This window comes from Brevibacillus sp. HB1.1 (genome assembly GCF_013332445.1).
Taxonomy (GTDB): domain Bacteria; phylum Bacillota; class Bacilli; order Brevibacillales; family Brevibacillaceae; genus Brevibacillus; species Brevibacillus porteri.
This window is the reverse complement of record NZ_JABMIV010000006.1, coordinates 1-230686: the sequence shown is the minus strand read 5'-3', so window position 1 is coordinate 230686 and position 230686 is coordinate 1. Positions and strand designations below refer to the sequence as shown.

232 protein-coding genes, 1 tRNA gene, 2 pseudogenes and 1 riboswitch (1 of these 236 cut by a window edge) are annotated in these 230686 nt (G+C 47.3%); of the genes and pseudogenes, 170 read left to right on the top strand and 65 right to left on the bottom strand.

The features are described from left to right. From HPY27_RS17615 to glpX, 3 genes are all read right to left on the bottom strand, one after another. Window positions 1-202: the beginning of a hypothetical protein gene (locus tag HPY27_RS17615; protein WP_174225568.1), read on the bottom strand. The gene continues 275 nt to the left of window position 1, outside the view; 202 of the gene's 477 nt are visible here — the first part of the coding sequence; its start codon is at window positions 200-202; the stop codon falls past the left edge of the window. A gap of 145 nt (window positions 203-347) precedes the next feature. Further along, window positions 348-617: a DUF3055 domain-containing protein gene (locus HPY27_RS17610; RefSeq protein ID WP_017251371.1), complete on the bottom strand. Its 270-nt coding sequence runs from the start codon at window positions 615-617 to the stop codon at window positions 348-350. Between the two features lie 12 nt (window positions 618-629). Beyond that, the gene (gene glpX, locus HPY27_RS17605) at window positions 630-1604 is read right to left on the bottom strand and encodes a class II fructose-bisphosphatase (RefSeq protein WP_173622943.1); all 975 of its coding nucleotides are present in this window, start codon (window positions 1602-1604) and stop codon (window positions 630-632) included. Window positions 1605-1954: 350 nt separating this feature from the next. On the opposite strand from glpX, the gene HPY27_RS17600 reads away from it, so the two are divergent. From HPY27_RS17600 to HPY27_RS17585, 4 genes are all read left to right on the top strand, one after another. Then, complete coding sequence (locus tag HPY27_RS17600; RefSeq protein WP_017251369.1) at window positions 1955-2389, top strand: DUF86 domain-containing protein; 435 nt, start codon at window positions 1955-1957, stop codon at window positions 2387-2389. A gap of 108 nt (window positions 2390-2497) precedes the next feature. Beyond that, the gene (locus tag HPY27_RS17595; protein WP_026043310.1) at window positions 2498-3127 is read left to right on the top strand and encodes a helix-turn-helix transcriptional regulator; all 630 of its coding nucleotides are present in this window, start codon (window positions 2498-2500) and stop codon (window positions 3125-3127) included. A gap of 307 nt (window positions 3128-3434) precedes the next feature. After that, window positions 3435-4664: a DUF4073 domain-containing protein gene (locus tag HPY27_RS17590; protein WP_017251367.1), complete on the top strand. Its 1230-nt coding sequence runs from the start codon at window positions 3435-3437 to the stop codon at window positions 4662-4664. Between the two features lie 135 nt (window positions 4665-4799). Then, window positions 4800-5579 (top strand): TIGR01457 family HAD-type hydrolase, encoded by a 780-nt coding sequence (locus tag HPY27_RS17585; protein WP_017251366.1) that lies wholly within the window; start codon window positions 4800-4802, stop codon window positions 5577-5579. Here HPY27_RS17585 and HPY27_RS17580 read toward each other — a convergent pair. Further along, a complete protein-coding gene (locus HPY27_RS17580) occupies window positions 5574-6089 on the bottom strand; it encodes a phosphatidylglycerophosphatase A family protein (RefSeq protein WP_017251365.1) in 516 nt (171 codons plus the stop codon). The genes HPY27_RS17585 and HPY27_RS17580 overlap by 6 nt on opposite strands. A 164-nt stretch (window positions 6090-6253) precedes the next feature. Between HPY27_RS17580 and HPY27_RS17575 the strand changes: the two genes are divergently transcribed. From HPY27_RS17575 to HPY27_RS17565, 3 genes are read left to right on the top strand one after another with little or no spacing between them, the layout of a single operon-like run. Further along, window positions 6254-7339, top strand: coding sequence for a protein kinase family protein (locus tag HPY27_RS17575; protein ID WP_017251364.1), 1086 nt, complete (start codon window positions 6254-6256; stop codon window positions 7337-7339). Further along, window positions 7296-8255 carry a 2-hydroxyacid dehydrogenase gene (locus HPY27_RS17570; RefSeq protein ID WP_017251363.1) on the top strand — a complete coding sequence of 320 codons (960 nt, stop codon included), beginning with the start codon at window positions 7296-7298 and terminating at the stop codon, window positions 8253-8255. The genes HPY27_RS17575 and HPY27_RS17570 overlap by 44 nt, the downstream gene beginning before the upstream one ends. Further along, entirely contained in the window at window positions 8252-9172 is a 921-nt protein-coding gene (locus tag HPY27_RS17565; RefSeq protein WP_017251362.1) for an alpha/beta hydrolase, read from the top strand. The genes HPY27_RS17570 and HPY27_RS17565 overlap by 4 nt, the downstream gene beginning before the upstream one ends. A 51-nt stretch (window positions 9173-9223) precedes the next feature. Here HPY27_RS17565 and HPY27_RS17560 read toward each other — a convergent pair whose 3' ends face one another. Beyond that, window positions 9224-9451 (bottom strand): NifU family protein, encoded by a 228-nt coding sequence (locus HPY27_RS17560; protein WP_007715787.1) that lies wholly within the window; start codon window positions 9449-9451, stop codon window positions 9224-9226. Between the two features lie 195 nt (window positions 9452-9646). Between HPY27_RS17560 and HPY27_RS17555 the strand changes: the two genes are divergently transcribed. The 12 genes and pseudogenes from HPY27_RS17555 to HPY27_RS17505 form a co-directional block, all read left to right on the top strand. Beyond that, window positions 9647-10570, top strand: a complete 924-nt coding sequence (locus HPY27_RS17555; protein ID WP_174225567.1) for a PLP-dependent cysteine synthase family protein — start codon at window positions 9647-9649, stop codon at window positions 10568-10570. A gap of 1 nt (window position 10571) precedes the next feature. Next, window positions 10572-11705, top strand: coding sequence for a bifunctional cystathionine gamma-lyase/homocysteine desulfhydrase (locus HPY27_RS17550; protein WP_017251361.1), 1134 nt, complete (start codon window positions 10572-10574; stop codon window positions 11703-11705). Window positions 11706-11734: 29 nt separating this feature from the next. Continuing rightward, window positions 11735-12070 carry a YuzD family protein gene (locus HPY27_RS17545; protein ID WP_106834341.1) on the top strand — a complete coding sequence of 112 codons (336 nt, stop codon included), beginning with the start codon at window positions 11735-11737 and terminating at the stop codon, window positions 12068-12070. 132 nt (window positions 12071-12202) lie between these two features. Then, the gene (locus HPY27_RS17540; protein ID WP_254612923.1) at window positions 12203-13420 is read left to right on the top strand and encodes a hypothetical protein; all 1218 of its coding nucleotides are present in this window, start codon (window positions 12203-12205) and stop codon (window positions 13418-13420) included. Window positions 13421-13535: 115 nt separating this feature from the next. Continuing rightward, on the top strand, window positions 13536-14429 hold the full coding sequence (locus tag HPY27_RS17535) for a hypothetical protein (protein WP_173622946.1): 894 nt from the start codon (window positions 13536-13538) through the stop codon (window positions 14427-14429). A gap of 144 nt (window positions 14430-14573) precedes the next feature. After that, window positions 14574-14915: a hypothetical protein gene (locus HPY27_RS17530; RefSeq protein ID WP_017251357.1), complete on the top strand. Its 342-nt coding sequence runs from the start codon at window positions 14574-14576 to the stop codon at window positions 14913-14915. A 139-nt stretch (window positions 14916-15054) separates the two neighbouring features. Beyond that, window positions 15055-15234 (top strand): hypothetical protein, encoded by a 180-nt coding sequence (locus tag HPY27_RS30155; protein ID WP_254612922.1) that lies wholly within the window; start codon window positions 15055-15057, stop codon window positions 15232-15234. Window positions 15235-15258: 24 nt separating this feature from the next. After that, window positions 15259-15960, top strand: coding sequence for an ATP-grasp domain-containing protein (locus HPY27_RS17525; RefSeq protein ID WP_254612921.1), 702 nt, complete (start codon window positions 15259-15261; stop codon window positions 15958-15960). 15 nt (window positions 15961-15975) lie between these two features. Further along, window positions 15976-16734, top strand: coding sequence for a carbon-nitrogen hydrolase family protein (locus HPY27_RS17520; protein WP_174225566.1), 759 nt, complete (start codon window positions 15976-15978; stop codon window positions 16732-16734). A 21-nt stretch (window positions 16735-16755) separates the two neighbouring features. Then, a complete protein-coding gene (locus HPY27_RS17515) occupies window positions 16756-17169 on the top strand; it encodes a hypothetical protein (protein WP_017251353.1) in 414 nt (137 codons plus the stop codon). Further along, complete coding sequence (locus HPY27_RS17510) at window positions 17159-17695, top strand: tetratricopeptide repeat protein (protein WP_174225565.1); 537 nt, start codon at window positions 17159-17161, stop codon at window positions 17693-17695. The genes HPY27_RS17515 and HPY27_RS17510 overlap by 11 nt, the downstream gene beginning before the upstream one ends. Further along, a pseudogene (locus tag HPY27_RS17505) lies at window positions 17695-18516 on the top strand (ATP-binding protein); the annotation flags it as partial. The gene HPY27_RS17510 and the pseudogene HPY27_RS17505, both read left to right, overlap by 1 nt. Before the next feature lie 161 nt (window positions 18517-18677). Here the strand turns inward: HPY27_RS17505 and HPY27_RS17500 are convergent. Then, entirely contained in the window at window positions 18678-19745 is a 1068-nt protein-coding gene (locus HPY27_RS17500) for an NAD(P)/FAD-dependent oxidoreductase (protein ID WP_173622951.1), read from the bottom strand. 173 nt (window positions 19746-19918) lie between these two features. Between HPY27_RS17500 and HPY27_RS17495 the strand changes: the two genes are divergently transcribed. After that, window positions 19919-20182, top strand: coding sequence for a YuzB family protein (locus HPY27_RS17495; RefSeq protein ID WP_173622952.1), 264 nt, complete (start codon window positions 19919-19921; stop codon window positions 20180-20182). 104 nt (window positions 20183-20286) lie between these two features. Here HPY27_RS17495 and mqnE read toward each other — a convergent pair whose 3' ends face one another. Further along, a complete protein-coding gene (mqnE, locus tag HPY27_RS17490) occupies window positions 20287-21390 on the bottom strand; it encodes an aminofutalosine synthase MqnE (protein WP_017251348.1) in 1104 nt (367 codons plus the stop codon). 336 nt (window positions 21391-21726) lie between these two features. On the opposite strand from mqnE, the gene HPY27_RS17485 reads away from it, so the two are divergent. From HPY27_RS17485 to HPY27_RS17465, 5 genes are all read left to right on the top strand, one after another. Then, window positions 21727-21948: an aspartyl-phosphate phosphatase Spo0E family protein gene (locus HPY27_RS17485; protein ID WP_017251347.1), complete on the top strand. Its 222-nt coding sequence runs from the start codon at window positions 21727-21729 to the stop codon at window positions 21946-21948. A gap of 147 nt (window positions 21949-22095) precedes the next feature. Then, window positions 22096-22455, top strand: a complete 360-nt coding sequence (gene erpA, locus HPY27_RS17480; protein WP_017251346.1) for an iron-sulfur cluster insertion protein ErpA — start codon at window positions 22096-22098, stop codon at window positions 22453-22455. Window positions 22456-22630: 175 nt separating this feature from the next. Then, complete coding sequence (locus tag HPY27_RS17475) at window positions 22631-23215, top strand: RNA polymerase sigma factor (protein WP_174225564.1); 585 nt, start codon at window positions 22631-22633, stop codon at window positions 23213-23215. Then, window positions 23190-24107 carry a hypothetical protein gene (locus HPY27_RS17470; protein WP_174225563.1) on the top strand — a complete coding sequence of 306 codons (918 nt, stop codon included), beginning with the start codon at window positions 23190-23192 and terminating at the stop codon, window positions 24105-24107. Before HPY27_RS17475 ends, HPY27_RS17470 begins: the two co-directional genes overlap by 26 nt. A 119-nt stretch (window positions 24108-24226) precedes the next feature. Then, window positions 24227-25708 carry a DUF4153 domain-containing protein gene (locus HPY27_RS17465; RefSeq protein WP_174225562.1) on the top strand — a complete coding sequence of 494 codons (1482 nt, stop codon included), beginning with the start codon at window positions 24227-24229 and terminating at the stop codon, window positions 25706-25708. 27 nt (window positions 25709-25735) lie between these two features. Here HPY27_RS17465 and HPY27_RS17460 read toward each other — a convergent pair whose 3' ends face one another. Next, complete coding sequence (locus HPY27_RS17460) at window positions 25736-26326, bottom strand: hypothetical protein (RefSeq protein WP_174225561.1); 591 nt, start codon at window positions 26324-26326, stop codon at window positions 25736-25738. A 54-nt stretch (window positions 26327-26380) separates the two neighbouring features. Between HPY27_RS17460 and HPY27_RS17455 the strand changes: the two genes are divergently transcribed. From HPY27_RS17455 to HPY27_RS17440, 4 genes are all read left to right on the top strand, one after another. Next, entirely contained in the window at window positions 26381-26686 is a 306-nt protein-coding gene (locus tag HPY27_RS17455) for a metallophosphoesterase family protein (protein WP_254612920.1), read from the top strand. Window positions 26687-26805: 119 nt separating this feature from the next. Continuing rightward, window positions 26806-27189: a cupredoxin domain-containing protein gene (locus HPY27_RS17450; protein WP_174225560.1), complete on the top strand. Its 384-nt coding sequence runs from the start codon at window positions 26806-26808 to the stop codon at window positions 27187-27189. A gap of 392 nt (window positions 27190-27581) precedes the next feature. Next, on the top strand, window positions 27582-27941 hold the full coding sequence (locus tag HPY27_RS17445) for a hypothetical protein (protein ID WP_007716752.1): 360 nt from the start codon (window positions 27582-27584) through the stop codon (window positions 27939-27941). Window positions 27942-27983: 42 nt separating this feature from the next. After that, complete coding sequence (locus HPY27_RS17440; protein WP_174225559.1) at window positions 27984-28604, top strand: hypothetical protein; 621 nt, start codon at window positions 27984-27986, stop codon at window positions 28602-28604. A 30-nt stretch (window positions 28605-28634) separates the two neighbouring features. On the opposite strand, the gene HPY27_RS17435 is transcribed toward HPY27_RS17440, so the two are convergent. Continuing rightward, complete coding sequence (locus tag HPY27_RS17435) at window positions 28635-28925, bottom strand: hypothetical protein (RefSeq protein WP_017251338.1); 291 nt, start codon at window positions 28923-28925, stop codon at window positions 28635-28637. A 115-nt stretch (window positions 28926-29040) separates the two neighbouring features. Further along, complete coding sequence (locus tag HPY27_RS17430; RefSeq protein ID WP_017251337.1) at window positions 29041-30051, bottom strand: NAD(P)/FAD-dependent oxidoreductase; 1011 nt, start codon at window positions 30049-30051, stop codon at window positions 29041-29043. A 349-nt stretch (window positions 30052-30400) separates the two neighbouring features. Here HPY27_RS17430 and HPY27_RS17425 point away from each other — a divergent pair, with 349 nt between their 5' ends. The 6 genes from HPY27_RS17425 (at window position 30401) to HPY27_RS17400 (ending at window position 33972) form a co-directional block, all read left to right on the top strand. Beyond that, on the top strand, window positions 30401-31591 hold the full coding sequence (locus HPY27_RS17425) for an NAD(P)/FAD-dependent oxidoreductase (protein WP_174225558.1): 1191 nt from the start codon (window positions 30401-30403) through the stop codon (window positions 31589-31591). A gap of 4 nt (window positions 31592-31595) precedes the next feature. Continuing rightward, window positions 31596-31847 carry a hypothetical protein gene (locus HPY27_RS17420; protein WP_017251334.1) on the top strand — a complete coding sequence of 84 codons (252 nt, stop codon included), beginning with the start codon at window positions 31596-31598 and terminating at the stop codon, window positions 31845-31847. 65 nt (window positions 31848-31912) lie between these two features. Further along, window positions 31913-32389 carry an NUDIX domain-containing protein gene (locus HPY27_RS17415; protein ID WP_026043309.1) on the top strand — a complete coding sequence of 159 codons (477 nt, stop codon included), beginning with the start codon at window positions 31913-31915 and terminating at the stop codon, window positions 32387-32389. A gap of 181 nt (window positions 32390-32570) precedes the next feature. Then, window positions 32571-32714 (top strand): YuiA family protein, encoded by a 144-nt coding sequence (locus tag HPY27_RS17410; RefSeq protein ID WP_238144523.1) that lies wholly within the window; start codon window positions 32571-32573, stop codon window positions 32712-32714. 203 nt (window positions 32715-32917) lie between these two features. Continuing rightward, window positions 32918-33178: a YuiB family protein gene (locus HPY27_RS17405; RefSeq protein ID WP_017251331.1), complete on the top strand. Its 261-nt coding sequence runs from the start codon at window positions 32918-32920 to the stop codon at window positions 33176-33178. Window positions 33179-33336: 158 nt separating this feature from the next. Next, a complete protein-coding gene (locus HPY27_RS17400) occupies window positions 33337-33972 on the top strand; it encodes a 3D domain-containing protein (RefSeq protein WP_017251330.1) in 636 nt (211 codons plus the stop codon). A 90-nt stretch (window positions 33973-34062) separates the two neighbouring features. Here the strand turns inward: HPY27_RS17400 and HPY27_RS17395 are convergent, their stop codons facing one another. Continuing rightward, entirely contained in the window at window positions 34063-34833 is a 771-nt protein-coding gene (locus HPY27_RS17395) for a cobalamin-binding protein (RefSeq protein WP_173622960.1), read from the bottom strand. Window positions 34834-34845: 12 nt separating this feature from the next. Further along, window positions 34846-35322 (bottom strand): divergent PAP2 family protein, encoded by a 477-nt coding sequence (locus HPY27_RS17390; protein ID WP_015892987.1) that lies wholly within the window; start codon window positions 35320-35322, stop codon window positions 34846-34848. Between the two features lie 153 nt (window positions 35323-35475). Here HPY27_RS17390 and HPY27_RS17385 point away from each other — a divergent pair, with 153 nt between their 5' ends. The 6 genes from HPY27_RS17385 (at window position 35476) to HPY27_RS17360 (ending at window position 40399) form a co-directional block, all read left to right on the top strand. Further along, window positions 35476-35850, top strand: coding sequence for a DUF309 domain-containing protein (locus HPY27_RS17385; RefSeq protein WP_017251328.1), 375 nt, complete (start codon window positions 35476-35478; stop codon window positions 35848-35850). A 49-nt stretch (window positions 35851-35899) separates the two neighbouring features. Further along, window positions 35900-37396 (top strand): leucyl aminopeptidase, encoded by a 1497-nt coding sequence (locus HPY27_RS17380; RefSeq protein WP_174225557.1) that lies wholly within the window; start codon window positions 35900-35902, stop codon window positions 37394-37396. 46 nt (window positions 37397-37442) lie between these two features. Further along, the gene (locus HPY27_RS17375) at window positions 37443-37874 is read left to right on the top strand and encodes a CoA-binding protein (RefSeq protein ID WP_144619450.1); all 432 of its coding nucleotides are present in this window, start codon (window positions 37443-37445) and stop codon (window positions 37872-37874) included. Window positions 37875-37904: 30 nt separating this feature from the next. Beyond that, complete coding sequence (locus HPY27_RS17370) at window positions 37905-38501, top strand: sulfite oxidase-like oxidoreductase (protein WP_174225556.1); 597 nt, start codon at window positions 37905-37907, stop codon at window positions 38499-38501. A 695-nt stretch (window positions 38502-39196) separates the two neighbouring features. Further along, window positions 39197-39775, top strand: a complete 579-nt coding sequence (locus HPY27_RS17365; RefSeq protein WP_017251324.1) for a zinc metalloprotease — start codon at window positions 39197-39199, stop codon at window positions 39773-39775. Window positions 39776-39793: 18 nt separating this feature from the next. Then, a complete protein-coding gene (locus HPY27_RS17360; RefSeq protein ID WP_017251323.1) occupies window positions 39794-40399 on the top strand; it encodes a hypothetical protein in 606 nt (201 codons plus the stop codon). 498 nt (window positions 40400-40897) lie between these two features. Here the strand turns inward: HPY27_RS17360 and HPY27_RS17355 are convergent, their stop codons facing one another. After that, on the bottom strand, window positions 40898-42610 hold the full coding sequence (locus HPY27_RS17355) for a methyl-accepting chemotaxis protein (RefSeq protein WP_174225555.1): 1713 nt from the start codon (window positions 42608-42610) through the stop codon (window positions 40898-40900). 608 nt (window positions 42611-43218) lie between these two features. On the opposite strand from HPY27_RS17355, the gene HPY27_RS17350 reads away from it, so the two are divergent. Continuing rightward, on the top strand, window positions 43219-43641 hold the full coding sequence (locus HPY27_RS17350) for a PLAT/LH2 domain-containing protein (RefSeq protein WP_017251320.1): 423 nt from the start codon (window positions 43219-43221) through the stop codon (window positions 43639-43641). A 252-nt stretch (window positions 43642-43893) separates the two neighbouring features. Beyond that, window positions 43894-45690 carry an FG-GAP-like repeat-containing protein gene (locus HPY27_RS17345; RefSeq protein ID WP_371814336.1) on the top strand — a complete coding sequence of 599 codons (1797 nt, stop codon included), beginning with the start codon at window positions 43894-43896 and terminating at the stop codon, window positions 45688-45690. Between the two features lie 59 nt (window positions 45691-45749). On the opposite strand, the gene HPY27_RS17340 is transcribed toward HPY27_RS17345, so the two are convergent. After that, a complete protein-coding gene (locus tag HPY27_RS17340; RefSeq protein ID WP_017251318.1) occupies window positions 45750-47567 on the bottom strand; it encodes an APC family permease in 1818 nt (605 codons plus the stop codon). A gap of 210 nt (window positions 47568-47777) precedes the next feature. Next, on the bottom strand, window positions 47778-48668 hold the full coding sequence (locus HPY27_RS17335) for a hypothetical protein (RefSeq protein ID WP_238144522.1): 891 nt from the start codon (window positions 48666-48668) through the stop codon (window positions 47778-47780). Between the two features lie 127 nt (window positions 48669-48795). Between HPY27_RS17335 and HPY27_RS17330 the strand changes: the two genes are divergently transcribed. Beyond that, window positions 48796-49389, top strand: coding sequence for a YdeI/OmpD-associated family protein (locus HPY27_RS17330; protein ID WP_174225554.1), 594 nt, complete (start codon window positions 48796-48798; stop codon window positions 49387-49389). Between the two features lie 78 nt (window positions 49390-49467). Here the strand turns inward: HPY27_RS17330 and HPY27_RS17325 are convergent, their stop codons facing one another. Next, window positions 49468-50289, bottom strand: a complete 822-nt coding sequence (locus HPY27_RS17325) for a DUF2785 domain-containing protein (protein WP_017251314.1) — start codon at window positions 50287-50289, stop codon at window positions 49468-49470. Window positions 50290-50552: 263 nt separating this feature from the next. On the opposite strand from HPY27_RS17325, the gene HPY27_RS17320 reads away from it, so the two are divergent. Further along, the gene (locus HPY27_RS17320; protein ID WP_017251313.1) at window positions 50553-51128 is read left to right on the top strand and encodes a sigma-70 family RNA polymerase sigma factor; all 576 of its coding nucleotides are present in this window, start codon (window positions 50553-50555) and stop codon (window positions 51126-51128) included. Next, entirely contained in the window at window positions 51118-52188 is a 1071-nt protein-coding gene (locus HPY27_RS17315) for a hypothetical protein (RefSeq protein ID WP_174225553.1), read from the top strand. The genes HPY27_RS17320 and HPY27_RS17315 overlap by 11 nt, the downstream gene beginning before the upstream one ends. Window positions 52189-52462: 274 nt before the next feature. Here the strand turns inward: HPY27_RS17315 and hcp are convergent, their stop codons facing one another. Next, window positions 52463-53758 (bottom strand): hydroxylamine reductase, encoded by a 1296-nt coding sequence (gene hcp, locus HPY27_RS17310; RefSeq protein ID WP_174225552.1) that lies wholly within the window; start codon window positions 53756-53758, stop codon window positions 52463-52465. 145 nt (window positions 53759-53903) lie between these two features. On the opposite strand from hcp, the gene HPY27_RS17305 reads away from it, so the two are divergent. After that, window positions 53904-55403, top strand: a complete 1500-nt coding sequence (locus tag HPY27_RS17305; RefSeq protein WP_069848614.1) for a nitrate/nitrite transporter — start codon at window positions 53904-53906, stop codon at window positions 55401-55403. Between the two features lie 83 nt (window positions 55404-55486). Here the strand turns inward: HPY27_RS17305 and HPY27_RS17300 are convergent, their stop codons facing one another. Continuing rightward, window positions 55487-56194, bottom strand: a complete 708-nt coding sequence (locus tag HPY27_RS17300) for a Crp/Fnr family transcriptional regulator (protein WP_017251308.1) — start codon at window positions 56192-56194, stop codon at window positions 55487-55489. 185 nt (window positions 56195-56379) lie between these two features. On the opposite strand from HPY27_RS17300, the gene HPY27_RS17295 reads away from it, so the two are divergent. The 10 genes from HPY27_RS17295 to HPY27_RS17250 all read left to right on the top strand — a co-directional run bounded on the left by HPY27_RS17295 (window position 56380) and on the right by HPY27_RS17250 (window position 63825). Next, window positions 56380-57420 (top strand): hypothetical protein, encoded by a 1041-nt coding sequence (locus tag HPY27_RS17295; protein WP_174225551.1) that lies wholly within the window; start codon window positions 56380-56382, stop codon window positions 57418-57420. Then, a complete protein-coding gene (locus HPY27_RS17290) occupies window positions 57407-59581 on the top strand; it encodes a molybdopterin oxidoreductase family protein (RefSeq protein WP_174225550.1) in 2175 nt (724 codons plus the stop codon). Before HPY27_RS17295 ends, HPY27_RS17290 begins: the two co-directional genes overlap by 14 nt. Next, window positions 59574-60143: a 4Fe-4S dicluster domain-containing protein gene (locus HPY27_RS17285; protein ID WP_174225549.1), complete on the top strand. Its 570-nt coding sequence runs from the start codon at window positions 59574-59576 to the stop codon at window positions 60141-60143. Before HPY27_RS17290 ends, HPY27_RS17285 begins: the two co-directional genes overlap by 8 nt. A gap of 16 nt (window positions 60144-60159) precedes the next feature. Then, window positions 60160-60693, top strand: a complete 534-nt coding sequence (locus HPY27_RS17280) for a Rieske (2Fe-2S) protein (protein WP_007716653.1) — start codon at window positions 60160-60162, stop codon at window positions 60691-60693. Next, window positions 60677-60880 (top strand): hypothetical protein, encoded by a 204-nt coding sequence (locus tag HPY27_RS17275; protein ID WP_017251304.1) that lies wholly within the window; start codon window positions 60677-60679, stop codon window positions 60878-60880. Before HPY27_RS17280 ends, HPY27_RS17275 begins: the two co-directional genes overlap by 17 nt. A gap of 28 nt (window positions 60881-60908) precedes the next feature. Continuing rightward, a complete protein-coding gene (locus tag HPY27_RS17270) occupies window positions 60909-61226 on the top strand; it encodes a hypothetical protein (protein WP_174225548.1) in 318 nt (105 codons plus the stop codon). A 57-nt stretch (window positions 61227-61283) separates the two neighbouring features. Then, window positions 61284-61796 carry a hemerythrin domain-containing protein gene (locus tag HPY27_RS17265; protein WP_254612919.1) on the top strand — a complete coding sequence of 171 codons (513 nt, stop codon included), beginning with the start codon at window positions 61284-61286 and terminating at the stop codon, window positions 61794-61796. A 163-nt stretch (window positions 61797-61959) separates the two neighbouring features. After that, window positions 61960-62244 carry a DUF4183 domain-containing protein gene (locus HPY27_RS17260; protein WP_174225546.1) on the top strand — a complete coding sequence of 95 codons (285 nt, stop codon included), beginning with the start codon at window positions 61960-61962 and terminating at the stop codon, window positions 62242-62244. A gap of 107 nt (window positions 62245-62351) precedes the next feature. Beyond that, window positions 62352-62753, top strand: a complete 402-nt coding sequence (locus tag HPY27_RS30385) for a DUF4183 domain-containing protein (protein WP_017251300.1) — start codon at window positions 62352-62354, stop codon at window positions 62751-62753. Window positions 62754-62925: 172 nt separating this feature from the next. Next, window positions 62926-63825 carry an SDR family oxidoreductase gene (locus HPY27_RS17250; RefSeq protein WP_017251299.1) on the top strand — a complete coding sequence of 300 codons (900 nt, stop codon included), beginning with the start codon at window positions 62926-62928 and terminating at the stop codon, window positions 63823-63825. A 7-nt stretch (window positions 63826-63832) separates the two neighbouring features. On the opposite strand, the gene HPY27_RS17245 is transcribed toward HPY27_RS17250, so the two are convergent. Together HPY27_RS17245 and HPY27_RS17240 are read right to left on the bottom strand one after the other, a co-directional pair. Beyond that, window positions 63833-64432: an undecaprenyl-diphosphatase gene (locus HPY27_RS17245; protein WP_017251298.1), complete on the bottom strand. Its 600-nt coding sequence runs from the start codon at window positions 64430-64432 to the stop codon at window positions 63833-63835. 142 nt (window positions 64433-64574) lie between these two features. Then, window positions 64575-65252: a hypothetical protein gene (locus HPY27_RS17240; protein WP_254612918.1), complete on the bottom strand. Its 678-nt coding sequence runs from the start codon at window positions 65250-65252 to the stop codon at window positions 64575-64577. A gap of 264 nt (window positions 65253-65516) precedes the next feature. On the opposite strand from HPY27_RS17240, the gene HPY27_RS17235 reads away from it, so the two are divergent. The 9 genes from HPY27_RS17235 to HPY27_RS17195 all read left to right on the top strand — a co-directional run bounded on the left by HPY27_RS17235 (window position 65517) and on the right by HPY27_RS17195 (window position 75079). Beyond that, window positions 65517-66362: a MurR/RpiR family transcriptional regulator gene (locus tag HPY27_RS17235; protein WP_174225632.1), complete on the top strand. Its 846-nt coding sequence runs from the start codon at window positions 65517-65519 to the stop codon at window positions 66360-66362. Between the two features lie 129 nt (window positions 66363-66491). Next, window positions 66492-67823, top strand: coding sequence for an ABC transporter substrate-binding protein (locus tag HPY27_RS17230; RefSeq protein WP_017251295.1), 1332 nt, complete (start codon window positions 66492-66494; stop codon window positions 67821-67823). A gap of 29 nt (window positions 67824-67852) precedes the next feature. Beyond that, window positions 67853-68800: a carbohydrate ABC transporter permease gene (locus HPY27_RS17225; protein WP_017251294.1), complete on the top strand. Its 948-nt coding sequence runs from the start codon at window positions 67853-67855 to the stop codon at window positions 68798-68800. 17 nt (window positions 68801-68817) lie between these two features. Then, window positions 68818-69645, top strand: coding sequence for a carbohydrate ABC transporter permease (locus HPY27_RS17220; protein ID WP_015892945.1), 828 nt, complete (start codon window positions 68818-68820; stop codon window positions 69643-69645). Between the two features lie 23 nt (window positions 69646-69668). Further along, entirely contained in the window at window positions 69669-70631 is a 963-nt protein-coding gene (locus HPY27_RS17215) for a GNAT family N-acetyltransferase (RefSeq protein WP_174225544.1), read from the top strand. 30 nt (window positions 70632-70661) lie between these two features. Further along, entirely contained in the window at window positions 70662-72275 is a 1614-nt protein-coding gene (locus HPY27_RS17210; RefSeq protein ID WP_174225543.1) for a glycoside hydrolase family 3 protein, read from the top strand. A gap of 38 nt (window positions 72276-72313) precedes the next feature. Then, window positions 72314-73228, top strand: a complete 915-nt coding sequence (gene murQ / locus HPY27_RS17205) for an N-acetylmuramic acid 6-phosphate etherase (RefSeq protein WP_174225542.1) — start codon at window positions 72314-72316, stop codon at window positions 73226-73228. Window positions 73229-73402: 174 nt separating this feature from the next. Next, a complete protein-coding gene (locus HPY27_RS17200) occupies window positions 73403-74338 on the top strand; it encodes a cation diffusion facilitator family transporter (protein ID WP_017251290.1) in 936 nt (311 codons plus the stop codon). Between the two features lie 123 nt (window positions 74339-74461). After that, window positions 74462-75079: a DUF3267 domain-containing protein gene (locus HPY27_RS17195; RefSeq protein WP_174225541.1), complete on the top strand. Its 618-nt coding sequence runs from the start codon at window positions 74462-74464 to the stop codon at window positions 75077-75079. On the opposite strand, the gene HPY27_RS17190 is transcribed toward HPY27_RS17195, so the two are convergent. Next, window positions 75076-75417 carry a DoxX family protein gene (locus tag HPY27_RS17190; RefSeq protein WP_017251288.1) on the bottom strand — a complete coding sequence of 114 codons (342 nt, stop codon included), beginning with the start codon at window positions 75415-75417 and terminating at the stop codon, window positions 75076-75078. The two genes, HPY27_RS17195 and HPY27_RS17190, sit on opposite strands and share 4 nt — an antisense overlap. Window positions 75418-75526: 109 nt before the next feature. Between HPY27_RS17190 and HPY27_RS17185 the strand changes: the two genes are divergently transcribed. Next, window positions 75527-76273 carry a Crp/Fnr family transcriptional regulator gene (locus HPY27_RS17185; RefSeq protein ID WP_017251287.1) on the top strand — a complete coding sequence of 249 codons (747 nt, stop codon included), beginning with the start codon at window positions 75527-75529 and terminating at the stop codon, window positions 76271-76273. Here HPY27_RS17185 and HPY27_RS17180 read toward each other — a convergent pair. After that, the gene (locus HPY27_RS17180; protein ID WP_017251286.1) at window positions 76225-76716 is read right to left on the bottom strand and encodes a DUF2569 domain-containing protein; all 492 of its coding nucleotides are present in this window, start codon (window positions 76714-76716) and stop codon (window positions 76225-76227) included. The two genes, HPY27_RS17185 and HPY27_RS17180, sit on opposite strands and share 49 nt — an antisense overlap. An 84-nt stretch (window positions 76717-76800) precedes the next feature. After that, window positions 76801-77004, bottom strand: coding sequence for a YgaP family membrane protein (locus HPY27_RS17175; RefSeq protein ID WP_017251285.1), 204 nt, complete (start codon window positions 77002-77004; stop codon window positions 76801-76803). Window positions 77005-77138: 134 nt separating this feature from the next. Between HPY27_RS17175 and cuyA the strand changes: the two genes are divergently transcribed. Then, window positions 77139-78143 carry a D-cysteate sulfo-lyase gene (gene cuyA, locus HPY27_RS17170; protein ID WP_017251284.1) on the top strand — a complete coding sequence of 335 codons (1005 nt, stop codon included), beginning with the start codon at window positions 77139-77141 and terminating at the stop codon, window positions 78141-78143. Window positions 78144-78221: 78 nt separating this feature from the next. Here the strand turns inward: cuyA and HPY27_RS17165 are convergent, their stop codons facing one another. Next, the gene (locus HPY27_RS17165) at window positions 78222-79475 is read right to left on the bottom strand and encodes an MFS transporter (protein ID WP_017251283.1); all 1254 of its coding nucleotides are present in this window, start codon (window positions 79473-79475) and stop codon (window positions 78222-78224) included. Between the two features lie 191 nt (window positions 79476-79666). Beyond that, window positions 79667-80191 (bottom strand): DinB family protein, encoded by a 525-nt coding sequence (locus HPY27_RS17160; RefSeq protein ID WP_173622982.1) that lies wholly within the window; start codon window positions 80189-80191, stop codon window positions 79667-79669. 170 nt (window positions 80192-80361) lie between these two features. Here HPY27_RS17160 and HPY27_RS17155 point away from each other — a divergent pair, with 170 nt between their 5' ends. The 4 genes from HPY27_RS17155 (at window position 80362) to HPY27_RS17140 (ending at window position 85578) form a co-directional block, all read left to right on the top strand. Further along, window positions 80362-81660, top strand: coding sequence for a hypothetical protein (locus HPY27_RS17155; RefSeq protein WP_174225540.1), 1299 nt, complete (start codon window positions 80362-80364; stop codon window positions 81658-81660). A 235-nt stretch (window positions 81661-81895) separates the two neighbouring features. Beyond that, a complete protein-coding gene (locus HPY27_RS17150) occupies window positions 81896-83128 on the top strand; it encodes an MFS transporter (RefSeq protein WP_173622984.1) in 1233 nt (410 codons plus the stop codon). A 25-nt stretch (window positions 83129-83153) separates the two neighbouring features. Beyond that, window positions 83154-84575 (top strand): M20 family metallopeptidase, encoded by a 1422-nt coding sequence (locus HPY27_RS17145; RefSeq protein ID WP_174225539.1) that lies wholly within the window; start codon window positions 83154-83156, stop codon window positions 84573-84575. A gap of 19 nt (window positions 84576-84594) precedes the next feature. Then, window positions 84595-85578 carry a glutaminase gene (locus HPY27_RS17140; protein ID WP_217368716.1) on the top strand — a complete coding sequence of 328 codons (984 nt, stop codon included), beginning with the start codon at window positions 84595-84597 and terminating at the stop codon, window positions 85576-85578. A gap of 85 nt (window positions 85579-85663) precedes the next feature. Here HPY27_RS17140 and HPY27_RS17135 read toward each other — a convergent pair whose 3' ends face one another. Further along, entirely contained in the window at window positions 85664-87829 is a 2166-nt protein-coding gene (locus tag HPY27_RS17135) for an insecticidal delta-endotoxin Cry8Ea1 family protein (RefSeq protein ID WP_174225538.1), read from the bottom strand. A 253-nt stretch (window positions 87830-88082) separates the two neighbouring features. On the opposite strand from HPY27_RS17135, the gene HPY27_RS17130 reads away from it, so the two are divergent. The 14 genes from HPY27_RS17130 to HPY27_RS17065 all read left to right on the top strand — a co-directional run bounded on the left by HPY27_RS17130 (window position 88083) and on the right by HPY27_RS17065 (window position 102338). Further along, complete coding sequence (locus tag HPY27_RS17130) at window positions 88083-89048, top strand: carbohydrate kinase family protein (protein WP_174225537.1); 966 nt, start codon at window positions 88083-88085, stop codon at window positions 89046-89048. Window positions 89049-89060: 12 nt separating this feature from the next. Further along, window positions 89061-89954 (top strand): AEC family transporter, encoded by an 894-nt coding sequence (locus HPY27_RS17125; RefSeq protein WP_174225536.1) that lies wholly within the window; start codon window positions 89061-89063, stop codon window positions 89952-89954. 15 nt (window positions 89955-89969) lie between these two features. Continuing rightward, window positions 89970-90743 (top strand): GNAT family N-acetyltransferase, encoded by a 774-nt coding sequence (locus tag HPY27_RS17120; RefSeq protein ID WP_174225535.1) that lies wholly within the window; start codon window positions 89970-89972, stop codon window positions 90741-90743. Between the two features lie 133 nt (window positions 90744-90876). Then, entirely contained in the window at window positions 90877-91860 is a 984-nt protein-coding gene (locus HPY27_RS17115; RefSeq protein WP_173622989.1) for a helix-turn-helix transcriptional regulator, read from the top strand. A gap of 115 nt (window positions 91861-91975) precedes the next feature. Next, window positions 91976-92251: a DUF2277 domain-containing protein gene (locus HPY27_RS17110; RefSeq protein ID WP_173620594.1), complete on the top strand. Its 276-nt coding sequence runs from the start codon at window positions 91976-91978 to the stop codon at window positions 92249-92251. 95 nt (window positions 92252-92346) lie between these two features. Beyond that, on the top strand, window positions 92347-92583 hold the full coding sequence (locus HPY27_RS17105; protein WP_069848545.1) for a hypothetical protein: 237 nt from the start codon (window positions 92347-92349) through the stop codon (window positions 92581-92583). 135 nt (window positions 92584-92718) lie between these two features. Then, window positions 92719-93048, top strand: coding sequence for a cupin domain-containing protein (locus tag HPY27_RS17100; RefSeq protein ID WP_173622990.1), 330 nt, complete (start codon window positions 92719-92721; stop codon window positions 93046-93048). A gap of 228 nt (window positions 93049-93276) precedes the next feature. Continuing rightward, a complete protein-coding gene (locus tag HPY27_RS17095) occupies window positions 93277-93969 on the top strand; it encodes an FHA domain-containing protein (RefSeq protein ID WP_173622991.1) in 693 nt (230 codons plus the stop codon). Window positions 93970-94139: 170 nt separating this feature from the next. Next, entirely contained in the window at window positions 94140-96191 is a 2052-nt protein-coding gene (locus HPY27_RS17090; protein WP_174225534.1) for a penicillin-binding transpeptidase domain-containing protein, read from the top strand. A gap of 11 nt (window positions 96192-96202) precedes the next feature. Continuing rightward, on the top strand, window positions 96203-98215 hold the full coding sequence (locus HPY27_RS17085; protein ID WP_174225533.1) for a peptidoglycan D,D-transpeptidase FtsI family protein: 2013 nt from the start codon (window positions 96203-96205) through the stop codon (window positions 98213-98215). A 134-nt stretch (window positions 98216-98349) separates the two neighbouring features. Further along, window positions 98350-99201, top strand: coding sequence for an AraC family transcriptional regulator (locus tag HPY27_RS17080; protein WP_174225532.1), 852 nt, complete (start codon window positions 98350-98352; stop codon window positions 99199-99201). A gap of 109 nt (window positions 99202-99310) precedes the next feature. Beyond that, window positions 99311-100291, top strand: coding sequence for an ABC transporter substrate-binding protein (locus tag HPY27_RS17075; RefSeq protein ID WP_174225531.1), 981 nt, complete (start codon window positions 99311-99313; stop codon window positions 100289-100291). 71 nt (window positions 100292-100362) lie between these two features. Then, on the top strand, window positions 100363-101355 hold the full coding sequence (locus HPY27_RS17070; RefSeq protein ID WP_017251264.1) for a FecCD family ABC transporter permease: 993 nt from the start codon (window positions 100363-100365) through the stop codon (window positions 101353-101355). After that, window positions 101352-102338 carry a FecCD family ABC transporter permease gene (locus tag HPY27_RS17065; RefSeq protein ID WP_174225530.1) on the top strand — a complete coding sequence of 329 codons (987 nt, stop codon included), beginning with the start codon at window positions 101352-101354 and terminating at the stop codon, window positions 102336-102338. The genes HPY27_RS17070 and HPY27_RS17065 overlap by 4 nt, the downstream gene beginning before the upstream one ends. A gap of 115 nt (window positions 102339-102453) precedes the next feature. Here HPY27_RS17065 and HPY27_RS17060 read toward each other — a convergent pair whose 3' ends face one another. Further along, a complete protein-coding gene (locus HPY27_RS17060; RefSeq protein WP_174225529.1) occupies window positions 102454-103332 on the bottom strand; it encodes a proline iminopeptidase-family hydrolase in 879 nt (292 codons plus the stop codon). A gap of 174 nt (window positions 103333-103506) precedes the next feature. On the opposite strand from HPY27_RS17060, the gene HPY27_RS17055 reads away from it, so the two are divergent. The 10 genes from HPY27_RS17055 to HPY27_RS17010 all read left to right on the top strand — a co-directional run bounded on the left by HPY27_RS17055 (window position 103507) and on the right by HPY27_RS17010 (window position 114232). Next, complete coding sequence (locus HPY27_RS17055) at window positions 103507-104412, top strand: hypothetical protein (protein ID WP_174225528.1); 906 nt, start codon at window positions 103507-103509, stop codon at window positions 104410-104412. Window positions 104413-104439: 27 nt separating this feature from the next. After that, window positions 104440-105897 carry a sensor histidine kinase gene (locus tag HPY27_RS17050; protein ID WP_174225527.1) on the top strand — a complete coding sequence of 486 codons (1458 nt, stop codon included), beginning with the start codon at window positions 104440-104442 and terminating at the stop codon, window positions 105895-105897. Further along, a complete protein-coding gene (locus HPY27_RS17045; protein WP_017251259.1) occupies window positions 105894-106589 on the top strand; it encodes a response regulator transcription factor in 696 nt (231 codons plus the stop codon). Before HPY27_RS17050 ends, HPY27_RS17045 begins: the two co-directional genes overlap by 4 nt. Window positions 106590-106769: 180 nt before the next feature. Then, a complete protein-coding gene (locus HPY27_RS17040; RefSeq protein WP_017251258.1) occupies window positions 106770-107765 on the top strand; it encodes a beta-ketoacyl-ACP synthase III in 996 nt (331 codons plus the stop codon). Continuing rightward, complete coding sequence (locus HPY27_RS17035) at window positions 107755-108930, top strand: ATP-grasp domain-containing protein (protein ID WP_174225526.1); 1176 nt, start codon at window positions 107755-107757, stop codon at window positions 108928-108930. The genes HPY27_RS17040 and HPY27_RS17035 overlap by 11 nt, the downstream gene beginning before the upstream one ends. A gap of 15 nt (window positions 108931-108945) precedes the next feature. After that, complete coding sequence (locus HPY27_RS17030) at window positions 108946-109947, top strand: NAD-dependent epimerase/dehydratase family protein (RefSeq protein WP_174225525.1); 1002 nt, start codon at window positions 108946-108948, stop codon at window positions 109945-109947. After that, window positions 109934-110788, top strand: a complete 855-nt coding sequence (locus tag HPY27_RS17025) for an MBL fold metallo-hydrolase (protein WP_254612917.1) — start codon at window positions 109934-109936, stop codon at window positions 110786-110788. The genes HPY27_RS17030 and HPY27_RS17025 overlap by 14 nt, the downstream gene beginning before the upstream one ends. Beyond that, on the top strand, window positions 110776-112110 hold the full coding sequence (locus HPY27_RS17020) for a F390 synthetase-related protein (RefSeq protein ID WP_174225524.1): 1335 nt from the start codon (window positions 110776-110778) through the stop codon (window positions 112108-112110). The genes HPY27_RS17025 and HPY27_RS17020 overlap by 13 nt, the downstream gene beginning before the upstream one ends. Beyond that, entirely contained in the window at window positions 112103-113248 is a 1146-nt protein-coding gene (locus HPY27_RS17015; protein WP_174225631.1) for a GNAT family N-acetyltransferase, read from the top strand. The genes HPY27_RS17020 and HPY27_RS17015 overlap by 8 nt, the downstream gene beginning before the upstream one ends. Window positions 113249-113344: 96 nt before the next feature. After that, window positions 113345-114232, top strand: a complete 888-nt coding sequence (locus HPY27_RS17010) for a DMT family transporter (RefSeq protein ID WP_174225523.1) — start codon at window positions 113345-113347, stop codon at window positions 114230-114232. Here the strand turns inward: HPY27_RS17010 and HPY27_RS17005 are convergent, their stop codons facing one another. Then, window positions 114233-114940: an ArsR/SmtB family transcription factor gene (locus HPY27_RS17005; protein WP_017251251.1), complete on the bottom strand. Its 708-nt coding sequence runs from the start codon at window positions 114938-114940 to the stop codon at window positions 114233-114235. It abuts the gene before it with no gap. Window positions 114941-115073: 133 nt separating this feature from the next. Between HPY27_RS17005 and HPY27_RS17000 the strand changes: the two genes are divergently transcribed. After that, window positions 115074-115673, top strand: a complete 600-nt coding sequence (locus tag HPY27_RS17000) for a DJ-1/PfpI family protein (protein ID WP_017251250.1) — start codon at window positions 115074-115076, stop codon at window positions 115671-115673. Between the two features lie 71 nt (window positions 115674-115744). On the opposite strand, the gene HPY27_RS16995 is transcribed toward HPY27_RS17000, so the two are convergent. Continuing rightward, window positions 115745-116734, bottom strand: coding sequence for a M23 family metallopeptidase (locus HPY27_RS16995; RefSeq protein WP_174225522.1), 990 nt, complete (start codon window positions 116732-116734; stop codon window positions 115745-115747). 199 nt (window positions 116735-116933) lie between these two features. On the opposite strand from HPY27_RS16995, the gene HPY27_RS16990 reads away from it, so the two are divergent. Both HPY27_RS16990 and HPY27_RS16985 read left to right on the top strand, forming a co-directional pair. Then, window positions 116934-117659, top strand: a complete 726-nt coding sequence (locus HPY27_RS16990) for a response regulator transcription factor (protein WP_174225521.1) — start codon at window positions 116934-116936, stop codon at window positions 117657-117659. Next, window positions 117649-119412 (top strand): sensor histidine kinase, encoded by a 1764-nt coding sequence (locus HPY27_RS16985; protein WP_174225520.1) that lies wholly within the window; start codon window positions 117649-117651, stop codon window positions 119410-119412. The genes HPY27_RS16990 and HPY27_RS16985 overlap by 11 nt, the downstream gene beginning before the upstream one ends. Before the next feature lie 78 nt (window positions 119413-119490). Here HPY27_RS16985 and HPY27_RS16980 read toward each other — a convergent pair whose 3' ends face one another. Next, on the bottom strand, window positions 119491-121248 hold the full coding sequence (locus HPY27_RS16980; protein WP_174225519.1) for a methyl-accepting chemotaxis protein: 1758 nt from the start codon (window positions 121246-121248) through the stop codon (window positions 119491-119493). Window positions 121249-121487: 239 nt separating this feature from the next. On the opposite strand from HPY27_RS16980, the gene lplA reads away from it, so the two are divergent. From lplA to HPY27_RS16965, 3 genes are all read left to right on the top strand, one after another. Beyond that, a complete protein-coding gene (gene lplA / locus HPY27_RS16975) occupies window positions 121488-122477 on the top strand; it encodes a lipoate--protein ligase (protein ID WP_017251245.1) in 990 nt (329 codons plus the stop codon). Window positions 122478-122585: 108 nt separating this feature from the next. Next, window positions 122586-125054 carry a toxin Cry1Ac domain D-VI-related protein gene (locus tag HPY27_RS16970; protein WP_174225518.1) on the top strand — a complete coding sequence of 823 codons (2469 nt, stop codon included), beginning with the start codon at window positions 122586-122588 and terminating at the stop codon, window positions 125052-125054. Between the two features lie 32 nt (window positions 125055-125086). Next, on the top strand, window positions 125087-125977 hold the full coding sequence (locus HPY27_RS16965) for a GNAT family N-acetyltransferase (RefSeq protein WP_173623073.1): 891 nt from the start codon (window positions 125087-125089) through the stop codon (window positions 125975-125977). Between the two features lie 97 nt (window positions 125978-126074). Here HPY27_RS16965 and HPY27_RS16960 read toward each other — a convergent pair whose 3' ends face one another. Continuing rightward, complete coding sequence (locus HPY27_RS16960) at window positions 126075-127046, bottom strand: DMT family transporter (RefSeq protein ID WP_069848497.1); 972 nt, start codon at window positions 127044-127046, stop codon at window positions 126075-126077. A 137-nt stretch (window positions 127047-127183) separates the two neighbouring features. Between HPY27_RS16960 and HPY27_RS16955 the strand changes: the two genes are divergently transcribed. From HPY27_RS16955 to HPY27_RS16945, 3 genes are all read left to right on the top strand, one after another. Beyond that, window positions 127184-128044: a LysR family transcriptional regulator gene (locus HPY27_RS16955; protein WP_017251241.1), complete on the top strand. Its 861-nt coding sequence runs from the start codon at window positions 127184-127186 to the stop codon at window positions 128042-128044. Window positions 128045-128150: 106 nt separating this feature from the next. Then, complete coding sequence (locus HPY27_RS16950) at window positions 128151-128930, top strand: helix-turn-helix domain-containing protein (protein WP_017251240.1); 780 nt, start codon at window positions 128151-128153, stop codon at window positions 128928-128930. A gap of 204 nt (window positions 128931-129134) precedes the next feature. Beyond that, on the top strand, window positions 129135-130328 hold the full coding sequence (locus HPY27_RS16945; RefSeq protein WP_173623009.1) for an MFS transporter: 1194 nt from the start codon (window positions 129135-129137) through the stop codon (window positions 130326-130328). Here the strand turns inward: HPY27_RS16945 and HPY27_RS16940 are convergent. Next, entirely contained in the window at window positions 130297-131253 is a 957-nt protein-coding gene (locus HPY27_RS16940; RefSeq protein ID WP_174225517.1) for a helix-turn-helix transcriptional regulator, read from the bottom strand. The two genes, HPY27_RS16945 and HPY27_RS16940, sit on opposite strands and share 32 nt — an antisense overlap. 120 nt (window positions 131254-131373) lie before the next feature. On the opposite strand from HPY27_RS16940, the gene HPY27_RS16935 reads away from it, so the two are divergent. Next, entirely contained in the window at window positions 131374-132249 is an 876-nt protein-coding gene (locus HPY27_RS16935) for an SDR family oxidoreductase (RefSeq protein ID WP_174225516.1), read from the top strand. 98 nt (window positions 132250-132347) lie between these two features. On the opposite strand, the gene HPY27_RS16930 is transcribed toward HPY27_RS16935, so the two are convergent. From HPY27_RS16930 to HPY27_RS16915, 4 genes are read right to left on the bottom strand one after another with little or no spacing between them, the layout of a single operon-like run. Continuing rightward, complete coding sequence (locus HPY27_RS16930) at window positions 132348-133583, bottom strand: benzoate/H(+) symporter BenE family transporter (RefSeq protein ID WP_174225515.1); 1236 nt, start codon at window positions 133581-133583, stop codon at window positions 132348-132350. A 35-nt stretch (window positions 133584-133618) separates the two neighbouring features. Then, window positions 133619-135055, bottom strand: coding sequence for a sigma-54-dependent transcriptional regulator (locus HPY27_RS16925; RefSeq protein WP_174225514.1), 1437 nt, complete (start codon window positions 135053-135055; stop codon window positions 133619-133621). Then, window positions 135024-136337, bottom strand: a complete 1314-nt coding sequence (locus tag HPY27_RS16920; protein WP_017251234.1) for an ATP-binding protein — start codon at window positions 136335-136337, stop codon at window positions 135024-135026. The genes HPY27_RS16925 and HPY27_RS16920 overlap by 32 nt, the downstream gene beginning before the upstream one ends. A gap of 10 nt (window positions 136338-136347) precedes the next feature. Beyond that, window positions 136348-137496 (bottom strand): iron-containing alcohol dehydrogenase, encoded by a 1149-nt coding sequence (locus tag HPY27_RS16915; RefSeq protein WP_174225513.1) that lies wholly within the window; start codon window positions 137494-137496, stop codon window positions 136348-136350. Window positions 137497-137755: 259 nt separating this feature from the next. Between HPY27_RS16915 and adhP the strand changes: the two genes are divergently transcribed. The 9 genes from adhP to HPY27_RS16875 all read left to right on the top strand — a co-directional run bounded on the left by adhP (window position 137756) and on the right by HPY27_RS16875 (window position 149974). Next, window positions 137756-138769, top strand: coding sequence for an alcohol dehydrogenase AdhP (gene adhP / locus HPY27_RS16910; RefSeq protein ID WP_173623016.1), 1014 nt, complete (start codon window positions 137756-137758; stop codon window positions 138767-138769). Window positions 138770-139091: 322 nt separating this feature from the next. Beyond that, the gene (locus tag HPY27_RS16905) at window positions 139092-144188 is read left to right on the top strand and encodes a polymorphic toxin type 30 domain-containing protein (RefSeq protein WP_174225512.1); all 5097 of its coding nucleotides are present in this window, start codon (window positions 139092-139094) and stop codon (window positions 144186-144188) included. A gap of 1 nt (window position 144189) precedes the next feature. Continuing rightward, entirely contained in the window at window positions 144190-144627 is a 438-nt protein-coding gene (locus HPY27_RS16900) for a hypothetical protein (RefSeq protein ID WP_174225511.1), read from the top strand. A gap of 335 nt (window positions 144628-144962) precedes the next feature. Further along, the gene (locus tag HPY27_RS16895) at window positions 144963-146246 is read left to right on the top strand and encodes a helix-turn-helix domain-containing protein (protein WP_174225510.1); all 1284 of its coding nucleotides are present in this window, start codon (window positions 144963-144965) and stop codon (window positions 146244-146246) included. 3 nt (window positions 146247-146249) lie between these two features. Next, entirely contained in the window at window positions 146250-146375 is a 126-nt protein-coding gene (locus HPY27_RS30380) for a hypothetical protein (RefSeq protein WP_017251227.1), read from the top strand. A 158-nt stretch (window positions 146376-146533) separates the two neighbouring features. Then, on the top strand, window positions 146534-146827 hold the full coding sequence (locus HPY27_RS16890) for an HD domain-containing protein (protein WP_144612657.1): 294 nt from the start codon (window positions 146534-146536) through the stop codon (window positions 146825-146827). A 116-nt stretch (window positions 146828-146943) separates the two neighbouring features. Continuing rightward, window positions 146944-147417: a tripartite tricarboxylate transporter TctB family protein gene (locus HPY27_RS16885; RefSeq protein WP_017251225.1), complete on the top strand. Its 474-nt coding sequence runs from the start codon at window positions 146944-146946 to the stop codon at window positions 147415-147417. Between the two features lie 27 nt (window positions 147418-147444). Next, entirely contained in the window at window positions 147445-148962 is a 1518-nt protein-coding gene (locus HPY27_RS16880) for a tripartite tricarboxylate transporter permease (RefSeq protein ID WP_483296515.1), read from the top strand. Next, complete coding sequence (locus HPY27_RS16875; RefSeq protein WP_173623020.1) at window positions 148952-149974, top strand: tripartite tricarboxylate transporter substrate binding protein; 1023 nt, start codon at window positions 148952-148954, stop codon at window positions 149972-149974. Before HPY27_RS16880 ends, HPY27_RS16875 begins: the two co-directional genes overlap by 11 nt. A 57-nt stretch (window positions 149975-150031) precedes the next feature. Here the strand turns inward: HPY27_RS16875 and HPY27_RS16870 are convergent, their stop codons facing one another. Together HPY27_RS16870 and HPY27_RS16865 are read right to left on the bottom strand one after the other, a co-directional pair. Then, on the bottom strand, window positions 150032-150505 hold the full coding sequence (locus tag HPY27_RS16870; RefSeq protein ID WP_017251222.1) for a GNAT family N-acetyltransferase: 474 nt from the start codon (window positions 150503-150505) through the stop codon (window positions 150032-150034). A 95-nt stretch (window positions 150506-150600) separates the two neighbouring features. Further along, a complete protein-coding gene (locus tag HPY27_RS16865; RefSeq protein WP_174225508.1) occupies window positions 150601-151689 on the bottom strand; it encodes a DUF418 domain-containing protein in 1089 nt (362 codons plus the stop codon). A gap of 273 nt (window positions 151690-151962) precedes the next feature. Between HPY27_RS16865 and HPY27_RS16860 the strand changes: the two genes are divergently transcribed. The 4 genes from HPY27_RS16860 to HPY27_RS16845 all read left to right on the top strand — a co-directional run bounded on the left by HPY27_RS16860 (window position 151963) and on the right by HPY27_RS16845 (window position 154789). Continuing rightward, on the top strand, window positions 151963-152733 hold the full coding sequence (locus HPY27_RS16860) for a 3-hydroxyacyl-CoA dehydrogenase (RefSeq protein WP_017251220.1): 771 nt from the start codon (window positions 151963-151965) through the stop codon (window positions 152731-152733). A 45-nt stretch (window positions 152734-152778) separates the two neighbouring features. Continuing rightward, window positions 152779-153309 carry a MarR family winged helix-turn-helix transcriptional regulator gene (locus tag HPY27_RS16855; protein WP_017251219.1) on the top strand — a complete coding sequence of 177 codons (531 nt, stop codon included), beginning with the start codon at window positions 152779-152781 and terminating at the stop codon, window positions 153307-153309. A 106-nt stretch (window positions 153310-153415) separates the two neighbouring features. Next, a complete protein-coding gene (locus HPY27_RS16850; RefSeq protein WP_017251218.1) occupies window positions 153416-153919 on the top strand; it encodes a hypothetical protein in 504 nt (167 codons plus the stop codon). Between the two features lie 3 nt (window positions 153920-153922). Beyond that, complete coding sequence (locus HPY27_RS16845) at window positions 153923-154789, top strand: SDR family oxidoreductase (protein WP_174225507.1); 867 nt, start codon at window positions 153923-153925, stop codon at window positions 154787-154789. Here the strand turns inward: HPY27_RS16845 and HPY27_RS16840 are convergent. Then, complete coding sequence (locus HPY27_RS16840; protein WP_174225506.1) at window positions 154786-157380, bottom strand: winged helix-turn-helix domain-containing protein; 2595 nt, start codon at window positions 157378-157380, stop codon at window positions 154786-154788. The two genes, HPY27_RS16845 and HPY27_RS16840, sit on opposite strands and share 4 nt — an antisense overlap. A 236-nt stretch (window positions 157381-157616) precedes the next feature. Here HPY27_RS16840 and HPY27_RS16835 point away from each other — a divergent pair, with 236 nt between their 5' ends. Continuing rightward, a complete protein-coding gene (locus HPY27_RS16835) occupies window positions 157617-158681 on the top strand; it encodes a CapA family protein (protein ID WP_174225505.1) in 1065 nt (354 codons plus the stop codon). On the opposite strand, the gene HPY27_RS16830 is transcribed toward HPY27_RS16835, so the two are convergent. Beyond that, window positions 158668-159084: a GNAT family N-acetyltransferase gene (locus HPY27_RS16830; RefSeq protein ID WP_174225504.1), complete on the bottom strand. Its 417-nt coding sequence runs from the start codon at window positions 159082-159084 to the stop codon at window positions 158668-158670. The genes HPY27_RS16835 and HPY27_RS16830 overlap by 14 nt on opposite strands. Window positions 159085-159206: 122 nt before the next feature. Between HPY27_RS16830 and HPY27_RS16825 the strand changes: the two genes are divergently transcribed. Next, complete coding sequence (locus tag HPY27_RS16825; RefSeq protein ID WP_174225503.1) at window positions 159207-160589, top strand: aminotransferase-like domain-containing protein; 1383 nt, start codon at window positions 159207-159209, stop codon at window positions 160587-160589. 61 nt (window positions 160590-160650) lie between these two features. After that, complete coding sequence (locus tag HPY27_RS16820) at window positions 160651-161037, top strand: VOC family protein (protein WP_174225502.1); 387 nt, start codon at window positions 160651-160653, stop codon at window positions 161035-161037. 514 nt (window positions 161038-161551) lie between these two features. Here the strand turns inward: HPY27_RS16820 and HPY27_RS16815 are convergent. Next, the gene (locus tag HPY27_RS16815) at window positions 161552-161923 is read right to left on the bottom strand and encodes a hypothetical protein (RefSeq protein ID WP_174225501.1); all 372 of its coding nucleotides are present in this window, start codon (window positions 161921-161923) and stop codon (window positions 161552-161554) included. 117 nt (window positions 161924-162040) lie between these two features. Between HPY27_RS16815 and HPY27_RS16810 the strand changes: the two genes are divergently transcribed. The 14 genes from HPY27_RS16810 to HPY27_RS16745 all read left to right on the top strand — a co-directional run bounded on the left by HPY27_RS16810 (window position 162041) and on the right by HPY27_RS16745 (window position 176438). Beyond that, window positions 162041-162697 (top strand): TetR/AcrR family transcriptional regulator, encoded by a 657-nt coding sequence (locus HPY27_RS16810; protein ID WP_174225500.1) that lies wholly within the window; start codon window positions 162041-162043, stop codon window positions 162695-162697. A gap of 13 nt (window positions 162698-162710) precedes the next feature. Then, window positions 162711-163658: a phosphotransferase family protein gene (locus tag HPY27_RS16805; RefSeq protein WP_174225499.1), complete on the top strand. Its 948-nt coding sequence runs from the start codon at window positions 162711-162713 to the stop codon at window positions 163656-163658. 165 nt (window positions 163659-163823) lie between these two features. Beyond that, on the top strand, window positions 163824-165572 hold the full coding sequence (locus HPY27_RS16800; RefSeq protein ID WP_174225498.1) for an ABC transporter substrate-binding protein: 1749 nt from the start codon (window positions 163824-163826) through the stop codon (window positions 165570-165572). Between the two features lie 86 nt (window positions 165573-165658). Beyond that, window positions 165659-166615 carry an ABC transporter permease gene (locus HPY27_RS16795; RefSeq protein ID WP_174225497.1) on the top strand — a complete coding sequence of 319 codons (957 nt, stop codon included), beginning with the start codon at window positions 165659-165661 and terminating at the stop codon, window positions 166613-166615. Between the two features lie 11 nt (window positions 166616-166626). Next, the gene (gene opp4C, locus HPY27_RS16790) at window positions 166627-167553 is read left to right on the top strand and encodes an oligopeptide ABC transporter permease (RefSeq protein WP_174225496.1); all 927 of its coding nucleotides are present in this window, start codon (window positions 166627-166629) and stop codon (window positions 167551-167553) included. Window positions 167554-167658: 105 nt separating this feature from the next. Then, window positions 167659-168645 (top strand): ABC transporter ATP-binding protein, encoded by a 987-nt coding sequence (locus HPY27_RS16785; RefSeq protein WP_174225495.1) that lies wholly within the window; start codon window positions 167659-167661, stop codon window positions 168643-168645. Next, window positions 168635-169600: an ABC transporter ATP-binding protein gene (locus HPY27_RS16780; RefSeq protein WP_371814335.1), complete on the top strand. Its 966-nt coding sequence runs from the start codon at window positions 168635-168637 to the stop codon at window positions 169598-169600. The genes HPY27_RS16785 and HPY27_RS16780 overlap by 11 nt, the downstream gene beginning before the upstream one ends. Window positions 169601-169933: 333 nt before the next feature. Next, window positions 169934-170128 (top strand): YezD family protein, encoded by a 195-nt coding sequence (locus HPY27_RS16775; protein ID WP_173623034.1) that lies wholly within the window; start codon window positions 169934-169936, stop codon window positions 170126-170128. Window positions 170129-170164: 36 nt separating this feature from the next. Further along, window positions 170165-170446 carry a DUF2325 domain-containing protein gene (locus HPY27_RS16770; RefSeq protein WP_007729617.1) on the top strand — a complete coding sequence of 94 codons (282 nt, stop codon included), beginning with the start codon at window positions 170165-170167 and terminating at the stop codon, window positions 170444-170446. A 222-nt stretch (window positions 170447-170668) separates the two neighbouring features. Then, complete coding sequence (locus HPY27_RS16765; protein ID WP_174225493.1) at window positions 170669-172312, top strand: peptide ABC transporter substrate-binding protein; 1644 nt, start codon at window positions 170669-170671, stop codon at window positions 172310-172312. Window positions 172313-172383: 71 nt separating this feature from the next. After that, entirely contained in the window at window positions 172384-173274 is an 891-nt protein-coding gene (locus HPY27_RS16760; protein ID WP_174225492.1) for a serine hydrolase, read from the top strand. A 5-nt stretch (window positions 173275-173279) separates the two neighbouring features. Then, entirely contained in the window at window positions 173280-174695 is a 1416-nt protein-coding gene (locus HPY27_RS16755; protein WP_174225491.1) for a serine hydrolase, read from the top strand. A 134-nt stretch (window positions 174696-174829) separates the two neighbouring features. Further along, a complete protein-coding gene (locus tag HPY27_RS16750; RefSeq protein WP_017251200.1) occupies window positions 174830-175549 on the top strand; it encodes a 3'-5' exonuclease in 720 nt (239 codons plus the stop codon). Between the two features lie 25 nt (window positions 175550-175574). Next, the gene (locus HPY27_RS16745; protein ID WP_174225490.1) at window positions 175575-176438 is read left to right on the top strand and encodes a GNAT family N-acetyltransferase; all 864 of its coding nucleotides are present in this window, start codon (window positions 175575-175577) and stop codon (window positions 176436-176438) included. A gap of 63 nt (window positions 176439-176501) precedes the next feature. Here HPY27_RS16745 and HPY27_RS16740 read toward each other — a convergent pair whose 3' ends face one another. After that, a complete protein-coding gene (locus HPY27_RS16740; protein ID WP_017251198.1) occupies window positions 176502-177470 on the bottom strand; it encodes an MraY family glycosyltransferase in 969 nt (322 codons plus the stop codon). A gap of 184 nt (window positions 177471-177654) precedes the next feature. On the opposite strand from HPY27_RS16740, the gene HPY27_RS16735 reads away from it, so the two are divergent. From HPY27_RS16735 to HPY27_RS16665, 15 genes and pseudogenes are all read left to right on the top strand, one after another. Then, complete coding sequence (locus tag HPY27_RS16735) at window positions 177655-178047, top strand: hypothetical protein (protein ID WP_174225489.1); 393 nt, start codon at window positions 177655-177657, stop codon at window positions 178045-178047. A 30-nt stretch (window positions 178048-178077) separates the two neighbouring features. Then, window positions 178078-178589, top strand: a pseudogene (locus HPY27_RS16730) (GNAT family N-acetyltransferase). Between the two features lie 79 nt (window positions 178590-178668). Next, window positions 178669-179055: a GNAT family N-acetyltransferase gene (locus HPY27_RS16725; RefSeq protein ID WP_174225488.1), complete on the top strand. Its 387-nt coding sequence runs from the start codon at window positions 178669-178671 to the stop codon at window positions 179053-179055. An 82-nt stretch (window positions 179056-179137) separates the two neighbouring features. Beyond that, a complete protein-coding gene (locus HPY27_RS16720) occupies window positions 179138-180994 on the top strand; it encodes a cache domain-containing sensor histidine kinase (protein WP_173623040.1) in 1857 nt (618 codons plus the stop codon). Next, window positions 180966-181724, top strand: a complete 759-nt coding sequence (locus HPY27_RS16715) for a response regulator transcription factor (RefSeq protein WP_173623041.1) — start codon at window positions 180966-180968, stop codon at window positions 181722-181724. Before HPY27_RS16720 ends, HPY27_RS16715 begins: the two co-directional genes overlap by 29 nt. A gap of 91 nt (window positions 181725-181815) precedes the next feature. After that, entirely contained in the window at window positions 181816-183108 is a 1293-nt protein-coding gene (locus HPY27_RS16710; RefSeq protein WP_173623042.1) for an ABC transporter substrate-binding protein, read from the top strand. A gap of 54 nt (window positions 183109-183162) precedes the next feature. Beyond that, window positions 183163-183849 (top strand): hypothetical protein, encoded by a 687-nt coding sequence (locus tag HPY27_RS16705; RefSeq protein ID WP_017251191.1) that lies wholly within the window; start codon window positions 183163-183165, stop codon window positions 183847-183849. Window positions 183850-183860: 11 nt separating this feature from the next. Next, on the top strand, window positions 183861-184799 hold the full coding sequence (locus HPY27_RS16700; protein WP_017251190.1) for a carbohydrate ABC transporter permease: 939 nt from the start codon (window positions 183861-183863) through the stop codon (window positions 184797-184799). Beyond that, a complete protein-coding gene (locus HPY27_RS16695) occupies window positions 184789-185646 on the top strand; it encodes a carbohydrate ABC transporter permease (protein WP_017251189.1) in 858 nt (285 codons plus the stop codon). Before HPY27_RS16700 ends, HPY27_RS16695 begins: the two co-directional genes overlap by 11 nt. A 35-nt stretch (window positions 185647-185681) precedes the next feature. Next, the gene (locus tag HPY27_RS16690) at window positions 185682-187025 is read left to right on the top strand and encodes an FAD-dependent oxidoreductase (protein WP_174225487.1); all 1344 of its coding nucleotides are present in this window, start codon (window positions 185682-185684) and stop codon (window positions 187023-187025) included. A gap of 30 nt (window positions 187026-187055) precedes the next feature. Further along, window positions 187056-188744, top strand: a complete 1689-nt coding sequence (locus HPY27_RS16685; RefSeq protein ID WP_174225486.1) for a DUF4127 family protein — start codon at window positions 187056-187058, stop codon at window positions 188742-188744. A gap of 73 nt (window positions 188745-188817) precedes the next feature. Next, on the top strand, window positions 188818-189291 hold the full coding sequence (locus tag HPY27_RS16680) for an MgtC/SapB family protein (protein ID WP_017251186.1): 474 nt from the start codon (window positions 188818-188820) through the stop codon (window positions 189289-189291). A 537-nt stretch (window positions 189292-189828) separates the two neighbouring features. Then, window positions 189829-191928: a sensor histidine kinase gene (locus HPY27_RS16675; RefSeq protein ID WP_174225485.1), complete on the top strand. Its 2100-nt coding sequence runs from the start codon at window positions 189829-189831 to the stop codon at window positions 191926-191928. Further along, entirely contained in the window at window positions 191925-192536 is a 612-nt protein-coding gene (locus HPY27_RS16670) for a response regulator (RefSeq protein ID WP_173623046.1), read from the top strand. Before HPY27_RS16675 ends, HPY27_RS16670 begins: the two co-directional genes overlap by 4 nt. Before the next feature lie 106 nt (window positions 192537-192642). Further along, entirely contained in the window at window positions 192643-193755 is a 1113-nt protein-coding gene (locus tag HPY27_RS16665) for an aminopeptidase (RefSeq protein ID WP_174225484.1), read from the top strand. Window positions 193756-193779: 24 nt separating this feature from the next. On the opposite strand, the gene HPY27_RS16660 is transcribed toward HPY27_RS16665, so the two are convergent. Further along, window positions 193780-194208: a DMT family transporter gene (locus tag HPY27_RS16660; protein ID WP_017251182.1), complete on the bottom strand. Its 429-nt coding sequence runs from the start codon at window positions 194206-194208 to the stop codon at window positions 193780-193782. A 23-nt stretch (window positions 194209-194231) separates the two neighbouring features. Then, window positions 194232-194930 (bottom strand): cyclic nucleotide-binding domain-containing protein, encoded by a 699-nt coding sequence (locus HPY27_RS16655; RefSeq protein WP_174225483.1) that lies wholly within the window; start codon window positions 194928-194930, stop codon window positions 194232-194234. A gap of 192 nt (window positions 194931-195122) precedes the next feature. Here HPY27_RS16655 and HPY27_RS16650 point away from each other — a divergent pair, with 192 nt between their 5' ends. Beyond that, window positions 195123-196007 carry an NAD(P)-dependent oxidoreductase gene (locus tag HPY27_RS16650; RefSeq protein ID WP_174225482.1) on the top strand — a complete coding sequence of 295 codons (885 nt, stop codon included), beginning with the start codon at window positions 195123-195125 and terminating at the stop codon, window positions 196005-196007. An 18-nt stretch (window positions 196008-196025) separates the two neighbouring features. Here HPY27_RS16650 and HPY27_RS16645 read toward each other — a convergent pair whose 3' ends face one another. Then, on the bottom strand, window positions 196026-197120 hold the full coding sequence (locus HPY27_RS16645) for an AI-2E family transporter (RefSeq protein WP_017251179.1): 1095 nt from the start codon (window positions 197118-197120) through the stop codon (window positions 196026-196028). Between the two features lie 202 nt (window positions 197121-197322). Here HPY27_RS16645 and HPY27_RS16640 point away from each other — a divergent pair, with 202 nt between their 5' ends. After that, entirely contained in the window at window positions 197323-200235 is a 2913-nt protein-coding gene (locus HPY27_RS16640) for a WG repeat-containing protein (protein WP_174225481.1), read from the top strand. Window positions 200236-200285: 50 nt separating this feature from the next. Here the strand turns inward: HPY27_RS16640 and HPY27_RS16635 are convergent, their stop codons facing one another. After that, the gene (locus HPY27_RS16635; protein WP_017251177.1) at window positions 200286-200468 is read right to left on the bottom strand and encodes a hypothetical protein; all 183 of its coding nucleotides are present in this window, start codon (window positions 200466-200468) and stop codon (window positions 200286-200288) included. 42 nt (window positions 200469-200510) lie between these two features. On the opposite strand from HPY27_RS16635, the gene HPY27_RS16630 reads away from it, so the two are divergent. Beyond that, window positions 200511-201014, top strand: a complete 504-nt coding sequence (locus tag HPY27_RS16630) for a GNAT family N-acetyltransferase (protein ID WP_254612916.1) — start codon at window positions 200511-200513, stop codon at window positions 201012-201014. A gap of 65 nt (window positions 201015-201079) precedes the next feature. On the opposite strand, the gene HPY27_RS16625 is transcribed toward HPY27_RS16630, so the two are convergent. Continuing rightward, window positions 201080-201598, bottom strand: coding sequence for an acyl-CoA thioesterase (locus HPY27_RS16625; RefSeq protein ID WP_017251175.1), 519 nt, complete (start codon window positions 201596-201598; stop codon window positions 201080-201082). A 167-nt stretch (window positions 201599-201765) separates the two neighbouring features. Here HPY27_RS16625 and HPY27_RS16620 point away from each other — a divergent pair, with 167 nt between their 5' ends. The 10 genes from HPY27_RS16620 to cydC all read left to right on the top strand — a co-directional run bounded on the left by HPY27_RS16620 (window position 201766) and on the right by cydC (window position 214358). Further along, window positions 201766-201975 (top strand): hypothetical protein, encoded by a 210-nt coding sequence (locus HPY27_RS16620; protein WP_174225480.1) that lies wholly within the window; start codon window positions 201766-201768, stop codon window positions 201973-201975. 380 nt (window positions 201976-202355) lie between these two features. Continuing rightward, the gene (locus HPY27_RS16615; protein ID WP_174225479.1) at window positions 202356-203300 is read left to right on the top strand and encodes a GNAT family N-acetyltransferase; all 945 of its coding nucleotides are present in this window, start codon (window positions 202356-202358) and stop codon (window positions 203298-203300) included. Window positions 203301-203533: 233 nt separating this feature from the next. Then, entirely contained in the window at window positions 203534-205273 is a 1740-nt protein-coding gene (spoIIP, locus tag HPY27_RS16610) for a stage II sporulation protein P (protein ID WP_173623050.1), read from the top strand. Window positions 205274-205336: 63 nt separating this feature from the next. Beyond that, complete coding sequence (locus HPY27_RS16605; RefSeq protein ID WP_017251171.1) at window positions 205337-206212, top strand: pentapeptide repeat-containing protein; 876 nt, start codon at window positions 205337-205339, stop codon at window positions 206210-206212. 429 nt (window positions 206213-206641) lie between these two features. Then, complete coding sequence (locus tag HPY27_RS16600) at window positions 206642-207226, top strand: sigma-70 family RNA polymerase sigma factor (protein WP_017251169.1); 585 nt, start codon at window positions 206642-206644, stop codon at window positions 207224-207226. Then, a complete protein-coding gene (locus HPY27_RS16595; RefSeq protein WP_017251168.1) occupies window positions 207216-207971 on the top strand; it encodes a hypothetical protein in 756 nt (251 codons plus the stop codon). Before HPY27_RS16600 ends, HPY27_RS16595 begins: the two co-directional genes overlap by 11 nt. Window positions 207972-208440: 469 nt before the next feature. After that, window positions 208441-209856, top strand: coding sequence for a cytochrome ubiquinol oxidase subunit I (locus HPY27_RS16590; protein WP_174225478.1), 1416 nt, complete (start codon window positions 208441-208443; stop codon window positions 209854-209856). Then, window positions 209846-210859, top strand: coding sequence for a cytochrome d ubiquinol oxidase subunit II (cydB, locus tag HPY27_RS16585; RefSeq protein WP_174225477.1), 1014 nt, complete (start codon window positions 209846-209848; stop codon window positions 210857-210859). The genes HPY27_RS16590 and cydB overlap by 11 nt, the downstream gene beginning before the upstream one ends. After that, the gene (gene cydD / locus HPY27_RS16580; protein WP_174225476.1) at window positions 210859-212604 is read left to right on the top strand and encodes a thiol reductant ABC exporter subunit CydD; all 1746 of its coding nucleotides are present in this window, start codon (window positions 210859-210861) and stop codon (window positions 212602-212604) included. Before cydB ends, cydD begins: the two co-directional genes overlap by 1 nt. Further along, entirely contained in the window at window positions 212601-214358 is a 1758-nt protein-coding gene (gene cydC, locus HPY27_RS16575) for a thiol reductant ABC exporter subunit CydC (RefSeq protein WP_174225475.1), read from the top strand. Before cydD ends, cydC begins: the two co-directional genes overlap by 4 nt. A 44-nt stretch (window positions 214359-214402) precedes the next feature. Here cydC and HPY27_RS16570 read toward each other — a convergent pair whose 3' ends face one another. The 14 genes from HPY27_RS16570 to queC all read right to left on the bottom strand — a co-directional run bounded on the left by HPY27_RS16570 (window position 214403) and on the right by queC (window position 222192). Continuing rightward, complete coding sequence (locus HPY27_RS16570) at window positions 214403-214741, bottom strand: YmaF family protein (protein ID WP_082192224.1); 339 nt, start codon at window positions 214739-214741, stop codon at window positions 214403-214405. Between the two features lie 149 nt (window positions 214742-214890). Continuing rightward, entirely contained in the window at window positions 214891-215454 is a 564-nt protein-coding gene (gene lepB, locus HPY27_RS16565) for a signal peptidase I (protein ID WP_017251163.1), read from the bottom strand. Between the two features lie 102 nt (window positions 215455-215556). Continuing rightward, window positions 215557-215844: a hypothetical protein gene (locus HPY27_RS16560; RefSeq protein WP_173623054.1), complete on the bottom strand. Its 288-nt coding sequence runs from the start codon at window positions 215842-215844 to the stop codon at window positions 215557-215559. A 71-nt stretch (window positions 215845-215915) separates the two neighbouring features. Continuing rightward, window positions 215916-216386 carry a GNAT family N-acetyltransferase gene (locus tag HPY27_RS16555; RefSeq protein ID WP_174225629.1) on the bottom strand — a complete coding sequence of 157 codons (471 nt, stop codon included), beginning with the start codon at window positions 216384-216386 and terminating at the stop codon, window positions 215916-215918. Window positions 216387-216406: 20 nt separating this feature from the next. Then, complete coding sequence (locus HPY27_RS16550) at window positions 216407-216586, bottom strand: hypothetical protein (protein WP_026043294.1); 180 nt, start codon at window positions 216584-216586, stop codon at window positions 216407-216409. Window positions 216587-216821: 235 nt separating this feature from the next. After that, the gene (locus HPY27_RS16545; protein WP_173623055.1) at window positions 216822-217178 is read right to left on the bottom strand and encodes a group I truncated hemoglobin; all 357 of its coding nucleotides are present in this window, start codon (window positions 217176-217178) and stop codon (window positions 216822-216824) included. A gap of 139 nt (window positions 217179-217317) precedes the next feature. Then, window positions 217318-217995, bottom strand: coding sequence for a hypothetical protein (locus HPY27_RS16540; RefSeq protein ID WP_174225474.1), 678 nt, complete (start codon window positions 217993-217995; stop codon window positions 217318-217320). Between the two features lie 261 nt (window positions 217996-218256). Further along, window positions 218257-218622, bottom strand: coding sequence for an HsmA family protein (locus HPY27_RS16535; RefSeq protein ID WP_174225473.1), 366 nt, complete (start codon window positions 218620-218622; stop codon window positions 218257-218259). Window positions 218623-218802: 180 nt separating this feature from the next. After that, window positions 218803-219240: a hypothetical protein gene (locus HPY27_RS16530; RefSeq protein ID WP_174225472.1), complete on the bottom strand. Its 438-nt coding sequence runs from the start codon at window positions 219238-219240 to the stop codon at window positions 218803-218805. Window positions 219241-219438: 198 nt separating this feature from the next. Then, complete coding sequence (locus HPY27_RS16525; RefSeq protein ID WP_017251155.1) at window positions 219439-219642, bottom strand: hypothetical protein; 204 nt, start codon at window positions 219640-219642, stop codon at window positions 219439-219441. 137 nt (window positions 219643-219779) lie between these two features. Next, the gene (queF, locus tag HPY27_RS16520) at window positions 219780-220277 is read right to left on the bottom strand and encodes a preQ(1) synthase (RefSeq protein WP_007729714.1); all 498 of its coding nucleotides are present in this window, start codon (window positions 220275-220277) and stop codon (window positions 219780-219782) included. Window positions 220278-220319: 42 nt separating this feature from the next. Continuing rightward, on the bottom strand, window positions 220320-221039 hold the full coding sequence (gene queE, locus HPY27_RS16515) for a 7-carboxy-7-deazaguanine synthase QueE (protein ID WP_174225471.1): 720 nt from the start codon (window positions 221037-221039) through the stop codon (window positions 220320-220322). Further along, on the bottom strand, window positions 221036-221524 hold the full coding sequence (gene queD / locus HPY27_RS16510; protein WP_017251153.1) for a 6-carboxytetrahydropterin synthase QueD: 489 nt from the start codon (window positions 221522-221524) through the stop codon (window positions 221036-221038). The genes queE and queD overlap by 4 nt, the downstream gene beginning before the upstream one ends. After that, on the bottom strand, window positions 221524-222192 hold the full coding sequence (gene queC / locus HPY27_RS16505) for a 7-cyano-7-deazaguanine synthase QueC (protein ID WP_017251152.1): 669 nt from the start codon (window positions 222190-222192) through the stop codon (window positions 221524-221526). Before queC ends, queD begins: the two co-directional genes overlap by 1 nt. A 276-nt stretch (window positions 222193-222468) precedes the next feature. After that, window positions 222469-222512, bottom strand: a riboswitch (PreQ1 riboswitch). 173 nt (window positions 222513-222685) lie between these two features. On the opposite strand from queC, the gene HPY27_RS16500 reads away from it, so the two are divergent. Continuing rightward, window positions 222686-223693: an asparaginase gene (locus HPY27_RS16500; RefSeq protein WP_174225628.1), complete on the top strand. Its 1008-nt coding sequence runs from the start codon at window positions 222686-222688 to the stop codon at window positions 223691-223693. An 18-nt stretch (window positions 223694-223711) separates the two neighbouring features. Further along, window positions 223712-224392, top strand: a complete 681-nt coding sequence (locus HPY27_RS16495) for a copper homeostasis protein CutC (protein WP_174225470.1) — start codon at window positions 223712-223714, stop codon at window positions 224390-224392. A 19-nt stretch (window positions 224393-224411) separates the two neighbouring features. Here the strand turns inward: HPY27_RS16495 and HPY27_RS16490 are convergent, their stop codons facing one another. Further along, window positions 224412-225524, bottom strand: coding sequence for a GerAB/ArcD/ProY family transporter (locus HPY27_RS16490; RefSeq protein ID WP_173623060.1), 1113 nt, complete (start codon window positions 225522-225524; stop codon window positions 224412-224414). 167 nt (window positions 225525-225691) lie between these two features. Here HPY27_RS16490 and HPY27_RS16485 point away from each other — a divergent pair, with 167 nt between their 5' ends. Then, entirely contained in the window at window positions 225692-226498 is an 807-nt protein-coding gene (locus tag HPY27_RS16485) for a serine hydrolase (RefSeq protein WP_174225469.1), read from the top strand. 13 nt (window positions 226499-226511) lie between these two features. Here the strand turns inward: HPY27_RS16485 and HPY27_RS16480 are convergent, their stop codons facing one another. After that, a complete protein-coding gene (locus HPY27_RS16480; RefSeq protein WP_174225627.1) occupies window positions 226512-227456 on the bottom strand; it encodes an aldo/keto reductase in 945 nt (314 codons plus the stop codon). Between the two features lie 75 nt (window positions 227457-227531). Further along, a complete protein-coding gene (locus HPY27_RS16475; RefSeq protein ID WP_017251146.1) occupies window positions 227532-227891 on the bottom strand; it encodes a winged helix-turn-helix transcriptional regulator in 360 nt (119 codons plus the stop codon). Window positions 227892-228065: 174 nt separating this feature from the next. On the opposite strand from HPY27_RS16475, the gene HPY27_RS16470 reads away from it, so the two are divergent. Beyond that, window positions 228066-228908, top strand: coding sequence for an aldo/keto reductase (locus HPY27_RS16470; protein WP_069848323.1), 843 nt, complete (start codon window positions 228066-228068; stop codon window positions 228906-228908). Window positions 228909-228977: 69 nt separating this feature from the next. On the opposite strand, the gene HPY27_RS16465 is transcribed toward HPY27_RS16470, so the two are convergent. Then, on the bottom strand, window positions 228978-229274 hold the full coding sequence (locus tag HPY27_RS16465; RefSeq protein ID WP_017251144.1) for a Fur family transcriptional regulator: 297 nt from the start codon (window positions 229272-229274) through the stop codon (window positions 228978-228980). 241 nt (window positions 229275-229515) lie between these two features. Between HPY27_RS16465 and HPY27_RS16460 the strand changes: the two genes are divergently transcribed. After that, entirely contained in the window at window positions 229516-230385 is an 870-nt protein-coding gene (locus tag HPY27_RS16460) for a YitT family protein (protein WP_017251143.1), read from the top strand. A gap of 176 nt (window positions 230386-230561) precedes the next feature. Beyond that, window positions 230562-230637, top strand: a tRNA-Thr gene (locus HPY27_RS16455). The last annotated feature ends 49 nt before the right edge of the window (window positions 230638-230686 follow it).

The window sequence follows — 230686 nt, the reverse complement described above, 5'->3', positions numbered from 1 at the left end:
GATGTGCCTGATCTTCTGGAATGTATCGAAAATCCTGGTCTGCTGAGTAATAAGGTGGTTGGTCATATTGAGCGGGAACAAATTGGTTTTGATCGTATTCGTTTTGATCATATTGAGTTTGATGGTATTGGTTTTGGTCGTATGAGCTTTGATCGTATGAGTTTTGATCGTATGAGCTTTGGTCGTATGGATAAGATTGCATGATGCGATTCGCACTCCTCTCGTTATCTGTCTGTGCAGTAGCAGTATACGAGGCATACGCCTGTAAGGAGCATTGTCCAGTAGGAAATGGGCGGGAGCTACAAATAAAAAAAGGAAGAGCCCTCAATCGCTCTTCCTTTGGTGAATTAAATAGCTGCTTCCAAAAATGATTTCAATTCTTCTGCTTCACTCTCGTTCAAGTTGAACGCGAATTCCAGATAGCCTTCTTCTTCCAGATCATCATGTCCAATAATAGCGGAGCGTCCATTTTGAATGTTGATGACAATCGCCTTCCCATAAAAACGGTTGGTCGTTGTAATCGCGAGGTCAAAACGTGTAGCTTCGCCCGTGAAGCTGACAAAGCGCGTTCGCGTATCCTCAGCTTCGTCGTACAAGTAAAACAAATCATTTGCCATATAGGTATCCCTCTACTTCCATAAAAGATTTGGTTTGTGTTCGGTATTGTGTACAGCGCGGACAAAGCGAATGGTTTTGGTTTGGGCACGCATGACGATCGAATGAGTTTCCACCATATCATCACCGAGATAGCGCACGCCTTGCAACAGCTCTCCATCAGAGACGCCTGTTGCCGCGAAAATGGCGTCGTCCCCTTTGACCAGATCGTTCAGCGTCAAGAGCTGTTCCGGATTGTCGAGCCCCATTTTGATGCAGCGTTCGCGCTCGAGGTCGTTTTGCGGCTTGAGCTGGGCTTGCATGTCGCCACCCAGGCACTTGATCGCCGCGGCACTGATCACGCCCTCAGGCGCACCACCGATACCCAAGAACAGGTCAATCCCTGTATGCGGCAGACAGGCAGCAATCGCAGCACCTACATCGCCATCTCCAAAAAGCTTCACTCGCGCACCCTTTTCACGAATGGCGTCAATAATCGCCTGGTGGCGGTCGCGTTCCTGAATAATGACCGTTACATCTTGCACGCGCTTGTTGTTTGCTTTTGCTACAACCTCTATCATTTTATCCACGGGATCGTAAAGGTTGATTTGTCCGGCAGCACGTTTGCCGACGGCCATTTTCATCATGTACATGTCTGGTGCATGCAACAGTGTTCCACGGTCGCCGATGGCGATAACAGACATGGCATTGTTGTGACCCTTGGCGACAATCGTCGTTCCTTCTAGCGGATCAACCGCCACATCTACCTCAGGCCCGCCTGCTTCCGGATTACCGAGCTTTTCACCGATATAGAGCATGGGGGCCTCATCCAGTTCACCTTCGCCAATGACGACGGTACCCCTCATGTTAATCGTATCAAACATGGCGCGCATGGCGCTGGTCGCTGCTCCATCTGCTTCATTCTTTTTCCCGCGTCCCATCCAGTGAGAAGAGGCGAGTGCAGCCATTTCCGTTACCCGCACAATTTCCAGAGCCAATTCGCGTTCCACAGTGTGTTCCTCCCCTTATGCTTGCCGGCAAAAATTCACCCCATCATTGTAACATAAAGTGAACGATCAAAAAGTCGTCTTTTCAGCACCGAGAAAGTGGCGAGAACCTGTAGAAGGAGGAGCGGAGTGTAGTGTAGGGGAGCTACATGAGCACCCGTGATCAAAAGACGAACGTGATTCGTGACAGGTCGTACAAATTTGGTATACTGAGGAATGAAAAGAGGTGAAACCGGTGAGCAATTCCTATTTGCAGGAAGGGGAATTGGTGCTTCTCGTCCTGGTGCTAACATTTGTGTTTACCGTTTACTACTCAAAACGCAAATCAAAAAAGCGAAAGTAAGGAGAAATATATGTACGACGTGAATACAAAACGAATCGACCAAGTATTGGAACATATGTCTCGTATGCTTGATCTGTTGGACAAGCTCAGCGAACGAGGAGCCAAAGCGGTTTTGGCAGATGAAGTAGCTGTTGCAGCGATGGAGCGAGCCCTGCACTTGTCTATCGAAGGAATAGTGGATGTCGGAAACGCGCTGATCGACGGATTCATTATGCGCGATCCAGGAAGCTACAGCGACATCGTGGAAATTTTGCGGGATGAGCAAGTCATCACGGATGAACAGGCTTTGATCCTGACACGTGTTACTGATTTCCGCAAGCATCTGGTTAATGATTATACAAGTGTGCCGGTCAATGAGATGTACAGCCTGGTAGAAGAAGCTGCCGGTGCCATTCGTCAGTTTGAGCCACAGGTGAGAGCCTTCTTGAAAAAAGAACTGTTTTAAAATGTTTTCATTCCAACACTAGGTAGCGGATATTTTATACAAAAGACTTTCGTTTGTTTACTAAAACGTCTTGATCCACTACAATAGGGAGAAAGGACGGTGATACGTATGACAAACGAAGGAACGTCCACTCGTGATCAAATCCTGCACATGCTCAAGGTCAAAGGTTCACTCCCTGTCAGCGACATGGCCGTCGAGCTAGGGATTACTGAAATGGCGGTTCGACGTCATTTGAACACCCTGGAGAGAGATAATTTGATCAAGTCTACGCTTGTTCGCCAAGCGATGGGACGCCCAACGAATGTTTATTCATTGTCGCAGGAAGCAGACGAACTGTTCCCGCGCAATTATTCTCATTTGACATTAGATTTTTTACAAGACATAAAGGAAATCGATGGTTTGTCCAAAATAGAAATGCTATTTAGACGCCGCGAGAATCGCTTGGAGGAGACTTATCGCTCCCACATGCAAGGTGACTTGGAAAAGCGTGTAGCCAAGCTAGCCGAGCTGCAAAACGATAAAGGCTACATGGTGGAATGGGAAAAGGACGAAAATGGAGACGGCTATCGGATTCAGGAGTTCAATTGCCCAATCTCGCAAGTAGCTCGTGAATTCAACCAAGCGTGTAGCTGTGAACTCTCGTTGTTCCGTCGGGTCTTGAATGCCAATGTCGAGCAAACCACGTGCATGGCAAAAGGCGGAGACAAATGCGTGTTCCACATCAAGGAAGCGAAATAACGAGCTATAACGAAAGTCCACTCAAATCGGGTGGATTTTTTTCTTTTGTTTACAAGATTTCCCCGGCACAGGATTCGGTTAGGATCCTGTGCCTTTTTTCTGTAAACAGGCAGGTATTAAGTACCCTTTTACTACATTCTCGCAATCTTAATGTTGTTTTAACGTTTTCTTTATGTTGGACATCTACTATTTATGGTGTAAAAAACAACAAAACACAGGGAAAACAACAGAAAGGCGGAATGATAGCAGGATAATATTGGTTATTCGGGTGGGTGTCGTGACGAAAACAGATGAGGAGTGATCCGTAATGAAAAAAATGGTATCAAGTATAGCTGCTTCTGCCATCTTGTTGGGTGGAATCCTTCCAGTCGATGATTCCGCTCATGCAAAAGAGAAAAAGATGACGATGACATTTGACGTGATCAGTGACATCCAAGGAGACCTCCGAGATTTTGATCACGTTTTGCAAGACATCAATGAGGAAAATTCAAATTCCGAAGCGCTGATCATTAACGGTGATATTACTCCTCGCGGCTATGATTTTGAATATCAAGCCGTGCAAGATGTACTCGATAAAAATCCTCACCCTGAAAACGTGTGGTACAGCATCGGTAATCATGAGTTTTATGTGCCGAAGTGGAAGAATCCCCAAACGCTTGCACAAAGTAGCTGGCCAAACGGCACAACGGAAGAAGAGTTGTTCGATAACTTCTACGAATTCAGCGGAGAAGACAAAGTCTATCACCAGAAAGAAATCAATGGATATCCCTTTCTCTTTCTCGGCACAGAAAAATACATGAAATACCACGATCCAAAATTGTGGGATGAAGTATACATGAGCGACGAGCAACTGGATTGGCTGAAAGAAAATCTGAAGCATTACAGCAAGCAGGACGAGAACAAGCCCATTTTCGTATTCTCCCACCATGTGCTTCCAGACAGTGTCTCCGGCTCCAAACAAAATCCATACATGAACGATTACCTGAAGGTGGACAAGCTCCTTGACATCTTGAAAGACTATCCACAAGTCGTTTTCTTCACGAGTCACACCCATTGGGATCTGAACCTACCGGACTGGGCAGGCAAAAAGAAAGTCAAAGGCGGAGACAAACGCGGTTTTACCGTCGTAAACACGGGCGGGATTGAAACGGGATGGATGTCAGCCGGTCCAGACGGCGGCGAAAAAGTCGCGCCGGATGGAGGGGCTTTCAAGCAAGGACTGCGCTTGCAAGTGTACGGTAATGATGTCGTCATCCAAGCGTATGACTACCAACATGACAAAGTCATTAAGAAGCTCGGCATCCATAATGGAAAAATCGAGCAGTTGCCGCCGGATGTACAGGCAGATGATGATAATAATGTGCTTGTCAACGCGACGCCATACATGGAGTACGCAGTTGGCAAGCAAAAAAACTGGCGGGATTTTGATCCCGAAAATCCACCGACATTTCCAGGGAACCAGACCGTGTATGTCCGTCATAAAGGGGAAATGAACCTAGAAGACGGCAAGCCAATCATGGTTAAATTCAAGAAATAAGTGGACTTCCGTGCATTGTTCGTTAAAAGAGGGCCGATCGGGTCCTCTTTTTTTGCGATAGAAAGGACGAAGGTTTACACTAAGAGGGGAGAGCTTGTACAACCGGCTTACGAAACAGATGGGAGATGGAACAACGTGAAACCATATAAAGGCTATTTACTTGATCTGGATGGAACGATTTATCGGGGAAAAGAAGCGATTCCGGGAGCCGCAGCATTCATCACCCACTTAAAAACTCATCAGATTCCGTATTTGTTCCTGACCAACAATTCTTCAGCCTCTGCAAAGCACGTGGCGGAACGGCTGGTGGCAATGGGCATAGAGGCAGAGGCTCGGGACGTATATACCACGAGCATGGCGACCGCTACTTATTTACGAGAGCAAGCACCAGCGGGTACACGCGTCTACGTGATTGGAGAGGCGGGCTTGCATGATCAGCTGACGGATGCAGGTTATGTGATTACAGAAGAAGATCCGGCTTATGTCATTGTTGGGATTGATCGTACTTTTACGTATGAAAAGCTGGCGATCGCCGCACGCGCTATCCGTGCAGGAGCAACCTTTATCGCTACAAATGCAGATGCAGCCCTGCCGACGGATGCCGGTCTGTTCCCAGGCAATGGTTCACTGGTGGCAGCCGTCTCCGTTGCGTCTGCGACCAAACCAATCGTGATTGGCAAACCAGAGTCCATCATCGTCCGATATGCTCTGGATCAGCTTGGTACTGCTGCGGCTGACACGCTGATCGTCGGGGACAATTTATATACGGACATTGAGGCAGGTGCCAACAGCGGCTTGGACAGCTTGCTCGTTTTGACAGGCTATTCCACCCGCGAAGAAGCAGACAAGCATCATGCTGCGCCTACCCATATTGCCGAAGATTTGCCTGAATGGCAGCGACGAATCTCCCTATGATTCTGCGCATTCTTCCTGCTGCTTCTGGCGGTGGGCAATACGGCTGGAGGCGGCTGCTGCGACCGCACCGACGAGATCGTCCAAAAAAGTGTGGACACCAAAACGCTTGTCGTTGAGGTCGGCGAGTTTGCCGTGCTTCAGCTTGTCTACATAACCGAAGTTGGTGAATCCGATGCTCCCGTACAGGTTGACGATGGCGAGGGCGAGTACCTCGTCTATGCCATAGAGAGGCTCGTCTGATTCAATAATCGCCTGGAGCGGAGGAAGCAGCTGCTTTTGTTCTGCGAGGATGTCGAGTTGAATCCCAGTCAGCAACGCGTTTTGGACCTCACGTTTTTTCAAGACGGCAGTAACGCTGTCCAGACACATGTCCAAGGTGATGTCCGGGATATATTTTGACTGTAGGAACATGACAATTTCAGCAATGTCGTTCATACTGACTCCTCGTTTTTCCAAAAGCTCAATAACGAAGTCCAGACAACTCTCACTATTTAGTGGATGCTCACTCATGCTTGGGGTTCCTCCTTTTTCACGTGCGTGTTCAAAACGTCGACTTTTCAGCACCCAGAAAGTCGGCATGAATGTATCTAGTATCTGCATACAGATAGGCACCTATCCCGATCTAACGACATACAATGCCAGAAGAGCAGTATGCAAGGAGGGTGAACGACTGTATGGAAGAAAAAGAGCTTCTTCAGGAGAAGTACGGTTTTGAACTCCAGGGATATCGCACGACGGGGGCAAGCAAGGTACTGGAAACGGATCGAGGCCTTTACTACATGTTCGAGGCGCCAGCCGGATATAAATACAAAAGCAAGTTTATTGAAAAAGTAAAAAATCATTTGAGTCAACAGCAAAACATTCGCTTGTTAAAGCTGGTGAATACAACAAGCGGGCAGGCTCACATCGTTGATGATGAGCAGCTTTACTATTTATACAGAGGCGTGCGGGAGGCGGTTCCTGACAATCCATTTTATGCCAGTGGCCAATCACTCGCACAGTTCCATCTGGCCACGAGTGATTTTTCATCTGACAAGATGTTTATCCCTTATAGCTCTCTTGGCAACTGGCCGAGTATGTGGCGTAAAAAGCTACGGAATTTTAATGAGTACCGGGATGAGATGGATGAGGATAATGTAGAGCTCGCGCCAATGGATGAATATTTGTTGACCTGCTTCACCTACATTACTCAGCTTGGTGAATTGTCCGTTCAATATTTGTTGGATGCTGGATACGATAAAGTTGTGAAGGAAACAGCTAGTCTCGGGAAAGTAGCCTACCAAAATTTTGATCAAGGGTATATGCTATGGAAAGAGAAGGATGTACGTCTAATGGCAGGTGAATGGAACTGGGTTCTTGATATGCGTACTCGTGATGTGGGGCAGTGGATCAAAGCCGAGACAAAGCGAAACGGCTGGAATGAAGAGGCTGTGACCAGCTTTCTCGACGGCTACAACAGCGTCTCTGCGCTACAGCCAGCTGAATATGCCGTGATTTATGCGCTCATGCTCTACCCAGGCAGGTTCTTGAGGCTCGTGGAGACCTATATGGAGCTGCCAGTAGAAGAGCGCCAGGAAGTCAACATCCAAGCATGGCAAACGCAGTTGGAAGACGAGCTAACCAAAATGGAAGACGGACTTCGAAAGTATCCCCTATTCATTGCACAGCGTTATGACGTATCCATTCCACAAATTGACTGGTTGTGGAGGAAAAAAGATGATCAAGCAACAAGTTTTCGTTACGAGGAAACTCAATCCTGAAGTGATCGCGATGCTTGAAAAAGTAGCCGAGGTCGAGCAATGGACAAAAAATACGCCGATCCCGCGTGAGTTGTTGCTAGAAAAGATTGAACATGTAGATGCCGTCTTGACCATGCTGACAGAACGCGTGGATGAGGAATTTCTGGCGCGTACAAAACGACTCCGAATCGTGGCGAACATGGCAGTCGGTTACGACAATATTGATTGGGAAGCGTGCAGGCGACACGAGGTCATCGTAACCAACACGCCTGATGTGCTGACAGAGTCTACAGCCGATTTGGCTTTCGCTTTATTGATGGCAACAGGCCGCCGATTGACGGAAGCCAATCGATTTTTATTGCAGGGGGAATGGACATCGTGGAGTCCGACCCTCATGGCTGGACAAAATATATATGGTTCGACCCTGGGGATTATTGGGATGGGGCGAATTGGGGAAGCTGTGGCGAGACGCGCCAAAGGATTTGGCATGCGGATCTTGTATCACAACCGGAATCGCAAACCGCAGGCTGAGCAAGAGACAGGAGCACGGTATGCTGATTTGGCGGAGCTTCTGCAAGAGTCCGATTACGTCGTTCTGCTTACACCGCTGACAGAGGACACACGCATGTTAATGGGGGAAAAACAATTTTCGCTCATGAAAGAAACCGCTGTGTTTATCAATGTTTCTCGTGGTGGGACAGTCGATGAGTCCGCATTGTATCAAGCGTTGGTAGACAAAAAAATATGGGCGGCAGGCCTGGACGTTTTTGCGGTCGAGCCTGTCCCGATGGATAACCCGCTCTTGCAGCTGCCAAATGTAGTCGCATTGCCACATATCGGTAGTGCAACTGTGCAAACGAGGGCGGAGATGGCGAGGCTGGCTGCTGCTAACATCGTAGCTGTACTAAGTGGGAGGGAACCTCTGACTGCCATATGAACACGTTCTTTGTAGGAATCACAGGACTCTTATTGCTACTCTTGATTGCAGCAGTAGCCGTGTCGTTTCACGTAACCTGGCGCTTGACGCATCCTGTACGAAAGCCGGTTAACATGATCCCCCGAGATTTTGGGATTGAACAGGTGGAATCCATCGTTTTTTCGAGCAGGGAAACGACCATTTCGTTAGCTGGATGGTACTTGTCAGCTGAAAAAAATGGGAAAGTCTCCAATGGACGTACTGTAGTCTTCGCCCATGGGTATAGCCAAAACAGATTAGAACCGCATCTTCCCGCTCTGTCACTAGCGGCAAGACTTGTTCATGCCGGCTTTGACGTCCTGATGTTTGACTTTCGAAATGCGGGTGAGTCCAGCGATGCGCTGACTACGATTGGTCTTCGGGAACAGCAGGATTTGCGGGGGGCCATTGATTTTGCGGCAGCCAAGAAGCCGGAACATACACTGGGTCTCGTCGGATTTTCCATGGGGGCGGCAACCTCCTTGATGGTGGGAGGAGTGGATGAACGCATCACTGCGATTGTAGCGGATTCTCCATTCTATTCCTTGCGTGAATACTTGGTTGAGAACTTGCCGCAGTGGACGGGCCTGCCTCGCTTTCCATTCAACTGGCTCATCCTTACCTTGTGTCCTATATTGCTAGGAGCTAATCCGCGTGACGTCAATCCGTATCAGGCAGTCAAGCAAGCGGAAAAACCCATCCTTTTTATACACGGAACAGGCGATACGACGATCCCCATGGTGAACAGCGAACGACTATTTGAGCTGACGCAAGACAAAGATTCCGAGATTTGGATCGTACCGCGAGCGGGTCACGTCCGCAGTTATCCGTTAGTTCCAGAGGAATACGAGAAGCGCGTCGTAGCTTTTTTGGAAAAGGGAATGGGGAAGAGGAAATGAAAAAAGCAGCTACGCGGTTGCTGTAGCTGCTTTCATGTCGATGTGACTGGATTAGAATACTTGTTGAACTTCCTTGATGCCTGGGATTTCTTCCACCAGTGCACGCTCGATTCCTGCTTTCAGGGTGATGGTAGAGGAAGGGCAGCTACCGCAAGCACCCATCAGGCGCAGCTTCACGATGCCATCTTCTACATCAACGAGTTGTACGTCTCCGCCGTCACGTTGCAGGTAAGGACGCAGTTTATCGAGAACTTCTTGTACTTGATCCATGATATCCATGTTACATTCACTCCTTTCCAACCTCTCCTTTATTATAATCATACCATGGTGAGAAATCCATGGCTTACATGCCCTGTTGACACTTTGAAGTTCCGCTGACACACCGAAGTTTAGTAGCATGGACTTTTTGTAATCTTTGCATGTTATAATGAAAAAGAAAGAAGCAAGTACTTCAATATAAGGAGTCAGATCTTCGTGAACGTATTTCGTAATGTGAAGGAACTGATTGGTAATACGCCGATCGTCGAAATTACACAATTTGAGCTCCCTGAAGGTGTCCGCTTGTTCGCCAAGCTGGAATATTTTAATCCAGGAGGCAGCGTAAAAGACAGACTCGGCATGGAGTTGATTCGTGCCGCAGAGGAGAATGGCCAATTGGCCCCAGGTGGTACCATTATCGAACCGACAGCAGGAAATACAGGAATTGGTGTAGCGCTGGCCGCTGTAGGAACTGGTTATAAAGTCATCTTCTGCGTACCAGCGAAGTTTTCCGAGGAAAAGCAAGAGCTGATGCGTGCCCTCGGAGCAGAAGTCGTCAATACACCGACAGAGTTGGGGATTAAGGGGGCAATTGCCAAGGCAAAAGAACTCGCAGAATCGATTCCAGGTGCTTTTGTACCACAGCAATTTGCTAACCCGGCAAATCCAGACGCACACTACAAAACAACAGGTCCGGAAATTTGGAGTCAAATGGACGGCCTAGTAAACGTATTTGTGGCAGGCGCGGGCTCTGGTGGTACTTTCATGGGTGCTGCTCGTTACTTGAAAGAACAAAACCCAAACGTAAAAACGGTAATTGTCGAGCCAGAAGGTTCCATCTTGAATGGGGGAGAATCCGGCCCGCATAAAACAGAGGGGATCGGCATGGAGTTTTTGCCTCCATTCATGGATACGAGCTACTTCAATGCTATTCACACGATTCTCGATGTGGAAGCATTCGATCTGGTCAAGCAGCTGGCTGCCAAGGAAGGCTTGCTCGTAGGCAGCTCCTCAGGTGCAGCTATGGCAGCGGCACTGCGCGAAGCAAGAGAAGCTGCTCCAGGGACGAATATCGTTACACTGTTTGCTGACGGCAGCGAACGTTATCTAAGCAAGAAAATTTACCAGGGGGGAATTTAAGATGCGTATCAAAACTCGTCTGATCCACGGCGGAATCGATGGAGATCCACATACAGGAGCCGTATCCGTTCCAATTTACCAGGTAAGTACTTATAAACAGGAAGCAATTGGCGTTCACAAGGGCTTCGAATACTCCCGTACCGGGAACCCGACTCGTCACGCTTTGGAAACATACATCGCAGAAATCGAAGGCGGCGCTCGTGGCTTTGCATTTGGTTCTGGTATGGCGGCACTCTCTACCATCCTCTCCATGTTCAACAAAGGCGACCATCTCGTGGTAGGTGACGATGTATACGGTGGTACTTACCGCGTCGTTACACGTGTATTCTCCCGTATGGGTCTGGAAGCAACCTATGTAGACACGAGTGATCTGGCAGCAGTAGAGGCGGCAATTCGCCCGGAAACCAAAGCAATCATTATGGAAACACCGACAAACCCGCTGCTGAAAGTAAGCGACATCAGCGCGTTGGCAGGCATCGCGAAAGCAAAAGGCGTGCTGCTCGTGGTAGACAACACGTTCATGACACCATACTGGCAAAATCCGCTGGATCTCGGTGCTGACATCGTGTTCCATAGCGCAACGAAATATTTGGGCGGACACAGCGACGTAGTAGCAGGTCTGGTCGTAGCAAAAGATGCGCAAGTGGGCGAAGACCTCCATTTTGTGCAAAATGCAATTGGCGGAGTGCTCGGGCCACAAGATTCTTGGCTCTTGCTGCGCGGTATGAAGACGCTGGGAATTCGGATGGAAGAGCATGAGCACAACGCACGTACGATAGCAAAATGGCTGTCTGAGCGCAGTGACATCAAACGCGTCATTTACCCTGGACTGTCCAGCCATTCCGGTCATGAGCTGATTCAAAAGCAAGCGCGTGGCTTTGGTGGCATGATTTCCTTCGACGTAGGAAGCGCAGAGCGTGCTGACGAAGTGTTGGCAAAGGTAAAATACTACACGTTGGCTGAATCACTGGGTGCAGTGGAGAGCTTGATCAGCGTACCTGCACGCATGACACATGCATCTATCCCGGCAGAGCGCCGTGCTGAGCTGGGCATTACGGATGGCTTGGTGCGCATCTCTGTTGGTATTGAAGATGTTCAGGACTTGATCGAGGACCTGGAACAAGCATTGTCCTAAGCTAGCTGACCCGGGGGAGGGCGGATATAGTGACTGTCGATATCAAGGTTTTTGGGACAGAGCAATTGTGCGCAAGCTGCGTCAATTTGCCATCTGCAAAGGAAACAGCCGAGTGGCTGGAGGCGGCACTCTCTCGCAAATATGGGAGTGACAGCATCCGCATCGTTTATAGCGACTTTCAACAGCCGCAGACAGACGATGACAAAAGCTGGGCGAATCGCATTATCGAGGAAGATTTATGGTATCCGCTTGTCGTAATTTCCGGGGAAATTGTCGGTGAGGGAAATCCGAAATTAAAGGATATCTATGAAAAGCTGGAGAACATGGGTGTGCAGCCGATTGCTTCTACAGCCGATGCCGAATAACAGCATAAGAGCAACGACAAACATTTTTTACAGCGACCAGATGCATGAGCCTGGTCGTTTTTTTTATCTGTGAGAAACGACATTGTTCATTTTTTCATCTAATTAGTATTATGTAAAAAGGATGATTTTGGAATGAATAGGAATAGAATGATGATCGGTGCTCTGGCATGTACAATTTGCTTTGCGGTCATGTTAACTGCTCCCTTGCCTCAAATGCAGGCAGAAGCAGCTACCTATCAGATTACATACAAGCTACCGCCGAATCCGGAAAAGTACTTGTTTTTGAATAAACAGATGGTCTCTATTACGAATCCGCAACCGCTTCCAGTAGGGGTGCGTCCCTATTCGTCTGGTGACTTTCTCTCGGACATGCATGGTGGTGGTGATCCACAATCACTAAACAAAATGTACTACTCTTATAACCTGAAATTTCAAACCTCGAAAAAAGGATTTCTATGGAATGTGTACGATTTTATCGGAACACTTCCCCCAGCTTATCCCGCAGATGTGAATCTGGATGAGCTGGACAAGCGAATCAGGAGCCTCAAGCGTCTAACAAGTGAAGACGAACAAGTAATCCAAAGTCGTGCCCAAATCCATATGGATGCTCGCCTGAAGCCACTTATTCAGGCTGGATACGTCATGCCAGACGAAATTGATGATGAGATGGCAACGAAGGAATTCGTCGCAACGGTACTCTACCGGATGTTTGGAGCAACCCGACCCTATCATGGGGGGATTGACCTGAAGGACTCGGAGAATGTTGCCGTTCGGTGGGCAGTCGAGGTAGGCTTGCCTGGATTTGAAGTCGATAAAGAAGGATACATTTATCCGAAGTCACCACTTAGCATGGACCCTGGTCCGAACGAATACGGGCAGGAATATGCTTATGAACGCTTGTTTCACTTTATCACGCTCGTTCTGCCGGGGAAAAAGACGGCCGAGGGTTGGGAGTATTACCAAGTCAAGCTGTTAGATGGCATGCTGCCTGTTCAACTCCGTGGGTTCATCCTTGTGAATGGCAAACCATATAAGGACAACGGAGAGTACTCCATCGATGAAACGAAGGAATACCAGAATGCAAGGGGGAAAATTTTTCAGTATTTCGTTCCGCGTTTCCCAAAGATGCTGGAGTTGGCACGCAAGGATGCGATGAAGCCTCGCGTATGGGACTGGAGCCGTGATCTCATCCACCATCCGAAGTTTGCCAAGCAAGTGGCTGCCTATCGCAAAAATAAAAGCAGCAAAAACGTAGATGCCGTCTATCAGGCAGTCAGACAGCATTACAATCTGAACATTCGTCAAGACTCGCCAGCCATTATCAAAAGTGTGTTAGAAAACGTCAAGTAATGGGCTGTTTACTATTTGTATATCATTCGTAAACCTTTTGTAACGAAATGGAACAGGCGTCGTCCTATAGTAGTAAATGTAACCAATAACTTACCATTTAGTGGAGGCCATAACGATGAATAAAAAATGGATGAAGCCTGTTACATATTTGCTGCTTGCAGGGGTTGTAGGCGTAGCTGGATTTTCTGCAATGAATACACAAGTAGCTCACGCAGACTCTGAAAAAGGAAAGCTTTTCTCGGCTGCGGCTGAACTGAAACTCGACAAAAACACCTATGTGATCGATCAAAAAACGGCTGACGTCAATGGCGATAAAAAGGATGACATCGTATATCTGGTCGGCCAAAAGGAAAAAGCAGATGACATCTATGCTTCCAATATGAACATCGTAGTGAAAGACGGAAAATCCGGCGCTTATAGCCAAACGGATATCAAAGAGCTGGGCGGCTATGAAGGCGAGCTGACTCTCGTAGACTTCACGGGTGATCATGTTGCAGATGCCTTCGTTAAAACAGCGACTGGTGGAAGCGGCGGTGTTTACAGCCACGTAATCGCTACTTTTGAAAACAACAAGCCAGCCGTGATTTTTGGTGAAAAGGAAAACGAAGGAATCCGGTACGAGGGGAAATTCGTAGATGGCTTTAAAGTAGAAGGCAAAGGCTCCCATCTGGATAAGCCGCTGACGCTTGATGTGAGTGCCAACCAGGATGTATACGTAGCTGCCAAGCTGTATGACAAAGCAGGCAAAGTACAGCCAACAGAAGATGCTGTTTCTGTATTCTCCTATCCATTCGGTTCTCTGACTCCAGTCGATATGGATGCGAACGGTACATTTGAGCTGGTAGGAGAGCAACGACTTGTAGGTATGAACAACACAGATACCGTTTCCCGCATTAATTCTGTTTGGGGCTACCAAGGTGACGGCAAATGGAATCCATGGGAAGTAGAGTATTCTACTTTCTTGAAAAAACACCCGGGTGAAGCGATCAACACGATGATTGAAAAGTAAAAATTGTAGAGCTTGATACGCAGCCTCCTTTTCATGACGGAAATGAAAAAGGAGGCTGTTTTTCGTTACCAGCGAATGGTTCTACCAACCGACTTTTTCTCATATGGATTTTGGGTACAGGGGTAACCAAAGGAGGAAGAGCGGATGGACCAACCGATTGCTCGCTACTACGAGTTGAAGGAAATTCAAAAGCAGGTAGAGGAAGAGTTGAACGAGCTGCGGGGGAAACTGATTGAAGCTTACAGCGAAGCAGGCAGCGCAGAGGAAGGCGAATACAAGCTGCTGATCTCCTATCAGGAGCGGCGAGAATACAATGATGATCGCCTCTACAACGCCTTGCCAGATCCTTCGCTTTGGCGCCTCATGTCGAAGGCGGATACCGGGAAAATTTCGAGTTTGCTCAAGCTGAATGTCATCCATGAGAAGGTGTTGGCAGACACCTTTGAACCGAAAAAAGTACCTGTTTTACGTGTCCAAAAGCGATAAACCAGCAAAATGAGGAAACCGTCAGGACTTATCTTGACGGTTTTTTTGCATGGGAAGAATTATTTTGTATAATGGAAGGATGTAGAAATCCCTGTTTTTTTCTTACTTTTTCTCTAGCATCTGGAGGAGGATCGCGCAGATGAAAGTCTTATTTTGCAGCCAGCCATTTCAAGAAAACAAAGTCGATGAAACCTACGAATATGAGTATACGTGTGCAAAACAACTCTGCTTGGACATTCATCTGATCAGCTTGGAACAATTGATATACCATGACAACCCGTTAGCGGCTGTGAAACAAATACAACCCGCTCCTGAATAAGTAACGGCTATCTACAGGGGATGGATGCTAAAACCATTCCTGTACCAAAAATTGTACAACGCCCTGCTAGCCCAAAATATAGAGTTAATCAATACACCCGAAAAGTACGCGCATTGCCATTACCTGCCTGAATCTTATGAAGTCATCAAAGATTTCACACCGCTTTCGGTCTGGCTGTATAAGGAAGAGATAGACGCGTCATTTGAGAGCGTGCATCGGATCGTAAATAGATTTGGTCAGTCTCCGATTATGATCAAAGATTTTGTAAAATCTCGAAAGCACGATTGGAATGAGGCTTGCTATATCCCCGATGCTTCCGATAAAGAAAAGGTACAGCAAGTGACCAATCGATTTCTGGAGCTGCAGCAGGATGAGTTGAATGAGGGAATCGTCTTTCGAGAATTTGTGAAGCTTCAATTTTTGACCCATCACTCGCAGAGCAACATGCCATTATCTCAGGAATATCGCGTTTTCTTTTTGGATGGCGAACCCATGTACATGGCAAATTACTGGGAAGAAGGACAATATGACGATACGCCGCCAGACCTCCAGACATTTTTAGAGGTAGCGAAAAAAATTAAGAGCCGCTTTTTTACCATGGACATCGCAAAGCTGGAAAATGGCTCGTGGACCATCCTCGAGCTAGGGGATGCACAGGTGTCTGCTCTGCCCGAACAGGCTGACACATTTGAATTTTTCACAAAGATAAAAGGAAATCTAACATAGAAGAGGTATCTACCCATGAAAATAGGTTTGGCCCAGACGAGGTTTCCCCAATCAGCGGCGGAGGGGCTTGCGATCATTAAGCAGCAGATGAGAAATGCCGCCAACAACAACTGCGATCTGATTTGCTTTCCTGAATCCGTCATTCCGGGGCTGCGAGGAGTAGGCTATGAAGTGGAAGCCTACGATCACCAGATTCAGCTGGGAGCACTAGGGGAGATTCGTGCGATGGCAAAGGCATGCAAGCTCGCCGTGATTTTGCCGATAGAATGGAAGGATGAGCGCGGGTATCATCTGGTCGCCTTTGTCATCGGAAAAAGTGGAGAAGACCTCGGGATGCAAATCAAAAATCAGATTGATCCAGATGAGGATCTGTTCGATTATGTTCCTGGTGAAGGGCGCCAGTTGTTTGAAATGGAAGGCGTGGCTTTTGGAATTGTCATCTGTCATGAAGGATGGCGGTATCCAGAGACGGTACGGTGGGCGGCACGCCGCGGGGCAAGCATCGTTTTCCATCCGATGTTTACAGGGGAAGTCAGCAATCCCGATTTTTACAACGGGGCAATGGTTTGCCGAAGCTTGGAAAACAACATCTACTTTGCCAGCGTGAACTACGCGATTCCGAATCAACAGGTGACGACGGCTTTGATTTCGCCTACGGGGGAACGACTGTGTGTCGCAGCTTCAGGGAGCGAGGAACTGCTCGTGTATGAGATTGATCCTGCGAGAGCGACCCGATTATTGGCCCAGCGCTTCCAGCCTGAGTTGGTTGATTAGTTAAAGAAAGAGTGTGAATGAATGAATCCAGAATTGTTTCAACCGAGTCTGAAGCCTGGTGTAAACTATGAAACCAAATCGTACAATCTGACCTCTTATCTGTATGCATGTATGATTGGTGGTTTTTTACCCGCGCTTGTGTTGGGGATGCAAAATGCAGTATGGTTACGGGCTAACCCTCTGTTGCGTAGCATCATTTTGGCAGTGGGAATTATTCTTTATTTCGTCTTACCACTAGGGATACTCCGATTTTTTTTAGGGACATGGATTGGGATTGCGTATTACTTTTTAATGGAACGAAGATATAAGGTTCATAAAGGAATCCATGCCACAATACAGCCAATGCTCCAAACAGCTATTGGGTGCTCTTTCGTAGGCAGGATGCTCGAAGTGGCTTATATAGTAAAAGGAGTGCCATTATTATATGGATCTTGAAGTTTTGGAGAGTTCTGTCCTCTATCAGCTAGGCGAGCACTACTATGAGATGGGGCGCTATGAACAGGCAAGAGAACAATTTAAGCAGGTATTGGCCAAAAACGCAACGCATCCCAGACTGCTGTATATGATGGCATATTGTGAATACCAACTGGACAATTACGAAGAAGCCTATGAGCTTTGTACATACGCCATCAATGAGGGCTTGGTCACAGAATATGTATATAATACCCTTGGACTGATTCTGATACAGCAAAAAGAATGGTATGAAGCGGAGCAGGCGATGCTTTTTGCGTTGTCCTTAAACCCCAGCGAACCGAGTATCATTGCTACGTATTCGTTCTTGATGTACGAGACGGGCCATCTAAAAAAGGCCAGGCTGCTGATGGAAGAAGCGAAACGCCTAGACCCAATGGACTCAACCGTACTGCAATACCAGTTTTATATGAGCATGATCGACGGAAAGAAAAAAGAAAAGCACGAAGCGCTGACAGGGTATATGCAAGTAGCCGAAGACGATTTGTAGTGAAGAATGCCATTCATATGAAAATTATCAAGCCGTTTGTGTCTCCTGGACTGTTCGAGCTCTTCAAGAAAAAAATAGGGGGTGGAATCCTCCTGTATGGGCCTCCAGGATGCGGGAAAACGTTCATTGCCAAAGCCACAGCAGGGGAATGCCGTGCCCGCTTTGTGCCCATACATATTTCGGATATTCTCGATCCTTATATCGGCGCTAGTGAGCAAAACCTCCGAGAGATCTTCTCGTCTGCGAGAGCGAACAAGCCGAGTGTCCTGTTCCTCGATGAAATGGATGCGCTCGGTTACAATCGCAGCCGTGCTTCGTCTAATACGATGCGGACAGTTGTTGATACGCTCTTAACCGAGATCGAAGGGATTGATACCAGCACAGATAAGATGCTCATCATCGGTGCGACCAATATGCCATGGGATGTAGACCCTGCCTTTAAACGTCCGGGTCGTTTCGACAAGATGATTTTTGTCTCACCTCCAGATGAAGAAGCGAGGAAGACCATTTTTCAAATCAAGCTGGCCGAACGTCCAGTGGTTGAGATCGATTACGACTGGTTAGCCAAGGAAACGGACCTGTATTCTGGGGCAGACATCGAGAATGTCGTCGAGATTGCTACAGAAATGGTGATCGCGGAAATTATGAAGTCGGGTGTTGAACGCCCAATCCAGATGAATGATTTGAAGCAATCCATTGCATCCACACATCCTTCTACCATTGACTGGCTGCGAACAGTCAAAAATTACGTGAAATATGCCAATCAGGGCGGGCTGTACAATGATGTAGAGTCATTCTTATCGCGTTATAAACGGATTTGATATAAATCTAAGCAAAAAGCTTATTCCAAAAGAAAGTCTGGAATAAGCTTTGTTGTTTTATTGTGTGAATTATTTGACGATAGAGCCTCGATGATCAGCCAGGTTCCTTAGATGATACAAAAAGAAAACCTGTTAGACCATCCGGCCAACAGGCTTGTGCTTTATCCCATATGCTTTTTGTACATCCATAGCTGACCGCTCTTGATGACACGAGCCATCTGACCGACTAGAGACATTTTCCCCATGCTGGCAAAGCCTTCCTTTTTGCCGAGGGAACCGAGGAAGCCTTTGTGCTTGAGAGCAGGCAATGAAGCTGGATACTCCTCACCTTTGATGTCTTTTTTCAACATCAAGGCAATTTGATCACCCTGGATCTCAGCTGTTTGTGCACTTGGCGCGATGATGGTGCTTGCACAGTCACCTACCACATACACGTTCGTATGGGATTGGATTTGATGATACTGATTTAGTTTGGCACGTCCGATGTTATCTGTTTCGATCGGCAGAGAGCGCACGATTTTGTTCGCTTGAATACCTGCTGTCCATACGATAACATCACTTTCAACAGGCTGGTTGTGGTTGTACACGATCCCTTGCTCGATGCTAGTGACATTCGCCATGGAAACAAGCTGTACATCGTGCTCAATGAACCATTGAGACGCGTATTCCTGAAGCTTTTTCGGGAATGGGCTCAAAATGCTTTGACCGCGGTCGATGATGCGTACATTCAGGTCGGGACGGCTCTCGCGTAGCTCAGCAGCCATTTCCACCCCGGAAAGACCACCACCCACAACGCTAACCGTGCCGTATGGGTTCACATTATTGATTGCCATGTATGTGTTGCGGGTAGCTCCCATGGATTGAATCGAACACGTAAATTGTTCAGCACCAGGGATATCATGGTAACGATCCTCACAACCCAATCCGATTACAAGCCAATCGTAGGAGAGGGTGTCCCCGTTAGCAAAATTGACGACCTGCTCGTCCAATTCCACACCAGCAATTTCACCGTATTTGACGGTCAGGCGTGGATCGTTTGGAAAATTAACACGCAGGTGAGATTCCGGTGTAGTACCTGCCGCCAGAGCGTAATACTCTGTTTTCAAGCCATGAAACGGCATACGGTCTACGAGGGTTATAAACACGTCATCTGGTAAATCAGGGGACAGGACTCGCTCAATAATACGAAGACCCCCGTATCCTCCTCCAAGGATCACAAGTCGTTTCATAGAAGGTCTAGTCCTTTCTTCTGTCCGTTTTTTACAGCACCCACTCTATTTTTAGTCTCTTTCACTAAAAATGCAAGCAGAATCTTTTTCCCGTTTTCTCCGCTGGATTTTTATCAAAGTCGCGGTACAATAAAGTACGTGATGATGTCGAAATAATCGGTAGGTGACAATAGATGAAACCACTAGTAGAATTTTGCGCGAGCAATGTTTCCTCCTATACGCAATCCGTCGTGGATGCATTGGAAAATGATCCTGATCTGGACGTGGACGTACTCGAGTACGGCTGTCTGGGGTATTGCGGTGAATGCTACATGGAGCCATTCGCGCTCGTAAACGGCACATTGGTACAAGCTCCAACAGCCGATGAATTACTGGTAAAAATCAAGAAGAAATTACGTGAGGAAGAAGAGTTGCTGAATGCAGATTTTCCTCTTTAGGTTGTTCTCTTAGGATGTTCATTGGGGAGCATGATCAACCGTGCATGTTTCAAAATAGTAAAGCTGATGCCCAAGTGATAGGGAGCATCAGCTTTTTTTATTGATTAATGTTCTTTGATTACGTTGTAGAAGGTATCGCGTTCCAGCGCACGTTTTCCTGCGCCTTTGATCAACCAAACCAACTCATCAACAGTCAGAGCTTGTTGGGTAAGTGCACCGGCTGAGTGGCTGATACGCTCCTCGATCAAGGTTCCGTGAGCATCGGAAATTCCCATTTGCAGAGAAAGTTGTGTGAGCTGGGTACCGATGTTGATGAAGTATGCTTTGATATGCTGGAAGTTATCGAGCATCAGACGGCTGATCGCCATTGTTTTCAAATCATCAATGGCAGAGTTGCGGCGTTTGATACCAGCTGTTGCTTTGATCGGTTGAACAGCCAATGGAATGAACACCATGAAGCCGTTTGTGTCATCTTGCAGCTCGCGCAGGCGGAGCATGTGAATCACGCGCTCTTCCAATGTCTCGATGGAGCCGTACAGCATGGTGGTATGTGTTTTCAAGCCCAACTCATGAGCCGTGCGGTGTACTTGCAGGTACATGTCTGTACTTGCTTTTTCCGGGCTCATTTTCATACGATAGCGCTCAGTCAAAATTTCAGCGCCACCACCTGTAAGGCTTTGAAGACCAGCTTTCATCAGCTCTTGCAAAACCTCGCGGATGGATAGACCGGAAATGCGGGAGAAGAACTCAATCTCTGCACCTGTATACGATTTAATCGTTACATCCGGGTACGCTTTTCTCAAGGTACGAATGGTGTCGAGGTAGTATTCAAATGGCTTGTGCTGGTTATGTCCGCCTACGATATGGAATTCACGGATACCTGGATGGAAGCGAGTTTCTACATAATGAAGCAACTCATCTGTGCTCATCGTGTAGGCACCCTCATCCCCTTCATCGCGGCGGAAGCCACAGAATTTGCAATGAGCTTCACATACGTTCGTTGGGTTGATGTACAGATTTTGCAAAAAGTAAACGTTATCCTGATTCTTGCGATAGTTAACAACGTTAGCCAATTGTCCAATCGTCAAAAGATCGTTGGAATTAAAAAGGGTGACACCGTCTTCCAAGGTAAGTCTTTCGCCATGCATAACTTTTTCTGCGATTCCGGCGAGAGATTTGTCTTGTATGGCAATCGTTTCAAGCGCCATTCCAAACACTTCCTTTCAAAGTCAATGGTTCTTAGATGAAAGAGCTTTAATCCAGTCATACCCAATCGATATTCGTTCCATGGGAGTGGAAAGGCTCTTAGGAATAGAGTAAATCTCGGGCAACAAGAGCACCTATATTATAAACCTCTTGGTAAGTACGAACAATATCATAAGTTCTCCAACTCTCTAGAAGGAAGTTGTGGATGTAAAAATATAACAATTACCGTCGTATTTTTGGTATATTTTCGGAAATAAAGGAATTTTTGTTTGCGAAATTCTAGCTGTTCTTGTAAAATATAGTAAGAAAGCCTGATCTATTACTAGGAGGAGCTTCAAATGCGGGACGTTTTGCTCGAGAAAATCGAACTCCTTCGACAGCGTATGGTATATATGGGGTTAGAGTTTGGGTTAGATCATCCAGATGTCCTCGAATACAGTATACAAATTGATCAACTACACAACGAACTGAACCAGATCGATCATAGTCTGTCTAAGGCAGGGAACCGGAAGAAAGCTTATAGATTTTATCTAATGGAAAACAATGCACATTTTGCATAGGAAGGGGAAACCCTTCTTTTTTATTTTGAAAAGAATGAACGCGTAAAGTGCAGGGGAACCTTGTGGGAAGAAGCGTTTCTTAGTAAACTGAATATACTGGTTGTAACAAGTGCAGGAATAATGAGCCTGTGAAGGAGGGAAAGAAGCATGATTACATTGACAGAGCGCGCCAGTCTGAAAGTAAAAGAAATGCTGGCAGCAGAAGGTAAGCCCGATGTGTTTTTACGGGTAGGTGTCAGAACTGGTGGTTGCAGCGGCTTTACCTACGGGATGGGCTGGGACGAAGAGATAAAAGAAGGCGACGAGACCTTCGAGCAAAACGGTGTGAAAATTGTTGTCGACAAGGACAGCTACCCATACATTAAAGGTACAGAGATTGATTTCAAGGAATCGATGATGGGCGGAGGCTTCTCCATCGAGAATCCGAATGCAGTCGCTTCTTGTGGCTGTGGATCTTCGTTTAAGACGGCACTCGCTGAAGGTAAAGCGGAGAAATGTGACGACTAAGGCCTTTTGCTAGTATTTGGTGATTAAGAGTAATAGAAACCTCTTTGACTTGTGCAGATATTGCGCATGAGTTGAAGAGGTTTTTTTGTTGGGAGTATTCGGTTAAAAAATTTCCAAATCGTGTCACAAAATGACGCCTTTGTTTGTTATACGTGCGAATCGGAGGTGAGAGGGATTGGATCATAACGAAATGGAGCAAGCGCTAAAGGAGGTCAGAGCCGGGGATATCGACCAATTTGGTTTGATCATCGATGCGATGCAAAAGCCGTTGTTCGTGTACTGCTATCACATGCTGGGACACCGACAGGAAGCGGAGGATGCTGTCCAGGAGGTTTTCTTGAAAGCATTCGAGCAGCTGGACAGCTATCGGCACACTGTTTCTTTTTCGGCATGGATGTATAAGATTGCGTATCATCATTGTCTGAACCTCTTAAACAGAGCGAAGCTGAATCGTGTGTTCACTTTTTTGCGAGCGGGGATTCAGACGGTCAGTCGCCATGAGGGAGAAAAGAAGGTAGAAGATACGGAGTATTTGAACAACCCTCTTCATGTAGCAATAGCAAAGCTATCTGTAAAGGAGCGTAATCTCCTGATTTTGCGTGTGGTGGAAGACCGAAGCTACGACGAGCTGGCCTTGTTGTTTGATACGAAGCCAGCTACGCTGCGCAAACAGTATGAACGGGCATTGAAAAAGTGCAAATTCTACATGCTCGTGAATGAAGGCGGTGATAGACATGACTCGATCTCAGCAACCCGATGATTGGAAACAACAGTTAACTGCCGCCGCCGATGATTTCGATGTCAAGGAACAGGTTCTTCAAAAAATGAAGGAACAAAAAATGAGGTCGGAGGGGAAGCAAGTGAAAAAAAGATGGGGATTACTTGTCGCAGCGATTCTTGTGTTTGGGGGAACATCCGCTTATGCAGCCATGAAGGTATACGAATTGAAGAATGAAAAAGGGGAAGCCGTTGTAAAAGTGCAGCAGACTGCTACTCCACAACCGCAAAGTAAATCTGGAAACTGGAAGAGTTTTCAAGATGTAAGGGATTCGCTTAAGCCAGGAGAGGGAGCAGCTGTATACATGGCTGGCCCAGACAATCCGAAAAAACGTGTTTCTTTCACCTATATTCCTGTTATTCATGAATCCACACCGCCACTACAGAAAGAAGTGGGGAGCTTTTATGAGGTACCAGCTGAGCTAGCGGGTGGTTACAAATTTGTAAATGGGCATGTAAATTACCCATTTGATTATAGCCAAGCAGAATTATTCGAAGAAATGTACAAGGAAGCAGAGAACGAGAAGAAGCAAATCGTTGTGCGAAAGGTATCTCCTAAGTCAAATTTTGATAGAGTCTATACGTTGTACAAAGGGAGTGAAGGAAAAGAGCGGGACGGGGACGTATACATCGCCATCACGAATTTTGAAGGTGTGAAATACATCGAGGAAGAAGCAGGACAGGATGCCATCGTAGAAAAAGTGAAAGTGCAAAACTATGAGGGACTGTATATAGCTGGCAAGCTAATGGATGGAACCGAAGAAAAGGTCGTAAAGGTCTATCAAGAGGACAAGAATAGACTCATCGAAGTGGTTGCCATGAATCCTGTTCTGACGAAAAAAGATTTACTGATGATTGCCCAGAATTTAAAATAGATACACCTAACCAAAAATGTAACATTTATCCAGATGCGCGCGTATTTACAAGAGCAGCTCCTTATTGGAGTCTGCTCTTGACTTTTTTAAGGAAAAAGCATGAGTAAGGAGTGAAAAAGGTGGCTGATGTTACGCAAGAACAAAAAGGCTTACAGTGGCTATTGCTGGGGGCATTTGGGATCGGCTTACTGTTTGACTGGATGTTTTACGGTAAAGGATTTGGCATCTCTTATCTATTGTTCGTAATCGGCTTGTATGGTCTTTTTATTTGGCAGGCTAGGCAACGCATTCCTATACGCTTTTCTCGAAAGCAAGTATTCGACTGGATATGGACGCTTCCGATTTTTCTATTGGCCTTTACCTTTTTTCTATTTTCCAATCCGCATTTTCATCTGTTCAACCTGTTATTGATTCCGTTTTTATTCGTGATCCAAACGATTCTGATCACCAAGCGTCATCAAGCGAAATGGTATGAGGCAGGCTTTTTCATGGAGATGTTGGAGATGCTGCTCCTTTTCACCCCGAAGTATATGCGGATGCCTTTTCGGTTGTCAAAGGAATGGATCAAGGGTAGGGTGAACCAGGAGAAGTATGGGGTGATGAAGAAGGTTTTCATCGGAATCGGCATCTCGGTGCCTCTGCTGGTGATTGTACTCTCCTTGCTCTCGAATGCGGATAGTGTGTTTGGACATTTTCTGGGTCAAATACCGCGAAGGGTCATTGATGTCCATTCACTTGAAGCAATCTTTCGAATGATGCTAATCGCGATCATTACGATCCTCGTGTTTGCTTACATGTATTCTCTTTTCGGGAAACGAGAAGAAGTAGTGGAATTGCCTGTGCCTGAAGAAGAAAAGAAGATCGTCTGGGACGGGGTTATCCTTGTAACGATTCTGGCGATCATCAATATGGTGTACACAGCGTTTACATACATTCAGATATCGTATTTGTTCAGCGGGGCGAAGCGAGTTTTGCCAGATGAATTGACGTACGCCGAGTATGCTAGAAATGGCTTCAATGAGCTGGTGACGGTTACTGTTATTAATTTCTTGATTCTCCTATGTACGATGCACTTTGCATCACGGGCAAAACCAATGCTCTACCGGATCATTCAAGTTCTGCTGAGTATGCTGACGATTTGCACAGGTTTCATGCTCGTGTCCGCCTATTTTCGCCTCTCACTGTATGAGGATGCTTACGGGTATACGCATACGCGGCTGTTAGCTCACGTTTTCATGATCTTTCTGTTTGTGTTGTTTATCATTGCTCTCTTGAAAATTTGGCGCGACGGTTTCTCCCTGATCAAGTATTACGCGATTGTGACACTAGTGAGTTACGTCATTCTGAATTACATCAATATGGACGTCATCATTGCCAAAAACAATGTACAGCGCTATCATGCGACTGGACACATCGACATCGAGTATTTGAGCGAGCTGTCTTATGACGCCATACCAGTGGTTATAGAGCTTGTGCGGGATAAAAAGGTAGAAGAGAGGTTTATGGAGATGCTACAGGAGCGAAAAGAGATTTTGTATGAGGACAATAGCTGGCAGTCCTTTAATCTCTCGGAGTATCGTGCAAAGGCTTATCTTCCATGAAATGAATGAGGGCGGAGACGAGGTGATCTATCGTCTCCGTTTTGTTTGGAACCAAAAGAGGTAGAACAAGACTCCTCCTGAGATGATGATGACAATAACAATAACTATGGCAAAATAATCATTCCAATTGAGATTTGCTGAAGGGACAGGCACTGTACCAGACCCCAATACTTGCAAGTCTTCTCCTGCATCTGCTTTGAGGACTGTTCGTGTACAGATGTTGGTTTCTAGCTCATTTAGCTCCCCATAAGACGCATAGACAAGATATTCTTGCCCCAATTGAAAAGGAATGCCACATGCGCCTCCAAGCCCATCGGTGACAATCAAGACTTGTTGCTGATCTACTCCTTTCCAAGTGGACTGTACCTCGAACATAACGTCAAAACCTTCCCGAACTGGTTTATCCCAAAACGAAAGCATACCAATCCAGTCTGTACGCTCATTCACCTGTAGCACCTTCCCTGTAAAAACAGCAGCAGACAAGTCCTTTGCCGTTAGTGTGTCGGGAGGTCTGGCACAACTACAGGCTGACGCAGGGAAAGGGTGGATGAAAAAGGTAAAAAGAATCGCTATCGAGAAAAGAACTGCTATGGTACCACGATTTTTTTGAAGCATCATGACTGATCCACTCCTATTAACCATAAGACGGGTGAGAAGGGGAATTGTTCCAAAATGATGACGACGATTGTTTTGTGTATCCTGATGGGAATGATATTTTTGGCCCACTCTCCCAATATAATCTCATTGATTCACAGTGAGAGTTTGAAAGCTGACCTTCTCTTGACCGGACATACTCATGGGGGACAAGTTCGCTTGTTCAATCGGACTATTGGTGCCTACAAGCATTTTCATGTCGGGCAAAAAGAGGATCAATCCGTTGGCGTATTTGGCATCAGTCGCGGGCTTGGTACTTCAAGACTGCCAGTCCGGCTGAATTGCTTTCCAGAGATCACGGTATACGGGATCAATCGATCATGAGCGCTCGTGTTCATCAATCGTTCCCCAATTCGTCACTGTTCGTTCACACGATCCCAGATTTTGGATTGATTTCATCGAGTAAGATGGAAGTGTAGAAAAAGAAGAAAGAAGGGGTCATTGTGAATAAGAAGTGGGGTCTGTTGGTTTCTTCAGTTGCATTGTCTGCAATGTTGATTACAGCATGCGGCGGAGGCAAGGATCAAGCTGCTAGCACGGATGCAGCGGCTCCTGCAGCGACTACTGGCACACAAGTGAATATCGAAGCTAGTAACTGGAAATTCAATCAAGAAACCTTTGAAGTAAAAGCTGGCGAAGAGTTCACGCTCAACTTCAAGTCGACAGAAGGCTTTCACGGTATTGGTATCCAAGGGCTGGATGTAGAGATGCAAAAAGATGGCAGCAAAACGATGAAAATCGATACAGCTGGTGAGTACACTATCTTTTGCAACGTGATCTGTGGACCGGATCATGGAAAAATGGTTGCAAAATTAGTCGTGAAATAATTCGATTCTCTTATTGGAATATAACAACAAACAAGCACTTTGGCCTGCATAGCGGGTCAAGGTGTTTTTTCATTTCAATGGTAGGGACATACTACATGGGTAGCCACTCACGAGTAAGGGAGGGAACCACATGTCCAAGCACAACAACAAAGACAAACGTCCAACAGAAGCATCCGCCGGCTCACGCAGCACTCCTCCGAAAACGGGAGAGAACACCGGGCATAATTTGCGGAAAGAAGATCGATCGTAACAGATAGGCTTAGCAGCAAATAGGCAGAAGTCCTCCCATGACGGAGGGCTTTTTTGCTCGTCATATACATGTTTTCGCGATTTTTGCACAAGGTAAGGAGGAAAAGTTTTCAAGTCGGTGATGCGATCCAAAAAGGAGATGAGTGACACTGGATAAGAAACACTACTACGTGACCTTACAAGCAGGAACGACAGTGGCAGAAATCCGTGATGAAAAAGGCTCTGCCACGTACGATTTTGAGATCGAAGCGACCGATGTTCAAGTAGGCATGATGCGAGACTTGTTCAATAACTGCGTCCATGGGGATTTCATGATGTGGATGCATGGGCATACACTATGGTCTGACATGCCGGATCGGGACAACGACGAATACGATGACAACCTGAGGGCCATCTACCAACTCATTTATCAGTATGGCACCGAAAAAACAAAAAGTGATCTCGAGCAAATGGGTCTTGTAAAGCTATTGGGGCTGGATAGAGAAGAGTTGCGCCCTTTTTAACGGATCAATGATAGACGTTTTCTACCAGAAGGAGTGAATCGTATGAAGATGTGGAAGCAAGGAATGATGACAACAGCGCTGGTAATGGGTCTCGCCATGCCAGGGGTTGCGTTGGCCCAAGATGTATCGGCAACTGTTGCCCAGGTGATCAAGCCGACTCACAGCCATGATGAGCATGGAGAGAAGCACATGAAGGTGCGAAACAGCTCCAACAGAGGCGTTCATCAAAAAATGTACATGCTCTTGCTAGCGGAAAAATATGCACCGGATAGCGTGGAGAAATGGCAGGCAACGTTTAAAGAACGTGATCGTTTAATGAGCGAGTTCGAGGCGCTGAGTGACGACCCGAAGTGGCAGGCGAAGCGTGAAGAACGGAAGCAACTGATTAACAAGCTGAATGAACAGGTGAAAAAGGGCGAAATAACCAACGAACAGATGGAAAAGCAGTTCAAGGAATGGAAAGACAAAAACATGGGGCCAAAAGAAGAGCGTGACGCCCGAAAAGCTCGGATCGAGCAAATGAAAAAAACACACGAAGCTTTTGACTCGGCGATCGAATCTGGCGATACAGCCAAGATTAAGGAGTCACTTCAGCAAATGCTAGAACAAATGCATGCAAACAATTCTCGCATGGCGGAAAAGCTGGCCATGAAGAAAAAATAACGTTTCGAACAAAAAAAGGACGTGACCGACTTACTGGTACGCGTCCTTTTTCATATCGGTTACAAGCATAGCGGGGGTCCATTCATCCAGGAAGACCACCTGTTCGGTTTGGCAGGAGGGACACCAGCCTGTATGGACGCATTGGTGGCGCGTACGATCTATGTAGCCGTTGTCCATCTTGGCATCGTCTATCTCCCGGTACGGGCTGTAGCTCCCATAAAAGTCATACAGACGGCCTGCATCTTGCAGAGCTTGACCGCACGTTGAACAGGTTTGTTGGAGCGGTGTAAAGCCATTGCAAACTGGGCAGAGATGATTCAAAGCGTAATCGCCTCCTCGTTGTTGCTTCTACTGTGCACGCCAACAAAAGCGGTTATGCAATGGAATGAAAAATCCCTGTCGCAGCCAACGGAGGCACAACAGGGACGAAACATTTTTACGATTTGAAGTTGTCCATGCTTGAAGAATGACCAGGCTGCAATTTGGCATCCGGATTAAAGTAGGAAACCGCGTTGTTTACAGCGGTAGGGGCCTCACCAAATCCGACAGCGATCAGCTTGACCTTACCAGGGTAGGTTGCGATGTCGCCTGCTGCGAAAATGCCTGGAATGTTTGATTCCATGCGGGTATCGACCACGATGGAGCCTTTTTCGAGCTCCAGCCCCCAGTTCTTGATCGGACCGAGAGAGGAGATGAAGCCGAAGTTGACAATGACTGCGTCGACTTCCAGATCGACTTCTTCTTTTGTTGTGCAATTGGCCAGCGTGAGTTTTTCGATGCGCTCCTCGCCGTGCAAAGCTGCAATTTCGTAAGGTGTCGTGACGTTTACTTTGGAGGACATAAGCATTTCTACGCTGTGTTCATGTGCGCGGAACTTGTCTCTGCGATGGATGAGGTATACTTCTTTTGCGATAGGTTCTAGCATGAGGGACCAGTCCAGAGCGGAATCACCGCCGCCAATAACAGCTACACGCTGTCCCTTGAAGGAGTTCAGATCGGTAACAAAATAGTGCAGATTGGATTTTTCATATTTGACGGCATCTGGGTGTTCCAGCCTGCGAGGTTCAAACGCTCCTACCCCAGCAGTGATGATTACGGATTTGGAGTAGTGAGTGCCTTTGTCCGTTGTGATTTCAAACACATCGTCTACTTTTTTTACGACATTTTCCACTTTCTCTTCCAGGCAAACGGTTTGCTGAAAGCGGGAAATCTGATCTTTCAGATTATTGATCAAATCTTGTGCTAAAACCTTTGGAAATCCGGCTACATCATATATGTACTTCTCCGGATAAAGAGCGGATAATTGCCCACCTAGCTGGGGCATGCTCTCAATGATTTTTACACTGGCCTGCCTCATCCCGCCGTAAAAAGCGGTAAATAACCCGGCAGGGCCGCCACCAATGATCGTAATGTCGTAGATTTGCTCGTCCTTTTGCAGAAAATTCAATCCAAAGCACCTCCGAATTAATCGTAAGCGAACTCCTCAACCATTATAACCCATACAAGTGGAAAAACAGGAGAGAAAATTCGAAAGATGATAGGCAAAAAACCCTTGCAAATCCAATCGGCAGCCGATAAGATGAGGATGACTGTAAAGAAATTGTCACATTTTTCTACGTCTGACTTTGTGCATTTTTTCACAGAGTGGTTCGGATGGCAATACAGGGCAATAATTCCGATACTACAAGGATCATGAAATGGGGCATCTTAATAGGTAACAGACCACGTGAAAAATCGCACAATCTTCCTAAAGTTACCATGAACTATGACATCATACATGATTGGAAGGGATACTGATGGGTACACCCAAAATCCTGATTCTTGGCGCTGGATACGGTGGTTTGCTCACAACGTTGCAGCTACAGAAAAAGCTCAACTACAATGAGGCAGAAATCACCTTGGTCAACAAGCACAACTATCACTACATCACGACTTGGCTACATGAGCCGGCTGCAGGTACAGCACCAGCGGATCATGCTCGCGTCAGTCTGGATGGCATCTTGAACAAGGACAAAGTCAACTTTGTCAAAGGAACGGTGCAAGCCATTCAGCCAGAGGAGCAGACCGTCACGCTCCAAAATGGCGAGGTGCTGGCGTATGACTATCTCGTCATCGGATTGGGTAGCGAGCCAGAAACTTTCGGAATTGAGGGACTCAAGGAGCATGCGTTTAGCATTCGCAGCATCAATGCAGTCCGCAATATTCGCGAGCACATTGAATACATGTTCTCCAAATTTAAAAATGAGCCGGATCGTACGGACTACCTCACGTTTGTTGTGGGTGGAGCTGGCTTTACAGGTATTGAGTTTTGCGGAGAGCTCGGCGATCGTCTGCCAGAGCTGTGCCGAGAATTTGATGTCGATCCTGAACTGGTGAAAGTCTACTGCATTGAGGCAGCACCAACTGCATTGCCTGGCTTTGATCCAGAGCTGATCCAATACGCAATGGATGTATTGGAGAGAAAAGGCATCGAGTTCAAAATTGGAACGCCGATCAAGCAGTGCACCCCGGATGGCGTGCTGTTGGCTACCGGAGAAGAAATCAAATCGAAGACGGTGGTTTGGGCAGCAGGTGTTCGCGGCAACAGTATCGTGGAAAAAGCAGGCTTCGAAGTCATGCGAGGTCGCGTCAAGGTAGACGAATATTTGCGTGCGCCTGGTCATGAGAATGTTTTTGTGGTAGGGGATTGTGCCTTGATCTTCAACGAAGAAGGACGTCCTTACCCGCCAACTGCGCAAATCGCGGTACAGGAAGGCGAGACGCTGGGTGAGAATCTCGCTGCCTTGATCCGTGGCGATCTCCCTCAAAAATTCATCCCGCATCTGCAAGGGACACTTGCCTCTCTTGGAAAAGGTGAGGGCATCGGGCAAGTTGGTTCGAAAAAGCTGTTCGGCAGCACAGCAGCCATGATGAAAAAAGCGAGCGACCTGCGCTACTTGTACAAAATTGGCGGCGTCGGTCTCGCACTGAAGAAAGTAAAGCTGTAAAACGATGCGTCACGCGAGCATTCAAGTCCGGGGGCTCATGGTCCGCGAAGAGATGGATCGGTACAATGCCTTGATGGAAGTGGGAGCTTTTCTGGAGGAACAGGGGCGACACGATTTGGCATGGCATGTACAGCGTGAAGTAGATATTCTCATCCTGCCTGCCATCGACCGGCTCAAGGAAAAGGGCCGCGAGAGGGATCGGGAAAATCTACGATACATGATCGATAATGGGCTCCTTGATGACGAGGATGATTGATAGGTACCCCCGGCGAGGAAGAGCCGGGGGTTTCGCTTAGCTAGGACGTGGAAGGAGCGAGCTAGATGCGGGAAGGGAAGGTTTGGCTAGGCGCCTGCGGGATTGTTATCCGCGGGCAAGAAGCACTGGTTGTCAAAAAAACGTACAGCGGACTAAAAGGACAATGGTCATTTCCTGCGGGATTCGTGCAGGAGGGCGAGACTGTAGATGAAGCAGCAGTGCGTGAGGTGCTGGAAGAAACGGGTGTCGAGGCAGTCGTACGACAAATAGCGGGAATCCGTTCTGGCGTCATTCGGGAGTCCATTAGCGACAATATGGTCGTTTTTTGGATGGATTACATAGGTGGGGAGCCGCGCCCGCAGGAAGGTGAGATCGCGGAGGCGAGATTTATGCCGATACAGGACCTGCTTCAAGACCCGCTGTCATCGACTTATTTGAAAATCATATTGCCGGACTATATCAAACGTGAGCAAGGAATGACAGGTCAATCATTTGATATCGATCCCATTTTTCAATACACATCCTATAAAATCTTTAAGTAATACTGCGAATAAGCTAGATAAACCGCAATGTTTCCGCTTACATTGCGGTTTTTTTATGGTTTTTTCGCAATGAACTGTATTGTGAACCAAGGGGAAATTCTGATATAGTTAGATACATCAAAATAATCTGAAAATACATGCAATTAATTCTCACGCATGTATGCCGAAAGGGGAGCTCAACATGAGACAAAAACAAGAACAGTGCCCGTACTGCCACGGCCAAGGGTATTTCCAACTGCTCCTGGGGGGCTCGGAGAATTGTCCTAACTGTGACGGAGCTGGTACACAGGAAGCTCAGAAGGAAGCTGTTTCTTTTCATCAATAGTGATTAAGGAACCTCGCATAGAAACCGTCGAAGCGAATGCATCGGCGGTTTTTTCTGTCAGGCCATACACATACGATAGGGTTCTCTTATTGACCGATCCCTCGCCTTTTTGCTACACTTAATACCGAAAATAGCCCGTCTTTCCTGTATTTGCCGAAAAAGTGGCAAAAGGTGGAGAAGGTGGCAGGAGGTCTTTTTCGTCGATGAACTTGATGCAATTTATGGTATCCATTGTTCTGTTCTCCGTGCTAGGGTTTGGCATTGGGTTTATTTTAAACATGATTTTGAAAACAACATGGTTTCCAGTTGTGATCGGCGTGGGTGTAGTTGTAGGTGCGCTTGTCTATCAACAAATCGTTCCGGGAATATGGGATTCGCTCATTCTGGGTTGCGGCATGGCAGGTACAGTGGCGAGTGGCTGGACCATTCAAACGCTTCGCAAAAAAGGATATCGGATGTTTTAATCAAGTACAAGCAGGCCTTTGTTTCGGGCCTGTTTTTCTTTTGGTATTTTATTGGAAAAACATATAACTGACTGAATATTTCTGTAATCAGCCAAAATTTGTGTATACTTTCCTCCTCGTCGGGACATGACTAGAAACGAGAGGAGGTTTACCAAGAAATGAATGGAAAGCAGTTCGTAAGTATCGTCGCGCTGTTCATCCTGGTCTTGACGGCCTTCGCAAGCGATGGATACAGCTATAATGTTGTGGGAGACCACGGAGTCTCATCCACTTTTGGAATCAAGGAAATGAAAGAGGGGCAACATGTCGTCAAAAAACGGACGGTATCAGCCAGTTCTCTTACTCAAGTGATTGATAAAGCGGATGTATTTCACGATCAATATCCAAAAGTACGTGTAGTTGCGACCGGCTACTATGCTGGATACGAGTCGACGGGCAAAAATCCATCTCACCCGTCCTATGGCATTACATATTCAGGTGTAAAAGTTCGTAGGGACGACTATTCCACGATTGCAGCTGATCTGCGCGTTTTCCCGCTGGGGACCATTTTGTACATCCCCGGTTATGGATATGGCGTTGTAGCTGACAAGGGTGGAGCGATTCGCGGCCATAAGATTGACCTGTATTTCGAGACCAAGCAGGACGTATTCTCACAATGGGGGAAAAAATCGGTGGACGTGTATATCGTAAAAAAAGGCGAAGGCAAAGTAACGGAAGCTTTTCTGAATAGCTTGAATGAAAAAGGAATCGCAGCCATGGCGGAACCCGTCAGCGGCCAACAACAAACTGAATAGCAACTAACGAAAACAAATGGATGCCGCATCGGTGGCATGAAAGAAAAAAAGAAAAAACGTTCAAGGCACAGGCTTTGAACGTTTTTTTTGTCATTCTGTATGAATCAAGTCAACTAGCTTCTCCAGTCCTTCCAAAATGCGAGGAGAAGGGCGGCAATAAAGGCCCTCTTCCAACAAGTGGACCTGATTGTTACGAATCGCAGTCATGTTCATCCACTCTGGGCGGTTTGTGATCATGTCAGGCTTGATTCGCTTCAGTTCAATTCCGCACCAGACGACACAAATATGATCGGGATCGCGTTCCATGACCATTTCTCGGGTAGCCTTGACGTTCGCGACAGGATAATCTGCAAAAATATTAGTGGCACCCGCAATCTCACTTACATCAGTCAGCCAGTTTTCCTGACCAGGTGTGTAGATGGGATTCGGCCACCATTCCCAGTACAGCTTCGGGCGTTGAGCGTACTTCGCGGCCTTTTGTCGGATGCTTTCAATGGTTTCGTCAAATTGAACCGCAAGCTGCTCGGCTTGCCTCTGTGTTCCTGTTGCCTCACCGACGAGTCGGATATCCTGAGCGATTTCTGCGATCCGGGAAGGGTTCAGGACGATATGAGGAATGTCTCTATCGCGCAGTGCCTCTATATTTTTCTCCATGCCAGGAACAGAGAGTGACGCTACGACCAGATCCGGTTGGAGGGCAGCGACCAGGTCCATATCGATTGTCAAATCGGGCCCAACCCGGGGGAGATGCTGCCACTCCAGCGGCCAGTCAGAGTGATCATCCAATCCGACGACATGCTCATGCAGGCCTAAATAATACAGGATTTCGGTATTGCTGGGACAGATGGAAACAATGCGCATGGGAGCCCTCCTTTAAAAAAACGGATGGAGCAATAACGCAATCATGACGCCTAACCAACCGCCGATCAAAACCTCGATCGGTTGATGACCGAGTAGTTCTTTCAGTTTTTTTGCTTTTTCCTGGCTAGGTCGTACTTTTAACGATTTCATTCCTTCTAACAGGTGGTTGAATTCATCGACCAGCTTATTTAAGACAACGGCTTGCATACCGGCATGGCGGCGGACACCTGCGGCATCAAACATCACGATTACGCCGAGAATAGCGGAAATAGCGAACATGTTGCTGCCGAAGCCTTCACGCAGTCCCACGGCTGTGGATAGTGCCGTCACCGCAGAAGAGTGGGAGCTGGGCATACCGCCTGTACTCATGAGTAGTGACCATTGCCACGTTTTCGTTGCAAAAAAATGGAGGGGAATTTTGATAAATTGGGCGATCCCTATGGCTAGCAGTGCTGCCCATAAGGGGAAGTTTTCAAAAAAATCCGCCACGGAAAATCCATTCCTTTCTACTGTGCGCTTATCTCTAGGATTATTGTAACAGAAGGGCGTTGTCTTAATCCGTGAAGTTTTTGTTTGGATGTAAAGTCATTGCCAATCTGTGTTACCATGAAGACGGAAGGTTCGAAACGGAGGCATGCATCCATGGGGTATCCCGAGCAGTATTTGCAGTTCATTGAAAAATTCAATGATGGAGAATACTACGAATGCCACGATCTGTTGGAAGACATCTGGATGGAAGATAAGTCAGACAAGTTTCTGCAAGGATTGCTGCAATTGTCAGTCGGACTGTATCACCAAGAGTACGGCAATATAAAAGGTGCTCGCTGGATGTTAGGCAATGCACGAAAGTATTTGACCCGTTACCAGCCAGTTCATTGGGGACTGGACGTAACAAGAGTTCTTCGTTACATAGATGAATGCGAGAAATTGTTGCCGGAAAAGGATGTCATTTCTTACACAGAGGCAAAAGCCATGACGTTTCCACCCTTGCGCTTATATGTCGACACATCATGTTAAACAAATGTGCCCATATAGTATCCTACCACACAGAAAGAGGGAAGAGTATATGAAAGTAGCAGTAGAAAAACGCATACAGCTTGTGAATATTGCGTGTGATGAACTGATTGTTCCGCTGTGGAAGGGTGAGGAGATTTCGCAAGTATACCCGGAATTGGACGAAGCTTTTGGAGGTAGTCTGAGTGGTTTGCAGCAGGACAAGGAAGTTACGGGTGAGGCAAAGGAAATTACGGTTGTTCACGGAATGAGCAACGTAGCTGCGAAAAAACTGTTGATCGTCGGGATGGGTGAACCAGGGAAATTTGATTTCGTCGCAGCCCGAAATGCATGGGGACGTGCAGCCAAAACGGTTGTGGGAAAAGGCAAAGGCAAAACAGTAGTCATTGATTTGCCAACAACAGAGCATCTGAGTGCTGATCGTCTGGCGCAGGCAGTGACAGAAGCCTTTGGACTTGCCGAATACAATTACGAGGGCTATCGTCAAAAGCCAAAGCGTGAGTCTGACCCAATTTCGACGGTGCAAATTTTGTCAGCAGATGCCGATGCTTCATTGGTACAGGCAGGTGTTGCACGTGGTTCGGCGCTCGTATCCGGGACGAATCTGGCGCGCACGCTCGTCAATGAACCAGCTAACTACTTGACTCCACGCGCTTTGAAGGATGCGATGGTCGAGGTAGCAGAGCGCTATGGCATGACTGTGGAAGTAATGGAAAAAGCGAAGCTGGAAGAGCTAGGGATGGGCGGAGTGCTTTCTGTAGCACAAGGCAGCGAGCTTGAGCCTTACGTTGTGGCAGTCAAATATCAAGGAAGAGACACGTGGGACGATGTCATTGGCCTGATCGGTAAAGGCGTGACATTTGATACAGGTGGAATCTCCATCAAGCCAGTAGCTGGCATGGAAGACATGAAGTCGGACATGGGTGGAGCGGCTACAATGATCGGCGCATTGGAGGCACTGGGACAGATTAAACCAAAAGTAAACGTACTGGCTGTCGTCGGTACCGTGGAAAATATGCCATCCGGAACGGCATTCCGTCCAGGGGATGTCATCACGACCATGAGCGGCAAAACGGTAGAGATCATTACGACAGACGCAGAAGGTCGCCTCGTACTGGCTGATTGCATCACCTATGCAAAAGAGCAAGGTGTGTCTTGCTTGGTGGATGCCGCTACCTTGACAGGTGGTATCGTGGTCGCGCTCGGTCATTTCTGCTCTGGCGCCATGACTAATGATAAAGTACTGTTGGATGAACTGATGAAAGCTGCAGACGTGGCAGGTGAGCGTTTGTGGCAGCTCCCTACCTTCGATGAGTACCGCAGCCTGAACAAGAGCCGTTTTGCCGATTTGAAAAACTCGGGTGGACGTTATGGCCACGGTATCATCGGTGGTGTTTTCCTGCAAGAATTCGTTGGCGACACACCGTGGGTACATCTGGACATCGCGGGTACGGCGTACACAGCAAGTGCTGGCGACATGCAACCAGCTGGCGGTACCGGAGCGATGACGCGGACCATCGTTGAATTCGTTTCCAGTCGTAGTAAATAAGAGGTAGTTCAACTTCCCATTTCAAAATAAAAAGGAGTGTTTTCACATGGCTCAAAATCCAAGCAACGAAGCACGTCGTCAACTGCTGGAGGATGCAAAAACGATCGCAGTAGTGGGGCTGTCCAACAAGCCGGACCGTACCAGCTATATGGTATCGCAAGCCATGCAGAACGCGGGCTACACGATCATCCCGGTCAATCCTGTCATCGCGGGTGAAACGGTTTTGGGTGAAAAAGTATTGGGGAGCCTGACTGAGATAGATCAGCCAGTAGACATCGTCAACGTGTTTCGCCGCAGCGAAGACATGATGCCTGTTGCAGAGGAAGCATTGAAAATGCAGAACAAGCCAAAAGTGTTCTGGATGCAACAGGGCATTGCCAATGAAGAAGCAGCAAAATTGGTTGCAGATCAAGGCATCGAGGTTGTGCAGGACATGTGCATCAAGGTAGATCACGCCCTTTTGCGGGTTGGAAAATAAGAGACTGACAATCGAGGGAGTGGAAACAACATGTTTATCAACCCAGCGGCAGATACCAAGCGCGATCGCATTCCACCGAATCAAAAACAGACGACAGGCTTTCCTGTCCTGCACTATGGAGAGGTTCCGGAATATACAGATCTGTCTACGGAGTGGAGTTTTCGCCTTTTCGGTCTCGTCGAAGAAGAAGTGACGCTGGCCTACGAACAAATGATGGCTCTGCCAAAAGGCGGCACGACCAACGATATTCACTGCGTGACAGGCTGGAGCAAGCTGGACAATGAATGGGAAGGCATTCCGGTGGAGGAAGTTCTGAAGCTGGTGAAGGTGAAGCCGGAAGCGAAATACGTCATGCTGCACGCTGAGCACGGATGGACTGTGAACATTCCGCTGGTCGACTTCATGAAAAGCGGTAATCTGTTCGCCACGAAACATAACGGTGAAGACTTGACCCCTGAGCACGGCTGGCCGATGCGCTTCGTCGTCCCGCATCTCTACTTTTGGAAAAGCGCCAAGTGGGTGCGTGGGATTGAGTTTATGGAGAAAGATAAGCAAGGGTTTTGGGAGAAGAATGGGTACAATATGTATGGCGATCCCTGGAAAGAGCAGAGGTTTGCTTGGGATTGATTTGAGAAAAGAGGCGGTGATGATCCGCCTCTTTTTTGTTTTAAAGGATTTAATTTCACAAGCTACTCGTCTTATTCCATCTAAGGCTTCGTCATACGACTCTATGACAAATTCGAAAACACGGTATAACAAGTACAAATGATACTACCTGACGAATGCCGGGATCCTACAAGAAACGTTTTTGAATGGCAAACTGCTAAAGCAATCGAACTTGATTCTGAAATCCTTATTTAGGATTGGCTCAAAATGTCATGTGGCCCAATTGTGGACATAATTTCTATGTCGGCCGAGCGGTAGCACCACAAATACCAGAGTTTTTTTAACTATGTTCTCGTAACCATTCGTGTTTGACAGGAAGAATGCATTTACAATGTGGTACATTGAAACGTTTGAATGTCAAGTGCAGCTTAACAATTTGTACGCCCCAAGTAAAAGGCGAAGGGACGTGCATAGTTGTTACGGAGGGATCATAGTAGCAAATAACCCGCTAGGCTTAGTGTCTTAGCGGGTTATTTTGGCTTTTACAGTGAGATCACAGTCACGTAGCTAAAAATGAATTGTATTTTTTGTTTGACAGGAAGAAAAAGGGAATTATTATATAATTATGGAAGCGTAGAGAAGGTGAGAGAATACCTGATTTTACGTGTTGTTATTTCCATTAACTGTATGCAACAATTTAAAAAAGGAGCATAAAAATGAATAAAAAAAGAGTATTTGGTTTAGTCTTACTAGGAGCTTTTTCTTTAACCAATGTAGCATATGCGGAATTGACGAGGGGTGATGCATTTTTTGATACTACTCCAACATCAAGTTATGTCAAGGACATTGATACCTATATCACTGCTTCAGTTTCAGATGAGAAACTACTAGGTGCTGTTACTGAAGCTATAGAAGACTATGAGGGTATTTCTGGAGCTAATATTAACTATGATACATCCAATGCGTCTTCTTCTAATTACGATTTGAGGGTTACTGCAGGTCAATATGGATTGGATTATGCTGGAGAGACCCGCTTATATTATTTAGACAGCAATGATAATTACGAAAGACATTACGGGACTGAATCTTGGGATAGAGTGAAAATAATTCTAAATCGTGAATATATGGATTACTATAACTACAGTTCTGCAAACCGCAGAAAAACTACAATTCATGAATTTGGTCATGGACTTGGCTTAGTCCATCAAGCGTCTAATTCTATAATGGAGCAAGGAAAGTTGAGCCTTACTGATCCTACGACATTAGACGAAAATAATTTATCCTGGAAGTACTAGGAGAAAGCAGGTGGAGTTATGAAAAAATTAATCGCTGTTTCTGTTGCTACAATTGCTTTGTTAGTAGGAGGAGCATTTTCTTATAAAGAATTAAACACTTCTGAAAAAGATTATCGAGTTGCTATGAATCAAGCCGATTTTATTTTGTTTGAAAATATCGAAGAGGTTGAAAAGTACTCGGGCTATATAGTACAAGTTGAATTTACTGGAAAGAGATCATTAAAAGAATGGAATCTTGGCGAAGGTGATGTAAAAACTGCTTCAGAGTCCGAAGTAAAAATACAGAAGGTTCACAAGGGAAGTCTTGAAGAAGGAGATACAATCTCTGTATATGAGCCTGCTTATTTCGAGGGTGATGTTTTTGATACAGTTGAAGGCTATAATCTCATGAATGAAGAAGGTACCTACGTATTATTCTTGAGAGATACAGGTGATAAAGCAGGATATGCAATTATCGGAATGTATCAAGGTAAATATGATATCAGTGCAGGTATGCAGAATACAAAGGCTAAAAAAGCACAACCAACTGATACTTACCGTAGTTTAGAGGAAAGTGAATATTTTGGTGAAAATGTTGAGCAGTTTAATAAATTGAAGAAAGAAGTTTTAGAGAAGTATAATTAGCTATTAGTTAAATGGTTGCTAACTCATTTGTTGAGTGGTTCAATGATCGTGGAGTAGGGAAGAATTATTATGTAATAAATAAAGAATTTAACAAAGGTCCATTTACAAGCAGAAAAGATCACATTGTTTATACTGCTATTTCAGACTTTGAAATTATGGAGTATGATAAGTGATTTATTAATTTATCTAACTAAGCACCCACGTGGTGCTTTTTATTTTGGAGGTGGGTGAAATGTAGTGCCTCAGTATGTCGACCGGAGCTCAGTCACTCGGACACGTATTTTTAATTGCACCACCTTCTAAAATGAAGATATGGGGAAAGCAAGGCGAGTGACGTCCCGCTGATACAGGTCACTACCTTGCCATTATGTAAGCTTTTTCGCACGTGGCTTGACAATTTGTCTTAAAAAAACGAGTGAGATCAAAAATAGATCAGCATCGAAAAATCCTCGCTATCTGTGCAGATGCGAGGATTTCCATTCATATCGTTATGCTATGTTATGCTAACTTAAATGTACCTGTAATTTCCTGAAGCTCCTGTGCCAGTATATTTAGAGATTGGGTTGAAGCTGAAATTTCCTCCATTGTAGCCAACTGCTCCTCAGAGGAAGCGGCAACCAACTGTGAGTTCCCAGCTGTTTCTTTGGAAATCCGCTCAAACTCAGAAACAGTAGCAGAAATCTCTTCGGAACTGGCTGACATCTCTTCTGCCAAAGCTGATACCTCTTGAATTTGATCGGTGACGTCCTGGATTTTGTTTACTATTTTCTGGAATGATTCACCTGCCTCGTGGACGACGCTGATCCCAGATTGAACATTTTGGTTTACTTTACTCATCGTGCCTACGGCATGGTTCGTATTGTTTTGAATCTCGTGAACCAAGTGTGCAATCTGTTTTGCTGATTCCTCCGATTGTTCAGCAAGCTTTCTTACTTCATCAGCCACAACAGCAAAACCTCTTCCATTCTCTCCCGCTCTGGCAGCTTCAATCGCTGCGTTTAACGCCAATAAATTGGTCTGCGAGGCGATGCCGGTAATCACATCTACGATTTTGACAATCTCTTCAGAGCGTTCACCCAAGAATTTTATGACATTGGTTGAGGTATCTACAGCCTCTTTGATTGAGTCCATCTGCTCGACAGCTTCTCGAATCGAAGTATTCCCTTGTATCGCTTCCTCCGAAGCCTCTGTGGAGGAGACAGACACCGTATAGGCTGATTCTGCAATTTTTTGGATGCCTACTGCCATTTCTTCCACGGATCGCGCACTCTCCTCTGACCCGTGAAGCTGTTGCTCCGCGCCATTGGCTACTTCCTGAATCGCAGTTGTAACGACAGTAGTGGCTTCCGCTGTTTGTTCCGCGCTAGCTGCCAACTCTTCCGAGCTCCCTGCTAAGGAAAGGGCATTGTCGTTAATTTTGCTGACAACGGTACGCAGTCCAGCGATCATTTGATTAAAATCTTTGGTAAGTGTCCCAATTTCGTCCCTGGATTGATATTCTCCGAATACGGTAAGGTCGCCAGCTTGGGCCCGGCTCATCAGTTCCTGTATTTTTTTTACCGGTTTTGTAATCATATTGCTAATGACAACACCAATTACCGCTAGTAGAATAACAAACACGATGACAGCAACAAGCATGAAAGTAGCTTCAGTTTCGGCATTTTGCTTGTTTTCTGCATTGACCTTCCTTGTATCATCGCTCATGTAGTCCGAGAATTCCTTCATCACATCGAAGGTCTCTTGCTGCACAGCGTAGACTTTTGTTAGGTAATACTGATAGGCTTCCGCGTTCCTGTTGGTTGTAGCAAGTTCTATTGTTTTATTTCGTTCAGTAACGTAAGCCTCATACAATCCCTTGAATTTCTTGAACAGCTCGCTTTTCTTCTGATCGAAAGCGATGTTGTCCAGATCGGCTATTACTTTTGCATTATCATTTTTCACTTGTTCAATATTGTCTATTAATTCTTTATTCCTTTTCTGGTCTGTGGTAACCATTAGTTCCATAAAATAAGAGGCATTGGTCTGCATATTGGTGCGGATCTTGCTGATCGACTCGACAGCATAAAAGTTTTCGTTATACAACGTTTCCGAGCTTTCGGCCACATCTCTTGTGGAAATGTACCCAACCCCTCCGACTGCGATCAACATCATTAATGCTAGGACAATAAGCGTAAAGATTTTGTAATACAACTTCAAATTTCGAAAGAACATCCGCTCTCACCTTTCTTATGAAAATACGATATGCTTGTTGTTTTCCGCTATTTTTGAAACTTTAAACATTATTCGTAGACTGCTAAAGTCGATAACACCGACGGATAGAAGCAACGACTGACCGAGGAGGGCATTTTTTAACCTGTTTAATGGTTACACAAGTATATGTACGGCAATCCCTGGAAAGAGCAGAGGTTTGCTTGGGATTGATTGAAAAAAAGTGGAGAGGCACCTTCCTTATTTTTAGGGAGGTGCCTTATCTTGTTTGTATATTCCATCACTTCAAAGGATTGAATCTTGCTCAAAGCTACATAGTCTTTTCGAGAGGAAAAAAATTCTTTTTCATGGCCACTGATCATTTTTATAACAAACAATGCGTCATCATATTAATTTTCAAGCTATAGACTTCAGAATTAAAGATATGATTTTATCTTTTTACCGACAGTCTTGCTTTATTGAGGAAACGGATGACCCTGGAAGAGGAGTCAGGAGTCCAAAGAAGTAGTAAGGCAGACATGAAAAAAATATATATTGGAAATATTTACAATTAATTATATATGTGATAATTTATATATTGTAAAAAATACCAAAATATGGAGGTTTTACCGTTGAAAAAAATAGCTTCCTTATTTACTGCTATCGCTATTCTTGTATCTGTAGCTCCTATTTCTTCATTTGCTGCTCCCCAAAATGCTAGCACACAAGCTCTGAAAAATTATACTTTGGAAATTAAGACATCTGATGATCAAGATTCAGGCACTGACGCTAATATTAAAGTCACGATAAGAGGTTCAAAAGATTCTTTCACAAGAGAGATTAATGGTAGCTTTGAGCGAGGTGATCTTGAAACGTTTTACATTTCAGGAAAAGACGTTGGAGAAATTAGATCAGTTACTTTAATTCAAGATGATAATGGCCATAAGTCAGACTGGAAAGTTGAATATGTTATCCTGAATAATTTGAAAAAAACGGTGAATTCATGGGTGGGACTAAATGGAAATTCTGGTAGTCTGGACATTCCTTTAAGTTAAAATATTGGTCAAGCCCCTGTTGCTCAGCTATTAGTCTGGGCAACACTGCTGTAGTTACATTAGTAAATGTACGGTGACTCGCAGAAAGAGCAAAGGTTTGCTTGGGATTGATCATACAAGTTAGAGGGGCGGGAAACCGCCTCTTCATTTGTTTTATTAAATTCACATTCATGCCTCAACAGCAATATCATGATCAAGGGCATTTGCATAGTATGCACCACGTGCATTTTTTAGCCTTTATTGGTGTTTGGCGTGAAGCATTTCGATCAGGGAATGGCTGCCTGTATTCCTGTAAGAAAGGGTGAATCCAAATTGGCCTGCCCATTTTTTCAACCCTCAGTCGAATATAATACGGGAGGAACATCTCCTTCCAGCATTACTTCTGCAGATTTTAATGGAGACGGTTTAATAGACCTGGCTGTAGTGGATATTGGGTCCAACGATGTTTCTATTCTTGTCAACAATGGGTCCGGCGTGTTTTCCGTATCGCAAACGATACCGTTCAATACTTTGTTCCCTGGGTCTTTATTAGGGCAAATTGCAGCAGCAGATTTTAATGGAGATGGCTTCATTGATTTGGCTGTAACGGATCAAACTCCCAATGACCGAGTTTTTATCCTTTTGAATAACGGGGATGGCACTTTTGCTGCACCTGTAGCTTATAGTACAGGTGTGTTTCCTGCTGTTTCGCAATCTTTTGCAATTGCTACAGGTGACTTTGATGGTGTAAACGGTGTGGACTTAGCTATAGCAAATGTAGGCCAAATTACAGGAACTAGTTTCATTACTGTCTTGTTGAATAATGGATCAGGTGTATTTACCATGGCGCCAGGGAGTCCATTTGACACTAATCCTGGTTTGGCCCCTTTTGATATTGTAGCGGCTGACTTTAATGGAGATGGGAGACTTGATCTGGCCACTGCCAATCGAGACACGAATGATGTAACTATATTTAGTGGGAATGGGAACGGTACGTTCCAAACTCCTGGAGTGAGTTTCTCTGTACTTCCAGGGGGATCATCCCCCATTAGCCTTGTAGCTGCTGATTTAAATGGTGATGGGTCTATCGATATTGCTGTCGGGAATATTGCTACGAGTAATGTAACCGTCTTTCTAAACGATGGATTCGGTTCTTTTACAGAAGCAGCAGGAAGTCCCTTTACCTTGGGCGCTAATGCATTTCCTTTTGATATAACAGCGGCTGACTTTAATTGTGATGGAGTCATTGATTTGGCTACCCCAAATGCGGGTTCCGATAACGTTTCTGTACTCATAAACAACGGGTCAGGAGGGTTCTCGACTCCCTTTCAGTTCCCTACAGGAGCAGGTCCTTTCAGCATTACAGTAGCTGATTTTAACGGAGACGGAAGAGTTGACATTGCTACTGCAAACGAGGATTCGAGCAATGTTTCTGTTTTGCTCAATGGATGCGTGCAGCCACCAACCTGCCCACCTGACATGGTAGTACCCTGCCCTATCGTAAACTATCCAACACCTGTTGCCACCTGCCCCGGAGTCACTGTTACCTGTTCTCCGCCTTCTGGCTCCCTTTTTCCAGTGGGAGACACTGTTGTCACCTGTACGGCACAAGATATATTTGGCAATACGGAAGTATGTTCATTTACCATCACGGTTATGGACGAACCTCCCACGATCACTTGTCCTGAAGACATCACAGTCCCTGTTTTACCTGGGCAAACGTCCGCTACTGTTACCTATGAAGTCACTGCCACTGATACTTGTGGGGTAACCTCTATTACCTGTCATGGGATCACACGGTCTTTTTCTCCTCCTGCCCCATTTGCAGTTGCAACCTTTACCATGGACTTTCCTGTAGGAATGACGATGCTCACCTGCACAGCCAGAGATCAGTCAGGAAATATGGCCTCTTGTAGCTTTGTGGTTACCGTCACTTCTGGAGTCTCTAACAGTATTCAGCCAGAAATCATTCGAGTAAAAAAAGTGTATGATTGGGTAGTCTTTCAATCTAATTTTAGGCTCATACTGGATTTAAATCGTAGTCATGATGATCAAGGAAATCAAAAATGAACCCGTCTCCTTACAAGGGACGGGTTTTCTTAGTTGTTTATGGTTTAATGGATAAAGCTTCATTTCTTTAAGCGATATGGAACCGTAGCGATTTTTACATCTTGGCGGGCAAATAAATACGCGCGGATCAATAAACTTGTCTGGTTATGAAGTAAGTTATGCCACCAACGCTTGGTAATAAACTGCGGAATCATGACAGTAACATGATCCGTTTCTGCCTTTTTCCACTCAACGGTGTCAATAAACTTAAACAAAGGTCTTATGATACTGCGATAATGTGAACGCAGGACAATCAAACGTACTCCGGGATTCCAGAGATCCCATTTTTCTTCCATTTTCTTCATGTCTTCATCACTGAACCCGACGTAGACAGCGATAATATCATCTGACAATGATTGCGCATAACTAATGGTGTTTTTCACCACCTGCGAAATCCCTGCCACAGGAATAACGATTACACTCCCTTTGGGTTCGGGTTTGTCTGTTTCCATATCAAGTCGTAACTCATTTGCTAAATCTCTATAATGCTGATTGATCTTCCTAAAGATGAAAATGACGATAGGAAGGAAAATAAAAATCGGCCAAACCTGAGAGAGTTTTGTAATCAAAAAGATGAGGCAAATGGTAAGGGTCGTTAGCATTCCTAACGTATTGATAACAAAAGGTAGTAGCCACCCTGGGGGCTTTTTGGAAATCCAGCGTTTCATCATTCCGGCTTGAGACAAGGTAAACGGGATAAAAACCCCAAGGGCATATAAAGGGATTAAGTTTTCCGTTTCTCCTTTAAAAGCAATCACTAATAGTGCTGAAAGAATAGCCAAGAAAATAATTCCGTTTGAAAACCCAAGACGATCTCCCCGAACCATGAACATATTTGGCATAAATCTGTCTTTGGCTAACATAAAGGCGAGTAAAGGAAAGGCTGCAAAAGCAGTATTAGCGGCCAGGAATAAAATAAGGGCTGTAACAGCCTGAATCGAGTAATACACGATTCCTCGTCCAAAAACAGCAGAAGCAATTTGAGATACCACCGTTTCCTTTGGATTCGGTGAAATACCAAACAAATAAGCCAATAGGCTAATGCCCATGAACATAACACCGAGGATAAGCCCCATTATGATAAGCGTTAATGCTGCATTTTTCGGTGCTGGGTCCCTGAAGTTGGGAATTGCATTGGATACGGCTTCTACCCCTGTTAATGCCGAACACCCTGAACTAAACGCTCTCAATAGCAGGAATAAAGTTATTCCCGGAACAACTGTCCCATATTCTGGGGGATGAGCTTGAACATTTCCAGCCAACCATTGAAAACCGCCGCCAATAATTAAGACGAGGATAGCGACAACAAACAAATAAACAGGGTACATTAAAATCGTTGCCGATTCTGTTATTCCACGTAAATTTAATATCGTAACGATTGCAATCATGAACAAGGCAAGTAGAACGCGATGTTCATGTAGCACTGGAAATGCCGAGGTAATAGCGTCTGTAGAAGCAGACGTACTAACAGCAACCGTTAGAATGTAGTCCACGAGCAAAGAGCCACCTGCAACCAGTCCAGTAGTAGTTCCTAAATTGTCCTTTGCGACAATGTATGCTCCACCACCTGTTGTATAAGCAAAGATGGTTTGACGGTAAGACAAAATGAGTATGGTTAAAAGACCAACAACCGCAATGGAGATGGGGATAGAGTACCACATCGCTACTGCACCCAAAGTAATTAACACGAGAAGAATCTGTTCTGTACCGTAAGCGACAGAAGAAAGAGCATCAGATGAAAGAACCGCCAAAGCCTTTACTTTATTTAACTTTTCTTCGGCAAGTTCACTTGATTTCATAGGTCTACCGAGTAAAAATCGCTTGAATTCTGAGATCATGTGTATTCCCCTATCTGACATTTCTCGTTAGTTTTCCCACAGCTACAAAAAAATGAGTCCATTTCTTTGTTTCCCATGGATTGGCAACTATGTAAGTAGGTAGGCTAAAAAAAACGGGTTCTTGTCCTTTAGCTTCATGCTTTTGGACAAAACCCGTTGCAATCATGTAATGGGAGCCTTTTACAGGAATGACTCCTCGGAACAATTCATTCACAGAATACGTTGAAACAATCGAAAATCGGGTGGACTGCACCCTGCCATACGGTAAAGTCTCAGATAACTGTACGCGTATTTATAAAAATGGCCATGTCTGCTTTCAGCTAACGCCTGTTCCCAGTAAGAAGGTTCTAATGGATTCAACTCGTTTGCCGTAACTGCCGACTCAGATTCAACCCGATTTTCCTCGAGTGTATTTGCATAAGCCAAGAGGTTGATTCTTGCGTAAAAGGCCGGATCGAGATTGTCGTGTACATCATGGCGATAAGCTTGTTTCATTTCTACAATGGCGTGACCATGCGTAAGGATATGCCCCAACTGCATATCGCCTTTCTCCATTTGCACCGGTCTCTGAAAGTTATGGAGTAAGTCAAGCACAGTCTCCGGAGTCAGCTGCAATCTTACACCAGTATAAGGTACGCCGTCAGGATCAATGACGATATTCTCTCCATTCACAGTAACAAAACCAGGACCTGATGCTTGGAAACTACCAACAATTTTCCCCATGGCATCAAACAATTCGGCAGTTGCCGGAATAGCGGAACGAGAGAGCATGCTCAGCAAATAGAACGTGTAAATCACGTCATGACCAAGCGCATGGCATGTTTGGTTCTTTTGGACAAGCAGTCTCATCATTTGAGCAGGAAAGTCCTCGTATTCGTTGTTTGCCCGATACTGCTGTTCGTTTGCATGTTCTTCCACAATTTTATCAAGATTTTTACGAATCAACTCTTCTAACTTGGCAGGTACAAGTTTTTCTTCCAAGAGTTCAGTCAAGGCGATAACTGCACACGCCCAATGTCCTTCCCACATATTGCTTTGTGACGATTCGATCATTTTTTGGCAAGCCCATTTCCTATAGAAATCGATATCCAAATCAATCACCTCTCAATCTGATAGAGCTTATTCTTTAAAAGAAGGAACCTGAATACATGATGATAGAATAATACAAATACCATAATGTCAAAACTAAAAATTGACATGACACCAACTAGATGAGAGGTGTTCCTTGATGACAACAAGTAAAACGAATCCTAAGGTTGATGAATTTTTAAGCAAGGCGAAAACGTGGAAGGCTGAATACGAGAAGTTGAGAAGTATTGTCCTTGACTGTGAGCTGACTGAAGATTTTAAGTGGATGCATCCTTGTTACACGTTTGAGAAAAAAAACATTGTTTTAATACATGGATTTAAAGAATATTGTGCGCTACTGTTTCAAAAAGGTGCCTTGTTAAAAGATCCAAATGGGATTCTCATTCAACAAACGGAGAATGTACAGGCCGCGCGCCAAATCCGGTTCACCAATGTGGACGAAATCATGGAAATGGAAGCTATTTTGAAGGCCTATGTTCAGGAAGCCATTGAAGTTGAAAAAGCTGGCTTGGAAGTGAGCCTGAAAAAGCATGAAGAATACATCATTCCTGAAGAATTGCAATTGAAAATGGATGAAATCCCTACCTTGAAAACTGCTTTTGAAGCATTGACTCCGGGACGGCAAAGAGCCTACATTCTTCATTTTTCAGCACCCAAACAAGCCAAAACGCGAGAATCAAGGGTTGAAAAATGCATGCAGCAAATTCTCGATGGAAAGGGATTAAATGATTAGTATATTTGATGAGGAAATGGTGAAGAAGAGGCGGGAGAACCGCCTCTTTTTTGTTTTTGTATTCGTTTCATTCCTCTATCAGGAATAGTATACTTTTTCTATTTTATATAATGTCTGCTCGATGGTTGGGCAGAGATCGGCATCTCCTTTGTAAAATTTCAAACGAAAGTACAAGCTCTTCAAAAAATTCTTTCTATTGATTTTTTGTTTAAAGGCAGGCAGAAATTCGGAACTCTTATCTACATCTCCAAAACTTTGAATCCATTGCTCTACATAACTCTGGCTAAGCATTTTTCTATTCAGAATACTAACAATGGCTGTTACCATTCTCTCATCTTCCCCATCGGAGTAAATTCGATCGGTTATGGTCATCTTTTCGTAAACCAAATCGAGGATGGTGATGAGGTCACTTTTATCCAACTCGGAACATTGAGCTAAATCATCTAATGCATCCGCTGCATGGGCTATGGCATGAGCCCAACCTTTTTCTTCATCATATCCTCGGTAATCTCGCTCTTCACGTACGTTGAAAAATACTTTCTCTTTTATCGCATGGATGTTCTCTCTGGAGAGAAAGGGTGATTCTCTATGCCGCATGAGGAGTAGGGGGATGACTAGCATAGAGAAAGAGCGGGTAAAGACAGAGTCTGTATTTGTTTCACCAAGCTTAAAAAGCAAATGGTTTTTATCTAGAATGATTGGTATCAGTTGTTCTAGTTCATTTGCAGTTAGAGAATTACCAGGAATCCAATGTGATAAGGTTGTATAAATGAGGTCATCACGTAATGTGGCATCCAAAGAACCAATTTCATTCATCATTTCTACTACGAATTGAAATGTATCGGATGGTGTTTGGTAGCCATTTTCTTTTATGAATATTAGCTTTTCTTTTACATTCATTTTACATGCTCCCACTCTTTATTCTTCGAACTGACTTTGTGGCTTTACTTAGTGATTATTGTCATTTTAGATTTCGACATAAATAGGTTATCAACCTCCAAAACATGAGCAGTTCTGACTGTGGTGGGGTGAGATGTAGCAGTACGAGCACGCACAGAGATCCTAGGATACTCACCTTTTGCAAAAAAAATAAGAAGAGGACCGAACCTTTTTCCGAAAGAGAGACAATATAGTGTGTAAGCTTACTCAGGAGGGCCCTCTGAATGGAAAATGAAGAGATGTATCAATTACTTATAAAAATGAAAGAGGGTGATGAACAGGCATTTCATACAATGTATGATGCTACCTTTCAGGACGTATACCGGACCGTCTCCTTTCTGGTGGATCAAAAGCAGGATCGGGAAGATGTCATGAATGAAATCTATATGCAAATGTGGACCTCACTTGCTAATTACGATACGAACCGTCCTTTCCAGTTCTGGCTGCATGGCCTGGTAATCCGTCAAGTGCAGAGATTTCGGGTCAAGAGCTGGAGGAGATTCCGCATTTTTGAGCGGATCCGTTCCTTCTCCCGGGAAGAGTCTTATTGGGATGAACATACTGCGTTGATGGATGGGAGGAACCAACTGATATCCCAGTCCATACGAAAACTGACCGACAAACAGCGGACAGTGATTATCTTCCGCTTTTATCATGACTATACTCTTGAGGAAATTGCGACGTTGCTGGATATTCCGTTGGGTACAGTCAAGTCCAGATATCATGCTGGCCTCCAGGCGCTTAGAAAAGACTTCGGGAATCTCCCCCTGGAAAGGATGGAAAAGATCAATGACTATTGAACATAAAATCCGTGAACATCTGCACGAAGAGGCAGAAACGATGGAGTGCCCGCCGGCCATTTCCAAACGTATAGAACAATCCTATTCTCACTATTTGCAACGAAAAAGGAGCGAAATAACGATGAAAAAACGTTTAATTGGTGGATTAGTTGCTGCTGCGATTTTGATTCCAACCGCTGCATTTGCGGCCCCTGTGGTGATTGACATGCTTACTCGAGCACCAATGACTTCTGAACAAGTCAAGCTGGATGAGGTTGGCAAGGCAGCACTTGAAAAGCTGTACAGCGCAATTCCCGAAGCAAAATCGTTTGAGATTATCGATGCGAGCTACCTTGGAGACTCCAGTGATTCAACCAAAAAGGTCCAACTAAGCATCGTCCTGCAGGAAAAAGGAGGAACTGGCAAAAAGCTTACTCTTCATACAAACGGTATTACGGGTGAGATTCAAGACCTGACTCAAGAGAATTGGGAGCCTAAGGAGAAACCACTCATTACTTTACCCGATCAGGAAATCCAGGCAAAGGTAGATCAGCTCATTGATAAATTGTATGGCAACATCAAAGATTACGAGGTTGCCATGGAGCAAATGGACAATCCAGATCAAAAAACATTTATCTTGAATTACACCAAGAAGGGATCAGAAGGATTTGAAGGAGGGGGTTACCAAGCATTTGTTCAAGGTAATACCATTAGTCTTTCTCCGGTAGCTCCTGCACCATCAAACAAGGAAGTAGAAGGTTATTTTTCTAGAGATGGTAAACCTGATTATACTGCTGATAACTTCTTAAACGATGAAAAACTGTTTTCTTTACTAAAAATGAGCCCGACAGAGTTAAAAGAAGAAATAGCAAAAGGGAAATCTGTTGTAGAGGTTGCAGCATCTAAAAATATCTCGAAACAACAAGTAATTGATGTGATCGCAAAAACACAGGCTGAAAGACAACTTCAAGATGGAAAAAATAAAGTAACAATCAGCGATGATTTACTGAAACAAATGATGAAAGCTGTTGAACCAAAAGTCATACACGTGATTGAACACAAAACGGAAACGGAATGGTAGAAATAACAAGTCAAGGTGAATGAGGTTTGAGCAAGCCGCAAAAAAATCGCTCGAACTCTACTACTTGCTACCGGATATAGACTTTAACGAGGTAGAGCAACCAAAACCGCGGCTTGTTACCGCCTCAGCGGAGACAAAGGATTTGTCGACGCACATGAATCTTCCAGTCGTTGGGTGCACGAGCGAACCCAACATAAGAGATGCGAATGAAAAAAACGGCTGTCAGTGGTTAGTCTTACAACTAATCTTCTGCCAGCCGTTTTTTCTATTTTGCCTACTGAGTGATTCCCAGCATTTGTTTCATATCTTCTTGGGCATCACCAATCAATTGGATATGGAACAAGTCTTGTAGTACTTGCAGAACACCGGGCTGAATGAACTCAGGCAATTTTGGGCCAATCCGTATATCTTGTATCCCCAGGCTAAACAGACCGAGCAGGATGGCAACCGCTTTTTGTTCAAACCAGGAAAGAACGATACTTACCGGCAGCTCGTTCACTTCACATTCGAAGGCTTCGGCTAATGCAGCTGCAATCGTAATGGTAGAAACCGAGTTATTGCACTGTCCCAAATCGATATACCTTGGGATGTCGGTACCTGGCACGATGCCGAAATCTACATCGTTAAAACGGAATTTTCCGCAGGAGGTAGTAAGAATGACTGCTTCTGGCGGTAAGGACGTAGCCAATTCACGATAATACTCGCCTCCCTTGCCAGGAGCGTCACAACCAGCGATGACGAAGAAGCGTTTGATCTTTCCTTCCTTGACTGCCTGAATGATTTCAGGGGCGATGCCGAGGACCGTTTTGTGATGATACCCGGTCGTCAATGTCAGTTCCGATTCGATGGAAGCCTCAGGAAGAGACAATGCTTTTTCAATGAGTGGCGCAAAATCGTTATCTACAATTTTCGTCACGTTCTCCAATCCGGTTATATCATACGAAAAGAAACGATCGGCGTAGCTGCCTCGAATGGGCATCACACAGTTTGTTGTAGCGAGTATGGCACCTGGAAATTTCTCGAACAATTGACGTTGATCGTACCATGCTTTCCCGATGTTACCTTTCAAATGAGGATATTTCTTCAGTTCGGGATAGCCATGTGCAGGCAGCATTTCGGAATGCGTATACACATTGATTCCTTTACCTTCTGTCTGTTTTAACAGCTCTTCGAGAGCAAACAGATTGTGCCCCGTAACAATGACACACTTTCCTTCTATTTTATTTTGCGAGACTGTGATTGGCTGCGGGACTCCGAAATGATCCGTATGAGCCCGATCCAAAAGCTCCATGACTTTGATGGCGGCTTTGCCTACTTTCATGGCCATTTGCAAATGTTCATCCAAGTTAAAATTCACATTCGTCAATGTAAAATAGAGAGCTTCCTGTGTAATCCCATCTACTTCAGGATCGATATAGCCTAGTTGACGAGCATGTGTTGCATAAGCGGCAATTCCTTTTAAAGCAAAAATAATGGTATCCTGAATACTCGCAAGATCTTCATTCTTTCCACAAACGCCGATGACCTTACAACCACCTGATGGAGTCTGTTCACATTGATAACAAAACATGTATAATCCACTCCTTCGATTCAAGATTTCGCTTTGATTATAAGCGGATTGCCTGGAAGGAGGCTGTGATTAAAATCACAACGGGAAAAAACATTGCCTCTTATCATAGTGGATGAAGAAGATTCCCAAGTTGAGGGGTGTTGTTATGGTACGAAAATGGCAGTTGCCGTTACAGACGTTAAGTCTTACGGTCGGTTTCATGGTATGGGTCATTCTGTCATCGCTCATGCCTTTTATCAAAGAAACCGTACCCATGAGTGCAAGCGAGGTGGCGTGGGTGACAGCGATTCCAGTCTTGCTTGGATCGTTGCTGAGAATCCCCGTAGGATATTGGAGTAACCGATTTGGCGCGAGAATATTATTTAGCATAAGCTTTCTCTTGCTGCTGGCTCCTGTTTTTTATATTAGCCAGGCGACCACTTATACAGATTTGTTAATCGGCGGGCTATTTTTGGGGATAGGTGGAGCGGTGTTTTCCGTTGGTGTCACGTCTCTCCCTAAATACTATCCGAAAGAGAAGCATGGTTCTATAAACGGAATCTACGGTATGGGGAATATTGGTACAGCGATAACCACTTTTGCAGCGCCAGTTCTGGCTAAATCGTTTGGATGGGCAAGTACTGTACAGATGTTTCTATTATTGCTTGCGGGATTCGCTGTACTTACCTTCTTGATGGGGGATAAAAATGAACCGAAGGTAGTGACGCCTCTTGGTCAGCAGATCAAGAGTGTCTACAAAAACGAAAAGCTATGGTTAATCAGTTTGTTCTACTTTATTACATTTGGTTGCTTCGTCGCTTTCACCGTGTATCTCCCGAATTTTTTAGTGAGCCATTTCCAATTGGATAAAGTAGATGCAGGTATGAGAACTGCAGGGTTCATTCTTTTGGCGACACTGGCGAGACCATTGGGAGGATGGCTAGGTGATAGGTGGAACCCCTTCAAGGCATTGATGATTGTGTTTGCCGGGCTCGCCTTGTCTGGTATTGTCTTATCGTTTTCGCCATCGATTTTAATGTATACGGTAGGGTGCTTGTTGGTAGCGATATGTGCCGGAATTGGTAACGGTGCTGTGTTCAAATTAGTGCCGATGTATTTCTCGCGACAAGCGGGGATTGTAAATGGGATCGTATCTGCCATGGGGGGATTAGGAGGATTTTTCCCGCCGTTGATCTTAACGCTGCTGTTTAATCTGACGGGGCATTACGCGATCGGTTTCATGGCTTTATCGCAGTTTGCACTGGCAAGCTTGGTCTTGGTGATGTGGATGTTTTATCAAGAAAAGCTGCAGCTCGCCGCCACCATTATGGAAAAGACGGGAGAGGCGATACTGATTACCGATACACGCGGAGTCATAAAAAGTGCGAACCATGCTTTTACGAAAGTGACCGGTTATGAGATGAATGAGGTGATTGGCAAGTCACCCAATATTTTAAAATCAGGCAGACAGGGTGCCGACTTCTATCAAAAGATGTGGGACTCGATCAAGAAGAATGGCTATTGGCAAGGAGAGATCTGGAATCGCCGGAAGAATGGGGATCAGTATCTCCAATGGTTAACGATCAGCGCGATTCTGGACGATGCAGGAGATGTTGAGTACTATGCGGGCATGTTCAGCGAGCTTGCGGAGCAAAGACATGGATAAAGAAGCTTGAATCACTTATGAAAAAAAGTCTTGGACGGACAAGTCCAGGACTTTTTTCGTGTAGATATGTATGTAGAGTTTGCTCACATTTGGCAAATATCAGGAGGGCAGTCATCACAAAAAATGGCTTCTTTTAAATAGGCAAGGTCTTTAATCAAGATAAACCCCTGAGGAAGCAGATCAATGGTGTCCTGTTTTTTCAGATCGGAAAGCATTCGGTTGACACTTTCTCGTGTCAGGCCAATGAATTGTGCCAAATCACGATTGGTAAGGGAAAGGTCGATGAGGATTCCTTCGGGGTGTGGCTTGCCGTACGTGTTACTCATGCGGATTAGCGTTGAATACAAGGCGCCGATTTTGCCATTGAGTAGCAAATCACGAAATTTAGACTGCATCCGTCTGTTCATCAATCCCATCCAACGCAGGAAGTCTACGCAAAATTGACCGTTTTTGATGAGCATTTTCTCCAACCCTTGTCGCGGGATGATCCATATCTCACCCTCCATCAACATGGTGCCTGTGGAGGTGTACGTCAATTCCTGTTCGAAGAGCCCGGAGACGCCGACTAGCTCTCCTGCACCAAATACTTGCAGCGTCAGTTCTTTTCCATCGTTCGTGTTTTTTGTGAGCTTAATTTGGCCCGACGAAATTAAGAATAGCTGATCGGCTCTTTCACCATCCAAAAATAGAACGGCTCCGGGAACGAAATTTTTCCTAACAGAAAACGTTTCAAGGCTATTCACAAAATCGGAAGAAATCTGCTGTACAAACGTTGTGCCATTTCCGGTCATGTGGTCCCTCCTACAGCAAGGATACAAAGGTAACTCATTATATCATCCGAAATTGATGGTTTGGGAAGAGGAAATCGTCCTGATTGTGGCAGGGGTGTGAGGTAAATCACAACCTGGGTTACGAGTCATTGCTACAATGACCTCAAGCGAAAGGAAAAAATGAGCAGCAGCAGGGAGGGTGTTGTATGAACTATCTATTTGCTTCCAAGGTGGCGAAGCGTGCTTTTATCATCATTGCTTGCTTGTTCGTCCTAAGTTACGTGGGAACACGTTTTTTCACTCATATTGATCTGGCGCTTTACGGCTATATGGTGGGGACTCTTGTCTTTATTGGTGGCTTCCTATACCGATTTTCTGCGTGGGCAGATCGCCCGCCAACGAATGTCATTTTGAAAAAGGGGTTACGACTTCTCTTTCGTAAAAGCACGGCGAATACAACGGTAGATCATCTGGCCATCTATCGCTTTATTTGGAATCGGGGATGGTACCGCTGGACTCAGCACATTTTGCTGGGATGGGGATGCATCTTGGCCGCGGTTGTCACCTTTCCGTTAGTTTTTGGCTGGATGTATTTCACGATGACGGACAACGGCTACTATCAGGTCGTGTTCATGGGTGTGGATATTCTGACCGTACAAGCAGATGGCTGGATTGCCTTTCTCTTTTACAACGCACTGAACATTACTGCTTTTATGGTCATCGGTGGAGCAGTCATGGCATTGTATCGCAGATTCAAGAACATGCAGGCACGGGCTGAACAATCCTTTGTCTACGACTTTTTACCTTTATACCTGCTACTGTTTATCAGTGTGACAGGCTTGATGTTAACCGCAAGCAACATGTTCTTAGGGGGCTTTGGGCACCCGGTTATATCCGTCACACATCAATTCGCAGTGATTGTGACCTTGATTTATCTGCCATTCGGAAAACTGGCTCACATACCGTTCCGCCCGATGAGTGTGTTTGCACGCAATTATCGCGAACACTATGGCGAGCAGGAAATGAAAAAGTGCAAAGTGTGCAGCAATGAGTTTGTTTCTGCGGAACAGTCGGCAGATGTGATCAATGTACTGGGTAAAAACGAAATGGCTTTTCAAATGGAAGAAGGATTCCACTTGGCTGAACTTTGCTTGCCGTGCCGCAGAAAATACCGGATGTTCCGTTTCACAGGAGTTCCTACGCACGAGATCAATGCCAGGGAGGCAAATCAGCATGCCAAAGGATAAATTTTTTAAAGTGATTGAAAATAAGATACATCCAAACGAGAAATTGGTCAGCACGCACTGCTGCTACTGCGGTATGCAATGCGGGATGAACCTGCGTGTAGATACAACGACGAACAAGATTATCGGCGTGGAGCCACGGTACGATTTCCCTGTCAATCTGGGTAAGATGTGCCCAAAAGGGGTGACGGCTTATCAGCAGGTGAACCATCCAGATCGGATACAGCGGCCGTTGATTCGAACAGATGCATCATTAAAAGGCACGGCGGAAGGATTTCGGGAAGCGTCCTGGGAGGAAGCACTTGACTTGATCGTTTCCAGGTTCAAGGAATTGCAACACAACTATGGCAAAGATACCTTGTCTGTTTACTCTGGCGTTTCCATGACGAACGAAAAATGTTACCTCACAGGTAAGTTTGCACGGGTCGCCTTGCAAACCCGCTATATTGACTACAATGGCCGCTTCTGCATGTCCTCCGCCGCGGCAGGATTGAATCGAAGCTTGGGGATTGACCGCGGTTCTACCATTCCCTGGACGGACATTCACCAAACAGACTGCTTGTTTTTGGCCGGTTCAAACGCGGCAGAGTGTCATCCAACCAGCATGTTTCGTATTTGGGAAGTGCAAAATCGAGGCGGTTATCTGATCGTAGCCGATCCAAGGGAAACGCCTTTGGCACGTCGAGCTGATATCCACCTGGATCTGCGGCCCGGTACAGATTTGGCACTGGCAAACGGAATCGTTCATCTCCTGATCAAGAATGGGCATATGGATGAAGACTTTATTCGAAATCATACGAATGGTTTTGAAGAAACAAAAGAAGTGGTTGCTACCTTCACACCGGAGTATGTCAGCGAAATAACAGGGGTTTCGGTGGAGAAGATTGTGCGGGCTGCCGACATTTTCGGGAGGGCATCCGATGCGATTGTGATGTTTTGCCGTGGTGTGGAACAGCAGTCGAAAGGGACGGACAACGTATCGGCCTATACGAACATGTCACTCGTCACAGGCAAGATTGGCCGTCCAAAATCAGGGGTAGCAACGCTTACTGGTCAAGGAAATGGTCAAGGGGGGCGGGAACACGGGCAAAAAGCCGATCAGTTGCCTGGCTACCGCAAGCTCGACAATCCCGAACATGTGCGTGAAATAGCGTGTGCCTGGGGCATCCCCGCGGAAGAGATGCCACAGAAAGGTGTCTCTGCCTATGAGATGTTCCAGCTGATGAAGGATAAAACGATTCGCAGCTTATACTTACTCTGCTCTAATCCGGTTGTAAGTGCGCCAAATCTAAACCATGTTCGGGAGTCCCTGAAAAGTCTCGATTTTATGGTTTGCTGCGACTTTTACTTGTCCGAGTCAGCTGAATACGCGGATGTTGTTCTTCCCGTTACGACTTGGGCAGAGGACGATGGAACCACAACCAATCTCGAAGGACGCATCATTCGTCACCGTCAGGCACAGGAATGGTTTGCCGAATCCAAGCCTGACTGGTGGATTCAGATAGAAATCGCCAAAAGAATGGGGCGCGGACAATTCTTTACTCACTTGAAGTCTCCTCAGGATATTTTCAATGAAATACGTCAGGTCTCCAAAGGCGGAGTAGCTGACTACTACGGGGTCACCTACGAGAAAATTGATCAAAACAATGGTGTTTTCTGGCCGTGCCGCGAGGAGGGCGACGAGGGACAGCCCCATTTATTCCTGGATAAAAAATTTTATCACCCAGATGGCAAAGCCAAAATATGTGCGCTGCCTTACCGTCCGCCAGCGGAGGAGCCGGATGAAGAATATCCTTTGCGGCTAACGACGGGACGAGTTGTGTTCCACTATTTGTCCGGGAACCAGACAAGACGAATCCCATTTTTGACGGACATGTATCCTGATCCTCTGCTAGAGGTTCATCCAAAAACAGCGACTCGTTATGGCATTGAACACGATGAGATGGTCACTCTGAAAACGAGAAGGGGCGAGGCTCAGTACCGTGTGAAAGTGATCGAGGCCATTCGAGAGGATACGGTGTTCGTTCCGTACCACTGGGGAAAAGCGGAGTCTATCAATCTGCTGACCAATCCGGCATTGGACCCTTACAGCAAAATGCCTGAATTTAAAGCGTGCGCCGCGAAAATCATCAAGCACAAGCATGGAGGAGTTCGCCATGGGTAAACAAGTCTTATACATCGAAATGGACAATTGCATCGGTTGTCGAAGCTGCTTGGCGGCATGTACACAGTGTGGAGGTCACGACAACCGAAACCGAAACTACGTACTGGATGTGGACCCGTTTATCAACAGACAAACGATTCCTCTCATGTGCTTCCATTGTGTTAATCCTGCTTGTGCCCGCAGCTGTCCTGCTCAGGCGATTCAAATCGCAGATAATGGGGCCGTATTGTCAGCTTTGGTAGAGAAATGCATCGGTTGTCAAAATTGTACGATTGCCTGCCCCTATGGAATTCCCAAATTTGATGAAGAACAGAATCTCATGTACAAGTGCGATCTATGCTATGACCGTACGAAAGAGGGAATCCCGCCGATGTGCGCTTCGGTTTGCCCGACAAACACCTTGCAGTGGATTGAGGAAGCAGAGCTGGAAGAAAAACGGGCACAGATTTCTTTGGCCAATGGCAAATGGACTGCCAGCCACGACCCGGATGTACTGGAAGGCGAAACCAATGTGAAAATTAGCCTGCCTGGCATTCTGCAGGGCAAACAGAAGCTATTCTAGAGGGGAGAAATACCTTATGGAGAACGAGAAAACCCGCCCCATTCCGTTGAAGGATGACAATTATACACATAACATCAATCGTTCCAATGAGCGTAGTCTGGATCGACGGAGTTTTATGAAAACAATGGTAGGAGCAGCCGGGCTTTTCGCGGCATCTACTCTACCATGGGGGGCATTAGCTGCCAAGGAGCTGATGAGTTCATCCAGCAAGTCGTATCCCACACAAAAAATCGCGAATCTCAGCGATATAAAACCCGGAGATGCGATCGAGTTTGCTTATCCAGGAGAGCATGACAGCGCGTTGTTCGTATATGTGAAGGAAAAGGAATACAAGGCGTATCAAAATGCATGTACCCACCTACGTTGTCCGGTATTTTGGGACCGAGATGAGAAAGAGCTGCTATGTCCTTGCCATCATGGGAAATTTGATATCGCCACAGGTAATCCGCTCGCTGGTCCCCCAAGAAGACCACTTCCGGAAATTGTGCTTCAAGAGAAAGATGGAGCCGTATACGCTGTAGGGGTGAAGAGATATGAAGAGCAGCTATAGAGGTGTCATCCTATTAGCATTGATCTTGTTCGCCAGCATTGCTTGCACCCAGTACACAGTCAATATGTATTTTGCACAGCGATATATGGAGGTGCTATTGCTCAGCGGTGCAACGGTAGTGTTGTTCCCACTGGCATGGATGGTATTTAGAAAAGACCAGCGGGATCGAAGAGAACAAAGGAAATAATCTGGGGAAGGGAGTGTGATCAGTTGCCATGAATCCTAGTAAGAGAACGATTGCCGAGCTTCACCAAGAGCTGCCTGCCTTGGTGGATAAAAAGATGGGGATACTCATTCAAGATTTGGCGGATAATGCCGAACCACACAGTCCGGCTCTCTTGGAAAGGCAGCTGGCAAAATGGGAGATCACGGAGGATGAGGAGCATCTGCGACTCTATTTTAATCCTTGCCAGTTTGTGGCGATTCCCATCCAGAATGGACCGGTTGTTTTTTCGCAAGAGGATGACTGTATTCAAATGGTTGCTAGGGACAATCGGGGACAGCTAGCGTATCGCATTTCTTTTGGTAACTAACTCCCACTAGTAGATGGAGGGATTGTAATGGGACCACCGCCTATAGGATGTATGGGGATGATGCAGGAGTTTGAAGGGAGAAGGAAGCTGTGTCCAGCTCTGGAAAAATTGAAAGAGGAGCACCTATCATTAGCTGAGCAGATGAATGAGCTCGTACATCTAGCAAATAACCTGAAATCTAGAGCAGAACCTACTAGAAGAAAAAAAGGCTTAACAGAGCTTCATGAGCTGGCGTCCTCGTTTCGGGCCGAACTGGAGAAACACTCCAGACGCGAGGAGGAAGACCTGTATCCCCTGATGGCTAACTATATCGAACGGGAGATGGGACCGATTGCTGCCATGGAGGAAGAGCATGATCTTATTCATGAAAGCCTGATGTCCTTCATGCGAATCGTAGAAAAGGAAAAGTCTGAACCTGTTGAAGTAGAAGCTGTCCACACTCATTTGCTGAAGTCAGTAGAAATACTCTTGGAGCATTTCTTTAAAGAAGAGAGTGTGCTGTTCCCGATGGCAGAATACGTATTGAGTGACGCAGAGAAAGAGCAGTTACGAGTACTGTTTCAAGAGTAAAAATCATGGCGCCCTCCTACTGAAAAAGTAGGGGGGTGATTTTGTTTTCCAATCATATTCTTTCGAGGGAAAATGTGCATGTTTCTACTGTCATTTGTCGGTTTCAATCGGATAAAACCAATCATTAACTAGTAGGGAATAAATAGAGGAGGGGGTGTTCAAAGTGCCGATTATAAAACCTTATCTAACCTCATTGAGATTTACGTCCACGATGAGTGCTGGAACTGGTACTGGTGCTGCGTTTGCTATTGCGGCAACTGCATTTACCACTGACAATGGCGCTGCTGCGACAGCATTTCCTAGTACGTTTGCTTTTTACAATCTCTACGTCAATGGAGTGCTTCAGGCAGGTAATACTTCCACAATCACAACGACAGCGATCACGATTCCAGATGGAAATGCCGAAAACGGTGGTACACCCATAGTTGTAGAATTTGTCGTTAACTAAGGTGAATAGGTTGGTGGCCCCAGGTGGATGAAATGTGCCTGGGGTTCACTCATGTGTGTAAATCGGAGTGAACGGTCGAAGCACTTCGAGAAAGGACGAGTGATTTCATGAGGCGCAATGTCACACAGTCATACACAGTGAGGAGACAGTGTCTGCAAATCGTCGCGCCATTAGGTTGTCCCGGGATTTTTCCAGTAAAACCCTCCCCAACGTGTCCTCCCTGTCCTCCATGTCCATGTACTCCTGGTTTAATACGAACAGAAACCTATCAGTATACGGCCATTTCAGATGGAGCCAAAAACATGTATACCAACAGTGATGCTGTCATGCCATTCAGTACTTCCGGCATTCTGGACCCGAATGAAGTTTCTGTTGTGAATCTATTCATCAATGGAATGCTACAGCCTCCCAATTTATATGTTGTCCAGCCGGGAGTTTTGATTCTGAGTGACATTCCTGTACAAGGAGTTCCTCTTATTCTTCAGTTTATTAAGATGATTGTTTCATAAATGGTTGCTTCCATAATGGGAAAAGGTCATGTCATACATACATGTCATTTTCCTTGATCGGCTCGACAGACTGGGGCGGTTTGATGGCGTACACGGCGCACGCGGTGCACGCGGTGAAGGGTAGGCGAATATCATGGCGATATCGACTGAATCCGTACAGGAGGTATTTTTCATGTATCCGAGATACCCATATTACAGTTACAAAACTACTTGCGAAGAGACTCCCCTCACGTTTCCGCCGCAGCATCAGGATCGACAACCGGGGATGGAATACTTGATGGTCCCGCGACCGATTTTCGATAATCCTGACTATATCGGAAGCGGAAAGCTTCGGGGAAAGGTAGCGATCATAACTGGTGGAGACAGTGGGATTGGCCGTGCTGTAGCCGTTGCGTTTGCGAAGGAGGGGGCAGCTGTAGCGATTCCTTATTTGGATGAGCACATTGACGCCGAGGAGACCAAGCAAGTCGTTGAATATTACGGAGGGCAATGTTTGCTGCTGCCGGGAGACTTGCGCGACGAGGTTTGGTGTCGGGAGGTTGTACGCCAAGCGGTTGCCTGTTTCGGCAAATTGGATGTGCTTGTCTTGAATCAAGGTGTACAGTTTCCACAATCTAGTATCCTCGATATAAGCCGCGAGCAACTGGAAGACACATTTCGCACCAACCTTTTCCCCCTTTTTTACATCACACAAGAGGCGTTGCCGCATTTGCAGCCAGGCAGTTCCATCATTAGTACAGCATCGGTTACTGCCTATGCTGGTCATCCGCAATTGGTTGATTATTCAGCAACCAAAGGGGCTATCGTCTCCTTTACCCGCTCGCTGTCCCTTCAATTGGTCAAGCAAGGCATCAGGGTGAATGCAGTTGCTCCCGGTCCAATCTGGACGCCGCTGCAAGTATCCAGCTATTCCGCAGAGTACATCACGACTTTGGGTGTCGACACACCGATGCGTCGCGCAGGGCAGCCGTTTGAGCTCGCTCCGACCTATGTTTACCTGGCCTCGGATGATTCGGGATATGTCACGGGCCAGGTATTGCATGTTAATGGTGGAACGATGACAGAGACATAGCGGTGAATCAAAAGTCTCTCGTCTTCGATTTGGCTGGCAAGATCGCTTGCTCTCCTTTTTCATACAAAGCAAGTAGCGTATGGACAAAGCTCAATCTCGGCACAATCATATAGACGGCCAAGGCAGACCCAATGCTGATCAGGGCACCCACGATGACATCTGCTGGATAATGAACGCCTACCAAAATGCGAGAGAGGCCGACACAAGCAGCAAGTAGCATCCAGAGTGGCCCCGTTGTCTTTTTAAAAAGCCAGTAGGTCATGCAAAAGGAAAAAAACAGGATCGTATGGTCGCTGGGAAACGAATTGTCGACCGCTTTTTGTACCAATTGATTGACGTCAGCAAGCTCTGCGAATGGCTGATTATTCGCATGAAAGCTTCCGGCTACTTTCCCGAATAGCTCGGCGATGACAAACGTAAACGTCGCACAAACGACCATGATGCGATTCTCATGTTTTCTCGTAAACCAATACATCAAAGCGCTCAACGCCAGAATAAACACCGTATATTCTGCTACGTAAAAAGCCACAGGATTGAGAGCTGGATACTCTTTCCCTAAGTCATTAATCAAGCGAAAGTAGTGAATGTTGATTTCCATGCCATTCATTTTTGGTGATCCTCCTTTACATATAACAGGAGAATCGTAATCGATAGGAGAGAAATGGGAAATTGATTTACCTTACAAAATATTACGGGGTTGTAAGGTTTGTTTCATAGCATCAAAAAAGAGACGGCAGAACCGTCTCTTTTTAATTGGATGAAAGGTCCCTCTTATTTTTTTTGCCTTCTAATTCTGCTTTGGGGTAGATATCTTTTTGGATAGCCTTTAATTTTCCGACACGATCCATGGTCACGTTGATGTAATGATCCGGAGAAGTGTAAATCACGAGAATCTGTGTCTTGTTAGCCTGGACAGTAGAGGAGAGGATCTGTGAGAACTTGTATTTTTCTGCTTGCTTTCCAAACAAAAGTTTGAGGTGCTCCTTGCCTTTTTTGATCGCTTCCTCATCACCTATTCCTTTCGAAGAGGAGAGTCCGTTTTGAAGGTCGATGCGGATCAGCTCTCCTGTACTTGCGTTTACATGGACAACTCCGAAGTCTGGGGTAGTACCCTCTGGTGTGCTCGACAAGATCACTTCCAGACGTTCGATAGGACCAGAAGTGGTGACGACATTCTCTTTTACGATAGAGGCGATGTGATAATTCTTCAGGTCAGGGATGACTTCTTTGACGTGATTCAGAGTCGCTTTTGCTTTTTGATTCAGATCTTTTATGGAAAGCTCTTCTAACTTGCTCGCAGTTACAGTTGCTTTCGCTTTGTGGGAAGAGGCTGCTGCGGCTTCGCTTGACAGAATAGGTGTGTTTGGCAAAAGGAGTGCCGCTATCAGGGTGAATGCTAGTGTCTTACGCTTAGTCAATTTGATCATCCCCATTATTTTTCAATTGGGTGTACATGGATTAATACGGAAAGGGATTCGTATAAGTAACTGTAAAAATTGTGAAATATTTATAACAGGACGAACATAGGGAGAACGTGTCGAAAAATAGTTTTGAAATTTTATTTCAAATCTGACAATTCATATTGATATTTTATTTCAAGTGTCTATAATACAAAATATGTAATGAATTACCAAAGTCACACTTGAATGTAAGCGCTTAACAAATTCGTGGACTAAAGGGGTGGTATCGTGTTGAATGGCGGGTTGCTGCGCATCCGCGAATCGTTGCACAATATCAAGCGTTCTGAACAAAACGCAGCGCATTACATTTTAGCCAATCCGGATGAGGTGATTCGTCTTTCCATCAAGGAACTCGCGGAAAGAAGCGAATCCAGCACAGCTGCCATCATACGCATGTGCAAAAGTATCGGTGTAGATGGTTTTCAGGAGTTGAAAATCAGAATAGCGGGTGATCTGCAATCGTCTACCGGGCAGGATGAATACAAAGAGATTCTTCCCGATGCTGATAGGTACACCTTGATTGAATCGGTTTCGCTCAACAACATCCTCTCCTTACGGGAAACGATCAAAATTTTGGATGCAGAAGCAGTGGAGCAGGCGATTGGTGAGCTGTTCCGAGCCACTCGGATTGATTTTTACGGAGTGGGTGCTTCGCAATTGGTTGCCCAGGATGCCCAACATAAATTTTTGCGCATTAATAAAATGTGCACGGCCCATTCAGATTCCCACTTGCAGCTTACTTCGGCAGTCACCTTGACGGCTGGTGATGTGGCAGTCGGCATCTCGAATTCGGGGGAAACCGCGCAGATCATAACCACGATGAAACAAGCCCGAAAATCGGGTGCTGTGACCATTGGCATTACCAAATACGGTACAAACCCCTTGGCGGAATGCGTGGATATTCACTTAACCACGTTTTCAACAGAAGCGGATGAACGCAGTGCCGCCACTTCCTCACGAATCGCACAACTCAATGTGATCGACATCTTGTTTAGAGGTGTTGCTGCCAAAAATTACGATGTCTCTGCTGCGTACTTGCGCCAGACGCGTAAAGCTGTTCGGGAGCAATACAAATAAGCAAATCCTCCTTAGCATACACAAAATCCTGCCTTTATCCTTTTATCCTTATCAGTAAAGTACGTTAGGCGTTTGGAAATATCGTTAGCTATGCAAGTTTTTTACTTATTGCAATCGGGGAGGTTTTCCATGAAAAAGAGAAGGTTTCTCTCAGTACTCGGTTTGATTGGCTTAACCGCAGCAATGCTTATTTCTGGATGTAGCAGCCAGTCCTCCACACAGCAGGGGGACAAAGTCGAATTGTATATGGGCTACAGCTCTGATCCACCTACGAAGAAAAAGATGGAAGAAATTATTGCAAAATTCGAACAATCACATCCTCATATCAAAATCAAAACGATGACGGCTCCTTATGATGACTTCTATCAAAAGCTGACGACTCAGATCGCGGCCGGGAATGCGCCTGATCTTTGGCAGAGCGACGGGACAAAAGTATTTGGTTACGCCCAACGCGGCGCGATTCTCGACATCACCGACTACGTCACGAAAGAAATCAACAAAGAGGAGCTCAACGGTCTGGAGTTCAACAAAGACTCAGATGGGAAGTATTGGGGTGTGCCGCAGGGCATCCAAGTGGGAGCCCTTTTCTACAACAAGGATTTGTTCGACAAAGCGGGCGTATCATACCCTACGGCTGACTGGACCTGGGATGATTTGAAGGCGGCTTCCGTCAAGCTGACCCTCGATGCCAACGGGAAACATGCAGACGATCCTGCTTTTGATAAAAAATCAGTGAAGCAGTACGGCTTCGCGTTTTTCGGTAGCTCACGCGGTGCGTTTAACATCTTGAAAGCGTATGGTGGCGGGGTATTGGACCCGACGTTGAAAAAATCGATTATCAACAGCCCGGAGAACAAAAAAGCGGTCGAGTGGATGGTCGACGGCATGCAGCGCAAGCTATTCCCGAATCCGGCTGATTTGAAGGCGTTCCAGAGCAACTTCAAAGCGTTTTTGAGCGGGGCTGTAGCGATGCAAATCGATATTTACGCAGCAACAACCTCGATGAATGGTGCAGGGTTGAATTATGATGTTGCTCCCATGCCAAAAGGACCGGACGGCAAACGCTTCGCACCTGTAATCGCCAACTCATGGGTCATCAATAAAAAAGCAGAGGAGCAGAAGGTCAAGGCCGCTAAAGAATGGATCACCTACTGGACGACATCTGATGAAGCACAAAAAGAGTGGACAGAAGTAGGGGAAGCCATTCCGGTGAAAAAATCAGTGGCGAATTCCGAAATGTTCCTAAACCCAGCCACGAAGCCAGAAAACAAAAAAGTCTTCCTCGATACCTTGGAGTTCGCAGGCACGATTGATACCAACGCTGTCTTTACCGAGTGGGTGAAGGTGTTCACGGATAATCTGGCGGAGCTGTTCATGGATAAGTACGGAACGGATGAATTCATCACGAAAACAGACGAAGGCATTCAAAAAGTTCTGGATGACTTCTTCAAGAAGCAGTAGTCATCAATCAGTGAGGATGTGTGCCAACCATGCTAGAGCTGCAAACCAAGCAACAGGCGAAGCCTGCTGTGAAAAAGAGAAAATGGTTGGATAGCGAGGGGAGATGGGGACTGCTCCTGGTCTCCCCTTATCTCATCCACTTTCTCGTATTCGTCGTGGGAACATCGGTCGCGTCATTGTACTTCAGCTTTTCGGACTACGATATTTTAAATCCGCCCAAATGGACTGGCTTGGACAACTATGCAAAGCTGTTTGAAGACCCGCTGTTTTATCGCGCGTTATGGAATACGGTCTATTTTACGATCCTGTACGTTCCGGCCAAAACGTTTTTGGCGTTGTTGCTAGCAGTTGCCCTGAATCAAAAGCTGAAGGGCCTGAAATTTTTCAGGATGGTTCACTTTTTGCCGGTTATCTCCTCATGGACGGTGATCGCGTATGTAGCGGATGCGGTGTTTAACCAGCGGATCGGTTTTGCCAATGCTTTTCTGTCTAAACTTGGGCTAGCCCCGCAAAACTGGCTGATTGATGAATTCTGGGTCATCCCGGTCTTGGTTCTCATCGCCATCTGGAAGTCAGTCGGCTACATGATGATTATTTTTCTCGCTGGGCTGCAAGGAATTTCTTCTGACATGTATGAGGCAGCCTCGATTGATGGAGCAAACGCCTGGCAAAAGTTTTGGCGGGTGACAGTCCCGATGATTTCCGGCACGACGTTTCTGGTCGTCATCTTGAATACGATTTACTCCTTCCAAAACTTCGAGCAGATTTTTGTCATGACCGGGGGCTCTACGGAGGCAGGCTCGACAGGCGGTGCGAACAACGCCAGCCTCGTCCTGATGCTGTTCATGTTCCGCCAAGCATTCAGCTTTTTCAAAATGGGCTATGCTTCTGCCATTGCGTGGGTATTGTTCCTTATCCTGCTTGCCATTACGCTCATCCAATTCAAGCTGCAAAAGAAATGGGTTCATTATGATTAAAAGGCAAGGAGGTAGCCATGCAAAAGCGTTTTCCTCTAAATAAAATCGTTGGATACCTGTTTGTCATAGCGAGTGCGTTGATTATGCTGGTTCCGTTTTTAACGACCGTGTTTAACTCGCTGAAAACTTACAAGCAGTACATGCAATTTCCGCCAGAATGGCTGCCCAATCCAACACAGTGGAGCAACTATACAACCGTGTGGGAACAGGCGAATTTTAGCAGCTATACGATCAACAGTCTGATTGTCGCGATTCTTTCGGTGATCGGAGCCTTATTGTCCAGCTCAATGATCGCCTTTGCCTTTGCCAGGCTGCGCTTTCCTTTCCGCGACACGCTGTTCATGATCGTGCTGGGAACGATGATGATCCCGGGGATCGTCACGATCGTCCCGCAGTTTATTATCTTTAAAAATTTGGGACTGCTCGACACGTTGGCTCCGCTTTGGATATTGGAGTGGCTCGGACAGCCGTTTGCCATTTTTTTAATGAGGCAAGCATTTTTGAACATCCCGAAAGATTACGAGGAAGCGGCAAAGCTGGATGGTTGCAATCCGTTCCAGATTTATTGGCGGGTGTTTTTGCCGATGTGCAAGCCTTCCTTGGCCACACTGGCGGTCTTTACGTTTATGGGGAAGTGGAATGAGATTTTGGCGCCCGTCATTTACCTCATTTCGGATGAGAACTTTACGCTGCCGATCGGAATTTTGTCTTTGAGCGGTCAGTACAAGACAGAGGATCAACTATTGGTAGCGGGGGCCCTGATTAGCTTGATCCCGATTTTGATCGTGTTTTTGTTTGCGGAGAAATATTTTGTGGAAGGCTCCAAAACTTCTGGATTGAAATAGGGCGTAAAGGAGGCAAGCATCCTATGCAATACGTACCTTGGGACGATCTATATGCGGACGCTCTGTGCGAGCTGTGGAATCAGGAGTTGGGTGATCGCTTTCCTATGCGGCCTGCGCTCATGCGGCAAAACAGCTTCGAAGATCAGAATGTAGTCAAAGCCGGGTCGTGGATTGCGATAGATGCTGTGACGCAGCGTCCCGTCGGTTTTGTCGTGGCCAAATGCTGGCAGGAAAAGCTCGACATTCCGTTGGGGAAAGGCATTGGTTGGATACAGGTCTTACTCGTGTCTACAGCACATCGCGGGCAGGGGGTCGGACGTGAATTGCTGGCAAGGGCAGAAAATGCGTTGAGAGAGCAAGGCGTGGAAAAGGTTTTGCTGGGGCGCGATCCATATCATTATTTCCCGGGCATACCCGATGAATCTATGGACATAAAAGCGTGGTTTGAGAGGCAAGGGTATCACTCGGAGGATCGATTGGAGAACGATCTGTTATGCCAATATCTCGAACCAGCGGAGCTAGAATTACCAGAGGTACCAGATGGCCACTTTCGACTGTTGACGAGGGCGGACCAAGATGCCTTTTTGGCCTTCTTGCATCGATGCTTTCCTGGACGATGGGAGTATGAAGCCATTCACTATTTCCAGCGGGGAGGAACCGGACGCGAATTCGTCGTGGTGGAGCTGCACGGTGAGATCGTCGGTTTTTGCCGGATCAATGATGCCGACTCTCCGTTTATTGCCCAAAACGTATACTGGGCACCTTTGTTTGCGGATGGGCTGGGCGGTATCGGTCCATTGGGCGTGGATGCGGAGTATAGAGGACGAGGCTTGGGACTGGCGATTGTGGAGACAGGCATTGTAGCTTTGCGGAACCGGGGTATCCCAAACATTGTCATTGATTGGACGACGCTGGTCGACTTCTATGGGAGGCTCGGGTATCACAGCTGGAAGCAGTATGCGAAGTACGGCAAAGCATTCTCTTAACAAGAGCAAAGAGGTAGGGAGGGGGATTCCATGCAAGCCGAACATATGACAGTGGAACAGAAGGTCGGGCAACTGCTGATGATCGGTTACCCTACGTTGGATATTCCTGAAGAAATGGAAGCATGGATCAAACAAAAACAGATTGGCAACGTGATTCTTTTTAGCCGCAATATCGGGACACCGGAGGAGACCTATCAACGGGTACAGAAACTCCAGAGCTGGGCGTATGAGTCTGGGCATCCCTATCCACTGTTGATCGGGACCGATCAGGAAAATGGCGTGGTCTCCCGTCTGCAAAAAGGGGCGACGCGCTTTCCCGGAGCGATGGCTTTGGGTGCCACAGGCAATCTCGATCAAGCCAAGCGTATCTACCAGGCAACAGGTGAGGAGCTGCGTGCAGCAGGGATATCAGTCAATTTCGCCCCGACGGTCGATGTGAACAACAATGCGGACAATCCGGTCATTGGGGTGCGGTCTTTTGGAGAAGCACCAGAGCAGGTGGCGCGGTTTGGTGAGGCCGCCATACAAGGCTTGCTTGCGAGTGGTGTCATTCCCGCTATCAAGCACTTCCCCGGTCATGGTGATACGAGCATCGATTCTCATGAAGCTGTTCCTGTGCTCGAACATGATCGGACGCGACTGGATCAGGTTGAGTTGGTCCCATTCCAACGCAGTATCGCGGCAGGAGTCCCCATGGTGATGGTTGGACATATCAGTTTGCCGAGAATGGATGAGTCGGGTTCGCCTGCTACGTATTCCAAGGAGATCGTGACGGGAGTATTGCGTGAGTCGCTCGGATTTGATGGGGTTGCAATAACAGATTGTATGGAAATGGCGGCCATTGCGGGTACCATCGGGGTTCCAGAAGCGGCGGTGCGTTGTGTGCAGGCTGGGATCGATCTTGTTCTGGTTTCCCACACGCATGAAGTTCAGCAAAAAGCGTATGAACGACTCGTTGCGGCCATTCATTCGGGGGAACTATCAGATGAGCGGGTCAACGAAGCTGTAAATCGCGTGCTTCAATTAAAGAAACGATTTCTTTCCTGGGAGCATTGCTTGGGAAAAACAGGCCCTTCCTTTGATCGTGTCCAACATGCAGACATAGCGAGAAGTGCGCTCGCGCAAGCCATAACCTTGGTGAAAAATGAGCATCAACTGCTTCCTTTACAGAGAAGCACACAACCGCTCGGGGTGATTTTTCCGGGGATTACGAACCTTACGTTGGCAGAGGATGGGCAAGCAGCTTCTGGTGATTTGGTCGCACCATTGAGAAAATATCGTGAAGTTGAATACCATATGATGTCGACGCTCAACCCGACAGTGGATGAAGGGGAGATGGTGGCGAATGTGATGTCGGCCATGGAGCAAATCGTTGTTTTTACGTACAATGCCCATATTTTTAAAGGCCAATCGCTGCTGGTGAACCGGCTCGTTCAACAGGGGAAAAAGGTCGTGGCTGTCGCCCTGCGAAACCCGTATGATCTCTTGGTAATGCCCGAGGTCGATGCGTATCTCGCCGTTTACGACCATACGAACCAAGCGATAGAGCTTGTGGCAGACATTTTGTTCGGGGAACGAAAGGCCGCTGGACATCTTCCGGTCAGTCTGTTTCCGTCGGAGAAAAAGCAGCATGATGTGGGGTAGAAAGAGAAGATGAGTGTAGATGGGTGGGAGGTAACTGGATGAAGTTTCGCCTGCGTGACTTAACGACAGAAACAAGAAATCGGAATACGGAAGAGCTGGATAAATTCTCTACGATGGAAATTGTCCAGATTATGAATGAAGAGGATAAAACAGTTGCGTTTGCCGTTGAAAAGGAGCTGGCTTCGATTGCAGCGGCCGTTGACTTGATCGCAGAATGTCTGGAAAACGGTGGAAGGCTCTTTTATTTTGGAGCTGGAACAAGTGGGAGATTGGGCTTGCTCGATGCTGCTGAATGCCCGCCAACCTTTGGGACGGACCCCTCATTGGTGCAGGGCATCATAGCAGGCGGGGAAAAAGCTATCGTCAGGGCAGTCGAAGGAGCCGAAGACGTGGAGCAGAACGGCAGAGAAGATGTGATCGCCTATGGCATAAAGGCAGGAGATGCCGTGGTGGGCATTGCAGCGAGTGGTCGGACACCCTATGTCATTGGAGCATTGGCGGAGGCAAGAAGGCAGCATGCGAAAATCATTTCGTTGTCCTGCAACCAGGTGGCGCAGATCAGTCAAGGTGTGGATGTAGCGATTAATGTGGTAGTAGGGCCAGAGGTGGTAACCGGCTCGACTCGCTTAAAAGCAGCGACGGCACAGAAGATGGTTCTCAATATGATTACGACCGGATGCATGGTGCGGTTGGGGAAAGTGTACAAAAATTTGATGGTCAATGTGCAGGTAACCAATGAGAAACTGAAGGAACGGGCAAAACAAATCGTGGCAGAAGCGACCAATGTCTCCACCGATGAGGCGGACGGACTGTTGCATAAGGCAGACGGTGACGCAAAACTGGCGATCGTGATGCAAAAGACCGGATTGCCAGTAGAGGACGCAAGCCGTTTGCTCACGCAGTACAAGGGGAATATTCGACGGATTTTAGAAAGGAATCACAATCAGGAATGATCAGCCTAATCCTTTTGGATGAGGCTTTTTTTGTCTTGGTACGACATAACTGGTAATGAAAATCACTTGTATGATCCATAAAATGTTCATTTGAATATTGTCGGAAAAGAGGATATGATTACATTAATTATTAGATTATAATTTTTATAATTTAAATGGACAGAGGTGATACGTATGAAAAAGGGTGATTTTCATCATCTTGATCATGTGAAAGAACAGCAAACATCGAAGAGAACATTGTGGATCACGCTCCTATTGACGTTGTTTTTTACGATCGTGGAGGTTGTGGGAGGCTTGATGTCCAATTCACTCGCGCTCCTGTCCGACTCCGCCCATATGATTTCTGACGTCTTTGCTTTAGGGTTGAGTATGACCGCTATTTATATGGCGACACGTAAGCCGAATAAGAAGTACACGTTCGGATTTCTCCGTTTTGAAATTATTGCTTCGTTCTTGAATGGCTTGGCTCTTGCCGTGATTTCGATCGGGATTGTGATTGAAGGGATCAAGCGGATGATCAATCCGCAAGACGTTGATTTGCAGTTGATGCTGACCATCGCATCCATCGGTTTGGTTGTAAACATCGTGCTGACCATCGTACTTTCCCGCAGTATGAAGGAAGAAGACAATCTCAATGTAAAAAGCGCACTATGGCACTTTATTGGAGATTTGCTCAGCTCCGTCGGTGTGATTACGTCGGCGATTCTCATTTACATGACGGGCTACTACTTGTTCGACCCATTGATCAGCTTAGTGATTGGTGGAATTATTTTTACAGGTGGTGCCAAAATCATTCGTGAGTCGCTGCTCGTGTTGATGGAATCTGTTCCAGAGCAGTTTGATCTCGAGCAAATCCGTCAGGACCTCAGTGAGGTAGAGGGCGTGGAGGATGTTCATGAGCTGCACCTGTGGGCGGTATCCACGGAACATTACTCCCTGACAGCGCATGTGTTCGTCCGTGAAGGCATCCAGCCGTATTGTGTCATTCTGGCGATCAATCACATTTTGCAAACGAAGTACGGAATTGACCATTCGACGATTCAGATCGAGCACCCGACGATTCTGGATCACGGGGAATATGGCAAGCAGTTTTTGCTTAAGCAAGCATAAAAGACCATGAGAAAAAGGCTAGTCTCCAAGGAAGCTCAGGAGACAGCTTTTTTTATTTCCTTCGCCTCAATGAAACTGAACACATAGGGTGAACGTCTAACTAGAAAGGAAGGAGGTTTTATTATGAAAATCACAAACAAATTGCCACAGTATCTTGAAAATGTACATGTCGAGTTGATAAAAAATGAATGGGTTCCCCTGAAAGAACCACAGAGCTTGGGCAGGGCAACTCTTTTATCGATTCCTTTCATGCTGATTAATGCATTCATTGCCTATGGGATCATCTTTATTTTTTCGCCAATAACCTTTCAGGAATTGGGACTGACATCCGGTTCTTTTTCCATATCCATCGACTTACGTGCGATTTTGTTTCTACTCGGATTGGTTATTTTTCATGAATGCTTGCATTTGATTTTTATCCCCAATTTCATGAGATCAGAAAAAACATGGATGGGGCTTACCTTGTTTGGAGGGTTTGTCGCAACGGAAGAAAAGATTCCAAAATCAAGATACATACTGATTACCATCGCCCCATTCATTATCCTGTCGGTTATGTTGCCATTTCTTCTAGGTTTTTTTGGACTGTTCACTGCCATGTTGAAATTTTTGATTTTGATAAACGCTATCGCTTCATCAGTCGATATGTTGAATCTATTCCTGGTGATGAAGCAAGTTCCGAAACAGGCGATCTTGATCAGTAACGGACAAAAGACGTATTGGAAAGCGCTCGGAAACGATTAAAGCCAAAGAAGAAGCAACGAACAAATAAGCATAAATACCGCATTTAGCGCCATGACGGGCTCATGTTTTGCCCGGAAAAGATGGGCATGGATAGCCCCAAGCATGAGGATGGCGAACAGGATGCAAGCGTGTGTTAATACTCCAGGAAACCAAAAGGAGCTAATCACACCGATAACTCCGACCAACTCAAGTGAGGCAATCACGTCCATGAACCAAAGTGGGTAGCCATATTCCTTCCAGTGCTGGAGCATAGAGCTTGCGCGTAAAAACTTCAGTAACAGAGAGATGGAAAACATCAAAGCCAACATCAGTGAAAGAATCATGATGAATGTGTTCAACCGTTTACACTCCTTCGGTCATTCGAAATCCATTGCCTTACGAGGAGTATAATGGGAGTGATCCCTACAATATGTAGTCCAGCCTACAGTGAGCAGGAGGAAGTACATCGTGATCGAAAAGGAGAAGCTTTTATCCCGCATCAATTTGTTTCAGTCGTTAAGTGCAGCGGAGCTAGCCCAATTGGAACCGGCGACTCCTATGGAAGTGGTCAAAAAAGGAACGCTAATTTCCTCCCCTCACATGGAGCAGAAAAGGCTGTTTTTGATCAAGGCTGGGAAGGTTCGTTTATACAAGCTTTCGGCTGACGGCAAAGAGCTAACGATTGATTTGCTCGGGACAGGCCATGTGTTTGGCGAGATCGGCTCGTTTACGATTAGTTCAACCAATATGTACGCCGAAGCGTGGGAAGATTCGGTGATTTGTTCGATTGATAAAGGACAATTTGAGGAGCTGATGCTAGAGAAACCGAGGCTTGCCTTGCATTTTATCGAGATTGTCTCGAATCGTTTGCAAGAGGTTGAAGAAATGATGGAGCTCATGGCGTATGGAAGTGTCCGACAGCGTCTTCTGTATTTGCTGGGCAAGCTGTCCGAGAAATATGGGGGAAAAAGCCAGGCTGATGAACCAGAATGGATCGAGCTGGCAGTGAACCTGACGCATCAAGAGCTGGCGACGATGATGGGGTGTATTCGTGAGACCGTAACAGAAACGTTCCATGAGCTAACAGTAGAAGGCATGGTGAAGAAGGCGGGATTGCGCAAGCCGTTATGGGTGCATCGGGAGCGATTGAGAGAAGCGCTTGCCCCTCACTCATTCACAAACGTATTCTTCACTCGTTTGGACAAGCGGAAATAGGGAATCCAGATCATCGCGGTGATGCAAGTATGAAGCAAACTTAGTCCCGATTGCGTGACAAACTGAATGGTGTCTCCGAAAAGACTGTCAAAGCTCGCCCAAGCCAATAAATCAATCATGTTCAATGTGATATAAAAAAGAATCAGGCCAATAAATAAATGTGGAGCACGTTTCTTTTTTTGGAAATAGAAAACGAGAAGGGTCAATGAAAATACGAGTAACCCTATCTCTAACAAAATGTTGCCGTAGTAATACAAAGTGAATGACAGGCTTTGCTCCATAAACGGTGCGAGCCCTTCAATTGCTTCAGCATGATCTTGAAATATGCCGATAACGGATGCAAGCAAGGAAAGTGGGCTGAGAACGACAATAATGGTCGGCCAGATTAACCAGCCGCCCAATCCTTTTGGCTTCGTTACAGTTGCTTCTGTTTGGACATTCATTCGTGTTTTCTTACCTCTCTGATCAGAATGATATCGATACTAGATAATGGTATATAATCAAAGAGGTAAGGTCAATTGCAAGAATTACGATTTTTGCGAAGGAAGTTGGCAAGAGTTAATCCCAAAGATACGATAGAAGAAGCATTGTTTGGTCAAGGCTGTATACAGGAGCGGAATGCCGATCAACGAAAGGTATTGATAGCCTCCTTCCAGAAAGAAGAACAAGGACAGAAAGGCTAATCCAGCAACGAAACGAAACATTTGATCAAAACGACCGACGTTTTTCATTCTTATCCCTCCGGTTATGGTGTTTGTGATTGATGAGACTTATTGTACCGGAGTACTTTTTGGTTGCATGTAACAAAGTCACATAACGCGAAGGTTTTTCCCAAAACAAACGCCAAGCAGAAGGGGAGAAAAGCATGAACCAAATCCGTTACCATCGCAGAAAATACACACACGGACCTACACCAATCGAAAGAATGGAGCGACTGTCCAAGGAGTTAGGTGGTCCGAGCATCTCTATCAAGCGAGACGACATGCTTGGTTTGACAGCAGGGGGAAACAAGACGCGAAAGCTGGAGTATTTGGTGGCAGAGGCAATCGAGCAAGGGGCAGACACGTTGATTACATGTGGAGCTGTCCAATCCAATCACTGCCGGTTGACTCTGGCGGCGGCAGTTCGCGAAGGTCTGCACTGCCAGCTCGTGCTATCCGCGCCTGAGACGGGGGACTACCAACCGCAAGCGAGTGGCAATCATCTGTTGTTCCACTTGCTCGGAGCAGAAAAAATCGAGGTCATTCCCGCAGAGGCAGATTTACTTGCAGCTATGGAAGAGCTCGCTGAAAGTCTGCGAAAACAAGGCAGAAAACCATATCTGATCCCGGTAGGAGGCTCCAACGAAGTCGGGTCTTTGGGGTACATGGCGTGTGCAGAAGAAATCGAGCAACAGGCTTGGGAAACGATGACTCCATACGATTATGTCGTGACGGCAACGGGAAGTGGCGGTACGCAAGCAGGTCTGCTTGCTGGTTTTATGGCGCGTCAGTCCAACACAAAAGTAATCGGGATCAATGTCAGCCGAGATCGGGCTGCACAAGAAGCCAAGGTGATGGGGTTGCTGTGCAGTACTGCTGCACGGATCGGTTTACAAGGGGACATACGAGCAGAAGCTGTGCTTTGCGACGACAGATTTGTCGGGCCAGGCTATGCGATTCCGACGGATGGCATGATCGAAGCCGTTCGGCTGGTCGCTCGAACAGAGGGAATTTTACTCGATCCTGTCTATACCGGAAAGGCGATGGCAGGGTTGATCGGCTTGATTCGCGAAGGGCATTTTACCAAGAGTGATCACGTATTGTTCCTGCATACAGGTGGTTCCCCAGCGCTGTATACCGTTCCGCAGCTGTTTTTGCCATCCAAATAGCGTAGCAGGCAGCGGTAGTCTAGGATGTACTTTCACGTCCATAGCTACCGCTGTCTTTTTATAGGAAAGCTGACAGACTTAGTGCTTCACAGTGCCTTGGTCTGCCACAACATCGGGGGTGTCTGCCTGCTGCATCAGCATACGCATGGAAAAGACGATTCCTAGTGTGGCCGTTACCAAAAGACCTGCCAATACAAGGTAGCCGACTGATGCGCCGGTTGAATCTAGTATGAGAGTAAATAGAGCGAGTAATAACAGCCGCATGCATGTACCAATCGACCGAAAGAAGCTCAGGACCCTGCCCATAAAACGATTAGGTAGCAGTTCCATATAGATGGTCTGTCGGATCAGTCTGGTTGATACATTGCACCAGCCCATAAACGCAGAGAGCAACACAAAAACCGAGCCCATTGGGATCACAACGGTCATTACAAGAGCAATCGCCATCAAGATGAAATTCCCTACCATATAAGGAAAAGCACCGATTTTTCCACGAAACCAGGTAAGAAGAAATCCCGCCAGCACTGCGCCTATGGAATACGTAACCTCTCCCATGGAATAGATCGCCACATCTTCCCCCAAAACTTGGCTAACAAAGATAGGGTTAAGCAGGTTCGTCAGCATAACGGCGAGGAATGGTATCAGCGCAGCAATTCCGAATACGATAAACCCTCGTTTTTCTTTGATATAGATCCAGCTTTGCTGAAATTGTGACACCCAGGATGTTCGGAGATATTTTTCTACTTGTTTTTCTTGTGTATACACATAATCGATTCCGGTTAAGGAGAGAAAAGCGATCAGATAGGTCAAAGTGTTAAGGATCAACACTATATGTAGTCCGTATTTCCCCAATAGCAAACCTGCGAAAGCTCCTGCGAGGACCAAAGCGGTCTGGTTTTGAATTTCCAGGGTAGAATTGATCACATTGTAGTGCTTTTGCTCAAAGGTTTCCTGTATGAAGGCTGACTGTGTAGGTTCGTGAACCTGAAACATGAACATCGACGCCAAAAAAACGAGTACCATCATCCACTCTTGATAAGTCCCCCAAAATCCCCAAGCTGCTACAAGAGCGAGAACCGAGAAGCCTCCTAGCTGTTCCAGCTGTAGAATGGCCTTGCGGGAAAAGCGGTCAATCAATGTACCAAAATAAGGTCCGATGAGCAGTGTCATTATCGAGGAGAGAAGCATGGTGGAACCAAGTAGGCTGGCTGAGCCTGTGGATTCTACCAAATACCAAGATATCCCGATCATGGTCATCCCCTGGCCAAAGCCTGAAAACAAATTGGAAAGAAACAGCTTGCGAAAATTGCGATTGCGAAAAATCTCGTTCACTCTCGTCACTCCCTTTTCCATAATAGGCCAGATGAGTAGCCCTATTACAAACATAAAGGAGCCTGATTATTCACGAGGGTCACCCTTCATCAATAATCAGGCTCCGGGAAGTTCCGAGAGCTCTTTTATGGAATCTTATACCATAAATCGTATCACTTTTTTCTTAAGTTAGCAATATGGAGAACCAAGCGTTACTTTTTCAAGATACCTAAATATTCACGCCAAGGTCCAACATCCGCCGTGTACCGCTTGGCCAAGACCCGCACAATCTGCGCCATATGGGTTAAATCGTGAACCACCCATGAAGAGAGCAGCTCTCTTGCCTTGACTACGCCAAATGCAGGGTGTATCCCTGTTAATTCGAGATTCTTTTCCAGTTCTACGAGTGCTTGTAATTTTGCGAGATTTTCTGTTCGAAGTGTTTTGAATTCCTGGAGCTTTTGTGCGAACGACCTTTCGGAAGTCTCATGTAAGTGAGAGAAACGGTCAAAAGGAGGAAAGGGTTTGCTTTCCCCATACTGAAGAATCATTTCGAGCCGCGGGAGCCAATTCGTTTTCTCAGCCTGGGTCAAGTGCTCGATTACTTCGGTGGCATTCCAGGTTGCATCCCCTTCGTTGTCTTGCAACCATCCATCCGATAAGCCCACTAAAAAATACTCCAATGTTTGCGGTGTACGCTCCAGAACCTCAATCGCTTGGTTCAGATTAAAATTCATCGTACGACTCCTTTCGGTATGGAAACCCGTAGTATTCTCCCAGCATTTCTCTTTCGTTTCGCATAGTCCTGCCCATTTTGTGTGGCGAAGGGTGGATTTGTGCCAGAGAATACGTATAGAATGGTCGTAGGCAAGGTTCGATAAATAGAGGGCAGAGGTTGGATTGATGGATGTTTAAAATCGGCGTGGTGGGTCCCAAGCAATCGGTAGAGAGAATTCTTGCGGTTGCCAAGGAATTCGATGAAGGGATGAATTTTATTCCCTATATCTATACAGAAACAAAAGAAACAGAAAAAATCGTCTTGGAAAATGACCAGTACGTAGATCATTGGCTATTTTCGGGACCACTTCCGTACTTGATTGCCAAAAATGTCCTGGAAGACGATAAGCGGATGGAACATATTTTTCCGACGGAATCCAGCATCTATAAAGGCTTTTTGGAAATGGTGTACACACGGGGAGAGCTTTTGGATCGGGTCAGTGTCGATATGCTCTCATCTACGAAGTTCATGGAAGATTCGCTGTACAACAGCAGCATATCCGTGAGCCAACTATACATGAAGATATTTGAGGTTACGATTGATCCGCAAGAGCTGCTGGCATTTCATCTCGATTTATGGAACAAGAAAAAGATTGATGCTGCGATGACCTGCTATCCAACTGTCTATCAATCGTTAGTAGATGCCGGTATCCCGGCCTATTGGATTTCTCCCAGTAATATGGACATTCATCAAACAGTCCGCGTGTTTGTCGAGAAAGTACGCACATCCTACTTTAAGGATACACAAATCGGGATCGAAATGATCGAGGTCGAGCAATTCGACAGAATCAAGGAAAGCGCGAAGACCCCCTATCATTTACAATATTTGGAGCTTCGTATAAAAGAAGCCTTGATCAAGCTGTGCGAGCAAGTGGATGGATCGCTTTTGGAGCAAGGTAATGGCAGATACGTCATCTTCAGTACGCGCGGAACCATTCACAGGGAGATTCCTACCTTGCAAAACACCGTAGAGTTTTTGGCGAAGGAAGCGGATACGACGGTCGCGGTCGGAATCGGGTTCGGAGAGACTGCGTTTGCAGCCGAGATGAATGCCCACCGAGCCCTGCGCCAATCAAAGGAAAAAGCTACACGAGGTATCGTCATGATTCAGGATGACGGAACGATCGTAGAGTGGGTCGGTCAGGAAGAGGAGCTCATCTACTCGTATCGTGCCGACGATGATGAGATTTTGGAAAAGCTGAAAAAAGGGAACATCAGCGTCAAAAGCTATAAAAAGCTCGATGCCTTGCTGCAAAAAATGGGTTGGACCGATTTCACGACAAAGGATCTGGCCAAGTATTTGCAAATGAGCGAGCGAAATGCACAGCGAATCGTCGCGGATTTGTGCGCCGTTGAGCTGGCGGAAAGCTCCGGGGAGGAATCGCAATCAACGCGAGGAAGACCCACCAAACGATACCGACTTTTGTAAGCACCCTGCTACGGGTGCTTTTTTCATTGCCGAGAAATCAAACTGTTAAAAAAAACCGTTGCCAATAGTCTCAACATTTCGTAGAGTATATATAACGACATGTCGTAATATATGCGGTAAATAAGGGAGCTGGACCATATTTGCGCGGATCGTCAGTCATCGAACGAGATGAATGCGCTTTCGCCAAAATGAAAGACTAGCTTAGTAATGCATCTAGAAGGAGGTATCCACACATATGGTATCAGCACGCACGAGAAACTGGATTTTAGCGCTACTCTTTTTGGGCTGGGCATTAGGGAACCTGGATCGATACGTTATGAACTATGCCATTTTGTCGATCACAGAAGACTTGCAGCTTAGTGCTTCATCCACGGGATTATTGCTCAGTAGTTTTTTTGCTGGCTATGCACTCATGCAAATGCCTGGAGGCTGGCTGGCAGACCGGTTTGGTTCCAGGAAAGTACTCATCGCATCCGTTGTCATGTGGTCTATTTTTACAGGATTGACCGGAGCTGCTTGGTCTTTGGCTTCGATGATCCTTATCCGCTTTCTGTTCGGGATTGGTGAAGGTGGCTTCCAACCAGCCAGCTCGAAGATTATCGCCACGATTTTTCCTGTAAAGGAACGCTCGCGAGCAATGTCTGTGATGCTCTCCTCTAGTGCCATTGTTGGGCTTTTCTCCCCGATTTTATCCGTTTGGATGATTCAAAATATGGGCTGGCGAACCATGTTCGTCGTCATTGGTGCAGTTGGTGCCGTGATTGCTTTCCTGTACTGGCGCCATATTAAACTTCCGCAAGATGAGTCTACAACGAATACAATGAATGGCTCCGAGCAACCAAAAAGCTCCGTGTCCTTGTTGTTAAAAACGCCTTTGCTATGGAGTCTGTTAATCGCTTACTTTAGCATTTATGCAGTAAACTGGGGTCTCGTAACCTGGATGCCGACTTACTTGAGCAAGGTACGCGGACTGGATATGATTTCGCTCGGCTGGCTGCAAACGATTCCAGGCTTCGCTACGTTGGTCGGTATTTATGTGAGCGGCTATGTACTGGACAAGCTGCCAAAAGGTCGCGAAAAAATTATTGGAAGTCTCTCCTGTGTGGTAGTCGCAGTGCTCTTGTACTTCATGTTTACCGCTTCGAGCGTGACGATGTTTATTACGTACCAAGCAATTGTGTCGCTGTTCCTTTCCTTTGTGATCATTCTGTTGCCATCTGTTGTCCTGAAAAATCTTCCGGCTGCCGTAGCGGGAACAGGGATGGGCATCGTGAATACAGGTGGACAGCTAGCTGGCTTTATCACGCCAATGGCGATTGGTTTTATTGTAGAAGCGTTTAACGGTTCATTTGATGCAGCGTTCTGGATGCTGATCGGCTTCGCGGTCATTTGCATTGGCGCACTATTATCGTTGAACTATGAAAAAGGCGAGCTGTTGCAGCAAAACGCCGACAGTGCATCCGCCTGAACACTTAGAGAAAGGAGCGTATGAAATGAACAGAACCGAGATCATTTCTGCGTTAATTGAACAAAAAAGAGACGCGCTTATTTGCGTTAGCGATAAAATTTGGGAAACACCAGAAATTTACTTCGAGGAGCATCGTTCTGCCGAGTACTTGTGTCAAGCTTTGGCAGCAGAGGGCTTTGAAGTGGAGAAAGGAATCGCTGGACTGGGGACTGGCTTTGTTGCCAGCTTTGGAAACGGCAAGCCTGTCGTAGCCATCCTGGGCGAGTACGACGCACTGGCAGGTTTGAGCCAGAAAAAAGGCGCGATCAACCATGATCCGATTGTGACTGATGGTCATGGGCATGGATGTGGACATAATCTCTTAGGTGCCGGCGCGCTGGCAGCAGCGGTTGCTGTTAAAGATTACATGGAGAAAACAGGCTTAACAGGAACGGTCCGTTATTTCGGGTGTCCAGCTGAAGAAGCTGGCTCTGGGAAAGCGTATTTGGCTAGGGCAGGCATGTTTGCTGACGTAGATTTTGCGCTCTCCTGGCATCCTGCGACAGCGCCAAGCATCATGAACATCAGCTCGCTTGCGAATTACTCTGTTCGTTTTCAGTTCCACGGAAAAAGCGCACATGCAGCAGCAGCACCGCATTTGGGACGAAGTGCGTTGGATGCGGTCGAACTGATGAATGTCGGCGTGAACTACATGAGAGAGCATATGATTCCGGAAGCACGGGTTCACTACGCGATTACGAATACAGGCGGAATTTCGCCAAACGTCGTCCAGCCGTTTGCAGAGGTCGTGTACTTGATTCGCGCTCCGAAAAAGCAGCAAGTGAAGGAACTGTATGAAAGAGTTTACGACATCGCACGAGGAGCCGCCTTGATGACGGGAACCACCATGGAAGCGGTGTTTGAGGGGACAGCTTCTGATCTGGTGCCGAATACGGTATTGGCGAAGCTCATGCACAAAAATCTGGTTGAAGTCGGCGTGCCTACGTACGATGAAGCAGATCAGCAATATGCCAAACAAATTCAGGCAACGTTAACAGCCGAGGATATGAGGGCTTCGTTGTTCGGGTTGGATCGTGAAACAGCGAAGCAACTGAAGGACAAAGCGATTGCGGATGTGATCGGGCCACTTTCTACGCACGAGTTTACGCTTGCTGGGTCTACGGACGTGGGAGATGTCAGCTGGCAGGTTCCGACGATGCAATGCATGACGACATGCTGGGCACTGGGAACGCCTTTCCATACGTGGCAGGTCGTCTCGCAGGGGGCTATGCCAATTGCACACAAAGGGATGCTGCAAGCAGGTAAAGTTATGGCTGCTACAGCAATCGAGGCAATGGAAAACCCGGCACTGATTGAACAGGCAAAAGCCGAATTGCAGGAACGTTTGGAAGGGGAAGAATACTTCTCGCTCATTCCGGACGATGTTCAACCACCTCAAAAAGCGTAAATCGAAGGTGAAAAGGAAGTTGGTTAGACAAGTGGCGCAGCAAACAAGAACGATCGAGACAGACTGCTTGGAACAATGGATCGAGCAATATCGCGGGGAGTCCTGTAAGGGCAAATGCGCTGCATATATCCCTGCTTTGAAAGAGGCTGACCCGACACAGCTAGGGATTTGTGTGATGGGACCAGATGGACAAATTAGCAGGGCTGGCAACTACGATGCTCCTTTCACCCTGCAAAGCATTTCCAAAGTCATCAGCTTTCTGGCAGCATGTAAGCACCACGGGATTGCAAATGTATTGGAGCAGGTGGATGTAGAGCCTACTGGAGACGCATTTGATTCGATGGTTCGGCTGGAAATGCACAAGCCAGGAAGGCCTTTTAATCCCATGATCAATGCGGGAGCCATTACGGTGTCTTCCTTGTTGCAGGGGAACGGAGTCCAGGAAAAATTTCGCTCTTTTCAAGACATGGTCGAGGGCATGACAGGACGCAAGCATCAGATCAACGAGGAAGTCTATCACTCCGAGTGGCAAACAGCCAACCGCAATCGCTCCCTCGCCTACTATCTCGCAGCTACTGGCTTTTTGGCCTGTCCGGTAGAGGATGCTTTGGACGTGTACATCCGGCAATGCTCACTCGAGGTAACGGCAGAGGACATCGCGAAAATTGGCTTGATCCTGGCGCATGATGGCTATGATCCGGTACGCAAGGAACAGCTTTTCGAAAAAGAGCTGGCTCGCGTGACCAAAGCACTGATGGTTACATGTGGCATGTACAACGCTTCCGGCAATTTTGCTGCTTTTGTGGGTGTGCCAGCGAAAAGCGGCGTGTCAGGAGGCATTATGGTTGCCGTCCCTCCGCGTGGGCGTTCTGGGGAGCTGCCTTTTGCTGGCGGCTGCGGAATCGGTGTGTATGGCCCTGCTATTGACCAGTACGGAAACAGCGTAGCAGGGGTAGCGCTGCTCAAGCATATGGCAAGTGCGTGGGATTTGACGATCTATTAAAAAGAAATGGCTAGAGATCACAGATCATGTCTGGATCTTTAGCCATTTCTTTTTGTCCATTGTACCTTGATTCATTTATAAACAACTAATTACTCAAGGAAATTGTCATTGTTCCTCTTATTCCTTTACCAGCACTTTGGTTTGTGTGAAGTACAATTTTATTAAAACCATTTGGAATGGATGTATTAGGATAATTGTAATTTTGACCTGAACCAGGTATAGGAATTTCTTTTCGCAATGTTGAATCTTGATAAAATTGGAGTACCGCTGGTTCACTAGAAGAATTTGCGGTTCCTGCTATAGAAATACGGCTGTTAATTGTATTACCATTCCAAAGAGTTTGTGAAAAAGGATAACCATCCGGAGCATAAAGGTAGTATGGGCCTGAAAATAAATTTACAGGAGTTTGAACTGGAACAAACTCAATCCGATCAATAAACAGATTACCCTGCGTTTGACTGGTGTATTGTCCGAGACGTACATCGATCTCTCCTAAAGGTAGGGAGATAGGATCAGGAAGAGATATTGTAAGCAACCTATAGTTTCCATTTTGTCCTGGCACGTATCCTTGATCTTGAACGTTTTTGGTACTTGGAAATGTAAAATTACCGCCTTGAAGACTCTGATTTCCTGCATTAACTGATTGCCAAATATCAATGCTTGAATCTGAAGGGTTTGCATAACGTACACGAATGTGATACTGACCAGCTAGTTTATTTGTAATAGGTACAATGAGGGAAGGTCCCAGTGGAAGTTGAACCGCGTTGGTCCCGTTCAATCTTTCCTGTACAACGTTAAGTGAGCTCCCATCCTCAATATAACCTTTTTCAGCTGGAATTCCTTTAATCGTAACTACTCCTGTTGTTGGATCTGATTGGCCTATGACATTTTCGGAATATAGATTTTTGAAAACAAAGGCATTTATCACTGCATCTTGGCCACCCAGCTCATCTGTCCATGGAAAGACAAAATGAACTTTATGGTTATCAGGTGCTACAACCCTCTTGTCATATCCATATTCTCCTCCATTGGTAATACTAGTCCCATCTGCAAAATCCATCATGATTCCAACATACGGACTCATAACCCGTGGTGTTACTCCAATTAAAGGATTGTCTCTTGATATGTTGATAGGGTCATTTGCAGCTCCACCGGAACCGCCGTAAGTATATGTTTGTGATTGATTGTATCCTCTATCTAATACTTGTTGAATCTGATCCACTCGATCCCATGTTCTCGTTGAAATTTGAGTCAGTTCACCAGGGAAATTTCCATACAGGTACGTACTTGGATCACCAGCGGATGGATAGCCTCTCCAATCAAACCTTCCTACTAGATCAGAAAATAAGAATCTCGTTTGTTCTATATCTGTTTGTGCCGAGTAAACTTCCGGACTGTCATTAGTAGGCCATTTATCAAAAGTAGGCCATAATGCAGCAATATCAAACCCATATAATGTTGACGTGTAGATAAAGCCAGCGGTACTAATTTGACTAGATTTATCGTCCTGTATGTTTTGTAACCCTGTTGTAAAAAGAGTACGAACATTCTCGCTATGCTTCACGATCCACTGTTTTAGATAAGTTAGAAAGTTAGTTTTATCTGAATCACTAATTCCCCAATCTGTTTGTTTAGAAATGGCCTCCTTTAAAAGGCCTAGATGCATGGTTGCTGCTTGAACATATAAAGGAAGTGCATAAGCTGCATAGTCTTTTAGTGTAAATTGGGGTATATCATGAACGAATTGGAGGTGAATCGTATTAACTGTGCTCCCTATAGTGGAGGTCTTCGGATCGGTTAAATTCTTGACTTCTGTAGCTAAAGCATCTAGTTCATTTTTCCAACCTTGTAGCAGTGCCTCTAATTTGTTCAATGTGTCTGTTGTTAACGCTTGGTTAATTAAATCTTGAATCTGCTGACGCAAAATATCAAATAAATCGGGTTGTGAGGGGGGCCAAATTAAATCCATAATAGGAATAAAAAAGCCTATTACAGGCCCTACAAAAGGAACAAAGGAAGAAGCATAGCTTAATATAGTCGTGACTAAGGCACGATAATCGATATTATTGTCTGTTGCAAGCAGAAGGTAATCTTGTGTAATTTGTCCATTGTAAACATCATGCCAAACATCTTTTAATAATTGCTCCCAATCCAATCCGTCTGCTTTGTTAGATAGATTGTTCAACTGTTGATAAGCAGATGTCGATAGTGTGTTATAAGGACCAGTTGATAAAAGGTTTTTTTCCTGCATTGCATAATTCCCCCTTCTTTCATAAATAAAAAATACGTTGGCTAATTTCCTAATTTTAACATTTCGGTATATATTCGTATAGTTTCCGCTTTAATAGGACTTCGATGCATTCCGATAGCAATCTTTCGTTGGAAAATAGACAAAGTGACTCCAATCCCATACGCAAACAGCAACATACAGTCGCTGGCTTTCATTGGCAAAAAAAAGAACCTGTGACATACTGGAGCTATCACGGTCATCGGAGGAAATCAACATGGTAGATGTGGTTGCATGTGGCGAGTTATTGATTGATTTTACACCTGTACAGCAGAAGGAAAAGCCAGGCAGCGCTGCATTTGAGCAAAACCCTGGAGGAGCACCTGCCAATGTACTTGCCGCTTTGTCGCGCTTTGGGAAGCGGACTTCCTTTATCGGTGCGGTGGGAAACGATGTGTTTGGGCGGTTTTTACAACAGACCTTGAACCGACAGAATATTGGCACAGAAGGTCTCGTACTCACGGAGGAAGCGCCTACGACGTTGGCGTTTGTCCATCTCGATGAGACAGGCGATCGTTCTTTTCACTTTTACCGCAATCCGGGTGCAGACATGATGCTGCGGGAGCAAGACGTGAACGAGGCGCTGATTGCACAGGCAGCCATTTTTCATTTTGGTACGTTGTCTTTGACGCAAGAGCCAGCCAGATCAGCAACCTGGAAAGCAGTCGAATACGCGAAAAAGCATCAGCGGCTCCTTTCATTTGACCCGAATATTCGAGCGTCCTTATGGGCTGATCTGGAGGAAGCGAAGGCTATGGCCCTCAAAGGAATGGCGCAGGCTGATATCGTCAAGCTTTCCGAGGAAGAGCTGGCTTTTCTCTTGGGGAGCGAGGACGTCGTGGAAGCGACAGCGTGGATGCTTGCGCAATATGATCTGCAAGCTGTTTTTGTCACGTTGGGGGAAAAGGGGTGCTTTTACCGCACACGAAATCAATTCGGTACAGTCGGTGGATTTCCAGTAACCGCGATCGATACGACTGGAGCGGGAGACGCGTTTGTGGGCGCGCTGCTCTATCAGCTTCTTGAGGCGGGAGAAAGTATGCTGGATATCCCACAAGCCACGTTAGAGGGCATGGTTCGCTTCGCCAATGCCGCAGGTGCGCTCACGACAACGAGATCAGGTGCCATTCCCGCCATGCCTACGCTGTCTGAGGTCAAAAGCTTCATGGAAGCAGCACGGTAGGAGGGAAGAATCATGATATTTGTGGAGGTCATCCTGCCTGTCCTGCTCATTTTTCTTAGTGGCTATATTTTGCAGCGCATTTTCAAAATGGATTTGAAGCGGATCTCTTCCCTGGCGATTTACATCTTGTCGACGGCGCTCGTTTTTCGTACCTTTTACAAAACACAGCTCGACTTGCAATTATTTTATATCGTCGTGATTTCGCTGCTTCTGCTGGCTGCTCTCGTTGTGATTACGCAGTTGACGGCACGATTGTTCAAATACGACAAACAACAGGAAAGCGCACTGATGCTCGCGACCGCCTTCATGAACAGTGGCAACTACGGGACGCCGATTATTTTGTTCGCTTTCGGAGAGGCTGGCTTTACGTATGCGGTGCAAATTATGGTTTTCCATTCGATCATGATGGGCGTATTCGGCGTGTATTTTGCCTCCCGAGGCGGGAATGGGATGGGGACGGCCGTCAAGGCGATCTTCAAGCAGCCATCCAATTACGCTGTGGTTCTCGCGATTTTGCTGCAACAGCTGCAAATCGTCATCCCGCAAAGCTACTATCAGGCGATTGATCTCGTTGCACAGGCGGCGATTCCAGTTGTGATGCTCATCTTGGGCATGCAGCTCGCCAATGTATCTACCAAAGCGCTAGAGTGGCAGGGACTCAGTGCTGCGAGTGTCATTCGGTTGGTGGCGTCACCGCTTTTGGCGTACCTCATCTGTCTGTTATTCCCGATTGATCCGCTGCTGCAAAAGGTGCTGGTCGTTCTGGCAGCCATGCCTTCTGCCGCAACTACTGCGATCTATGCGATCCAATTCAACATGCGTCCACAATTCGTCTCCAGCAGCGTGTTGGTTACGACGGTGATCAGTATAGGTACATTAACGTTTTTGCTGAACATTTTGCACTAAATAGGAGGAATAAACATGCACAAACAAGAGTTACTACGACTGTACGATCAAGAGATGAGAGTGGAGATGAACTATCCGAATGTTCGACGCGAAGAGACCGAGCATATTGTTCGCCACGTCTCTCTCTCAGATGAGCCGGGAACAGTCTTGTTTTCCCGAATGTCTGAGGCAAATGCAGAGGAGCTCATCGCACGCGAAATCGAGTATTTCTCAAGCCTTCAACAGTCTTTTGAATGGAAGCTGTTTGATTATGATCAGCCTGCGAATCTGCTCGAACGGTTGGAGGCGCATGGTTTTACAACAGGAGAGGAAGAAGCGCTGTTGGTCATGGATGTGGCGCAAGCAGAGGACATGCGAAGCCGTAGCATTCCTCCTGAGATTCGCCAAATCACCAATTCGGCAGGCATCGATGACATTATGCAACTGGAAGAGCAAGTATGGGGCAGTGCGAATCCGGAGATGGCCGCGAGATTGAAAAAGGATTTGGCCGAAGATCCTAAGCACCTTCTCGTGTACGCGGCATACAGTGGCGATCAAGCGGTGAGCGCAGCGTGGATGTATCTACATGAGGGGACGTCCTTTGGCAGTCTGTGGGGAGGCTCAACGCTGCCTGCTTACCGGAATAAAGGCTACTATACGGCACTCGTAGCGATACGGGTACAAGTAGCGCACGAGCGTGGGTATCCGCTTTTGATGGTGGATGCGAGTCCGATGAGCCGACCGATTCTGGAGAAAAAAGGCTTTGAATTTCTCGCCTATACTTATCCATGTTTTTTTGAGTATAAATAGTATCGTGGAAAAGGAAGCTGCCCATTGCTCTGAGGGCAGCTTTTGTAGTTGCAGATAGTCGCCTGTGTCACTATTATGAGAATAAGAATCATTTGCAAAATTATCCTACGTATGGTTAGGCAGGGAGAAGGTCATGGATCAAGCAACTGTACATTCCATATACGATAGCTATATTAATGCATTGCCCTCTACACAAAGTGATCGCATTGTGTCCGAAGCGAATCGGTATACACTGACGAATAATGATGGCTACTTTCGGAGAGTGATTCCTCGACCGGGATTGGAGCTGGTCGAATCCAGCTACTCCCTTCAGGAAAACCGCGTCATGGATTTACAGTCGCAGGCAGCCATGGTGGAGCTCAGCTTTTGCTTGGAGGGGAGTGGGGAGTTCGTCGTTTCGGGAAGTCAGCACGAGTTTTTGCCTGGGAGCTGTTCCCTTCAATTGATGAACGACTTTCATGCGCATTTTATGTACCGGGCAGATGTTCCTCATCGATCTGTTGGCATAGGTATTTCCGTGGAGCAATTTAATGAATGGGTGGCGGAAAGCGATGTGGGAGCAGCGTATTCGTTTCAAGGACTGCTTGGCAATCAGGCCTATCGTCTGTTTCGGATGCCGTTGCAACCGAATATGGCTCGGATGCTCCAGCAGTTGAACGATTTTTCATCCTCCCATTTGAAGTTGCGGAGATTGCATACGGAAGGCAAGATTCTTGAGATTGTGTCGTCGGCGCTGGATACGTTTTTGTTCGAGCGGGAAGAGAATCGACCGAGGTCACAGTTATCCCGGAGTGATCGGGAAAAGATTCACAACGCCCGTGACATTCTACTCGAAAATATGGAGTCTCCGCCTTCTCTGATTGAACTGGCGCGTATGGCACAGCTCAATGAATACAAGCTGAAGATCGGCTTCAAAGAAGAGTTCGGGACGAGTGTATTTGCCTATTTGCGGGAAAGGCGTTTGGAAAAAGCGCTTGGACTGCTGCGGGAGGGGAATCTGAATGTCAGTGAGGTTGCACTCATCGTAGGATTCTCCAACTTCAGTCATTTCTCCGAGGCGTTTCGCAAGCAGTATGGATGTAATCCTTCCGAAGTGAAGCGGGGGAGATTCGGCTAGTATTACAATCCGCCAAACCGTGAAATTCGTCATCCTCACTCCGTTTCCTCTCATCTAGGATTCATCGATCACGTATAGTAGAATGATACAAAAAAGGGAACAGAAGGTGTAAGCGATGTGCCGAAACATCAAAACCTTGTTCAACTTCGATCCACCCGCGACAGAAGATGAGATTGAAGCAGCAGCCCTGCAATTCGTGCGAAAGCTCTCGGGCTTCAACACGCCTTCGAAGGCAAATGAAGAGGCTTTTCACCGCGCGGTCCAAGAGGTCTCCGATGTTGCGAAAAATCTCTTGGATTCGCTGGTGACGAATGCAGAGCCACGCAATCGAGAAGTCGAAATCGAGCGTGCTCGCGCGAGAAACGCCAAACGGTTTGGCACGACAGAGTAGTGAGACGATAAAGACAAACAGTCTATTCTAGGGGCAGTCCATTAGGGCGACTGCCCATTTTTCTTATGCAGGAAAATCAATACGGGGGTGAGCCTATGGAGCGGTTACATGAGTTGAACGATTTGCTAAACAAATTGGAGGAGCGGCATATTTTTTATCGCTTGAGTAAAATTAGGAGCGAAAGCATCATGATTGAGGTAGCTGTCCCTGGTCAAAGATGGGAGATCGAGATGATGGAGGACGGTACGATAGAGATCGAAAAATTTATAAGTGACGGTGACATGTACGACGAGAAGGAGTTGGATGTACTGTTTCGGGACTTCTCTGATTAATTTATGGCACTATCCTCTGTTCAGTCAGAAATTTCAGCATCTTATCATCTTCTTATGAGATGATTTATCATTTCGCTACTATGTCTCTCTCCTGCAAATTATATTATCGTAGAGTGCAAAGGGGAGAGGATCATCATGGAGAAAGTGAACGTCGCACAACATCTATCACGCTTGCAAGATTCCTGGGGCTCTCTGGTTGTCGGAGAGATGAATGATACGTCTATTACGCTAGAGAAGCTGCAAGGTGAGTATCCTTGGCAACAAAATGACCAGAAAGATGAACTGCTGTTTGTCGTCAAAGGCAGACTGCTGCTGATGTACCACGAGCGTAATATATGGGTGGAAGCCGGAGAGTTTATTGTTGTGCCAAAGGGAGTTTCCTACAAGCTGTTTATCCCGAATGGCGATTGTCATCTACTGGCGATTGAACCGAAAAAATTTGCTGCTCTCAAGCGCTGCTCCTAAGACGATCAACATAGAAAATCGAGCGCTATTCGTTCGCGGATAGTGATGATATAGAGCTGTCAATCGACCGGTCACTTTCGTAGGCTGGACAATTGGTGGCTTTTTTGCTATTAATATATGTTCAAAAAGATTGCTTTTTGAGCTTCGGCTCATAGAAAAAAGTGTTGACTTATGCGTAATTTACTATGTAATAAATACAGATAGCTCCAACTCTTTTCGAGGTGATGAATGTTGGACGACGGCATATATGTATTGATTAAAAAAGGAGACCCCGAGCAGCTTCAGAAGCGTCAGTTTCTACATAAGGAAGAGTGTACGATTGGGAGACGAGGCAATCAATTACAACCAGACATTGCTTTTTCTAGTCCGTATATTTCCAGAAGGCATGCAGTGATACGGAAAATCAATAGCCAATATACGATTTCAGATTTGCAAAGCAAGCACGGGACAGAAGTGAACGGAATGCCGATACAGCAAGCACCGCATTTTCTTTATCACGGTGATCATATTACGCTGGCTAGAGGCGTGGTAGAGATGATATTTTTCGCAGAGGGTAGCGAGATGGATGTGACGCGGGAGTTCTCATTTCCTTTGATGATTCCAAAAGAAACTACCTCCACTTCCGGCTTGGTCATCAATCTGGAACGCAGAGAAATTCGTCTCGATGGTGCGAGAATCCATTTGACCGGAAAAGATATGGACTTGCTCATGCTTCTGTACCAACGTGCGAATCAGGCGGTCAGCTATGATGAAATCATGGTACTGGTCTGGCCGGAGCGGTTGCTGAATGCGGAGAGCAGCGTCCCAGATGTTGGGCGAGCCGAGATCAACGCTCTCGTTTATCGCTTGCGTAAGCGGCTGGGCAGATATGGTGAGAACGTCACCACGATCCCGCGCTTCGGTTACATGTGGGAAGAATAGTAAGCAGTACGACAGACACAGGATGAATTTCCTGTGTTTTTTTTGCATTTGATGTAACTGTCTGACACTTATCATCGTCCTATGAGAATAGTCTCATCTTGCCATCATATTTTTTCCATATATTATGGTACCCGACTGTAATATCGTGTGATAGGGAAGGTGAACGACTAGTGAAAAAGACATGGATAGTATTTTGGACGGTTTTTGTCATTGTTCTTTCAGGGTTTTTCTATCTTTTCTGGGACTTTTGGAAGGACACCACGCAGTCGGATGGCGAGAGGGCAAAGGCAGCATTCACCGCGTATACGACAAAGTGGAGAGAACAGAAATTCTCTGACATGTACGAGCAGCTTTCTTTACATACAAAAAAGACCATTAGTAAAGATGAATTCGTTTCGCGTTACCAAAACATTTACGGTGGAATCGAGGCCAAAGCGATTGCGGTCGAGCCGATGTACAATGGCGACGTCATCCTAGGGGAGGATGGGCAGATCAACTTTCATTACCGGCTGACGATGGAAACGTTCATTGAACCGATTTCCTTTACAGGGAAAGCAACGCTTGTCAAAGAAACGCAGAATGACTTGGAGGACTGGTACATTCATTGGAATCCTTCTTTTATTCTTCCAGAAATGAAAGAAGGGGACAAAGTAAGAGCCAATACGGTGTATCCCAAACGAGGTGAAATCACGGATCGGGCAGGGCGTCCATTGGCAACAGAGCGTGTCGTGGTAGATATCGGGATAAATCCGGGAGAATGGAGCCAGGCTTCCCAGACCGGGAAAATGGAGGTCAGCAAGCTTTTGCACATTCCGTTGGATGACCTCACCTCGAAGGTCCAAGCTACGACAGGAAAGTCGACCAAGTTTATCCGGATCGCCACACTGCCGCAGGACGATGCACGCATCAAACAATTAGAGAAAACAGAAGGGCTCAAATTGCACAAAAAGAAAGTCCGCTACTATCCTTATCAGGACGCGACTGCCCATCTGGTTGGCTATGTAGGAGCGATCAGTCAGGAAGAGTACGAGAAGCGAAAGGATCAGGGCTATAAAACGTCTGATGTGATTGGCAAATCAGGACTGGAACAGATTTTTGAGGAGCAGCTAAGAGGGAGTGCAGGTGGGCGTATCGTCATTACGGATGCAGATGGTACGGAAAAAAAGACCGTGGCGGAACGCTTCGCCAAGCAAGGACAGCCACTGGCATTAACCATAGATGCTGAAGTACAAAAGACGATTTACCAAGAGCTGAAAAACGAAGCAGGCACGGCAGCGGCAATTTCACCAAAGACTGGGGAAATACTGGCCCTCGTCAATTCTCCGTCCTTTGATCCGAATGCGTTTGTGCTTGGTATGTCGGCAACAGAATGGAAGCAAATGAATGAAAACCCGCAAAAGCCGCTTCTCAATCGATTCGCGCGCGGGTTTGCGCCGGGCTCCACCTTCAAGCCGATTACGGCAGCGATTGGACTTGCGTCAAAAGCGATTACCCCTACGGACAGTATCCACGTCCGTGGACTGCATTGGCAAAAGGATGCGTCCTGGGGTGGATACGAGGTAACGCGGGTCAGCGATTACGGGGGACCTGTCAATTTGGAAAAAGCATTGGTGTACTCCGACAATATTTATTTTGCGAAAGCGGCGCTCTCCATGGGGGAGGAGCCATTCGTGAAAAAGAGCGAGTTGTTTGGATTCCATGAAGCTCTCCCGATTCCATATCCACTGGACAAATCGAAGCTGTATAACGACAGTTTCAAAAACGAGATTCAATTGGCAGACTCCGGTTACGGTCAGGGCGAGGTAACGATGACACCGCTACACCTCGCGTTGGTGTACAGTGCTTTTGCAAATGACGGAAATATCATTTATCCATCACTGTTGCAGGAAGACAAAAAAGGCGGGTATTGGAAGACGAATGTCATACCTGCTGATGTGGCGAGCACGGTGAAGCAGCATTTGATACAGGTTATGGAAGACCCGCGCGGCACTGGACGAGGAGCACGGGTGCCTGGTATTCGCATGGCGGGCAAGACTGGAACAGCTGAGCTGAAACAGAAAAAGGGCGAGATCGGGTTGGAAAACGGATGGTACGCCGTTTTTAATGTAGATGATCCGCGTTTGCTGGTTACCATGATGATCGAAGATGTCCGTGGTCGGGGTGGCAGTCATGTACTCGATGCACGTATCAAACGGATTTTCACGAAGGTACTGAAAGAGTAGGGAGAGTAAGTATGAAGGAAGCAAAAAGTGATCGTTTAAAACGACTGCAAATCGTCTATATCGTCGTATTCCTTATGTTTGTGGCAATTATTTTGAGATTAGCGCAAATCCAAATCCAGCAAGGGAGCGATTATGCAAATGAGCTGGCAGATAGATCGTATAAAAAAGATTACATTTCCGCTATGCGAGGAAACATTTATGACCGCAACGGGTATGTCATTGCCGAAAGTCGGCCTTCCCATCTCGCTGTCTTCCGTGAACAAGAGGTCATGGGGAAGAAAGCGTACTTTGCCCTGGTGGAAAAGCTGGAGAAATTACTGAGCGTCGACAAGGCCACGCTGTTAAAAAAGATGGATGTCGGCTATGCCTACGAGAAAGGCAATTATGTGGAAGCGGCACGACAATTGCCGCGTTATTTGGAAAAAGAGTTGAAGGTGGATTTGACAGATAAAGAAATCGCAGTGCTGGGTGAGCATCGCGGCGATTTGCCGGGGATTGAAGTGGTGACAAAACCGATCAGGAAATACGATCCCAAGCAAATCGCCGTACAGGCGGTCGGGTATGTCCGGCCCTTTCATATTGCTGAAAATGTGAAGCTCGCCTCCTACAAGGATGAGAGCACGCGGTATTTGCCGAACCAGTTAGTTGGGTTCGATGGGATTGAGCTATCTTACGAAAAAGAGCTTCGCGGGAGCAATGGTTACCGGATGTATGAGGTCGCAGCAAATCAGACAGTTGTCAAGCAAGTGGAGGAAGTTCCGTCCGTCCCAGGCAATCATGTGTATCTCACCATTGATCAACGGGTCCAGCTAGATATCCGGGATTCGATTCGAGAGTTTCTTCCGAAGATGCGTGCATCCATCCCTGAGGCGAGGGCAGCAAAGGGAGCGTACGTCGTGGCAGTCGAGGTCAAGACAGGCAAGGTCGTCGCGATGGTCAGTTATCCGGAATACGATCCAAACGTATGGATTGAGGGGCCGGATCAAAAAACGTATGACGAGATCAAGCTGGTGGTGACGAATGGGACGATTCGGGAAGCGCCATACGATACGCGGCCATTAACGGGCGAGGCGGCCATCCAGGAGGGGTACAAGCATCCGGGTTCCATTGTGCCATCAGGGTCTGTCCTCAAGCCGATTACGGTATTGCTTGGTTTGCAGGAAGGTATCATCTCTCCCTCCGATCGCTGGAATGATGGAGGGGTGTATCACTATGGACGTGGAACAGATCGGATTAAGAACGACAGTTCCAAAGCGCATGGCATGATTACCCCTGCGATTTCCCTGCAAAAGTCATCGAATACGTACATGGCGAGAATCGGGGAGGAATTGTCCCGCCGAAAAGGAAAAGAGTCAGCGGCCGTGCTGCAATCGTACTATCACGCATTCGGGTTAGGGGTTCAGACTGGCGTGGATTTGCCGAATGAAAACAAGGGCAAAGAAGACTATTTGGTGATGGATGAAAACTATGGACCATTAGCAGCGATGGTGCAAGCTTCCTTCGGGCAGCAAGTTCGGGCAACGACGATGCAATTGGCACAGTTTGCGGCGACATTAGCGAATAAAGGCGTTCGTTTGCAGCCGCAGATGGTAGATAAGATCACAGACGCAGAAGGAAAACTGGTGAAAACGTACACGCCAAAAACCATGAGTACCTTTCCACACCCAGATAAATATTGGGACATTCTAGAGCAAGGCATGGTGCTGGTGACGAAGCCAGGGGGAACGGCAGTCCGTGCGTATGAAGGAATGCCGTTTCAGGTAGCTGCAAAGACAGGAACATCTGAGCAAGATATTTATGTACCGGTGACGGTGACAGATGAGAAAACCGGACAGAAAAAGACGAGATGGAAAATGCACCGCCGCATTACGAATGGTGTGAGCATTTCGTATGCCCCAGTCGACGATCCTGTCCTGGCAGTAGCCGTAATCGTTCCTGAGGGTGGTTATGGGGGAAGATCGGCTGCGATCATTTCACGTTCTGTATACGATGTGTATGACAAGCATATCGGATTTAAGAGATAAAAATAGGCTGTTCGAAGTGGTTCTGTCGAGGATCTACTTCGGGCAGCCTTCTTGAATTTACCATTACCCTCAAATAATGCGTCAGATAACGGAAACAAGCTATAATAGAAGGCATATGAGAGGGGGAAGCACCGTTGATTGCAAATGAAGCCTATCGACAGTTAAAACAGATGATCTACTCCCTCGACACCGTCAGTCTTGAGATTTGCCGTAACCATGATCCACTGATTATCTCACCTGCTCATTCTCATCGAATCGGGTTTGTCAAAAATATAAAAGGAACAATGGGAGAGAACGGGAAGAGACAGGTAGTTGAAGCAGGCGATGTGTTTTTTATCAAGCCGAAGACGAGCGTTTCTTTGCGGACGGAACCAGACAAAGAGCTGGAAGTCTTCTTCATTGCATTCTCCTATTGGATCGAACAAAACGAAACAGGGAAAGAGAGAGTATTTGTTCCGGGCAAAGAAAATTTTCCCCTGGAAGGGACTTTCCGTGTACGCAGTCATTCGCAGGTATTGCATTTAATGGAAGAACTACATAAAAGCTATGCGTCAAATGAGGAGAGAGAGCAATTTCGGCAGAGATTGTTATTCGAGCGCATTCTGTACATTCTAGTGAAAGATTTTTCTTCGATTGAAAGCAGTGAAAATACGGTGGCTAGCATCGAGGAAACGATCCTGTATGTCGACCAGCACTATATGCTCAATCTCACGCTGGAGATGTTGGCAGGAAAGGCGAATGTCAGTCCCAGCTATTATTCACGCATGTTCAAAACGCTAAAGGGTGTGAGCTTTTCCGATTACATGACAAACCTTCGAATCAATCGGGCAAAGGTGCTGCTCCGATTGTCGGGGAGTCGATTGCGTGAGGTGGCACAAAGCGTAGGCTATAACGATGAGTTTTACTTCAGCAAGATGTTTAAAAAAGTCGTTGGCCTATCACCATCGGAATACGTCAAGACGCATATGAGACAAGATAATTCATGAAATCGAGCAAGATTCTTCATGGTATGGTATAGTGGCTATCGATATAATCTCTATTGAAAATGATTTTCAATTTCGATAGAGTTTTATTTTGGTAGGAGGTTTTCTCATCATGAGAGCAAGACTGTTGTTACCCGGCTTTCTTCTTATTTTTATGGTATCTGTCTTTCTGAGTGGTTGCGGTACAGCGACACAAAATGCAGAGGGAACAGCTCCAGCAGCTGAGACCCATACAGAGTCTACGCCAGCAGCTTCAAGTGAAAAACGAGTGATCAAGCATGAGCTGGGGGAAACGGAAATTGTGGGCAAGCCTACGCGCATTGTCGTGATGGACTTTTCCTTTGCAGATGCTTTGGCGACATTGGGTGTAGCTCCTGTAGGAATCTCTGATGACAGTGATGCGAATCTGATCATCCCTGAGGTGAAAGAAAAAGTAGGAACTTATACATCACTCGGTTCTCGTTACGAACCAAACATGGAGCTGATCAGTTCCCTTGCTCCTGATCTCATCATTGCAGATTTGAACAAGCACAAGGCTGTATACGACAAATTAAAGCAAATTGCACCGACGATTGTACTGAATGACCACCAAGCGAACTATGAGCATATGCTAGCTAATTACGCCGTAATCGCGGATGCAGTGGGCATGAAAGAAGAGGGCAAACAACGCTTGGACGAGCATCAAGCGAAAATGGAGGCTATCAAAGCGAAGCTGCCAAAAACAGATGCCAAGCTGAAGGTTCTGCCAGCAGTAGTGAACCCGACCGGATTCTTTGCTCACTCCAATGCTTCCTATGCGGGTTCTTTGATGGAATACCTCGGGTTGGAGGATGCGGCAAAGAGTGAAGAGGCGTATCCAAAAACGAATTTGGAACAGCTGGTTGCCCTCAATCCAGACGTACTGTTTTTGATGAAAACAGGTGACAAGACGATTGTGGATGAATGGAAGACGAACCCACTTTGGCAAAACATCAACGCCGTAAAAAATGGCAAGGTGTTTGAAGTAGCACGCAATAAATGGGCGCTGTCGCGGGGCTTGATCGGATCAGAGTTAAGTTCGGAGGAAGCAGTAACGCTTCTTTCTAGCAAATAAGAGGAAGCTTTGCGGGATGGGTGTCATAGCTGACATCGATCCCGTCGTTTTTGCGGGAGGAGGTTGTACCTATGGAGGGAGCTTCAAAGGCGGGTATCGTTCTTTCGGCAGGAATGCTCCTGCTCGTTTTTGGTTTAGTCGTCAGTATCTCGGTTGGTTGGACAGACATGGGGTTGGTGAGTGGCGTAAAATCCCTTTTTGCCCCCTCTACATCTCAGGAGCATTTGATTGTGACGACGCTCAGGCTTCCAAGAGCGCTATTGGCGGTAATCATTGGGGCCGGTCTCGGTGTGGCTGGTGCGATTATGCAAGCAATGACAGGCAATCCACTTGCTTCTCCACAGACATTTGGGGTTAACGCAGGTGCATCGATGGCTGTCGTAGCTGTCTTGGTACTCTTGCCAAATCTCCCGGTGCCTTTTTTAGCGCCACTCGCTTTTGGCGGGGCTGTCATAGGTGGATTTGCGGTGTACTATCTCGGTGCGGCTGGGGGGATGACTCCTGTTAAGCTGGCTTTGGCTGGCACAGCCGTCCATCTGTTTCTCGCTTCGATTACAGAGGCATTCATCTTGTTTCATCAGCACTCTACCGATCAAGTCCTGTTTTGGCTTGCAGGGTCATTGGATGGAGCAGATTGGACGGATGTGAACCGTGTGCTGCCTTGGTCGATCGCGGGGCTCGTGCTTGCATTTTATATGGCTCGCTCCATCGAGATTATGCGTATGGGTGAGGATGTGGCCAGAAATCTTGGACAACATGTATTTCGGGTACGGACGATCTGTGGAATCATTGTCATCGTACTCGCAGGCTCGGCTGTTGCCGTTGCTGGTCCGATCGGCTTTATCGGATTGATGGTGCCTCATTTGACCCGACTTTTGCTAGGGAGAGAGAGTCAGCTATACCTCCCGATTACAGCGTTGCTCGGTGCATTGCTGTTGGTCTATGCCGACGTTCTTGCCAGGTTCATCGCGTATCCGTATGAGTCGCCAGTAGGCATCGTGACCGCTTTTCTGGGTGCTCCCTTTTTCCTCTATTTAGTGGGTAAGGAGAGGAGAGCTTCATGACACGCAGACAAAGTATTGCACCTGCCTTACTTCTGTTGCTCATCGTCACCGCTGTTATCAGTATCGGAACTGGGGCGGTGTCCATATCGCCGCGTGAGGTAGTCGAGTCGCTTTTCGGGACGGGGCCGAAAAATCATAGCTTTATTATTGGAGAGTATCGTTTGCCGCGTGTTGTCCTCGGCATGCTTGCTGGAGCAGGCTTGGCGGTATCCGGTGCTATTTTACAAGGAATGATTCGCAATCCCTTGGCCTCTCCTGATGTAATCGGCATCACCAAAGGAGCGGGGCTCGCCTCTGCCATCGTTATTTTTCTTTTTCCAAAATCTCCTGCTTATTTGCTACCGTTAGCGGCATTTGGGGGTGCGGCAGTTGTCGCGGTTATTTTGTATGTATATACCGCGCGAAAACGCGTCCAGCCCGCTACTTTAGCGCTGGTAGGGATCGCCATCGGGGTCATTTGTCAGGCGGGCATCCAATACCTGATGGTCAAAAATCCGGGGGATGTCAATGCGGCACTGCTCTGGATGGCAGGCAGCTTGTGGGGAAGGGGATGGGAACACGTATGGGCGGTGCTTCCGTGGATACTCATCTTTTTACCGATTGCTTATTTATTGGCGTACCGGCTCGACGTATTGTCCCTCGGAGATGATGTAGCAGAAGGCTTGGGCGAGGATGTGTCGAGCCTGCGTGTTGTCCTTTTGGTAACCTCTGTCGCACTTGCAGGAGCATGTGTGGCGGTTGTCGGTTCCATCGGGTTTGTGGGTCTGCTCTCACCGCATATCGCTCGTCGATTGGTAGGTGGGAAGCACACACTTCTTCTCCCAGTCGCTGCTCTGCTCGGTGCTACGCTCATGGTCGCCGCTGATGGGCTAGGCAGATGGCTTTTGCCGCCGATGGAGGTTCCCGTGGGCATCGTGACAGCTGTCATTGGGGCGCCGTATTTCTTGTATTTGATCGGACGAGAGAAAAGAAGAGGAGTATAAAAGAAGGGACCGAATCTTGCAAAAGGACATGCTTGCGAGATTCGGTCCTGCTTGGTTCTCTTAAGAGAACCAATGGTAAAATATAGTAGGTAGAGCCAGCGAGGCTGCGGCGCTTTTATTTCGTATCTGCTTTTTGCAAAAAGCTGCGGATAACCTGCACGTATTCGTCTGTCTCTTCCAAATAGCCGACATGCGAGCTGTTCTCAAAGACATGGAGCTCGGCGTTTGGCACCAGAGACTGATAATAACCTGTCGATTCAGGCGTCGCTTCATCATAACGGCCACAAACGAACAGGGAAGGGATGTTGATTTGATGTAGCTTTGGTGTGTAGTCGAATGTTTTCAGATTCCCTGTCGGGCAAAACTCAGAAGGTCCCCACATCGTCATGTAAACCTCTTTGTTTGCTTTTGGACGGCTTTCTGTCATGACTGTTGGCATTGGATCAAGGCGGCACACATGGCGCTTGTAGTATTCTTTCATGGCATCCTGGTATTCTTGTGAATCAGTTGTGCCCTGCTCTTCGTGTGTGGCAATGGTTTGTTGCACATCCACTGGCAATTGCTCGATTAAACGATCTGCGTCGTGCTTCCAACGCTCTGCGCTCAGACATGGGCTGGAGAAGATGATGCTCTGTACCCCTTCCGGCTTAGCATCCACTAAATAGGCTGCTGCTAGCATCGTGCCCCACGAATGCCCCAGGATGTGAACCTCTTTTAAACCAAGGGCTTGTCTGATGCAAGCTAGCTCTTCCACAAAGCGTTCGGTTTTCCAAAGAGTCAGATCAGTTGGGCGATCGGAATTTCCTGACCCGAGCTGATCGTAGAAAATGACGGGTCTGTCGTTGCCTAAGACATGAAGCGTTGATTTGAGCGGATCATGCGTATTGCCAGGTCCTCCGTGAAGGACGATCAGAGGCGTTTTCTCCCCTTCGCCGACACGACTGTACCATACTCTTCCGCCAGGAACTTCAATATAGCCTTCTTGCATGCTCATAGATAATGCCTCCACTTCAGGTTCATGCTGATCTCTTCTTCTTTCAATATAGCATATGGAATTGTTTTTACACTTTTTTTAGAATTGATTTAGAGCGTGTTTAGACCCTCTATTTATCATCATTGGTATAGAAAGCGATGACAGTTGCTTTCGATGAAAATAGGAGGGATCATCATGCGAAAAAAATGGTTAGGTATCGGCTTGTCGGTTGGAGTCACAGGAGCATTGATTTGGGGGTATGGGGCATCAGCGAGTGCGGATAGCACGACGATGGGCGTATATGAATCAGCCCTGCATCAGACGAAGGAAGCGAAAAGCATGACGGCCCACGCGCAGCTATCACTCACAGACAACGGAGCGAAGCTGCTCACACTGGAGGGAGTCGCAAAGATCGATCATAACCAGCACATCGGAAATGTAGATGCGACTTTTACAGACACGCTGGGCGAGAAAAGCATGCAGGCCTTTCTGGAAAAGGATCAAGTTGTGGTTAAAAAAGGGGATAGTAACGTTTATCGGGTCATGGAAAAAATGGATAGAAGACACCAACCAGAAAATGACGCCGATAACAAACGCGGCGCCATGATGCATAAGCTGTTTGCTACGGTATTCGGCGATCTCGGAAAAAACGCGACCGTTGAGAATCTACCGGATGGAGGCAAGCGTACGTCGCTTCAGCTCTCCGAAACGCAAATTCCGGCATTTATTCAAGCAGCCGGACCTATTCTCTACGATAAGCTCGCCGAACATAGTCAAGAAGCGTCTTCCTCTGAAAACCATCTATCTGTCCAGCTTCCTCACTTGCAAGAGGATTTTCAAGTGGACCAAGTATGGCTAAACGCCAAGATCGACGAAAAAAATCAAATCGAACAGCAATCTGCTGTGGTGCACCTCTCGGGAACGGACGCGTCTGGGAAAGTCCACAAGCTCCAGCTTTCTTTGGATATCCGCTTGTCCGATCTGGGTACGACCACACCTGATCGCATCGATCTTACAGGCAAACAAGTTGAGAAGGTTTCCCGTGAGGACATGAAGAACAAAGGGAGAAAAGGCTGGACGAAGCATTCCGATTCCGAGTAAACCATGACTACAAGGGGGTGATGAACCATGTCGATCAAAACAAGACTTTTGCTCTCCTATATTGCCATGATTATTATCCCCCTTGTTTTGTTTGGATTGGTGGCATCGGGATTGGCGAATTACTTTTGGGGGGAACGAGAAGCAGGCAAACCGTTCCTTCGTGATACTCTCAATAAACGAGACGAGTTGTTTGCTGGTGTCACATTCATGGCCAAATACGCTCCCAATCAATTGACGAACCAGAACATGCTAACAGAGACGGATGAGCAGCTACAAGCAGTTGGCGGAGCATTGATACTGACAAAGGACGAAAAAGTACTATTCCTCTCCCAGTCGATTGATAGCGCTGACTTGCCTGACTATTTGCAGGATCAGCCAGATCAGGGGCGCATGCACAGCTGGAAGCAGCTTAAACAGGACGGCTACACGTTTGATACGTACGAGTTCACTTTTGCTGATCAGAGTAAAGGAAAGCTCTACTTCCTCGCAAATTCTTTCCCATTTATGCAGACAGGCATTTATTTTTTTATCGCATTGATTCTCAGTCTTCTAACGATTGTGGCGCTGACGAACGGTGTACTAACGTTTCTTGTTTCACGCAGTATCATTCGACCTTTGTACGCATTAAAGCAGGCAGCGAACGAAATGAAAGAAGGTAATCTGGAGCGCCCTGTTCAACTCCATCGCAAAGATGAACTAGGAGAGCTGGGAGAAGCATTTGAGGAGATGCGTGGCAGATTGTATGATTCTATCCATTTGCAGCTTCAGTATGAGGAAAATCGTAAACAACTGATTTCCAGTATTTCGCACGATCTAAAAACACCCATAACAGGAATCAAAGCCTGTGTGGAAGCGGTTCAGGAAGGGATTGCGGATACGGAAGCGAAGCGGGAAAAATATATGAAGATGATTGCCATCAAATCAGAACAGATGGACCGTCTGATTGATGAGCTATTTTTATTCTCGAGACTGGATTTGAACAAGCTTCCCTTTCACTTTGAAGAAGTCGATATGCGAGCATATATGGCTCAGTTTACCGAGGAGCTGCGGCTAGATCCGCGGATGAACGGCGTTTCTATTCGCTATGACGAGCATAAGGAAAGTCCGATTCCAGTCATGGCTGATCAGGAAAAACTTCATCGCGTGCTCATGAATATCGTGGACAATAGCCTGAAGTACTTGAACAAGGACGAGAAGCTGATCCTATTGGAAGTGGAGAAAGCTGACGGTGAAGTGATTGTGGCGATTTCAGACAATGGGACAGGAATTGAAAAAGAAGCCATGCCCCATATTTTTAACCGTTTTTATCGGGCGGACCCTTCGCGTAATTCGGCCATGGGAGGCAGTGGTCTTGGACTCGCCATCGTCAAACAAATTGTGGAGGGGCACGGTGGTCGTGTTTGGGCGGAGAGTGAAAGCGGACGCGGAACCCGCATTTGTTTTACCTTGCCAGATCTCAAGAGAGCCGGGGGTGACATGGAATGAAACACATTTTAATTATTGAAGATGACACGGTGATCGCAGAGGTGCAAAAGGATTACTTGGAGGCAAACGGCTACTCGGTCGATGTCGCTACTTCCGGGGATACGGGCCTACAAAAGGCACTGCGAGAGGAGTATGACCTCCTGATTCTAGACCTGATGCTCCCCATCGTGGATGGCTTTGAAATCTGCAAGCAAGTCCGGAAAGCCAAAAATATTCCGATCCTGCTCGTCTCCGCTAAAAAGGAAGACATCGACAAGATCCGTGGTCTGGGTCTAGGGGCCGACGATCATATCAGTAAGCCGTTTAGCTTGGGCGAACTGGTAGCGAGGGTCAAAGCCCATCTAGCCCGTTACGACCGTCTCGTCTCCGATTCCAAACCGCGTACGGCAAAAGAGGAGATCAGGCTTCGTGGGGTTCGCATCGACAAGCTGGCGCGGAGGGTTTATATCAATGGAAACGAAGTAGCTTTCACTTCCAAGGAATACGACCTCCTGCTCTTTTTGGTAACCCACCCGAACTGGGTATTTAGCAAAACGGAACTGTTTGAAAAAATCTGGGGTCTCGATTCCTACGGGGATATCGCGACGGTGACGGTGCATATCAGCAAGCTGCGGGAAAAAATAGAAAGCGATCCGGCTAAGCCACAATACATCGAGACGGTGTGGGGTGTCGGTTATCGATTTTTACTATAAATAGGTGGAAACGAGTGAACTATCTTTTGTGAGAGCAATAAAGAAATACTGCATACGTAAACACTTGGGTATTTCGTACCAAGTGTTTATTCTGTTTACCAAAAATCGACAAACTTAGGTAAAATAAATGGCAGATGTCGAATAGTGTGTGAGTAACGCGAGCTAAGGGAGACACAGATCATGGAGAGAAAAATCAAAATCCTCGGAACAGGGAAATACTTGCCCACTCGGCGTGTGACAGCAGCAGAACTGGAAGAAAAGCTGGGACTTGCGGCTGGATGGGTAGAGAAAAAGTCCGGGGTTAGCGTCAGGCATTTTGTAACGAACGAAACGGCAGCACAGATGGGAGCCATTGCTGCTAGGCGTGCTTTGGAAGCGGCGGGCCTCTCTCTTCACGATATCGATTGTATCGTATGTGCAAGCGGAACGGCGCAACAGGAAATCCCATGCACGGCTGCCTTGATTCAGGAAGAGCTTCAACTAAGCAAATCAGGTATTCCTTGCTTTGATATAAATGCGACATGCCTTAGCTTCGTCACTGCGCTGGATGTGATGTCGTGCCAGATGGCGGTTGGTATTTACAAGCGAGTTTTGATTATTTCATCTGAGATATCCTCCGCAGGTTTGAATTGGGAGCAAAAAGAGAGTTGTGTGTTGTTCGGAGATGGAGCTGCGGCTGTTGTCATCGGCAGGACGCCTGAAACAGAAAGCTCCCGCATCTTGGGTTCAAGTATGAAAACATACAGTGAAGGGGCGCACTATTCCGAAATAAGGGGTGGCGGTACGCTGATCCACCCGAGCCAATTTGCGCAAGGACGAGAAGCAGACTTTGCATTTGATATGGACGGAAGAAAAATTTTTCGCCTGACCTCACAGCTGATTACCGGATTTGTGGATCGCTTGCTGTCCGGAGCCTCCGTAACCAAGGAGCAAATTCGTACAGTCATTCCTCATCAGGCCAGTGGAATGGCGATGCGGATCATGGCAGGCAAGCTCGGTTTTAGCGACCAGCAAATGGTGAACATTCTAGCAGAGCATGGCAATGTCATCGCAGCTTCCATTCCAATGGCGCTGCATGAAGCGATTGGGCAGAATCGGGTACAGAGAGGCGATCACCTGATGCTGCTGGGCACATCTGCCGGCTTGTCTCTCGGAGGAATTGTGCTTGAATACTAAACAATCAGTCTTGCTGACAGGAGGACGAGCTCCAGCTACGTTAGAGCTAGCGCGTTTGCTGGGTTCTGTGGGACATCGAGTCATTGTAGCAGAGAGTGCGCGGCGACATTTATGCCAGCACTCTCGTTATGTAGAGCGCTCCTACCAAGTGCCTCCTCCCCGTCAGCAGCCCGATGCTTATATCGAAAAGCTGTGCGAAATCATGCAGCGCGAGCGCATCGATCTGTTGATCCCGACTTGTGAAGAGATATTCTACGTCTCGCGCGGGCGGGATCGCTTGCTTGACTTTGGTGAAGTGCTTGTAGAAGGTATCGAGGTACTGCGTTCGTTGCACGACAAATGGCTTTTTGCCGAAATGGCGCGCGAGGTGGGAGCACTGGTTCCAGAGACAGTTCGGGTACAATCTCCTGCTCAACTGCGGGAGGCCATGCTACAAGCAAGCGGGCCTGTTGTGCTGAAGCCCGTCTATTCGCGCTTTGCCGCTCATGTACAGATCGTGGCAGACCCGTCCTTTGCGGCAGGGCAGTCTATGCTACCCGAACCGACAGTTGGGCAGCCATGGCTAGTCCAACAGTTTATAAAAGGAAAACAGGTGTGCAGCTACGCGGTTGCTCAGGATGGGCAGCTCGCCTTGTACGCCGATTACGAAACAACACATACAGCAGGGCAAGGGGCCTCGATTCACTTCGCCTATTCAGCCCATCCACAGGTAAGAGAATTTGTTAGTCGCTTCGTGCAACGGCATAAGTTAAGCGGACAAATCGCGTTTGATTTCATTGAGAATGAGCAGGGAGAGTTATACGTGATCGAATGCAATCCACGCCTGACAAGCGGTGTGCATTTGTTTACAGGACAGCAAGAGGCTGCGACTGCTTACTTTTCTGATCGGGGAAAAACCGTTGTCCCTGCTGGAAAACAAGCTTGCATGCTAGGGATGGCAATGCTGACATACGGCCTTGCTGGCATGACGAATGGCAAGAAGGCAAAGCGTTGGGTGAGCGACCTGCTTTCTGCGAGGGATGTACTGTTTAGGTGGGATGATCCATGGCCTTTTTTTGATCAGTTCTCCATGCTGGCAGATTTGGCTTGGCAGAGTTTTCGAACGAGAAAAAGCATGATCGCTTGTAGTACGAGCGATATCGAATGGAACGGAGAAGAGTCGTAAGGACGTGAGGAAGATATGAACAAGCGAGTGCTAGTAACAGGGGCGACAGGGTTTCTCGGGCAGAAGCTGGCCACGCGACTGCATGAAATGGGCTATGAGGTGACAGCGCAAGGACGAGACGAGCGAATCGGCCGGCAATTGCAGGAGCAGGGTATTCGATTCCTTCGGGCAGACCTAAAAGATAGAGAAGCCATGTTGAAGGCTTGCCGCGATCAGGACATCGTGCATCACGCGGCTGCTTTTTCCTCCCCGTGGGGAACGTATCGTGACATGTACGAGACGAATGTGACAGGGACCATTCATGTCATCGAGGGCTGCAAGCAACACGGCATAGAGCGTCTGGTCCATGTATCGACGCCGAGTATTTATTTTGCTTTTTACGACAAGCTGGGTATCCGCGAAGATGAGCCGATGCCCGTACGGTTTGCTAATACATACGCACAGACCAAATACCAGGCGGAGCTGGAAGTCGACAAGGCGTTTCTTGCAGGGCTTCCGACGATAACGATTCGTCCTCGGGCCTTGTTTGGCCCTGGGGACAATGCCATTCTTCCCAGATTGATCCGCGCCAATGAAAAGAAATTCGTTCCGCTGATCGACGGAGGCAAGGCGATCATTGATTTGACCTATGTGGAAAATGTCGTGGACGCGCTGATCTTGTGCATGGATTCTCCAGCATACACATTGGGACAGGCTTACAACATTACAAATGGGGAACCAGTGACGATGATTGAGGTGTTGTCAGATGTGTTTCGTCGCTTGGGAGTTCCACTGAAAACGCGCGAGCTGCCATATTGGAAGGCGTATGCGGCAGCTTGGGTACTGGAGACACTCTCCAAGACCGTTTTGGGCTATCGCGAGCCGGTTTTGACGCGTTACTCGGTAGGTGTGCTCGCCAAATCACAAACCCTGGACATTTCAAAGGCGAAGCGCGATCTGGGCTATGAACCGCGGGTGAGCATTGCCAAGGGCATCGAGACGTTTACAGATTGGTGGAGGACGCATGATGGACGTTAAACTAACGCTGATGGACACGGGCTACTGCCAGCAGCTCGAGATGTTTTCCCGAAAAGGCGGCCGGATGAAAAACATCCCGTTTCACGCCATCGTAGGGCTTATCGAGCATCCCGTCCATGGCTTGCTGCTCTTTGATACGGGCTATTCGCAGCGCTTTTTTGAAGCCACGAGCAAGCTTCCTTATTCGCTATACGGCAAAATAACCCCCGTATTCTCGGAGGTACATGAGAGTATTTCTGAGCAGCTCGCAGCACGTGGAATCAAAACGACAGATATAGCAGGTATTCTTATTTCCCATTTTCATGCGGATCATATTGGCGGTTTGCGCGATTTTCCGCATGCGCGACTATACTGCTTTGAGAGTGCCTACAACCACGTCAAGGGAAAGACGGGGTGGGCGGCGCTACGGGAGGCGTATTTGCCTGATTTGATGCCTGACGATTTCGAAGAACGGGTGACTTTCATTGATCTAGGAGGGCTAGTGGCATTGCCAGAGGCTTACGCGCCATACACCGAAGGCTATGATTTATTTGCGGATCAGAGTTTGTACATTGTCGATCTGAACGGACATGCAATCGGGCAGTTTGGTGTGTTCCTGCGCGATCGGGATCATGGAGATGTATTTTTGTGTGCGGATGCCGCTTGGTCGAGTGAAGCCTATCGCGGCAACTTGTTGCCTCACCCGCTGGCTAGGTTGATCATGGCGGATCGACAGGCGTATCGCGAGCATTTGCACAAGCTGCATGTGCTATCCCGCCAACGTCCCGACATGAAAATCATGCCGACACACTGCGGGGAAGTCTGGCAGGCCAGCAGAGGAGAGTTCACATGGAGATCATGACGCTCTTGAAGCAGTATGTAAAAACGAAGTGGCTTGCCCGTCGTTTTTCCTCGCGTGAGCAGCTGGTAAAATGGCAAGAAGCGCAGGTCAGAGCGATGTTGTCTCGCACTTTGCCAGCTTCTCCTTTTTACCGAAAGAGATTGGGAGCGCCAGAACAATGGAGACAGATGGAGCCGATTGATAAAAAGCACATGATGGACCATTTTGACGAGTTGAATACGTGCGGAATCAAGAAGGAAGAAGCATTTGCGATTGGACTGAAAGCAGAAACGACACGCGATTTCACTCCCCAATTAAACGGTGTGACCATAGGATTATCTTCTGGGACATCTGGTAATCGCGGGCTTTTTCTCGTGGGACCGCAGGAGCAGGCGAAATGGGCTGGGGTGATTTTGGCGAAAGCACTGCCTGGTCAGCTATGGTCGACACAGCGGATTGCTTTTTTCTTGCGAGCGAATAGCAACCTGTATACGGCGGTCAACAGGCGTCGCATTCAATTCTCGTTCTTCGATCTGCAAATACCGCTCGATCAGCACCTTGATCACCTGAATCAGTATCAGCCGTCGGTGTTGGTTGCGCCCGCCTCGATGTTGAGAATGCTCGCGACTGCCCAGCGTCAAGGGAAATTGCGGATATCTCCGATCAAGGTGATCTCGGTGGCAGAAGTGCTGGACCCGTTGGATCAAACATACATCGCAGAAGTGTTCGGGCAGATCGTGCATCAAATTTATCAATGCACAGAAGGGCTGCTTGCGGTGAGCTGCTCACACGGGACATTGCATGTCAATGAAGACATCGTGGTGGTGGAAAAGGAGTATCTCGATGAGCAAAAGGAGCGTTTCTTTCCGATCATCACAGATTTTTCCCGGGCGACACAGCCGATTATCCGTTATCGTTTGAACGACATTTTGACGGAAAAACGTACGCCATGTCCGTGCGGCTCTGTATTTATGGCGCTGGAATCGATTGAGGGCAGGGCAGATGATTTGTTTGTTTTTCGCCATGAAACGGAAGCCCGTTGGGTATCGGTCTTTCCTGATTTCATCCGCCGTGCCGTCATTACCTCATCTGATGCGATAGAAGAGTATACGGTACGGCAGCTAAGCTATGAGCAAGTGGAGGTAGCACTGCTCATGAAGGATGGAGACGGACCGTCCACGCAAGAGCAGGAGCGAGTACGCCAAGGTCTGGAGCGAGTCATTGCCGATCAGCAAGGACAATTGCCTGCGATTGTGTTTGCGCCGTACGAGTTGAATCTCGGTACGAAAAAATTGCGGCGGGTAGAGAGGATGTTTGTTCAAGGTGAGCAGGCCATTGATTGAATGGTATGAAGGGACCTCGGTGGGGCAAATCCCTTGGGAACAGGCGCAGGATGCCGACTACGCCAAAAGCTATTTGTTGCCCATGATGACAGAACAACCATCCCGCTATGTGCAAAATGTACAGACGCGGATGCATGTACTCCGTGTAGGCGATCGGATCATGCCCGTAACGGTGAACGATACCGAGTACGACAATTCGTATGTCAGTTCGGTGTTTACCCATTACGTGACGTACGCGAAGGAAGAGCTAAGTATGCTCGATTCAGGGGTGTTGAGGCGGGTATTGTCGACTGTACTCACAGGGCTTGGACGCTGGATGAAAAAAAGCCAATGCAACCAAATGGTCATCGTCAACAATTGGCTGTTATCGACGAATCTGTATCATGATGTGCGTGCAGATGAAGTGAAGGACATCACGGAAAACGGCATCCAAAAGTTCCCCGGTCATATCATCGCGTTTCGATCTGTTTGTCGCAGGCTGTACCCGGATTTCTACAAGGGACTCGTAGAGAAGGGCTATCTCATGGTTCCCAGTCGCTACGTCTATCTGTTTCACCCCGATTGGCCAGCGCAGGGCAAGTGGCGGGTCCGCAATACGCTCAACCGCGATCGGAAAATGCTTGCCAAATCCGGCTATCGCATCCTGCGTCATGAGGAGCTGGGAGAACAGCATGTCGAGCGAATCGTTGCTTTATATAACGCGCTGTATCTGGATAAATACTCCCAGCATAATCCACAGTTTTCGGTGGAGTTCGTCCGACTGGCGATGCAAAAGAGGACATTGACCCTCATCGGCTTGGAAAAAGACGGACGGTTGGACGGCATTCTTGGCTATTTTGAGCGAAATGGTGTGATGACGACACCGCTATTTGGCTATGATACGACGCTTCCCAAAGAGACCGGGCTGTATCGGATGCTGTCGTGCCTCTTGGTACAAGAAGCAGAGAGCAAGGGCATCCTGCTCCATCAAAGTGCAGGCGTAGGTGCTTTCAAAGCAGACAGGGGAGCCGAGGGGGAACCGGAATATACAGCGGTGTATGTCAAACATTTGCCGTATTATCGTCAATTGGTCTGGAAGGTACTCGCTGTTTTGCTGAATCAAATTGGGATAAAAATGGTGGAGAAGTACCGACTGTAAACCATTTGCACACTTCGACCCTCATCGAACTAACCGTCAGGTACACTACATGTAAGTAGAAACAAGTAGCTTGCCTGAAACGGGGGAACAACAACCATGAATCGAATTTTGTTCGGGATACTTGTCGTCGTGACGACATCATTGATGGGCTCGTCTTTTGCGGTAGGAAAAATTGGATTGGCCTATTTTTCACCATTGCTGCTGGTAGGACTGCGTTTTACGTTAGCAGGACTGATCATGGGAGCGTGGGTATGGAAAAAGCCGCTTCCGAAGTCGGCGGGTGACTGGGGGAAGCTGTGTTTAATCGGATTTTTGCAGACGGCCGCCGTCATGGGGTGTATCTTTTTGAGTCTGCGTACAATTACAGCGGGTGAATCCTCGATCCTGACGTTTATGAACCCACTGCTCGTGGTCATATGGGGAACGCTGTTTCTAGGAATATCCTATCGGTTGACGCAATGGATGGGCGTTCTGATTGGATTGGTTGGGGTGTTCATCACGCTGGGTTTCCATCTGCAATGGGAGACTGGGACGTTGTTCGGCATCGGGTCCGCCCTGGCGTGGTCAATTGCTACGATTCTCGTCAAAAAGTGGGGAGTCCGCTTCAATGTGTGGGTGATGACTGCCTATCAGATGTTGTTCGGAGGAATTCTTCTCCTTGTTATAGGGTTCACGCTGGAAACGCCGAAGCTGATTGTGACACCGACCGCTGTGTTCGTCGTCCTATGGCTCGCGATTATGGCTTCCATTGTGCAGTTTGCGACGTGGTTTTACTTGCTGAATTACGGAGATCCGGGCAGGACGAGTGCTTTCTTGTTCCTCGCTCCGTTCTTCGGTGTTTTGTCGGGGTGGTTGCTGCTCGGTGAGGTCGTGCAATGGCATGTGTATATGGGCGGATTGTTGATTTTCGCAGGGATTTTCCTGGTGAATTGGACGTTTGCTCCGCGAAGGCAAATGAGTGAAAAAGCACAGCTGGCAGAGTAGCTAGCTGTGCTTTTTGCATTCATCCACATGCAGTCCGAACTCGGTCATAAATCCAGAGCTGCCTAACGGCGTGACACGGACTGCTCTCCCTCCTGGTACTCGCTCGATCCAGCCAAGCTCAAAAAATCGGTTAGTGAGTGAGGCCCCGAGGCTGCCTGCCAAGTGGTGGCGACGCTCGCTCCAATCCAAACACGGACGGGCAAAACGACGCCTGCTCTTCGGCTTGGCCAAAAGGTCTACGCCGAGTGATTGTAGCTTATTTTTTCCGGCTTCACTGAGCACGTAGTCTTGACCGGATGCCTCGATCAACTGCAATTCCAGCATTCTCTGCGTCAGGGCAACGCCCACTTCGCCTGCGAGATGGTCGTAGCAGGTGCGAGCATAGCGGATGGCTCGCAATTGGTCGGACTCGCGCAAGGAACGAACCGGCTTAGGTGCAGCGATAGTCATTAACGATTCCATGGCTTGGGCGACTTCGGGGTTGGCTAGGCGATAGTAGCGATGTCGGCCATGCGATTCGCTGACCAAAAGACCGCCTTCCACCAGCTTTGCCAAATGCGTGCTTGCCGTTTGAGGGGTGACTTTTGCGTTTCGGGCGAGTTCACTGGCGGGGAGTGCCTTACCGTTCATCAGGCTGACAAGGATGGAGACGCGGGATGGTTCTCCTATGAGGGACGCGACCTCTATAATATTCGGACTGGTACTCATCAGACAGTGGACCTCCTCATCCTTTTTCTCTTCTTACCCATGACTCTAGCAGATTCTTACAGTGAAAAAAACAAGAGATGTTCCGTAAATAGTTGTTGTAAAATATATCCAAACAAGGATGGGGGAGATCTACATGGAGACCAAGCAATGGCGAGTAGGAATTTTTTTGTTTGATGATGTGGAGGTGTTGGATTTTGCAGGTCCGTTTGAAGTATTCTCGGTGACATCTATGGAAAATGGCAGCCATATACCTTTTCGTGTAAAAACGGTATCGGAAAAAGGAAGTATGATTCAGACGCTGAATGGTCTAAAGGTTCAACCTGATTACAGTTTTGCCAATATGCCTGTTTTTGATATTCTCATCATTCCTGGTGGGATAGGTGCGAGGGAACGAGAAGTACATAATGAACAAGTAATCAACTGGATTCGTGAACAAATGCAGCAGGTGGAGCTGATGGCCTCTGTCTGCACAGGAGCTTTTTTACTTGCAAAAGCAGGCATATTATCGGGCAAAAAAGCAACGACCCATTGGGCCAGTCTCGATCGCATGGAAAAGGAATTTCCAGAAGTCGTTGTGCAAAAAGGAGTAAAATTCGTGGATGAAGGAAATATCGTGACATCTGCTGGGATCTCAGCGGGTATCAATATGTCCTTTCACATCATCAAACGATTAGTAGGCGCGGAAGTAGCAGAACAGACTGCGAAGATAATGGAGTATGATATTGTCCTCTAAATGAAAGCGGCAGCCCATCTTTTTGGATACAAGAAAAAGTGATGGACTGCCGCTGATGAACAGCTATACGATCATTTCGCGGTAATGCTTTCGCCTTGACGCGGATTCAATCCGTTCTCCCATTGCACGCGAATGGATTTGCTGTTGAACAAATCTTTCCCGTCAGAAACCTGATAATGCAGATGAGGCTCGCTGGAATTACCAGAGTTGCCGCATACCCCAAGCAAATCCCCTTTCTTCACATGATCGCCAACCTTTACCTTGGCGGAGCCTTCCTTCAAATGAGCGAAATAGCTGAATTCTCCGTTGCCATGATCGAGGATGACGACGTTGCCAGCGGGCTGCTGTGCGTTCATCGCTCCGACAGGGACATTATCCTTGATATCATTGACGACATGCACGACGGTTCCTGCCTGCGGTGCGAGTATTTCTTGCCCGAATGCGAAATAGCTCTCGTTTTTCGCTGGATCACCTTTGTAGGATAATCCGTCTTTGACCTGAATCAGATCGTATGCATAGCGTTGACTTTCCACCTCGTAGTGATAGTTTGAAAGGACATTCTGACCTCCCCAGAACACATACCACTCACCTGTAAACGGGGCGCTATACGCCAGCTTTGTCATAGCATTGTCGGTGTCAGGGTAGCTTTGCAATGGCTTTAATAAAACGCCTGTAATGATCCCTTTTTCATCCGTCGTAAGGACGAGACCCCGTTTAGCGTCCTGATCCACCCAGGTATCATAATAGCTCCCGTTTACGTACGTGTGGGAATGGTGATTCCACGACTTCAACCCCTTGCTAAAAGCAGTATACCCTTCTACAAATTGTGCTTTTGAAACCTGCTGTTTGAATGACGAGCTTGTTTGCTCATACACATCCTCTATTTTTCCGTTATGGAGAGCTTGCACAAAAGATTCCGTTTTAACCGTCATCGACTTTGCACCTTCTTCTTTCTTTGTGGGGGATTCAGTAGTAGAGGGTATTGCGGTTGCTTCTGATTGCGCAGCACATCCTGTCAACAGAATTGCTCCTACACCGAGTGAAATCCAAACTTTTTTCATGTTGCCACTCCTATCTTGTTTTAAGCGTTAGCTCTATTATAGAAAGCCACTCTTATCGGACATGAAACGCTACCTTACAGGATGCTTAAATCGAACGTACGCAAAATTATGATTCCGTTAAGGTTGTTGTGGACGCGCGCTGACACTACGCATGATAAAATGGAGGATAACGCAAAAGCGCAAAAGGAGCGAAGTGATCGTGAAAGATGCAACTATCCTTCTCGTGGACGATGAGCAAGCCATTCTCCAATTGCTTGAGACCGTACTGCACAAAGAAGGATTCCACTCGATCGACAAGGTGAAAACGTCTGAGGAGGCGCTCTGTGCATGCGAACGAAAAAGCTATGACCTGATCGTCTTGGACGTAACGCTTCCGAACATGAGCGGCATAGAAGCATGTCCATTCATCCGCCGTCTGACTGATGCGCCGATTTTGTTCTTGAGTGCGAGAGATACCGATTTTGACAAGCTGACCGGATTTGCTGTTGGTGGGGATGATTACGTGACGAAGCCGTTTAATCCGATGGAAATCGTCGCACGTATCAAGGCATTGCTTCGCCGTACGCGCAAACTGAACCCAGTCGTACCGACAGCACCCGTTCAAGGGGTCTATGATTTTGGCCGTTTTCAAGTCTATGAAGCAGCAGGGGAGCTCTTTGTGGAGGGGAAAGTCATACCTTGTCCGTCCCTTGTTTTTCAACTGTTGCTATTTTTGTGTAAAAATCCGAATCGGATATATTCGAAAAGCGAGCTGTACGAGCGAGTATGGGGCGTGAATAGCTTACGTGATGACAACACCATCATGGTACATATCCACCGGATTCGGGAGCGCATCGAGCCCGATCCAGCGCAACCGGAGTTTTTGGTGAACGTCAGGGGACTCGGGTACAAAATGGTGAAAAAGGGCCTTCCTTATGAATATTAAGAGCAGAATCGCGCTCCATCTGATCATGTGGCTGGTGCTGGTTGGCCTTATCCTCTTTGTGTTAGCCGGGTTTACGTTATATTGGACGCTTGAAGAAATGACAAAGGTACAGTCCTCACGTGAATTTGAGAGTGTCGGCTTGCAGCGGCTGATCCAGACCATTGAAGTAGAGGGGGGGGATGTCCGTTTTGACCCGAAGCTGCTGGAGCAGGTGCGAGATAGCGGGGGGTGGCTTCAGCGAATTGATGAAAAGGGTTATGTCACCGACTCTTTCTTTACCCCGCCTGACGTACCCAGTTATTACGGTCCTGGTCAATTAACGGCTTATTGGCTCCGAAAAAGCCCGTTTCCGTATCGGTTATCGTTATGGATACAGGAAAAAGACGGCGTGGTACACACCTTGCTGTATGGGATGACGAACCGCGATGACGATTTCTTGCAGCAGATGATTAAGGAGGCTGATCTGAAAAATAACGAGATCATGCTTCCTTTAAGCACCCAAAACCAATTGAAGAGTAAAGAGGGCTGGGTACAGCTCCTGGACCCGAAGGGAGCAGAGCTGGCTTCATTCAATAAGCCTGCAAAAGCGATCAAAGATTTCTCTGTGGAAGAGCTGGCGCTACGCTCGATATACCCGGATCGCTACGGAGCAACAATCGTATCGCACTATGATCAAAAAAGCGGCCAAACCTGGGTACTCAGTTATCCGTTGCCAGGAACGACTCCTGGGGAAGAACCGCTATTGACACCGGAAAGTAAGGCCCTTTTCATCGGAATGGGCATGCTGCTCTTATCGGCGATGTTCGTCTTCGGGATTGTGTCCTACTTGTTCGGACAGCGATTTGGCGCACCGATTGTTCACGTATTACGGTGGCTGACCTTTCTGCGTGGAGGAAAGTACGAGGAGCCTGCCAATGCGGATGGTGTTCCACTCAGCCAAGACAAGCGAGGGAAGAGAAAGCGCAAATATCGTATCTACCAAGATGTGATTGACTCGATGGATTCCTTGTCACAAACGCTTTACCGCAACGAAAAGCTGCGCCAAGAAACGGAGCAATTGAGAAATGAGTGGATCGCAGGCGTTTCTCATGATCTAAAAACGCCGTTGTCCTCTGTCAAAGGATACGCGCATCTGTTAGGAAATGCTGAGTATACGTGGACGACAGAAGAGGTACATACTTTCGCGAAAATTATTTTGGACAAGTCAGCGTATATGGAAGACTTGATCAACGATTTGGCGCTGACGTATCGATTGAGGAACGGACAAGGAGCTCCTTCAGTAGAGCTCGTTGACCTGAATGGTTGCACGGCTGAAGCCATTACGGAAGCAGCCAAACATCCCTTGTACCCGGAAGGCTGCATCCGGTTTACCCCCTCTGCCGAGCCTGTTTACATGCTCATCTACAAGCCTTGGTTTCAGCGAATCGTGGATAATCTGGTTGCCAATGCCTTGATTCATAATAAAAGCGGTACAATTGTATCCATCAGCGTACAGGCTGTCGAGCCATCAACAGTTGTGCTCATTTTTAGCGACAATGGTAGTGGGATGGATGAAGAAACAGCAGATCGACTATTTGAGAGATATTATCGTGGCACAGACACCGAGTCCAGGACGGAAGGCTCTGGTCTTGGGATGGTCATTACTAAAGCATTAGTGGAAGCGTTTGGTGGTTCCCTCGAAGTGAAAACTGCTGTCGGGCAGGGGACGACGATTGCGATTACGTGGGAAGCGGAGCAACCGCCTCGGGCTTAAATAGGAAGAAAAGGCTGCGTTTTGCGAGGTCAGGGTTGACCAGCAAAGGCAGCCTTTTTCGTTTGCAAGATTATATGGTTACACCTTAAATTGCTGAATCGATTCATGCAGTTCGTCTGCCATTTTTGACAAGGAAGCAGCAGAAGACGAAATTTCCTCCATAGAGGCTAATTGTTGTTCAGCAGCAGCGGAAATGTTTTGTGTTCCGAAAGCCGTTGTCTCAGCAGTGGAGGCAATAGTTTCAATGGAATGGACAGCTTGCTCTGCTCCGGTCGTCATGTGATGAGTGGCTGTGGTCACTTGCTGAATTTGACGTGCTACTTCTGTCGTTCCAGACAAAATTTCCTGGAAGGCCTTGCTGGCTTCATGTACGACTTCGATTCCAGCCGAAACCTCAGATGTCGTCGTTTCCATCACGTATACGGCTTTGTTCGTATCGACTTGAATCGCGCTAATGAGATCTTTAATCTGCTGAGTAGATTTTGCTGATTGCTCGGCCAAGATACGTACTTCATTGGCAACGACAGCAAATCCACGTCCATGCTCTCCAGCACGGGCCGCTTCGATTGCAGCGTTTAGCGCCAACAGGTTCGTTTGTTCAGCAATCGAGGTGATGACCTCAACAATTTTACTGATTTCCGAAGAGCGGTGACCAAGCATTTTGATTGAATCTGCCAACTCAAGAACAGTCGTGCTGATGGAATTCATTTGAGCGATGGCACCGTCAATCGCTTGATTGCCACTTGAGACCAGCATGTTCGCTGTATCGACTGTCAGAGAGACTTGTTCGCTACTGGATGCAATTTGTTGCAGACGCGAAGACATGTCGTTGATCGTTTTGACCGTTCCATCGATCGTTTTGGATTGATCCTCTGCTCCGAGGGCGATCTCTTGCATCGTGACGGCAATTTGCTCGGTTGCCTTGCTCGTCTGTTCTGCACTCGCCGTCAGCTCCTCAGAGGTAGAAGCGACATGCAGAGAGCTGATGCGGACATGAGAAATGAGCTGGCGCAAATTCTCTGTCATATGGGTCACGTCATGTACCAATTGCCCAATTTCATCACGGTTTTTTATCAAGATGTCTTTCCCTGATAGATCACCACCGGCAATTTCTTTCACGCGCTCAGCAACCAAGGAGATGGGCTTGGAAATGAACCCGGAGGCATACCATGAGACGACGAATCCGACGATCAAGGAGATTCCCAGCACGATCATCAAATCAGACAGCACTTCTTCGGCAGGGGCATTGAAGTCTTCCATGTAGCTGCTGGCGCTTACGATCCATCCCCAGTGAGGGTCTAGTTTGGAGTAGGCGATTTTTGGATAGAGAACATCTGGCTCCGTTGGCTTCAACCACTGATAGTATGTAAAGCCGCCACCTTCCTGACCGCGCTTAATCATTTCTTGGGTAAAAAAGATACCGTCAGAATCTTTTGCATCCCACTGATTCTTCCCCTCAATCGAAGGAGAGGCCAGCATGACACCTTTCTCATCCAGAACGAACATGTATCCACTAGCACCAGTATCGATATTTTTGTTTATCGAGCGGGTTCCATCCGATTGCTTAGGCCCGAGGATGTGAATTTTTACTTGCTCTTGTGCATCTTCTTTGCTGATTTTGCCAGCTTCGACTTGTTTCTGGAGAACATCAATCATTTCAATCGTCAAGTTCACGTTGTTTTTTAAGATGCGACTGCCCATGTCGTCCAAGCTGTAGCTCGCAGAATAATAGCCCTGAATTCCAATGTTAAGGCAAGGAATCGCCATTAGCAGGAGACATAACAGGATGAGTTTGGTACGAAGAGAGCTTGAACGGGAGAACTTGGCTGTTTTCATAAAGAACACCTCGTTGGTCCATAGTATTTGATCTAGAAAAGAAAACACCAAGATGATTGCCCTAGACTTACGTCCTATATCGACAATATGAAAACGTTTTTATAGAGGAATTTCAAAAAATCCACAAAAAAATTATATAAGTAAATGTTGCTGCATGTATGAGCAGATTCGAAAGCAGTACAGACCAGCAGGAAATGGTATGATAGGAGGATAGAACGCTTACGGATGGAGGCTATCCAATGAAATTTATCGATAATCAAGGGATAACAGATCCACGGATCAATTTGGCCATTGAGGAATACGCCCTGAAGCATTTGACCAACAGTGACGACTACTTGCTGTTTTATATCAATGAACCTTCTATTATTATCGGAAAAAACCAAAACACAATTGAAGAGATCAATTCGACCTATGTAGAGGATAACAACATTCACGTCGTTCGCAGACTGTCTGGCGGTGGTGCTGTTTATCACGATCTGGGCAATCTCAACTTCAGCTTTATTACGAATGATGACGGCGAGTCCTTCCACAATTTCCGCAAATTCACGGCTCCTGTCGTACAAGCCTTGAAAACATTAGGGGTAGAAGCAGAGCTGACTGGACGAAATGACATACAGGTCGGGGAACGGAAAATTTCTGGCAATGCGCAGTATTCAACCAAAGGACGCATGTTCAGCCACGGCACGCTGCTTTTTGATTCGGAGATGGAAAACGTCGTGTCTGCGCTGAAGGTAAATGCAGAGAAGATCCAGTCCAAAGGGATCAAATCCATTCGCAGCCGTGTCGCCAACATTTCGGAGTTTTTGGTGAATAAGATGACCATTGAAGAGTTCCGGCTGGCGATACTTCGTTCGATTTTTGGAGAAGGAGAAATCGAAGAATACAAGCTGACTGACGAGGATTGGGAGAAAATTCACGAGCTTTCCCGTTCCCGTTACCAGACTTGGGAGTGGAACTACGGCAAGTCACCGAAAAGCAATTACCGTCAATCCAAGCGTTTCGATATCGGCACCGTGGAGATTCAGCTTGATATTGAGAAAGGCAAAATGAAAGAAGCGAAAATATACGGGGATTTCTTCGGTGTACGTGATGTAGCAGAGCTGGAAGCAGTGCTGCGAGATACGCCGTATGATCGTTCCTCTATCAGTGAGCGACTGGCAGATATCAATCTTCAGGAGTTTTTCGGGAAGCTGGATCAAGCGTCTTTTGTCGATCTATTACTCGTTTAAAAAGTATGTTAAAAACCTAACTTTTGTTAGGTTTTTTTCATTTCCTCCTCTGATAGCATTAGTTTGCATGATTTTGTCATACAAAAGAAAAAGAGGGGGTATTTACATATGAGCAAAAAGCAGCCAAAGGCCAAAATCATTCTAACGGCTGTTGTTTCCACCGGTTTTTTGCTTTCTTTTGTCGGCAATGCCTATGCAGCCGTTTCTTATCCGATTAAAGAAAGGCAGACAATCGGCATAGCCAGTCCGTCAGTAGCAGAAGACCAAACAGATGAGGAAGTTCGAGAGGCATCAGAGGAAGTAGGAGAAGACGAGAACCAGTCAGGGGAGTCCTTGCTAGAGTCAGAGGAGCATACAGCGACCAACGGCGTCATTGCCTATCGATTGGAGACAGCTCCAGACAAGGCACCTGTTGCAAAGGATTTCCGTTTGACGGCCGCTATAGATGATCGAGAGCCCACTCGAATCAAAATCAAAAACTTTGTCTGGCTAGAGGAAGAACAGCTTGTATTACTCAGTTTTTCACCGATTCGTGCAGCGAAAAAAGAACAGACGGTTTCCCTACGCTTGCAGTATGACGGCGAAGAAGAGGAATTAGAACCATTCGTAATCGCCGAAAGAGGGACGAAAGCAGAGCGGATTGAGCTGGTAGCAGTCGCAGAGGATGCCCGGCTATCTACCAAAGATCATACGGATAAGTCGCTAACGCTGATCGCCGTTGCATTTGATGAAAATGACCGCATCGTTACTGGACGGGAGCTGTTCTGGAGCTCTAGCAATAGACGAATTGCCTTCGTCAACTTTGAAGGCAAGGTAACAGCCAAGAAAGAAGGCCTGGTAGAAATTACGGCAAAAATGGACGAGGCGGAGGCTGTCTTTGAGATAGCTGTAGATGGAGCCGAATTGCCTGATTTGCCCGCGCTTTCTGTCAGCGAGGCGGTGATAGAAGAGGCAGGAGCAAATGATGGCAGCATCACGGCAAAACAAACGCTTAAGCTGTCTAACGGCAAGTTCCTTGGTGAACTGTCTGCCGATGATATCGAGGTACATAATCTGCCTGACGGGCTGGATATTGAGAGCAAACAAGAGAGTGACGACGAGCTCACCATTTTGTTTACGGGACAGGCCAGGAAGCATACAGGCGCGGACAATGTAAAAGAGGTCAGCTTCACGATCGACAAGCGACATATCAAGCGCGCACAGGAAGATGTCACGAGTGACAGTTTTTCCATTCGTTTCAAAGACCCCGTCATTGTGATTCCGTCCCCAATCGATCCTCCGCCGATCCCGGCTCTGCTAAAAGCGAAGAGAGCAGTCGAAGAGCTGTTTACGGATGGGAAAAAAGAAGAACTGCGCCCAGGCACGACACAGAAACAGATCGATGATGCGAAGAAGCTGGTCGAGGGGCTGGACAATCGTGTATCGGAAAAGCCGGGTCTGCTCGCCGATATTGAGAAGGCACAGGAGCAGTATGACGACTTGTTGCTAGTCGAAGCAAAAAAAGCCGTTCGTGATCTGTTCACCGATGAAAACCAGACAGGGCTAAAACCAGGACTGATACAGAGCACGATCGATGCAGCGAAGGAAAAGGTAGAAAAGCTGAAAGACGGCTCGGAGACAAAAGTATTGCTGTTAGCGGATATCCAAAAGGCGCAAACGTTATTGGACAACGGGAAAGATTTGCTGAAAGAAGCAAAGCAAGCAGTAGAGGGGCTATATACAAATAATGATATGGTTGAACTGAGGCCCAAGGTTACTCAGGAAATGATCGACGCGGCCTTTGCCAAGGTCGAGCTTCTGAGTGAGGGCCCAGAAAAAACACACTGGATGTCCTACATAGCAAAAGCACAATTGTTGTTCAACAACCCACGAATAGATCGCTTGCCTGATGCCGAGATCGAGCTGCCGATTGCTCCGACCCAGTCTCGTCAAGTTACGATTTCCGACAAGTGGGAGCCAGCAATGGACAAGAGGGCATTGAGCGAATATCTTGAGGTATCTGTAAAAAATCAGCCCCTCTCGTATCGTTATGACAACCAGTTGGACCGTTTTGTGATCAATGAAAAGGAATACATCACCGTCGAGGTCGACGAGTCAATGCTGGAAATGACCCATGGAGATTATGGAGTGACGATCAAGGCAAAGCCAACGGTAATAGAAGATGACAACTCTTATGCAGTGTTTAAGCTGTATCGGGGTGAAAATTTGTTGGATACAGAGGAGATCAGTGTCGGATTTGACGCTACCCCCCCACAATTGTCTCCAGATGTCACCTGCGAGGGAACAACCTATACCTTGTCGGCGTCAGAACCACTTCGAAATGACCCGAACCCCAATTTGAGAATGTTATTCTCACCTTCCGGGAATTTTGACGACAAGAGAGAGGTAACGGCGTATGCCAAATTCCAGGTGTCAGGAAACACCATTCGCGTAATGTTCCAGGATACGTTCTACACCACGTACGGGTCTCTCATCACGGAACAGAGCAAGGTTTCTTTTGACCCAGGCTTCTTGAGGGATAAGGCCGGAAATCTTATACAAGGTACAGCAACAGCATCTGTAAAACCCAAGCAATGAGTAAGCCAAAGTCCATCGAGGAGGTACGAACATTGCAACTAGAGGAACTGACTGCTAGCACTGCACGGGCGTATAAATCGTTAGTGCACCCCAAACACCTGGAGTGGCTGGACCAGATCAACGGCTCATCTGTTTGGGGATTCGGGGCTTCTAACAACAATCAGCCTGCGGGCATCGTGTTGGGGCGATCCGCTGTAAACGAAGGACAGGCCAAGATCATCGAGCTAGTGGTAGCGGAGGGGCATCAACGGCGGGGAATGGGCATGAAGCTGCTGTGGTACGCTGAGCAAAAAATGAGAGAGCAAGGTAGCAGCGATGGACAGTTCGCTGGGTTCATCAAAGCACAAGATTTTTCATGGCTCTCCAAAATTGCGATCAGGGAAGGTTGGCAGTTGCCAAAGGTAAAAACCTATATGTACACACTCGGCTCGATGCGGTTGGGTGAATGCCATTGGATGGAGAGGCTGGTACTCCCCGAAGGTTATACCCTCTTTCCCTGGAAAGACCTGACACCAGCAGAGAGACTGGACATTGAACAGGGAGAAGGGCAATGGTATACGCCGCTGTTGTCTCCGTTTTTTGAAGAAGGAAAATTCGATCCTGATTACAGTACAGGCTTGCGCTATCAGGGGAAAGTCATTGGCTGGGTGATCGTACAGCGAATGGCTGGTAATATGCTTTTGTACAAAACGATGTTCGTACAGGAGAAGTATCAGCAGCAGGCAAGAGGAATTGCGCTGTTGATGAAAACCATTGCACAGGCTCAGCCAGCGTTTCCCTTTGGCATTTGCTTTATCGAGCATGACAACGAGCCCATGCTGCGGTTTATGGAAAGAAGATTGGGTCCGACGATTTTGCATCGGAAGCTCTGGATTGAAACGACGAAGGTACTAGTTGGACAATATTCGGATCACTTCTGTTAAAATTGTATGCTTGTCACGCAGGGGTAGCGGCGACCGTCGCTATAAAAAAAGGATAGAGATTCAGGGCTTCCTGAATTTCTATCCTTACTTTTTTAGACTACATGGACGGAACTTTTCTTCCGCTCGGTTGTTGCTTTGTGACGGAACGGTATTGTAGTTGCTTTCTTTGGAAGTGGTTGTTCCCGATCAGGGCCAGAATCACGAGCAAGGTGCCACACAATTCGTAACGGCTAATCTCATAACCTTGTAACGCCATCATGGCAAAGGTCGTGATCGGAACCAGGTTGATAAACAAAATGCCGTTGAGCGGAGTGAGTAGCTTGATGCCTGCATTCCAGCTCAAAAGAGCTACAAAACCGGGTAAAAGAACCATGAACGCCATTTCGTACTTGATGGACATCACCGTTTCGACGGTAGGAACCGGAAGCCATTGAAAGAGTGAAGCAGTCGTGACAATCACGAAATTCAATCCTGTTCCTAAGAGACACGTCAACGTGGAGTAGCGAAGTGTAGACCACGTGCTAAAACGCCCGCCGCCGATCGAGTAGACGACCCAACCCACGACACCAATGAAAATGAAGAACAACGGAATCAAATGCTCACTTGCTGTAGTAAAGAAGGTAAGATTGCCATTGGTAATAACAAGGACAGCGCCGACCAAAGCTATCAGAATCGTCGCCAAAGTATAGTACGGTGGCAGCTTTCTAGTAGTAATGGACAAAAGTACAATCGAGATCATCGGCATGAGCACTTCCATAATGGACGCTGCAATCGTGCCGGGCTCTCCCATCAAATCCTGCCCGAGAAATACTCCCATATTGTAGACGGTAAACGCCATTGTTCCAAAAAATAGCAGAGACTTCCCGCGCCCCTCAAGACGAAAAGCAGACAAGCCTTCTTTTGCCCAGAGCAAACCGCACAAAATGATCGTTACGAAAAAATAGCGAAGAAATGAGAAGTAAAATGGATCGATCTCTTGCAGCGCGATGTGCGCAACTGGAAACATTGCCCCCCATGACATACTGGCCACCATGCAGAAAATAGACCCCAAAAGTAGTTGCTTGTTCATTATGCGATTTCTCCCTTTCAATCTGAAGCTGACAAAGTTGACTTACCACATCATACTGGATGGAAATATGTTAGTATAATGATTGATAATAACTTTATGTATCATTTTCAGTGATAGATGAAAGGAGGGGGAGAAACGTGGAGATCAACGATTTGAAAATATTCCAGATGGTCGCCACTTTAGGCAGCGTGAGCAAGACCGCCGCCGAGCTGAGTTATGTTCAGTCGAATGTGACGGCGCGGATCAAGCTGCTGGAAAAAGAGCTGGGGACACCTTTGTTTTATCGCAACAAGCGAGGCATGACCTTAAATACAGAAGGGAAGCGCCTGCTCGAATATTCGCGAGAGATCATCGCCAAATTCGAAGAAATGCAAAAGTACTTTCATCGGGCTTCCGAGCCGTCCGGTGTGCTGGAGGTTGGGATGGTCGAGACGATCAATGCCCTTCCGAGGTTGCTATCCTCGTATTGTAGCCAGTATCCGCATGTGGATATCTCTCTCAAGGCAGGTGTGACAGAGAATTTGCTGCAAAAAGTACTGGATCTAGCGCTGGATGGAGCGTTCGTGAGTGGCCCGATTAACCATCCTTTGATCGAGCAAGAGCAAGTGTTTCAAGAGGAGCTGGTGCTGGTAACGAAAAACAGTTCCTTCACTGCCAGTGATATCACAGGGAAAGCTCTTTTGCTCTACAAGAAGGGTTGCGGGTATAGAGAACGGTTAGAGACCTGGATGAAGGTAGAGGGCTTGATTCCGAAAAAAGTGATGGAATTCGGAACGTTTGAGACAATTATCGGGGGCGTAGCAGCGGGGATCGGCATTACCATTTTGCCGAAATCGGCAGTACACCATTTGGTCGAGAGCGGAACGGTTCATATTCATCGCATCCCGGAGCCTTATCATGAGGTGACAACCGTCTTTATTCGCCGAAAAGATTCATTTGTAACGAACACGATGCAAGCGTTTCTGAACGAAATTCGTTTGCAGAAAACGAAAACGTAAGTGCTACAATTTCCTCTTCCATATGTCAGAAAAATATGGTAAATTTTATTTCAGAACAAACGTTCTGTGTTTGGCTGTGCAGAAAAAGGAGGGAGCGGCTCAATTGATGGACAGGTATACCGAAATTGACGAAGTGATCGCTTATATACATCGACATTTAGATGAGCCGTTGCCACTTTCCCGGCTGGCGAATCATGTTGCGTATAGCCAGTATCATTTTGCACGGATTTTTAAAGAAAGAATCGGTCTCCCGCCGCTTTATTACGTATCGACCATGCGACTCCAAAGGGCAAAGGATTTACTGCTACGCACGAACATGAGTGTTCGCGACATTGGTCTAGAAATTGGCCAGCAGAGTCTGGGGACGTTCTCTACCCGTTTTACGGAGCGTGTCGGGGTATCGCCTAGCGAATTTCGAGAAACGGCCCAGGTAGCGGAAGACCGTCTCCGTTCCTTGCAGCAGTTGACTGAGTGGACTCGGTTACATCCAGCCCCCGAGCGACCGATGACCATTGCAGGGACAATCGAGTCTACAGAGCCTTTTCAAGGCGTCATTTTGATTGGTTTGTTTGCCAAGCCGATCCCAGAAGGTCTTCCTTTATACGGCACATTGCTGCCCTCGCTAGGGAATTTTTGTTTTACCAATGTCAAACCGGGCACGTATTACTTGATGGCGACATCTGTTGCCTGGGGCATGCAGGCAATGGATTTTCTCCTGCCGTACGAGACATTGCGCACACGTTCCAAGAAACCAATCATTGTCACACCAACTACGATCGTCCCTCATCAGCAAGTTACTCTTCATGTGCCTCATCCGGACGACCCTCCCATCTTGATTTCTCTTTCTTTGCTCATGAACAGATTCATTCAGAGGCTCCCTCAATAAGAACAAGTCCCTTGTTTCAAAATGGCGGTCTTACGACTCAGCGGACTGCCTTTTCGTCATGGGCTGGTTAGAATGGAGCTTCTTGGGAAAGCCTACTATCACAATAGTCGAACTTTTTTCCTCGAGCAGGATATTGGGCGAAAAAGCGAAATGATAACTAGGCGCGAATATCTTGCGCAAAAGAAAGGAAAGCAGGGAACGAGCATGTCAAAGCCTTACAAAAAAGTTTTTTGGGCAGCCGGTTTTGGTTGGATGTTCGATGCCATGGATGTTGCACTTTTATCTTTTATTATGGTGGCATTACGACAGGAATGGGGTTTGACAGGGGAAGAGGCCGGGCTCTTAGGGACGGGCAATCTCGTCGGTATGGCGATTGGAGCGATTGTAGGTGGCTATTTGGCTGACCGAATTGGCCGCAAGCCAGTGTTTTTGCTGACCTTGATCTTGTTTGGCTTGGCGAGCTTTGCGAGCGCTTTCGCAACTGGTTTTGCGACCATGCTGCTGTTCCGCTTCCTGATGGGACTCGGTTTGGGTGCCGAGCTGCCGGTAGCCTCGACGCTCGTAAACGAGTTTGCGCCACCGGAGAAGCGAGGAAGTACGGTTGTGCTGTTGGAGAGCTTTTGGGCGGTCGGTTGGATCGCGGCAGCTGTCATATCGTATTTCATCATTCCGGACTATGGCTGGCGTGTGGCTGTCATGATCGGGGCGTTGCCCGTCGTGTATGCCTTGTTTGCCCGGCGAAGCATTCCTGAATCTCCGCAGTTTCAAAAGCAGGCCGAGAACATTCCGATTGCCACGCTGTTGACGTCCCATCGGACAGAGACGATTACGCTGTGGGTCGTCTGGTTTGCGATTGCTTTTTCGTACTATGGCATGTTTTTATGGATGCCATCTATTTTGGTCGACAAAGGTTTTACGATGATCAAAAGCTTCCAGTACGTACTGATCATGACGTTGGCCCAACTGCCAGGCTATTTCGCGGCAGCCTATCTCGTGGAAAAATGGGGACGGAAATGGACGCTGGCGACCTTCTTGTTCATGACCGGAGTCATGGCCTTTGCTTTTGGGCAAAGCAGTGGCACGACAGAGCTGTTGGTGACGGGAGCGTTCTTGTCCTTCTTCAATCTGGGGGCCTGGGGTGCTTTGTACGCGTACACGCCGGAAAATTATCCGACACCGCTGCGCGCTACCGGTTCTGGGATGGCATCCGGTGTCGGAAGAATTGGCAGTATTATCGCACCGTATCTCGTCGGTTACTACTCGTCGCATCATTACAGCTACACGTTCATTTTTAGTGTCTTTACCGCGGTGCTGATCGTGGGAACAATCGTCCTGCTCATGTGCGGACGAGAAACGAAAGTCCTTGCTAATTCTGGACCTCGTACTGGCCAAGTATAGCACGCGCCTGCTCTATGACCTCCCGTTTCAGTTCTTGTGGCTCCAACACTTGGATGTGTGAGCCGAAGCTGAGCACTAGCGAGCATGCTGATGCAAGTGTATGAAATTCAACCTCTGCTTCCATCCAGTCGTCTGTTGCGGCTTGGGTGGAGGCTATTTTTATATAACGCTCCTGTTTTACAGCAGGCAACGTCTCTTTTTTGACTAGCAACCGCGCAGGATAACGTGGGAGGCTGGATTTGAAGTCTAAGGTGGATTGTTCCCAATAGGAAGCGAGATCGAAATCGCTTGGGCGGATGAAGCTATCATCTAGCGGCTGCGCATCCAATAGTCGTGAAATCCGGTACGTCCGCATGTCCTCGTCCACTTTGGCGACCAAATACCAGATGCTGCGCTTGGCGACGAGTCCGAGCGGGCAGACAATGCGCTCTACGGCCACATCCTCACGCATGTAACGAATGAACAGCTTGCGGGAAAGCCATACGGCATCTTGAATCATCGATAAGAAAGGAAACGTCTCCGTTGATTCATGCCAGCCAGCCCCATCGATATGAAGGAGCTGGCGTACGTGGATGGCATCCTGCTGAACGGTTTTTGGCAGGGCAGACAACAGCTTGAGAAAAGCAGCTTCATAGTTTTCATGTAGTCCGAGATCATTCAACAAGGCAGCAGGGGAGGCTACGAGCAGGGATTGCAGCTCATCTATTTTCATTCCGGTCAAATTACTGCGATACCCTTCTGCCAACGTCCAGCCCCCATCTGCACCGCGCAGCGCATAGACGGGAACGCCTGACGCACTCAAAGCTTCCATATCACGATGAACGGTTCGCTCGGATACCTCCAGCCTTTCTGCTAATTGCTTGGAAGTCATGCGACCGTGGTTTTGCAAGAGCAACAAAATCGTAAGGAGTCGATCTGCCCGCATAAAAAGCCCTCCTAGAAGTAAAAACAACATTACTTTGATTGTATCGTAACGAATATGACAGCAGTTGTCATATTTCCTTCGTTATTCTTGATGTATGAATCGATAAAGGAGGCATTACGAATGAAACCATTACAAGGCAAAGTAGCGGTGGTAGCAGGCGGCACAAGAGGAGCAGGACGGGGGATTGCAGTCAGTCTGGGAGAAGCAGGGGCAACGGTATATGTGACGGGACGCACGGTGCGTGGTCAGCACTCTGATATGGCACGACAGGAGACGATTGAAGAGACAGCAGAGCTCGTGACGGCAAGCGGCGGAATCGGGATCGCTGTGCGCGTCGATCATACGCAGGAAGAAGAGGTAAAAGCGTTCTTTGAGCGAGTAAAAGCGGAGCAAAATGGACAGCTCGATCTATTGGTCAATGACATCTGGGGTGGAGATCCATTGACTCACTGGGGGACGCCGTTCTGGGAGCAGCCATTGGCAGACGGTCTATTGATGCAAGAGCGCGCCATTCGTACGCATATGATCACCAGTCACTATGCGGTTCCGCTCATGGTGGCACAGAAAAAAGGGTTGATCATCGAAATTACGGACGGAGTCGACTATCGGTACCGCGGCAATCTGTACTACAGCTTGGCAAAAATCTCGACGATTCATCTAGCTGCTTCGATGGCAGAGGACTTGCGCCCACACGGGGTTACCGCGTTGGCTTTAACGCCGGGCTTCCTACGCTCGGAAGCGATGCTCGATCATTTTGGCGTGACAGAAGAGACGTGGAGAGAGGCAGTGAAGCAAGAAAAGCACTTTATCATGTCGGAAACGCCAGCGTACATCGGTCGAGCAGTAGTTGCGCTGGCTACAGACCCGGCTGTTGCAGAAAAAACGGGGAAAACGGTCAGTACATGGGGCTTATCGGACGAGTATCCTTTTACGGATAAAGACGGTAGCCGCCCGCATTGGGGAAATTACGCCGAGGAACAAGGGCTTTACCGCTAGTTGCAAGGAACATACAAAACGGCTCTCCGGATTCGTTCGAAGGAGCCGTTTTTTCTCTTTATACGCCTTTGGAATAGAGCCATTCTAAACAACCTTGGCTACGCCAACGGCTGCGTATTCTTCTTTTTCACAAACCAGCTTTTCACGTTGCCATTCAAAATCAGATGGGTGACCACTCCCGCAATCAAGCCCCAGAAAGCAGCGCCGATCCCGCCAATGGAAATACCGGAAATCGTGACGAGAAACGTAACCAAGGCGCATTCCCGTTCCTTTGCTTCGCTCATCGCCTGTGCGAGGCTGGAACTGAGCGAGGCAAACAGAGCCAAGCCCGCAATGACGGCAATCAATTCTTTGGGCAAGGCAGCGAATACCGAAGCCATCGTAGCGCCAAACATCCCGAAGATTAAGTAGAAGCCCCCACAGGCAATCCCGGCAATGTAGCGCTTAGTATGATCCTGATGAGCTTCTTTTCCCGTGCAAATCGCAGCTGTAATCGCCGCCAGATTGATTCCCGGTGAACCAAAAGGAGCGAGCAATAGCGAAGCGATGCCAGTAGTCGTTACGAGAGGTCCAGCAGGTGTATCGTACCCGTCTGCTTTTAAGACGCTAATTCCCGGAGCGTTCTGCGAGGCAAGTGCGACGATGCACAATGGAATCCCCAAGCCGATGATCGCATCGAGAGAAAACGTCGGCATCGTAAAGATGGGCTGGACGAGGGACATCTGGACATTGCCCATTTGCAAACGCCCCAAAAGAAAGGCGACAACCAAGCCAACCAAAAGCGTAAGCACGACAGCATACCGTGGAGACCAGCGTTTGGCGAACAGGTAGCAAAAGATCATCGGAAGAGCCAATGCAGGCAGGTGCTGCATGGAAACAAAGACGTCTACGCCAAAAGACAGGAGAATCCCCGCAAGCATGGCGGTCGTAATCGACTGCGGCACGTATTTCATCAAGACGGAAAACAAACCGGAAACACCGACGAGCGTAATGACCACAGCCGAAAAAATATACGCGCCAATCGCGTCGGGAAAGGAGTATACCGTCAAGCTGGTGACTAACAGAACTGCCCCCGGCGTCGACCATGCTGTAATGATCGGGGTGCGAAACCAGATGCTGAGCACAATGCACGTCAAGCCGCTCCCAATCGAGATGGCCCAAATCCAAGAGGCGAGGACAGCATCGCTGAGTCCTGCACCTTTGGCAGCTTGAAAGACGATCAGCAATGGTCCTGCATAGGAGACCATCGTGGCGATGAGTCCAACAATAACGGCAGATAGAGAGAAGTCAGAAGGGATTTTTTTTAGGTTCGAAAAAGGTTTTTCAGGTACCACGACGTGAATGCCTCCTAGATGCGCCAATGCAGACGTTATGCTTTTTCGTTCAAAATGTAGCGAATCGTCCGTTTGGTGATGTTTAATTTTTTGCTTAAAAGCTGTCTGTTTCCATTCGTTTCGGTCAAGCCCTTTTCGATAATCGTTCGCCCGATCTCGCCTTCGAGCTGTTTAATCCGCTTGATCAAATAATCGAAGTCGATCCCGTCTACAGAGGTGACAAGGCGGCTAATTGTATCGACAAAGCGCTCGCATTCGTGATCGATAACTTGTTCTATCCGTTTGGGGACAGTGGGCGGATGCACCTGTACCGTGCGGCTCCGCAAATTCGCTGGCAAATGCTCGGCACGCAGTCGTTCGCATTCGTGCAACGCGATGGTTTGATTCAGTACGTTGATCAGTTGGCGGACATTGCCCGGCCAATCATAGCGCTGCAAGAGCTCGATGGCATCCTGATCGATTTGGCACGGGCCTCCACTGCGCTTTTGCAAGTAGTAGTGCGCGATTGTCGGGATATCCTGAATCCGTTCTCGGAGAGGAGGAATCGACAGCTTGATCCCTTCCAGACGATACAACAGGTCACTGCGGAAACGATTCATCCCGACTTCATGTTCCAGATCGCGGTTGGTAGCAGAAATAAAGCGAATATTGCTCTGACCGATCTGCTCGCCACCGACGCGCATGAACTCTCCCGTCTCTAGCGTACGCAAGAGCTTCACTTGGATGGAAGGGGGAGCCTCCCCGATCTCGTCAAGAAACAGCGTTCCGTTATGTGCCAGCTCGAACAAGCCTTTGCGGGATTTGAGCGCTCCAGTAAAAGCGCCCTTCTCATAGCCGAACAGTTCACTTTCCAGCAAGGATTCCGGCACTGCCCCGCAGTTAAAAGCGACAAAAGGCTGCTGGGCGCGATTGCTTGCTCCGTGGAGAAAACGGGCCATCAGCTCCTTGCCGGTACCCGTTTCGCCTTCAATAAGCACATGGATCGACTTTTTTGCTAATTTTTTGGCAATTGCGATTACATTGGCCATCGGACTGTCAGATGAATACACGATACCATATTGGGCGGCTTCTTGGGATAGGTGATCGCTGTGTTTGCTGGAAGAAGAGAGCACCGCATCGATGACCTGCTCCAGACTGTCCAGATCGTCGAACGGCTTCTCCAAGTAATCGCGCGCGCCCCATTGCATCGCTGTCACAGCCGATTTAATCGTACTGAAGCCCGTCATGATCAAGACTTCGCAGGCGGGAAATACTGCCTTGATCTGTTTGAGCAGCGTCAATCCGTCTGCATCGGGCAGCTTCAGGTCCACGAGTGCAGCGTGAAAGCCGGTAGAATCCGAATGAAGCAGTCGTTCCACATCCTTTCCAGAATTGGCGACGACGATATCGCAGTCTTTTTTCTTGAGGAAATAGGTGAAAAAGGTAGTCACCTCTGTTTCATCATCCACGATCAAAATCCGTTTTTTCTCCATCGTTGTCCTCCTCGTCAGCTAACAGTGGCAAAAGCATCGTGAACTTGCTGTACTCTCCCTCCACGCTTTCAGCAAACAGCTTCCCGCCGTGCGCTTCTGCAATTCCAAGACTGACGGAAAGCCCGAGACCAGTCCCTTTTGTCCGTTCCTTCGTCGAGAAGAAAGGCTGAAAAATCTGCGAAAGCTGTTCTGCACAAATGCCTGTGCCGTTATCGTAGACGGATAAGCCTACGTAAGAGCCGTCCTCCTCTTGTACGAGGAAGGAACGGATGACAATGTGTGGAGATTCCCTGCCTGCCACAGCGTCCCGTGCATTTAACAGGAGATTGATCACAATTTGCTCGATCTGATGACGACTTCCATGAAACAGCAGAGGAGGCTCAGACATTTCCCGGGTTATGGTCAAGCCGGAAACAGACAGCTGGTAGCCAATCAGTCCTAGAACGTCCTCTACGACCACGTCAATAGAGGTAGTAGAAAACAAGTACTCTTCCTGCCGCGAGAAGGTGAGCAGGTTTTGAATGATCTTTTTGCAGCGTACCCCGCATTGATAGATGTCTTTCATCAAGGGAGCCTCTGGTGCATCTGTCATCTCGCGCATGAGCAATTGAGAGTTTCCGAGGATGGCCGTGAGCGGACTGTTCAGCTCATGGGCAATGCCGGCAGCCATCTCTCCAATCGCAGCCATTTTTGCAGATTGAATCAGTTGGGCTTCGATTTTGATTTTTTCATTCACGTCTTGAAAAAGCAGGCTGTTTTCTACGACGACACCGACATGGCTGGCGACGAGCTGAATCAATTCGGCTTCGTCCCGATCGACTGGCTGCTTTGTTTGGCGTAAGAGTGTCAGAAAACCAAAAGTCTGATTCAACTGACTGCGCAATGGAACCGAGGTGGCGTGATGCTCAGGCAGTACTTCGGCAAGGGTAAGATGAACCTGCCCGGTGAGCACAGGGGCTTCCACTGGAACGGTCTGTGTCATCGTATGGCATTGCCAATCCCCGTCATTCCACTTGGCGAGATAGGAGGAGAGCGTGCCTCCCTTCACGATGGTTAGGGCGAAATGCTCGAATACGAGAATTTGCGAGAGCTGTGCGGCGATATAACTGGTTGTTTGTTGCCAGGTGGCGTTGATCTGAATTTGTGTCAGCTGGTTAATAACGGCGAGCTGCTTGTTTTTCTTTTTCATCTCCTCGATAAGATAGACGAGTTCACTGTAATAACTTTTTCGCGAGGATTGAATCCCGGTTAATTTTTCCAAAATTTCTTGTTTGGTATGCATGACGAACCTCCTACAAGGCTTGGCGAAACAACGTCGCGACATCGTGGACGGTCATGTCGCGGGGATTGGTCGTCATACACACGTCCAGTACGGCGAGAGAGCTGAGCAGGTCGATTTGCTCTGGATGCAGCCCGATAGCCGACAACGATTGGGGCACTTCCAGATCGCTTACCAGCTCCTTAACCGCATTGAGTGTGAGACGAGAGGCAGCATGTGTGCTCAAGCCCGCAGTGTTTTCACCGAGGCATTCTGCGATGTGTCTGTATTTTTCCGGTGCCGCGATGTAGTTGTACTCAAGCACGTGTGGGAGCAGGATGGCATTCACCTCGCCATGCGGAGCGTCGAGGAATCCCCCGAGCTGATGGGACATGGCATGCACAGCACCAAGGATGGCGTTGGAAAAAGCGATTCCGGCTTGAAGACTCGCCATGGCCATCGCTTGCTTGGCCTCTGTATTGTATTGACTGGCGACAGATGGGCGCAAATGCTTGGAGATGAGACGCATGGCTTGTAGCGAATGCACTTCGGTAAGCGGCGTTGCGGCGAGCGAAATATACGATTCAATGGCATGTGTCAGCACATCCATGCCTGTATTGGCAGTGAGCAGCTTGTCCTTGGTCATCAAGGTTTGCGGATCGATGATGGCGATATCGGGTATGAGCGATTTGGAGATGATCGCCATTTTCACCTTGCGTGCACTGTCTACAATGATGGAAAATTGCGAAACCTCCGATCCGGAGCCGGCAGTAGTCGGTACCATCACCATGGGAGGAAGGGGATGCTGGATATTGTCGACGCCTTCGTATTGGACGATGCTGCCCTCGTTGGTAGCCAACAGCGCGATTGCCTTGGCTGCATCGATGGCACTGCCTCCACCGACACCGAGAATGGCATTGCATTCCTTGGCTCGATATTCGGCAATCCCGGCATGAATCTCGTAGTCTTTCGGATTAGCTGTCACGTTGGTCCATAGATGGTAGTCGAGCTTTTGCTGCTGCAAATAAGAGATGATCCGCTCGACCCAGCCTGCGTTTGCGACACCAGGATCACTGACAAGAAAGACACGAGAAGCTCCCAATCGGCGCAAGCTTTCCCCTACCTGGCCGAGGGACTGGTTCCCGAAAATGATTTCCGGCGTCATGAACTTGGATATTTGCATGCGTTCTCCCCCTTTTTCCACTACGTAGTAATACCGCAGGCAAGGATGAATACCCTTTTTCGGCCAAAAGGTTGGCAGGCGGGCCGTTTTTTCGGCTCATGTGCCGTCATATCGGCTGCTTAGAAGAAAGGAAACGGCTAGATCATTGAATGATTAAGCGTTTTCATGTTGGCATACGGCTTGCAATTAGTAGGAGGCGGGAAGAACACCTGCCCTTTACGCACATGCCTGAAGGGGAAAAAAGAGGAGGAAGGTTAAGATGAAAGCAGCAGTAGTCAACGAGTTCCATCAAAAGCTGGAAGTAAAGGAAGTTGCTATTCCAGAAGTCGGACACGGTGAGGTTCTGGTAAAAGTCAAAACGTGTGGTGTCTGCCATACGGACCTGCATGCGGCACACGGGGATTGGCCTGTGAAGCCAAAGCTGCCTTTGATTCCTGGGCATGAGGGCGTAGGTGTTGTCGAAAAGCTGGGGGAAGGCGTTACCTCATTGAAAATTGGTGATCGTGTAGGAATTCCGTGGTTATTCTCCGCTTGCGGCGAATGCGACTACTGCCTGACAGGGTGGGAGACACTGTGCATGCAACAGTTAAACGGGGGCTATTCCGCTGACGGTGCCTATGCTGAATATTGCGTAGCACCTGCTGCTTACGTGGCACGCATTCCTGACGAGCTGGGGGATGTGGAAGCAGCGCCGATCCTGTGCGCAGGGGTAACCACGTATAAAGCATTGAAGGTAGCAAACGTGAAGCCAGGTGAATGGGTGGCGATCTACGGCATCGGCGGTTTGGGGCATGTGGCTCTCCAATATGCCAAGGCGATGGGCTACAACGTCGTAGCGGTCGATATTCACAAGGAAAAGCTGGACTTGGCAAAAGAACTAGGGGCTGATGTGACAGTAAACGGCAGTGAGGTTGATCCGGTCCAAGCCATTCAAGAGCAGGTGGGCGGTGTCCACGGGGCGATCAGCGTGGCAGTCACCAAGAAGGCGTTTGAACAAGCGTACAAATCTGTTCGACGCGGTGGGTCTCTCGTCGTTGTTGGCTTACCGAATGCAGAGTTGCCCATCCCGATTTTTGATACGGTGTTGAATGGGGTGACAGTGAAAGGCTCCATCGTGGGGACGCGTAAGGATATGCAAGAAGCACTTGATTTTGCAGCACGTGGCAAGGTTCGTGCGATCATCGAGACGCAGCCGCTAGATCGGATCAACGATGTATTGGAGCGTTTGGAAAAAGGTCAAATCAATGGTCGGGTTGTTTTGACGATGGAGTAGTTGCAGGATCGTGAAGCTGTTGTCGGGCTATGCTTTTCTTGAGCATGGTCTGGATGACAGCTTTTTATTTGTATGAAGTATAGACAACAATGGGTATTCACTAAAGAAGCAAAAAAATTAATTAATAAATGAATAAGTGAAGTGAAGCAATGTAGTACGGCTATCTCATAAGGCTTATTATGGCCAAGGGATAGCCTTTCATTTTTTCTTAGTACCCTGCAATAATTTGTAAAAAACCAGAAAAAAGACCTATGTAAAAACAAAGATATATAACCTAAAATTTATGTGTTATGTAAAAAACAGGGATAATGGAGGCGTTTTTTTGAAGAAGTACCTAAGAATATTTTTAGCTTTCGTTCTATTATTAACAGTTTCAGTCCCAACAAGCTATCTTCCAAACGCGGTGCAAAGAGTGTCTGCGTCCAGTTTACAAGAGGTGAATCTCCCAAGTTCTGAAGAAGAGAAGGTTGATCAAAAAGTAAAATCATTATTCGCATCTCATGAAAAAGTGGAATTACGAGTCGGGGAATCGACAAACGTTCGTATCTTTAGTGACTCCTATGGCAACAGTGGTGATGTTACTCAAGAGGTCTCTTGGAACCCCAAAAAGAAAGATATTGTATCTATTAAAAACGGAAAGTTTACTGCAACAGCTATTGGTTCAACTTTGGTAACTGTTCAGTATGGAGAACAAGAATTAAAAATTCCAGTTCAAGTATCACCTAACGCAGAGAATATAGAGATTAAGGCAAGTGAAAATGAAGGAAGCGCCATTTTAAGTTGGGGAGATATGGATGCTTCTAGTTATACAGTGAAGCGAGGAGAAAATAACAGAAAGTACGAAGTTCTTGCGGCTGATCTGAAGAAGAACACTTTTTCTGATGATACAGTTAAACCTGGTACAACCTATTACTATAGGGTTGAAGCACACTTATCTAATGGAAATGCCGTTGTTTCAAAGCCAGTAAAAATCAAAATGAAAAAAGGACAGAATGACTTTACATTAGAAACTGATTCTACTAGCCTTGACCTTCAAGTCGGTGAATCCAAATCAGTAGAAATAATTGCGAAGTTTACAGATGGTACTACTAGAGATGTAAGCACCAAGATAAAATGGAAAGTCGAAGATGAGAGTATTGTTTCGATAACCAACGAAAAGATAGAAGCAATGAATGCAGGGAAAACGAGGATCATCGGCTTTTACAATCAAAAAGAAATCCAAATGGAAGTATCGGTTGGTACCGATGAATCTATTCACCTTAGTGCGCAACAAGAAAACGAAGAAATCCAGTTGACTTGGAGTGAATGGTCAGAAAACTCAAAGTATATCGTGCAACGTCGAGTTGGTAATGAAGACTTCGAACAAATAACGGATGAATTGTGGGCAACAAATTATAAGGATACCTTATTACAAAAGGGAACCACTTACGAGTATAGAATTATTGGGGTTGGCACCGACGGATCACCAACTTTATCAAATGTAACTGCTGTACAGATACACCAGGATGAACCTACATTAATTCCTTCTCTTCATAGCGTAGCTTTAGATGTAGGTGGTGAAAAACAAGTAACCGTTGAGCTTCAAAATCCAGATGGCACAATGAAAGACGTTACAAACGAGGCTCTTTGGAAGGTAAAAGACGAAGCGATAATTAGTGTTAGTAATGGCAAGATAACTGCACATGCTGAAGGAACAACACTGATCAGTGTTTATTATGAAGATAAGATGGTAGATATTGAAATTGATGTAACTGATCCTCAAGAACGTATTGATCTTGATGTAACTCCAACAATGACCGGGAATGTTCTTCGTTGGAATACGGAAGACAAAATTACGAGTTATAGCGTAAAAATGCGCAGTAGTAATTCTCAAAGTTATGAAGAGTTAATTTCAAAACTAACGGAAACCTCCTACGTAGATCATTCCGTTGATCAAAATTCTGATGAATCTAGATACTATGTAGTAACGGCTATGACTGAAACCGGTGAAATGCTTATCTCGAATGAGGTAGAAATTACCTCACAAAAGAATGCATTGAATTCCGTTCTTCCAGAGGAGATCAAACCATTAATTACACCTGGTCCTATCGAAGATACAATCGGAGCTTCAGGGTATAACTGGTATTCTATTACATTACAAGAGAATCATACGTTAAGCGTATTTACACCTGATCTTCAGGGGAGTGGGACCTCTAAAGACATTTACAGTGATCTAACTCAACCATCATTAGCTTACACTACACAGAATACCTTAACATATACACCCAAAACCCCCGGCACTTACTATATTAAAATAAAGGGAAACAGTGGACAAAAAATTACTATCTCTGCTGGTGACGGATCTAGCTTTGAGCAAGCATATGCAATCGTTTTTGATAAAGACGACAAAAAGAGTATTGGGAAAATCTCAGGTCATGGAAACGACAGTTTATACTTTACTGCGGAGTTGACAGAGGGGTATAACTACCACATTTGGGGAGACCCATCAGCTAAAGGCTGGGTCTTGTACGATAGCGCACAAAGAGAGGTTTTATCTGGTACTACTTCACGTACTGATATCAAGGTTGATACAAGTGGAACATACTACATTAAATTGTTAACCGGTGAGAATGCTGGGGAGCACCAATACTATATTCTCAAATCTATCCCTCTATCCGTATCTTCGCCTCAAAGCTATACCATTGGGCCTGAAAAGAAAATATGGTATCAAGTGAAAGCAAAAGCGAATCATACCTTAAGGGTTTATACACCAGGTTTGAGTGGTTTTGGTACCGGTAAGTACTTATACGATGATCCGAACAAAGCTGCTCTAAAAACGGTTTCATTAGACACTCTTACTTTTATCCCTGCGGAAACAAGTACCTATTTTGTAGTAGTTTCGGGGAGTAGCGGAAAGACATTTTCTATCACAGCTGGTGATGGATCAGATCTCAACCAAGCATATTCAGTTTCTTTGGATGGGATAAAAGGTACGATTGCTGCTTTTTCCACTCCGAGTAATGATAGTATCTTCTTTCGGACGGAATTAAAAGCAGGATCCAATTATCATCTTTGGGGGAAAGGTTCCTCTCCGATTGAAGGCTGGGTCTTGTATGATAGTGCAAAAAAAGAAATCCTATCCGATACTACTTCACGTATGGATGTAAGGATCGAGACAAGTGGAACCTACTATATCAAGATGCTAACTGGAGGAAGCGGTGGAGAAAATAAGTATGAATGGCTAGTATCCACACCCGTATCGTTACCAGGCCCTCAGACAGATACTTTTGGCTCATCTAAAGACATTTGGTACATTGTAAAGGCACAAGCAAATCAAACTATCAAAATAGTGCAAAAAGGACTCAGTTGGACAGGATCAATAACTCTTTTAGATGACCCAAATGGTTCGAAAATTATATCTTCTTCGGGTGATACTCTTACTTATACTCCCTTGAGTTCAGGGATATATTTTATTCGGATAACCGATCAAAATAAAGCTTCTGGTGATGTGGTTACGATCAATATAGAAGGGGTAGAACCATGGCAGCCCCCCTCAACATTGCCATATCCTAACCCAGACCCTGAAAATATTGAAATCTTGAAAGAAAATGAGCCTATAGATGTAACAGCAAACTCTGGTAAGAGCTTGTATTACAAATTTACTCCTTCAGTTTCTGGAAACTATCGATTTTTTACCAGCCCATATAAGAATGAAGGACCCGAAAACGATACGTACCTTCAATTATATTCTGATGATACATTCACAACATTATTGGCAGAAAACGATAATGTTCCGGATGGTCCATATGGAAAGCTCTTCTCAAAGCTTGAATATCATCTGAGTGCAGGTACAACTCACTATTTAAAATTAGGTGCTACTAATGGCAGTCTAAATACTCGTATTACAGTTGAAGCTGTGGATGCCGATAGTGCAAGAGAAGGAGCAATTCCATCTGAGTGGGACGAGATATATAGTGATAGATTGTCCTCCAGGTTTGATGTGGATTACTATCGCTTGAATCTAAAAGAAGCCGCACAGATTCATTTGTTCGTCTCAGCAAATGCCATAACATTAGAAGATGAGTCTGGCAAGTCAATTCAAACGTTCTACCCTGATGAACCAGAGACAATCTTCTTTGCAAATCAACCTGGTACTTACTTTGCAAAAGTTCAGTATCATGAAAACGCATCAGAAAATGCTACTAAAGCATTGCTTACATTACCAGATAGCCGCGGCTATCAAACTACTCATAAAGAAATAAAGTTAAGCCCGTCCTATGCTGTTATTGATGCAACACCAGGATTTAAAAAAAGTGCTACATTCAGATGGACATTTAAAAGTCCACATGAAACAACATATATTCAAATATTTAACGATAAAAAAGAAAAAGTATACGAACAAATTAGAAAGAATGTGAAAGCCGAGGAGCAATTTTTCGAATGGGATGGGATTGTTTCTGCACAGTTTGGTAGCTTTGCACAATCAGGTCGTTATAAAGTAAAGATCGTAACAGCTGATTTCCCGCAGTGGCCAATCCATGCAGATGTAGTTGTCAAAAATACAGTCGATCTTGAACAATTTGAATTGGTGCAGTTACTAAATCAATTAAACGCTACAATTCCAAGTGAGAAGATCAGTAGGATGCAAGAATATTTGAGAAAAATCGGTTTTTACGATGGTGAAAATACAGGGGTTTACGACAGTGACTTACTGATGAGTGTAGTCGCATATCAAGTAACTCTTAACAAGTGGAGTACCCATGTTGCAAAAGATGTTTATGAACGAAACATGGGGTACTTACAGGAAGACGGAATAATCACTGATCGCTTGTTAGGGTATGCTTATGCAGATTCATCACTAGGTCATGATAGGTATGGTGAAACAGTCGAAATCTTCCTTATTGGAGATGCAGTTATTGTTGCCGAAGCAGCTGGATGGGTGATAGGTCCAGTAGTTAGTGGCACTATTGTCTATCTCAGAGGTGGTGTGTTTGTTAAGCGTGCATTCACTTACTTAAAAAGTGAACGTGGGAGCATCATTTTTGGTAATGTTGCGAAGTTAGGAACAGGACGTGTTGGAGATTTTGCTGGAATAAGAGGATCTACAGTAGATGATATTATTTCAAGAATTCCTACTTATGCAAAAAGACGTGAATTAACTCCAGTTAAAGGGAAGGTAGAAAAAGGATTTGAATACCACTGGGAAGAAAATGGGGATGGGGTAGGATGGCGAGTGAGAGTTCATGGCCCCGACGCATCAGCTCCAGAAGGAAGTAATGCAAGAAATAATTGGATAGTAAGAGTTGTAAGAGGAAACAAGTACTTGGATTCTAAAGGAAATTGGCATACAAGAGGAATTTACAATAAAAACAGCCCCAATTATAGTGAAGAGTTAGGTAATGATACTCATATACCAATTCAAACACCCATAGGAGGATAATATGATTGACGTCACTTATCTGAAAAGGTTATTCCTAAATAGAAGTGATGATCTATTTACCAGATTAGAAGAAATTGGTGATTTACTCGAGTATGGAACACTCAATCGGGATGACGTTATTAATATCACAGAGTATGCCCTAGACCTTGCGATTGTAGAAGAAAACTTTGCAATAAAAGAGAGTTTGTTTCGAATAATTGCGAATGCAGTAACATTTCAAGAAGTAGCCAAAACCATAGAATGGGATAAATTAGCAAACGTTATACCAACTCTAGACGCCCCTATTCTAGATTATGCATTAACCATAATTGGTTTTTCAAAAAATCAAAAATTTATCAATGTAATTGAACCTTACTTAAATTCTCCGACTGATTATATTAGGGAGACTGCGGCCGAAGCATTGGTGGAAATCAATTACGACCCCGAAAAATCGCAGTAAGGAATCTTGGGTACTTGTGTAAGGAATGGATTCCACAAGCTTATCATTCTCAAAGTAATGATGTCTGATAAGTCATCATTTCGACAGTACAACTTAATAGAATTCATATCACATTCAGTAAACCAATGGCTCGATTCGCATAAAGGCTTCATCCACTCAAATTTGGATTGAAGCCTTTTATGTTGCCAAGTATAGGTATGATCGATCCACTTTTTCTTCCTTCACTCTAGTAAAAAGTGTAATCTATTTAAAAATGATTCAAATCGATTATATCATTCGTGGATGATTGTGCTATCATATCCATAAAAAGGAATCATCAGGAGGGTGTATTTGCTGTGATTTCAGAGGGAAAAACCTTTGGGGGCATATTACGAGTATATCGAAATAGAGCAAACTTAACACTGACTGAGTTATCAGAAAGAACAGGTGTAGCTTCTGGAACCATTAGTAAGATAGAATCCGATGCATTTACTTTACCAAATATGCAGCATGTAATGAAACTGGCAAAAGTACTGGATATTCCACTTTATACAGCGATCGTACCCTATTTACATAAAATGAAGCGCGAAGCGACACTGCGGTCTCTATTAGAGGCTGTGATGCAAGAGAAGAATGTGGTTCTTACCAACAAAGTAGCTTTGCAATTGTTAAATTGTCCCAAAAGCAATACATTTCTTTCTTTAGACTATTTGTATCAAACAGCAGGAACGGAAGCGGATGAAGAACTGCGCTTGGCTCTTTATGACGTGATCTGTGACTACTCACGTGAGCATGGAATTCCTTTGTATCTGGCAAGATCGCTTTTCCAACGATATATGATTCGACGTGAAAATCTAAGCCAGTTAGATCAAACCTATGTAGAGGGCAAGGAGCTATTACACTATACATCCTATCTGCATATCAATGAGCGAATTTTGACCTACTATAAATTTTCCTTCCATGCATTGCGTCTTGGATTCTATTCAGATTGTATTCATCTGTGTAAACAAGGTCTTGAAATCGACCATAGTCAGAGTGAGCAAAAAGCAGCAGCGATCCTTGCGATCATCATTTCCTATTTTGAGCTGGAAGACTACACATTGGGACATTTTTATCTGGAGAGATACGAAATGTTCGATTATCCCGAGGTACATAAACATGCCAGACATATTCGGGGGAAACTATACGGAAAGACAGGGAAATTTGATAAGGCCATTCCGGTATTACAAGAATGTCTTGCGCAGCAAGCACAAGATGACAAGGTTGTGATCGCGAATGATTTGTTGGAGATTTATATTCAGGTAGGAGAAGAAGAGAAAATCCGTGATCTGTTTTTGGCAGAAGCATCGATCTTGCCGAAGAGTCTCACTACTCCGAATCAATACAATCAAATAGGCCTGTATTTCCGAACGAAGGGCACCTTTTACATTCAAAAAAACGAAGTAAACTTAGGAATCGAGAGTCTTGTGGAGAGCGTGAATTACTATCGGGCAATCAATGAGATCAAACAAGCAGATAAGAGTCTTAGCGTTCTTTTTGAATTCTATGTGTCACAGAAAAAAAATCTTCCGTTTGATATACTCCATAAATTGGTAAACGTGTATAATGGAAGTAATCATAGATCCAAACAGGAGGTATAGGTCATGAAGAAATGGATATTGTCTTTGTGTATGTTAACTGCCTTCATTACATTACCAGTTTTAGTAGAACAACCACCAGCCAAGCAATCCAATCCAATTATCCAATATGGCTGGCCGGAGCCTTGGTAATCATCTGAACAATACGATCAATGCCCTCCAATTGGAGGGCATTTGTTATAGTTGCAAAACGGACCACAACAGTCGGAAGACAACATTTTTACTTGAGTAATTCGTTATAATTAATTATAACTAGTTATATATAGTTATAATTGGTGTGGAGGTAGCGGATGCAGATGGTGACGACGACGATGGTCAATTCGCAAAAATTATGGATGGTGGTTAAGCGGATGGAGCCTCATCTGATCCGCAATCAAGCCAATATGGAGAAGCTTTTGAAAATGCTGATGATCCACGATGTCTCCTCCGTCTCAGGTTCCTCCTTTCGCGGGCTGCAAATAGACGATGTTTCGAACAGCGATATCAAAGAGCTTTGGAGCGAGTTCGAAAGCAATGAGACGTATGAAGCGAAAGTCGCCCATGCCATTATTCGTCTGATCGACCAAATCGAAATCGAAATCTAACTGACTACCATATGCTGTGTCCCGTGCGGACTGGCTATGGTAGTTTTTTTCTGCTTTCGCACACAATGGGCGCATGAGCCATAGGCTATGGTAGCTTTTTTGCTGAGGTGATACACATGAGACGCCCGGATAATCAGCCGGATTTTATCGGTGCCCTTCTAAGTATGATCCTTGGAGTCTTCATTTCGTTCGAGGCCTATCGTCTGGAGGCATTTTCGACGTCGTTGTACGTAGGGGATCACACGCTGCCAGCGATTCTCGGTTTATTGTTTTTCATGCTGGGAGGTGTGCTTCTTATCCAATCATTCCGTGTGACGGAGGAAGCCTCTTCGCCAAATCCCGGACCGCTTCTTCCTGGAAAAAGGCTGCGCCTACTGCTTTGCTTTTTATTCCTGTTGCTGTATGTCTGGCTGCTCGGCGCGATCGGTTACACAATGGCTACGCTCTTTGTCTCTTTTGCCTTTTTTATCCTGATCGGCAGTTATCGGTGGCGTACGTCCATCGTGTACTCCGTTCTTTTAACAGGGGGGCTGTATGTGGTGTTCATCTATTCGCTGCATATCACACTGCCTGGAGGAGATTTGTTTTAGAGCAAGTATGAGAAGGAGGTGCTGATCATCGAGACGTTCCAACTATTACTGGCTGGTTTTGCTTCAGCCCTCACCCCGGAGCATTTGCTCATGGCAGCACTCGGCGCTCTTATCGGCACCTTTGTAGGTGTATTGCCCGGTCTCGGTCCCACTTCTGCCATCGCGATTCTGCTTCCGGTGACAGCCATACTGGAGCCGACACAAGGCATGATCATGTTGGCAGGGATTTATTACGGTGCCATGTACGGTGGCTCGACGACAGCGATTCTGCTGAATATCCCGGGGGAGCTATCATCAGTCCCCACGTGTTTGGATGGCTATCCGCTCGCGAAAAAAGGGAGAGGTGGGCCGGCATTGGGGATATCCGCACTCGCTTCGTTTGGAGCAGGGGTACTCGGGGTAATCGGACTCGTCTTTTTCGCGCCCATTTTGGCAGATCAAGCGTTAAAATTCGGACCGCCTGAATATTTTGCGCTGATGATTTTGGCTCTCACGCTGATGGTCAGTCTATCAGGAGGATCATTGGTCAAATCGTTTTTGATGGGGGCATTCGGTTATTCGCTCGCTCTAGTTGGGCTGGGACCATCCTCTGGCATGCCGCGCTTTGATTACGGCGTCCCCGCATTGGTCGGAGGTTTTGACATGATTAGCATCATCATCGGGTTGTTTGCGATTACAGAAGTCCTTAAAGGGATTGATGAAAAACGCACAGCTACCCTCATTGGCAAACCGGGCAGTGTCTACCCGAAAAAGGAAGACTTGAGAGTAAGTGCCGGGCCTATGCTGAGGGGCGGGATTGTCGGCTTTTTTCTTGGATTGCTGCCGGGCTGTTCGGCTGCGATCACGTCGTTTTTGGCGTACGATATGGAGAAAAAGCTATCGAAGCATCCCGAGAAGTTCGGTCTGGGAACGATCGAAGGGGTGGCGGCACCAGAAGCAGCGAATAATGCGACGAGCAGTGCGGGCTTCATCCCGCTGTTTTCACTCGGGATTCCTTCCTCACCACCACTGGCGATTTTGTTGGCAGGCTTGATGATCTACGGATTGACGCCAGGCCCAGTTTTGTTTGAACAAAATGCGAGCTTTGTCTGGACGGTCATCGCCTCGATGTTCGTGGGGAATGCGATGCTTCTCGTGCTGAACCTCCCGATGGTATGGGTGTGGGTCAAATTGACAAGGGTGCCATATGGCATCATGGCTCCGATCATCCTGATGTTCTGCACGATTGGGGCATACAGTGTGCGGAACAGCATGTTTGATGTGTGGGTCGCGTTTCTGTTTGGCGGACTTGGGTATGTCTTTTCCAAATATAAATGGCCAGTTGTTCCGCTGGTTTTGTGCTTCATTCTGGGACCTCTTCTGGAAGAATCATTCATTCAAACGATGGCGATGGGCTCGGGTGATCTCAGCATTGTTTTGTTCCGGCCTTTATCGATGACCATCTTGCTGGCAGCAGGAACACTCTTGATCATCTCCATGATGCTGAACCGCCGGACACAGCAACGGTTGAAAGAAGAGAGAGACCGGGGAGTAGATGTCGCGTAGGGAGGAAGAGTCAGTGAGAGGGTATAAACAATGGGCGGCTGTCATCATGTCGTTGCTTTTGGCGGCAGTCGTTAGTGCATGTGGAAATCAAGGTACAGCCGAGTCGGCCTATCCATCGAAGCAGGTGGAGTATATCGTGCCGTATTCTGCTGGGGGCGGAGTCGACCTCGTGGCCAGAGCGGCAGCTGATTATTTGAGCAAGGAATGGGGGCAGCCTATCATCGTCGTCAACAAGGCGGGAGGTGGTGGGGCAGTAGGAGCGGAGTATGCCTTAAAGCAAGCCAAACATGATGGTTATACAGCGCTTGCTGTCAATGTATCTAATACGACGATGCTCGCTGCTGGGATGAAAACACCGCCGATTACAAACGAGGATCAAGTCTATTCGGCCAGGATTGGCAAAGGAACGCTTGCTTTTGCAGTAAAAGCCGACGCGCCTTGGAAAGATTTCGCTGAATTTTCCGCGTGGGTGCGCGCGAATCCGGAGCAGTTAACATGGACTTCTGTAGGGCCAGCAGGCTTTTCCGCATTTGGGGTAGCAGAGTGGCTGGATGTGATCGGAGCAGACTTCTCCAAGACGAGAATGATCGTGACAAAAGGCGCTTCCGATTCTGTCCCGAAAGTCGCTGGAGGGCACGCGATTTTGGCGGTGCATACAGTAGGGGAAATCATGCCGATGCTGCAAGCGGGCAAGGTCAAAATCCTCGCCGTATCTGGTGACACGCGAAGTCCATTCCTGCCTGACGTCCCTACTGCGGAGGAGCAAGGTATTCAAGGCTTGTCGGTTTTCTGGTGGACCGGAGTGTCTTTTGCCAAAGGAACGCCAGAGTCGGTTATTCGCAAATGGGAAGAAGCGATTGCCAAGATGGAAAAGGACCCAGCCTTTTTGCAAAAGCTGAGTGAAATTCAGGTGGAGCCGGCATACGCGGCCAGTGAAGCATTTACGAAGGAAACACAGGAAGAAACAGCGTACTACTTGGAATTGGCGACCAAGAAGGGCATTCGAAAATAAGGGTGACGAACGAAAAAAGGGAGAATGGCTAAATAGCTGTTCTCCCTTTCCATCTATTTATTTAGGTATCCGTTTTTCGTACCTGAATTTATAAAAACCATTTGCTGCGTTCGGCGCTGTCTCGCCGACCTTTTTGTAACCGCATTTCTCATAAAAGTACTGGTTGCGTTCGGCTTCATAGCCGGTATCGAGCGTCCACTTCTTGATGTGTGGATACGCGGCCTCCATGAATTGCATGGTTTGGCTTCCGATACGCAAGTTTTGTTTATCAGGATCGACATAGATGATCCCCAGCTCCAAATGCTCATGATCGACTGGAAGGAGGCAAAAACCGCCAACGATCTGGTCATCCAGCAAGATCGTATAGTAATGGGCCTTTTGCATGAACAAAACATGCTGGTCAGGCTGGTCATGTCCGGCAGGGCCTTCTCCATACTTTTGGACGTCTTCAGCAAAGCAGCGAACAGCAATTTGGGTGAGTTGCTCCGCGTTCGCGGGGACAGCCTTTTTGAAAAAAACCATAGGACTCATGAGATCATCTCCAGTTCGTCTGACTACTTCGAAATTGGTGTATGTATGATTAGCAAAATTCTCCTATATAGCAGACGGATGAACCCACAGAATGGTTACCTACTTATTTTTCTCATGAAGCTCTCCAACGGTCCCCTCTCGAACCAACGTCTCCATACAAGCGTGAGCACAATGGAAAAAAGGAAGAATCCTACGGCGTAGAGCATCGCAAAAGCGAGCGTTTGATTTTCGAGTCTGCCAATCAAGGTGAGGAAACCGAGCCCGACAATGATATGGCTGACGTAGTGTGTCAGTGTCAGCTGTCCGGTTTTTACCCATGTCTGCGTAAACCAGCTGTTCGCGAATTTTTCCGCAAAGCTGACGCACAGAAGGATGATGATGACAGCGGTGCTTGAGCTGGACAGCACATAAAACAGGTTGGGTGGGACTGGTTTCGTTCCCCATAGAAATAGGGCCATCTCGCTTCCGACGACCGGAATAGAGAGCTTGATCAACCCATACGATAAAACCTCCAAGCTGACGAACAGAGCAGTTGCCCAGCCCAACATTTTTTTGCGTACAGATCGATCGAGCAGGTTGAGTCGACCCAGCCACAAGCCGAGAAGGAAAAAGCACATCCAGGGAAATACCGGGTGATAGCCGTTGTACAGCAAGTTGCGCAGGAATCCTTCGACTGTCCAAAAATCAAGATACTCGATAAATGGTTGCTTCGGGTTCCACCCTTGCATGTAGTTGAGCGACAATTGTAGCGTTTGAGCTGTGAGCAGGATACCGCTAAATGCGAGAAGAAGCGTTTTCTCCGATACGACGAGGAGGAAGGAGGCAATGAGCATATAGACACCGTAGTAATGCAGGATGTCGCCGCTCCAACTACCGAGATAGAGCAACATCCCGGTCACGAATAAAAATAAGGAGCGCTTCCAAAGGACGTGGCGGCTAGCCTGCAAGAGGGCCGGGTCACCTGAGGTCCTGGCCTTTTTTGTCATATACGCAATGCCGATTCCCGCTAAAACAACGAATACGGTAGATGCTCTACCTTGAAACAAACTGGATAAAGCGATGAGCCAGTCAGGTCCGTTATGCTCTGCGTTCAAGATGACAACGTAGTTGACGATCATCATGCCGAGCATGGCCCACGCGCGCGCAAAATCGAGACCAATGACTCTGGTAGAAGACACTTTCATCCGGGTTCTTTCCTCTCCACTTTTATTTACTTACCGGTAAGTAAAATATAATGGGATTGATTGTAAATAGCAAGCCCTAAAATGGTGGAGATGGATAAGCACAACTGTCCTTTGCCCGGACACAGATGTCTCATACCTGTCTGGATTTGAGAAGGTCGAGACAGCTTGTCGCTTGTAAAAACCACGTGTGGCAAGGGGGGATTCGTTTGGTATCCAACTTGCATAGCTTTTTTCTGAATGCGGATGCAATTGTAGAGGAAGGGAGAGAATGGCTTGGATATGCGGGAAGTGGTTGCCATTGTAACGGGTGGTGCTTCCGGTTTGGGAGAAGCCGCTGTGAGGAATGTAGTTCAACACGGGGGAAGAGTAGCCATTCTTGATTTGACGGTGGAGAAGGGGCAAGCGCTGGCGAATGAGCTGGGGCGCGAAAATGCTTTGTTCGTGCATACGGATGTCGTGAGTGAGGCGAGTGTACGCGATGCAATCGATCAGGCTGCTGGCACATTCGGTACGATTCACGCCGTAGTCAACTGTGCAGGGATCGGTTTGGCACAAAAAACGCTGTCGCGAAGCGGTCCACATCCACTGGAATCCTTCAGCAAAGTTATTTCAGTCAATCTGATCGGTACTTTTAATGTCATTCGGTTGGCAGTGGAGCAAATGGCAGGAAACGAGCCGAACCAACAGGGGGAGCGGGGTGTCATCATCAATACCGCATCGGTGGCAGCTTTTGAAGGGCAGGTGGGGCAGGTTGCCTATAGCGCCTCCAAAGGCGGAATCGTAAGCATGACCCTGCCGCTAGCAAGAGACCTGGCTTCGTATGGCGTACGCGTGATGGCAATTGCTCCGGGTCTATTTGACACGCCGATGTACGACCAACTGCCTCGTTCTGTAAAAGATGCGTTGGGTGCGACTGTTCCTTTTCCCGCACGCATGGGTGATCCGCAAGAATACGCGATGCTCGTGAACAGCATCATCACCAATTCGATGTTGAATGGTGAAACGATCCGGCTGGATGGGGCAATCAGGATGGCACCGAAATAGAGAAGACGTGTTGACAGGAAAATAGTTAGGTGCCATACTATATCCATGACAAACCATTCAAACGGAAGAAAACAAGAAGAAGCGATCCCATCGCTTGTTCAATCGCAGCGCCAGATTGATCAGTATGGACTCGATGTTGATGCGCAAGCTGTACTCGTCGCTGCTAGGCTGATGGAGGCAGGAGCCAAGCTTGGGCATGCGGCCGAAATACATTTTGCCAGATTCGGCTTATCAACAGGACGATATCGCTTATTGGCAGACCTCGAAGATAACGGTGGGGAAGTGCTGCCTTCACAATTGGCAGAGCATCTGGGGGTAACACGGGCTACTGTTACTGGTCTGATCGACATCCTGGAGCGCGATGGCCTTGTTTCCCGACGAGCGAGTGCAAAAGATGGCAGGCAAAAATCGGTCATTTTAACAGAGCTCGGTGCTAGCAAGCTGCGTGAAATGGCGCCTGAGCACTTTGCGAGATTGGAAGCGATGGTCGGATTGCTCAATACCGAGGAGCGCAGTGTGTTTCTCGACCTGCTGGGCCGCGTGACACAAGGCATCTCGGCACTGACAGACGAATAGTAAGAGCAGGCAAGTAGTAAAGCGGGCTAGGTAGCTAGCCCATTTTCATCTTTATATAGTTAGGTTCCTAATTATATTTTCGAAAAGGGGAAAGGAGGTGAAACACATGCATGACCCTGCAAAAGCGGGAGGTGTTTATCCGATCAAAGGCGCACGTTCAGAACGAAAATCGTTTGTTTTATGGCGAGAAGTAATCATGGCTTATTTGTCTCCTGCGATCATGGCGAGCATAGGGGGATGGATCACCGCTGACAAAGGGCTGCAAATAGGGGCATTGACCACGATTGGCGGAACATCCGCATTGATTGCCGCACTGTTTGGGCGATGGTTACAGAGCCGTGGTATACATAAACGCTGGGTCACCCGCATGCCTCATTTGGCGCTGGTAGCGGTTATGGGAATGACAATGGCAGTGATCGGTCTCTTGGCAGCATGGCTAACAACGGAGTTACTTGTCATCTTTGCGCCCGGTGAATCGTTGGCTTGGCTAAGTCGTGTCTGGATCGACTTCCCGCTGTCAGCAATAATCGCCAGCACGTTAATCACATGGCGGTGGCGTAGTGCCATCAACCATGACCATCAAAACAGGAATCAGATACGGAGGCGATAGAAAATGATCGTAGTGATGGGAGCAACAGGAACCATAGGTAGTGCACTTTTGAAACGATTGATAGAGCTTGGTGTCCCAACCCGGGCATTGAGCAGAACGCCGGAAAAAATTCAGATGCTAATGGGAGAGCAGGCAGCATCTACGGTGGAAGTCGCAGCAGTGGAAGCTTCTGACCCTGAATCATTGCGCCGAGCGTTTGCGGGTGCGAATCAGCTCTTCCTTTCCCTTTCAAACAGTCCCAATCAGGTCGAGCTGGAAACATCGATGATTCGCATAGCAGCTGAGGCTGGGATCCAGCATATCGTGAAAATATCCAGTCCAGCCTACGACGAAAAGGCGCCAGTCGCCGTAGCGGGATGGCACCAGGAAATCGAGAGCGCTTTATCAGAATCGGGTATGAAAAGTACCGTACTGCGACCGTACGCCTTTATGCAAAATCTGCTCCGCTTCGCACCGACGATCAAGACGCAACATGGTTTCTTCGGTACGATGGGTGAAACAGCATGCAACTTTATCGATTGCCGGGATATCGCCGATGTTGCCGCAAAGGTATTGACCTACCCTGAAAAGGCAGGTCGTGTATACACCCTGACTGGTTCTGAGGTTTTCAGCTATCCGCAAATTGCGAGCAAGCTGTCCGATCTGCTCGACCGCCCGATTACGTACATCAACAAGGATAGCGAAGCACTCCGACGTGATCTGATGGAGTACGGAAACATGCCAGAGTGGCTCGCCAGTCATGTCGTTGAAATTCAAGCTATGGCAGTAGCGATCCCGGAAAAGCCGACAGACGATGTAGGGCGTGTCCTTGGCAGAGAACCTCGCCAGCTGGACGCTTTTCTGCAAGAGCATATTGAAAAGTTCCGTTAATCAACAGGGCTATTTTCTAGCAGCGAAATTTCTTGCGCTTTCAGAAGAGCTTGTGTGCGATTAGTGACACCGAGCTTGCCATATATCCGATGCAAATACACCTTGACCGTCCCGAGCGTGTTCCCTAGCTCATCGGCGATTAGCTTGTTGGATGCTCCTTGCGCCAGCATGGAAAGGATGATCATTTCCTTCCCGGTTAGCGGCTCGATCAAAGGAGCTTTTCTTTTCTCCATTTTCTTAGGGAAAAGAGATAGTAGTTGATTGACGTACGCAGCAGATACAGACGGACCTGGGTGTTGGGATCGTTTTTTCAAGCGTAATTGGTAATCGTGCAAGAGGTGAGACATCGCCGTTCCTTCGTCTAGAAAGCTACGGACGTAGCAGTTGTTTTCGCCAATTAAGAGCGCTTCGTGGAGGAAAGCCAGCGCTTCCTTTTTGTTGCCGCACTGTTGGTGAGCGAGTGCTTGTAGAACGGCGATGTCTACCTGACTGATCAATAGCTCCTCGCGTATACTGGATGGCTTTAGGAGCGCTAAAATACGCAAGGCTTCCTGTTCCTGCTGCTGGGCGAGCAACAAACGGACATAGGTCAAAACCTCTAATTCTCTCTGAATGCTAGGCTGATTGAAAATGGAGGGGGGAAGCTTGGACAACTCCGCTTTCGCCAAAGCGATATCCCCTTCCTGAATCGCGATGTGTGCGAGAAATGCTTGTAACGGGTTGAACCAATACGTAGCACCCCAGCTCGCGACCGTCTCAACTGCCTCCGAAACGATTTTGCGGGCCGCAGAAAAATTCCCCTCTACCAGCTTGAGTTTGGCGGATGTCAGGACATAGGGGATGAGTAGGCCAGGAATTTGCTTGTGTAGGGCAACGAAACGAACGCGCTGCAGATACGCAAGGCTCTCTTCCAGCCTGTTTTCCTCATAAAACCCCTCTGCTAATGCCTGAACGACGTACAAATTAATCAAGGAGTCCTTCCAGCCATGTGCTTCAAGTATGTCGGAGAACTGATTGCCTACAAGCTCTGTCTGATCGGATAGGATTCCTTTTAACCCGAATCTCGTTCGCCGAATAAATGGTTCTGTCGTGTTGTAATTAAAGTGGTAAAACAACGGACTCTCAGGAAGTCCACCACTTAACTGTGAAGAACTGGCGATCCAGCGATCAAAATCCATAGTGGCGAACACCAAATTGGCTCGAACAAAAAACAGACCGCTCAAAAACTGCCGGTGCTCTGTTGAATCTTCTATGTCAGCAATGCTTTGCTCCAATTTGGTGAGGGCCAGCTCCGCCCGATCCGTTTGAACGCAGGTAACCAAGAGGAACACATAGATCAGGCGAAAAAGTGGTGAGAAATAGTTCGCGTGATCAGGGATGCTGTCCAGCGTTCTGAGAAAGCTGGAAAACTCGCCGCGTTGAAGCAGTGCCGGAATATGTTGCGCAAGGAAGCTTACAGCCAACGTGTAATCGGCAGCGGCAATCGCATGATCGATCGCTTCGTCCATCATTCCACGCTCCGCATAGCTCTCACTGGCTAGCCGGTGCAGCACACGTGCTTCTCCGGGAGCTGTCTGCTCCAATTGACTGCGCAAAAAATCGGCAAATAAGTGATGGTACCGATACCACGTCCCGTAATCATCCAACGGGATTAAGAAAATGTTTTGGCGGTGCAAGTGGGTCAGCATTTGTTGGCACTGGGGCAGGCCGGTCAGAGCGCGACACACGTGAGCGTCCATTCTCGCCAGCACAGAGGTTTTGAGCAAGAAGCTGCGCTCCTCTTCCGGGAGTCGCATGATCACTTCATGAAACAAATACTCCGAAATATTGCGATGAGAGCCAGTAAATCCGGCAAAAAATTGATCGTGGTTTTCCATATTCACGAGTGAAATGGCAGCGAGCTGCAAGCCGGCGACCCAACCCTCCGTACTTTTCACCAGCTGCTCGATTTGCATTTCGGTCAGAGGTAAATCGTGAACCTGCCGGTAAAAGCTGTCCGTCTCTTGATGACTGAAAAGAAATTGTCCTGACTCAATGTGACATACTTCATGACGTACGTTCCATTTGACTGTAGAAAAAGGCAATGTGTTGCGACTGGCGATGTACAGATGGACGTGGCTCGGGACATATTCCAGAAAATAAGCGAGACTGTTGTGAATCGTCTCATCCGAGATCACGTGGTAGTCATCGAGAATGATAGCAAGGGGCTGCGTCGTAGAAGCGAGTTCATTGAGCAGGGAATCGATGAAGGTCAAGATCGAGGTATGACTGGTTGCCTTCATGGCTGGTTCCATTCGTTCGGAGAGTTCTGCGAAGTCAGATTCAGACAGTGTAAATACGATGTATCTCCAAAAGCGAATCAAGTCATTATCCATCTCATCGAGTGAGAGCCATACAGTGGTACCGCCGTACTGATGCGCCCATTGACTGAGCAAGGTCGTTTTTCCATACCCGGCTGGGGCGTATAACGTGGTCAGTCGGCATTGCAGACCAGCGTCCATTTTTTGCAGCAGTCGGCTCCTGTGAACGCTATTCGATCGAACGGCGGGCATTGCTGTTTTGGTTTTCAGCATAATGGAATGATGGAGCATGTTTGTACCGTCCTATGTATTAGAATCGTATGTGTCCATTATACTTGTTATCGGCAAAAATCGACATTTGAAAAAAGAAAGAGTCTTTTGTCCCGAGAAGCAGGTCCTAAACCGCCATCTTTTGCATGCCAGTCACTTTAAGGCGAGAAATTTCCATGGAAGCTAGACATGCTTCAACAGGCTTCACATCCCACGCCTTCTAGAATGAAAGCAAAAAGAGAGATGGGTTGAGGGGCATGAAGATTGGACGATGGAAACAAGCGGTAATCGTGGTAGCTGCTGTGATGCTCTGTGCTGCAATGGGAACGGAATCTGTTGCGGTCCAGGCGAGCAGCGGAGGGGATGTGCAGGAGCAGGATTCTATTCAGGTAGCGTTTGTCGGGGATATGATTTTGGATAAGAGCGTCGGGAATCAAATTGGGCGGTACGGCGTAGATTATCCGTTTCAAAAAACAGGTGATTTTCTTAAGCAGGCAGACTTGACGATTGGCAATCTGGAGACACCAGTCAGTACACGGGGACGTCCGGAGAAAAAGGAATATACCTATCGTGCGAAGCCAGAGTCTTTGCAGGGGCTCGTGAACGCGGGTTTCGACGTGGTCAATCTGGCGAATAATCATTCGCTCGATTACGGAATGGACGCGCTCTATGACACAATGGAGCATCTGAAAAAGGCAAAGATCGGTTACGTCGGGGCGGGGAAAAACGAGGAAGAAGCATTCGCACCCTACATCCAAACGATCAAGGGGAAACGCGTGGCAGTCATCGGGATCAGCCGTGTCCTTCCAAATGAGCGTTGGTATGCGCGAAAAAACAAGCCAGGTCTCGCCCATGCCTACTCTTATGAGCCGATGCTATCCCATGTAAAAAAGGCAGTAGCGGAGTCAGACATTACGATTGCGGTCATGCACTGGAATCTGGAATATAAGGATTACCCGGAACCATATGCGCGCGAGATGGCGAAAAAGCTGATCGACAGCGGTGTGGATGCCATTGTTGGATCGCACAGCCATTCGATTATGGGTGTTGAGTTTTATAAAAAGGCGCCGATCTACTACAGCGTAGGGAATTTTGTGTTTACCACCTCGCGCAATCCGAAAGGTCGCGAAGCCATGATGGTCCAACTGACATTTTCAAAAGACGGGAGCAAGAGCCACGTGATACCGGTGAAGCTCACGAACGGTCAGCCTGCTCCGATGGACGAGAAAAACAAAAAGCGGATCATCGACAAGCTCAACCGCATTTCCTATGGGGCGAGCGTTGACGCAAAAGGCGAGGTTAGCGAGTCTAAGCCTCAATAGCTGGTCTGCGCATCATTTCTCTTCGTGTGAAGCGATACTGCTCGTATAAACCATGAGCATCCCGAGTAGCGAGTATCATGCTCGTATGACGGATGTCTGGATGTTCCACCATCACTTCCATGAGCCATTTGCTCAATCCCTTACCTCGATGCTCCGGGTCGACGAAGACATCACACACCCAGGAAATCGTCGCGTAATCACTCACGACCCGGACGAATCCAGCCTGTCCATCCTCACCGTACAATCCAAAACAGAGTGAATTTTCGATACTTTTTACGATCATATCCTTGGAGCGTTCTGACGCCCAATACGTTGTCGACAGCCAATCGCTGATGCGCTCGATATCGAGTACAGCTTTCTCATCACTGATTTTGTAAGGCAGTGTCGCGTGTCTTGCTTCCATCCGTATCCCTCCGTATATGTATTTACTCCTTTGCTTACGATTCACTATACTCAAGGGACTAGGGCGCATAAAGGAGAGAAAAGTGAATCTGTACCCACACAGATAACGGGGGAGTGAACGGGATGAAGAATAAATACGAAGTCGTGAAAGACAGCATCAAAGAACAGCTTCGTACCCATACAATCAAGCCAGGGGAGAAGCTGCCGTCGATTCGTACTGCATCCGAGCGTTGGTCGTGCAGTTTGAATACGGCGATACGGGCGTATCAAGAGCTGGAGAAGGAACACTTGATTTATTCCATTCCCAAAAGCGGTTATTACGCGGTCCTTCGCCCTCTTCAAAGTACGCGTTTTCCAGAGGAGCGAATTGACTTTACGGCAGCCAGCCCTGACTCAGAAGTTATGCCATTCAAAGATTTCCAGCATTGTTTAAACCGTGCGATTGAATTATATGAAGATCAGTTGTTTTCCTATTCGGAGCCCCAGGGCTTTTTCTCCTTGCGTCGGGCATTGGAGAGCCATCTCGCCCAATCACAAGTGTTTGCATCCCCTTCGCAAATTTGCGTCGTTTCGGGAGCTCAGCAAGCGCTGCATCTGCTCGCCTCCATGCCGTTTCCAAATGGAAAGAATGCAGTGCTAGTCGAACAGCCTACCTTTCACGGCATGCTGCGTTCACTCGAGCTGCTGGGAGTTACCGTTCTGGGCATCCAGCGGACCGCGGCAGGCATCGACATGGATGAGCTGGAGCGGCATTTCCGCAACAATCAAATCAAGTTTTTCTACACGGTTCCCCGGTTTCACAATCCGTTGGGGACAAGCTATTCAACGGAACAAAAGAAACAAATCGCCAAGCTGGCTCAGCGCTACGATGTATACATCGTCGAGGATGACTATCTGGCGGACATGGAAACCAATCTAAAGACAGACCCGATCTACAGCTACGATCAATCAGGGCGTGTCCTGTACGTCAAAAGCTTTTCTAAGATCATGCTGCCCGGACTTCGATTGGCGACAGTCGTCCTGCCCCCTTCCGTAATGGAAACGTTCCGGTTGTTTAAAGCATCGTGTGATTCCAGTACGGCCGTCTTGTCTCAGGCGGCTTTGGAGCTGTATTTGAATTGCGGGATGTACGACCATCATGCTGCTCTTGTCCGGGAACGTTATCGCCTGCGGATGGAAACATTGGCCGAGTGCTGCCGGCGCTATCTTCCCCCACAGCTTCACACACAAATCGGAACAGGCGGGATTTTTTCGAGAGTGCTGCTTCCCGATGAGCTAGACGCTCAGGATATCATTGCCGTGTTACACCAGCAAAACGTGCGGGTCATGTCCACGAACCAGAGCTATTTGCCTACCTTCCCGCGTGAAAACGGGTTGCGAATTAGTATTATCCAAACAGATGCTGATAAGATAGAGAGAGGGATCGCTCTGTTAGCAGAGACGGCTACTACACTCTTGCAAAAGCAAAGAAAAGAAGGTCAGTGGCGGATTATCGATTGGATCTAGTGGTTATGCATATTTGAGGAATGGGCAGAATGGAGACGTATATCATCACGAAAAGGAGTGATTGTCAGTGCAAGCTATCACTACGTTTCTCATGTTCCATGGACAAGCGGAAGAAGCGATGAAGTTTTACACGTCTATTTTTGATCGCTCAGAAATCAAGCAGGTCATGCATCACGAGAATGGACAAGTCCTGCACGCTACCTTCACGTTAAAAGGCCAGACTTTCATGTGTATTGACAATACGAACGGTGACTATCATGCCTTTACCCCGGCGATTTCGTTATTTGTGGACTGCGATACAGAGGAAGAGGTTGACCGTGTTTTTGGACAGCTTTCCTCGGATGGACAAGTCCTTATGCCGCTTGGACAATATCCGTTCAGTGAAAAGTTCGGATGGGTCCAAGATCGTTACGGAATATCGTGGCAGATTCATTTAACGAAAAAATAAAAGTAAGAAAAGCCGGTACACCTCTTGGTACCGGCTAACTTTTTACCTTTTTATCGATGTTGCAGTGGGGGAAGAAGCGAATTTCCAGTCTACGCTTCGGCCTACGCCCCGCAAGGGGGCACGACTGTCCGCTTCGGAAAAAATGGCGGGAGCACTTCAAACGTAGAAGTTTCGAGGAGGTCATTCATAAGTGAAGCTGAAATTCCCCGCCATTTTTTCCTACGCTGAGAAGGGCTCCAGAGGCGCTTGGACTGGAAATTCGCTTCTTCCTACGTAGCTGTTCATTAATTTGAATGTGGTTCTAAGGTGTTTCGGGCCAAATGAATTAGTCGTTCAGAAGCTTTTCCTGTGTTAACTTGCAAAACGTTTAAACGCACGAAAAAATCCACAGCTGTACGAAAGTCCTGTCACATGTTTGGAAGGAGACCGCCCGAACGAAGAGAGGATACAGGCGACTGGAAAACATGTGGCAGGGCTTCCCCCGACCACAACCGATGGAATATAGTCTTTTTGTCTACATCGTCATCAACTGACGAAAACTACGCCGATAGCTCCACAGCAAATACGCTTCCAAAATCGCGACAATCAGTCCCATAGCGAGCATGTCGGGATCGACAAACAGGTGGAACGTCAAGATGTTGACAGCAAGAGGCGCAGTGGCGGTTAGAGCCAGTGGGACGAAGCGGTTGGTTAGGAATAGCAATCCACAGATGATTTCGACGGTTTTGACCAGAACCAGCAAATACCCTTGCAAAAGCTCCATGGCAGCAGGACTGGTTGGAAAGATAGACTCGAATCCAAACAAGACAATGTAACCATTCACACCGGCTCCAAGCAAAATCAATCCAAGGATGATACGGGCGAATACGGGCAATGTCCGTGCCATCAGGCATCACTTCCTTGTAGTGAAATAGGGCTGATGAAGTCTTCGAGGAAAGTATAACTCCACTTTGACCACCTGGTCAATATGCGTTATGATAGGAAAAAGAAGAACGGAGAGCAGGTGACGGACATAAAAGGAATTTGGCAGGACGAAACACTGGAGCCGAACAAGCGAAAACTGTTGGAAGCGGCTCTTGTTGAATTTTCCGCGAAAGGCTATGAACGAGGCTCGACCAATCAAATCGTTCAGAACGCAGGCGTATCAAAGGGGATGCTGTTCCACTTTTTCGGGAATAAAAAGGGACTGTTTCTCGCGATTGTGGATGCTTGTATCGAACGTTTTTTTGCCTGTATACAGGCGCGAATGGAAGCGGCGCCGCAAGACTTTTTTGCGCGATTTCTTCATGTTAATCAAGCAAAAATGGCGCTCTTTGCCGAGGAGCCAGTTATTTATCAAATGGCAGTGGCGACCTTTTTCGATTATCCCGAGGAATGCCAGGCTGAGATCGAAGACAGAGAAACACAGTTCAATGCGCGATATATTCCCTTGTTTCTGGATCAAGTCGATACGTCATTGATCAAAGCGCAGTTCGATCCACAGAAGGCGCTGCATTTTTTGCTGTCGACTGTAGAGGCATTGACGCAAAAGTACGTCCGCGAAAACTACGATGCCAGCGATAAAGGCTTCGCACATGTCCAATCCTTTTTTGTGGAATTAGAATCGTATATGGAAATGATGATGGTAGGACTGTATAGACATTCAGACAGTGGAGCATAAAGGGGAAACATATATGGATGAGAAATGGACACGCCTGGTACATAACATGAACCCGTCAGCCAAGCTCCTTCGTGTAGGGGAGTTAAGAGGCGGGATTTCTGCACAGGTCACCGCGCTAGAAATGGAGAGCCCTGAAGGCACGAAGAAAAAAGTAGTCGTCCGCGAGCATGGTCAGGCTGACCTCAAGCGAAATCCACAGATCGCATCAGATGAATTCAGGCTGTTGCAAATACTGAAGTCAGCTGATTTGCCGACTCCAACGCCCTATCATCTCGAAGCAGCCAGCGATATGTTTCCCACACCGTGCCTTGTCATCGAATTCATAGAAGGAGAGACAGTCACCGCACCAGCCGACTTGTCCAGCTTTCTACAACAAGCAGCTGAGGTGCTGACTCGCATCCATTCGGTAGACGCTACTAGACTGGTGGGCACTTCTTTGCCGAAACAAGAAGAAGCGATAACGGAGAAGCTCCACAAAAGACCTACGAGCCTGGACAACTCACTGGATGAGGGACTCATTCGCGAAGTGCTGGAGTCCGTTTGGCCGCTGCCGCAGTCGAATGCAGCATCTCTGTTGCATGGCGATTTCTGGCCGGGAAATACGATGTGGAAGGAAGAAAAACTCGCTGCTGTTATCGACTGGGAGGACGCTGCGATCGGCGACCCCTTATCTGATCTCGGCAATGCCAGACTGGAGATTTTGTGGGCATTTGGAGTGGAGGCCATGCATGAGTTTACGCTTCATTATCAATCTTCTGCCAGCAAGACACTCGATTATACCCAGCTTCCGTACTGGGATTTGTGTGCGGCACTGCGGCCAGCTTCGAACCTATCTGATTGGGGATTGGAAAAAAGGATAGAGGACTCCATGCGTGAGCGACATTCTCTATTCGTGATGCAGGCGTGTGAAAAACTAGGCATTCCGTATAAAAGGTATACGACTAATGAGAGCCTCGAATAATCGGGGCTTTTTTTGTTTGGAAAAAACTGTTGACCGATCCGGTATCGATACCTATAATCTAATTCATAGTAAATAGGTAAGAATTATAAGTTATTGTTTTTTGATCCGACCGGACCACCGGAGGAGCTGGTTTCACTGAGTGAGTGGATATGAAGGAGGATCAACATGAAAAAAAGGTTTTCGCAAATCATTTCAAGCTTGCTATTAGGGACTCTGTTGGTCACAGGGTGCAGCTCCGAAGGCAGTACGCCGGCTACCTCGACACAAACGGCGACTCCGTCGACAGAAGCATCAGCACCTGCTGCCAGCAAGGTGCAAGACATAAAAGACGGCATCAATTTGGCTACGGATTTATCCAAGCTGCCGGAAGCAGCAGCCAAAAGGACCGATACATTCATTGCGGGACTGACAGAGCCGGGTGGTGTATTTAACCCGTTCTTTTACCACAACGGCTACGATGGCAATGTCTCCTCAGCGATCTTCGAATCCCTGGTGGATGTCGATGCGACAGGAAAGCCAGTCCCCAAGCTCGCGGAAAAATGGGACGTATCTCCTGACCAGCTCACGTATACGTTCCACCTGAGACCGAATCTGAAATTCAGCGATGGTTCACCGCTGACGGCAGAGGATGTGGCCTTTACACTGACGATTTTGCACGACAAAACGTACGATGGCGAAACGGACATTTTCGTAGCAAGTATCAAGGGTGGCCGTGAATACAAGGAAGGCAAAGCGAACACGATCGAAGGGATCAAGGTGATTGATCCACAGACGATCCAGATCACGACGGAGAAAGTGAACGCCAAATCTCTCGTTCTGTTAGGTGGGCAGGTGCTCTCCAAAGCGTACTACGGCAAGGAGTACAAACCAGGCAATCTGGAGTATCTCCGCACCCTGCACGGCAAGCCATTGGGAGCTGGACCTTACAAATTTGAGGCGTACATTCCTGGTCAAGAAGTCCGCTATCTCGCAAACGAGCACTATTTCGCGGGCAAGCCGCAAGTCGAGCACTTTATCTACAAGACGACCGAGGGCGACGCTCTACAGTTTATCCAGACAGGGGAGATGGACTACAACTCCTTTACCGTCAACTCGGATAACATTGAGCAGTTGCAAGAGCTAGGATACGTGAATATCAATCTGTACACATCCAGTGCCTATTCGTACATCAAGTTCAATCATTCCAAGCCATTTTTCAAAGACAAGCGCGTCCGCCAAGCCTTCATCTACGGACTGGATCGCCAAAAGATTTTAGACCTGACTTACCAAGGATACGCGCAAGTCGCCAATGTACCAATCAGCCCTGTTTCGTGGGCCTATACGGATGATGTCAATCCATACGCCTACAATCCGGAAAAGGCGAAGCAGCTCCTGGACGAAGCGGGCTGGAAGCCGGGCGCGGACGGTATCCGTGAAAAAGACGGACAAAAGCTGGTCGTGCATTACTACACGACAAAAGGAAAGCTGGGAGAGGTACTGATCCCGATTGCCAAAGAAAACTACAAAGAGCTTGGCATCCAGTTTGAAGCGGAAATGATGGACTACAACGCCGTTTTGGCACGGACGGAAAAAGGAGATCACGACCTCGCTTCGTTCTCGACCACGATGCTGATTGATCCAGATGACGGTGTAGACGCCTTCTCGACGAAAAAGGGCAAGAGCGGATTTACCGGAACGAATGGCTACTCCAATGCCAAAGTAGACGAATTGCTGGAATCAGGTCTATCTACGCTGGACATCGAGAAGCGCAAAGCGATCTACAAAGACCTGTACAAAGAGCTGAGCGATGACCCGCCGTACATCTTCCTCGGCTACCGTAAAATTTTGTCTGCGCACAACGGCAAGATCAAAGGCTTGGAGCCGAATCCGTTCACAGGTATTTCGACCAGCCTGCCTGGTATCAAGTTTGAGTAACAAGTTCGAGTAACTGACTCACGAATGTTGTGCCCGGCCTTGGGGCTGGGCTTTCTTTTTTCCTCAAGCATGAAAGGAGGCAAACGATGACGTCCTACTTCTTGAAAAGGGTCTTTTACATGGCGTTGACGCTCTTCGGCGCATCCATTTTGATTTTTTTCCTGTATGCCCTGACGCCCGGTGATTTCGTCGATACGAGTCCCAAGCTGACAGCGGAACGAAAGCTGGAGCTAAAAGCGATGTACGGTCTGGATAAGCCTGTCGTCGAACGGTATTTCATCTGGATGAAAAACGCCTTCCAAGGCGATTTTGGTTATTCTCTGCAATACCAGCAGCCAGTGATGTCGCTGTTGAACGATTACATCTGGAATTCGTTTTTGCTCGCGATTACCTCCACCTTTTTTACGTGGCTGATCGCGATCTCTATCGGAGTTCTGTCTGCTGCCAGGCAGCATTCCTGGTTCGATGCACTCGTGACGATTGGCGTTTTTGCAGCGATGTCATTGCCTGTTTTTTTCGTCGGGCTGCTGTTTATCAAGTTGTTTGCTGTCGATGCCAAGCTGTTTCCCGCAGGAGGCATGATGACGATTGGCAGCAAGGAAACGGGGTTCGCCTATGCGTGGGACGTGGTCCAGCATATGTTTTTGCCTGTGACGGTGCTGACTTTGCTGAGCGTGGGGACGCTGACTCGTTATTTCCGCACGAACATCCTGGAGGTCATTCAACAAGACTTCGTGCGCACGGCCCGGGCAAAAGGACTGAAGGAAAAAGTCGTCCTGCACAAGCACGCGCTGCGCAATGCACTCCTGCCCGCCATTACACTACTAGGCTTTGAACTGCCAGCATTGTTCGGTGGGGCGATTATCACGGAAAAAATCTTTAACTGGCCCGGTGTCGGACAGTTGTACATGCAGGCGTTTTCTGTACGGGACTACCCGCTCTTGATGGGCTTTACGATGTTCCTGGCGATTCTCACCGTCATCGGAAACTTATCTGCTGATTTGCTGTACAGAGTGGCTGACCCGCGGGTTCGGTTGAAATAGGAGGGAAAACGATGGCATCAACGGTAAGTGAAGTAGCCGAGGTGACGAGACCGGAGCAGGTAGCGTTGCGTTCCTCCTTGTGGCACGAGGCGTTTTTGCGACTGAAAAAGAAGCGACTGGCCATGGTTGGACTTGTGTTTTTACTCGTCATGGCGGTGGTATGTTTCATCGGTCCGTTTTTTTCTCCGTACGCATCCGGCAAGATTAATACGGCCATGATCAACAAGCCGCCAAGCTTCTCCCATTGGCTCGGGACGGACAGCTTGGGCAGAGACATTTTGACGCGGTTGATGCAGGCGGGCCGAATCTCATTGACAGTCGGCATCGCTTCTATGATGCTCTCCGTTTCTATTGGCGCCCTTCTTGGTGCACTAGCTGGCTTTTACCGCGGGTGGGTCGATCAAGTGATCATGCGCGTAGCAGACGTGCTCATGACCATTCCTGGTCTGCCGCTCTTGTTTATTATGGGCGCAGTCCTCTCCGAGTGGAAAATCCCGACCGACTACCGCATTTACATCGTCATGGTCATGCTGAGCCTGATCGGCTGGCCTGGCTTGGCGCGAATGGTCCGCAGCCAGATGCTCACCTTGCGTGAAAGTGAATTCATGCAAGCAGCAGAAGTACTCGGTCTGCGCGACAGACGCAAGCTATTCTTCCATTTGCTGCCCAATCTGACACCACTCTTAATTGTAGTTGCCACCTTGAACATCGGCGGTGCGATCCTGAGCGAATCCGTATTATCGTACTTCGGCCTCGGTGTCGTCCCACCAACACCCACATGGGGCAACATGATGGATGCGGCGAATACCTTGATCGATTTTCAGAAAAGACCGTGGCTGTGGGTTCCTCCGGGTATTGCTATTTTCGCTACCGTTATCTCGATTAATTTGTTAGGGGATGGATTACGAGATGCTTTGGACCCAAAGCAGAAGCGTTGAGGGGGGTTCTTGAATGATTTATAACTTCTTGAACCTTCTTTCAAGATAAAACTTCTCCCCCTCCACTACAGATACTTTTTATAAGAAAAGGCAGGTGAGCCAAGCATGAATGCTTTAGTCGAAATCCAAAATTTAAGCACCTACTTCAAGTCCGAACAAGGCGTGGTCAAAGCAGTCGATGCCCTCGAGCTGCGCGTCCATGAGGGAGAGACCGTATGCATCGTAGGCGAGTCGGGCTGCGGCAAAAGCGCGGCAGCCATGTCATTGATGAGACTAATCCCAGAGGCGGTAGGCAGTATCGTTTCGGGTGAGATATGGTTTGCAGGCCGTGATCTGCGAAAAGTCAGCAAAGAAGAGATGCGAAAGCTCCGCGGTAACGAGCTGGCCATGATTTTTCAGGAGCCGATGTCGTCACTCAATCCCGTACTGACCATCGGTGAGCAGATCATGGAGCCGATCATGGAACATCAGGGACTAAGTAAAAAAGCAGCCCAAGCGCGAGCCATCGAGCTGATCGAGCTAGTCGGAATCCCGCGGGCAAAAGAAATCGCCAAATCGTACCCCCATGAATTGAGCGGGGGCATGCTGCAACGCATTATGATTGCCATCGCAATATCCTGCAATCCTCGCCTGCTGATCGCTGATGAGCCGACGACTGCTTTGGATGTGACTATTCAGGCGCAAATTCTCGATCTGCTTCGCAAAATCAAGGACGAAGCCCAAACTGCGATTCTTTTTATCACGCATGATCTGGGGGTCGTTGCGGAGATGGCCGATCATGTGGTCGTGATGTACGCAGGGAAAGTGGTAGAGGTGTCTCCTGTCGTCGAGCTGTTCGAGGAGCCGAAGCACCCGTATACACAAGGCTTGCTTCGTTCCAAGCCTGTACTGAATCAGCGCAGAGCCAAGTTGTATTCCATCCCTGGTCAAGTACCGAATCCGACGACACTCGGTGAATCGTGCTATTTTCATGACCGATGCGATCAGTGCTTGGACATTTGCCGGGTGAAGCAGCCGCCTTTGCGTGATGGGGGAGACGGTAGAAAGGTCGCGTGCTGGCTGTATGAGGAGGAGATCGTCCGTGGACAGTAATTTACTGGAAGTGCGCCGATTGAAAAAATATTACCCGATTACCGGAGGGCTTTTCGGCAGGACGATCGGCCATGTAAAAGCGGTGGATGACGTCAGCTTTTCCATCCAAAAAGGGGAGACGTTTGGGCTGGTCGGTGAATCCGGCAGCGGGAAAAGCACGACAGGTCGCACCATCCTGCGCCTTTTGGAAAAGACAGAGGGAGAAGTCCGCTTCCAGGGTATCGATGTGCACGCGTTGAATCGCCAAGAGCTCCGAGCATTGCGCCCACGGATGCAATATATTTTTCAAGACCCGTACAGCTCGCTGAATCCACGCGTTCGAATCGGAGAAGCACTGGGGGAAGCGCTGCTTGATCACGGGCTGCTCCCACAAGCGGAGGTCAGAGAAAGAGTTTTAGAGGTCATGGCTTTATGTGGATTGGCGCCGTATCATGTCGATCGGTATCCGCATGAGTTCTCGGGCGGTCAGCGTCAACGGATTGGCATCGCACGGGCGATTATGATGAACCCTGATTTTATCGTCGCGGATGAGCCAGTATCTGCTCTGGATGTGTCGATCCAAGCCCAAATCATCAATTTGTTTGCAGAGTTGCAGGAGCAGAGGAAGCTGACGTACTTATTTATTTCACATGATTTGAGTGTCGTGGAGCATCTGTGCACGAGGATCGGCGTCATGTATTTGGGGTCATTGCTGGAGCTGGCACCTCGGGATGAGTTATTTTTGGAACCGCTCCATCCGTACACCAAAGCATTGCTCTCCTCTGTGCCGCTCCCGATCCCAAAGAAAAAGCGCGAACGCATCGTCCTGCAGGGAGACATGCCAAGTCCGGCAAATCCTCCAGCAGGGTGCAAATTCCATACGCGCTGCCCGTACGTGAAAGACATTTGCCGACAGGAAGTGCCTGCTTTTCGGGAGGTTAGCACCGACAGATTTGTCGCCTGTCATTTGGTGTAAAGGGAATCATTGGGGGAACAAAGAACTGCACGGAGCATTGACCGATAGCAGAATCGTATGGTAATATTTTCATATCATAGTAAATGTATCGGTTTTTAAACGATTGGCTGATCGGTCGACCGAAAGCTCCCGCGAGGACAAAGACAACCAAGCTGTCTAGTTCCGCAGGGAGCTTTCGGCAATCGAAGGAAAATGAGGTGAGAAAAGCCTCTTGCTGCCCAAACGGTTTGACATTGACAGTTATGGGCAGCAAGAGGTATTATCAAATCACAAAACAAAGTAAATAGGTAGGAATAATATACATTGATTTATCGAAACAGGAGGGTGGTCCCCATGGCAAAAGATGAGATTTCCCTAGACGTTCCCTTATTAGAGAAAATCGCGCGCGCACTGGATGGTTTGGAATACGGTTCCATACATATTGTGGTTCACGATTCACAGGTCGTTCAGATTGAGCGAACGGAAAAATACAGACTCCCGGCGGAAAAGCCTGAGGCAAAGATTTCGCAAGCGCGCACCGGAAAATAGAAGAATAAGCGTGGAAAAAAGAGAGGAGGAAGGACTATGGCAGGCGTTCTTGTGGTAGGAGGAGATCGGGTAGCAGAAATCGAGAGCTTGTTACAGAACAAAGGGTTCCAGAATGTCTATCACGTATCAGGTCGCAAAAAATCCGATGTGAAGGCGACGATTCCTTCTGATACGGAGCTTGTTCTTGTCTTTATTAACTTCGTGAGTCACAGTTTGAGTAAAAATATAAAGAAGCTGGCGAAGCAAAAGCACGTCCCGATCGTTTTTTGTCGAAGGTCATGTGATGCGGTAGCCATGTATGAACCAGCGATAAGCTAGAGAGGACAGCCCCATATGCGCGAATGAATAGAAGTATTCAAGGATGAATACTTCTTTTTTGCGTGACAGAGACTACTGGTAGAAACTTGTCGGACCGACTCGTGTAAAAGTATTCAGCACTGAATAAAACCAACAAAAGAACAACCGAAAACACGAATGGCATAAAATTTGCAGAATATTTATTCAATAATCGGTTATCCGACTCAAACAAGGGGGTACAGCATGAACAGACCAGTTGTCCTAACAAGTCTCTTCGTTTTGCTTACGGGGTTATTTGCAGGCTGTAGCAGTGGCAATACGCCGACTCAAACCGCACCAGACAACCAGCAGCAACCAGCGTCAGCACAGCAGGCAACTGCGCAGCCTGCGGCAGAGCAGATCCTGCACATGAATGCAGCAGAGCCAGAGACACTTGATTCAGGCATGTCCAACGATGTCATTTCCGGTGCCTTCATCCGTTCGCTGTACGACGGGCTCGTTCGTTTGGACAAGGATGGCAAGCCAGTCCATTCCGTTGCATCCGACATTCAAGTATCTGAGGACAAAAAGGTGTACACTTTTACTTTGCGCGACAGCAAGTGGAGCAATGGCGACCCGGTTACGGCTCAAGACTTCGCCTTCGGCTGGATGCGCGTGCTCAATCCGAAGACAGCCAGCGGCTCCGCCTACAAGTATTATCCGATCAAAAATGCCCGCGCCTTTTACGAAGGAAAGGCGAAAGCGGAGGATGTCGGCATCAAGGTCGTCGATGACAAGAAACTGCAAGTCACCTTGGAAAATCCTACTCCTTACTTCCTGACACTTGCGACCTTCTACTATCCGGTCAATCAAAAAGTGGTAGAAGCCAATCCGAATTGGGCGAAAAAGCCCGAGTCCATCGTGACCAATGGGCCGTTCAAACTGGTGAATTGGGAGCATAAAAACAAGATTGAGCTGGCCAAAAACGAGCACTATTGGGACAAAGATGTCGTGAAGTTCAACGAAGTCGAGTTTTCCATGATAGAGGATACGAATACCGAGCTGGAGTTGTTCAATAGCGGCGAGCTGGATTGGGCTGGCGGCCCGATTAGTGGTCTGCCTGCGGATGCCATTGGACCCTTGCGCGACGAAGGCAAGCTGCAAACCATGCAACGTGCCACCAACTACTATCTCCTGTTCCAGACAGAGAAGCCGCCATTTACGAATAGCAAAATCCGCAAAGCGTTTGCCTATGCGATTAACCGTAGTGACATCGCAGAAAACATCGGCCAGGCCGGACAGACTCCCTTGATGGGCTTTGTCCCACTTTCCGCCTCCTTGAAGCCGGATGGGTATTTCAAGGATAACGACGTGGAGACGGCGAAACAGTTATTGGCAGAAGGAATGAAGGAGATGGGCATCGCCAAGCTGCCCGAAATCACCTATCTGTACAATACCTCCGACCTCAACAAGAAGATTGCTGAAGCATTGCAGGCTCAATGGAAACAAGCCCTTGGTGTGGACGTAAAGCTGATCAATAAAGAGTTGAAGGTCATGTTTGACGATCAGGAGCAAGGGAAGTACATGATTTCCCGAACAGGCTGGACGGGAGATTACAACGACTCCGTCAACTTCCTGGAGCTGATGATGGAGAAGTACAGCTCCAATAACTCGACCTTCTGGTTTAGCGAGAAATACGTAGAGCTGGTGAAAAAGGCGTACGCCGAACCAGATGAGGCCAAGCGCAATCAGTATCTGGTCGAAGCGGAGAGCATCTTGATGGAAGAAATGCCGGTAACGGGTGTGTACTCCAGCGTCAATTCATGGGTACAAAATGAAAAGGTAAAAGGCATCACAGTAGATCCGTTGGGCTACATCGACTTCAAGTGGGGATACAAAGAACAATAGCGCTGAAAAGAAGTGGCCGACATAAAAATCCATGTGTGGGCCGTTTCGCGAGCGATGGGGGAGGAATTTTCATGACATGGCAGCAAGCAGTAGAAAACGTGCTGAAGGAAGCGCCCGGTATTTTTGGAATCGCAGCTGTTCATCTGGAAACAGGAGAGTCAGCAGGGCATCTGGATGAAGAGTTGTTTCAACTGGCGAGTGCATTCAAAATTCCGATCATGGTCACCTTGATGCGCGAGGTGGAAGCAGGACGAATCCGCCTCGACCAGCGTGTGACACTGAAATGGGAGGACCGCGTACCGGGGTCAGGCATTTTGCAAGAGCTGGATGCCGGAGCGGCCTTAACGGTAAAAGACTTAGCGACACTGATGACGATTGTCAGTGATAACTATGCGACGGACCAAATCATCGAGTTGATCAGCGGGATCGACAAGGTGAATGAGCACATGCATGAGCTGGGTCTTTCGCAGATTCATTTGACGCATAATTGCTGGGAGCTCCTCAACCACTGCGTGGGTATGAACGAACCTACACCTTCGCAGGCAGGGTTCGATGAGTTCATGCGCCGGGAAGAGTCAGGCAATTACGAATTGATCCACGATGTATCCATGCCTACCCTTGATAATAACGTAGCGACACCAGCGGAGCTAAACCGCCTGCTTATCATGATTGCGCGAAAAGAAATTCTCACGGAGGCCTCCTGCGAGCAGATGCTAGACATCATGCGACGTCAGCATTACAACAGCCGTCTGCCGTACTTGCTGCCAGAAGGAACAAAGGTCGCGCATAAGACAGGAACCGTCAATGCAGTCGTCAATGATGCAGGCATCATCTATTTGCCCGAAGGAAAAGGGATGATTGCGATCACGGCACTATCACGCGGTGTGACTGACAAAGAAGCGGCAGAGCTTACTATCGCTCGTGTTGCAAAAGCGATTTATGAGCAAACGATGGGGAGTTGATGAAAATGACGGCATGGAAAGAACAGTTCCACACGTATGCACAGCAGCTGCTGGACGAGGCAAAGGCTCCGGGCGCAGCTATTGCTGTTGCACGTGATGGTGAGCTTTTGTACGAAGGGACATTCGGTTTTCGTGACAGAGAACAGCAACTGCCACTTTCCCTCGACACCGTTTTTGGCATCGCATCCATCACTAAATCGTTTACCTGCGTTGCGATCATGCAGTTGCAGGAGGGAGGCAAGCTGTCTGTCCACGATCCGGTCGTAAAATATTTGCCTGAGTTTCGGGCGGGCGACCACGAGCTGACAGCACGAATGACGATTCATCACTTCATGACACATACGCCTGGAATAGCGCCCATGCCTTACTTAGACGGCGCAATGAGGCGGAGCATGGAGAATGATCCTGCTGTCATTGGAACCAAAGCAGAGGAAGAACTGAAGACCGTGCCTTACTTGGATACGTACGAAGAAGTCACGAAAGCCATTGCTGGGTTCGAAGCGAAGCCGCTCTCAGAGCCAGGAGGTGCCTTTAGCTACAACAACGATGCGTATGGGCTTTTGGGGGCGATCATTGAACGGGTTAGCAACCAGACGTATGAAAACTACGTTGCGACGCATATTTTGCAGCCATTGGGTATGAACAGAACCGTTTTCTCCGTGGATGAATTGGCTGACAAGGACGACGTCACGATTTTGTATACCAACAAAAAAATCGATGACGAAAACCAAATCATTGCAGCACCCATCTGGCACGATGCCCCAGCAATGCGAGCGGCAGGGTTCCTCAAATCCACGGTGAACGATCTGCTCGCCTATTTGGAAGTCTTTCGTCAGGGAGGAGCGGGAAAACCGACACCTATTCTGTCTGCCGATAGCGTCCGGCAGATACTCACTCCCTTTGCTCGTGTGGACGGGCACCGCTCATACGGCTATGGACTGATGGTCTCGCCTGCCTTTCCAGATGGCTTGCTGGTAGAGCATGGCGGCTCGCTGAAGGGAATCAGCTCGCACATTTTCTCGGTTCCGGATCAAGGGATTACGGGCGTGATTCTGGTCAATCTCGATGGAGTGAGCGTCCGAGAGTTGGTTCTCGGCTTTTTGAACAGTTATTTTGCAAGGCCGGCTGGAGCTCCAGTCTACGCCTATGATCCATACGAGGTTGCTGATGAGCAATTGTCACTGTACGAGGGTAGCTACTCTTCGCAGGAATGGGTAAGCGCATCGATAGCCAAAAGCGAAGGCAAGTTATTCCTAGAGGTGGATGGTCTCTCGTATCCACTGATACCCGTACAAAAAGACAGCTTCGTTTTCCAAAAAAGAGATTCCATCCCTTGGATTGAGTTTTTCCGGGATGAAGACGGGCAAATAGTTAGGATGAGCTACGGATTGCGTCAGTTGACGAAGGAATCCACAAAATAAGCCAAGTGACAAGGGGAAACAAAAGAATTTTAAAAAAAGCGGTTGCCACTCAGGCAGCCGCTTTTGTCTTTGTTTTGCTTTCTATGCCCGATCCAAGCCATAATAGAGACAATACATACAGGATGTGATTAGGCTTGCAGATCATTGTTTTTGACCTTGAAACGACACTAACGTATCAGAGAGACAAGATCCCGGAAATTATTGAGATCGGAGCGGCAAAAGTCGTGCCCGGAAAAAATGGCGTGGAGGTCGACACATTTCAGCGCTACACCTTTCCAGCCATTGAGCGCCGAATCACAGAGAGGACGCGTAAGTTCATCGGTCTCGATAAAGAGAATATGCCAACCTTTATCCCGTTTCGCCGGGCATTCGCAGAATTTATGGAGTGGATTGGCAACGATTCTGAATACTACCTGTGCACTTGGGGGCAAGACGACAAGCGTTTGATGATCGAGCATTGTGCGCGATTTGGTTTGGACTTCAACTGGATGCGCAATTACAATGACATCCAGCCGCCGATTAGCATGCTTTTGGCTGATCGCAAACAGATGAGCCTGAAAGAAGCGATCGACACGGCAGGAATCATCCAGGAGGGCAGACTGCACTCGGCCTTGGTCGATGCCATCCACACAGCTCATTTGCTCATCAAATACAACAAGACGGTGCACCTGAAAGAAAACACGCCAGAAGAGAACTACAATTTGTCGAGCTCGTTGTACATTACGTGCCGATCTTGCAAAAAAAGCAAATACTACACAGCTTTCGGGCGAAAAAGCAGAAGATGCGAGGCTTGCTTGCAACATCGCAAGAAGTTGGAAAAAGCCGCAGAAGCAGCAACCGTCCAGCAGAGTTAACGGGAGAGAACGGAGGAGTGCGTAGATGATACGACAAGCACAATCCAATGACAAAGAGACAATCGTCACGATGATTGGCGAAGGCATGCTTTGGAGGACCGAAGAGATTGGCGATATCGTGGAAAAGGCTACGGTTTACATCTGGGAGGAAAACGATCAAATCATGGGCTGCGGCACATATGATTTGAACTCCTCTGGCGAAGACGGAACAGCAGAAATATACGTCTATACACGACCAGATCATCGAAAGCGAGGAATCGGCTCTCGGCTGTTCGATAAGCTGTGGCTGGAACTGCAACAGCACGAGGAGAAGCCGATGGCCGTCATGGCTACCTACCGCGTAGAACACGGGCAGGGTGCTGATTTTTTTGCCAAGAGAGGTTTTGCTTCTATCTGGGGCCACCATCTGATGAAATACACAGGAGAGATCGGGCCGGAACCGACACTCGACGTACGAAAGTTCATCGAATCCGATATGGAGATGTACATCCAATCGCAGAGTGACGCTTACTACGAGGTGCGCAAAGGCATTGATCTTCAGCCATACCGTCTGGCGGATTATCCTGAGAAGACGATGAACGCATGGAAAAACTGGCTGCTAGGTGAGATGAGAGAGGACATTTATTTGTTCGAGCATGAAGGAGTATTCGTCGGGTCCTTGATCATCACAGGGCATGGCGAAGTCTACGATGTGTTCGTAGATCCCGTGCATCAAGGCAAAGGCTACGGCAAAGAGCTTGTCCGTTTTTTTGTGAATCGGACGCTGGAAAAGGGTTTGAAGCCGCATCTCGTCACAGGTACCCACAATGAACCTGCGATTGCATTGTACGAACGGACAGGCTTTCAGACGTTTCAGACGACCACGACAGCGAAGAGAGACTTCGCGTAATCCGCCCATAAAAAATGCCGCAGGGATTAGACCCAAGCGGCATTTTTCATTGTGACCGATAACCTATACTCCGAGCAGGAGCAGGATAATGGACGTCAGACTAAAGCAAACACTGATCAAGCACAGGAAGGTGACGACCTGTTTTGGATTGAGTCCAGAACGCAGCAGGCGATAATGAACTTGACTGGCATCTGCTTGGTAGATCGGCTTTCCTTGTAGGAAGCGTTTGGTCACTACAAACAGATTATCAAAAATTGGCACACCGAGTGCTAAAATCGGAATGAACAAGGAGAGAACCGTTGCCTGCTTAAAGGCACCATCCAACGCGATAACCGCCAAGATAAAGCCGAGGAAGGTCGCGCCTGCATCTCCCATGAAAATTTTGGCCGGCGGCTTGTTGTACCGCAGATAAGCCAAGGCAACACCGATCAGACTGATCGCCATGATCGCAGATGTGCTTTGTCCTTTTACCAAGGCAACCACGAAGAGCGTGCCTGCGGAAATCGCAGAAAGCCCTCCAGCCAAGCCATCCATGCCATCCGAAAAATTGATAACCGTCGTTACTCCGAAAATCCACAGAATGGTCAGGATGAACTGCAACCATTCCGGGAGCAATATGTATTCGCCACTCAATGGATTGTAAAAGCCGGAAAAAGTAATACCCGACAAGTAGACAATCACGGCGGCTGATACTTGGACGATCAGCTTTGGTAAGGCGGAAAAATCCTTGCCTTGCGTCTTGTACCAGTCATCAATGGTACCGATAATAAGCAGCAGTAGTGAGCCTGTTAGAACAGCAATCGTTTGCCCAGTCGATTCTTTCGAGAAGAGCAAAAACGATGCAGCAAAGCCGACAAAAATAGCGTAGCTTGCTGTCAATGGGATAGGCTCCCGGTGAATCTTTCTTTCCACGTCTTTACGTGGCTTGTCCACAAAATCAAGGCGAAATGCCAATTTAGCCAGAGGCGGAATCAGCACCATAACGATACAAAACGACAGGAAAAACGAAAGAGCGTACGTTATCGTAACCATCTCCTACAGGTAGTGAGCTTTCTATTGCAAAGATACTCGCATACTGTGTTGTTTGACAAGTCTATTATAGGAAGGATTCCAAATTTTGTCGACTCTTGTAATCACGTGAGATGAGGTACCAAAAAAAGTTGGTACTTATCTCCAGTAGATCCGATCCCTATAATCCTTCGTAGGAGGGATCCACATGGAATACATGGCATTATGGTTTATCCTAGGAATCATTTTTTCCCTAACACTCGCCGCGAAGCAGATCAGGCCCTGGCTAAAATTCGTTATATTCGGTTACTACCTCGTGCTATCTTACTTATTTGTCTCACGTAAAGAACAGATATATAGTGAATATCATCGGGTGCCCGTGCCGGAGCAGTTCTGGGAAACCAACTCGGATTGGGTGGGATTCATACTCGGTTTTTATTTTGTTCCATTTCTCCTCATCCTGCTGTTCATATACTTTTGGTTGTTTCGAAATGCCAACAGTGTGAAGAAACGGTTTTTCATTGCCCTTACCATTGTACCCGCAGCGATTATCTATCTATGCTTGCTGTTTGTTTTCAGTATGTACGGATATCGACCTTGATAAAGAGATGTTAGATATGGAGGGGCTCTTATGAAGTCAGCGCTTTGTTATCGGGAAGGAATCGAGTTTTCAGAGGAAGAACTGCGTCAGCTGTCCCAATTGCTGATCGATGTCGTGGAGGATGGGGCTTCCTTGGGTTTTTACCGCCTATGCAACTGGAAGAAGCACGTGCCTATTGGAATTCGGTGTCCCATGAACACATGAAAATTTGGGTAGCTGTACAAGAAGATGTCATCGTCGGAACCATCCAGTTGCATCTGGTGAGCCGTGCAAATGGATTGCATCGAGCAGAAATCGCCAAGCTGATGGTTCATCCTACTGCGCAGCGTCAAGGGATTGGGCGTGGACTGATGCTGCTGGCAGAGGCAAGGGCCCTTGCTGAAAACCGCAGCCTCCTCGTTTTGGATACACGAGCGGGCGACCCTTCCAACCAGTTGTATCAGTCGATGGGCTATCAAGAAGCAGGACGGATTCCAGGGTTTGCCCGAGCGGCTGATGGTAGCTTGCATGATACCCTCCTTTACTTTAAAACATTGGAATAGTCGTACAAGCTACAAGCGGACGGTTAACAGGCGTCCGTTTTTTTGTTTTAATAGTATGAAAAAAGCTGGGGAGGTTCTCATGAAGGTATCCAAGCTTAGGTCTGGCCAAGAGGTTATCATCCGTTTAGGAAAAATCACTGACGCAGAAGCCTTTATTGCATTCGTACATCGCGTATCAGGAGAGTCGGATCATTTGTCATTTGGACAGCAAGAATGGACAGTCACCCCTGATGAGCAAAAAGAAAACATCAAAAGATGTCTAGAAACTCATAATCAACTGTTTTTAATGGCAGAGGTGGACGGGAGAATTGTCGGGAACCTGACTTTTCGAGGGGGGATCCGATCGCGGACGAAGCATGTAGGTGAATTTGGGATAGGCTTCAAGGAATTTGGTACGTTGACGAGAGATTTTATGATTGAGGATACATTCTACGATTGTCTCTACATGGGCATCGAAATAGACTGAGGAATAGACCGTCAGGATTTTACCTGGCGGATTTTTTGATGGATAAAATACTGATTATTCGAACAAACGGAAAGGGGCCATCATGAAAAGGAAAGTCTCGACGCTTTTTTTGCAAGGAACACTGCGGGCAAAGATTCTCACGCTTTTTCTCTGCTTGATCGCAATCCCGCTAAGTTTGCAAGGAATCATTACGTACAACAAGTTTTCGGCTTCAACGGAATGGAGGACGGCTGAATACACAGGGCAGATTGTGGGTCAGATCAATCGCAACCTGGAGCGCAATATACGGGAGATGAAGCGTTTATCACTCATGCCGCTCTATGATCCAGAAGTCCTGTCCATTTTAAAAGAAATTCAGACGAATACGTCGGCTACTTCTTTTCTCTCCATGGAAAAAAGGGAGAAGATGACGCTGTATATATCCAGTCTTTCTTATAGCCGACCAGAAGTAAAGGGCATTCAAATCATCGCAGGGAATGGCATGATTTTTTCCAATCTGGACCCTTCCATCATGAAGAGCAAGGGAGATTTGGCAGAAGAGGGATGGTATTCGCGCGTAATCAAGGAACAGGGGGCAGCCGTCATTATTCCACAGCATCGGCCCGGCTATTATTTGGATGCTTCTGGTGAGCGCTATGTGTCAGTGGCTCGGTTATTGCGGGAGCCGTATACGAAAGTACCGCTCGGAATCATTAAAATCGATATGAAAATGGCCATGTTTGATCAAATCTTGTCCGATATGCCTTTTACCAAGGATGGGAGCTTGATCATCGTCAATGAGGGAAACGAGCTGTTTTATGAAAAGAGAGATAGCGAAGGCTCGCCGGGTTATCGTACTTTGTTGCAAGAAACTGACGGGATCAATCGCGGGGATGCGAATCAGATAATGATTCAGGGACAGCAATATCTCTTTGTGGATCATCAATCGAGAGAGACGGGGCTTGTAGTGATTAGTCTGATTCCGCTCGACGTCCTGCTCGCAGAATCCAATAGCTTGCGCAGTTTTACGATGCTGATTGCGGCGATGTTTTTACTCGTCGCTGGCGGACTCGCGATTTATTTTTCCTATTCGCTCAGCAAGCCGCTCGTTCAATTGAAAGAAAAAATGCTGCAAGTAAAGCGAGGGAACTTCCATGAACGAGTTCCTGTCGATTCCCAAGACGAGATTGGGAAGCTGAGCGAGCAATTTAATCAGATGGTCGAGGAAATCAACCGCCTTGTCAATGAGGTCTATCTCAGCAGCTTGCGTGAGCGGGAGGCGGAGCTGGCGGCCTTGCAGAGCCAGATCAATCCGCATTTTATTTACAACACACTCGAATCGATCAATATGATGGCGATCCGCTCAGGTAATTACGATGTGTCCGACATGGTTTCTTCGCTCGGAAAACTCATGCGCTATACGGTCGCTCGAGAGGATGGTCACGTTACACTGACGCAAGAACTCGTATCGTTACAATCCTACGTCCGTATCCAAAAGATTCGTCTGGGAGATCGCCTTCGGGTGTATATGGACGTGGAAGAGAGCCTGTCGGATCAGCGTATCCCGAAGCTGCTACTACAGCCATTGCTTGAAAATGCAATTGCACACGGGATTGAGCATCAAGAACAGGGAGGGACGATATGGCTCACGGCGCTTTGTCAGGAGGGTGTGATGCAAATCAGCGTGAGGGACAATGGCAAGGGAATGTCTGAGCAATCATTACGTCGTCTGCTCGCAAGTCTGCGTACGCCTATGCAGCAGCATGAGTTGACAGGGAACGGACACAATGGGACAGCATTGCGAAACATTTCCCAGCGGCTGACCTTATTGTTCGGGGATGAGTACGGGCTGACGATTGTGAGCAGACCAGATCAAGGCACGGAAATTACGATGAAGATTCCGCTCGATTTTCAGAAGGGAGAATCACGCCATGTACAAAGTATTGCTGGTGGAAGATGAACGAATGATTCGGGAAGGCTTGAAATTGTTAATTGAAAAAGGAACGTCCGGTTTTGCCGTCATGGCAGAAGCGGAAAGTGGAAAGGATGCCCTGCATTATTTGCGTACGGAAATGCCTGATTTGATTGTGACGGATATCCGCATGCGGGAAGTCGACGGCTTGGCGCTGATCGGGAAAATTCGGGAGATGTACGAGGAGCTGCCCATTGTGATTATTAGTGGCTATGGTGATTTTCACTACGCACAGAAAGCGTTGAAGTACAAAGTCTCCGACTATCTCTTGAAGCCCATTGATCGATTAGAGTTGGTGAGCACGCTCGCAAAAATCAGGCAAGTGTTGGATCGCAAAAAGAAAGTCAGGGAAGAAGAAAACAGCGTCGACGGCAACCATCGAGAAGAAAGACAAATCATTCGTAAGGTAAAAGCATTTATTCACGATCATTTGGACGGTGATCTGAGACTCCAGACGCTGGCGGAGTCTGTTCATTTGAATCCGATCTATTTGAGTCAATTGTTCAAGATCGAGACGGGGGAAAATGTCTCTGACTACATCACGCAGGTGAGGATGAACCGCGCCAAGCAGCTGTTACACGAGACGAGCCTGAAGGTGTATGATATCGCCCGCTTAGTAGGGTATCAGAGCGCGAAGCATTTCATGCTGGTATTTAAAAAGGAAGTCGGGATGACACCCGGGAGCTATCGAGATCTCGTAGGGAGTAAAGATCTTTAAATCTGATACCAAATCTGAATTCCGCGTGATTTATCTTACTATTCACTCAATTTTATACTGGTGACAGGGAAAACAGATAAGGAGGTACGCCATGAAAAAGGCAATCCTGTTGGCATTGTCTACTGCTTTGACAGCGTTTACATTTGGGTGCAGCAACACCGCGACGACTCCCGGTGACTCCGCAACAGGCAAGAAAGAAGCAGTCGAGCTTACGTTTTTGACATGGGGCAACCAAGCCCACCTGGACCTGTATACGAAGCTCTCTGAAAAATTTACGCAACAAAACCCGACCATCAAAGTGAAGCTGGAATCTGTGCCATTCCCCGATTACCAGCAAAAGGTGACGGTGCTGGCTGCTGGTCAGGAGCTGCCTGACATCGGTTGGGTGTCTGAGCGAATGGTGCCGCAGTTTATGGAGAATGGGATATTGGAAGATATCTCGGATGTAAAGAACGACGCTGCTTTTAAGCTGGACGACTTTATTCCGTCGACGCTTGAGCTGTTCCAAAAAGACGACAAATTGTACGGACTGCCGTTTTCTACTCCGCCTACCGTCATGTTTTACAACAAGGACTTGTTTGACAAGGCAGGCTTGAAATCACCGAACGACCTAGCGAAAGAAGGAAAATGGACGTGGGAGGAATTTGAAAAGTCGGCGCAGGCGATCTCGAGCGGAACCGGGGCGAGCAAAATCTACGGGGCCAACTTCTTCCGCGATTGGAAAACGTGGATCATCCTGTCTTCCTATTCATGGTCAAATGGCAGCGGCCCGTTCAACAAAGAAATGAATCAGTTTACATGGAATGACCAATACGGGGTGGAGACACTCAGCATGCTCCAACGGATGATGTTTACAGATGGGTCGCATCCGAAGGCGGGTGAGCAGGTCAGCTTTGAATCAGGGAAAATTGGCATGTTCTTTGATGTGTACAGCTACGTTTCGAAGGCGCGAATGATCAAGGACTTCAAGTGGGACATTGCTCCTATGCCAGCGGGTTCAAAAGGCTCGGCACCGATGCTCGGTCAGGCAGGGTATTCGATTTTCAAAGGAACAAAGCATTTGGAGGAGACCAAGCTATTCCTCAAGTTCCTCGCGAGTGAGCAGGGTGTCCAAGAGACCTCGACTTACTTTGTACCGCCGCGCTTGTCTGTGCTGAATTCCGATCCGTTTTTGAATGTTCCAGGCAACCCAGACCCTGCACACATCAAGCAGGCGGTTATCGATGAAATGCCTAAGGCACACCTGCAACCAGGTCATGTGGACTGGCAAAAAATCGACACGACGATACTGGCTGGTTTTGATCAATTATTCGGTCAAACGGCACAGCCTGCGGATATCGTGAAGTCGCTGGAAGAGAAAGTCAATCCCATCATGAAAAAGTAAGCTCATCACAACGGTCTGGGATACAGGCCGTTGTGACTTGAGAAGGAGGTTACGATGAATCGTTTTCGACAGGCACTGGAAGAGAAGCCGTTTCTGCTCATGGTCAGTCTCCCGCAAAACGACGAGACCTTAGCCAGAGCTGCGATGGAAGAAGGCGCAGATGGTTTGAAGATGCACATCAATGTGTACCATCGTGCCAGTGGCAACCGGTTTGGTCCTCTGGCTGAATATACGGACTTTCTCCAAACGATACGCAGCCAGTTCGCAGGGCCGATTGGCATTGTTCCGGGCGGGTCAATGGAGGAGCTCAATCCCGAGGAAATCAAACAGTTCGATTCGCTGGGAATCGATTTCCTTTCCATCTATGGTCATCATTTGCCAGCGTCCCTTTTGAAAAACGAAGGGGTGGCGAGTACGTTTGCCATCGATGATCAGTTTGATTTGTCCCGATTGGAAGCCGTGAAGCATTTTCCCATGACCGCATTGGAGGCATCGATTATTCCGGGGAGTGAGTATGGCACGAGGCTTACATTTGCCGACCTGCTCACCTATCGGTACATCGTAGAGAAGGCGGGCATCCCCATCATCGTTCCGACACAGCGAAAAATTGTGGCGGAAGATATGGAAGCTCTGCGAGAAACGGGAGTTCGTGTCTTGTTAGCTGGAGCGATGGCGATCGGGAGGACCGAGGATGAAATGCGCCGTTCCATCCATGCATTGCGGAATGCGATTGACAACTGAGGAGGGATCGTATGGAGAGCAATTTGAATGTCCCGCTCTCTCCTGACAAGAGAACAAGTGGCACAAGGAAAAGATCCTTCAGCCGGGAAGCAAATCTGACAGGATGGCTGTTTATAAGCCCGATGGTCATCGGGTTTGTGGTGCTGTTGCTAGGCCCGCTTTTGCTCGCGCTGTACATGAGCTTTACGGATTGGCCGTTACTGGGGGAAGCCGAATTTATTGGTTTGGAAAATTACCAAGCGATCTTTCAGGATACCGAATTTTGGACAGTCGTGGGCAATACATTTGCGTTCTCGGCCGGTCTCGTCCCCCTGAACATCGTGTTGGCGTTGGGGTTGGCCTTACTGCTCGTGCGCAAGCTGCCGGGGATCGGGATTTTCCGCACGGCCATTTTTGTGCCGGTCATGACATCGCTGATTGTCTGGGCGATTGTGTGGAAGTATTTGTTTGCGACAGACACGGGGTTCATCAATCAAATCTTGCAGATGTTCGGGATTACAGGCCCCTCATGGCTTTACAATCCAAAGCTGGCGATGCCGGTGGTGATCGTGACGAGTGTCCTGAAAAATGTGGGCCTGAACATGGTTCTGTTTATCGCTGCCTTACAGCAGGTGCCTGTTCACTTATACGAGGCGGCGCGCATTGATGGAGCTAGTCGGACGCGTCAATTGTTTCAGATTACGATCCCGATGATTAGTCCGACGGTTTTTTTAACCACGTTGTTGACGATTATCGGCTCGCTCAAGGTGTTTGGGCAGATTTACGTCATGACCCAGGGTGGGCCGGATAACAGCACAAAGGTGCTCGTCTATTACATATGGGAGCGTGCCTTCAAAAACTTTGAATTCGGCTATGCGTCTGCACTTGCCTTTGTGCTGTTCTTTATCATTTTAGTCTTTACGCTCTTGCAGTGGCAGTTTAGAAAAAGGTGGGTGTTCCATGAAGAGTAATCGCCACGGATTACAAGCGGGCAAGTTATTGGGGATTGGCGGTCACTATGTGGCGTTAGGAGCGATCTCCCTACTGATGCTGGTGCCTTTTTTGTGGATGCTTTCTACATCGTTAAAAGAGCCGGCCAAAATATTCGTCTTTCCGCCAGAGTTTATCCCTTCATCAATCCGCTTGGAGAACTACACGGAGGTTTTGGCGAATACGCCGTTTCATCTGTTCTATTGGAACAGCCTGTACATTGCGATTCTGGTCACGGTTGGAACGGTATTATTTGCCTCGATTGCGGGCTATGCGTTTGCCCGAATTCCGTTTCGCGGACGCAATATCGTCTTTCTGGTGCTGTTGTCGACGATGATGATCCCACATGAAGTGACGTCGATTCCGATGTTTTTGTTCATGCGCATGCTTGGGTTTATCAACACGCATGTGCCGCTGATCGTGCTTCCCATTTTTGGAGCAGGCGGAATTTTTGGTGTGTTCGTCATGCGCCAGTTTTTCCTTGGGATTCCGAAAGAACTGGAGGAGGCGGCGATGATTGATGGCTGCTCGCGTTGGCGGATTTACTGGAGCATCATGTTGCCACTAGCGAAGCCAGCTATCGCGACGCTGACGATTTTTACGTTTTTAACGAGCTGGAACGAGTTTTACGATCCGCTCATTTTCATCAACGACAGAGAGCTGATGACGCTACCGCTCGCTTTGTCCTTGTTTACTGACGAAGTAGGGACAGCTTGGCATCATCTGATGAGTGCGTCCGTCATGGCGACCTTGCCGCTTTTGATCGTGTTCTTTTTCGCCCAAAAGCAGTTTATCGAGGGTGTATCGATGACGGGCCTAAAAGATTAAAGGATGAAAAGAAGTTCAACAAGGAGTGAGTGCAGATGGATCGAGTAGTGGAAGCAGATGTAGTCGTGGTAGGCGGGGGACCAGCAGGAATCAGTGCCGCTCTCGCCAGCGGACGATTGGGAGCCAAGACGATCCTGATCGAGCGTTACGGCTTTCTCGGAGGGATGTCGACGATTGCGCTCGTTTATCCGTGGATGACGTTTCATACGGAGAAAGGTGAGCAAGTCATCAAAGGAATTGCACAGGAAATCGTCGACCGCTTGCAAGAAAAGGGGGGATCGCCTGGACATTTGCAGGATACGGTGGGATTCGTGAGCACAGTCACGCCGTATCATCCGGAAATTTACAAGCTGGTCGCTGTGGAAATGCTCAAGGAAGCGGGCGTCAAGCTGTTTGTCCACAGCTTTGTCGATCAGGTGAAGGTAGAGGGGACAGAGATTACTTCTGTTACACTCACTAGCAAATCGGGCCAGTATGAGATCAAGGCCAAGGTGTTCGTCGATGCGACAGGCGATGCAGATATCGCTCATTTATCGGGGGCGTCGACGAGCAAAGGGCGAGATGCAGATGGACTGACACAGCCGATGACCATGAAGTTTCGCATGCGCGGCGTCGATTTGGAGCAGGTGAAGCAGTACATGCTTGATCATCCGGAGGAGTTTTATCACAAGACGCCATTTGCACAGCTACCGTCCATTCCACTGACGGGTGTCCAAGGCTTTTATACGCATTGGAAGATGTCAGGTGTTCCGATTAATCGGGATCAAGTTCTGTTTTTCACAGGGCCCGAGAGTGATGAAGTTCTGATCAATTGCACGCGTGTGCAGGGACTGGATGGAACAGATGTCGAGGACTTGACGGAAGCGGAGGAAGAGGGAAGACGTCAAGTGTTACTGATGTCTGAATTTTTTAAAAGCAGAGTCCCGGGCTTCGCGAAAGCATCCATCTCCGCAGTCGGAACGCAAATTGGAATCCGCGAGACACGCAGAATCGTCGGAGAGTACAGCTTGACGATCGAAGACGTGGTAACGGGTAGACGTTTTCCGGATGTCATCGCACGAAGCGGCTATCCGGTTGACATTCACGATCCTTCTGGCAAAGGCGTAGTGGCAGCAGATATTGAAGGAGAGGGCGCTTATGACATTCCGTATCGATGCCTGATCCCTCAATCCATTGACAACCTGCTTGCGGCGGGGCGTTGTATCTCCACGACACATGAGGCGCTGGCTACGACCAGGCTTACCCCGAGCTGTATGGCTACAGGGCAAGCAGCAGGTACAGCAGCGGCCATTGCATTTCACGACCAGACCATTCCGCGTTTGATTCACGTGGCGAAATTACAGGAACAATTGCGTCTAGCGAATGCCGTCCTCGATTAAACCTTTTCATTTTGAAAGGAGATTGGATCTATGAAAAAGTTGCGCGTTGTCATTTCAACAGTGGCTATGGCAGCACTAGTAACAGGCATGGTTCCATTTACGCAGACGAGTACAGTTGCAGCGAAAAAAGCGTCACCAAAGCCAATTGCCAAAGTCGCTCTCGTTCCCCTTGATGATCGTCCAGTCAATACGTATTTTCCGCAAATGTCAGCACGGGCAGGCGGGGTGGAGACGATTATGCCGGATGAAGACATGCTCGGTCACTTTATGACTCCGGGCGATGGGGAAGAAATTGGCGATTGGCTGATTAAACAAGCAAGCAAAGTAGACGGCTCAGTCATCTCTGTCAGCATGCTGGCATATGGCGGGCTAGTTGCGTCCCGTACCGATCAACAGTCCTATGAAGATGCCCTATCGAATATCGAAGCCATTAAAAGACTGAGAGACAAAAATTCCAAAAAGCCGATCTACGTGTTCGATACGATTCAACGCTTGGCAGTGACGGCGACTGATCCCGAAACATTGAAGTACTATGAGCAAATCAGAGAATGGGCCATTTTATACGATGAAGTGCACAACCTCGGCATGACAGAAAAAAAGGATCGACTCGATCAGTTGGAAAGGGAGATTCCCGAGTCTGTGCTGGAAGATTACTTAAACGCCCGCGAGCGGAACCACAAGATTAACTCCTTGTTGATCGACTGGGTGGAAGATGGAACCATTGATTATTTAGTGCTAGCTCAGGATGACGCTGCTCCCCATGGTCTTCACCGGGCAGAGCGGGAGACCTTGGTCAAAAAAGCGAAGGAGCTGGATGTAGAGGAACGTGTAGCGATTTTCCCTGGAGCGGACGAAGTAGGAACCGTCTTGTTGAGCCGATTCTCCTTGAACGAAATGCGCATTCATCCAAAAGTAGCAGTCGAGTATTCGGGTATAGATGGTAGTGAGTGGACGGCGCCGTTTGAAGACACGACCTTTGATGTAAATGTTGAGAAGCATATCATCGCAGCAGGCGGCAAACCCGTTCGGGACGAGGACGATGCAGATATCGTATTAATGATTCATTCACCGAAGAAAAAAGGACAGAGCAACGCAGAGAGACGCGATGATCTGGATGAGTTCGTCGAAGAAATCAATGATCTTCTGGAAGAAGGAAAGCAGGTCGCAATTACAGACGTTACGATTACAAACAAAGCTGACCCTGAGCTGATCGAGCGACTACAAGAAGAAGTAAAGCTGCCGGAACTTTTCGCCTACACGGCATGGGGAACGGCGGGAAATAATATGGGAAGCGCGTTGGGACAGGCGTTGCAACGATCAGCCTTTTTGGAAAAAGGAAATCAGTTCGGTGTGCCCTTAACAGTGGATGCGGCAGAAACCCATATCAATCTGCTCTTGTCATCGTTTGTAAATGACCATCATTACCGAAATGAAGTGATGGCAGAAGCACGTAACCTCGTAAAAGAGTTAGAGGGAAATGAGTGGAATCTCGGCGATGACTACGACGAAGTCAATGATTTTGTGAGGGATGAACTGACGCCACATGCGGAAGAATGGTACGAAAACTATTTTGCCAATCAATCGCTGGTTATCGGAAAGAGAGGCAAGAATACGTTTGAAGGCGAAATCGTCGAAGTAACGGATATAGTGATTAAGCTTCCTTGGGAGCGGTTGTTTGAAGTCTTTGTCGGGCCAGAAGTGAAGATTGAAAGGAAGTAAGATGTAGAAGAAGACGGTCTATTTTTCGAATCTGCACATATCATGTCTCTATCGCTATAAGAAGGTGACGAGGATGGAGACTCTACAATGGGTGTATGTGCAGTATGACTTGGAAATGTATGTGCGGGTAGTGGTGAGCGCGATTCTCGGTTTGTTCATCGGGTGGGATCGCTCGCACAGAAACAAGCCTGCCGGGCTGAAAACGTACATGTATGTGTCCGTAGCCTGCACGCTCATCACACTCGTTTCTATTTACAGCACAAAGCTATACAGCGCGCCTGGCAACGGAACGATGATGGACCCGATGCGCTTGGCGGCACAGATTGTCACAGGTCTTGGTTTTTTGGGAGCAGGCGTCATCTTGAAGGACGGCTTGAAAGTAAAAGGACTGACCTCCGCAGCCATGATCTTTTTCGCTGGAGGGATTGGCATAGGGATCGGAGCCGGATTTTACGGCATTGTGATATTCTCGGTTATCGTCGCTTTTGTACTCGCGAGGATCAGTCAGCGTGTGGAAGATGTCCAGCACAGGCGGTTAGGAAAGTGAATCATGGAGAAGCGGTGCATTAGCATCGCTTTTTGTTTTTAGAAGGAGCTGTAGTGGGGGAAGAAGCGAATTTCCAGTCTACGCTTCGGCATACGCCCCGCATGGGGTATCACTGTCCGCTTCGGAAAAAATGGCGGGAGCGCTTCAAACCAGAAAACGCGAATGCGTTTTTGTATGTAATAAAAGCTGAAATTCCCCGCCAGTTTTTCCGAAGCTAGGGTGGGCTCCAGAGGCGCTTGGACTGGAAATTCGCTTCTCAAATCTTAGAAGGTGAATGCAGTACAATGCTCTCAAAAACTTCTTTGTACAAACTTACAAAACGCCATAACAGCACGAAGTCATCCACAGCTGTCCGAAAGCACTGTCACATGTTTGGAAGGAGACCGCCCGAACGAAGAGAGGATACAGGCGACTGGAAAACATGTGGCAGGGCTTCTCCCGACCACAACAGTTAGGAGAACAACAATTAGGGGTTTTGATTCATTCGATTCCATAATATGCTAACGTTAGAATATTTCAAATAGGATGAGTGCCTCCATGAGCAAGTGGTTTGTAAGTCTATGCAATCTTGTCGTTATCATGGTGATCGGGATGCTTGCCGTGACGCCATTCGCTAATGCCGTAGAACAACCACCCCAAGCCAAACAAGGCGTGTTGGATTTGCGGGGCGTGGATTGGGAAGACGGCGACACGATTAGGCTGGATGGGGAATGGAGTTTTTACTGGCGGCAGCTCCTCCCCCCAGGTACGTTTGAACCCGATACTTCCGTACGAGAGTACATGCAAGTACCTTCATCTTGGAAGCAGGGGGCCGGTGATCGAACGGATATATCCAATCAGGGATACGCTACGTATCGACTGCTCATTCAGCTGAATGAGCAAAAGTCAGAAAGACCCTTCGCGCTCTATATGCCCAGCGTCGCAACGGCCTACAAACTGTGGATAAACGGCAAGGTTATGGCCGAAAACGGTGTAGTCGGTGAGGATTTAGGGAGGATGACCCCGAAAAATTATCCCAAGGTCGTCGTGTTTCAACCAGATCAACCGCAAGTGGAGCTCGTTATTCACGTCTCTAATTTTGTCCAGCGAAAAGGCGGCCTGTGGGAAGCTATTGAGTTGGGGCATGCTGAGCAAATCATGCGGAAGCGTGAAGCCAACATTATCTACAGTGGCATGATTGCGGCATCCTTGTTAGTCATGGGCATCTATCATTTCGGCTTGTATATGACACGCAAAAGAGAGAGTTCGACTCTCTATTTTTGTGGAGTCAGCATTGCGATCGCTGTCCGCATATTATTTTTGGGAGAGACGATGGCTGTTAGCTTGTTTCCGCAGATCCCATGGGAGATGGTGGTCAAGCTGGAGTACATGTCTTCTCTTCTCACGCTGATCATGCTCGCTTGTTTTGTCCATTCGCAGTATCGGGCATTATTCAATCGTTTCATTCTGAGAGTCTGCGTCTGGACAGGGCTTCTCTTTATTCTCTTCGTGCTTTTTACCCCTGCTAGAATCTATACAGAATGGATTTATGTAGGAGAAGCGTATTTGTTGCTAAACTATGGCTACATGCTATTCGTTTATGGACGGGCCATCGTTCAAAAACAAACAGGCGCTGTCCTAAATGGAATCGGTCTCCTCGTATTTTTTACCGCAGTTGTCAATGAAGTGTTGTTTTACGCACATCTGTCTCCGTTTGAAAATGCCATTCCGTTCGGCTTGCTCGTTTTTTTACTCACCCAAATGATGAATTTGTCCATGGTATTCGCCCGTTCTTTTGCCCATGTCGAGCAACTTTCCGAAGAGCTTGCGCAGACCAATGAATGGTTGGAGCAAAAAGTACGGCAACGGACACAGGCACTCGCGGACAAGAATGAGGAGCTGCAAAGGATGGAGGAGTCACGGCGCATGCTGCTCTCCAATATTTCGCATGAACTGGGGACGCCGCTAACCTCGATTCAAGGGTTCATCAAGGCGATGCTTGACGGTGTGGTCAAGCCGAACGATCCGAAATACTTGGGGATCATCTATGAAAAAACAATCTATTTGCATCGAATCATCACGGATTTGTTTGAGTTGTCCAAGATGGAGTCGCGGCAGCTTCGCTTTCATTTTCAGCCATTGTCGCTGGTTGGATTTTTCCGTGGCTTGTACGAGAAGCATTTACTCGATATGCAGGAGAAACAGCTGCAATTTGTGTGGGAAGCACAGGAGGAGCCAGATACGGAGTGCAAGCTTTTGCTGGTGGCTGATCCGATTCGCCTGGAGCAGGTCATGAGTAATTTGCTTGTAAATGCACAAGCGTATACGCCACCGGGCAGGCTCATCAAGCTACAGGTGGAGTGGGAGCTGGCTCTGGATGGGACAGGCGAGGCAACGATCAAGGTAATAGATACAGGAGCAGGGATACAGGCGGAGGCGCTTCCTTTTGTGTTTGATCGATTTTATCGGGGGAGTGAATCTAGAAAGCTGAGGACGGCAGGAGTAGGGCTAGGTCTGGCCATCTCCAAAGAAATTATCGAAAATCATCACGGGAAAATCGGCGTACAGAGTAAAGCGGGAGAGGGAAGCCTCTTCTGGTTTTCGCTGCCAGTCCGCTGGAAGGAAGAGAGTGAAGAGGGAGGAGAGAAGGTGAGATGAGCAACGAGGTAATCCTGTTGGTAGAAGATGATGAGAACATTCGCGAATTGGTCAGGCTCTATTTGCAGGCTAGTGGTTTTCAGGTGCGAGAGGCAGAAGATATGAGGCAAGCGCAGGCCATGGTGCTGAGTGAACAGCTGGATATGGTCCTCCTTGATATTTTGTTGCCGGATGGATCGGGCCTAGAGCTTTGTCAGACATGGAGGCAGAGTGGAATTCATGTGCCTGTCTTGTTTTTGAGCTGCAAAAATGACACGGAGGATATGATCGCTGGCCTGGATCTTGGTGGTGATGATTATGTGACCAAGCCATTTGATCCCAATCTGTTGATTTCACGGGTGAAGGCGCACTTGCGCAGGAGGAGCATACAGGGAGAAAACAGCAAAGCTTTGTTGTCTCCAAAAGGACTGATAGAGACCTTGACCAAACGAGAGCTGGAGATGCTTCACATGATCAAAGCGGGGTATACGAATCAGGAGATCGCCCTGCAATATCAAATATCGATTGGTACCGTCAAAGGATACAATAACCAATTATTCAGCAAGCTCGGTGCCAAAAACCGGACGCATGCCATTATGCTCGCGAGTCAGTTCGGCTTTTTTACGTGAGCCCTAACTTTGGTTGGCTCCTCTCACGATTTTTCCGATGATATTCCTCTGACAAACGCGCGTTATGCTGGAAGAGCAATCACAATCTGGAAAGGACGCGTGCGCGATGAGAGATGAAAGACTAGGAAAAATAGCAGACAACTTAATTTCGTACAGCTTGGATGTGCAAGCCAAACAGCATATTATGATCATGGTCGTGGATGAAGGGGAGCCGCTGGCCATGGAATTGGTGAAGCGGTTGTATGCGAAGGGAGCGTATCCCCACTTGCGCTTTGTCCGGCCAAAGGTCCAGCGGGAATGGTTGAAAGGAATAACCGAAGAGCAGCTTGCCGAGACTGTTCAGTGGGAAAAGGACATGTGGTTTGGCATACAAGGCTATATCGGAATTCATGGCGAGACGAATGACAGTGAGATGAAGGATGTTCCGCAGGAGAAATACCGTCTGTACGCAGAAGCGTATGATTCCATTTTCCATCATGTCGACAATCAAATTACGGGACTGCGCATTAATTACCCGACTTCGGCCCTTGCTCAAAAGGCCAACATGACGACAGAAGCATTTGAAGATTTTTATTTCAACGTATGTGCACTCGATTATCGAAAAATGGCCGAAGCGTGCCAGCCGTTGTATGACCTCATGGACAAAACGGACAAGGTGCGCATCGTCGGACCAGGGACAGACCTGACGTTTTCGATCAAAGGGATTGGGACGCGGACAGCGGTAGGCAAACGCAACATACCCGATGGCGAAGTGTATACATCTCCCGTGCGTGACTCGATTCACGGGACGATCAGCTACAATACGCCCAGCAATTTCAAAGGTACGACGTTTGAAAACATCCGGTTTACTTTTCGGGAAGGAAAGATTGTCGAGGCGTACGCTAACCATGCGGACAAGCTAACGGAAATATTGGACACGGATGAAGGTGCACGCTACATCGGTGAATTCGCCATTGCGTTTAACCCGTACATTTTGCACCCGATGGGCGATACTTTGTTTGATGAAAAAATCGCTGGAAGCTTCCATCTCACACCGGGCCGTGCCTATGATCAGGCGGATAATGGCAACCGCAGCGCGATTCACTGGGACCTGATCTGCATTCAGCGTCCGGAATACGGTGGCGGCGAAATATGGTTTGATGATGTGCTGATTCGAAAAGACGGAAGGTTTGTGCATGAGGCTCTGCTGGGGCTGAATCCGGAGCAATTGATTCTGTAGGGGAGGGCGATAATGCCCTCCTTTTTATTTGAATTTGAAAACCATTACGCCTGCGATCATGATGCCGATTCCGATGATCTTGTTCAAGGTGATCGGAACCTTTTGTACGCCGAACAGGCCGAGAGAATCAATGAGGAGAGCGACGAGCAATTGGGAGATGAGCAGAATTGATACAGCGTAGGCAGGGCCGATGGTCGTAATGCCTTTCATCACACTAAAAACGATGACCGCCCCGAAAACGCCTCCAAGCAAATACACCTTGTTGACTTCCCCAATGCTTTTCCAATCGCCATCACGAACGTAGAGAAAGATTGCGAATGATACAAGAAAGCCTACGGCGTGAACAATCGCATTGGTTTGCCACAGTCCGAGCTTTGTACTGGCTTGCGCATTGAACACGCTTTGCAGACATATAAAAACGCCAGCGAGTAACGAAAAGAGAATGCCTTGCACAATATGACCTCCTATATGGTTGATTACTCATAGATGTTTCCGCTCGCAAGCTCACTGATTTTTTCTCGATCCTTGATAATCAGTGCGCCTTTTTTTCGTTCGATCACGGAAGCTGCGCAAAGATTGCGGATGACCCGGTTTAGATGTCGGTAGCTGGAACCCAACAGCTCGGCTACCTCCGTCAGCTTCGCCGTCTTTAGCTCCTCGGAAGCAGTCGACCCTGTGTCGCTGGACAGCGTAGAGAGCAAATAGCTGGCAAAGCGATTTTCAACGGGATACAACAGGTTCAGGCTGGTTGAGTTCGATGATGTATGCAGCTTGTGACTGATTTTATGCAGAATGAATTGCAAAAAAGGCGGGTGGTTCTGGTAGTTTTCCTGCAAAACTTTAAAAGGGAGACTGACCACGAGACTGCGATGGACAAACTCAACGGTATTGCGGACCTCGCATTGTGTGACATACTCGACGTCTCCAATAATCGCGAGTGGATTGTTAAAGCGCAGTAACAAAGATTTTCCGTTAGGAAGCGTCGTGAAAATTTTGATTTTTCCCTTCAGAATGAAGTACATGTGGTGAAGCTGATCGCCCTTCGAACAGAGGATGTCACCCTTCTCAGCCTGATACAGGCGCATTTCATGGAGGGTAATGGCATCAAAAATATCGGGCAAGGGACTATTTTGCACCAGCGTATGCAAAAGGGTGCGGTCGTGAAGTTCTTTCATGTATCAAGCCTCCTGCTTGTTTGCTTGCAGGCTATACCCCCTTTAGTAAAAGGTATTTACGCGCGAAAAAAAAGGACATATGTCCTTTTTCTTATTTAAACACAGAAGGCGCGTAGCAGGAATATTCGGATAGATTCGAGAAGTACAATTGTCGAGATAATTAGGAAAGAGAGAAACGAAGGAGTGGTTCACATGACTTTGCCTGTAAGTGAAAGAATTATTGGATTTGTAGGAACGGGTGTCATGGGGAAAAGCATGGCAACCCATTTTCTGCAAGCAGGATATACAGTGCTGGTGTACACACGTACGAAGGAAAAAGCGGCAGATTTGCTGGCAGCCGGTGCGATCTGGAAGGAACAGGTCAGTGAGCTGGCAAAAGAGGCAAACGTCATCATCACAATGGTCGGCTACCCATCTGATGTCGAGGAAGTGTATCTCGGCGCGGACGGAATTGTGGCAAATGCGAAGCCGGGCACTTATTTGATCGATATGACGACATCGAAGCCGTCGCTGGCGAAACATATTTATGAGGAAGCCAAAAAATACGAGCTGTATTCCCTGGATGCGCCTGTCTCCGGTGGAGATGTGGGGGCACGCGAAGCGCGACTGACTATCATGGTTGGCGGCGATCAGGAAGTATTTGATGCGATGGAGCCTGTGTTTACGATCATGGGGACAAACGTCGTCTTGCAGGGCGGACCAGGTGCAGGTCAGCATACGAAAATGTGCAACCAAATTTGTATTGCCACGAACATGATCGGTGTGTGTGAAGCGATCGCGTATGCGAAAAAAGCAGGACTGGACCCGGAGAAAGTGCTGACGAGCATTGGAGCGGGTGCCGCAGGTAGCTGGTCGCTGTCGAATCTGGCACCGCGCATGATCGCGGGCAACTTCGCACCTGGCTTTTACGTCAAACATTTTATCAAGGACATGGGCATTGCATTAGAAGCAGCGGAGGAAATGGGGCTGATGACGCCAGGACTCGCGCTCTCCAAATCGCTCTATGAAGAACTGGCAGCAAACGGCGAGGCAGATAGCGGCACGCAAGCTTTGATCAAATGGTTTGAAGGCAAGTAAAGGAAAAAGGAGCCCTATTCATGAGGGCTCCTTCTCTATGGTGTTCATCCGTTGCGTGTTGACTTGTACATCTCGTACATCTTTTGGAACGGATTTATTTTTGGACGAGGGTTGTTCCATTTTCTTCACTTCTAAGATGTCTAGCAAGAAAACAAAGGACGGAATCCCGACAATCAGCCCCCATACACCAAAGAAATGCTCGGAAAAGATCAGGACGACAAACGTGTAGAAAATCGGCAAGTGAGTCTTCGTTGCCATCAAGCGAGGGTTCAACACATATGCCTCAAGCGCATGAATCAACATGATGAAAACGAGCAAATAAATAACGGTTGCGATACCACCGACGCTAAAAGCGATGGCACTGAGCGGAATCAATGAAATGGCGACACCTGCAACCGGAATGAGCCCCAGTATGAAGACCATGATCGCGAGTCCCAATAGATTCGGAAAGCCCATGATCCATAGACCGATAACGGTGAAGGTCGTATTGAATAAGGCAATCAACAGCTGTGTTTCGATTACTTTACCAAAGGTCAGGATGAATTTTTGGCTGAAGTAGGCGATTTCGTTGTACAGCCAGGATAATTTGCTCGTGCGAAATTGAGCGGTAAACGTAACGACATTGTCTTTGCCGAGCAGGAAAAACAGACTCAGAATAATCGCCAGAAAGACATTGAACCCAACGTTTCTGACCACTGCGAGAAAATCAAGGCTGCCTTGAACGATGCCCTTCATATCTAGCTTCCCAACAACAGACATAAGATAAGGGGCAAACTCATTGTGCTGATTTTGGTGGTACACTTGCTCGATGACATGGAACAATTGTCCGGTTTGATGAATAAGCGCCGGAATGGCTTTCATCCCACCCACTACGAGCAAGAACGTCAGCAAAATATAGAGGAAAATAAGAATCAGCTTGGGATGGATCGGCACGACTTTGTGTGTGAGACGTGTAAGATATTGATGCAGCCGATTCATTAAATAGGTAACTAAAAAGGTAAGCAAAACCATGTTCAGCATACTTCCCAAGGAGTAAAGCAACAAACAAAACAACGCCAAAATCCCAAATCGTCTTACATCCGGCTTTTGCAAGGCGGCAGCAAAGAAATTCATGGGAACATCCTTTCCAAGTGCTCTTATAAGCACTCCCATCCGTATACGATGATTATACTGCGTCGGTGTGAACAATTATAGCACGCTTAAAAGCGAGTGGAGGGAAAGAAAAGGTTCCAGTTGTTTGAAAAAGGGCAACGAAACTATTTCACCCTACGAAGCGTCAAAGGGAGGGAATGTTTGCCAAGGGGGCCTATCACGAATGAACATAAAAACGAAAACCATCAGTTTGGTTACGGCTGTCGTACTCGGGACAAGTGCGTGGACTTCTTCTGTCCATGCTGCTACGTTTTCCCAGATTCAGCCGTATCTAACAGACTACAAGATTGGTTTTACGGACGGTAACAAGCTGGTCACACAGGCCATTTATGATGATTTTGAGCTATCTTCCAAAGACATGATCGTAACAAAGGGCGGTAAAAAAGGAATTCTCGATGCGCGAACCGGGAAAGAAATAACCCCTGCGATTTGGGATAACATTGACATTCCCGATTCCAAAAATATCGCGATTGTACAAAAAGGCAGCTGGTTTCAATATATCGATTTAAAAACGCACAAGCTGTCGACTATGAAGTTTGCTGGGGCGCATCCGTATTATTTGTCCAAAGAGCAAGGGACGGCGATTATGCTGCTGGGAAAATCATCGATGCTGCTCAATGTGGATGGAAAGGTCCTGATTCCGCCTTTTGCAGGCAAGCTAGCAATGGTACAACTAGTTGCTCCTGATCAGACGGAAAATAAAGAGGTAGAGAAAACGCGTTATTTCGTTGCGTCTACTCCCAAAGAGCTCATTATGTACGATCCTGCTTCCAGCAAAAAGCTGTTTGCGCTGGCAAAAGCAGAATGGATTCCGAACGAAGGCGGTCCAGACACCGCGTATCTCAAGGTTCGATCCGGTGGAAAAGAAGGCTTGATTGATCGCTATGGCAAGTACGTACTCGAGCCAAAATACAACGCGATTTATATTTGGATTAATGGATACTTTCAGGTGATTGGACCAAAAGGACAAGGGCTGTGGAAAGACGGACGGATGCTGGCAGAGCCCATATATAAAGAAGTGGGGATCGAGCATAATAATCCGGATGTGTACTACACGGTTTCTGGAGATGTCATCACTTATCATTCCAGGTCCAAAGGTACGTCACATCCTTTGAAAAAAGGTGCCGAGTTATTGCATGGCAGCTATGTGCAGGGACAGGACCCGAAAACGAATCTGTACGGCGTCCTCCAAGTCGGGGGAGAGACGGTTATCCCCTTTGCTTATCCGCGGGCTGAAGGTCCGCCAGCTGCACGCTTGCTCGTCCGTAGCGACGGGAAAAAAGTGATCCTCCCTGGCTGGGGTAAAGAAGTCAAGGAGCCAGATTTTTGGTTCGACTCGTATGTGACATTGGGCAGCTACAGCATGCTTAGCATCAAGGACGGAAACAAAATCGGACTTTATTCTGAAAATGAAGGCTTGGTCTTGCCCCCTGTTGAGAATCGAGTCATTCGCTACGAGGAAGCAACGGGGCAGGTGCTGGTGACTGAGCCGGATGGAAAAGTGCTGCGATACAACTCTGTTGGGAAATCGGAAGAAACTGGAAATACAATGCCGTTGTCCGATGAGTTGACGACCATGTATCAGCCGGGAAAAGGCGTTATGATCGTGGACCGCAAGACGAACCAACCAATCAGCAAGCTCTACCAATCTGTCTACATGGATTCCGATACCAATCTCATCGTTGCGATGGATCACGATTGGGCGGATCTTTATACCGCTGAGGGCAAGCTGTTGACGACGGAGATCAAAGTCGCGGTGTGGAAGTCAGGCAACGACGGACCGCCTCTCACTTTGATTAGAGTTGCTGACTCCGTATACACCATGGGTGTGAGAGCGGGGAATATCGAAATGGCGATGATCAAGGCCGATGGCGGGCAGCTTCAGGTCGTGAGCGATTTTGTGTATCGGGATGCAGACGAAGCGATGGTACAAAATCAAAAGATCGCAGTGACAGCACGTTTGGACGGTACACTGGATGTATGGGTGCAAGAAGGGAACCAGCTCACAAACAAGCTCACTAGCGTGAAAGGTTTTCACAGGGAATCTGATTTTGATCGGGTATTGATTCAATCAAGTACAGGATGGGATGTATATTCACCGCAGTTGCTCCGCCTAAGCACGGGCGATTATCAGTCCATGAAGTATTTGCCCTTACCGGATCGCAAGATGGGTGTCATTGCCTACCAGGACAAGAAGACGGGATTGTACGGCCTCATGTCACTGGAAGGCAAGGTGCTGACAGCGGCCAAATATGAGGCGATTTTGCCAACGAACAAAGTATTCTCACAAATGTGGAGTAAGGCAGACGATCAGACGCCTTATGTATTCACAACGAAAGACCAGTTCGGTTACCTCAGTCAAGGTGGGCAAGAACTGTTTGCGACAAGATTCCTGACGAAAAAACCAGTGGTCTCCTATAGTCCGATTACGTTCCAAGCGTTTTCGGCCTACTCGGATGTGATGCGACATCGCCCGCTTGAGTTGATCGATTTCGGCAAACCGTATAGCTGGCCAGCTGGTGGCAACAGCGAGAGCAAATTTTTTGCCAATCTGGCGCTTTATTTGAATCTGCCGAAGGATGCTGGCAAGCAAGCGGTACTTTCAGATCTGGTGTCCAAGGGTATCATCAAAGTCGATGAGAATCGTTCTGTCATGAGCGACGAAGATATGTTCCGAGTGGCTTATTTCATGGCGACAGGCAAAACGAGTCAAGCGATGAAGACGCCAGAGGTGATGGAGTGGGCACAGAAGCGGGGAATTGTGCCGGTGCGAGAGGGAATGAGCTACTACATGACAATGGATTTGTACACGGAGTATCAGCACATCCTGATGACCGAGCTCATGCGTTCCCTGAAAGGAAAAAAAGTGCTCAAGCCAAAGACGTTAACGACGGCTTCACTCAGTGACGCACAACAGCAAATGCTAACAACCGCTCTGATCGTAAACGGCAAGCCAGCCAATCAATTGTCAGTGCCGCTCCCGCAAGCTGAGTGGCAAAAAGCCATTCAAGGCTTGGTCAACCAGTACAACAAGCAAGCGGCTCAATTGCTTGCGGCCTACGAAGCGAAGCTGTGAGTAGACAAACGTACAGGCGCGGATGTTCATCCTGCGCCTTTTTTGTGCTATTAAAAAAACGGCCAATATTTTACAATTAGCACGTAGAAGGCAGCGTGAACGCAAGCCGTGACCGCCAAGGAGACAATGAACGAGACAAACGAAATCTGATCGAGCTTGTAAGCGACAAAGAAAAATATCGTAAAGGCAATAAAGGCGATAAACGTACCTTCTTCTAGATAAGCAACAGTCATATGAAAATTCCACCTCTATTCAAGAAAGGATACCTTCCCCTGATGATTTCTATTGAAAAATTAAGCATACAAGATGCAGCCAGCTTGTTTCAATTTGAAGTGTACAATCGCGCTTTTTTTGAAAAATCGGTTCCCAGTCGGGGAGACGCTTACTACCAATATGACCATTTTTTACGTGGTCTGCAAGCCTTGCTCGACGAGCAGGCGCAAGGAATCTCGTTTTTTGGCCTCATAAAAAACAGCCAGGGTGACATCTTGGGCAGAATGAATTTGGTAGACATCGAGAAAGACGAAGGAATCGGACATCTCGGTTATCGAGTCGGGGAGGATACTGCTGGTAAAGGAGTGGCTTCGCAAGCACTGAAGATCTTTTTAGCGGAGCACGTTCCCCAATTGGCTGTCAAAACCATCTGTGCTAAAACTACAACGAATAACATCTCCTCGCAAAAAGTGTTGTTGAAAAATGGATTCGAGCCCTATGACGTGGGGCTGGAAACACCAGATGACTTTCTCCACTTTCGCTTGGGCGTCCAAAGAGTAAGATAGAAACAGCAAAAAGTCCCCAGCCTGGGAAAAGGTAAGGGGACTTTTTGGCGTTATAGGGTGTCCAATCACGGTTCCCACGGACGTCTCGTTCCGAGCATATCCGCGAGATGCTTATTGTCCTTGCGACGAACTTTCCGTTTCTCCGCTCGCTTTTCAGCACCATCATGCAAGAATTTTTCCTCTTCTGTTTCTGGAACGACCTTGGGAACGGGTGTCGGCCGTCCATCCTCGCCAATCGCCACAAACGTGAGAAACGACGTAGCACAGACTGTCCGAACGCCTGTTAGCAAATCCTCCGCGACAATTTTGACAAAGACCTCCATCGACGTGTTATGCGTCCATGTGACGAAGGCTTCGAGTGCAACCTCATTGTCCACCCGGATTGGCTGCAAAAAGTCGACCGAATCAGTAGAAGCGGTAACGACTGGTCCACGGGCATGTTTCATGGCAGAGATCGCAGCAACATCGTCGATATGCGCCATCAGCCTGCCGCCAAACAGCGTATCGTGATTGTTCGTATCCGGGGGCAGCACATGGCTTGCTTTGAACGTGCGCGACTCCCGAACAAAACGTTGAATCGTCATAAAGGTAGCTCCCTTCTTTCTTGCAATCGGATTATGAATGATGACAATCTTCTCTCCTTTTCATTGTTCCACAAAAAAATGGATCTATTCCTCTTCGTTGGAGTAAGGCGGCGAATTTTATCAAAGGCTATGGACGGGATAAGGTATGCGAGAGGAGGTTTTTCGGTTTGGGGGATTATGTGCAGTATTTCAATAATCTTATCGCCTCGATCAATGATATTCCGAACAAGCTGATGAGCGTTTTATCTGTTATTCATGCACCCATTCAGCATTTGACGAACACATTGATTGTTACAAACATCCTGTTGGGTCTACTTGTACTGACCTCTATTGCGAATGTGTATATGCTTTGGCGAAATGGAAAAAAGAGACACTAATGCTGTTGCCACGAACGTCATTTGCCTCTATACTTGTGGAGTAGTTCATGGATAATAATGTAACGGTTGTTGCTACGACCGTCTCTATATCGAAAGGGTATGCACGAAAAAACAGCGGAAAGGAGGGGATCCACATGAAAAAAAGATCATTACTGTCTTTGCCAAAAGGAATTGGATACTCCACCGCTGTTTTCTTTGATCTGGCTAAATCACGGGAGAAGTATGTCCAAAAACGGATATAGCGACCATCCTTTGATGTAGTGGGATTCATCAGGATACAGTGGAAAAACGCCACAGGTCGCTTCCTGTGGTTTTCTTTTTAGGGCACCGCAGGATTTCCTGTGGTGTTTTTTTTATTTCGAAAAAGGGAGATGGATGGTATGCAAGGAAACGGAGAGAACATTTACGTAAGACTGGTACAGGAATCGGATGCACAGAGCCTCTTGGCGCTTGAAGGAAGAAACAGAGACTTCTTTCAAAACTTCACAGGGACGAGAGAAGAGGCGTTTTACACGCTGGAAGGACAAATCGACAGGATCAAGAGCTCGATGGCTTTAAAAGAAGAAGAGAGAGGGTACGTCTTTGTCATTGCAGAAAAAGGACAGGATGAAATCATTGGGGAAGTCATCCTTTCAGAGGTTGTAAGAGAGAATCTGCAAAGCTGCTGGATCGGCTACTTCCTGGATAAAGAGCATAATGGAAAAGGCTACATGACCGAAGCGGTAAAACTCGTCGTTGACTATGCCTTCGAGACGCTAGGTCTTCACCGCTTGGAAGCAGGAGTGATGCCGCATAATATAGGCTCGATCAAGGTGCTGCTAAAAGCTGGTTTTCACAAGGAAGGGATTGCCAAGAAAAACGTGAAAATCAATGGTCGGTGGGAAGATCATCAAACACTGGCGATCGTCAAAGAAGAACAAACCGACCAGGTGAAGCCCAAGGTTCACCGCAAAAATCCTAGTACAGTTGCTCCGCCTATGGGACCCTATACACATCTGACGGTCGTTCCAAAAGGAGCCGATTTGCTCATACTTTCTGGGCAAGTAGGAATGGACCTTCATGGAGAATTGCCGACAGATATGAAAGAACAAGTAGAAAACACGCTACAGAACATCCTGCGCAATTTTGAAAGTGAGTCAGTAACTGCGGACCATATCATCAAAATCAATATATGGGCAACCGAGCAAATGGATTGGAAGCATTTTAATCAGGTGTGGGAGAAGTTCCACGGGGGGACACCGCCAGCGATGACGATGTCTTACGTCCCAGCCTTGGCAGTCCCTTCGCTCAAAGTGGAGATAGAAGCTTGGGCAGCGAAATGGTAGGAAGGAAATAGAGTCGAAAGAAAAAGGGTGAAGCTTGTCGCTTCATCCTTTTTTCTGTAACTTTTTTCTAGCAAATACGTCACTATTTTCAGGAGATAGAATGATCGTGAGGATATTGCTGTTTTGAGAGCAAAAGATGTCAAAACATGAAGGAATATGCGGACGAATCGAGAAGTTCTTTCTATTAGCTGGATTTTCCAAAAATACGAAAAAAACAGAGGGGAACGAGGAACTTGCTTTTACGAGTAAATGTCAGCTTGCTAGCTGTTTTCTTCCTGATTTTGCTGATGCCTCTGTCCATTGCGCGAGCGGCCACCCATGTAGACGTGGCGGTCGATCAGTTAAATATTCGAAGCGAGCCAGGTACGACTACCCAGATCGTCGCAACACTCAAAAAAGCCACGCGGTTGCCAATCACCAAACAGCAAAAAGATTGGACTCAGGTAAAGCTGCCGAACGGCAATACCGGATGGGTCAATAATAAGTATGTGAAGATGATAGAAGTTCCACAGATCAAATATGTCAAAAGCAATGTGGACATGCTGAATGTTCGGGCAGAACCAAATGCCACTGCACAAATTTTGCAGATCCTCGACAAAAACGGTGTGTTTTTGCAAATGAGAAAGCAAGGGGAATGGGCACAAATTAAGCTGTCTGATCAAAAGAACGGCTGGGTGAAAGCCAGTTACTTGACGGAGACAACGGCACCAGCGTCAAAACCACCCCAGGTACCAGCACAAATCCCAGATCCGACAACAATTCCAGCACCGCCCCCGCCCCCTCCAGTACTCCCATCCAATACAGGAAGTGGATTCGAACAAGGGACAATCGTATTGACGGAAGGCTATGAAGTTTATGCGCAGCCAGATATTCTTGGTACCGTCATTGGTGAAATCCATGGAGGGATGACAATCAATCATTACGGATATGCAAATGGTTGGTACACCATTAACTTTAACGGGACCTATGCCTATATCTTCAAACCAATGGATCAGACTGGGGCAGTACAGCCACTGCCGAATCCAACACCGGGGGCACCAGCGACTTTGCCAGCAACAACGCCTCCCTCTGTACAAGAACTACAGATTCGCGTCAAAAATCCGGATTCTAACATCCGCAACGGCCCCTCAACCGATCATGCAATCATCGGAACCGTTCAACCCGGACAAGTATTCCCGGTTGTGCAAACAGTAGGAGACTGGTACATCATCAGGCTGGCAGACAATTCGACCGCCTATATCGCGGGGTGGATCGTAGAGAAGATTCAACCAGCCGGTACTCTGCCACCGACAGGAGCAACGTACGAGTACAACAATGGGATGATTGGAAACGAGAAAGTGTATATCTATCACACCCATAACCGTGAGTCTTGGCGAAATGTTGCACGGAACCAACAAGGGAGCTCGGTAGATGATCCTGAGATCAACATCACGCTAGTTGGAAAAAGGCTGGGAGAGCTGTTGCAAGCAAGAGGCATTTCGGCAATGGCGAGCCAGGACGATTTCGCTCAGAGATTGAGGGAACAAAATAAAAGCTACTCGATGTCTTATTCCGAGTCATACAAGGCGGTAGCGGCAGCGGCTGCAACCAGTCCGCACTTGCAGTACATTTTCGATATTCATCGGGATAGTGATGAGCCACGCAGCAAGGTAGCGATCACGATTAATGGCAAAACCTATTCCCGGATGCTGTTTGTAATTGGAACAGCGAATCCGAACCATCTGGCGAACAAAAAGCTGGCGGAAGAGCTGAACGCCCGTCTGGAAGCTTCTTATCCCGGTTTGTCGCGAGGGATTATCCTGAAAGGTTCAAATCAAGGGAACGGGGTGTACAATCAGTCCATTTCAGAGGGAGCCCTGCTTTTGGAATTCGGTGGTACGAACAACACCTTGGAAGAAGGCTATAATACAGCAGAGGCCTTTGCCGAAGTCTTTGGGAATTACCTGATCGAATCTCAAATCGCATTTAACTAAAATTAGCACGATTCTTTTCGCCAGGAGCGAGAGAATCGTGTTTTTTTCCAGGAGGATAATTTTATGGCTACGCATCAAGAACACATACACGCGACTGACGATAACAGTAGGGGTCATCTTCAAGGTGACTGTGAAAGCTGCTTTGGCTTGTGCTGTGTGGCATTGCCTTTTGCTGCTTCCTCTGACTTTGCTATCAATAAAGACGCAGGCAAGCCCTGTAGTAACTTACAGGCAGACTTCCGGTGTGGTGTTCACACAAAGCTGAGGAAGATAGGCTTTCGCGGTTGTACTGTCTACGATTGTTTTGGAGCTGGTCAAAAGGTGTCTCAAGTCACTTATAGCGGCCAAGATTGGCGTAAAGAACCCGGATCAGCGAAGCAAATGTACGAAGTATTTCCGATCATGTGGCAGCTGCATGAGCTACTCTGGTATATAACGGAGGCGTTGACCAAGCAAGCTGCTCAGTCACTCCATCCTGCATTGAAGGAAGCGTTGGAGGAGACACAGCGCCTGACGGATCACAGTCCTGAGGACATCCTGAAGCTGGACATCGCTTTTCAACGAGCAAAAGTTAACGAACTATTATTGCAGACAAGTGAATTGGTACGTAAGGACGCGGTTACCAAATACAAAGCGGGTAAGCAAGGAAAAACCTATGGCCGAGGCGCTGATCTCATCGGTGCCAAGCTCAAAGGCGCTGATTTACGAGGAGCCCATTTGCGAGGCGCTTATTTGATTGCTGCTGATCTGAGAGGAGCAGATTTGCGGGGAGCTGATCTCATTGGTGCAGATTTCCGCGATACAGATGTGAGCGGAGCGAACTTGACGGAGACGTTGTTTCTCACGCAGGTTCAGCTCAACGGGGCGAAGGGCGATGCAAGCACCAAGTTGCCACCTTCGTTCACGCGTCCACCGCACTGGGATATATCCAAAGCATGAAGATGTAAAAAGCAGGATGTCATTCGCTGACAACCTGCTTTTTGCTAGTAAAGGGAGGGAACTAGAATTGGCCGATTAATTGAAGAAAAACAAGGCGCTGGCGATTTCTGGGAATCCAGTCATTTGATTACCTCCAAGTCCAGATGCATTTTTACAAGTTTGGATTTGAATGCAACCCAACGATTTCGATTACTTCGACTACCGCTACCCTTTTCGGACCTTCCATGAAATATCCGATCACCCCAAGCTCAACTCTTTTAGTGTGCACCTCTTTACGCATGTGAGGGAAAAGAATCCACATGTCATTTCCTCCGATCTTAGAAAAATATTGTTAATACATTTCAGCTTTTTCCGTATTAACTAGCGTGAGTCTCACAACCAAACAAATTGCGCAATTTGTTCATTTCATGTAGAAGGGAGGGGAAGTAGTTGGAGATCGCTCAAGTGAACACAGGCATCTGTCAAAACGAAGAAAACGATAGGCAAACAGAAAGCATGTCGACCGAAACGTTTGCCCAAATTTACGGTGCGTATTACAAGCGCGTCTACAAATATATTTGCTATCGGATCAACAATCACTATGCAGCCGAAGAAATATGTAGCCATGTGTTTGAAGTTGTTATTTCTAAATACAGCAGTTATTCACCTGCTAAATCAAACTTTGAAGTCTGGTTGTTTGCAATCGCCAGAAACGCAGTGACAGATTACTTCCGCTCACAGAAAAAAAGAATGAGTTTTTCACTGGATTCTATTTTGGATATGGTCCTACCGAAGTCATCTCCGGAAGAAATTGTGATCAAGGGCGACAATCATCAAGCGTTATTTCAAGCACTGGCAAAGCTGAGTGACAAAGAACGCAATATCATCGCCATGAAATATGCGGCTGGACTAAAAAACGCGGAAATCGCAGACCTGCTTGGTGTCAGCGGTTCAAATATCGGCGTCGTGCTCTACAGATGTCTAAAAAAGCTACAAAAAGAATTGCAAAGAGGGGGCTTCCACTATGAAGAGTAAGCATGATCTAGACGATTTTCGTGAACTCACCGACTTGCTTACTGATCTGGAGCTGGATGACACCACTCCAAAAGCCAACATATACAATCGGCTGAAATTCAAATTGGAATCAGGAAACATACAACCAAATGATAACAAAAAGGACGGGATCTATATGAAAACGAATAAATGGAAAGCTGCCACAGTTAGTGCTGTTGCTGTTGTTTGCCTTTTAGGTGCATTCTCGACTACATCATTTGCCCAAGGAATGCTCCAGACGATCCTGGCACGCTTTCAGGTTGGGAACATGGAAATTACCCAATACGATAAAGAGCTGCCTGCTGCCCAGTCCAATACCCAAGGAATCGAGATACCGACAGAACGTAAGGCCCCCCCACAGATGACATTGGAAGAAGCACGTGAAGCCAGCAAAATGGACTTTCCCTCACCGACATGGTTGTCAGAGCATTATTCCTATAAAAACACGGTCGTTCATGGCGAGGGTATGGTAGAAATTCAGTATGAAAAAGAGAAGGAGTTTATTTCCTTGATGATTTCAAACGGTGGCGAAAATGGCATCAGCACGACAGAGGGTGTCAAGATCGAAACCATTGCCGGGAAAAAGGTGTTTTTCGCCAACGGAATCGTGATTTGGGAGCATGAAGGATTCACGTACGAGTTGTACCAGATGGCAGAGAAGGGCTTTGATGCTGCGACCATCGGCAACATAATCGAATCCTTGTCAACGAAATCCGCCCAAAAATAAGCGGTTGTTAGCACAATTTCTCTTGGTGCTTTGTTAACTGAATAGGGGAAAGATGGGCCCGTAAAAGGGTCCATTTTTTCTACGTACGATAACTGCTGAGATATTTTAAAAGAAAATGAATAAATTACACATTAAATGAAATAAGTAGAGGCGCATAAGTCTAGCTCAAATCAAGGGAAAATCCGAAACAGTCACAGACTGTTAAAAATCATGTAACGAATCGGACACCCTCTAGGGTCAAAAGTCCTGCTACAATTATACATGACCGGAAATATACAGGGTAAAACAAAACAAAGAACTCTCTCACGAAGATGAATGCGAAAAGGGGGTTACAAGAGAGAGAATCAATTGTGAATTTTTTCACATATATTTGTGATTTTTTTCACAAAGTCGCCATAAATGCTGGTTTCCCCACTGGTATAATTCCGGTACATAAAGGCCAAAGCGCGAATAGAAAGGGATCTTGTACATGGATATAGTGGATTTGGGACGACTTCAATTTGCGATAACAACTATCTTTCACTTTGTTTTTGTGCCGATTTCCATCGGGCTGTCATTATTAGTAGCCATTATGGAAACGATGTATGTGGTAAAAAAGAATGACTTGTACAAAAAAATGGCCAAGTTTTGGGGAACCTTTTTGCTCATAAATTTTGCTGTCGGGATCGTGACAGGGATTATGCAGGAGTTCCAATTTGGGATGAACTGGTCTGATTTCTCACGATTCGTCGGTGATGTATTTGGGACACCGCTAGCGATTGAGGCCCTCTTAGCATTCTTCCTCGAATCGACTTTTATTGGACTATGGGTGTTTGGTTGGGATCGTTTGTCCAAAGGTGTGCATCTCGCATGTATTTGGCTCGTATCCATCGGAACGATTCTTTCGGCTCTGTGGATTCTGGCAGCCAACTCGTTCATGCAGCAGCCAGTCGGCTTCGCTATCAATAACGGACGTGCAGAGATGGTCGATTTCTTCGCGCTCCTTACCAATGGACAATTACTATATGAATTCCCGCATACCATTTTTGCGGCATTTGCGACAGGTGCCTTCTTGGTAGCAGGTATCAGTGCTTGGAAGCTGTTGAAAAAACAAGACGTTACATTCTTTGTGCAATCTTTCAAAATTTCGATCGTGGTAGCATTGATCTCCTCACTTGCTATTGCTCAATTCGGTCATGGTCAGGCACAGTATTTGGTTGCTACCCAACCGATGAAAATGGCAGCGAGTGAAGGGCTGTGGGAAACAAGCTCAGACCCAGCTCCTTGGACGGTTTTTGCAACGATTGATCCAGAAAAACAAGAAAACGGTTTTGAAATAAAAATTCCTTACTTGCTTAGCGTCCTGACGTACAACTCACTTTCAGGTTCTGTACCGGGCATGTTGGAATTGCAGGCAGAGTATGAGAAAACCTACGGTCCAGGAAACTACATTCCACCAGTTCGGACGACTTTCTGGAGCTTCCGCATCATGGTAGCGGGCGGTAGTGCAATGATTTTGCTGGCTTTATACGGGGCATACCTCACTTTCCGCAAAAAGCTGGAACAGCCAAACAAGCGGTTCATGCAGTTGATGATTGCGGGTATTTCACTACCATTCATCGCAAACTCAGCTGGGTGGATCATGACGGAGGTAGGTCGTCAGCCCTGGACGGTATTCGGGCTACTGCGTGTTGAAGATTCGGTTTCGCCAAGCATTAGTACAGGAGCGGTATGGTTCTCTCTTATCGCCTTCACGACAATTTATCTAATCCTGCTTTGCCTCTTGGCTTATCTGTTTGCTCGTGTGGCGAAAAAAGGACCGGATATGGATAGTCATGAGGAAGTAGAGGATTTACAGCTTCAGGATCCATTTGATCGTGTAAGGAGTGAACGTTATGGAGCTTAATGAACTGTGGTTCCTGCTCATTGCCGTTCTATTTACCGGATTTTTCTTTCTCGAAGGCTTCGACTTTGGTGTAGGTATGGCGACGCGCCTGCTATCACGAAATGATTTGCAAACCCGGGTTTTGATCAATACGATTGGCCCGTTCTGGGATGCCAATGAAGTTTGGCTGATTACAGCTGCTGGTGCGATGTTCGCAGCGTTTCCGGAGTGGTATTCCACGATGTTTAGCGGGTATTATCTCGTGCTTACGCTGATTCTGCTTGCGTTGATTGGACGCGGGGTAGCATTTGAATTTAGAGGCAAAGGGAAAGGTGAGGCTTGGAAAAAGACGTGGGACGCAGCGATTCTGATTGGAAGCTTTGTACCGCCGATGTTGTTCGGTATGATCTTTGGCAGCCTGGTGAAAGGTGTGCCGATTGATCAGAATATGGAAATGACTGCGGGCTTCTCTGACATTGTGAATGGTTACTCGTTGTGGGCAGGAGTGACCGTTACAGGACTATGCTTGCTGCACGGCCTGAACTTCATCTCGCTGCGCACGGTAGGCGAGTTGCGTGAAAAATCACGTGTACTGGCGGCAAAGCTGTTGCCAATGCAAGCGGTTCTCATGGCGGTGCTTGTAGGGTGGACATTCATGGTCACCGATCTGTTTGAGCGCCAGGGTGTTTTGTTGACCGCAGCTGTACTCTTGGGTGTTATCGCTTTTGTACTGGCTCGTCACTACTTGAGACAAGGCAGGGAAGGATGGGCTTTCGGGATGACAGGTACGATGATCCTGTTGACGTTCGTCTCGATGTTTATCGGTTTGTTCCCACGGGTGATGGTCAGCACGATTGATAGCGCGTTTGATTTGACCCTCTATAATGCAGCTTCGAGTCCATACACGTTAAAAGCAATGACCATTGTTGCAGCAGTGCTTTTACCGTTTGTGCTAGCCTATCAGGCTTGGAGCTACTTCGTTTTCCACAAGCGAGTCACTGAAAAGGATCATTTGGAGTACTAATGGACAAGGAATTGTTCCGATTACAAGGAATCCGACCGGTTATGCTGCTGCTAGCCGGTCTTTCCCTCCTACAAAGTGCGGCGATTATCGGTCAGGCACTGCTTTTGGCGAAGTCGATCGCGATCTTGTTTGAAGGTCAAGCGGTTCAGATGGCGTATCAGCCGCTTGCACTGTTTTTGGTCACGATAGCTGCTCGTCATACCATCGTTTGGCTGCAAAAGAAAGTCGCTGGCCGTTTTGCTGAAGCATCTAGTGAGTCTTTGCAAGGGCGAGTTCTATCCCGATTGTTCGAGCGTGGTCCACGTTTTGCAGCCAGTGAAGGAAGCGGAAAGATTGTTACGCTTGTCCTGGAAGGTGTAGATCGTGTACGTACTTACCTGGAGTTGTCTGTTCCACGTACGCTAGATATGGTTTTTGTTACGTTTCCGCTTCTGGCATTTGTCTACATGCAAGATATGATTTCTGGACTGATCCTGACGGTAACGATGCCTGTTCTCATCGGCTTTTTTATCGTACTCGGTCTGGCGGCGCGTAAACAAGCAGACAAACAATGGCGCTCGTATCGAATGCTATCCCATCACTTCACCGATTCGCTTCGTGGGCTTGCGACGCTCCGGTTTTTGGGACGTAGCAAAGACCATGGGGAGACCGTCGGTAGAGTGAGTGATCAATATCGATCCGCTACGATGCGTACGTTGCGCGTCGCCTTCTTGTCATCATTGGCACTCGACTTCTTCAGCATGTTGTCGGTTGCGTTTGTGGCAGTCGGTCTTGGGTTGCGGCTGATTGAAGGAAACTTTGGGTTTGAAACGGCATTGGTTATCCTGATTCTTGCACCGGAATACTTATTGCCAGTGAGGATGCTGGGATCGGACTACCACGCCTCATTGGATGGCAAGGAAGCTTTGGGGACTATTCGTACCATTATAGATAGTGCCGCAACAGATGAACATAAGGAGGAAACACAAGCAACAAATAGCCAGACGTCTCTGACAGGCGGATGGGATGGAACGATTACTTTGTCCCATATTCGTGTCGTCGGTGAGGATGGCAGACAGCTACTGGGTGAGATATCTGGGGAATTGGGCAGCAACATGAGAAGAGTGGGCATCGTTGGAGCGAGCGGGGCTGGAAAATCAACCCTTCTCGGAGTGCTAGGCGGATTTTCTGATCCCGAAGCTGGTGTGATACAAGTAGATGGGCAACCCGTTACGGGGGATGCGAAGCAGGAGTGGCAACGGCAAATCGCTTACATCCCACAGCATCCGTATTTATTCAATCAATCGTTGGCGGATAACATTCGCTTCTATGAGCCGGAAGCGACGAAGGAACAGGTGGAGCAGGTGATTCGTGATGTCGGTCTTACAGAGCTGGTGGACAGCTTGCCAAATGGCTGTGACGAAATCATTGGCGAAGGGGGCCGCACGTTAAGCGGCGGACAGGCACAGCGGGTTGCATTGGGACGTGCGCTGCTTGGCAACCGACCAGTGATTTTGCTCGACGAGCCGACCGCTCACTTAGATATTGAAACGGAATGGGAGCTAAAACAGACCATGTTGTCGGTGCTGGGGAACAGGCGTGTATTTTTGGCCACACATCGTTTGCATTGGATGCGAGACATGGATTGGATTTGGGTAATCGACCAGGGACGACTGGTGGAAGCGGGTACCTATGAACAGCTCGTTGCACAAAAAAGCGTATTTTATCGGTTGTTGACAGCTGGTGCCAAGGGGGAGAAAGGATGAAGGAAGCGCGAGAAGGCAATCAGGGGTGGTTTCTTCCATACTTTCGCCAATTTTTCTGGCAGTTTGCCGCAGCGGCTTTGCTGGGAACCTTGGCAGTGGCATGTGCGGGCGCTTTGCTTTATACGTCCGGGTATCTGATCTCTCGCTCCGCACTCAAGCCTGAAAACGTCTTAATGGTCTATGTTCCCATTGTACTTGTCCGGGCTTTTGGCTTTAGCAAAGCAGTCATTCAATACCTGGAGCGTTTGGTTGGACACGATGCAGCTTTGCGTGTGTTATCGCGTATGCGTGTGAGTTTGTATCAGGCCATCGAGCCGCAAGCACAGCTCCTCCGCACTCGTTTTCGTACGGGAGATCTGCTTGGTGTACTTGCGGATGACATCGAGCAACTACAAAATGTCTATCTGCGCTTTGTGCTACCTGCTGTATCGGCGGTTCTCCTCTACGGGGCAGGTATTGTGGCACTGGGAAGAATGGACGGGATGTTCGCGCTGCTGATGGCGTTGTACTGTGGGTTTCTGCTGTTTGTTACACCCGCAGTTATCTTGTGGTCATCGATTGCCAAGAGTCGGAGGTTCAAGCAGGAGAGACAGGCAGCATACCGGGAGCTGACTGATGCTGTTTTTGGCATGAGTGACTGGATTCTCAGTGGTCGTACACAGCAGTTTCTCCAGTTGTTTACAAGACGGCAAAAGTCAGCTGCTCAGATCGAAAACTCCATTCGACGCGGAGAATGGCGAGTCCAGTGGATGTCGCAGTGTGCAATCGGTGGAGCCATTGTCTTACTGGTCATCTGGGCGGGCGGACTTGCCGCAACGAATCAGATACCTGCTACGTTGATTGCTGCGATAGGGCTGGTCGCATTTCCGTTGATGGATGCGTTTGCCCGTATTTCTGACGCTGTTGTGCGAATGCCAGAATACAAGGAGTCTCTGGGGCGGCTTCGGGAGATTGAGGGCAGTCGTCCAGCCAGTGTGGAGGCGCAGAAGGAAAAGATGGCTGATCAAGCAGGGGGCAGTTTGAAGCTCGATCATGTTCATTTTCGCTACCCACAAGCCAGCGGTTGGAGTGTGCAGGACGTGTCTTTTGAGGTGGCTCAAGGAGGAAAAATCGCGTTGCTCGGTCGCAGCGGAGCTGGTAAATCGACGATACTGAACTTGATTCGAGGTGCCATACAGCCGGAAGCAGGTCAGGTGACAGTAAATGGGCAGCCTGTCCAATCAGAAGAGGATTCTGCTTGTTTGTTTTCCGTGTTGAATCAGCAGCCGTATTTGTTTGACACAACCGTAGCCAATAACATCCGGCTTGGACGACCCGATGCGTCCGATGAAGAAGTGCGTGCTGTGACAGCTCAAGTCGGTCTGGATCAGCTGATTGAATCCCTACCGGACGGTTATCAAACACGGATGCAGGAAACTGGTTTGCGCTTCTCTGGCGGAGAAAGGCAGCGTATAGCTCTTGCTCGGATTTTGCTGCAAAACAAGCCGATTGTTCTCCTTGATGAGCCGACGGTGGGATTAGATCCGTTGACTGAACGCGATCTCATGGCAACGATCTTCCGTGTCTTGCACGAGAAAACATTCATTTGGGTGACTCACCACTTGAGCGGTGTAGAGCAAATGGACGAGGTTATTTTTATGGAGCAGGGAGTCATCTCGATGCGAGGGACACATGAGCAGTTGTATCAGGACAATCCAAGGTATCGCAACCTGTATACATTGGACTGTCCGTTGGCGTCTGTGATGGAAATATAAGAAGAGGAAGACAGGCTGTTCCGGAGAGGGATAGCCTTTTTCGTTTAAGAGAGGGCCTCGCTGGTTACACCCCGGTAGTAATGGGTGTGCCCGTCATCATAAGTGGTTTGCCCTGAAAACTCGTGGTAATGACTTCCGTCCGGCAGCGGAATAGGCGGACCCGTCCATCCCCTGTAGTGATGCACATGTCCATCATTAAACGTAGTGGTTCCTTCGTAATAATGGACATGCTGATCTCTCATTCCTTCTGGCGGAGACGTTCTGCCACGTATTCGGTGACGATGACGATCCGAAATGCTAGTCAGTGTATCATATCCATGAAAATGCCCGGGCCGATCGGCAAATCGAATAAAGCGTAATGAATGAGAGTGCTGAGAGCTCATTAAGAAACGCCCCTTTGCATGCATTTATCACTAGTAAATGCGTTTGTCGGGCGTTTCGAAACGGACATTCGTCTATGCGTTCAATAACTTGCAAATGCAGAACACTAAAAGCAAAAGAGCCTTCCCCATTGGAAAAGGCTCTCGTCTGATTAAAATAGTTTTTTCCCCATGATATGATCGAGTGGAATCACGCCAATGACTCTACTATCATCGCTATTGTTACGATTATCTCCCATCACAAACACATGGTTTTCCGGTATGACGATTTTGGCATCAGGTACGTTGACCATCTTTTCTTTTATGTACGGCTCATTTAACGACTGACCATTCCGATACAGGCTCTCGTTCTTAAACTCCAAAGTATCGCCGGGTTTGCCAATGACTCGTTTTACCCAGAATGTTTTGGCATCGCTTTTCCCCATGGCGAGCATGAGGAGAGGATTTTCAAGGATGTCATCTTGTAACGTACGATCTCGGTCTACACGGCTGTCGATCACGACAATATCGTTGTACTCAGGGAGATAAGAGAATGTGTGGGACAATTTCGACACATAGATGCGTTCGTCGTTTTGCAAAGTGGGCACCATCGATTGTCCATTCACTTTAAAAGGTTGGAGAACAAATATGTTAACCAGCATCGCGAGTGAAAGGGAGATGCCCAACGTTTTGGTCCAGCCCCATATATCTTTTACGCTTTTCAAATCAGACCGCATCCTTCCACGTGACAGATTACTTTGGTGTGGCTATTGATTAGTACGTGAAGTGGTGCTTTTTGGTTACGTAAATGAAAAGAGAAGCTTGGGAAGCAAAAGGAATTAAGCAAAAAAGCTGAAAAAGATGACAGCAAAAATGCCACTGGGGACAGAGGCGAGCAGGAAATAAAAAGTCCATTTCCATCTGCTTTTATAATCTTGCACTTCATGTTCTTTGTAATAGGCTGAGGGGGCGCTAAGGGCGTTATAAACCATTAATCCAGCTAGCGTAAGGAGACCGAATGCAAGGTACTCCGCATAATGGCCAGCTTGATCGATGTTCCCCGTCTTTATTGCTATGATCATACAGAGGATCTGCAAAGCAGCTCCAAAACCAAGTGCCTTAAGCATGAGAACCACCTGTTATTTTTGGGGTAATTTAACTGTAATTACGTTTAAAAGGAAAAAACGTTTCAATCAGATTAAATCTTTTTAACAAACGAAACCCGGTCGTTTCCATTTCCATCATAATTAGAAGTCACGTCGATTCCATCCACCATTTTATCTCCTTTTTCAACCATAAAACCTAACTTGGTGTGGAAGGAGATTGAACCTTTATTAACAGGAGAGGTAATGCATCGAATCGTATCGCATCCTTTTTGTTTTATGGTTTGAAAGAAATGGTGGTATAATTCGCGGCCCCATCCATCCTTTCGTTTGTCCGGATGTACCCCAACGAAGTGAATGTAAGCTTCTCCAGGGAACGTCTGGGACAAGAACCCGATGAGGAAAGCGATGACTTCTCCATTCTCTTCAACAATAAAGCTCGTTGACTGGAAATGGACAAAAAACAGCTTGGGTAACATATCAGACATTTGTCGCCCACCCCACCAGTCGTTGAGGACCGAAATAACTTTAAGGTAGTCTTGCTCTTGTACATTTCGGATTTGCATCATGCGTGCCTCCTTCATGCTCACTGTGACAAGTCTTTCTGTTCAGGCAATTTTTCCCAGACTACAATGATTAGCGTTGCGATAGGGCCGAGGAGTAAAGAGAGAAAAAACCAATTAAGGCCGCTACGATTTTTTCCTTGAGCTAGTCCAGCGTTGATGAGGGCCAATGTACCCCAGCCAACAAAATATTGATCTTCCATTTTCGAATCTGCCTCCATTGTTAATAGGTTGCTCCTATCATATACGTAATGAAGAAAATAGAGTTGCTAAGAGTTTTACAAAATGTGTATGAACAAACTAAAAATGGCCAATCGAAAGCGAAGGCCACTGAGAGGAACGTAATCCACTGGGTTGAGGTGTCAGTCTGTTTGTTGGCTCTGTTCCGGGAACGGAAGGGGTTCCCTGAACCATGGCATCAAGCGTTTTGATACTCGGTTATTTATACAAGATGTCCTCCCGTAGTGACTCTACTTTGCTCAGAGCATCGGAAATATCTTCTTCGCTGACACCAAAGTGAGTCAGGGCATCACGCAAATGCCTAACGATGGCATCAAAATGAATGGGTTGCAGATTCATCCCTTCGTGAACCTTTGCCATGGAGTGTCCTGTGTATTGATTTGGACCACCGAGGGCATAGCTGATGAACTTTGTTTGGTGTCTACGCTGTTTTTCCATATCGGTGTTTTTGAAAAAGTGGTTCACGGTGTCATCAGCTAAAACTAAATCATAAAAGTAGTCCACTACTTTTGCGACCGTATCTTCCCCACCATATTTCTCGTAAAACGTGCTCATCAGTGACCTCCTTAGGAAAGTTGCTTCCCTTATATATTCCACGATTGATGGAAACTTATTAAAGAAAAGCCCGCAAGCTGATGCCGATTGCATTTCGACGTCAGCCTGCGGACTAGATGTATGTCATGTGCGCTTTGTTTTAGCCAACTTTCCTGATCACTTTCGAATTTCCACCTGAACTGATAATGATCCATCCTTCAGGAACAGGTGAGGCTTGCAGTACCTCAATCTGTGTTCCGTTAGGAGCACCATTGACATTTCTGATCACATTCGATCCTCCATAGGTTCGAACCATGATCCATCCTTTTGGGATAGGCGAAGCGAGCATCACTTCTACCTCCGTGCCGTACGAAGCATTATCAACATTTCTGATTACATTCGATCCTCCAAAGGCTCGAACCATGACCCATCCGATTGGAATAGGCGAGGCGAGCATTACCTCTATCTCCGTACCATAAGAAGCACCGTTCATATTCTTGATTACATTCGATCCTCTAAAGGCTCGAACCATGACCCATCCGTTTGGGATAGGCGAAGCTAGCAGCACCTCTACCTCCGCGCCATAAGAAGCACCGTTCACATTCCTGATCAGGTTCTGCGTTCCTAAACTTCTAACGATAACCCATCCGGCTGGAATAGGGGAGGTAAGCGACACCCAGATTTCTTCCCCATACATGGCGTTTCTGATTTTTTTATTGGAAGCGTAGGTGGTTGCCTTTTCCTGTGTAGAAAGTGCTGCCCCTTGGACTTGTGTGGCTAGAGAGGGTACTACGACGACTGAACTTAATGATAGGATAATAAGTGCTTTTTTAAACATGAGCATCAACCTTTCTTTATGGTGAATGTTATTTAGAAAACGTTCATCGAGTAGTAATCAATTGTTGTACATTACTAAAAATATCAATTTATTCCATTTTATACCATTGTCATTCTCATTACTGTAGGAGATATTGTCGAATGCTAGGCAAAGTTGACGATATGTTGAACAGCCGAGAGAAAAGCAAATGACCCTCTCATCAGTTGAGAGGGTGGAGGGAAGGGTAGATTGTTCGCATGCGGAGCGAAATGGAGAGTAGTCCTATTTCATAAAGCTTAAAGCCACTCCAATGGAATAAGGTACAAGCCATAGAATCCATACGATTAGGCTAAATTTATGGAATTGCTTGATTTGATGTTCTTTCTTTTTCCATAGAACGACACAGGCCCACACTGTATGGAAAAACATCAAGATCAAAGCGATCAACCCGGTAATGCCATGCAAATTCAAGCTGGAACCGTCTGCGAGGAATTTCATAAACGTTGTTCCAATCGTGTCGAATACTAAACCCAAACCAAAAAAGATAAGGTGTTTCGACTTTAGCTCTCCAGAACGTTTTTCGCCCCATACTCCAATCGTATAGGCAATGAGAGCAAGATTTATAAAAATCACCGCTGCTGCTAACACGTAAGATCATCTCCTGTTCATTTCTTTTGACTACGCTTGTAAGTGTAATCGTTGAATATGAACGAGAGATGAACACAATCGTTACGTGGTTACGTGTCTAGAGTAAGTATCCGTTAGCAACTAGTTGCGTAGAGAAAAGAGGCTTTCATATGCGAAAGCCTCCATAAATAATCCGAATATTTAAGGAATTGTCACCGACACGGTTCCCACTGCTCTCCCGATTCCAGTGTTCGATACCAATATATAGTATTTTCCTACGGGTAATTCTTTGGTGCTTGTAAAAGTAAAGGATCCGCTACCCTCAAAACGTCCAGTACCTAATGGACGACTAGAACCATCTGCACTCAAGATTCGATAGGTCAAGTTGGGTTTAATGGAGGAAAGCCTGCCTTTCTGCGTTACATGAACAGTAATCTTTCCAGGTGACTGAATATCGAACCATTTAGAGTCAAGTGAGCTTCTACTCTCTAATTTAGTGTAACGCAAAACTTCTGTAGTTTTCGAAACAGGAGCAATCGCCTCTGTAGACTGAGGTTGGGTACTACTAGCTATTGCGCTTGTCGGAATAACAAGCATGGCAGAAAATGCGAGAAGTGTGGTTTGGATAAATTTTTTCAATGTCATAACCTCCAATTTTTTTATATTCAACAATACATTACCTTTACACCCAAAAATTAGCAATATTTTCAGGTGGGAAATAATATCTAAAAAGCGCCCCTTTTAAAGGAGTACTTAGGCAGCCCATCAAAGCTGAAAACAGCAGGCAACCAAGGAATAGGAACTGATGCCCCTTTGAGGAGCACCAGCCCTGCAGCGTTAGTTTTCTAAGTGTGACAGATCATCTGCATCAAACAAGTGTCTCAAGATGGCGTGACTCACCTCGGTAACGGGCTCGAAAACAAAAGCAACTAGGTGTTCGTGCGGCTCCAGATAGTAATTCCTGTAGCCCAGCTGAATCAACTCCCGATTGAGTCGCGCTGCATCTTCGAAACTTGCGTAAAAATACAGATGCTTGGTCATAGTAATCACCTCCTTCCGCAGTAAACCGTAGCAGAAGGAGTAGAGTCACACCAACAATCGCGAGCCTGGTTTCCAATTGAAAAAGGAAAAACCCTTATTTACAATAAGGGTTTTTCCTTTTTCATAACCTGTTGGCTCTACCGATTATCCACTTTTTCCGGATACATATCATGATTCATCATCCGATGACTCGCCATCTCCTCGTACTTTGTCCCCGGTTTCCCGTAGTTGCAATACGGATCGATCGAGATACCGCCGCGCGGAGTGAACTTGCCCCATACCTCGATGTAGCGGGGGTCCATCAGCTTGATCAAATCGTTCATGATGACGTTGACGCAATCCTCGTGGAAATCGCCGTGATTGCGGAAGCTGAACAAGTACAGCTTGAGTGATTTGCTCTCTACCATTTTGATGTCAGGAATGTAGCTAATATAGATCGTCGCAAAGTCTGGTTGACCGGTAATCGGGCACAGGCTCGTGAATTCCGGGCAGTTGAATTTTACGAAATAATCACGGTACGGATGCTTGTTGTCAAAAGACTCCAATACGCTCGGGTCATAGGAGTAGTTGTACGTTGTGCCTTGATTCCCTAAAAGAGTGAGGGAGGATAAATCGCGTTCTTGTTGATGTGCCATATGAGTACAGTCCTCTTTTCTTCCATGTGAGTAAAATATCGTTTAAACGCCTCGTTTATTGCCCCAGACAAGCGCATGTAGTTGAGGTAGAACCTTCGCGTCATTCATGTCAGGTGTCGCCATCGCATGATCGATTAGCCATTCAAAGCTCTCCAAAAGCTTATCCCGAAGCCGAGGCGTATCAGCGTCCGTCAGATCACTGTTTCCTGGCTGCAAGTAGAAAGGTACCTCTGGAAAACGCTGATGAATGGTGCGTGCATAGGCAAAGTCAGCATCGTCGAAAACAACCACTTTCAGGCTAAGTCCTGGATGTTTTTGTTCCAAAAGCTCGTGTACAATTCGATCAAGCGCTTGAAAATCTGTTTCCATCCCGGAGCTAGGCGGCTTGGGTGAAATCGTAATGTCGTCAATCAGTGGAAGCCATGCTTGCCACTTGCTGCCTTGTGTTTCGATTGCTGTGCGAATGCCATGCTCCTTCAACAGGGTGAGTAAGTCGCCGATGCCAGTCAAAAGCGCAGGATTTCCCCCGGAGATCGTGACATGGGAAAAACGGTCCCCGCCCAAGCGAGTGAGCTCCTCCCAGATCGCCTCGGGAGACATTTGCTGGATTTCATCGCGGGCAGATCCATCCCAGGTAAAAGCGGAGTCGCACCAGCTACAACGATAGTCACAGCCAGCTGTTCGCACAAACATCGTTTTTTGTCCGATAACCATTCCTTCGCCCTGAATCGTAGGGCCGAATATTTCCAAGACCGGGATCATTCCATCATCCACTCCCGTCTTACCTCTGCATAGCTGGTCGGTGTCTCGAATAGGCGAACGAACTCTACCCGAGCGTCGTTGTAGTGGTCGCGGTAGGCATCTGACTGCAATTGCTTTTCCATCTCTTCGAAAATCCACACGACCATGTTTTCGGCGGTGGTATTCATTGGAGGGAGCATTTCATTCAGATAACGATGATCCAAATAAATTTCGATGTGCTCTTTCCAGATTTGCTTGATGTCACCGAAATCGATCACGAGTCCGATCTCGTCCGGAAAGCCGCTGATGCCGAAGACGACCGTGTACGTATGACCGTGGAGATTTTTGCACTTTCCTTCATAGGCGTGCAGATGATGTGCAGCGTCGAAAGTAAATTCCTTGCTTACCAAAACGCGTTTGTTATGGTAGCGAAGCTGTGATTTTTGAATATGGGTACCCAGTGCCTGCATGCGATCGACAATACGAAAATCAAAGTTCGCGCTCATCAGGCTTGTTCTCCAGGTTGATTTTTCTCGGAAAGATAAGTGTCCAGTCCAGCTTTTCGCAGGTGGCAGGCAGGGCATTCGCCACAGCCATCTCCTTTGATGCCGTTATAGCAGGTGAGGGTATTTTCGCGAATATAGGTGAAGGCACCCAGATCGTCCGCCAGCTTCCACGTTTGTGCTTTGTTCAGCCACATGAGCGGCGTGTGAATCACAAACGGATAGTCCATCGACAAATTCAACGTCACATTCAGTGATTTGATAAAGGCGTCACGGCAGTCGGGATAACCGCTAAAATCCGTTTCGCATACACCGGTAACCAAGTGACGTGCTCCTCGTTGCTTGGCGAAAACGCCCGCAAAGGAAAGGAACAACAGGTTGCGTCCGTCGACGAACGTGGATGGCAATTGGCCTTCTTCCTGGGTAATGTCAATATCTGTGCGGGTGAGTGCATTGGGCGCGAGCTGGTTTAACAGGCTCATGTCCAATACGGAGTTTTTGACGCCGAGCTCTGCGGCAATTTGTTGGGCGCACTCGATCTCCAGCTTGTGTCGCTGCCCGTAATCAAACGTGAGGGTTTCTACTTCGCCGAATTGCTCTTTCGCCCAAAACAGGCAGGTAGTGCTGTCCTGACCTCCGCTAAAGACAACGACGGCTTTTTCCTTTTTCATTGCTCTCCATCTCCTTGTAGAGGTAGTTCAAAAAGTCGTCTTTTGATCACGAAGTCGTTCTGAAAGCTGATTCGACATCGAAACTGGCGTCCACCTTCGAAGTCCGGTGCTCATGTAGGTTCCCTACACTCCGCTCCTCCTTTTTCAGGTTCTCACCACTTTCTCGGTGCTGAAAAGCCGACTTTTTGAACACACACTTTGATTGAATTAGAAGAAAGAGAGTTCTTGAACTTTCCATCAAAAAAACAAAAACAATACCAAAGAAAGGTACTGTTATCCTGCTTAGTTTTTTATAGAGGGAGTTCGCGAACCTCTCCCGTGCAGATGCACGGATTTCTTATTTGTGGAACCCAAATGGGCACCTTGAGACATTATACAACAATCAGCGCCAAAGTGGGGGGATTATCGCTTGGAAAAAGATTGACGGATGGAGGGTGCTACTGCTAGTGTTTTTTTCATAATCGATCAACATGGAGTGGAGCGGGTGATTTTGATGAGAGATGTCCCTTTCGTGGAAGAATATCGCGGCGGCATTCTGGAGAACGTACATAACGGCATCGTGTGCGGCGTAAATGAAAAAGGAGAGGTGGCTTATCGGGTAGGCGATGAGAACCATATCACCTTATTGCGCTCCGCAGCGAAGCCCTTTCAAGCCATTCCCATCGCTAAACGTAAAATTGATGAAAAATTCGGACTGAACAGCAGCGAAGCAGCACTCTTTGCGGCCTCACATCGTGGTGAAGTCTATCATATGGAAGGCTTGGAGTCGATTTTACGAAAGACCGGCATTCAGGAAGACGAATTGCTCACTTGCCCGACTTATCCGCTAAACGAGGAACCGAAGTTTACTTGCTTGTCCCAAGGCATAGAAAAACGCAGGCTCTTTCATAATTGTGCAGGAAAGCACTTGGGGTACTTGGCGTTGTCAAAGGATCAAGGATATTCCACTCATGATTACTACAAGGCAGAGCATCCAGCGCAACAGGAGGCATTAGAGGTGTTTGCCAACCTGGCTGACTATCCAAAAGAGCAGGTTCAGCTCAGCGTCGACGGCTGTGGCTTCCCGGTTTTTGCGCTGCCGCTCAAGCATCTGGCGATCGCATATCTAAAGCTCGCTTGCCCGGATCTGATCGAGGATCACATGACGCGTGAGGCTGTAGGGAGAGTGACAGGCTGGATGACGAGCAGTCCCGAGATCATTGCCAGTCACAACTTCATCTGTACAGCGCTTTTAATGGATGAAAATATAATCGCCAAAGGCGGAGCGATGGGCGTATACGGCTTTGCTTTGAAAAAAGAGAGACTCAGCTTCTCGCTTAAGGTACTGAATGGCTCTGAATTAGTATGGCCGCTTATTATTGCATCGATCTTGGAGCAGATTCAGTATGAGAATCAGGAAACCATCGACCGACTGCATGCGCTGGCGCCAAAAGCCATTAAAAACGATAATCAGTTGGTGGTAGGGGAGAAACGACCAGTTTTTGTCTTGAACAAATGCTAATAACGGAGGCGAAGTATCATGCTAGTGGAAGTGATTGCGACTTCAGTTGAGGATGCAAAACGTGCAGAGCAGGGTGGAGCTGACAGGCTGGAGCTCATCTCGGGAATTTTGGAGGGAGGCATTACTCCGAGCTGGGGATTGATTGACGCAGTGGTCAAGGCGGTTTCCATCCCGGTAAACGTCATGGTGCGACCGCATAGCCAATCGTTTTGCTATACAGCAGAAGAACTTGCGGTCATGCGGCAGGATGTACGTATCATCCGTGAGCTTGGGGCAGCAGGTGTCGTATTTGGCATGCTGACTCCAGAAAATAGACTCGATCAGCGGGGAGTGGAGCTGTTACTTGGAGAGTCAGGTACTTTGAATGTGACGTTCCACCGTGCTTTTGATGATGCTGTAGATCAAATCGAAGCAGCGCGTATTCTCCTGGAATATCCCCAAGTTCGTACCATTCTGACCTCTGGCGGCAAAAAAACGGCCATCGAAGGAGCTGATTGCATCGAGCAGCTCGTCAAGCTGACGGAGAACACACAGCTCACGATTTTGGCAGGAAGCGGATTGTCGCTGGCTAACGTTGGAGACCTCGCGAAACGTACGGGTGTCAAAGAGGTTCATTTTGGATCGGCAGTACGAGAAGAAGGACAGGCTCTCCGATACGTCGATGCAGAGCGAGTGGCAGCCATCAAACAACTACTATAAGCAAAAACAAGCCGACATCTTATTTCTGGAAGGATGCCGGCTTGTTTTTTATTTGCTTCCGTATCCAATAACCGACGATGAGAATCAGCGGATACAGGAAGCCTTTTGTTAAATCAAAGAATGGCCAATACGTATACGTTTCGTATAAAAAAGCTCCGTTTGGAACGATGATAATCGCGATGGCGACAAATAAGATACAAATGGGCATGGTGAGCGACTGATGCTCCTTTAAATGGAGAAGCTGCTTTATACCCACGCAGAAACCATACATATACAGTACGACTTTGAAATAAATGGAGACAAACCACATGAGAGCCATCATTGCTTCCTGCCTTTGAAAGAACTCTCCTACATGGACTCGTTTGGCGAGGGAGTAGCTCGGAAATGTCTCACGGGAAACCAATTCCGGGCCGAGCACCAAAAGCGATGAGAAGATGACGGCAAGTAGACAAAGACTACCGTAAATGGCTCCGCGCAAAAAAGCAGACGTGAGCTTTTGTTTTGCATCGAGGAGCGGAGTGATCATGAGAAAAATAACCAGCTCCGAGAAGGGAAAAGCCGTGACTGCAAATACTCCTCTTATGACGGGCTTTATGCCATTTTCCATGAAGGGGAAAAGGTTCTCGAATTGGAACTGAGGGCTTAACAAAAGTAAAAACATAACGAACGTAAGGACAAACCAGAGGAAAAAAATTTCGCTGGTCCGTGCAAAAGCTTCAAGGCCTAATCGAACAGCGTATATGGCGGAGGCAACGAATAGAAACATGACAGCATGGATGGGTGTTGCTTTCATGATGTGCGTGGTCATGAATTCCCCAATCGTCCGTATATAGACAGCGCCGTTGATTAAAATAGCTCCCAAAAAGAAGAGAGAAAAGAACGTGCCGAGCCAACGCCCAAATATGAGCTTGCTCTTTTCAATCAGCGTTTGTTCGGGGTAGATGCGACCGACTACACAAAACAAGTATACGATGGCTAGCCCCAGTACCATGCCGATCAATCCTGATAGCCATCCATCGTGACTTGCTTCAGTCGCAGGTACGGAAGGTAAGATCAGGATGGAATCTCCTATGGTGATGAATGTGACGAGGATGACAAATTGACGGCTGCCAATCTTATCGGAGTTCTGCATGAAGTCTCACCTTGTCCGTAGGTTTATCTTACGTATTATTTCCAAGTTCAGGATGGATAAACGAAACGTAAGCAGGTGTAGTCTCTTGTCTGATTCGTTTTCGGAATAGTATGATAAAAAGAAAGCGGCAAGAAACGATAAGCCAACAGGAGAAAGGAAGAAAAGCTGTGGAGCTGGAAATAAGGTTGTCGGCCATTATCGGACAAGCGGAGGGGACTTGGGGCGTCGTTGTGGAGGAGCAAGGCTCAGCTAAAGGAACCCGTTTTGAACATGTACCGGACGAGCTGTTTATTGCGGAGAGTGTGATCAAAGTGCCGATCATGGCAGCCGTTTTCGCGGCAAGTGAGCAAGGGCATTTTCGATTGGATGATCCGCTTGTTCTACGCCAAGAGGATTTGGTTGGGGGATCGGGGATTTTGTACGCGCTATCTCCAGGCTTGAAGCTTACGATTCGCGACTTGGTGACCCTCATGATTATTCAGAGCGACAATACGGCGACAAATATGCTGATTGATTTGGTAGGAAAAGCGAAGATCGACCAGACTATGATCGATCTGGGAATGCGCCAAAGCTGTTATTCACGCAAGCTGATGATTTATCCACTCGACATCACAGAAAACAATAAGATAACGGCTGGAGATGTTGCGAGTATGCTAGGTCAAATGGCAACGGGCAGTTATTTGTCTGAGCATGCCTGTAAAGAGATGATCGCCATTATGAAAAAGCAGCAAGTCCGTAATGGTCTGCCGTCCCAATTGCCAAGCGAGGAAGAATCCAATTATCCTGCATGGGAACTGCCGTGTAAATCGGGCTGGGATACCGGTAGACAGCATGATGTAGGCTTGCTGTATACGAACAATCGCTGCTTTTCCATTACGGCCTTATCCAAAGATGTAACCGCTCAGTCCGCTCTGAACACACTAGGCTTACTGGGAAGAGCTGTGTATGACTACGCCATTTTGGCTGTCGATTAGATCGGCAGCTTTTTCATTTGTTGATAGCTAAAACTTGCTTGGAGGCTGCATCGATCTCTTGCAATTCAGACGATGTCAAAGAAAAGCGCATGGCCTTGACATTTTCCTCCGCATGATGGACTTTGGAAGCGCCTGGAATCGCAAAGACCGTTTCACCATGAGCGTGAATCAACCAGTTCAAGGCGATTTGTGTAGCGGATGCATCGTATCTGTGTGCCAGCTCCTCGAGGACCGTGATGAGGGGCTGAGACTTTTTTAGCCCGGCAGAACGAAAGGCGGATGTCCATTTTCGGGGGCCTGTAATGGACTGGACAAGGGCTGGATTCTTATGAAATTTGCCGCTTAGAATCCCTTGCTCAAGCGGAGAATAGGCGATAATCGCAATGCCCAACTCTTTTGCCGTATCCAGGATCTCGTTTTGTTCGATCCTTCTGTCCAGCAGGCTGTATTTCACTTGATTGGAGATAAGACGCAGACCGTGCTCGCGCAATACGCGATCGGCTTCTCGCATACTTTTGGCGGAAAAGTTACTTACGCCCACGTTCTGAATCTTGCCTTGCTTGACGAGCTTGGCCATTTCATTCATTTCGCTTGCAACAGAAGACAAGGAGTAGGGCTGGTGGACTTGATGCAAATGGATGGTGCGGTTATCGAGCAAACGAATGCGTTCGTCGATTGTATTCCCGATACTTTTGGCGGTACGCAGGACAGGCCACCATTTCGTCGCAATATGAGCGGAATCCGCTAGTGGCCCGGCGTCGTTTAAGGCTTTTGCCAGCATCTGTTCTGATTGACCTTTGCCGTATACTTCCGCAGTATCAAACCAGTTTATGCCCCCACGCAAACTCGTCTGCACAATTTGTAAAACATCGTGAGGTCCAATGACAGGCCAAAACTTCCCCACCATTCCCTGTCCATTGCTGAACTGCCAGCAGCCTAGGCCTAGAGGAGAAAGCATCAGGTCTGAGCTGCCCAATTTACGTAATACAGGCGTTTCGATTGCTCCCAAGCCACTTCACCTACTCCCATTCTATTATTGATTTAAGATACTTTCTTCCAATACAGCATACTTGTCGCCGTATTCCTTAATGATATGCTTTTCGCCCCATAAGCAGAGCGAATCGAGAATACTTTTCAAGGTCCAGCCGTACTCACTGAGCTCATACTCCACTTTTGGCGGAACCTGATTGTAAATAATCCGGTTGATGATGCCATCGTCTTCAAGCTCTCTCAGTTGCTGCGTCAGCATCTTCTGCGTAATACCCGGCATCAGTCTTTTCAACTCACTCGTACGTTTTTTTCCGTGAGTCAGGTGACACAAAATAACACATTTCCATTTACCGCCGATGACTTCGAGTGTGGCTTCCACTGATATGTTATACTTCTTCTTCACAGTTGATTTCCTCCTGAATGATAGGTACTTTTTGGTGCCTATCACACAAAAAAGTGCGTACTTTTTCTTTTGGTTAGTTTCTCTCATAATAACACTTGTCAAACGACATGAAGCACATTGGGTGACTGGAAACAGTCATACTAACATAGAGAACATGGATGGAGGAGACAAGTTATGCCAAAACATTTGCAAGATACGACTACGCTGTACAACGGAGTAAAAATGCCTTGGGTAGGTCTAGGTGTTTTTAAAGTAGAGGAAGGTCAGGAGCTCGAGCAAGCTGTAAAAACAGCAATCAAGCACGGCTACCGCAGTATCGACACAGCCGCTATTTATAACAACGAAGAAGGTGTTGGCCGTGGAATCCGTGCAGGCTTGCAGGAAGCGGGCATCACGCGAGAAGATCTTTTTGTTACCTCGAAAGTATGGAATTCGGATTTGGGGTATGAGTCCACGTTGGAAGCATATGAGACGAGCCTGAAAAAACTCGGGCTGGAATATCTGGACTTGTACCTCATTCACTGGCCGGTAGAAGGAAAGTTCAAAGAAGCATGGAGAGCATTAGAGACGCTATACAAAAAAGGGTTGGTAAAAGCCATCGGGGTAAGCAATTTCCACGTTCATCATTTAGAGGAACTGCTTAAAGACGCTGAGATTAAGCCGATGGTGAACCAAGTGGAATTCCATCCGCGCCTGTCCCAAGATGAACTGCGTGCCTACTGCAAGGAGCAAGGAATTCAATTTGAAGCATGGTCTCCGCTGATGCAAGGACAACTATTGGACAATCCAGTACTAAAGGGTATGGCAGAAAAATACGGGAAGTCCATTGCTCAAGTCATTATACGCTGGGATTTGCAAAATGGCGTTGTGACCATTCCAAAGTCGACTAAGGAGCATCGAATCGTCGAGAATGCATCCGTATTTGATTTCGAACTGTCGAAAGAAGACATGGAAATGATTCATGCGCTGAACCAAAATCACCGAGTTGGTCCAGACCCGGATAACTTTGATTTTTAATAGCTGACAGCATACAAAAAAACTCCTGATGATTTCAGGAGTTTTTTCGTTGAGGAAAAGGAGTAGGAATCAAATGACTTCTGGCAACTGAATGTCGTCCATGGTTACCACACATTCAAATTGATTGGGGGAGTCGTGGTGAACATGCTCCTTGAGAATACCCATTTTCACGAAAAAGCGCAGGCTGGTGTAAACGGTTGAGAGTGTGATGTTTGGCATCTCGTTTTTTAAAGCATGGTAAACGTCTTTGGCTGTATAGTATTTCCGATTGCTAAGCATAAGAAGGAGTACGGCTCTTCTTTGGATGGTTAATCTTTTTCCTAGATGCTTTACTTGTTGTGTGACACTGACAATATGTTGATCCATTACAGGTCACCCCGTTCTTAGATTATAATAATTACTATATTATAATTATCCTTTTTATTTTGTGTACAGTCAACTTTTTCTTTCCATATCTTATCCAGCTCTTGGCATGAGCGTGCATGTTTCTGAGGGATGCGTAAATCTTACATAAGAGGGATGAGGAAATAGGGGTTTTCTTTTCGACCAAAACATGGTAGTGTATGTGCGGATTTTTCTTACGTGATAATGTCAGGAGTGGAACCATGTGGCACGAAAAAGACGAACCGCAATCCAGATGAACAGTCCGCAGCGAAAAATACTCGAATACGGCATGCTGGTTCTAGGATCGCTAGTATTGGCAACAAGTTTCAATCTGTTTCTGAATCCAAACCAAATTGCTTCTGGAGGCGTTTCTGGGCTGTCTACGATTTTGCATAACTTGTTTGGCTTTTCTCCAGCAGTCGTGCAATGGGCAATGAATATTCCTTTGTTTCTATTAGGATTTAAACTACTCGATCGGCAATACAGTATGAAGGCGGCGGTTGGTTCGATTGTTCTCCCGTTGTGTGTCATGCTGACCAGTCACCTACAGCCGTTAACGACGAACCTCCTGCTGGCAAGTATTTATGGGGGAATCGGGGTAGGGCTTGGGATTGGTATCGTGTTTCGGGGGAGAGGATCGACGGGCGGTTTTTCCATTGCATCACAAATCCTCCACAAATATTCAGGGTTTAGCTTGGGTGCATGTGTAGCTGTATTTGATGGACTAGTGATCTTGTTTGCGGGGATTGTATTCGATCCGGAAAAAGCATTGTATGCACTTATCGCGTTGTTTGTGACCAGCAAGACGATTGATATTGTTCAGATGGGCTGGAATACTTCCAAGGTCGCTTATATCATTTCGAATGAAACAGATACGCTGAGAGAAACCATCTTGTATGATTTGGATCGTGGCGTCACTTTGTTGGATGGTGCTGGTGGATATACCGGCGACGCGCGTAAGGTGCTCATGGCAGTGGTTAGCCAAAGTGAAGTGAGTAAGCTGAAAATCATGGTGCGTTCCGTGGACCCGGATGCCTTCATTATTTTGTGCCCTGCTCAGGAAGTGTTGGGAGAGGGCTTTCGAGCGGGTTAATATTATATATAGAAGAAAAGAGCGGTGGGGGAGTCGTTCCACTGCTCTTTTTTTGTTCGATTTTTATTCTGAATGAAATTATTTTAGATTTTCTATTGCATTTAAAATTTATACGTGCTATATTAAATCTCGTGAGCGGGACACACACGAAACGCACACAACGAAAACAAACAAATGCCGGTGTAGCTCAATTGGTAGAGCACCTGACTTGTAATCAGGGGGTTGTGGGTTCAAGTCCTATCGCCGGCACCACTACATAATCTGTAGTAGGGAAATGAAGCGGAGCGCTTGATAGCGCGAA

Coding starts and splice junctions, on each gene's coding strand:
- HPY27_RS17610 (WP_017251371.1), bottom strand. CDS start 617: ATGGCAAATGATTTGTTTTACTTGTACGACGAAGCTGAGGATACGCGA.
- HPY27_RS17600 (WP_017251369.1), top strand. CDS start 1,955: ATGTACGACGTGAATACAAAACGAATCGACCAAGTATTGGAACATATG.
- HPY27_RS17595 (WP_026043310.1), top strand. CDS start 2,498: ATGACAAACGAAGGAACGTCCACTCGTGATCAAATCCTGCACATGCTC.
- HPY27_RS17590 (WP_017251367.1), top strand. CDS start 3,435: ATGAAAAAAATGGTATCAAGTATAGCTGCTTCTGCCATCTTGTTGGGT.
- HPY27_RS17580 (WP_017251365.1), bottom strand. CDS start 6,089: ATGAGTGAGCATCCACTAAATAGTGAGAGTTGTCTGGACTTCGTTATT.
- HPY27_RS17575 (WP_017251364.1), top strand. CDS start 6,254: ATGGAAGAAAAAGAGCTTCTTCAGGAGAAGTACGGTTTTGAACTCCAG.
- HPY27_RS17570 (WP_017251363.1), top strand. CDS start 7,296: ATGATCAAGCAACAAGTTTTCGTTACGAGGAAACTCAATCCTGAAGTG.
- HPY27_RS17565 (WP_017251362.1), top strand. CDS start 8,252: ATGAACACGTTCTTTGTAGGAATCACAGGACTCTTATTGCTACTCTTG.
- HPY27_RS17560 (WP_007715787.1), bottom strand. CDS start 9,451: ATGGATATCATGGATCAAGTACAAGAAGTTCTCGATAAACTGCGTCCT.
- HPY27_RS17550 (WP_017251361.1), top strand. CDS start 10,572: ATGCGTATCAAAACTCGTCTGATCCACGGCGGAATCGATGGAGATCCA.
- HPY27_RS17540 (WP_254612923.1), top strand. CDS start 12,203: ATGAATAGGAATAGAATGATGATCGGTGCTCTGGCATGTACAATTTGC.
- HPY27_RS17535 (WP_173622946.1), top strand. CDS start 13,536: ATGAATAAAAAATGGATGAAGCCTGTTACATATTTGCTGCTTGCAGGG.
- HPY27_RS17530 (WP_017251357.1), top strand. CDS start 14,574: ATGGACCAACCGATTGCTCGCTACTACGAGTTGAAGGAAATTCAAAAG.
- HPY27_RS30155 (WP_254612922.1), top strand. CDS start 15,055: ATGAAAGTCTTATTTTGCAGCCAGCCATTTCAAGAAAACAAAGTCGAT.
- HPY27_RS17525 (WP_254612921.1), top strand. CDS start 15,259: ATGCTAAAACCATTCCTGTACCAAAAATTGTACAACGCCCTGCTAGCC.
- HPY27_RS17520 (WP_174225566.1), top strand. CDS start 15,976: ATGAAAATAGGTTTGGCCCAGACGAGGTTTCCCCAATCAGCGGCGGAG.
- HPY27_RS17515 (WP_017251353.1), top strand. CDS start 16,756: ATGAATCCAGAATTGTTTCAACCGAGTCTGAAGCCTGGTGTAAACTAT.
- HPY27_RS17510 (WP_174225565.1), top strand. CDS start 17,159: ATGGATCTTGAAGTTTTGGAGAGTTCTGTCCTCTATCAGCTAGGCGAG.
- HPY27_RS17500 (WP_173622951.1), bottom strand. CDS start 19,745: ATGAAACGACTTGTGATCCTTGGAGGAGGATACGGGGGTCTTCGTATT.
- HPY27_RS17495 (WP_173622952.1), top strand. CDS start 19,919: ATGAAACCACTAGTAGAATTTTGCGCGAGCAATGTTTCCTCCTATACG.
- mqnE (WP_017251348.1), bottom strand. CDS start 21,390: ATGGCGCTTGAAACGATTGCCATACAAGACAAATCTCTCGCCGGAATC.
- HPY27_RS17485 (WP_017251347.1), top strand. CDS start 21,727: ATGCGGGACGTTTTGCTCGAGAAAATCGAACTCCTTCGACAGCGTATG.
- erpA (WP_017251346.1), top strand. CDS start 22,096: ATGATTACATTGACAGAGCGCGCCAGTCTGAAAGTAAAAGAAATGCTG.
- HPY27_RS17470 (WP_174225563.1), top strand. CDS start 23,190: ATGACTCGATCTCAGCAACCCGATGATTGGAAACAACAGTTAACTGCC.
- HPY27_RS17460 (WP_174225561.1), bottom strand. CDS start 26,326: ATGATGCTTCAAAAAAATCGTGGTACCATAGCAGTTCTTTTCTCGATA.
- HPY27_RS17455 (WP_254612920.1), top strand. CDS start 26,381: ATGATGACGACGATTGTTTTGTGTATCCTGATGGGAATGATATTTTTG.
- HPY27_RS17440 (WP_174225559.1), top strand. CDS start 27,984: ATGAAGATGTGGAAGCAAGGAATGATGACAACAGCGCTGGTAATGGGT.
- HPY27_RS17425 (WP_174225558.1), top strand. CDS start 30,401: ATGGGTACACCCAAAATCCTGATTCTTGGCGCTGGATACGGTGGTTTG.
- HPY27_RS17420 (WP_017251334.1), top strand. CDS start 31,596: ATGCGTCACGCGAGCATTCAAGTCCGGGGGCTCATGGTCCGCGAAGAG.
- HPY27_RS17415 (WP_026043309.1), top strand. CDS start 31,913: ATGCGGGAAGGGAAGGTTTGGCTAGGCGCCTGCGGGATTGTTATCCGC.
- HPY27_RS17410 (WP_238144523.1), top strand. CDS start 32,571: ATGAGACAAAAACAAGAACAGTGCCCGTACTGCCACGGCCAAGGGTAT.
- HPY27_RS17405 (WP_017251331.1), top strand. CDS start 32,918: ATGAACTTGATGCAATTTATGGTATCCATTGTTCTGTTCTCCGTGCTA.
- HPY27_RS17400 (WP_017251330.1), top strand. CDS start 33,337: ATGAATGGAAAGCAGTTCGTAAGTATCGTCGCGCTGTTCATCCTGGTC.
- HPY27_RS17395 (WP_173622960.1), bottom strand. CDS start 34,833: ATGCGCATTGTTTCCATCTGTCCCAGCAATACCGAAATCCTGTATTAT.
- HPY27_RS17385 (WP_017251328.1), top strand. CDS start 35,476: ATGGGGTATCCCGAGCAGTATTTGCAGTTCATTGAAAAATTCAATGAT.
- HPY27_RS17380 (WP_174225557.1), top strand. CDS start 35,900: ATGAAAGTAGCAGTAGAAAAACGCATACAGCTTGTGAATATTGCGTGT.
- HPY27_RS17375 (WP_144619450.1), top strand. CDS start 37,443: ATGGCTCAAAATCCAAGCAACGAAGCACGTCGTCAACTGCTGGAGGAT.
- HPY27_RS17370 (WP_174225556.1), top strand. CDS start 37,905: ATGTTTATCAACCCAGCGGCAGATACCAAGCGCGATCGCATTCCACCG.
- HPY27_RS17365 (WP_017251324.1), top strand. CDS start 39,197: ATGAATAAAAAAAGAGTATTTGGTTTAGTCTTACTAGGAGCTTTTTCT.
- HPY27_RS17360 (WP_017251323.1), top strand. CDS start 39,794: ATGAAAAAATTAATCGCTGTTTCTGTTGCTACAATTGCTTTGTTAGTA.
- HPY27_RS17355 (WP_174225555.1), bottom strand. CDS start 42,610: ATGTTCTTTCGAAATTTGAAGTTGTATTACAAAATCTTTACGCTTATT.
- HPY27_RS17340 (WP_017251318.1), bottom strand. CDS start 47,567: ATGATCTCAGAATTCAAGCGATTTTTACTCGGTAGACCTATGAAATCA.
- HPY27_RS17330 (WP_174225554.1), top strand. CDS start 48,796: ATGACAACAAGTAAAACGAATCCTAAGGTTGATGAATTTTTAAGCAAG.
- HPY27_RS17325 (WP_017251314.1), bottom strand. CDS start 50,289: ATGAATGTAAAAGAAAAGCTAATATTCATAAAAGAAAATGGCTACCAA.
- HPY27_RS17320 (WP_017251313.1), top strand. CDS start 50,553: ATGGAAAATGAAGAGATGTATCAATTACTTATAAAAATGAAAGAGGGT.
- HPY27_RS17315 (WP_174225553.1), top strand. CDS start 51,118: ATGACTATTGAACATAAAATCCGTGAACATCTGCACGAAGAGGCAGAA.
- hcp (WP_174225552.1), bottom strand. CDS start 53,758: ATGTTTTGTTATCAATGTGAACAGACTCCATCAGGTGGTTGTAAGGTC.
- HPY27_RS17305 (WP_069848614.1), top strand. CDS start 53,904: ATGGTACGAAAATGGCAGTTGCCGTTACAGACGTTAAGTCTTACGGTC.
- HPY27_RS17300 (WP_017251308.1), bottom strand. CDS start 56,194: ATGACCGGAAATGGCACAACGTTTGTACAGCAGATTTCTTCCGATTTT.
- HPY27_RS17295 (WP_174225551.1), top strand. CDS start 56,380: ATGAACTATCTATTTGCTTCCAAGGTGGCGAAGCGTGCTTTTATCATC.
- HPY27_RS17290 (WP_174225550.1), top strand. CDS start 57,407: ATGCCAAAGGATAAATTTTTTAAAGTGATTGAAAATAAGATACATCCA.
- HPY27_RS17285 (WP_174225549.1), top strand. CDS start 59,574: ATGGGTAAACAAGTCTTATACATCGAAATGGACAATTGCATCGGTTGT.
- HPY27_RS17280 (WP_007716653.1), top strand. CDS start 60,160: ATGGAGAACGAGAAAACCCGCCCCATTCCGTTGAAGGATGACAATTAT.
- HPY27_RS17275 (WP_017251304.1), top strand. CDS start 60,677: ATGAAGAGCAGCTATAGAGGTGTCATCCTATTAGCATTGATCTTGTTC.
- HPY27_RS17270 (WP_174225548.1), top strand. CDS start 60,909: ATGAATCCTAGTAAGAGAACGATTGCCGAGCTTCACCAAGAGCTGCCT.
- HPY27_RS17265 (WP_254612919.1), top strand. CDS start 61,284: ATGATGCAGGAGTTTGAAGGGAGAAGGAAGCTGTGTCCAGCTCTGGAA.
- HPY27_RS30385 (WP_017251300.1), top strand. CDS start 62,352: ATGAGGCGCAATGTCACACAGTCATACACAGTGAGGAGACAGTGTCTG.
- HPY27_RS17250 (WP_017251299.1), top strand. CDS start 62,926: ATGTATCCGAGATACCCATATTACAGTTACAAAACTACTTGCGAAGAG.
- HPY27_RS17245 (WP_017251298.1), bottom strand. CDS start 64,432: ATGAATGGCATGGAAATCAACATTCACTACTTTCGCTTGATTAATGAC.
- HPY27_RS17240 (WP_254612918.1), bottom strand. CDS start 65,252: ATGATCAAATTGACTAAGCGTAAGACACTAGCATTCACCCTGATAGCG.
- HPY27_RS17230 (WP_017251295.1), top strand. CDS start 66,492: ATGAAAAAGAGAAGGTTTCTCTCAGTACTCGGTTTGATTGGCTTAACC.
- HPY27_RS17225 (WP_017251294.1), top strand. CDS start 67,853: ATGCTAGAGCTGCAAACCAAGCAACAGGCGAAGCCTGCTGTGAAAAAG.
- HPY27_RS17220 (WP_015892945.1), top strand. CDS start 68,818: ATGCAAAAGCGTTTTCCTCTAAATAAAATCGTTGGATACCTGTTTGTC.
- HPY27_RS17215 (WP_174225544.1), top strand. CDS start 69,669: ATGCAATACGTACCTTGGGACGATCTATATGCGGACGCTCTGTGCGAG.
- HPY27_RS17210 (WP_174225543.1), top strand. CDS start 70,662: ATGCAAGCCGAACATATGACAGTGGAACAGAAGGTCGGGCAACTGCTG.
- murQ (WP_174225542.1), top strand. CDS start 72,314: ATGAAGTTTCGCCTGCGTGACTTAACGACAGAAACAAGAAATCGGAAT.
- HPY27_RS17200 (WP_017251290.1), top strand. CDS start 73,403: ATGAAAAAGGGTGATTTTCATCATCTTGATCATGTGAAAGAACAGCAA.
- HPY27_RS17195 (WP_174225541.1), top strand. CDS start 74,462: ATGAAAATCACAAACAAATTGCCACAGTATCTTGAAAATGTACATGTC.
- HPY27_RS17180 (WP_017251286.1), bottom strand. CDS start 76,716: ATGAATGTCCAAACAGAAGCAACTGTAACGAAGCCAAAAGGATTGGGC.
- HPY27_RS17175 (WP_017251285.1), bottom strand. CDS start 77,004: ATGAAAAACGTCGGTCGTTTTGATCAAATGTTTCGTTTCGTTGCTGGA.
- cuyA (WP_017251284.1), top strand. CDS start 77,139: ATGAACCAAATCCGTTACCATCGCAGAAAATACACACACGGACCTACA.
- HPY27_RS17160 (WP_173622982.1), bottom strand. CDS start 80,191: ATGAATTTTAATCTGAACCAAGCGATTGAGGTTCTGGAGCGTACACCG.
- HPY27_RS17155 (WP_174225540.1), top strand. CDS start 80,362: ATGTTTAAAATCGGCGTGGTGGGTCCCAAGCAATCGGTAGAGAGAATT.
- HPY27_RS17150 (WP_173622984.1), top strand. CDS start 81,896: ATGGTATCAGCACGCACGAGAAACTGGATTTTAGCGCTACTCTTTTTG.
- HPY27_RS17145 (WP_174225539.1), top strand. CDS start 83,154: ATGAACAGAACCGAGATCATTTCTGCGTTAATTGAACAAAAAAGAGAC.
- HPY27_RS17135 (WP_174225538.1), bottom strand. CDS start 87,829: ATGCAGGAAAAAAACCTTTTATCAACTGGTCCTTATAACACACTATCG.
- HPY27_RS17130 (WP_174225537.1), top strand. CDS start 88,083: ATGGTAGATGTGGTTGCATGTGGCGAGTTATTGATTGATTTTACACCT.
- HPY27_RS17125 (WP_174225536.1), top strand. CDS start 89,061: ATGATATTTGTGGAGGTCATCCTGCCTGTCCTGCTCATTTTTCTTAGT.
- HPY27_RS17120 (WP_174225535.1), top strand. CDS start 89,970: ATGCACAAACAAGAGTTACTACGACTGTACGATCAAGAGATGAGAGTG.
- HPY27_RS17115 (WP_173622989.1), top strand. CDS start 90,877: ATGGATCAAGCAACTGTACATTCCATATACGATAGCTATATTAATGCA.
- HPY27_RS17110 (WP_173620594.1), top strand. CDS start 91,976: ATGTGCCGAAACATCAAAACCTTGTTCAACTTCGATCCACCCGCGACA.
- HPY27_RS17105 (WP_069848545.1), top strand. CDS start 92,347: ATGGAGCGGTTACATGAGTTGAACGATTTGCTAAACAAATTGGAGGAG.
- HPY27_RS17100 (WP_173622990.1), top strand. CDS start 92,719: ATGGAGAAAGTGAACGTCGCACAACATCTATCACGCTTGCAAGATTCC.
- HPY27_RS17095 (WP_173622991.1), top strand. CDS start 93,277: ATGTTGGACGACGGCATATATGTATTGATTAAAAAAGGAGACCCCGAG.
- HPY27_RS17085 (WP_174225533.1), top strand. CDS start 96,203: ATGAAGGAAGCAAAAAGTGATCGTTTAAAACGACTGCAAATCGTCTAT.
- HPY27_RS17075 (WP_174225531.1), top strand. CDS start 99,311: ATGAGAGCAAGACTGTTGTTACCCGGCTTTCTTCTTATTTTTATGGTA.
- HPY27_RS17070 (WP_017251264.1), top strand. CDS start 100,363: ATGGAGGGAGCTTCAAAGGCGGGTATCGTTCTTTCGGCAGGAATGCTC.
- HPY27_RS17065 (WP_174225530.1), top strand. CDS start 101,352: ATGACACGCAGACAAAGTATTGCACCTGCCTTACTTCTGTTGCTCATC.
- HPY27_RS17060 (WP_174225529.1), bottom strand. CDS start 103,332: ATGAGCATGCAAGAAGGCTATATTGAAGTTCCTGGCGGAAGAGTATGG.
- HPY27_RS17055 (WP_174225528.1), top strand. CDS start 103,507: ATGCGAAAAAAATGGTTAGGTATCGGCTTGTCGGTTGGAGTCACAGGA.
- HPY27_RS17050 (WP_174225527.1), top strand. CDS start 104,440: ATGTCGATCAAAACAAGACTTTTGCTCTCCTATATTGCCATGATTATT.
- HPY27_RS17045 (WP_017251259.1), top strand. CDS start 105,894: ATGAAACACATTTTAATTATTGAAGATGACACGGTGATCGCAGAGGTG.
- HPY27_RS17040 (WP_017251258.1), top strand. CDS start 106,770: ATGGAGAGAAAAATCAAAATCCTCGGAACAGGGAAATACTTGCCCACT.
- HPY27_RS17030 (WP_174225525.1), top strand. CDS start 108,946: ATGAACAAGCGAGTGCTAGTAACAGGGGCGACAGGGTTTCTCGGGCAG.
- HPY27_RS17025 (WP_254612917.1), top strand. CDS start 109,934: ATGATGGACGTTAAACTAACGCTGATGGACACGGGCTACTGCCAGCAG.
- HPY27_RS17020 (WP_174225524.1), top strand. CDS start 110,776: ATGGAGATCATGACGCTCTTGAAGCAGTATGTAAAAACGAAGTGGCTT.
- HPY27_RS17010 (WP_174225523.1), top strand. CDS start 113,345: ATGAATCGAATTTTGTTCGGGATACTTGTCGTCGTGACGACATCATTG.
- HPY27_RS17005 (WP_017251251.1), bottom strand. CDS start 114,940: ATGAGTACCAGTCCGAATATTATAGAGGTCGCGTCCCTCATAGGAGAA.
- HPY27_RS17000 (WP_017251250.1), top strand. CDS start 115,074: ATGGAGACCAAGCAATGGCGAGTAGGAATTTTTTTGTTTGATGATGTG.
- HPY27_RS16995 (WP_174225522.1), bottom strand. CDS start 116,734: ATGAAAAAAGTTTGGATTTCACTCGGTGTAGGAGCAATTCTGTTGACA.
- HPY27_RS16985 (WP_174225520.1), top strand. CDS start 117,649: ATGAATATTAAGAGCAGAATCGCGCTCCATCTGATCATGTGGCTGGTG.
- HPY27_RS16980 (WP_174225519.1), bottom strand. CDS start 121,248: ATGAAAACAGCCAAGTTCTCCCGTTCAAGCTCTCTTCGTACCAAACTC.
- lplA (WP_017251245.1), top strand. CDS start 121,488: ATGAAATTTATCGATAATCAAGGGATAACAGATCCACGGATCAATTTG.
- HPY27_RS16970 (WP_174225518.1), top strand. CDS start 122,586: ATGAGCAAAAAGCAGCCAAAGGCCAAAATCATTCTAACGGCTGTTGTT.
- HPY27_RS16960 (WP_069848497.1), bottom strand. CDS start 127,046: ATGAACAAGCAACTACTTTTGGGGTCTATTTTCTGCATGGTGGCCAGT.
- HPY27_RS16950 (WP_017251240.1), top strand. CDS start 128,151: ATGGACAGGTATACCGAAATTGACGAAGTGATCGCTTATATACATCGA.
- HPY27_RS16945 (WP_173623009.1), top strand. CDS start 129,135: ATGTCAAAGCCTTACAAAAAAGTTTTTTGGGCAGCCGGTTTTGGTTGG.
- HPY27_RS16940 (WP_174225517.1), bottom strand. CDS start 131,253: ATGCGGGCAGATCGACTCCTTACGATTTTGTTGCTCTTGCAAAACCAC.
- HPY27_RS16935 (WP_174225516.1), top strand. CDS start 131,374: ATGAAACCATTACAAGGCAAAGTAGCGGTGGTAGCAGGCGGCACAAGA.
- HPY27_RS16925 (WP_174225514.1), bottom strand. CDS start 135,055: ATGGAGAAAAAACGGATTTTGATCGTGGATGATGAAACAGAGGTGACT.
- HPY27_RS16920 (WP_017251234.1), bottom strand. CDS start 136,337: ATGCATACCAAACAAGAAATTTTGGAAAAATTAACCGGGATTCAATCC.
- HPY27_RS16915 (WP_174225513.1), bottom strand. CDS start 137,496: ATGCAAATATCCAAGTTCATGACGCCGGAAATCATTTTCGGGAACCAG.
- adhP (WP_173623016.1), top strand. CDS start 137,756: ATGAAAGCAGCAGTAGTCAACGAGTTCCATCAAAAGCTGGAAGTAAAG.
- HPY27_RS16900 (WP_174225511.1), top strand. CDS start 144,190: ATGATTGACGTCACTTATCTGAAAAGGTTATTCCTAAATAGAAGTGAT.
- HPY27_RS30380 (WP_017251227.1), top strand. CDS start 146,250: ATGAAGAAATGGATATTGTCTTTGTGTATGTTAACTGCCTTCATTACA.
- HPY27_RS16890 (WP_144612657.1), top strand. CDS start 146,534: ATGCAGATGGTGACGACGACGATGGTCAATTCGCAAAAATTATGGATG.
- HPY27_RS16885 (WP_017251225.1), top strand. CDS start 146,944: ATGAGACGCCCGGATAATCAGCCGGATTTTATCGGTGCCCTTCTAAGT.
- HPY27_RS16875 (WP_173623020.1), top strand. CDS start 148,952: ATGTCGCGTAGGGAGGAAGAGTCAGTGAGAGGGTATAAACAATGGGCG.
- HPY27_RS16870 (WP_017251222.1), bottom strand. CDS start 150,505: ATGAGTCCTATGGTTTTTTTCAAAAAGGCTGTCCCCGCGAACGCGGAG.
- HPY27_RS16865 (WP_174225508.1), bottom strand. CDS start 151,689: ATGAAAGTGTCTTCTACCAGAGTCATTGGTCTCGATTTTGCGCGCGCG.
- HPY27_RS16855 (WP_017251219.1), top strand. CDS start 152,779: ATGACAAACCATTCAAACGGAAGAAAACAAGAAGAAGCGATCCCATCG.
- HPY27_RS16850 (WP_017251218.1), top strand. CDS start 153,416: ATGCATGACCCTGCAAAAGCGGGAGGTGTTTATCCGATCAAAGGCGCA.
- HPY27_RS16845 (WP_174225507.1), top strand. CDS start 153,923: ATGATCGTAGTGATGGGAGCAACAGGAACCATAGGTAGTGCACTTTTG.
- HPY27_RS16840 (WP_174225506.1), bottom strand. CDS start 157,380: ATGCTCCATCATTCCATTATGCTGAAAACCAAAACAGCAATGCCCGCC.
- HPY27_RS16835 (WP_174225505.1), top strand. CDS start 157,617: ATGAAGATTGGACGATGGAAACAAGCGGTAATCGTGGTAGCTGCTGTG.
- HPY27_RS16830 (WP_174225504.1), bottom strand. CDS start 159,084: ATGGAAGCAAGACACGCGACACTGCCTTACAAAATCAGTGATGAGAAA.
- HPY27_RS16825 (WP_174225503.1), top strand. CDS start 159,207: ATGAAGAATAAATACGAAGTCGTGAAAGACAGCATCAAAGAACAGCTT.
- HPY27_RS16815 (WP_174225501.1), bottom strand. CDS start 161,923: ATGGCACGGACATTGCCCGTATTCGCCCGTATCATCCTTGGATTGATT.
- HPY27_RS16805 (WP_174225499.1), top strand. CDS start 162,711: ATGGATGAGAAATGGACACGCCTGGTACATAACATGAACCCGTCAGCC.
- HPY27_RS16800 (WP_174225498.1), top strand. CDS start 163,824: ATGAAAAAAAGGTTTTCGCAAATCATTTCAAGCTTGCTATTAGGGACT.
- HPY27_RS16795 (WP_174225497.1), top strand. CDS start 165,659: ATGACGTCCTACTTCTTGAAAAGGGTCTTTTACATGGCGTTGACGCTC.
- opp4C (WP_174225496.1), top strand. CDS start 166,627: ATGGCATCAACGGTAAGTGAAGTAGCCGAGGTGACGAGACCGGAGCAG.
- HPY27_RS16785 (WP_174225495.1), top strand. CDS start 167,659: ATGAATGCTTTAGTCGAAATCCAAAATTTAAGCACCTACTTCAAGTCC.
- HPY27_RS16775 (WP_173623034.1), top strand. CDS start 169,934: ATGGCAAAAGATGAGATTTCCCTAGACGTTCCCTTATTAGAGAAAATC.
- HPY27_RS16770 (WP_007729617.1), top strand. CDS start 170,165: ATGGCAGGCGTTCTTGTGGTAGGAGGAGATCGGGTAGCAGAAATCGAG.
- HPY27_RS16765 (WP_174225493.1), top strand. CDS start 170,669: ATGAACAGACCAGTTGTCCTAACAAGTCTCTTCGTTTTGCTTACGGGG.
- HPY27_RS16760 (WP_174225492.1), top strand. CDS start 172,384: ATGACATGGCAGCAAGCAGTAGAAAACGTGCTGAAGGAAGCGCCCGGT.
- HPY27_RS16755 (WP_174225491.1), top strand. CDS start 173,280: ATGACGGCATGGAAAGAACAGTTCCACACGTATGCACAGCAGCTGCTG.
- HPY27_RS16745 (WP_174225490.1), top strand. CDS start 175,575: ATGATACGACAAGCACAATCCAATGACAAAGAGACAATCGTCACGATG.
- HPY27_RS16740 (WP_017251198.1), bottom strand. CDS start 177,470: ATGGTTACGATAACGTACGCTCTTTCGTTTTTCCTGTCGTTTTGTATC.
- HPY27_RS16735 (WP_174225489.1), top strand. CDS start 177,655: ATGGAATACATGGCATTATGGTTTATCCTAGGAATCATTTTTTCCCTA.
- HPY27_RS16725 (WP_174225488.1), top strand. CDS start 178,669: ATGAAGGTATCCAAGCTTAGGTCTGGCCAAGAGGTTATCATCCGTTTA.
- HPY27_RS16720 (WP_173623040.1), top strand. CDS start 179,138: ATGAAAAGGAAAGTCTCGACGCTTTTTTTGCAAGGAACACTGCGGGCA.
- HPY27_RS16715 (WP_173623041.1), top strand. CDS start 180,966: ATGTACAAAGTATTGCTGGTGGAAGATGAACGAATGATTCGGGAAGGC.
- HPY27_RS16710 (WP_173623042.1), top strand. CDS start 181,816: ATGAAAAAGGCAATCCTGTTGGCATTGTCTACTGCTTTGACAGCGTTT.
- HPY27_RS16705 (WP_017251191.1), top strand. CDS start 183,163: ATGAATCGTTTTCGACAGGCACTGGAAGAGAAGCCGTTTCTGCTCATG.
- HPY27_RS16700 (WP_017251190.1), top strand. CDS start 183,861: ATGGAGAGCAATTTGAATGTCCCGCTCTCTCCTGACAAGAGAACAAGT.
- HPY27_RS16695 (WP_017251189.1), top strand. CDS start 184,789: ATGAAGAGTAATCGCCACGGATTACAAGCGGGCAAGTTATTGGGGATT.
- HPY27_RS16690 (WP_174225487.1), top strand. CDS start 185,682: ATGGATCGAGTAGTGGAAGCAGATGTAGTCGTGGTAGGCGGGGGACCA.
- HPY27_RS16685 (WP_174225486.1), top strand. CDS start 187,056: ATGAAAAAGTTGCGCGTTGTCATTTCAACAGTGGCTATGGCAGCACTA.
- HPY27_RS16680 (WP_017251186.1), top strand. CDS start 188,818: ATGGAGACTCTACAATGGGTGTATGTGCAGTATGACTTGGAAATGTAT.
- HPY27_RS16675 (WP_174225485.1), top strand. CDS start 189,829: ATGAGCAAGTGGTTTGTAAGTCTATGCAATCTTGTCGTTATCATGGTG.
- HPY27_RS16670 (WP_173623046.1), top strand. CDS start 191,925: ATGAGCAACGAGGTAATCCTGTTGGTAGAAGATGATGAGAACATTCGC.
- HPY27_RS16665 (WP_174225484.1), top strand. CDS start 192,643: ATGAGAGATGAAAGACTAGGAAAAATAGCAGACAACTTAATTTCGTAC.
- HPY27_RS16655 (WP_174225483.1), bottom strand. CDS start 194,930: ATGAAAGAACTTCACGACCGCACCCTTTTGCATACGCTGGTGCAAAAT.
- HPY27_RS16650 (WP_174225482.1), top strand. CDS start 195,123: ATGACTTTGCCTGTAAGTGAAAGAATTATTGGATTTGTAGGAACGGGT.
- HPY27_RS16645 (WP_017251179.1), bottom strand. CDS start 197,120: ATGAATTTCTTTGCTGCCGCCTTGCAAAAGCCGGATGTAAGACGATTT.
- HPY27_RS16640 (WP_174225481.1), top strand. CDS start 197,323: ATGAACATAAAAACGAAAACCATCAGTTTGGTTACGGCTGTCGTACTC.
- HPY27_RS16635 (WP_017251177.1), bottom strand. CDS start 200,468: ATGACTGTTGCTTATCTAGAAGAAGGTACGTTTATCGCCTTTATTGCC.
- HPY27_RS16630 (WP_254612916.1), top strand. CDS start 200,511: ATGATTTCTATTGAAAAATTAAGCATACAAGATGCAGCCAGCTTGTTT.
- HPY27_RS16625 (WP_017251175.1), bottom strand. CDS start 201,598: ATGACGATTCAACGTTTTGTTCGGGAGTCGCGCACGTTCAAAGCAAGC.
- HPY27_RS16615 (WP_174225479.1), top strand. CDS start 202,356: ATGCAAGGAAACGGAGAGAACATTTACGTAAGACTGGTACAGGAATCG.
- HPY27_RS16605 (WP_017251171.1), top strand. CDS start 205,337: ATGGCTACGCATCAAGAACACATACACGCGACTGACGATAACAGTAGG.
- HPY27_RS16595 (WP_017251168.1), top strand. CDS start 207,216: ATGAAGAGTAAGCATGATCTAGACGATTTTCGTGAACTCACCGACTTG.
- HPY27_RS16590 (WP_174225478.1), top strand. CDS start 208,441: ATGGATATAGTGGATTTGGGACGACTTCAATTTGCGATAACAACTATC.
- cydB (WP_174225477.1), top strand. CDS start 209,846: ATGGAGCTTAATGAACTGTGGTTCCTGCTCATTGCCGTTCTATTTACC.
- cydD (WP_174225476.1), top strand. CDS start 210,859: ATGGACAAGGAATTGTTCCGATTACAAGGAATCCGACCGGTTATGCTG.
- cydC (WP_174225475.1), top strand. CDS start 212,601: ATGAAGGAAGCGCGAGAAGGCAATCAGGGGTGGTTTCTTCCATACTTT.
- HPY27_RS16570 (WP_082192224.1), bottom strand. CDS start 214,741: ATGAGCTCTCAGCACTCTCATTCATTACGCTTTATTCGATTTGCCGAT.
- lepB (WP_017251163.1), bottom strand. CDS start 215,454: ATGCGGTCTGATTTGAAAAGCGTAAAAGATATATGGGGCTGGACCAAA.
- HPY27_RS16560 (WP_173623054.1), bottom strand. CDS start 215,844: ATGCTTAAGGCACTTGGTTTTGGAGCTGCTTTGCAGATCCTCTGTATG.
- HPY27_RS16555 (WP_174225629.1), bottom strand. CDS start 216,386: ATGCAAATCCGAAATGTACAAGAGCAAGACTACCTTAAAGTTATTTCG.
- HPY27_RS16550 (WP_026043294.1), bottom strand. CDS start 216,586: ATGGAAGATCAATATTTTGTTGGCTGGGGTACATTGGCCCTCATCAAC.
- HPY27_RS16545 (WP_173623055.1), bottom strand. CDS start 217,178: ATGAGCACGTTTTACGAGAAATATGGTGGGGAAGATACGGTCGCAAAA.
- HPY27_RS16540 (WP_174225474.1), bottom strand. CDS start 217,995: ATGTTTAAAAAAGCACTTATTATCCTATCATTAAGTTCAGTCGTCGTA.
- HPY27_RS16525 (WP_017251155.1), bottom strand. CDS start 219,642: ATGACCAAGCATCTGTATTTTTACGCAAGTTTCGAAGATGCAGCGCGA.
- queF (WP_007729714.1), bottom strand. CDS start 220,277: ATGGCACATCAACAAGAACGCGATTTATCCTCCCTCACTCTTTTAGGG.
- queE (WP_174225471.1), bottom strand. CDS start 221,039: ATGATCCCGGTCTTGGAAATATTCGGCCCTACGATTCAGGGCGAAGGA.
- queD (WP_017251153.1), bottom strand. CDS start 221,524: ATGAGCGCGAACTTTGATTTTCGTATTGTCGATCGCATGCAGGCACTG.
- queC (WP_017251152.1), bottom strand. CDS start 222,192: ATGAAAAAGGAAAAAGCCGTCGTTGTCTTTAGCGGAGGTCAGGACAGC.
- HPY27_RS16500 (WP_174225628.1), top strand. CDS start 222,686: ATGAGAGATGTCCCTTTCGTGGAAGAATATCGCGGCGGCATTCTGGAG.
- HPY27_RS16495 (WP_174225470.1), top strand. CDS start 223,712: ATGCTAGTGGAAGTGATTGCGACTTCAGTTGAGGATGCAAAACGTGCA.
- HPY27_RS16490 (WP_173623060.1), bottom strand. CDS start 225,524: ATGCAGAACTCCGATAAGATTGGCAGCCGTCAATTTGTCATCCTCGTC.
- HPY27_RS16480 (WP_174225627.1), bottom strand. CDS start 227,456: ATGCTTTCTCCTCTAGGCCTAGGCTGCTGGCAGTTCAGCAATGGACAG.
- HPY27_RS16470 (WP_069848323.1), top strand. CDS start 228,066: ATGCCAAAACATTTGCAAGATACGACTACGCTGTACAACGGAGTAAAA.
- HPY27_RS16465 (WP_017251144.1), bottom strand. CDS start 229,274: ATGGATCAACATATTGTCAGTGTCACACAACAAGTAAAGCATCTAGGA.